Annotated in this window: 176 protein-coding genes, 2 tRNA genes and 4 pseudogenes (1 of these 182 cut by a window edge); 75 read left to right on the top strand and 107 right to left on the bottom strand. The window is 36.2% G+C overall.

The genetic code is table 11. The features are described from left to right. The 5 genes in view from gatA to A8143_RS04020 are tightly spaced (at most 35 nt apart) and all read left to right on the top strand, a layout consistent with a single transcriptional unit that may run on beyond the window. On the top strand, nucleotides 1-915 hold the 3' portion of the coding sequence (gene gatA / locus A8143_RS04040; protein WP_066756649.1) for an Asp-tRNA(Asn)/Glu-tRNA(Gln) amidotransferase subunit GatA. It extends 504 nt beyond the left edge of the window; only the last 915 of its 1,419 coding nucleotides appear in the window; the start codon falls outside the window, past its left edge; it ends in the stop codon at nucleotides 913-915. Nucleotides 916-928: 13 nt separating this feature from the next. After that, nucleotides 929-2,440 carry a lytic transglycosylase domain-containing protein gene (locus A8143_RS04035; RefSeq protein ID WP_066756646.1) on the top strand — a complete coding sequence of 504 codons (1,512 nt, stop codon included), beginning with the start codon at nucleotides 929-931 and terminating at the stop codon, nucleotides 2,438-2,440. Between the two features lie 12 nt (nucleotides 2,441-2,452). Beyond that, nucleotides 2,453-3,514: a DUF4837 family protein gene (locus A8143_RS04030; protein ID WP_066756643.1), complete on the top strand. Its 1,062-nt coding sequence runs from the start codon at nucleotides 2,453-2,455 to the stop codon at nucleotides 3,512-3,514. A gap of 1 nt (nucleotide 3,515) precedes the next feature. Beyond that, a complete protein-coding gene (locus tag A8143_RS04025; protein WP_066756640.1) occupies nucleotides 3,516-3,875 on the top strand; it encodes a hypothetical protein in 360 nt (119 codons plus the stop codon). A 35-nt stretch (nucleotides 3,876-3,910) separates the two neighbouring features. After that, nucleotides 3,911-4,294, top strand: coding sequence for a hypothetical protein (locus A8143_RS04020; RefSeq protein WP_066756631.1), 384 nt, complete (start codon nucleotides 3,911-3,913; stop codon nucleotides 4,292-4,294). Here A8143_RS04020 and A8143_RS17410 read toward each other — a convergent pair. After that, a pseudogene (locus tag A8143_RS17410) lies at nucleotides 4,291-4,617 on the bottom strand (hypothetical protein); the annotation flags it as partial. The gene A8143_RS04020 and the pseudogene A8143_RS17410 overlap by 4 nt on opposite strands. A gap of 114 nt (nucleotides 4,618-4,731) precedes the next feature. Further along, nucleotides 4,732-5,814 (bottom strand): annotated as a pseudogene (locus A8143_RS04015) (GH3 auxin-responsive promoter family protein); the annotation flags it as partial. Between the two features lie 366 nt (nucleotides 5,815-6,180). On the opposite strand from A8143_RS04015, the gene A8143_RS04010 reads away from it, so the two are divergent. Then, complete coding sequence (locus A8143_RS04010) at nucleotides 6,181-8,517, top strand: M14 family zinc carboxypeptidase (protein WP_066756625.1); 2,337 nt, start codon at nucleotides 6,181-6,183, stop codon at nucleotides 8,515-8,517. A gap of 2 nt (nucleotides 8,518-8,519) precedes the next feature. Here the strand turns inward: A8143_RS04010 and A8143_RS04005 are convergent, their stop codons facing one another. The 8 genes from A8143_RS04005 to A8143_RS03970 all read right to left on the bottom strand — a co-directional run bounded on the left by A8143_RS04005 (nucleotide 8,520) and on the right by A8143_RS03970 (nucleotide 19,311). Next, the gene (locus A8143_RS04005) at nucleotides 8,520-9,182 is read right to left on the bottom strand and encodes a response regulator transcription factor (protein WP_066756622.1); all 663 of its coding nucleotides are present in this window, start codon (nucleotides 9,180-9,182) and stop codon (nucleotides 8,520-8,522) included. A 261-nt stretch (nucleotides 9,183-9,443) separates the two neighbouring features. Further along, nucleotides 9,444-12,329, bottom strand: a complete 2,886-nt coding sequence (locus A8143_RS04000; protein ID WP_066756619.1) for a TonB-dependent receptor domain-containing protein — start codon at nucleotides 12,327-12,329, stop codon at nucleotides 9,444-9,446. Nucleotides 12,330-12,436: 107 nt separating this feature from the next. Continuing rightward, nucleotides 12,437-13,672 (bottom strand): hypothetical protein, encoded by a 1,236-nt coding sequence (locus A8143_RS03995; protein WP_139134258.1) that lies wholly within the window; start codon nucleotides 13,670-13,672, stop codon nucleotides 12,437-12,439. Nucleotides 13,673-13,918: 246 nt separating this feature from the next. After that, complete coding sequence (locus tag A8143_RS03990) at nucleotides 13,919-14,284, bottom strand: DUF2200 domain-containing protein (protein WP_066756612.1); 366 nt, start codon at nucleotides 14,282-14,284, stop codon at nucleotides 13,919-13,921. A gap of 78 nt (nucleotides 14,285-14,362) precedes the next feature. Continuing rightward, complete coding sequence (locus A8143_RS03985; RefSeq protein WP_066756609.1) at nucleotides 14,363-15,127, bottom strand: DUF3575 domain-containing protein; 765 nt, start codon at nucleotides 15,125-15,127, stop codon at nucleotides 14,363-14,365. Between the two features lie 35 nt (nucleotides 15,128-15,162). Next, complete coding sequence (locus A8143_RS03980; protein WP_066756606.1) at nucleotides 15,163-17,169, bottom strand: monovalent cation:proton antiporter family protein; 2,007 nt, start codon at nucleotides 17,167-17,169, stop codon at nucleotides 15,163-15,165. 110 nt (nucleotides 17,170-17,279) lie between these two features. Continuing rightward, nucleotides 17,280-17,966: a response regulator transcription factor gene (locus tag A8143_RS03975; RefSeq protein ID WP_066756603.1), complete on the bottom strand. Its 687-nt coding sequence runs from the start codon at nucleotides 17,964-17,966 to the stop codon at nucleotides 17,280-17,282. A gap of 118 nt (nucleotides 17,967-18,084) precedes the next feature. After that, entirely contained in the window at nucleotides 18,085-19,311 is a 1,227-nt protein-coding gene (locus A8143_RS03970) for a porin (protein WP_066756600.1), read from the bottom strand. Between the two features lie 360 nt (nucleotides 19,312-19,671). Between A8143_RS03970 and A8143_RS03965 the strand changes: the two genes are divergently transcribed. Continuing rightward, on the top strand, nucleotides 19,672-22,107 hold the full coding sequence (locus A8143_RS03965; protein WP_245676461.1) for a Na/Pi cotransporter family protein: 2,436 nt from the start codon (nucleotides 19,672-19,674) through the stop codon (nucleotides 22,105-22,107). Between the two features lie 70 nt (nucleotides 22,108-22,177). On the opposite strand, the gene A8143_RS03960 is transcribed toward A8143_RS03965, so the two are convergent. The 4 genes from A8143_RS03960 to A8143_RS03945 all read right to left on the bottom strand — a co-directional run bounded on the left by A8143_RS03960 (nucleotide 22,178) and on the right by A8143_RS03945 (nucleotide 26,106). Continuing rightward, on the bottom strand, nucleotides 22,178-23,233 hold the full coding sequence (locus A8143_RS03960) for a methyltransferase domain-containing protein (protein ID WP_217494779.1): 1,056 nt from the start codon (nucleotides 23,231-23,233) through the stop codon (nucleotides 22,178-22,180). A 34-nt stretch (nucleotides 23,234-23,267) separates the two neighbouring features. Continuing rightward, nucleotides 23,268-24,887 (bottom strand): S41 family peptidase, encoded by a 1,620-nt coding sequence (locus A8143_RS03955; protein ID WP_066756815.1) that lies wholly within the window; start codon nucleotides 24,885-24,887, stop codon nucleotides 23,268-23,270. Between the two features lie 5 nt (nucleotides 24,888-24,892). Then, complete coding sequence (locus A8143_RS03950; protein WP_083261212.1) at nucleotides 24,893-25,312, bottom strand: deoxycytidylate deaminase; 420 nt, start codon at nucleotides 25,310-25,312, stop codon at nucleotides 24,893-24,895. 65 nt (nucleotides 25,313-25,377) lie between these two features. Next, nucleotides 25,378-26,106, bottom strand: a complete 729-nt coding sequence (locus tag A8143_RS03945) for a glycosyltransferase family 2 protein (RefSeq protein WP_066756598.1) — start codon at nucleotides 26,104-26,106, stop codon at nucleotides 25,378-25,380. Nucleotides 26,107-26,195: 89 nt separating this feature from the next. Here A8143_RS03945 and rsgA point away from each other — a divergent pair, with 89 nt between their 5' ends. The 3 genes from rsgA to A8143_RS03930 are packed head-to-tail and all read left to right on the top strand — an operon-like array spanning nucleotide 26,196 to nucleotide 28,619. Beyond that, on the top strand, nucleotides 26,196-27,149 hold the full coding sequence (gene rsgA, locus A8143_RS03940) for a ribosome small subunit-dependent GTPase A (protein ID WP_066756595.1): 954 nt from the start codon (nucleotides 26,196-26,198) through the stop codon (nucleotides 27,147-27,149). A 4-nt stretch (nucleotides 27,150-27,153) separates the two neighbouring features. Continuing rightward, nucleotides 27,154-27,606 (top strand): D-aminoacyl-tRNA deacylase, encoded by a 453-nt coding sequence (dtd, locus tag A8143_RS03935; protein ID WP_066756592.1) that lies wholly within the window; start codon nucleotides 27,154-27,156, stop codon nucleotides 27,604-27,606. A gap of 35 nt (nucleotides 27,607-27,641) precedes the next feature. Further along, nucleotides 27,642-28,619, top strand: a complete 978-nt coding sequence (locus tag A8143_RS03930) for a glycosyltransferase family 9 protein (protein WP_066756588.1) — start codon at nucleotides 27,642-27,644, stop codon at nucleotides 28,617-28,619. A 6-nt stretch (nucleotides 28,620-28,625) separates the two neighbouring features. Here the strand turns inward: A8143_RS03930 and A8143_RS03925 are convergent, their stop codons facing one another. Both A8143_RS03925 and A8143_RS03920 read right to left on the bottom strand, forming a co-directional pair. After that, on the bottom strand, nucleotides 28,626-29,138 hold the full coding sequence (locus tag A8143_RS03925) for an acyl-CoA thioesterase (protein ID WP_066756585.1): 513 nt from the start codon (nucleotides 29,136-29,138) through the stop codon (nucleotides 28,626-28,628). A 130-nt stretch (nucleotides 29,139-29,268) separates the two neighbouring features. Then, nucleotides 29,269-31,458 (bottom strand): peptidylprolyl isomerase, encoded by a 2,190-nt coding sequence (locus tag A8143_RS03920; RefSeq protein ID WP_066756582.1) that lies wholly within the window; start codon nucleotides 31,456-31,458, stop codon nucleotides 29,269-29,271. 245 nt (nucleotides 31,459-31,703) lie between these two features. On the opposite strand from A8143_RS03920, the gene A8143_RS03915 reads away from it, so the two are divergent. The 3 genes from A8143_RS03915 to A8143_RS03905 are packed head-to-tail and all read left to right on the top strand — an operon-like array spanning nucleotide 31,704 to nucleotide 34,676. Then, entirely contained in the window at nucleotides 31,704-32,681 is a 978-nt protein-coding gene (locus tag A8143_RS03915; RefSeq protein WP_066756579.1) for a pyruvate dehydrogenase complex E1 component subunit beta, read from the top strand. A 6-nt stretch (nucleotides 32,682-32,687) separates the two neighbouring features. After that, nucleotides 32,688-33,755 (top strand): hypothetical protein, encoded by a 1,068-nt coding sequence (locus tag A8143_RS03910; RefSeq protein WP_066756576.1) that lies wholly within the window; start codon nucleotides 32,688-32,690, stop codon nucleotides 33,753-33,755. Between the two features lie 18 nt (nucleotides 33,756-33,773). Continuing rightward, the gene (locus A8143_RS03905; RefSeq protein ID WP_083261204.1) at nucleotides 33,774-34,676 is read left to right on the top strand and encodes a DUF2279 domain-containing protein; all 903 of its coding nucleotides are present in this window, start codon (nucleotides 33,774-33,776) and stop codon (nucleotides 34,674-34,676) included. Here the strand turns inward: A8143_RS03905 and dusB are convergent. The 7 genes from dusB to A8143_RS03870 all read right to left on the bottom strand — a co-directional run bounded on the left by dusB (nucleotide 34,673) and on the right by A8143_RS03870 (nucleotide 43,575). Beyond that, nucleotides 34,673-35,677, bottom strand: coding sequence for a tRNA dihydrouridine synthase DusB (dusB, locus tag A8143_RS03900; RefSeq protein ID WP_262485614.1), 1,005 nt, complete (start codon nucleotides 35,675-35,677; stop codon nucleotides 34,673-34,675). The two genes, A8143_RS03905 and dusB, sit on opposite strands and share 4 nt — an antisense overlap. 21 nt (nucleotides 35,678-35,698) lie before the next feature. Next, nucleotides 35,699-36,718, bottom strand: coding sequence for a PorP/SprF family type IX secretion system membrane protein (locus A8143_RS03895; RefSeq protein ID WP_066756570.1), 1,020 nt, complete (start codon nucleotides 36,716-36,718; stop codon nucleotides 35,699-35,701). Nucleotides 36,719-36,722: 4 nt separating this feature from the next. Beyond that, nucleotides 36,723-39,173: a PKD domain-containing protein gene (locus A8143_RS03890; protein ID WP_070137452.1), complete on the bottom strand. Its 2,451-nt coding sequence runs from the start codon at nucleotides 39,171-39,173 to the stop codon at nucleotides 36,723-36,725. A 134-nt stretch (nucleotides 39,174-39,307) separates the two neighbouring features. Further along, nucleotides 39,308-40,000: an inorganic pyrophosphatase gene (locus A8143_RS03885; RefSeq protein ID WP_066756566.1), complete on the bottom strand. Its 693-nt coding sequence runs from the start codon at nucleotides 39,998-40,000 to the stop codon at nucleotides 39,308-39,310. Between the two features lie 50 nt (nucleotides 40,001-40,050). Next, complete coding sequence (gene cysS / locus A8143_RS03880; RefSeq protein ID WP_066756565.1) at nucleotides 40,051-41,517, bottom strand: cysteine--tRNA ligase; 1,467 nt, start codon at nucleotides 41,515-41,517, stop codon at nucleotides 40,051-40,053. Nucleotides 41,518-41,585: 68 nt separating this feature from the next. Next, entirely contained in the window at nucleotides 41,586-42,491 is a 906-nt protein-coding gene (locus tag A8143_RS03875; RefSeq protein WP_066756562.1) for a toxin-antitoxin system YwqK family antitoxin, read from the bottom strand. Between the two features lie 142 nt (nucleotides 42,492-42,633). Then, the gene (locus A8143_RS03870; RefSeq protein WP_066756560.1) at nucleotides 42,634-43,575 is read right to left on the bottom strand and encodes an NAD-dependent epimerase/dehydratase family protein; all 942 of its coding nucleotides are present in this window, start codon (nucleotides 43,573-43,575) and stop codon (nucleotides 42,634-42,636) included. A 326-nt stretch (nucleotides 43,576-43,901) separates the two neighbouring features. Here A8143_RS03870 and A8143_RS03865 point away from each other — a divergent pair, with 326 nt between their 5' ends. Together A8143_RS03865 and hppD are read left to right on the top strand one after the other, a co-directional pair. Beyond that, nucleotides 43,902-45,059, top strand: a complete 1,158-nt coding sequence (locus A8143_RS03865; RefSeq protein WP_066756558.1) for a homogentisate 1,2-dioxygenase — start codon at nucleotides 43,902-43,904, stop codon at nucleotides 45,057-45,059. 20 nt (nucleotides 45,060-45,079) lie between these two features. Further along, the gene (gene hppD / locus A8143_RS03860; RefSeq protein WP_066756555.1) at nucleotides 45,080-46,249 is read left to right on the top strand and encodes a 4-hydroxyphenylpyruvate dioxygenase; all 1,170 of its coding nucleotides are present in this window, start codon (nucleotides 45,080-45,082) and stop codon (nucleotides 46,247-46,249) included. 80 nt (nucleotides 46,250-46,329) lie between these two features. Here the strand turns inward: hppD and A8143_RS03855 are convergent, their stop codons facing one another. Then, nucleotides 46,330-46,965, bottom strand: coding sequence for a YceI family protein (locus A8143_RS03855; protein WP_066756552.1), 636 nt, complete (start codon nucleotides 46,963-46,965; stop codon nucleotides 46,330-46,332). A gap of 90 nt (nucleotides 46,966-47,055) precedes the next feature. On the opposite strand from A8143_RS03855, the gene A8143_RS03850 reads away from it, so the two are divergent. The 7 genes from A8143_RS03850 (at nucleotide 47,056) to A8143_RS03820 (ending at nucleotide 55,336) form a co-directional block, all read left to right on the top strand. After that, a complete protein-coding gene (locus tag A8143_RS03850) occupies nucleotides 47,056-47,964 on the top strand; it encodes a cell division protein FtsX (protein WP_066756549.1) in 909 nt (302 codons plus the stop codon). Nucleotides 47,965-48,000: 36 nt separating this feature from the next. Beyond that, a complete protein-coding gene (locus A8143_RS03845) occupies nucleotides 48,001-48,237 on the top strand; it encodes a DUF3098 domain-containing protein (RefSeq protein ID WP_066756546.1) in 237 nt (78 codons plus the stop codon). Between the two features lie 6 nt (nucleotides 48,238-48,243). Next, a complete protein-coding gene (locus tag A8143_RS03840; protein WP_066756542.1) occupies nucleotides 48,244-49,050 on the top strand; it encodes an undecaprenyl-diphosphate phosphatase in 807 nt (268 codons plus the stop codon). Between the two features lie 5 nt (nucleotides 49,051-49,055). Continuing rightward, the gene (truB, locus tag A8143_RS03835) at nucleotides 49,056-49,769 is read left to right on the top strand and encodes a tRNA pseudouridine(55) synthase TruB (protein ID WP_317040028.1); all 714 of its coding nucleotides are present in this window, start codon (nucleotides 49,056-49,058) and stop codon (nucleotides 49,767-49,769) included. 52 nt (nucleotides 49,770-49,821) lie between these two features. Further along, nucleotides 49,822-50,799 (top strand): polyprenyl synthetase family protein, encoded by a 978-nt coding sequence (locus tag A8143_RS03830; protein ID WP_066756539.1) that lies wholly within the window; start codon nucleotides 49,822-49,824, stop codon nucleotides 50,797-50,799. A 5-nt stretch (nucleotides 50,800-50,804) separates the two neighbouring features. Continuing rightward, nucleotides 50,805-51,254 carry a toxin-antitoxin system YwqK family antitoxin gene (locus A8143_RS03825; RefSeq protein ID WP_066756536.1) on the top strand — a complete coding sequence of 150 codons (450 nt, stop codon included), beginning with the start codon at nucleotides 50,805-50,807 and terminating at the stop codon, nucleotides 51,252-51,254. 236 nt (nucleotides 51,255-51,490) lie between these two features. Next, nucleotides 51,491-55,336 (top strand): DUF7948 domain-containing protein, encoded by a 3,846-nt coding sequence (locus tag A8143_RS03820; protein WP_175437477.1) that lies wholly within the window; start codon nucleotides 51,491-51,493, stop codon nucleotides 55,334-55,336. A 123-nt stretch (nucleotides 55,337-55,459) separates the two neighbouring features. Here the strand turns inward: A8143_RS03820 and A8143_RS03815 are convergent, their stop codons facing one another. The 3 genes from A8143_RS03815 to A8143_RS03805 all read right to left on the bottom strand — a co-directional run bounded on the left by A8143_RS03815 (nucleotide 55,460) and on the right by A8143_RS03805 (nucleotide 62,702). Continuing rightward, nucleotides 55,460-55,993: a 3-hydroxyanthranilate 3,4-dioxygenase gene (locus tag A8143_RS03815; protein WP_066756526.1), complete on the bottom strand. Its 534-nt coding sequence runs from the start codon at nucleotides 55,991-55,993 to the stop codon at nucleotides 55,460-55,462. 116 nt (nucleotides 55,994-56,109) lie between these two features. After that, nucleotides 56,110-59,244 (bottom strand): T9SS type A sorting domain-containing protein, encoded by a 3,135-nt coding sequence (locus tag A8143_RS03810; protein ID WP_066756523.1) that lies wholly within the window; start codon nucleotides 59,242-59,244, stop codon nucleotides 56,110-56,112. Nucleotides 59,245-59,360: 116 nt separating this feature from the next. Continuing rightward, on the bottom strand, nucleotides 59,361-62,702 hold the full coding sequence (locus A8143_RS03805; protein ID WP_066756520.1) for a VCBS repeat-containing protein: 3,342 nt from the start codon (nucleotides 62,700-62,702) through the stop codon (nucleotides 59,361-59,363). A 166-nt stretch (nucleotides 62,703-62,868) separates the two neighbouring features. Between A8143_RS03805 and A8143_RS03800 the strand changes: the two genes are divergently transcribed. Next, nucleotides 62,869-63,654 carry an SDR family oxidoreductase gene (locus A8143_RS03800; RefSeq protein WP_066756518.1) on the top strand — a complete coding sequence of 262 codons (786 nt, stop codon included), beginning with the start codon at nucleotides 62,869-62,871 and terminating at the stop codon, nucleotides 63,652-63,654. On the opposite strand, the gene A8143_RS03795 is transcribed toward A8143_RS03800, so the two are convergent. Genes A8143_RS03795 through A8143_RS03785 form a run of 3 tightly spaced genes read right to left on the bottom strand, consistent with a single transcriptional unit; the run spans nucleotide 63,649 to nucleotide 72,104 of the window. Beyond that, nucleotides 63,649-66,972, bottom strand: a complete 3,324-nt coding sequence (locus A8143_RS03795) for a VCBS repeat-containing protein (protein WP_066756516.1) — start codon at nucleotides 66,970-66,972, stop codon at nucleotides 63,649-63,651. The two genes, A8143_RS03800 and A8143_RS03795, sit on opposite strands and share 6 nt — an antisense overlap. Before the next feature lie 39 nt (nucleotides 66,973-67,011). Further along, nucleotides 67,012-69,654 carry a serine hydrolase domain-containing protein gene (locus A8143_RS03790; RefSeq protein ID WP_066756514.1) on the bottom strand — a complete coding sequence of 881 codons (2,643 nt, stop codon included), beginning with the start codon at nucleotides 69,652-69,654 and terminating at the stop codon, nucleotides 67,012-67,014. A 38-nt stretch (nucleotides 69,655-69,692) separates the two neighbouring features. Then, a complete protein-coding gene (locus A8143_RS03785) occupies nucleotides 69,693-72,104 on the bottom strand; it encodes a choice-of-anchor L domain-containing protein (RefSeq protein WP_066756511.1) in 2,412 nt (803 codons plus the stop codon). A 206-nt stretch (nucleotides 72,105-72,310) separates the two neighbouring features. On the opposite strand from A8143_RS03785, the gene A8143_RS03780 reads away from it, so the two are divergent. The 3 genes from A8143_RS03780 (at nucleotide 72,311) to A8143_RS03770 (ending at nucleotide 76,887) form a co-directional block, all read left to right on the top strand. Next, the gene (locus tag A8143_RS03780; protein WP_066756509.1) at nucleotides 72,311-73,168 is read left to right on the top strand and encodes a M23 family metallopeptidase; all 858 of its coding nucleotides are present in this window, start codon (nucleotides 72,311-72,313) and stop codon (nucleotides 73,166-73,168) included. 190 nt (nucleotides 73,169-73,358) lie between these two features. Continuing rightward, complete coding sequence (locus tag A8143_RS17175; protein ID WP_245676459.1) at nucleotides 73,359-75,884, top strand: efflux RND transporter permease subunit; 2,526 nt, start codon at nucleotides 73,359-73,361, stop codon at nucleotides 75,882-75,884. A gap of 31 nt (nucleotides 75,885-75,915) precedes the next feature. After that, nucleotides 75,916-76,887, top strand: a complete 972-nt coding sequence (locus tag A8143_RS03770; protein ID WP_066756505.1) for a polyprenyl synthetase family protein — start codon at nucleotides 75,916-75,918, stop codon at nucleotides 76,885-76,887. Here A8143_RS03770 and A8143_RS03765 read toward each other — a convergent pair. Genes A8143_RS03765 through A8143_RS03750 form a run of 4 tightly spaced genes read right to left on the bottom strand, consistent with a single transcriptional unit; the run spans nucleotide 76,884 to nucleotide 87,601 of the window. After that, nucleotides 76,884-77,339, bottom strand: coding sequence for a GNAT family N-acetyltransferase (locus A8143_RS03765; protein WP_066756496.1), 456 nt, complete (start codon nucleotides 77,337-77,339; stop codon nucleotides 76,884-76,886). The two genes, A8143_RS03770 and A8143_RS03765, sit on opposite strands and share 4 nt — an antisense overlap. Before the next feature lie 10 nt (nucleotides 77,340-77,349). Further along, nucleotides 77,350-84,747 carry a T9SS outer membrane translocon Sov/SprA gene (gene sov / locus A8143_RS03760; protein WP_066756493.1) on the bottom strand — a complete coding sequence of 2,466 codons (7,398 nt, stop codon included), beginning with the start codon at nucleotides 84,745-84,747 and terminating at the stop codon, nucleotides 77,350-77,352. 5 nt (nucleotides 84,748-84,752) lie between these two features. Beyond that, nucleotides 84,753-85,328 (bottom strand): Holliday junction branch migration protein RuvA, encoded by a 576-nt coding sequence (gene ruvA / locus A8143_RS03755; RefSeq protein ID WP_066756490.1) that lies wholly within the window; start codon nucleotides 85,326-85,328, stop codon nucleotides 84,753-84,755. 5 nt (nucleotides 85,329-85,333) lie between these two features. After that, complete coding sequence (locus A8143_RS03750) at nucleotides 85,334-87,601, bottom strand: NADP-dependent malic enzyme (protein WP_066756487.1); 2,268 nt, start codon at nucleotides 87,599-87,601, stop codon at nucleotides 85,334-85,336. A 288-nt stretch (nucleotides 87,602-87,889) separates the two neighbouring features. Between A8143_RS03750 and A8143_RS03745 the strand changes: the two genes are divergently transcribed. Then, entirely contained in the window at nucleotides 87,890-88,576 is a 687-nt protein-coding gene (locus A8143_RS03745) for an SIR2 family NAD-dependent protein deacylase (RefSeq protein ID WP_066756484.1), read from the top strand. 50 nt (nucleotides 88,577-88,626) lie between these two features. Here A8143_RS03745 and A8143_RS03740 read toward each other — a convergent pair whose 3' ends face one another. Continuing rightward, complete coding sequence (locus A8143_RS03740; protein ID WP_175437476.1) at nucleotides 88,627-89,361, bottom strand: T9SS type A sorting domain-containing protein; 735 nt, start codon at nucleotides 89,359-89,361, stop codon at nucleotides 88,627-88,629. A 361-nt stretch (nucleotides 89,362-89,722) separates the two neighbouring features. On the opposite strand from A8143_RS03740, the gene A8143_RS03735 reads away from it, so the two are divergent. The 3 genes from A8143_RS03735 to A8143_RS03725 are packed head-to-tail and all read left to right on the top strand — an operon-like array spanning nucleotide 89,723 to nucleotide 92,863. Next, entirely contained in the window at nucleotides 89,723-90,235 is a 513-nt protein-coding gene (locus tag A8143_RS03735; protein WP_083261200.1) for a TlpA family protein disulfide reductase, read from the top strand. A 38-nt stretch (nucleotides 90,236-90,273) separates the two neighbouring features. Continuing rightward, nucleotides 90,274-91,926 carry a DUF6029 family protein gene (locus A8143_RS03730; RefSeq protein WP_066756479.1) on the top strand — a complete coding sequence of 551 codons (1,653 nt, stop codon included), beginning with the start codon at nucleotides 90,274-90,276 and terminating at the stop codon, nucleotides 91,924-91,926. A 10-nt stretch (nucleotides 91,927-91,936) separates the two neighbouring features. Next, nucleotides 91,937-92,863, top strand: coding sequence for an Omp28-related outer membrane protein (locus A8143_RS03725; RefSeq protein WP_175437475.1), 927 nt, complete (start codon nucleotides 91,937-91,939; stop codon nucleotides 92,861-92,863). Nucleotides 92,864-93,247: 384 nt separating this feature from the next. On the opposite strand, the gene queG is transcribed toward A8143_RS03725, so the two are convergent. The 10 genes from queG to A8143_RS03670 all read right to left on the bottom strand — a co-directional run bounded on the left by queG (nucleotide 93,248) and on the right by A8143_RS03670 (nucleotide 107,654). Next, entirely contained in the window at nucleotides 93,248-94,186 is a 939-nt protein-coding gene (queG, locus tag A8143_RS03715) for a tRNA epoxyqueuosine(34) reductase QueG (RefSeq protein ID WP_066756470.1), read from the bottom strand. Further along, a complete protein-coding gene (gene ruvB, locus A8143_RS03710; protein ID WP_066756801.1) occupies nucleotides 94,186-95,205 on the bottom strand; it encodes a Holliday junction branch migration DNA helicase RuvB in 1,020 nt (339 codons plus the stop codon). Before ruvB ends, queG begins: the two co-directional genes overlap by 1 nt. Nucleotides 95,206-95,336: 131 nt before the next feature. Beyond that, nucleotides 95,337-97,124, bottom strand: coding sequence for a cytochrome c oxidase subunit I (locus A8143_RS03705; RefSeq protein ID WP_066756467.1), 1,788 nt, complete (start codon nucleotides 97,122-97,124; stop codon nucleotides 95,337-95,339). 47 nt (nucleotides 97,125-97,171) lie between these two features. Beyond that, complete coding sequence (locus tag A8143_RS03700; protein WP_066756464.1) at nucleotides 97,172-98,491, bottom strand: cytochrome c oxidase subunit II transmembrane domain-containing protein; 1,320 nt, start codon at nucleotides 98,489-98,491, stop codon at nucleotides 97,172-97,174. 27 nt (nucleotides 98,492-98,518) lie between these two features. Then, entirely contained in the window at nucleotides 98,519-99,745 is a 1,227-nt protein-coding gene (locus A8143_RS03695; protein WP_245676457.1) for a quinol:cytochrome C oxidoreductase, read from the bottom strand. A gap of 34 nt (nucleotides 99,746-99,779) precedes the next feature. Then, nucleotides 99,780-100,532: a c-type cytochrome gene (locus tag A8143_RS03690; protein ID WP_066756462.1), complete on the bottom strand. Its 753-nt coding sequence runs from the start codon at nucleotides 100,530-100,532 to the stop codon at nucleotides 99,780-99,782. Between the two features lie 68 nt (nucleotides 100,533-100,600). Then, the gene (locus A8143_RS03685; protein WP_066756457.1) at nucleotides 100,601-101,146 is read right to left on the bottom strand and encodes a DUF3341 domain-containing protein; all 546 of its coding nucleotides are present in this window, start codon (nucleotides 101,144-101,146) and stop codon (nucleotides 100,601-100,603) included. A gap of 7 nt (nucleotides 101,147-101,153) precedes the next feature. Then, nucleotides 101,154-102,863 (bottom strand): NrfD/PsrC family molybdoenzyme membrane anchor subunit, encoded by a 1,710-nt coding sequence (gene nrfD / locus A8143_RS03680; RefSeq protein ID WP_083261199.1) that lies wholly within the window; start codon nucleotides 102,861-102,863, stop codon nucleotides 101,154-101,156. Nucleotides 102,864-102,901: 38 nt separating this feature from the next. Beyond that, nucleotides 102,902-106,264, bottom strand: a complete 3,363-nt coding sequence (locus tag A8143_RS03675; RefSeq protein ID WP_066756454.1) for a TAT-variant-translocated molybdopterin oxidoreductase — start codon at nucleotides 106,262-106,264, stop codon at nucleotides 102,902-102,904. Between the two features lie 28 nt (nucleotides 106,265-106,292). Beyond that, a complete protein-coding gene (locus A8143_RS03670) occupies nucleotides 106,293-107,654 on the bottom strand; it encodes a cytochrome c3 family protein (RefSeq protein WP_066756450.1) in 1,362 nt (453 codons plus the stop codon). Nucleotides 107,655-107,919: 265 nt separating this feature from the next. Between A8143_RS03670 and A8143_RS03665 the strand changes: the two genes are divergently transcribed. Then, on the top strand, nucleotides 107,920-108,420 hold the full coding sequence (locus tag A8143_RS03665) for an SPOR domain-containing protein (RefSeq protein WP_066756448.1): 501 nt from the start codon (nucleotides 107,920-107,922) through the stop codon (nucleotides 108,418-108,420). An 87-nt stretch (nucleotides 108,421-108,507) separates the two neighbouring features. On the opposite strand, the gene infB is transcribed toward A8143_RS03665, so the two are convergent. The 4 genes from infB to A8143_RS03645 form a co-directional block, all read right to left on the bottom strand. Then, nucleotides 108,508-111,330, bottom strand: coding sequence for a translation initiation factor IF-2 (gene infB, locus A8143_RS03660; RefSeq protein WP_066756445.1), 2,823 nt, complete (start codon nucleotides 111,328-111,330; stop codon nucleotides 108,508-108,510). Nucleotides 111,331-111,408: 78 nt separating this feature from the next. Further along, a complete protein-coding gene (gene nusA / locus A8143_RS03655; protein WP_066756443.1) occupies nucleotides 111,409-112,644 on the bottom strand; it encodes a transcription termination factor NusA in 1,236 nt (411 codons plus the stop codon). A gap of 61 nt (nucleotides 112,645-112,705) precedes the next feature. After that, nucleotides 112,706-113,182 (bottom strand): ribosome assembly cofactor RimP, encoded by a 477-nt coding sequence (rimP, locus tag A8143_RS03650; RefSeq protein ID WP_066756441.1) that lies wholly within the window; start codon nucleotides 113,180-113,182, stop codon nucleotides 112,706-112,708. 137 nt (nucleotides 113,183-113,319) lie between these two features. Continuing rightward, a complete protein-coding gene (locus A8143_RS03645) occupies nucleotides 113,320-114,081 on the bottom strand; it encodes a cyclase family protein (RefSeq protein ID WP_066756439.1) in 762 nt (253 codons plus the stop codon). Nucleotides 114,082-114,224: 143 nt separating this feature from the next. On the opposite strand from A8143_RS03645, the gene A8143_RS03640 reads away from it, so the two are divergent. Together A8143_RS03640 and pyk are read left to right on the top strand one after the other, a co-directional pair. Continuing rightward, nucleotides 114,225-114,641, top strand: coding sequence for an IPExxxVDY family protein (locus A8143_RS03640; RefSeq protein ID WP_175437474.1), 417 nt, complete (start codon nucleotides 114,225-114,227; stop codon nucleotides 114,639-114,641). A 38-nt stretch (nucleotides 114,642-114,679) separates the two neighbouring features. Beyond that, the gene (gene pyk, locus A8143_RS03635; RefSeq protein ID WP_066756432.1) at nucleotides 114,680-116,098 is read left to right on the top strand and encodes a pyruvate kinase; all 1,419 of its coding nucleotides are present in this window, start codon (nucleotides 114,680-114,682) and stop codon (nucleotides 116,096-116,098) included. Nucleotide 116,099: 1 nt separating this feature from the next. Here pyk and A8143_RS03630 read toward each other — a convergent pair whose 3' ends face one another. After that, entirely contained in the window at nucleotides 116,100-118,652 is a 2,553-nt protein-coding gene (locus A8143_RS03630) for a lamin tail domain-containing protein (RefSeq protein ID WP_066756429.1), read from the bottom strand. Between the two features lie 61 nt (nucleotides 118,653-118,713). Between A8143_RS03630 and A8143_RS03625 the strand changes: the two genes are divergently transcribed. Then, nucleotides 118,714-119,700: an aspartate-semialdehyde dehydrogenase gene (locus A8143_RS03625; RefSeq protein ID WP_066756426.1), complete on the top strand. Its 987-nt coding sequence runs from the start codon at nucleotides 118,714-118,716 to the stop codon at nucleotides 119,698-119,700. Between the two features lie 5 nt (nucleotides 119,701-119,705). Here the strand turns inward: A8143_RS03625 and A8143_RS03620 are convergent, their stop codons facing one another. The 9 genes from A8143_RS03620 to A8143_RS03580 all read right to left on the bottom strand — a co-directional run bounded on the left by A8143_RS03620 (nucleotide 119,706) and on the right by A8143_RS03580 (nucleotide 129,265). Then, the gene (locus tag A8143_RS03620) at nucleotides 119,706-121,487 is read right to left on the bottom strand and encodes a peptide ABC transporter substrate-binding protein (protein WP_066756424.1); all 1,782 of its coding nucleotides are present in this window, start codon (nucleotides 121,485-121,487) and stop codon (nucleotides 119,706-119,708) included. A gap of 55 nt (nucleotides 121,488-121,542) precedes the next feature. Then, nucleotides 121,543-122,601, bottom strand: coding sequence for a PorP/SprF family type IX secretion system membrane protein (locus tag A8143_RS03615; protein WP_139134257.1), 1,059 nt, complete (start codon nucleotides 122,599-122,601; stop codon nucleotides 121,543-121,545). A 120-nt stretch (nucleotides 122,602-122,721) separates the two neighbouring features. Beyond that, nucleotides 122,722-124,065 (bottom strand): acetyl-CoA carboxylase biotin carboxylase subunit, encoded by a 1,344-nt coding sequence (gene accC, locus A8143_RS03610; protein WP_066756419.1) that lies wholly within the window; start codon nucleotides 124,063-124,065, stop codon nucleotides 122,722-122,724. A gap of 98 nt (nucleotides 124,066-124,163) precedes the next feature. Then, nucleotides 124,164-124,655 carry an acetyl-CoA carboxylase biotin carboxyl carrier protein gene (gene accB / locus A8143_RS03605; RefSeq protein WP_066756416.1) on the bottom strand — a complete coding sequence of 164 codons (492 nt, stop codon included), beginning with the start codon at nucleotides 124,653-124,655 and terminating at the stop codon, nucleotides 124,164-124,166. Nucleotides 124,656-124,703: 48 nt separating this feature from the next. Then, a complete protein-coding gene (locus A8143_RS03600; RefSeq protein ID WP_066756413.1) occupies nucleotides 124,704-125,690 on the bottom strand; it encodes a beta-ketoacyl-ACP synthase III in 987 nt (328 codons plus the stop codon). Nucleotides 125,691-125,972: 282 nt separating this feature from the next. Continuing rightward, nucleotides 125,973-126,164, bottom strand: a complete 192-nt coding sequence (gene rpmF, locus A8143_RS03595) for a 50S ribosomal protein L32 (RefSeq protein WP_066756409.1) — start codon at nucleotides 126,162-126,164, stop codon at nucleotides 125,973-125,975. Between the two features lie 18 nt (nucleotides 126,165-126,182). Further along, nucleotides 126,183-126,719, bottom strand: coding sequence for a YceD family protein (locus tag A8143_RS03590; RefSeq protein ID WP_066756406.1), 537 nt, complete (start codon nucleotides 126,717-126,719; stop codon nucleotides 126,183-126,185). Nucleotides 126,720-126,773: 54 nt separating this feature from the next. After that, entirely contained in the window at nucleotides 126,774-127,853 is a 1,080-nt protein-coding gene (gene pdxA, locus A8143_RS03585) for a 4-hydroxythreonine-4-phosphate dehydrogenase PdxA (RefSeq protein WP_066756403.1), read from the bottom strand. Next, entirely contained in the window at nucleotides 127,835-129,265 is a 1,431-nt protein-coding gene (locus A8143_RS03580; RefSeq protein ID WP_066756401.1) for a leucyl aminopeptidase family protein, read from the bottom strand. Before A8143_RS03580 ends, pdxA begins: the two co-directional genes overlap by 19 nt. A gap of 201 nt (nucleotides 129,266-129,466) precedes the next feature. Between A8143_RS03580 and A8143_RS03575 the strand changes: the two genes are divergently transcribed. Continuing rightward, nucleotides 129,467-132,067 (top strand): T9SS type B sorting domain-containing protein, encoded by a 2,601-nt coding sequence (locus A8143_RS03575; protein WP_066756399.1) that lies wholly within the window; start codon nucleotides 129,467-129,469, stop codon nucleotides 132,065-132,067. A gap of 47 nt (nucleotides 132,068-132,114) precedes the next feature. After that, the gene (locus A8143_RS03570) at nucleotides 132,115-132,693 is read left to right on the top strand and encodes a riboflavin synthase (RefSeq protein ID WP_066756397.1); all 579 of its coding nucleotides are present in this window, start codon (nucleotides 132,115-132,117) and stop codon (nucleotides 132,691-132,693) included. On the opposite strand, the gene A8143_RS03565 is transcribed toward A8143_RS03570, so the two are convergent. The 17 genes from A8143_RS03565 to A8143_RS03485 form a co-directional block, all read right to left on the bottom strand. Continuing rightward, on the bottom strand, nucleotides 132,690-133,040 hold the full coding sequence (locus A8143_RS03565; RefSeq protein ID WP_066756395.1) for a helix-turn-helix domain-containing protein: 351 nt from the start codon (nucleotides 133,038-133,040) through the stop codon (nucleotides 132,690-132,692). The genes A8143_RS03570 and A8143_RS03565 overlap by 4 nt on opposite strands. A gap of 137 nt (nucleotides 133,041-133,177) precedes the next feature. Next, nucleotides 133,178-134,059: an ATP synthase F1 subunit gamma gene (gene atpG / locus A8143_RS03560; RefSeq protein ID WP_066756393.1), complete on the bottom strand. Its 882-nt coding sequence runs from the start codon at nucleotides 134,057-134,059 to the stop codon at nucleotides 133,178-133,180. Nucleotides 134,060-134,120: 61 nt separating this feature from the next. Further along, nucleotides 134,121-135,695, bottom strand: coding sequence for a F0F1 ATP synthase subunit alpha (gene atpA, locus A8143_RS03555; protein ID WP_066756390.1), 1,575 nt, complete (start codon nucleotides 135,693-135,695; stop codon nucleotides 134,121-134,123). A 58-nt stretch (nucleotides 135,696-135,753) separates the two neighbouring features. Continuing rightward, a complete protein-coding gene (gene atpH, locus A8143_RS03550) occupies nucleotides 135,754-136,290 on the bottom strand; it encodes an ATP synthase F1 subunit delta (RefSeq protein ID WP_066756388.1) in 537 nt (178 codons plus the stop codon). A gap of 4 nt (nucleotides 136,291-136,294) precedes the next feature. Continuing rightward, entirely contained in the window at nucleotides 136,295-136,789 is a 495-nt protein-coding gene (atpF, locus tag A8143_RS03545; RefSeq protein WP_066756386.1) for a F0F1 ATP synthase subunit B, read from the bottom strand. An 81-nt stretch (nucleotides 136,790-136,870) separates the two neighbouring features. Beyond that, nucleotides 136,871-137,074: an ATP synthase F0 subunit C gene (atpE, locus tag A8143_RS03540; protein WP_066756383.1), complete on the bottom strand. Its 204-nt coding sequence runs from the start codon at nucleotides 137,072-137,074 to the stop codon at nucleotides 136,871-136,873. A gap of 42 nt (nucleotides 137,075-137,116) precedes the next feature. Then, the gene (gene atpB, locus A8143_RS03535) at nucleotides 137,117-138,238 is read right to left on the bottom strand and encodes a F0F1 ATP synthase subunit A (RefSeq protein WP_066756371.1); all 1,122 of its coding nucleotides are present in this window, start codon (nucleotides 138,236-138,238) and stop codon (nucleotides 137,117-137,119) included. A gap of 110 nt (nucleotides 138,239-138,348) precedes the next feature. Beyond that, complete coding sequence (locus tag A8143_RS03530) at nucleotides 138,349-138,744, bottom strand: hypothetical protein (protein ID WP_066756369.1); 396 nt, start codon at nucleotides 138,742-138,744, stop codon at nucleotides 138,349-138,351. Then, nucleotides 138,713-138,943, bottom strand: coding sequence for an AtpZ/AtpI family protein (locus A8143_RS03525; RefSeq protein WP_066756367.1), 231 nt, complete (start codon nucleotides 138,941-138,943; stop codon nucleotides 138,713-138,715). Before A8143_RS03525 ends, A8143_RS03530 begins: the two co-directional genes overlap by 32 nt. Continuing rightward, nucleotides 138,943-139,371, bottom strand: coding sequence for a bactofilin family protein (locus tag A8143_RS03520; protein ID WP_066756362.1), 429 nt, complete (start codon nucleotides 139,369-139,371; stop codon nucleotides 138,943-138,945). Before A8143_RS03520 ends, A8143_RS03525 begins: the two co-directional genes overlap by 1 nt. A gap of 73 nt (nucleotides 139,372-139,444) precedes the next feature. Further along, a complete protein-coding gene (locus tag A8143_RS03515) occupies nucleotides 139,445-140,713 on the bottom strand; it encodes a hemolysin family protein (RefSeq protein ID WP_066756356.1) in 1,269 nt (422 codons plus the stop codon). A gap of 71 nt (nucleotides 140,714-140,784) precedes the next feature. Beyond that, nucleotides 140,785-142,071: a phosphoribosylamine--glycine ligase gene (purD, locus tag A8143_RS03510; protein ID WP_066756354.1), complete on the bottom strand. Its 1,287-nt coding sequence runs from the start codon at nucleotides 142,069-142,071 to the stop codon at nucleotides 140,785-140,787. Nucleotides 142,072-142,165: 94 nt separating this feature from the next. Continuing rightward, on the bottom strand, nucleotides 142,166-143,026 hold the full coding sequence (locus A8143_RS03505) for an FkbM family methyltransferase (RefSeq protein WP_066756352.1): 861 nt from the start codon (nucleotides 143,024-143,026) through the stop codon (nucleotides 142,166-142,168). Nucleotides 143,027-143,029: 3 nt separating this feature from the next. Next, on the bottom strand, nucleotides 143,030-144,625 hold the full coding sequence (locus A8143_RS03500) for an Ig-like domain-containing protein (RefSeq protein ID WP_083261198.1): 1,596 nt from the start codon (nucleotides 144,623-144,625) through the stop codon (nucleotides 143,030-143,032). After that, nucleotides 144,622-145,101, bottom strand: coding sequence for a GAF domain-containing protein (locus A8143_RS03495; protein ID WP_066756346.1), 480 nt, complete (start codon nucleotides 145,099-145,101; stop codon nucleotides 144,622-144,624). Before A8143_RS03495 ends, A8143_RS03500 begins: the two co-directional genes overlap by 4 nt. Before the next feature lie 51 nt (nucleotides 145,102-145,152). Continuing rightward, nucleotides 145,153-146,277: a radical SAM family heme chaperone HemW gene (gene hemW / locus A8143_RS03490; protein WP_066756343.1), complete on the bottom strand. Its 1,125-nt coding sequence runs from the start codon at nucleotides 146,275-146,277 to the stop codon at nucleotides 145,153-145,155. Continuing rightward, entirely contained in the window at nucleotides 146,278-148,029 is a 1,752-nt protein-coding gene (locus tag A8143_RS03485; RefSeq protein WP_083261197.1) for an ABC transporter substrate-binding protein, read from the bottom strand. A 206-nt stretch (nucleotides 148,030-148,235) separates the two neighbouring features. On the opposite strand from A8143_RS03485, the gene A8143_RS03480 reads away from it, so the two are divergent. Together A8143_RS03480 and mce are read left to right on the top strand one after the other, a co-directional pair. Further along, nucleotides 148,236-149,045 (top strand): T9SS type A sorting domain-containing protein, encoded by an 810-nt coding sequence (locus tag A8143_RS03480; RefSeq protein WP_066756338.1) that lies wholly within the window; start codon nucleotides 148,236-148,238, stop codon nucleotides 149,043-149,045. 64 nt (nucleotides 149,046-149,109) lie between these two features. Beyond that, the gene (mce, locus tag A8143_RS03475; RefSeq protein ID WP_245676455.1) at nucleotides 149,110-149,514 is read left to right on the top strand and encodes a methylmalonyl-CoA epimerase; all 405 of its coding nucleotides are present in this window, start codon (nucleotides 149,110-149,112) and stop codon (nucleotides 149,512-149,514) included. On the opposite strand, the gene A8143_RS03470 is transcribed toward mce, so the two are convergent. The 3 genes from A8143_RS03470 to A8143_RS03460 form a co-directional block, all read right to left on the bottom strand. Continuing rightward, nucleotides 149,511-151,106: a sensor histidine kinase gene (locus A8143_RS03470; protein WP_083261196.1), complete on the bottom strand. Its 1,596-nt coding sequence runs from the start codon at nucleotides 151,104-151,106 to the stop codon at nucleotides 149,511-149,513. The two genes, mce and A8143_RS03470, sit on opposite strands and share 4 nt — an antisense overlap. A gap of 38 nt (nucleotides 151,107-151,144) precedes the next feature. Further along, nucleotides 151,145-153,838 carry an AsmA-like C-terminal region-containing protein gene (locus A8143_RS03465; RefSeq protein ID WP_066756335.1) on the bottom strand — a complete coding sequence of 898 codons (2,694 nt, stop codon included), beginning with the start codon at nucleotides 153,836-153,838 and terminating at the stop codon, nucleotides 151,145-151,147. Nucleotides 153,839-154,028: 190 nt separating this feature from the next. Continuing rightward, complete coding sequence (locus A8143_RS03460) at nucleotides 154,029-154,340, bottom strand: hypothetical protein (RefSeq protein WP_066756332.1); 312 nt, start codon at nucleotides 154,338-154,340, stop codon at nucleotides 154,029-154,031. A 124-nt stretch (nucleotides 154,341-154,464) separates the two neighbouring features. On the opposite strand from A8143_RS03460, the gene A8143_RS03455 reads away from it, so the two are divergent. The 3 genes from A8143_RS03455 to leuS all read left to right on the top strand — a co-directional run bounded on the left by A8143_RS03455 (nucleotide 154,465) and on the right by leuS (nucleotide 158,366). Beyond that, complete coding sequence (locus A8143_RS03455; RefSeq protein WP_066756329.1) at nucleotides 154,465-155,070, top strand: superoxide dismutase; 606 nt, start codon at nucleotides 154,465-154,467, stop codon at nucleotides 155,068-155,070. A gap of 70 nt (nucleotides 155,071-155,140) precedes the next feature. Next, nucleotides 155,141-155,521 (top strand): hypothetical protein, encoded by a 381-nt coding sequence (locus A8143_RS03450; RefSeq protein WP_070137446.1) that lies wholly within the window; start codon nucleotides 155,141-155,143, stop codon nucleotides 155,519-155,521. Nucleotides 155,522-155,597: 76 nt separating this feature from the next. Further along, nucleotides 155,598-158,366 (top strand): leucine--tRNA ligase, encoded by a 2,769-nt coding sequence (gene leuS, locus A8143_RS03445; protein ID WP_066756321.1) that lies wholly within the window; start codon nucleotides 155,598-155,600, stop codon nucleotides 158,364-158,366. A gap of 82 nt (nucleotides 158,367-158,448) precedes the next feature. Here the strand turns inward: leuS and A8143_RS03440 are convergent, their stop codons facing one another. The 3 genes from A8143_RS03440 to A8143_RS03430 form a co-directional block, all read right to left on the bottom strand. Next, a complete protein-coding gene (locus A8143_RS03440; protein WP_070137444.1) occupies nucleotides 158,449-160,674 on the bottom strand; it encodes a T9SS type A sorting domain-containing protein in 2,226 nt (741 codons plus the stop codon). 103 nt (nucleotides 160,675-160,777) lie between these two features. After that, nucleotides 160,778-162,340: a T9SS type A sorting domain-containing protein gene (locus A8143_RS03435; protein ID WP_066756315.1), complete on the bottom strand. Its 1,563-nt coding sequence runs from the start codon at nucleotides 162,338-162,340 to the stop codon at nucleotides 160,778-160,780. A gap of 55 nt (nucleotides 162,341-162,395) precedes the next feature. Then, nucleotides 162,396-163,559 carry a 1-deoxy-D-xylulose-5-phosphate reductoisomerase gene (locus tag A8143_RS03430; RefSeq protein WP_066756313.1) on the bottom strand — a complete coding sequence of 388 codons (1,164 nt, stop codon included), beginning with the start codon at nucleotides 163,557-163,559 and terminating at the stop codon, nucleotides 162,396-162,398. A 197-nt stretch (nucleotides 163,560-163,756) separates the two neighbouring features. On the opposite strand from A8143_RS03430, the gene A8143_RS03425 reads away from it, so the two are divergent. The 5 genes from A8143_RS03425 (at nucleotide 163,757) to A8143_RS03405 (ending at nucleotide 168,337) form a co-directional block, all read left to right on the top strand. Then, nucleotides 163,757-163,838: transfer RNA gene (locus tag A8143_RS03425), tRNA-Leu, on the top strand. Nucleotides 163,839-163,898: 60 nt separating this feature from the next. Next, entirely contained in the window at nucleotides 163,899-165,236 is a 1,338-nt protein-coding gene (gene tig, locus A8143_RS03420; RefSeq protein ID WP_066756310.1) for a trigger factor, read from the top strand. Between the two features lie 195 nt (nucleotides 165,237-165,431). Then, complete coding sequence (clpP, locus tag A8143_RS03415) at nucleotides 165,432-166,121, top strand: ATP-dependent Clp endopeptidase proteolytic subunit ClpP (RefSeq protein WP_066756307.1); 690 nt, start codon at nucleotides 165,432-165,434, stop codon at nucleotides 166,119-166,121. A gap of 15 nt (nucleotides 166,122-166,136) precedes the next feature. Beyond that, nucleotides 166,137-167,369: an ATP-dependent Clp protease ATP-binding subunit ClpX gene (gene clpX / locus A8143_RS03410; RefSeq protein ID WP_066756305.1), complete on the top strand. Its 1,233-nt coding sequence runs from the start codon at nucleotides 166,137-166,139 to the stop codon at nucleotides 167,367-167,369. A 2-nt stretch (nucleotides 167,370-167,371) separates the two neighbouring features. Further along, on the top strand, nucleotides 167,372-168,337 hold the full coding sequence (locus A8143_RS03405) for an isopenicillin N synthase family dioxygenase (protein ID WP_066756303.1): 966 nt from the start codon (nucleotides 167,372-167,374) through the stop codon (nucleotides 168,335-168,337). 43 nt (nucleotides 168,338-168,380) lie between these two features. Here the strand turns inward: A8143_RS03405 and A8143_RS03400 are convergent, their stop codons facing one another. Further along, on the bottom strand, nucleotides 168,381-169,067 hold the full coding sequence (locus tag A8143_RS03400) for a hypothetical protein (RefSeq protein WP_139134256.1): 687 nt from the start codon (nucleotides 169,065-169,067) through the stop codon (nucleotides 168,381-168,383). A 168-nt stretch (nucleotides 169,068-169,235) separates the two neighbouring features. Between A8143_RS03400 and A8143_RS03395 the strand changes: the two genes are divergently transcribed. Next, a tRNA-Ser gene (locus A8143_RS03395) sits at nucleotides 169,236-169,322 on the top strand. Between the two features lie 571 nt (nucleotides 169,323-169,893). Here A8143_RS03395 and A8143_RS17360 read toward each other — a convergent pair. The 5 genes and pseudogenes from A8143_RS17360 to A8143_RS03375 all read right to left on the bottom strand — a co-directional run. Then, nucleotides 169,894-170,826, bottom strand: a pseudogene (locus tag A8143_RS17360) (recombinase family protein); the annotation flags it as partial. A 214-nt stretch (nucleotides 170,827-171,040) separates the two neighbouring features. Next, complete coding sequence (locus tag A8143_RS03390) at nucleotides 171,041-171,856, bottom strand: hypothetical protein (RefSeq protein ID WP_066756298.1); 816 nt, start codon at nucleotides 171,854-171,856, stop codon at nucleotides 171,041-171,043. Nucleotides 171,857-171,942: 86 nt separating this feature from the next. Next, entirely contained in the window at nucleotides 171,943-172,419 is a 477-nt protein-coding gene (locus tag A8143_RS16990) for a hypothetical protein (protein ID WP_175437473.1), read from the bottom strand. Between the two features lie 388 nt (nucleotides 172,420-172,807). Then, entirely contained in the window at nucleotides 172,808-173,110 is a 303-nt protein-coding gene (locus tag A8143_RS03380) for a hypothetical protein (RefSeq protein WP_066756294.1), read from the bottom strand. Between the two features lie 189 nt (nucleotides 173,111-173,299). Then, nucleotides 173,300-175,327, bottom strand: a complete 2,028-nt coding sequence (locus tag A8143_RS03375) for an ATP-binding protein (RefSeq protein ID WP_066756291.1) — start codon at nucleotides 175,325-175,327, stop codon at nucleotides 173,300-173,302. 142 nt (nucleotides 175,328-175,469) lie between these two features. Between A8143_RS03375 and A8143_RS03370 the strand changes: the two genes are divergently transcribed. Beyond that, on the top strand, nucleotides 175,470-176,327 hold the full coding sequence (locus tag A8143_RS03370; protein ID WP_066756283.1) for a nucleotidyltransferase domain-containing protein: 858 nt from the start codon (nucleotides 175,470-175,472) through the stop codon (nucleotides 176,325-176,327). A 127-nt stretch (nucleotides 176,328-176,454) separates the two neighbouring features. Further along, nucleotides 176,455-176,760 carry a hypothetical protein gene (locus tag A8143_RS03365; RefSeq protein WP_066756281.1) on the top strand — a complete coding sequence of 102 codons (306 nt, stop codon included), beginning with the start codon at nucleotides 176,455-176,457 and terminating at the stop codon, nucleotides 176,758-176,760. 68 nt (nucleotides 176,761-176,828) lie between these two features. On the opposite strand, the gene A8143_RS03360 is transcribed toward A8143_RS03365, so the two are convergent. Together A8143_RS03360 and A8143_RS03355 are read right to left on the bottom strand one after the other, a co-directional pair. Then, nucleotides 176,829-177,923: a cytochrome-c peroxidase gene (locus tag A8143_RS03360; RefSeq protein ID WP_066756279.1), complete on the bottom strand. Its 1,095-nt coding sequence runs from the start codon at nucleotides 177,921-177,923 to the stop codon at nucleotides 176,829-176,831. A gap of 5 nt (nucleotides 177,924-177,928) precedes the next feature. After that, nucleotides 177,929-178,885, bottom strand: coding sequence for an MbnP family protein (locus A8143_RS03355; RefSeq protein ID WP_066756276.1), 957 nt, complete (start codon nucleotides 178,883-178,885; stop codon nucleotides 177,929-177,931). Nucleotides 178,886-179,178: 293 nt separating this feature from the next. On the opposite strand from A8143_RS03355, the gene A8143_RS03350 reads away from it, so the two are divergent. The 21 genes from A8143_RS03350 to A8143_RS03255 all read left to right on the top strand — a co-directional run bounded on the left by A8143_RS03350 (nucleotide 179,179) and on the right by A8143_RS03255 (nucleotide 204,280). Continuing rightward, on the top strand, nucleotides 179,179-179,649 hold the full coding sequence (locus tag A8143_RS03350; protein WP_066756273.1) for an HYC_CC_PP family protein: 471 nt from the start codon (nucleotides 179,179-179,181) through the stop codon (nucleotides 179,647-179,649). 79 nt (nucleotides 179,650-179,728) lie between these two features. After that, a complete protein-coding gene (locus A8143_RS03345) occupies nucleotides 179,729-183,415 on the top strand; it encodes an efflux RND transporter permease subunit (RefSeq protein WP_066756270.1) in 3,687 nt (1,228 codons plus the stop codon). A 2-nt stretch (nucleotides 183,416-183,417) separates the two neighbouring features. After that, entirely contained in the window at nucleotides 183,418-184,665 is a 1,248-nt protein-coding gene (locus A8143_RS03340; RefSeq protein ID WP_066756267.1) for a TolC family protein, read from the top strand. 11 nt (nucleotides 184,666-184,676) lie between these two features. Beyond that, nucleotides 184,677-185,402 (top strand): heavy-metal-associated domain-containing protein, encoded by a 726-nt coding sequence (locus A8143_RS03335; RefSeq protein WP_066756264.1) that lies wholly within the window; start codon nucleotides 184,677-184,679, stop codon nucleotides 185,400-185,402. Further along, nucleotides 185,399-187,138 (top strand): efflux RND transporter periplasmic adaptor subunit, encoded by a 1,740-nt coding sequence (locus A8143_RS03330; RefSeq protein WP_066756261.1) that lies wholly within the window; start codon nucleotides 185,399-185,401, stop codon nucleotides 187,136-187,138. Before A8143_RS03335 ends, A8143_RS03330 begins: the two co-directional genes overlap by 4 nt. Then, the gene (locus A8143_RS03325; protein ID WP_066756259.1) at nucleotides 187,135-187,914 is read left to right on the top strand and encodes a hypothetical protein; all 780 of its coding nucleotides are present in this window, start codon (nucleotides 187,135-187,137) and stop codon (nucleotides 187,912-187,914) included. The genes A8143_RS03330 and A8143_RS03325 overlap by 4 nt, the downstream gene beginning before the upstream one ends. A 1-nt stretch (nucleotide 187,915) precedes the next feature. Beyond that, the gene (locus tag A8143_RS03320; protein ID WP_066756256.1) at nucleotides 187,916-188,935 is read left to right on the top strand and encodes a cytochrome-c peroxidase; all 1,020 of its coding nucleotides are present in this window, start codon (nucleotides 187,916-187,918) and stop codon (nucleotides 188,933-188,935) included. 76 nt (nucleotides 188,936-189,011) lie between these two features. Further along, a complete protein-coding gene (locus tag A8143_RS03315) occupies nucleotides 189,012-189,494 on the top strand; it encodes a hypothetical protein (protein ID WP_066756253.1) in 483 nt (160 codons plus the stop codon). Nucleotides 189,495-189,599: 105 nt separating this feature from the next. Further along, nucleotides 189,600-193,964 (top strand): CusA/CzcA family heavy metal efflux RND transporter, encoded by a 4,365-nt coding sequence (locus tag A8143_RS03310; protein ID WP_066756250.1) that lies wholly within the window; start codon nucleotides 189,600-189,602, stop codon nucleotides 193,962-193,964. Nucleotides 193,965-193,975: 11 nt separating this feature from the next. Beyond that, on the top strand, nucleotides 193,976-195,157 hold the full coding sequence (locus A8143_RS03305; protein ID WP_066756247.1) for an efflux RND transporter periplasmic adaptor subunit: 1,182 nt from the start codon (nucleotides 193,976-193,978) through the stop codon (nucleotides 195,155-195,157). 34 nt (nucleotides 195,158-195,191) lie between these two features. After that, nucleotides 195,192-195,362, top strand: coding sequence for a hypothetical protein (locus tag A8143_RS16985; RefSeq protein ID WP_175437472.1), 171 nt, complete (start codon nucleotides 195,192-195,194; stop codon nucleotides 195,360-195,362). Between the two features lie 48 nt (nucleotides 195,363-195,410). Continuing rightward, entirely contained in the window at nucleotides 195,411-196,016 is a 606-nt protein-coding gene (locus A8143_RS03300; protein ID WP_066756245.1) for a methyltransferase family protein, read from the top strand. After that, nucleotides 196,007-196,267, top strand: a complete 261-nt coding sequence (locus tag A8143_RS16545) for a hypothetical protein (protein WP_083261195.1) — start codon at nucleotides 196,007-196,009, stop codon at nucleotides 196,265-196,267. The genes A8143_RS03300 and A8143_RS16545 overlap by 10 nt, the downstream gene beginning before the upstream one ends. 221 nt (nucleotides 196,268-196,488) lie before the next feature. Then, nucleotides 196,489-197,337, top strand: a complete 849-nt coding sequence (locus tag A8143_RS03290; protein WP_066756242.1) for a cation diffusion facilitator family transporter — start codon at nucleotides 196,489-196,491, stop codon at nucleotides 197,335-197,337. A 127-nt stretch (nucleotides 197,338-197,464) separates the two neighbouring features. Next, nucleotides 197,465-198,259 carry a cation transporter gene (locus tag A8143_RS03285; RefSeq protein ID WP_066756239.1) on the top strand — a complete coding sequence of 265 codons (795 nt, stop codon included), beginning with the start codon at nucleotides 197,465-197,467 and terminating at the stop codon, nucleotides 198,257-198,259. 324 nt (nucleotides 198,260-198,583) lie between these two features. Continuing rightward, nucleotides 198,584-199,456 carry a helix-turn-helix domain-containing protein gene (locus A8143_RS03280; RefSeq protein ID WP_066756236.1) on the top strand — a complete coding sequence of 291 codons (873 nt, stop codon included), beginning with the start codon at nucleotides 198,584-198,586 and terminating at the stop codon, nucleotides 199,454-199,456. 56 nt (nucleotides 199,457-199,512) lie between these two features. Further along, complete coding sequence (locus tag A8143_RS03275) at nucleotides 199,513-200,619, top strand: DUF2911 domain-containing protein (protein ID WP_066756234.1); 1,107 nt, start codon at nucleotides 199,513-199,515, stop codon at nucleotides 200,617-200,619. A gap of 3 nt (nucleotides 200,620-200,622) precedes the next feature. Continuing rightward, nucleotides 200,623-202,011 carry an alpha/beta hydrolase family protein gene (locus A8143_RS03270; RefSeq protein ID WP_066756232.1) on the top strand — a complete coding sequence of 463 codons (1,389 nt, stop codon included), beginning with the start codon at nucleotides 200,623-200,625 and terminating at the stop codon, nucleotides 202,009-202,011. 3 nt (nucleotides 202,012-202,014) lie between these two features. Beyond that, nucleotides 202,015-202,683, top strand: coding sequence for a hypothetical protein (locus A8143_RS03265; protein ID WP_066756230.1), 669 nt, complete (start codon nucleotides 202,015-202,017; stop codon nucleotides 202,681-202,683). Nucleotides 202,684-202,686: 3 nt separating this feature from the next. After that, a complete protein-coding gene (locus tag A8143_RS03260; protein WP_066756227.1) occupies nucleotides 202,687-203,652 on the top strand; it encodes an energy transducer TonB in 966 nt (321 codons plus the stop codon). Nucleotides 203,653-203,716: 64 nt separating this feature from the next. After that, the gene (locus A8143_RS03255) at nucleotides 203,717-204,280 is read left to right on the top strand and encodes a Crp/Fnr family transcriptional regulator (protein WP_066756225.1); all 564 of its coding nucleotides are present in this window, start codon (nucleotides 203,717-203,719) and stop codon (nucleotides 204,278-204,280) included. A 23-nt stretch (nucleotides 204,281-204,303) separates the two neighbouring features. Here A8143_RS03255 and A8143_RS03250 read toward each other — a convergent pair whose 3' ends face one another. Genes A8143_RS03250 through A8143_RS03235 form a run of 4 tightly spaced genes read right to left on the bottom strand, consistent with a single transcriptional unit; the run spans nucleotide 204,304 to nucleotide 207,738 of the window. Next, nucleotides 204,304-205,248, bottom strand: a complete 945-nt coding sequence (locus A8143_RS03250; protein WP_066756222.1) for a metallophosphoesterase — start codon at nucleotides 205,246-205,248, stop codon at nucleotides 204,304-204,306. 18 nt (nucleotides 205,249-205,266) lie between these two features. After that, nucleotides 205,267-205,941 carry a hypothetical protein gene (locus A8143_RS03245; protein WP_066756217.1) on the bottom strand — a complete coding sequence of 225 codons (675 nt, stop codon included), beginning with the start codon at nucleotides 205,939-205,941 and terminating at the stop codon, nucleotides 205,267-205,269. Next, nucleotides 205,938-207,104, bottom strand: coding sequence for an ABC transporter permease (locus A8143_RS03240; RefSeq protein WP_066756214.1), 1,167 nt, complete (start codon nucleotides 207,102-207,104; stop codon nucleotides 205,938-205,940). Before A8143_RS03240 ends, A8143_RS03245 begins: the two co-directional genes overlap by 4 nt. A gap of 1 nt (nucleotide 207,105) precedes the next feature. After that, entirely contained in the window at nucleotides 207,106-207,738 is a 633-nt protein-coding gene (locus tag A8143_RS03235; RefSeq protein WP_066756211.1) for an ABC transporter ATP-binding protein, read from the bottom strand. Nucleotides 207,739-207,905: 167 nt separating this feature from the next. On the opposite strand from A8143_RS03235, the gene A8143_RS03230 reads away from it, so the two are divergent. Then, entirely contained in the window at nucleotides 207,906-208,484 is a 579-nt protein-coding gene (locus tag A8143_RS03230; RefSeq protein ID WP_066756209.1) for an NAD(P)H-dependent oxidoreductase, read from the top strand. A gap of 84 nt (nucleotides 208,485-208,568) precedes the next feature. On the opposite strand, the gene A8143_RS03225 is transcribed toward A8143_RS03230, so the two are convergent. Continuing rightward, on the bottom strand, nucleotides 208,569-210,353 hold the full coding sequence (locus A8143_RS03225; protein WP_066756205.1) for a T9SS type A sorting domain-containing protein: 1,785 nt from the start codon (nucleotides 210,351-210,353) through the stop codon (nucleotides 208,569-208,571). 169 nt (nucleotides 210,354-210,522) lie between these two features. On the opposite strand from A8143_RS03225, the gene A8143_RS03220 reads away from it, so the two are divergent. Both A8143_RS03220 and A8143_RS03215 read left to right on the top strand, forming a co-directional pair. Next, a complete protein-coding gene (locus tag A8143_RS03220) occupies nucleotides 210,523-210,933 on the top strand; it encodes an SRPBCC domain-containing protein (protein WP_066756791.1) in 411 nt (136 codons plus the stop codon). Nucleotide 210,934: 1 nt separating this feature from the next. Further along, nucleotides 210,935-211,342: a hypothetical protein gene (locus tag A8143_RS03215; protein ID WP_066756203.1), complete on the top strand. Its 408-nt coding sequence runs from the start codon at nucleotides 210,935-210,937 to the stop codon at nucleotides 211,340-211,342. A 62-nt stretch (nucleotides 211,343-211,404) separates the two neighbouring features. Here A8143_RS03215 and acs read toward each other — a convergent pair whose 3' ends face one another. The 12 genes from acs to A8143_RS03155 all read right to left on the bottom strand — a co-directional run bounded on the left by acs (nucleotide 211,405) and on the right by A8143_RS03155 (nucleotide 226,340). Further along, on the bottom strand, nucleotides 211,405-213,312 hold the full coding sequence (gene acs / locus A8143_RS03210; RefSeq protein ID WP_066756201.1) for an acetate--CoA ligase: 1,908 nt from the start codon (nucleotides 213,310-213,312) through the stop codon (nucleotides 211,405-211,407). 6 nt (nucleotides 213,313-213,318) lie between these two features. Further along, on the bottom strand, nucleotides 213,319-215,190 hold the full coding sequence (locus A8143_RS03205) for an acetate--CoA ligase (protein WP_066756198.1): 1,872 nt from the start codon (nucleotides 215,188-215,190) through the stop codon (nucleotides 213,319-213,321). Then, nucleotides 215,187-215,411, bottom strand: coding sequence for a hypothetical protein (locus tag A8143_RS03200; RefSeq protein WP_066756196.1), 225 nt, complete (start codon nucleotides 215,409-215,411; stop codon nucleotides 215,187-215,189). Before A8143_RS03200 ends, A8143_RS03205 begins: the two co-directional genes overlap by 4 nt. Nucleotides 215,412-215,467: 56 nt before the next feature. Further along, the gene (locus tag A8143_RS03195; protein ID WP_066756193.1) at nucleotides 215,468-215,833 is read right to left on the bottom strand and encodes a response regulator transcription factor; all 366 of its coding nucleotides are present in this window, start codon (nucleotides 215,831-215,833) and stop codon (nucleotides 215,468-215,470) included. Between the two features lie 2 nt (nucleotides 215,834-215,835). Beyond that, nucleotides 215,836-218,532, bottom strand: coding sequence for a sensor histidine kinase (locus tag A8143_RS03190; protein ID WP_066756189.1), 2,697 nt, complete (start codon nucleotides 218,530-218,532; stop codon nucleotides 215,836-215,838). Further along, nucleotides 218,525-218,719, bottom strand: a complete 195-nt coding sequence (locus A8143_RS03185) for a hypothetical protein (RefSeq protein WP_066756187.1) — start codon at nucleotides 218,717-218,719, stop codon at nucleotides 218,525-218,527. Before A8143_RS03185 ends, A8143_RS03190 begins: the two co-directional genes overlap by 8 nt. 60 nt (nucleotides 218,720-218,779) lie before the next feature. After that, entirely contained in the window at nucleotides 218,780-220,558 is a 1,779-nt protein-coding gene (locus A8143_RS03180; RefSeq protein ID WP_066756184.1) for a sodium:solute symporter family protein, read from the bottom strand. 41 nt (nucleotides 220,559-220,599) lie between these two features. Next, the gene (locus tag A8143_RS03175) at nucleotides 220,600-220,869 is read right to left on the bottom strand and encodes a DUF4212 domain-containing protein (RefSeq protein WP_066756181.1); all 270 of its coding nucleotides are present in this window, start codon (nucleotides 220,867-220,869) and stop codon (nucleotides 220,600-220,602) included. A 10-nt stretch (nucleotides 220,870-220,879) separates the two neighbouring features. After that, nucleotides 220,880-222,118, bottom strand: coding sequence for a hypothetical protein (locus A8143_RS03170; RefSeq protein WP_066756179.1), 1,239 nt, complete (start codon nucleotides 222,116-222,118; stop codon nucleotides 220,880-220,882). A 111-nt stretch (nucleotides 222,119-222,229) separates the two neighbouring features. After that, nucleotides 222,230-222,649 (bottom strand): IS1/IS1595 family N-terminal zinc-binding domain-containing protein, encoded by a 420-nt coding sequence (locus A8143_RS03165; RefSeq protein WP_066756177.1) that lies wholly within the window; start codon nucleotides 222,647-222,649, stop codon nucleotides 222,230-222,232. A 140-nt stretch (nucleotides 222,650-222,789) separates the two neighbouring features. Further along, entirely contained in the window at nucleotides 222,790-223,542 is a 753-nt protein-coding gene (locus tag A8143_RS03160; RefSeq protein ID WP_083261194.1) for a LytR/AlgR family response regulator transcription factor, read from the bottom strand. Nucleotides 223,543-223,544: 2 nt separating this feature from the next. Further along, a complete protein-coding gene (locus tag A8143_RS03155) occupies nucleotides 223,545-226,340 on the bottom strand; it encodes a sensor histidine kinase (protein ID WP_066756174.1) in 2,796 nt (931 codons plus the stop codon). A gap of 570 nt (nucleotides 226,341-226,910) precedes the next feature. Here A8143_RS03155 and A8143_RS03150 point away from each other — a divergent pair. Further along, a complete protein-coding gene (locus A8143_RS03150) occupies nucleotides 226,911-227,267 on the top strand; it encodes a hypothetical protein (RefSeq protein WP_139134255.1) in 357 nt (118 codons plus the stop codon). Nucleotides 227,268-227,276: 9 nt separating this feature from the next. Next, nucleotides 227,277-230,686: pseudogene (locus A8143_RS03145) on the top strand (hypothetical protein); the annotation flags it as partial.

The following is a 230,686-nucleotide window of genomic DNA, read 5'->3' as shown; positions in this document are numbered from 1 at the left end:
ACTGGTGGTTCGATACGCCAACCGGCCTCTTTTTCTGGTGTTATTGGGTTTAAACCGACCTACGGCCGTATTTCACGCTATGGATTATTAGCTTACGCTTCTTCTTTTGATCAAATTGGTCCGTTCTCAACCACAGTAGAAGACACGGCAATTGTAAGTGCTATAATGAGCGGTAAAGATGATTATGATAGTACTTTACATCAATCAGATGTTTCCGCTTATAATCTCGAATTTGATTCGAACAAAAAATTAAAAATTGCCTATATTCAAGATTGTCTCGAACGCGACGGAATAGACCCTGAGATTAAATCGCGAACACTTGAAGTTATTGAAGACCTTCGATCTAAAGGACACCAAGTTGAACCTGTGAGTTTCCCATACTTAGACCAAATGGTACCTACTTATTATGTTTTAACTACGGCCGAAGCTTCTTCAAACTATTCACGCTATGATGGTGTTCATTTTGGATATCAAGCGGATGATGTAGCGGGAGTTGAAAACACATACAAAAAATCACGTTCTGAAGGTTTTGGTGAGGAAGTTAAAAGAAGGATTATGACGGGAACTTTTGTTCTATCGCACGGCTATTATGACGCCTATTACACAAAAGGACAAAAAGTAAGAAGAGTAATACAGAATAAGACAAAAGAAATCTTTAACGACTATGATTTTGTAATTCTACCCACAACACCATCCACAGCCTTTGAAATTGGTAAAAATGCGGATGATCCTATCACTATGTATCTACAAGATATTTTTACTGTTCAAGCAAACCTCGCTGGAAATCCGGCTATTTCTCTACCTCTGGGTAAGCATTCAAATGGACTACCTTTTGGTATTCAAGTAATGGCAGACCATCTGGATGAGGAAAATTTATTAGCTTTTGCTAATTTTATGATGACTGAATGTCATTAATTGACCACCCTTTATGAGATTATTGACCCTATTATTATCTTTTCTATCCATTCAAATTTTCGCTCAAGACAGTACAACTGTTGTTCCAGATTCAATACATATTGAGCTCACCGAGGAAGAAGAAGAACTTACATATCAACGATTTTTAAATGTTGTAGAACATTCATTGTTTGAATATTACAAAGAAACCTGGGGACAAGAGCGTGCTTACGCAGTAATTGATTCTTTGGGTTATGAAGAAAATGATCGACCAGAATTTTCGGATAGTATATTTTATGCGCGGTTAAATGCCTTAAATGAAAACACCATCATTGAAATTGAAGCGAATGAAGATGTATTAAAAACCGTTAAATATTTTGCTAAAAATAGACGCCGTTTTACGGCAGTTTGTATTGGTCGATCGAAGTTGTATTTCCCAATGTATGAAGAGTACTTAGATAAGCATCAAATCCCCTTAGAGTTAAAATACCTTTCCGTAATTGAGAGTGGGTTAAGACCACAAGTGAAGTCTCGTGTTGGTGCAACTGGTTTATGGCAATTCATGTATCGCACAGGCAGAATGTATGGATTAGATAATGACTCTTATGTTGATGAAAGGATGGATCCTGAGAAAGCCACTGAAGCAGCATGCGCCTATCTGAAATACTTGAACGGTTTATATGGAGATTGGAGTATTGCACTTGCAGCTTATAATGCAGGACCAGGAAATGTCAATAAGGCGATTAGACGGTCTGGTGGCCAAATGAATTATTGGAAGCTGAGACCTTACCTTCCTAAGGAAACGCAAATGTATGTGCCCAATTTTATTGCCATGTTGTACATGATGACCCATTATGCCGATCATAATATTATACCAAAAGAAGCTCAAGTATATTTGCATGAGGTAGATACAGTTTGTTTATCATCAAGTATAAGAATAAATCATCTCGATTCTCTCATTGGTTTTTCGTCCGATGATTTTCAGTACCTGAACCCTGTTTATAAGACAGAAGTTGTTCCAAAAACTAATCCTAAACAGTGTATTAATTTACCGGTTGAAAAAATCGACACATTTTTATTAGTAGAACAGCAACTATATGATTATGACTTATATTTAGATTCGATTGGACAAAATTTTGTCACGCTTGAAAAAAAGAAAACTCATTACGTTAAAACAGACGAAACACTCGTTCAAATTGCCGCCAAATACAATGTAGATACCAGAGATATTAGAAACTGGAATGGACTGCGTTCTAATAAAATTTACCCTGGTCAAAAATTGACATTAAAATTAATAGAGTATAAATTCATTGAGGACGCTGAAGAAATTGAAAAAGTAAACCCTTCCAAAACTACAAAATCCTCTAGTCCTCCAAAAACGAGTGACGACGGGAAGTATCAATACTATACCTTACGTTCGGGTGAAAGCCTATGGACAGTAAGTCAAAAATTTGGCATACCTTTTGACCAAATTCAAGCGTTAAACCGGAATATCGATCCGAAAAGAATGCAACCAGGTGACTTAATTCGAATTAAACGCCTATAAACCTAAAAAATCATGAAGAACGTCCTTTTTATTATCGTTTCATTATTTGCTCTTATTGCCTGTGATGATTCGAATACTCCAAAAGACCAATATTTACCGGAAGCGAATGGTAAACATGGGGAGATTTTAATTTTAATGGAAGATCATTTGTGGGAAGGACAGATTGGTGAAAAAGTAATTGAAGAACTATCCGTTCGGGCACCTGGCCCCTACTTAAGGCCAGAACCTTCATTTTCATATTTTAGAAAAAGACCAGAAGATCTCAATCACCTGAATCAACTCAATAGAAATATTTTGAAATTCATGATTGACACAGACTCAATATATTCGGAAACGGCAGTTATTGAAAAAAGAAATTATTTCGCGAAAAACCAATTATTCATCATCATCAAAGATTCAGACATTAATCGATTATACGAATATGCCACGAATCATATGTATGAAATTCGTGATAAGTTTAACGCTTTTGAAGTAGCCCAACTTAAACGCATGTACAAAGCAGAACCTCATAAACTAGCAAACGAGATTGCTGAGGAAAAATTTGGGTTATCTATCGCAATTCCTAAAAAATGTAAATTAAAAAAAGAGCAATCAAATTTTGTTTTTTTCAAACGAGATCGCTCAAAAAACTTAATTGGAAACGAAGCTACTCGAGCCGAAGGTGGTACATTTTGGGTTCAGCAAGGATTTTTAATTTGGAAAACTCCAATTATCCCGGATTCCAACCAGATGACCACACAGGCTATGCTTATGCATCGTGATACTGTTTTAAAATACAATTTACCTGGAGAACGAAAAGACACCTATATGGGAACGGAATACTCACAATATTACGAACCTGTTGGGCGTGAGTTTACGTATGACGGTCATCCAGCAGTTGAAATAAGAGGCTTGTGGATTTATGAAGGAAAAGTATTTGTGGGCGGTGGAGGCCCTTTTGTACAATATTCAATTTTGAATGAAAAAAGGGGGGAAATCGTTACTATTTGCGGTTATGTTTATGGACCAAAGTTCGAAAAGCGTGAATACATACGTGAAATAGACGCTGTATTGAATACAGTTAAAATCCTATAGTATGAAACCTAAAGAAGCCGTAGAACACTATCTTGCAGAAAAACTAAGCGGTCGTTTAACAACAGAGGAAATTAAACAAGTTCTGAATGCAGAATTTGGTGCAGAAGAAGCAACTAAAATTTTCAAAGCAATACGAGAGCAAGAGTTATACGCAATTCAAAATCAACAGCCAGTTTGGGTTAAATTCTTAGCGAGCAAGGGAGTTTCTTACTTTTTCATATTATTCGGAATAATTGTTGTAGCTACATCGATTTATATTACAACACTTGAAGGCAAAGAAACCAATCCATACTTACCTTATTTAATGATTATTGGAGCACTTTTTATCATTTTCAAACACATCCGAAATATTCTAAAATAATTCATATATTCGACCATAACTCAAAATAGAAAATTATGGAAGAAGCGCTTGATACAAATTTTAAATCCATCAAAACACCGCATGAAGCAGGTGATTATTATCTGCCATTATTAGTAAAAAAGAAAATGGATTTAATGGAGATAAAAAATGAATTACGCGAAAAGCATTATTTCACTGAGGAAGATGTTCGCATAACCGCTCGTTGGCTTTCAAATAAACAAATGTCCGCACATGCGTTAAAAGGTGATAAAAATAACGCAATAGTTGGTCTGATTATAGGTCTGGTATTTATGATTGGAGGATTAGCGTTATATTTTTACTTGTTGCGATTAGGCTTTATCGCTGTTATTTCCTTCCTCCTAACTGGGATTGGTCTACTTCGTTTTATAAGTGCGCTTAAAACATTAATGTCCGATTAACTCACGATTGGGGGTGAAAGGGCATTTATTTCATCTACTATACCTCGATCATTAGCTAATCGCGGCACTTTATGTTGTCCACCTAACTTTCCTTTCGATTTTAGCCAGTTGGAAAAGGTGTCTTTTTCTACCATTCGAACTAATGGCATTGTCAAAGAAAGGTCTCCTGTACGTTTCGCTTCGTAATCTGAATTTAAAGATTTAAGTGCTTCATCTAATTTACGGGTAAATAATCTTAGATCGTCAGGTGTTTTACTGAATTCTACCAACCATTCATGCCCACCTTTATGTTGCCCTTCCATGTAAATTGGCGCAGCGGTGTACTCTAAAATCTCAGCACCTGTACCTTCGCAAGCCATTTGCATTGCCCGTTCTGCATTTTCAACGACTAATTCCTCCCCAAAAGCATTCATAAAACTCTTGGTACGACCTGTAATTACAAATCTAAACGGCGATTTGTTCGTGAATCGGATGGTATCACCGATAATATAGCGCCAAAGCCCAGCATTGGTTGAAATTACAAGGGCATAATTAACTCCCAATTCAATTTCTTCTAAAGGAAGAATGGTTTTAGAATCTGTACCTTGATAGGTGTGCATGGGAATAAATTCGAAAAAAACGCCATAATCTAGCATTAACAATAATTCGTTAACAGAAAAATCATCTTGAATACCAAAGAATCCCTCAGAGGCATTATATGTTTCCACATAATTCATATCATCAAAAGGAATAAGTCTCTTGAACTGTGCGCGATAAGGCTCAAAATTCACCCCACCGTGCATAAACAATTCTAAATTAGGCCATACTTCTCTAAGGTGTGATTTGCCAGTTATTTCCAAAATTCGATTACATAAAACCAAGGTCCAACTGGGAACACCTGCTAAAATATAAATATCTTGATCTATCGTCGTTTCAGCAAGTTTCTCTATCTTTTCCTCCCATTCGCTCATCAGAGCAATTTCTTTTGCAGGAGTTCTTCTCAATTCTGCCCACCACGGCATATTCTTCAAAATAATTGCCGATAAATCACCAAAATAAGAATCCGCATTCAGGTAGTTAATCTCTGCACTTCCACCAAGAATGAGGTGTTTACCCTTATATAATTTTCGATCTGGGATTTGATTATAATACAGACTTAATAAATCTTTCCCCCCTTTATAATGACACTCTTCTAAAGAGGCCTTTGACACAGGAATGAATTTACTTTTTGCACGCATTGTCCCTGAAGACTTTGCAAACCATTTGATTTCATCATCCCATAAAAGACCCTGTTCATTTTTTAATAAACGAGAAACATAAGGAGAAAGTACTTCATAATTTGTGAGCGGAACCGCTTTTTGAAAATCAGCATATGATTTAATCTCGTCATAATTATGCTGCCTTCCCCATTCTGTATCCTTTCCATGAAAAACTAACTGCATTAACACCTCGTTTTGAACTTCAAACGGATATTTTTTAAATAAATCTATTTGATGAATTCGCTTCTTAATGAACCAAGAAAACAAGGAATTAAAAGGCATACGGTTCTTTTTAAATCAAAAAAGACCCATTAGCATTGGCGAATGAGTCTCTGTAAATATCTTTTGCGATGAGTCTAACCGAACAATACCGTTCCAAAAATAATAATCAAACAAATTGTTACGTAAATCGGAACTAGAATTGAAGTTGATTCATCAAAATATGGGCGATCTGATTTTTCTGTTGACATGATGCTAATTTTTTGGGTAAATATAATGAAGAATACCGAAACAACCTCATTTAATCAGATTTTATCAAAGAAGATCTTCATTTGCCCCGCTGTGAAATCAAGTGGTTTTTAATATCAAGAAGAAATATCTCAAATTAATTCCCTAAATTTAAAGCACATAGCATTAAGACACAACTCCATGAAAAACCTTTTATTTTTTGTCCTCACCTTACTAGTTGGACTTTATTCTTATGGTCAAACACAATACGTTAAAGTTAAGATATATGCTGACGATTTAACCTTGAATCATCTTGTCGAATCGGGGGTATCTTTAGATCATGGCAAACATAAATCAAATCATTTTTTTATAGCGGATTTACCTCGTTTTGAACTTTCTATTTTAGAAGACAACAACGTTAGTTATGAAGTTTTGATTGAAGATGTAACGGCTCATTATTTAGCACATAAAAATGATCAGTATCGAAGCCATGAACGGGAAGTCTGTTCAGGTGCTACTGAAGAGGAATTTAATCCTGTAACTCCTGTTAATTTTGACCTTGGAAGCATGGGAGGATATTTTACCTATGAAGAATTTTTAGCGGAGCTAGATGAAATGTTTGAATTATATCCCGATTTAATTACAGAAAAAGCGGGAATTTTAGGGTTTGAAACATGGGAAGGTCGACCGATTCATTGGGTTAAAATATCAGACAATCCAATGGTTGATGAGGACGAGCACGAAGTACTTTACACCGCTATCCATCACGCCCGCGAGCCAATGAGTTTATCTCAAACCATCTATTATATGTGGTATCTTTTAGAAAATTATGAGACAAATGAAGAGGTACGTTATTTAGTTGATGAAACCGAGCTCTACTTTGTTCCAATGATAAATCCTGATGGATACCGATACAATCAGGTAACAAATCCTGAAGGTGGTGGCATGCATAGAAAAAACAGAAACCCAGAAATTGGTACAGGAAATAAAGGGGTTGATTTGAACAGAAATTATGGTTTACATTGGAACGAATCTGGTACATCTCCTTATGAGAACGGTGATACATTTGCGGGCGAAGGTCCGTTTTCCGAACCAGAAACACAAGCAATTAAAGCCTTTTGCGAAGCCAGGTCATTTAAATACGCGTTTAATGCTCATGCCCACGGAGATTTACTCTTATTTCCTCTAGGTTGGGCGCATGAAGCGTTTGCTGAAGATCATGATTACTTTCAGTCATACGGAAATCACATGAGTCTTTATAATCAATACAGCGCTATAAAAAGTTCTGATTTATATCCTGCTTCTGGAGATTCTGACGATTGGATGTATTTGGATGATTTAGATACTAAGCCTGAAATTTTTGCCTTTACGCCAGAAATTGGAGATGCATTTTGGCCGCCAGTAGACGCTATTCTTCCTACTTGTAAGGAAATGGTATGGACAAATTTAATTTTAGCGCATATGCCGCATATCTATGCTGCATCAACAGACTTGGAAGCCGATGTTATTGAAGAAACCAGCGGCTATTTTAATTTTCAGACTCACCGCTATGGGCTAGAGGATGGTACTATAACTGTTAAAATTACCCCGCTGGAAGGTATTGCAAGTATCGGTGAAGAAAAAGCATATACCCTCGAACTGGATGAAAATAAATTGGATTCCATTCAATACACATTGACTCCTGAAATAAACTTTGGAGATGACATTGTTTACATTTTACAAACTGGACATGACCTTTGGATGCGCCAAGACACGATTCGAAAAATCTACCTAGAAACTATACCAATTTTTGAAGATGAAGCTTCAGATTTATCCAATTGGACTGGTGATTGGGGATATACAGATGAAACATACGTATCACCGGATTACTGCATTACAGACAGCCCTTATGACCCCACTTACGCCAATAACCTCAATAAGGTTTTAACCCTAAATGAAGTGTTTGACTTTAGCACAATCGATGGAGCAATCGTTCAGTTTAATGCGCGTTGGGAAATAGAAAATGATTATGATTATGTTCAGTTTATGATTTCAGTGGATGGAGGAAGTAGTTGGCAACCATTATGCGGTAAATACACAAATCTCGGTGTTTCACCTCAAGATGTAGATCAACCGCTGTATGATGGCACTCAAAATGATTGGATTTTGGAAGAGATTAATTTAGAGGATTTTATTGGCCATGAAGATGTACGTTTTCAATTCCGACTAGTAACTGACGGAGGCCTACAAATGGATGGATTCTATTTCGATGATTTTGGTGTTTACACAGGAGCAGACAATATTTTAAGTGTACATGAAGTTCTTAAAACTGAGTTTAGTTTATATCCTAATCCAGCTCAGCAATACTTACACCTAAAAAACCTTCAATACAAGGGAATTATAACTTATGTCATTCACAACGATGTCGGTCAAATAGTTGAAGAAGGGATTTTAAAAGAATCAAAACTAGATATCAATCACCTAAGTAATGGGATGTATTTTTTAACACTTCTCTCTGATGAGAAAATGAAAACAGAAAGATTTACAGTGCTAAAATAGTCTTACCCCATGTAGCGATAACCAACCCCTTTGACAGTGCGAATTATTCCCATACCAAATTTCTCACGCAGTTTACGTACATGAACGTCAATCGTACGATCGCTAATTCTTGGATCACCCCAAACATTGGTTAAAATTTCTTCTCTACGAAAAACCTTGTCAGGCGCACTCATAAGGTAAGATAGCAGTTCAAATTCCTTTTTAGGAATAATAGATTCTTTTCCATCTTTCACAATCGAATAGCGCTCCATATCCAAAAGAACGGAATCGCGAACATTACTCTCCATGGACTCAAAGTTACGTTCAAGTAATGCTTTAGTTTTATGCAGTAATACTCGCATACGAACAGGCTTTACAATATAATCATCCCCGCCAGCACGATATCCTGCTACTTGAGAATAATCCTCTCCTCTCGCTGAGAGGAACAAAACATAACTATTATTCAATGCAGGTTGTTTCCTTAACTTTTCACAGACTTCAATTCCATCAATATCTGGCAACATCACATCCAAAAATATAATATCAGGAATAACATTAAGTGCAGTACTAATTGCTTCTTCCCCTGTTTGGGCAGTAAACACCTTATATCCCTCTTTTTCGAAGTTATAACTTAATAATTTAAGGATGTCTTCCTCGTCGTCTACAATTAATACTTTTCGATCCACTTAATACTTTTTCCACAAAAATATTGAAGGCTAACCCAAAAGGCATTACGGAGCGGTTAACGATGTGTTAACCTAAGTTGAATTGTATATTAACTTAATGTTACGTGCTAGGAATTCAAGGTATTACTATTGGCTTCAATTTTAACGAATTTGAACGTTATCAATACGTTCTTTTAGCGAATATGATTGAAATATGAAAAACAAAAAACCCCTACCGAATCAACAGCAGGGGAAATGATATTTGTTTATGAAGGTTACCCTTTAAAACTTAATGCTAAATTTAGCAGCTGCAGTTGTTCCTGGCGCCAATTTTGAGAAGATTTGATCTTGAGCATTAATTGATCTGAACATCGTCTCTTTTTCATCATTCAACAGGTTAGAAACCTTTAATCCGAATTGGTACTGTTCATTTTTACCGAATGTTTTATTGGCATTAAAATTTAAGCTGTGGAATGGTACAGAATAAATGTCTGGTCGGTCAACTATTCCGACATATTGTAATGTTCTTCCTTGAACATTATAATATACACCAACCTCTAATCCTTTTGCAAATCCCTCTGCTCCTCCATTATATGCTAAACCACCATTTATTAGATACGGTGCTTGTCCCGCCATATCTCTGTAGTCGCCAATTTCTTGTCCAGTTCTTGCGTTAGCCACACGACTCTCTTTCTCGGTATCACTGTATAGGATTCGAGACAACGTATAAGTTAAATTTAAATTGAAAGAGAAGTTTTGCATCTTCTCAGAAATAAATTTCAAACCTTGTCTCATTTCGAATTCTCCACCTAACAATTCTCCGTCACCGACATTACGTGGTTGAAAAGATCCAACTTGCGCCGAAAACTGAACAATTTCAATCGGATTATAGAACTTTTTATAAAAGGCCGTAATCGATATTGTTTGACCAGGTGAGTTAAATGTTTCCCATCTAACATCGATATTATGAATGTCCGTAACTTCTAATTCACCATCCCAATAAACATTTCCTGATACGGCATCTTCATCTTTAAATAATCCACCGATAAACGTACGACCACTAACAGGGTCATAAATCTCAGCATAAGATAATTCTTTAAATGAAGGACGTGCTGTTGTAATACCATAAGAGAACCTTAAATTTTGTCGATCCGTAACTTGATACACTAGATTTAATGAAGGGAAAATTCCTAAATCTTGTAAGACTACATCATTTCTCAAGACATTTAACCCCAATTGATCCTGACCGGTATAGAATTGTGTATAACTTTCAGCACGAAGGCCAATTACCGCTTTAATTCGTTTAGTTGGACTTACTTCTGTAGAAATGTATGCTGAAGCATTATGAACATTTGAACTATACTGGTTAGGATTTGAAGGAAGGAAAGATACTTCATAAGTTGTTCCTTTTCCAATATCTCCGTTATGCGGCCAGATATTTTCTTCAGTAAACAACTCGTTTGGATCACCAGTTAAGTTGACATTACGAACGTTCATCGCAAAGTTACGAATCACAAAATCTCGAGTTTTAAAAGTGTAACCGCCTCCAAACTTCAGCTTCGCATCTCTTTCCCAAGCTTTAAACTCTTTTGTTGCACCAATTTTTCCAGCAACATTTTTCTCAACGAGTTCTCGCCAAATTCGCTCAGGGAATCCAGCTTCAGTTCCAATTATTAACGTGTCATCACGCTCTTCGTATCTTGTAAATCGAATATCTGGATCTTTGATTAAAGAAAGTGTTGGCGCAATTCTCCAATCAATTTCCCAATCATTATCGTCGTAATTATGTTTACCACTAAATAAAACATTGGTTAATGACCGCTGGCTGTATTCTAAGTTATGCTGATAACCTTGAAAAATTGCTCCTTGATCAGAGTTTAGATAATCAAATATACCTGCTTTAGATTCACCATTTTGTAAGTGTAATACATTGAACGTATATTTTGAACTTGCTGACTTAATTGCCATACCTCCCATGGCAGTTAACAAAACGTTGTTTACGCCATAACTACCAGTTTGATATTCTCTTGTTTGCATTTCCATTTCATCAGGATCGCCTGACAAACCATATCGCGCAAAAATTGCTTCTTTATAAAATTCTGTATTATTCTTATAAGAGAACATTCCTGAATAACCAATCGTTTTTTCTCCCTTTTTAATTTGATTACCGAAAGAACCAGACAAGCTATAATCCATTAAACTCATTTGCTGATAAGCACCCATTACCGGATTAAATTTACCAAGAATCTCTTTGTATCTGTCTGCTTTTTCAGGATCACCAATTGCTTCTGAGAAAAACGGTATATTTTCAGTGGCAGGAATTGCTCGAGAACCGTCATCAAACCCTAAGAAATCAGTTTTACCACCATCATAAGTTAAATAATCCTTATTAAAGTGAAAGTAAGGATTAAACCCTGTACCAACTGAAATTTTTCTTTGTTTTTCCTCAGGAAAAGACTTCAAAGAAATATCGATAACTCCCCCAGCAAAGTCAGCAGGTAATTCTGCAGAAAAAGATTTGTTTACAATGATATTATCAAGAATATTGGTTGGGAAAATATCCATTTGAATGGTGTTTTTATCCGGATCAAGGCCAGGAACGTCCATTCCATTTAACAATGTTTTATTATAACGATCACCTAATCCTCTAATATAAACGTATTTTCCACCACTTACAGAAACTCCTGGTACCCGAGTCATTGCTCCAGCAGCATCAGAATCACCAATTTTTCTAAAACTTGAACTGGATATACCATCAATCATATTTGGGTTTTTCTTTTTGATGTGGAGAATCGCATTTTCAGTATTTGTTGTACGCTCTTCGTAAACCACAATCTTAGTCAACTCATTAGATGACTCTTCCATATTTAGGTTTTCGAGGTAATTTGTTTCACCTGCTGTTACCACGACATTTTCAATTAACAACGTGTTAACATAAAAGAAACTAAATTGAATTGAATATTCACCTGGCTCAATACTCACTGAAAACTGACCATCTAGATCTGTTTTAGCCACTTGACCTCTACCAATAATCTCTACTTTAACACCTGGCATGGTTTCACCCGATGCTGCTTCGTAGACTGTCCCTCTAATAAAGCCCTTTTCAGCTTCTTGCGCGAACCCTGAAATACTGATTAGCCCGAAGAGGACCCAAATTAAATTTTTCATTTCCAATTGATTATTTTTAAAAACTGGTGCAAAAATAAGAACTCGCGAACAGCCTTACGGTTATTCGCGAGTTAACAAATTGTTATGTAAATGTTTCTTTTCTGTGACTAGAAATCGCTTAACATTCCAGCTAACGCAGCCCAAGACCAAGTATCAAACTCAGCTTTGTTTGCCCCTACAGTTTGAGCACCTGCTGTTACTGAAGTTGTCATTGCATCAGAACCACCTTTGAAGTAATCAGCTACTGCATCACCGTCAGGAATTACTGCCTCAAGGTTTGTAATGTTATAAGCTACTGTTGGTAATTGATCGAAATCTTGACCAGAAGATAATCCGAAGAAATAAACATTGCTCATATCTACATTCGTGTTATCATCATTATCAACGATTCCATCACCACCGTCCATGTAAACAGATCCGTTTGTGATAGTAAAGTTACCACCTAAAACAGCTCCTTCTGGTCCATCTAATTCCATAGCCTCATCACCAGGATTGATAACGATGAAGTTAGATAATGTTCCGATCCAGTTTTGATCTGTATCAATTGCATCATCTCCATTATTGAAAACGATCAAATCAGATACACTAACAGAACCACCAAAGAACTCAACACCATCATCTTGGTTAGCTACGATTTCTACGTGATCGATTTGAGTTCCTGAACCAACACCTCCTAAAGTAAGACCATTGATTTCGTTCCCTTCACCGATGTTAGCTCCACCGTGACGAATAGAGATATAAGAAATAACACCTGAATTATCAGCATTATCTGTTCCTCCATATAATCCGTTTGGATCAGATACTGGAATTCCTTCAATTTGAACTGATTCAGCATCTGCTGAAATTTGAGCATGTCCTAAAACGATTAATCCACCCCATAAACCATCTAAATCAGAAGATAAGTTCGGAGATTGGATTTCACCAGGTACTAAGTGATCTGCAGTTGAAGTGAAAATAATTGGCTCAGAAGCAGTTCCTTCAGCCATAATTTTCGAACCTCTAGCAATAATTAAAGCAGTTGCGTTTGCACCAGAACCAGCCTCACCTTTTACTACTGTACCAGGCTCAATTGTTAAAGTTGCTCCACCAGTTACAGCAATACGGCTTGTTAAGATATATGTTTTACCAGACTCCCAAGTTGTATTTGCAGTAACATTTTCAGAAACGTAAACTGTATCAACTAATACAGATGGGTAAACACAAGAACCATCGTCATTTTTTTCTTTTACTTTCTCATCATAGTTAGTTGCAGCAGGATCTGAACAACCTTCTTTTTTACATGAAGCCATTACAGCTAAAGCACCTAAAGCGACAACAGCTGTTGGAAATAATCTTTTTTTCATTTTCATTTTTTTTTGTTTTATGAGGCAAAGATCATACAGATGCTTCGAAAAGATGTTAGTCTATAGTTATTTGACTATTACTTTAACGTTAACTCGAATTAACTTTAAATTAACTTACTTCAAAATGCTGATTTACAGATTATTGAACATTATTTGCGTCGAGAATTATCAGTGAAAACTGAATATCTTTAAGCGTAAAAACTGAGATTTAGTTCATGTTAATTATTTTTTTCATGTGAATAGGAATTAAACAGACCTAAGAATCTTCTCCATTTTACGGCCTTTTGCCAACTCATCTACTAGTTTATCAAGGTAGCGAACATTTTTGGTAAGCTCATTTTCAAGTTCCTCAATCCTATAACCGCAAATTACGCCTTTTATTAAGTGAGCATTGGGATGTAAATGTGCTCTTTCAAAAAACGTTTTAAAAGTTACTTTTTCAACTATTAATTGAGCGATTTGTTCTTCATTAAAACCAGTCAACCAAGTAATAACTTGATGCAATTCTTCAATTGTTCTCCCTTTCTTTTCAACCTTAGTTATATAATGTGGGTATACCGAAGCAAAAGTCATTTTTGCCATTCGTTCATTATGTTCAGGACTTGCTTTCATATTTTCTTCTTTAAAATTTAAAAATAAAAAAAGCGAACCGGAATTCCGATTCGCTTCGCAAAAATTTAATCGCGGTGTTTAGAATGAGTATCCGATTGAAAAATTCAAAATTTTCACATAAGGAAAAGGATGTTTAACAAAGACCTTAATATCACTGCTTGAATATTCGCTATCTACTGTTGCTCCAAATTGAGAGAAATCCTCTTCATTTTCTGCAGCAAAATCCTGCACGTCATTATTTATTTCTTCATAATTAATATCACCAGAAGAATCTGTACCTCTGAATGTGATATTATTCGTTCCCCATCCTAACCCTAACCACATAATATCAAGGGTCAATCCATTGTTAGCTACCCATTGGTTACCAATTCCAATACCTCCTCCAAAAAATAAAGATCCAGACTCTACGGTACCGCCGTGTTTAATAGATGGATCACTTGAGTCTGGGAAATCAAATTCGAAATCATTCATACTCGCACCTTGAAAACCTATATATGGAGCAAGATAAAGCCCTCTTAAGGCATTTCCTCCCGGGAAATACTTTAGTTGTAGATTTGCTCCAAAAGAGTTTATTCTGGTGTCAAGAATATCGGAATTTACACCTGCGGAATCCAGTATTGGTCCGAGTTGATTTTTTGCAATTTTGTTAAACGGCACCGCCTTTTTAGAAGTAAAGTTAACGCGCGCATTTACAGATAATTTGTCTGAGAATTTACGTTCATAACTAAAAGCTAGGTTGTTGGCCAAAGCCAAGCTAGGCGATACGGTAAATTTAACAGAGTTGTTTTGAGCGGATGCATTAAAGCCCGCAGCAAGTAGCACTACTAAAAGTATCTTTTTCATTTGAAATAATTTAAAGTTGCGTGTAAGATACGGAATTATTTATAGACAAAATATTTGTTTACTTTAATGATATCATCTGGTGATCCGAACAAATAAATAATATCATCTTGAATAACTTTTGTATCTTCATTTATCTCAAGAATATAAGATGAATCTCGTTTAATTGCTAAAACGGTTACGTTATAATTTTTTCGAAGCCCCGTTTCAAAGATTGTATGTCCAACAATGCTGTTTTTACCCTGTAACACATGAATAGCGGCAATTTCCATATCGGGGATATGGACTTGAAATGTACTTACGCCATTTGGAATATTTGGAATACTGCGAAATGCCTCATAGTTATAGGATCGTATATCCGTAATAAACTCTTCAATTTCATCATTAGGAATTAAATATTTTTTCATGACACGCGTAAAGATTTCGATTGAAGTTTCAAACTCTTCAGGTATCACCTCATCAGCCCCTATTTTTATAATTTCATCAACTTCTTTAATATAGCGTGTGCGAACGATAATATGTGCAGTTTCAGTAAACAGACGAACGGTTTTAACAATACTTCTGGTGGCATCATGAGCGGATATTGCCACCACAACAACACGCGCTTCTTGAATATGTACATGTTTTAAAATGACAGTGTCTGTTGCATCTCCAAAAACAACAGGCTCTCCTTTATCCTTTGCTTTTTTTATAGCTTGTGGATCTATTTCAATAATAACATATGGAATATTTGCTTTTCGAGCTGCTTTTGCGACATTTTGACCATTTAACCCGTAACCAATAATTACGACATGATCATGAAAATTCTCTGTTGTATTTTTCTCTTCTAGTTCTTTCTTTTTAGCATTCATTTTTAAACGCTCTCTTACTTTTGGTGGCAAAGGCGTTCGTAATAAATAATGAGTTAATTGCGGTGACCAGTTAATGATAAATGGTGTTGCTCCCATTGAGATAATAGAGATAGCAAGAAAATATTGATAAACGGTTTCGGACAATAAATCATATTGCATACCGACAGTAGATAATAAAAAAGCAAACTCACCTACCTGCAAAAGTGCAAGTCCAGTTAATAAACTGGTGCGTAATTGATATTTCAACAATAAAACAGCAATAATAACAACCATTAATTTTAATCCAATTACAGCAATTGCAAGTAGATGAATGTATACGATATTCTCAATAAAAAAATTTAAATCCAACAACATTCCAACCGAAACAAAAAAGAAGCTGATAAAAATCTCTCTAAATGGTAAAATATTAGCTGTTGCTTGATGACTATATTCGGATTCTGAAATAACTAATCCTGCAAAAAACGCACCTAACGCCAACGACAGACCAACAGAAGAGGTAAGCCAAGCAGTTGAAAAACAAAGCACTATAGTTGTCAAAATAAATAACTCCCTACTTTTAGCGCGAACCACAAGTTTTAACAGTACTGGAACAGCATATCTTGCGAGGATAATAATGGCAGCAACCACTGCAATCATTTTTATGAGCAACCATAAAAGCTCATTCATAGGATCATCTGATTGGCCAGCCAAAATAGGTGTTAACAGCATCATTAACACGACTATAATATCTTGAAATATTAAAATAGCAACAGCCACTCTACCATGAGGGGAAATCAACTCCCCTTTTTCTTGAAGCATTTTTAAAACAATCGCTGTACTACTTAAAGAAATTAAAAATCCCATAAATACAGCCGACTGAATGGATAACCCCAATTCGTAAGCTAAAAATGTGACTAAACCAATTGTACCAATTACCTGAACACCACCACCAATTAATACTGTATTTTTTATGGATGCCAATCCTTTTAAGGAGAATTCAATACCTATTACAAACAATAAAAAAATAATTCCAATCTCAGAAAGTACTTCTACTTCATGTTTAGCCTCAATTAAATTCAGTCCATAAGGCCCCACTATAATCCCAGTAATAAGAAACCCTAAAATTGCTGGAAGTTTTATTTTTTGAAAAATAAGTATCGTAAAAACGGATAACCCAAGAATTATTACGATATCCGGCAAGATGGGTAAATGCATAGGCAAAAGGTTAGATTGTTATTTAGCTCGTAGCTATACAAAAATAACATTTTGCTAAAATCCATTTACACTGAAATGATTAAGATATGTTTAACGAAAAAATCGAATTGTTAATCTTCAAACTTATACCCAACACCTTTAACGGTGACGATATGCGTGTCTCCTATTTTTTCACGCAATTTTCGGATATGAACATCTATCGTTCTATCACCAACTACGACATCTGTCCCCCAAACATTATTCATAATAGAGTCACGATGAAATACTTTACCCGGTTTAGACATTAATAGGGCTAACAATTCAAATTCTTTACGTGGTAAAAACATTTCATTGCCAGATTTTGAAATCAAATAGCGCTCGCGATCAATCGTTATTGATTTTTCTTTAGCCCCTTCTCCATTCAGTCCATCCACTATTTCTCCACCGCCTTTTCGCCTAAGTACAGCCGAGATTCTGCTTGCTAATAATTTTGGCTTAATTGGTTTTGTGATGTAATCATCTGCTCCAGCATCAAATCCTGCAATTTGAGAATAATCTTCTCCGCGCGCCGTTAAAAAGCAAATCATGGTGGACTGAAGCTCGGGGATTTCTTTTAGCTTTTCACAGGTTTCAATCCCATCCATTCCTGGCATCATTACATCCAAAAGAATTAGGTCAGGGATATTCTTTTTAGCAATTTCAATTCCATCCGCTCCATTTGAAGCTTCGGAAACTATAAACCCTTCTTTTTCTAAATTGTATTTTATCAAGACTCTGATGTCTTGCTCATCATCGATAACGAGTACAGAATTATTCATCTATTCAGTTAAATTTTAAGCAAAAGTAAACATTATTGATTGCGCATTTAAGTTAATAATAAATACATAACATTAAAATAACGCAAAATTTACCTTAGTCAAACCCTTGAAAAAGCTACTAAAAATGAAGATCTACCTGTACTCTCCAGAAGAGTTGATCGTCCACTCCATCACCAAATTCATTCGAATTTGAACGATAAGACAAGTCAGTTTGAACTTTTAATTTATGCCCAACAATATACTTTGAAAGACCAATTGTGTATTCTTTTTCCTCCTTTTCAATTGAAGAATTAGGGTTAATCTGAGTAAATCTTGTGGTTAATTCATAATTATTTTTGAATAACCAGCCCGCTTGAACATTTACACCTTTCCCCGTATAATGTCTGCCAATTAGGAAATTTTCATTGTATTTATCAAATACTGAAGGTGTTCCATCTTCCGTTGTTTTATGCGCATATTCAACCATTACCGACAAGCCTTTATATTTAAACATTAAATCACCGAAAAAAGTGTATAAGGTCTCCCCTGCATAGCTACCATCTAAATTCTTAATAAAATGGCCGCCCTGCCCTCTTTGTCTGGGAGCATCTTCATTAATATCATAAGTTACTCCAACAGCCAACTTCGGTGAGTTTGGACGTGTCAGTCCGCCACCTACATAGTCTCCTTTTGAATCGAACTTACCAAAAGGCAACATTTCTAAACGAAAAGTATATTCATATCCTCCAATATTGCCAACCGTTATATTTCTTCCTTCTCCCTGTGAAAAGGCAACTATTTCTCGAACTAAAAAGTTTTTTCCAAATGTAAAATGATGTTTTAATTGTAAACCTATATCTCGATCAATATTATATCGACTATTTAATAATGATCGATCAACTAAGGCTAAATCGCCTGATGAAATCACACGCTCTCTATTTCCTGGTAATTTTGACTGTCCCACTCGAAGCGTAAAATTCTGATAAAAATTCCAATCCAAGTACGCATCCAAAATAAACCTAGGAGCATTACTATATTCACTACTTGTTCCACCACCAATGTCTCGATTTGACAACCCCAACTCTACTTTATATTTCAATGATGGAAGAAATGCAAAGCCGTTGAACTTTAATCGTGAACGACGCAATAAAAAATTAGATTCTAATTGCCCAATCTTATCAAGTTGATCATTGCTCACTGTCCAATCCGCCATCATTAATGTCTGAAATCGAATTCCAAATTTCATTGAAAAAGTCGAATCTTTACCGATAAAATTTATTCCTTTACCAAAGGTTTTAGGAACGTATTGCGCTTGAGCTGTTGCTACACCCAAAAAGAACAAAAGTCCTGTAAAAGCTATTCTCATTACGAAAAGGCTTAAGTTAATTTATTGTAAACTAATCCAGACATCTGTTAACTAAAGAGTTAACACGAATTAGCTCTTGATTATTTTGATGCAAAGTTGCGTTATTATTAACATATTTTTTACATACACAACCTAATCTTAACCTTATATTAACATAGAATAGAAGAAAAAACGACTTAAAAACACGTTTTAACAGCTTGTTTTAATGCGTTTTAAGTGTTTTGAGATTTAAAATAAATTGAACCTGACATATAATTAACAAGACCCTTTGTTAACATAAGCTTAACATTAAAAAAAATGGTTCACCTCGGCTTTGACCTATTTTTGCGCAAATTTTAACTAATAAAATATACCATTCGAATGAAAAGAATTGTATTGCTTTTAAGCCTAATGTTCTTGGCTATTAACATTAGCTTAAGCTCGACACCAAATGTATCAGAAGAGGATATTGATACAGCTATTATTATTCCTGAAGTAGTTGTACAAGTGGACCTTGAAAACCTTTCCTTTAGTTTTAAAAACTATACGCATAAAAAAACATTAAAGGAACTCAAAGAAGGTGACCTTACACTTGCTTGGGATCAACTAAAATCAAAAGCGAATTTTATTGGATTTAAGTATAAGCCCATAGATGGTAACCAATGGAAAGAAGTGAAAGCTGCATATACCGATAGCTCGTCAATCACTATTCCTAACGTTGAAGAGAATATACTTTTTGAACTTATGGTTGGTTCTGGTAACTCTGAATCAAGCATAGTCTATGACGAACGTATTATTCCTATCAATTCAATTAGTGCTACAATTTTCAAAAATAGAAATGGAAAAGGCAAGGTAGAAGCCGGCGAAATAAGCTGGGGAATAGAGTTAGATAAAATGAACCAAATAATCTCCGTTTATCCAAACGCAACATTCGTGATTAAATACAACACGAAAATTGGAGCAAAACAAAACGAAAAATACAGCGATAAATCACCTTGGGAGTACATTGAGAACATTCCTGCAAATCAGATTAAAGAGAAAATAGAGGATATTCCTGGCGGGGAAAATTATGTATTTAAAGTTGGATTAGTATTGGATGATAAAACCTACTGGTCTAAATCGGGCAAATTTGAAACCGAACGTGCATGGGGTGTATTTAAACTATTGATTTTGATTGGATCGCTAGGAATGTTCATATTTGGTATGAAAATAATGAGTGAAGGACTTCAAAAAGCTGCAGGATCTCGTTTACGAAATATGTTAGGTTCAATTACATCCAACCGAATTAAAGGTGTTTTTACGGGGTTCGGTATTACTTCAATTGTTCAGTCTTCATCAGTAACTACGGTAATGACAGTTAGTTTTGTAAACGCCGGTTTATTAACCTTGAGACAATCGGCAGGAGTAATGATGGGGGCCAATATTGGAACGACAATTACTGCTTGGTTGATTTTACTTTTCGGGTTTAAGGTGAGTATAGGTAGTTATGCCTTAATCTTTATTGCATTTGGTGCACCGTTAATGTTTTTTACTAAAGGAAAAGCTAAAACATGGTCAAGTGTAATCATAGGATTTTCTTTACTTTTTATGGGACTTGGTTACTTAAAAGATTCTGTGCCTGACTTAGGACCAGAGCATCCGATTGTTCAATTTTTCATAGACTTTAGAGATGTTTGGTATGGTCCTATCATGTTTGTAGGTTTAGGTGCTTTGGTAACTGTGATTATACAATCTTCGTCCGCAGCTATGGCACTAACAATGACATTAGTAGCGGGAGGAGTAATTCCATTTGAAGTTGCATCTGCAATGATTTTAGGTGAAAATATCGGTACGACTATTACCGCCGAGATTGCTTCATTAATTGGGAATGTACATGCAAAACGATCAGCAAGAATCCACTCTTTATTTAACTTAATTGGGGTGACTTGGGCAATTTTATTATTCCCTATAATTCTTCAAGGATTAGCCTTATTATTTATTGATGGTGATCCTTACACAAACGCCGATGCTGCAAACGTTGGTTTAGCCGTTTTTCACACGACTTTTAATTTACTGAACGTGGTTATCTTATTACCTTTTGTTCCTTGGTTGGTGAGAATGGCAGAACAAACAGTTAAATCTAAAGGTGCTGCAGATGAAGAATTCCATTTAGATTATATTGGGTCAGGAATTATGGGTACGCCAGATTTATCAATTTACGAAGCGAAAAAGGAAGTGGCTAAATTTGGTGAGATTACAAGTAGAATGTCCAGGTTTACACAATCTTTATTGCACGAGCAAAACAAAAAAACGAAAACTAAACTGCATGAGAAAATTGCCAAATATGAGGTAATAACTGACCGTGTAGAAATAGAAGTCGCAACTTATTTGGCAAAGGTTTCTGAAGGTGAAATGTCAGAAGAGACAGCAGAACGGGTTAGATCAATGAATAGTATTGTAAATGATTTGGAGCGAATTGGAGACATTTATTATCAAATGTCAAAAACGATTGAACGTAAAGATGAACACAAGATTTGGTTCGTGCCTAAACAAAGAGAAAGCCTTGTTGAAATGTTTGAATTAGTAGACAAAGCATTTGAAATAATGATTGAGAATTTAAATTCAGATTGGTCAGTCGTTTCTATTGATAAAGCAAATGCTGCAGAGATTGCGATCAATAAAAAGAGAGATAAAATGAGAGGTGAGCATCTTGAAAATCTCGGGAATTCTGAATTTAATATGGAAAGTGGAATGATTTTTAATAACCTTTTCTCTTCATGTGAAAAAGTTGGTGATCATATTATTAACGTATCAGAAGCCATAATTGGTAAGATTTAACAAGAAATAAAACGCTAAAAAAGCCCCAAACTCAATTGAGATTTGGGGCTTTTCTTTTCTAAACATTCATTTAACAACACGACCCTACATCCTCATTCTTTTCTACAGTGTTAAAAGGCATAGCTCCCCCACAGCCTTCAAAAATACCATAATGAGTATCCCAAGTACCGTAAAAATCAAAATGTCCTTTAAATCGTGTTTCATTTAACATACGATAAGTATTCCCGCAAACTGTCATTACTTTTCCTGTAGGGAAATAATGATGGTCATCTAAAATAAAACCATTTTTTTCTTCAGAAATTGTTCCTTTATACGTCACAGCTTGTCCATAATCTTCACAGTCAGACTCTAACCCGTCCAATTTAAAAAGTCGATAAGTAACCGAGAAAAATGCGATATCACCTAATTTGTCCTCAAGTTCCGGATTTTCGACTGATATTGGTTTATTTTCAACTGCCCGAGGATCAGTAAACCCAGCTCGTTTTGCTGCATTTAAAAAATCATTCCAATACATCGCACCGCTCAAGCATTCACCCCATAAAACTTCATCTTTTTGAAGCGTTAATGGAACTCTTCTATCACTGTACACATCAGAAAAATACATCTCACCTCCTGGTTTCAATAGTCGATATACATCCAACAAAACCTTTTCTTTATTTGTAGCCAAATTAATTACACAATTTGAGATGATTAAATCAAAACTATTTGGCGCTAAATGCAATTCATCCAAGGCTTCTATATTCCCTTTTATAAACTCTACATTGGGGTTTTCAAAACCAAACTTTTCGGTATGATAATCAATATGACGATTTGCTACTTCTAATTGTTCGTCTGTCATATCAACACCAACCACGCGACCATCTTTTCCAACTAATTTACTCGCGATATAACAATCACGACCACTACCTGACCCTAAATCCAGTATTCTTAGTCCTTTTACCTCTGATGGAATAGTAAGTCCGCAGCCATAATACTTTGATTGTACCTCATCATGTACCAAAGACAATGCCTCTTGGATATGTTTCGGTGGTGGACTTAAGGTACAGCAAGCATTCGTTTTTAAGTCTTCCGACTGATTTAAAGTATTACCGTAATATTCTTTAACTGCATTATGTATTGAATCCATCACTTAAATTTTAGCAGTTTAAAAGAACTGCTGGTTAACTTTCGGAATTAAAATGACTCAGTGCCTTAATTACATCTAAATCATGTTCAAGATAAACAGAATAATAACCATTATCTTCCCAAACATGTCGAGCAATTTCTGCCTTCATTCTATTCTTAATTACTTCTCTAGACGTTACAATATCGTATGCATTACGCTTTACTCCCAATTTTTCTGCATAAGTGATAAATTTTTCAAACATGCTATTAGACACTTTAAACGATTTATTGAAAGCGTCAAAATCTTTTAATTCATCCCGATACTGGTCCAAATAATTAATTGCCCAGTGATTAAATACACCAGCATAATACAATTGCGTTAAATAATATGAAGCTCCGGCTGTATCGTTTGGGACAAATGTATCCGGATAAATTCCCCCACCACCATACACAACACGACCACCTTCCGTAACAAACTTTAATGACTCATCAACCTTGATGGAGTCTTCATTCAATAATTCACCATTTTCATAACGCTCAAAATAATCGTTCTCATAATCGACCCCTTCGCCATATGGCTTTTGGATAGAGCGCCCTGTAGGTGTATAATATCGTGATATCGTCAATCGCAAAGCACTTCCATCCGTAAATTCTTTTTGATCCTGCACTAACCCTTTACCAAAAGAGCGTCGTCCCATAATTAAACCTCTATCATTATCTTGAATAGCCCCCGCCACAATTTCACTGGCAGAAGCCGACAAAGAGTTGATTAAAATCACCACTTCTGTATCTTCTAAAATTCCACGTGATGAAGAATAATAATCTTGTCTTTTCTCTTTTCGACCTTGAGTGTACACAATTAATTTTCCCGAACCTAAAAACTGATCGACAATTTCAGTGGCTTCACTTAAAAACCCACCTCCATTGTTTCTTAAATCAAAAATTAATTTTTCCATGCCCTGGGATTTCAAGGTCTGTGCAGCAGCGATAAATTCATTGCCTGATCGTTGAGTAAAACTATTCAATTTTATAAACCCTACTTTTGGACTTAGCATTATAGAAGCGTCAATACTGCTTACGTTAATAGAGCCCCGGACGATAGAATAATCGATTAATTCGCCTTTCCGGTAAACCTTTACTTTTACCTCAGTTCCAGCATTGCCTTTCAAAAGGTCCATCACCTTTTCATTTGTTACTTCTTCACCCGTAATTTTTTCATCATCCACTTGCACTATTCGATCTCCAGGTTTTAAACCGGCTCTTAATGAAGGAGAGCCCGGGATAATATGCGTCGCAACTAAGGTGTCGTCATGAATAATAAATCGAATCCCTACTCCACCAAATTTGCCGTCTAGTTGTTCATTAACATCGCCTAAATCTGAAGCTGGAATATAGTTGCTATGTGGATCTAATTTTTTAATCATGCCCTCAATCGAACTTTCAATTAAAAGGTCATGGTCTACCGTATCCACATAACGATCCTCAATCATTTGGAGGATTGTATTAAACTTCGTTGAATTTTCCTTTACATAATTTTGAGGTCCTTGTCCCGCAGGAATAAACATTGTGCCTAACCAAACCCCCAATGCCAAAGTTACACCCATTAAAATTGGAATTAAATAAACATAACTAACTCCCTTTTTTTGTTGCTCTATCTCGAATCTATTTTCTTCCATTATACTCATTTGAAATGAACGGTTTCAATACCGAATTTATTTAAAAAGTCAATACCAGAGCTATCTTTGTATTGACTCAAATATACTACTCGTTTTATTCCTGCTTGAATGATTAATTTACTGCACTCTTTACACGGAGAAAGTGTAATATACAACGTTGCCCCTTCAGCATTTTGGGTCGATTTTGCAACCTTTAGTATTGCATTCGCCTCTGCATGTAACACATACCAGTGTGTTTCTCCATTTTCATCTTCACACGAATTGGTGAAACCAGATGGCGTTCCATTGTATCCGTCCGAAATTATTGTCTTATTCTTAACAATTAAAGCCCCTACTTGTTTGCGTTTACAGTGAGATAATTTAGCCCACTCTGTTGCCATACTTAAATAAGCTCTATCGTATTTAGCTTGCTTTTTGTCCACAATGATTAAGATTGTAACGAACAAATGTACGAATGTAATCCCTTGAAGATGCTAAAAAAGGTTAATTTTTAACGGTCAACGTATCGAGAACTACCCAAACCGTATTTCAGAATACACCAAATTGCCCGAAATCCATCTTTCCAACCAATTTTCTTTCCTTGCTCTTCGGTACGAGCATTGTAGGTTATCGGCACTTCTTTCCAGACTAACTCCTTGTTTTTTGCCAATTTAGCCGTGATTTCAGGCTCAAATCCAAAACGCTTTTCTACTAAATTTAATTGCTTAAACTCGGCAGCAGGAACAAGCTTATAACAGGTTTCCATATCTGTTATTCTTATACCAAAAACCAAGTTTGATAATCGGGTTAAAAAGCTATTCGCTAAATTGCTTAAAAACGAACCTCCTTTAGTTGTTTGACCTAAAAATCTTGATCCATAAACAACATCTGCTCCATTATTGACAACTTGATCAAGTAGTGTATTTATTTCATTTGGATCTAATTCTAAATCCGCATCTTGAATAATTATGTACTCCCCAGTAGCTTTTTTTATCCCAGTATGAATTGCTCCTCCTTTACCTGTATTCTTTGTATGCTTGATTAAAAAGAAATCTTTATTTTGAATGGCATTCAGCGCCTTTTGAATTTCTTTATTCGAATTATCGGTAGAACAATCATCAATTATAATTACCTCTTTACTTATTCCGTTCAGAATTTGAAGTTGATCAATTACCGAAATTACTTCACCAATTGTTTGATCCTCATTATAAACAGGAATGAGTATGGATAATTTTTGCATGAGACCAAAGATAATTGAATTCGGCTAATCCTCAATTATATGCCTGAAAAAGTCAAATTATTGTCTAATTTTACTGCAAAACGCATAAATTGAAACAAGGCACTGTTATAAAATCTACCGGAAGTTGGTATAAAGTAATCGATCAAGAGCAACTTGAGTGGAATTGCAGAATACGCGGAAGATTGCGTATGGATGATATAAAATCAACCAATCCCATCGCAGTGGGAGATGAAGTGAAATTTGAGATAGAGGAAGAAGAAAATGAAAATCGAAACGGGGTGATCAAAAAAATCTTACCTCGCAAAAATTACATCATCCGAAAATCAATCAACCTCAGCAAAAGGTCCCATATTCTTGCAGCAAATATTGACAAAGTTTATTTAATTGTGACGCTAGTAGCCCCACAAACTCAAACCGGTTTTATCGATCGTTTTATTGTTACTGCCGAGGCCTATCATATTCCTGTCACCATTCTATTTAACAAAATTGATTTATACGGAGAAACGGAACTTCAGGAACTCGAAGAACTAAAAATTATATACGAAAAAGCGGGATACTCCTGTCAGACAATTTCAGCTAAACGACCCGAATCGGTTTCATTTCTAAAAGAAGAAATCAAAGGAAAAAAAGTCATGTTTGGTGGACATAGTGGTGTTGGAAAATCTACTTTGGTAAATAGTCTTGACCAAAATTTAGATTTGAAAACAGGAGCCATTTCTAAAAGCCATGCTTCTGGATTACACACCACGACTTTCGCTGAAATGTTTGAATTGCAGTCAGGCGGCTTTATAATCGACACCCCAGGAATTAGAGCGTTTGGACTTATCGATTTTGACAAAACCGAATTATCCCATTATTTTCCGGAAATGAGAGAATTGCTAGTAGATTGTAAATTCAATAATTGCCAGCATATGAATGAACCAAAATGCGCCGTGAAACAAGCATTTTTGGATGATGAATTAGCACCCAGCCGCTATATCAATTATATTAAAATGATGGAAGAGGACGAAACAGAAACTTTTCGAAAAGACATTTATAAATAGAGAGATGCGAATTATAATACAACGTGTTTCAAAAGCAAGTGTTTCGGTGGATAGTAATCTAATTTCATCAATTGAAAATGGTTATTTATTATTGGTAGGTATTGGAGAAAGTGACACAGAAGAAGACATTGAGTGGTTGTCCAAAAAAATTACCAATCTCCGCATTTTCTCAGACGAAAAGGGTCAAATGAACCATTCAATTATTGATATTGATGGTGAAATTTTAGCCATTAGTCAATTCACCTTATTTGCCAAAACCAAAAAAGGAAATAGGCCATCTTTTATTAAGGCAGCACCCCCTAACATTGCATTACCACTATACGATTTATTTGTAGATTCCTTAAATAAATTACTCAATAAGCCCGTTCAAAAAGGAGTTTTTGGAGCGCATATGGAGGTTTCATTGATTAATGATGGACCGGTTACAATATTCATTGATAGTAAAAATCGCGAATAGGCCTGTCTTGGTCAATAATCATTAAATTTACCCTGTTGAAAAAAGTTTTAATCATACGGTTTAGCTCAATTGGAGATATTGTTCTAACGAGTCCCATCGTTCGTACGCTAAAAAATCAGTTGGAAAATATCGAAATTCATTATTTGACAAAAAAGACGTACGGCTCAATTGTCCAAAACAATCCTAATATCAACCGTGTATATGTATTAGGAGAATCATTAAACGACGTAATTCGCGAACTACAAAAAGAAAATTATGACTTCGTGGTCGACTTACATAGAAACTTGAGGTCATTTCGCGTCAAAAAAGCTTTAAAAAAACCTTCTGGTACATTTTCTAAATTAAATTTCGAAAAGTTTTTACTCACGAAATTTAAAGTAAATAAACTACCAGAAATTCATATCGTTGAACGGTATTTTGGAGCTGTAAAAAAACTTGGGGTTAAAAACGACCAAGCGGGCTTGTCTTATTACATTCCAAATGAAGACCAAGTACGATTAGCAGACTATGGTATTAACGATTGTTTTGCTGCTTTTGCCATTGGCGCACAATTCGCAACAAAGCGATTGCCAAAAGACAAAATCATCAGCCTAATCAAACAAATAAGCTCGCAAATTGTATTATTAGGCGGCCCCAGCGATATAGGTACTGCTGTGAGTATATCTGAGTCATGTCCAAATGTTATCAACCTTTGTGGTAAACTTAATTTGAATCAATCGGCATCGATTGTCCAACAGTCACAAGTCGTAATTACTCATGACACCGGACTTATGCATATTGCCTCATCTTTTGAAAAGAAAATAATTTCGATCTGGGGAAATACAGTGCCAGAATTTGGAATGTACCCGTATCAGCCCAGCAAACCAGCTAATTATTCCATTTTTGAAGTAAAGGATTTACCTTGTCGTCCATGTTCAAAAATAGGGCATAATAAGTGCCCAAAAGAACATTTCAAATGCATGATTAACCAACCGCTAGTTGAGATTGCAGAGGCGGTAAATTCGGAATTTTAATCTGTATTATTCTTCAAAAAGTGCTTTGAGTTCTGTCGCTTCATTCGCCTTGATTCTTCCAGCGAGCAATAAACTGAGTTGTCTTCTTCTTAAAGCAGCATCGTATCTTTTTTGTTCTTCTTCCGTTTCAGGAACAATTTCAGGAACATCAATCGCATTACCATTTTGGTCCACCGCCACAAAAGTCAATATCGCCTGGTTGCTCGCTATTTGTTGTTGTGTTTTACGATCTTCTACAAAAACATCAATAATAACCTCCATAGAAGAGTTGAATGCTCGCGAAACTTTTGCGCTTAACGTCACAATCGCTCCTAAATCCACAGGCATGGTAAATGAGACATTATTTATAGATGCCGTCACAGAAACGCGTCCTGAATGACGATGAGCAGCGACAGCCGCAATTTCATCTATCCATGCAAGGAGTGAACCTCCGAATAATTTTCCTAATGTATTGGTATCATTGGGTAATACCACTTTAGTTGTGGTGGACACTGATTCTCTCGGGTGTTTTTTACGCATGTTGTTTTTTTGCAAAGATAAACAAAACTATTCGTACCAGTTTTCTCCAATTTAGGGCACAAAAAAACCTTGCCCATCCACTGTTAAAGTTTCTAAAAGCAAGGTTTTATTATTTAAGCTTTATAATTCCCTATCGTTGGAATTTAATTCTTCTTCTGTTATCCACTAGATCTGCCTTCTCTCTTAATGCACTAATGACACGAGAGTCAGAAGATGATACTCTTTTAGACATTAATGGATCAGTAACTAAGGTATAATCCGTTGTTGGATTTGCTTCTGTTTCACTATCAATTGCAATAACATAAACGCCTTCTTTTCCGATTAATGGCTTAGTTGTTGTTCCAGTTGAAATATTTGTGAATAATTTACCGACTAACTCTGGCTCTGCCTTTCCTCCTTTACCAATAGTTTTACTGCTAAATGTAATTTCATTTTGCTGAATAGTCAAACCGTCAAACTCAGCGACTAAAGCTTCCAATGTTTTATCCTTCATTTTTTCAGCATATAGTTCACCTCTTTTTTCATTTAAAGCGGGAGTACGCATCGCGTCCTTTACATCTGCAAATTCCGGTGTTCCTTCTTCAATCACATTTTCAATTCGTGCAACAATAAATTTGTCATTGTCTAAAATTGGGTCAGATAAATGACCTTCTTTAGCACCTTTTCCAAAAGCAAATTCTAATAATTTATCAGAATCTTGTACTCCTGGCACATAATCATTTGCAAGCATAACTCTTACTGAGTTTGGTGTCATATTGCTATCTAAAGCCATTTTAACAAATGCAGAATCATCATTTGATTCGTTAACTGCATAAATAAAATCGTACGCTTTACTTTCAATATCTCTCAGTGTATTTTCACTTGGTTTGATTTTCTTCGCAACAATTGCCAATTGAGGAGTCACTCGATTAGCTTGACCTAAAACCTCAACAATATGATACCCATAAGAGGTTTTTACCAATTGTAATTGACCAATAGGACCGTTAAAAGCGGCATCATTAAACTCCGTTACCATTACCCCTTCTTTAAACCATTTGTATTCTCCTCCATTATCAATTGAACCAGGGTCTTCACTCATTGTGCTTACAATTTCGGTAAAGTTGTCATTGGCTTTTATAACCTGAATCAAACTATCCGAAATAGCTTTCGCTCGCTCCTCAGATCTTGTTGCCCCTGTTGAAATAAGAATATGTCTAACCCAGGCTTGCTTTTCTGTTGGCAGCCCAGTAACTTTTGCTAATGCAATTTCATTTTGAGATGTTTCGAACGGTCCTAAAACATCACCAATTTTGGCTGATTGAACTTGCTCATCCGCCCACTCAGGATAACTTCCTCCTTGTTGATTGTAAGCTAAATCAGTCCCCATATTCATTGAAAAAACAGTAGAATCAGATAAAAACTGAGATTCCGTATTTTGGTAAACAAATGCAATATTATTTTCTGCCGCAGCAAAAGGAGCTTTTAAATCTTCGATCTCAGATTTAATTTGTTCCATATCAAGCTTAGAAGGTTCAATTGTCATAAAAACAAGGTCCAAACGTCTTGCTTCTTCTTGCTCGTACTGAGGATCATTTTTATGTTCCTCAAAATAAGCCATCAAATCGTCATCCGACAACTCAACTTCATCTTCAGCGATTGTATTGAACTTCTTTACTACGTAACGAATCTTCTTTTTATTGTACAATGCATTGTACTGCTCTTTACCTTCTAATTTATTGACATATAAACCTTTTTTAATAAGAGAAACGTATTTATCGGCTTTTCTCGCGTTTTCAAGTTCATTTTCAAAATCTTGCCATTGTTGACGCTGAGTTAACCACGCTTCACGCACCTCGTTTGAAGCACCAACTGGCTCCATTTCCAGTCGTGAAATATAATTTCTTACTGAATCTTTAGAAAAACCATTTGGACCATTAAACACACCAACTTGTTTTACCCATTCGTGAATATGATTACCATGAATCATATCATTCAATTCGTCAACTGTACACGTAATTCCAAGCTTCTCGAACTCTTGTTCAAGAATGGTTCTTCTTACCATTTCGTTGAAAGCTCTGTTTTCAGCAGCACTTTCATCTGCACTTGTAAAATCTTTTTGTTGGTACGCAGCCTCATTTCTTGCTCGACCAACATAAGCATCTCGTAACTCGCTGTATTCAGCTTCGTCAATCGGTTCACCATATAAAGTTGCCGTACTCATTTGCTCCACATCGTTTCCACCACCCTTGATGAAATCTGTAAAGATAAAAGCTAACATTGCCAATCCAATTACAATAAGGAGCAACAACGAATTTTTTTGAATTTTTCCAATTACAGCCATTTCTGTCTTTTTGTTTATTTTTAGAATCTGCGAATATAGTCCTAATCGTTGAAAAAAGAAAGGAGTACAAAAATATTTTTAAGTAATCAATGGATAGAATTTAAAAAAATATTTTTTTTCCCTTGAATCAATTCATAATTTCGTAGATTTGGCGGCTAATCTATCTCTTTTTCATAGGGACAATGTGAGCAGCTCTATTGACTTTTAACTATTTGAGAATAGATTTATAATAAATAAGATAACAAATGAAAACACTGCAATTTAGAGAAGCGCTTCGTGAAGCCATGTCTGAAGAAATGAGAAAAGACGAAAATGTCTTTTTACTCGGTGAAGAAGTTGCGAATTATAATGGAGCCTATAAAGTTTCTCAAGGAATGTTAGATGAATTTGGAGAGAAACGTGTAATTGACACTCCGATTGCTGAATTAGGTTTCACTGGGATTGCCGTGGGAGCAGCGATGAATGGTTTGCGTCCAATTGTTGAATTTATGACTTGGAATTTTGCCATTTTAGCAGCTGATCAAATTATTAATAGTGCGGCAAAAATGTTGCAAATGTCAGGTGGGCAGGTAGGATGTCCAATTGTGTTTAGAGGTGGTAATGGGACCGCGGGTCAATTGGCAGCAACTCACTCTCAAAGTTTTGAGTCATTCTATGCGCACGTACCGGGATTAAAAGTTGTTACACCATCAACACCATATGATGCCAAGGGACTTTTAAAATCTGCCATTCGTGATGAAGACCCTGTATTGGTTCTTGAATCTGAAAAAATGTATGGTGATAAGGGTGAAGTTCCAGAAGGAGAGTATATTGTTCCAATCGGTGTTGCTGAAGTTAAGCGCGAAGGAAGTGATGTTACAATCGTTAGTTTCGGGAAAATCATCAAAGAAGCTTTTAAAGCGGCTGATGAATTGGAGAAAGAAGGAATTTCATGTGAAATTATTGACTTAAGATCTGTTCGTCCGATTGATTACGGTACGGTGGTCAATTCGGTTAAAAAAACGAATCGATTAGTTGTGGTTGAAGAGTCTTGGCCGATAGCATCAATTGCATCAGAAATTGCTTATCATGTTCAACATTATGCTTTTGACTATTTGGATGCTCCCGTTAAACGAGTTATGCAATCAGACACTCCATTTCCTTTTAGTCCTAGTTTGATGGCTGAGGCTTTACCAAATGTCGAGCGGGTAATTGCGGCGACAAAGGCTGTCCTTTACAAATAATAGAAAATGGATAATAATCCTTTTCACAGGCTTGTTAAGCATGAAAAGGTAGCTTCAAAAGAGCTGGTAGAATTACTTTCAAATACCTTAATTGGTACCAATGGAACTTTGTATCAGTTATTAGATACACCACGAAAAATCTACAAGCTAAATTGTCCTAATCACTTCTGTTTATATCGGAATGATAAAGTAGTGGCTAACGTCACACTCTGTCAGCGGGATATTAGTTTGCCTAAAAGTGAACTTAATTCATTTTACATCCGATATGTAGCATTTAGCTCCTTGTTTCAAGGAAATACTAAACCAAGTAAAGGACGCAGTTCACTTCATGATTATTTTAAAGGTTTATTTGAAACCAGCAACCTGTCATTCGACAATCCGGAACGAAAAAGCAGTTTTTTTTGGGCATATATTGACCCTGAAAACTACCGTTCCTATAACCTAAATACAAGTTTTGGTTTTCAAACAATTGGCAGTTTTAAGACTATTGCATTTTCTAAGGTTCGTCCCAAAAATAGAGGTGTAGAAGTGCTCAATACAGATGACCATACGACAACCCTTAAGGATATCCGGAATTTTTATGATGGTTACGCTTTATTCTCAACCACCCATTTATTTAAAAATGAGAATTATTTCGTTTTAAGGATAAATGATGAAATTGTTGCGGGCATTCAAGCTAACCCAGTACATTGGAAAATAAAAAAATTACCAGGACTTAAAGGGAAACTAATGCTCCGTTTAGCTCCCTATATCCCATATCTCAATAAAATTATCAACCCAAAAAGTCATCGTTATTTAGCAACTGAAGGTCTTTTTTGGAAAACGGGTAAGGAACATTTTATCCAGCAGTTATTAGAAGGTGTATTAGCAATTACCCGTCATCATTCTCTATTAATTTGGGAAGATGAGAATCATCAAAGGGTTAAAAAATTACCAGTAAAATGGGGCTTTCTCCAAAAAAATAAAGTTGATAATTCAATTTCTATTGTGGCAAAAATGAATGGGTTTTCTGCAACAGAAATTGAGGCAATTAAAAGGAGTCCAAAGTACATAAGCGGTTTCGATGTTACATAAAATCATTTAATTTGTACCATGAGATGGATTTTAACATTCGTAATGTTTATGTTTTGCTTTACCAGTTTTTCAACTGAAACTAATCCAGATTATTCCCCTAATAAGAAACGACTTTTAGCTGTAAGCACGACTAATGCACTTGCCTGGTCCGGATCAATTTTAGCATTACAATATGTATGGTATCAACAATTTGAGAAAAGTAAATTTCATTTTTTTAATGATGGGCATGAATGGAACCAAATGGATAAAATGGGCCATATGTATACCGCTTGGCAGATAAACAACCTCGTTTATCAATCGTATCGCTGGTGTGGACTGAATCAAAAAAAATCAGCTTTAATAGGAACAGGAATTAGTTTAGGTTATTTAACCACATTTGAAATTCTAGATGCCTTTAATGCAAAATGGGGTTTTTCATGGTGGGATATGGCTTTTAATTCGCTTGGGTCAATTACTTACGGCAGTCAAGCCTATTTATGGGGTGATCAGTACGTGCGATTCAAATTTTCCTATCACAATTCTCAACTTTCAAAGTATCGACCAGAATTGCTCGGCAAGGACTTTAACAGTAGATTACTTAAAGATTATAATGGACAAACCTATTGGATGAGCTTTAATCCCTTTAGGTGGTCTAAAAATGAATCAAACGTTCCAGAATGGATTAACATATCTCTTGGATACAGCATAAACAATCAATTACGTGGAGATGGAGGAACATATATTATCAATCATTCGAAGCATAATTTAACTTTCGAACCTTATCGACAATATTACTTATCCCTGGATATCGATTTTGAAAAAATTCCGACAAAATCTAACTTTCTAAAAGTTCTTTTTAAAGGGATTAATTTCATTAAAGTCCCATTTCCTGCGGTAGAATTTTCGAATAACAAATTACATTTTCACCCACTGTACTTCTAGACTAAATCTTGATATACGCCATCAAATTTCACTTCTATCTCAGCTAAGGTATCCCATATTTCCTGAAGGTTCATTGATGTCACTAATTTTGTACGGTAATTTTTAAAATCCGGAATGCCTTTGAAATAATTCGAGTAATGCCGCTTCATCTCATTTATGGCAAGAATCTCGCTTTTCCACTTTAAAGAAAGTTCTAGATGCTCACGAGTAACAGCCACTCGATGTTTTAACGTTGGTTTTGGTAAACGTTCACCTCCCGTTTTTACAAAATGTTTTATTTCGTCAAAAATCCATGGATAGCCAATTGATGCACGACCAATCATTATTCCATCCACCCCGTATTTATCTTTATATGCTACTGCCTTTTCAGGACTGGTGATATCGCCATTTCCAAATACAGGTATTTTAATTCTCGGGTTATTTTTTACTTCACGAATCAAAGTCCAATCCGCTTCACCTTTATACATCTGCTTGCGCGTTCTACCATGAATTGAAATGGCTTCAATGCCTACATCTTGTAATCGTTCAGCAACTTCAACAATATGTTTCGTTGAATCATCCCATCCTAGTCTTGTTTTAACCGTAACAGGCAGATGCGTGGTTTCAACAATTTTTTTTGTCATTTCGACCATCTTAGGAATATCCTGCAATATTCCTGCACCAGCTCCTTTGCAAGCGACTTTTTTCACGGGACAACCGTAATTGATATCTATAATATCTGGATTTGTTTGCTCCACTATTTCGGTTGTCCGAATCATGGAATCAATATCATGTCCAAAAATTTGAATACCTACAGGTCGTTCATATTCATAAATATCTAATTTCTGTACTGACTTGGCTGCATCTCGAATTAAACCTTCCGAAGAAATAAACTCCGTATACATTAAATCAGCCCCGTACCGCTTACATAGCGCTCTAAAAGGCGGGTCGCTAACATCCTCCATTGGTGCTAAAAGCAAAGGGAATTCACCCAAGTCAATATCTCTAATCTTCACACTCACAAAAAACGTATTAAGGACAATCTATTTTACTCTGTTATGACGTAACGCTCTATTTCCAAACTGGAATCTATAACGTAAAAAGAATTCCATACCCCCAACACCTTTCGTTGCCACATTAAGTCGGGAAACATTTATATCATAAGCCGCACCGAATGAGAACCCTGAAAAATCCATCATAGTATTGAAAACAATGGCATCTCCTACTCTAAAAAAAGACCCCAATGTTAATGAGATTTCATCGAAATAACTTGTTGCTCTTGAAGCTCCTCTGAGCAAAAAGTTAAAGTTTGAACCAAAAATAATTTCCTTATTTGGACCTTGCAAAAATGCAGCGAACGCCGGCATTATCGTGACATTATTGTAGTCACTTTTAAACTCAGCCTCTCCATGTAGATTTAACTTGCGGTACAACTTCTCATCATCATTTAAAAAATTAACTCTCTGCTTTGTTAAATGGTGACCTGCAATTCCTAATTTAAGTCTTGTATTTTTACTCACATAAGTATCCCAATAAACTCCGGCAGCAACATCAAAACGACTAACACTGAAGTTTTGACTCAATAAAAGCTCCCCGTTATTTATGCTTTGATCGAATTCTACCCCTGTCCATTGGTTATCCCAATTTAGGTTTTCATTCTTTATTGCCCGCTGATAAAAGGCTGGTTGAATTCCAAAAGACAGAAAACTATTTTGATTAACTTGTAAAGAGTAATTCAAGGGAATCGCAATCACATTAGTTTGATAATTGCTTACACCAGCAATATCATTATAAAAATTAACTCCTGCTCCCATATAATTCCCACCATTATCAAACATTCTCCAATCTGCACTTGCAGAAATTGTTCGATAAGGGTTATCCGAAGCCGTCATCCATTGCAATCGATAATTTGTGAAAATCTGCAAATCTCCTTCAGTAAATCCAGCTACGGCAGGATTAAGATAAACGGGAGACGCAGTAAACATACTAAAATGTTGGTCCGCTTGTCCAAAACTTGTAAGGAAAGACAAAAGAGAAAAACCAATAAGTCCTATTTTCTTCATCACTTTATTTTACTAATGTTGTAGTTCCCTTTAAAGAACCACCTTTACCGTTAATAAATTGGTATTCCAATACCCATGTAAACACACCAGGGTTTTCAGGTCGACCTCTAAATGAACCATCCCAACCGACACGTTGATCTCGAGATTCGAAAATTAATTCCCCATATTTATTAAAAATGGTTAGTGTCATTTTTTCTAATCCAAAACCTTTTACATAAAGCACGTCATTTTTACCATCGCCATTTGGGGAAAATGCATCCGGAACACCTAGTGCCTCAATAAAATTAACGAATACACGTACCGTATCAGTATCGCTACATCCATTTACATCTACAAATTTCACTTCATAAACCATGTCTTCTGGGGGACTGGCCATTGTTGATGGACAATCCGCACAATCAATGAACTCATCAGGTGTCCAAATAAAATCACCACTCGGTATACTTGCATTGGCAAATAGCAAAGCGCTACCTCCTAATTCGATAATTGTGTCGGTACCAGCAACTACGGTAGGAGAAGGGAACACCGTGATTGAATGCGTTGTTGAAGAGCTTTCACCAAGCGCATTAGTTACAGTTAATTGAACATCAAATACGCCAGGAACGTTAAAACAAGCTGTTGGGTTTTGATCCGTAGATGCAGTAGGTTCTACATCCCCACCGAAAATACCGCCAAATGTCCATAACCATTCTACAGGATCGCCTGAAGAAGTATCCGTAAATGTCACACAATCACCCACACAAACTAAATCTGAATAACTAAACCCTGCACTTATAGGATCACAATCAACTACAGTTATGGTAATATCATCCTCACTTGAACATCCGAATTCATTTGTCGCCGTTACCGTGTACAAACTTGTTGAGATTGGGAAAAATTCTTCACCATCTATCACCCCATCCGACCAACTATAATCATCTGCATCACCAGTGGCAGTTAAAGTAACTCCACCCCCAGCGCAAACTGTTGTTGAACTCGCTTCAGCCGTTACTTCTGGTGAAGGATTAACTGTTATGGTAATCGTTGTATCATCAAAGGTTTCACCATCTGTAATATTTAATGTAACACCTATTTCACCCGCATTAGGGAAACAAACAATCCCTGGATCTTCACCTGCCAATGGACCAATGTCAGGGTCAGTAAAAACCCATCCATAACCACTAATACCTGTTCCCGAACTATTATCTGTAAATGAAATGCAATCACCTGCACAAATCTCTGTCGCTTCAGGAATAAATGAAGCATTTAACGGTCCACATTCAATAATGGTAACTGTAATTGTAGCAATATCGGCATCATCACAAGGAGCTGCCCCAGGCAATGTTTCATACTCAAACTCATAAATATCACCAGGTGTTAACCCCGTAGCATCCAACTCACCTGTTCCCGGTGTAAATCCACCACTCGGAACACCGCTTGTTTCGGTCCAAGTACCACCGGCATCTGCTCCCGCTAGAAAATCATTTAGATTTGTAATTTCATCTACGCACACCTCTACATCATCTGACTCACCAGCATATGGTCCGTCAAGAACAGTGACAACAAAACTTGTGTCATGCGAACCTATACCGTCAGTAACAGTAAGTGTGGTAGTATATACTCCAGGTGTTATATAAGTAACGGTATGAGGCCCTTCAGTTAAGGCCATGCCTGGATCTCCTCCCTCAAAATCCCAATTCCAATCCGTGATGACATCATCTGTTGTGCTTAAATCAGTATACGTTATACTCTCTCCTCGACATACCGTAATGGTTTCTGGGTCGAATAAAGCCGTTGGTCCACCATCTACTGCAACAACAGGCTTTGTTATCGTGATATTATCTACCGCAATTGAAGGATCTGTAGCGACTCCATCATCAATATTTTGCCAGACAAAACTAATTCTCAGATTTGCAATCTCTTCACATTCAACAGGTAAAGCATAGGATTTTGTTTCCCATAACCCTTGTTCTGCCCCTGTACAAGGAACACCACCACAACATAACGACTCTAAAGGCGAATCAATCGAAGTCCACGTAACGCCACCATCTATACTGTAAAAAACCTCACCATAATCAGTTCCTCCGCCTTTACCAATCATATCGAAATTTAAGGTCAAATCTGTATGACCGATAGTACTGATATCTGCAGATTCAGCCCGTCTATTTGTTGTGGTTACACCAAAACCTGTTTCCAAGTAATTAGCACCGTTGTCACCCGCAACAGGATTCAAACCTATATGCAATGTTTGATCACCAGCTCCACAAGTCTCTCCACACGCACCTTCTCCCACACCTTCTTCTTCACATGAAACGTACCAATTTGCTGGGTTATCCCCTTCCACCCCTAAATCTGTATTTAAAGTCCAGGTTAAAGCACCATCAAAATCTTCAGAGTAAACAACAACCTGAGCTCTCGATTGAAGGTTGATAATCAACAAAAAGAATAGTGGTAAAAAAGATAGTTTTTTATGCATAATAGCGATATTCGTTAATCAACAGTATTTGTATTTCCTATATTTGAAGGAACTCACCCAACAAGGAGCAACCCCCATACAAATCTAGACGAGTTAATCGAAAAAGGGGTTGACCATTTTTCGATTAATATTGTTTAAACCAAAACTTTTCCAAGTGCTGCCGAAAATTTCTCGTTCACATCACCATAAACATCTAAGTAATCCTGATGGCTTAAACGAATTACCTCCAAAGCCTCTTCTCGTCCATAAGTGTGAGTGATCTCTACTTTTTTATCCGAACCATCATCGTTTGGATTCTCTTTATACGTCAAGAAAAAATGCTTAACACGATCAACCACTTTAGACGGAAGATCTTCAATATTTTGAATATCTCCATAAGCTTGATCATCCTTTAATACTGCGATAATTTTATCATCCGCTTCTCCTCCATCAATCATTCTAAATCCCCCAACAGGAATACAATCAACCAAAATGTTTCCACGGTCGATATTCCTTTCAGAAAGCACAATAATATCCAAGGGGTCTTCATCTCCAATTATGCCCGTTTTGCCAGATTTTTTCATACAAAACTCTGCTACTTTTTTATCGCAATAAGTCTGTGGTAAAAAACCGTATAATGCAGGAACGATATTCGAATATTTTTGAGGTCTATCAATTAAGATATGACCAGATTCTTTTTCTATTTCATATTTTATTTGGTCATTCGGGTTGATTTCAATGTAGGCTCTCACCTCTTCTGGCATCTTATTTCCAATTTTGACCCCGTGCCAAGGATGAGCAACAAACTTTTGCTCAAATAATTTAGTTAATTCGTTAATATTACTCATCTTATATTCTTGTTATCTATTCTGAAATTTGCGACAAAAATAGGCTTTTTTTATGAATTTACACTCCATGAAGTTCCGTCTTTACCATCCTTAACCGCGATACCGGCCTCGTTTAGCTTGTCTCTGATCAAGTCTGATATTTCCCAATTTTTATTTTCACGGGCATTTTTTCTCAACTCTAAAATAATTTCCATTGCGGAAGACAACTTAGAATCATCGGACACATCAATATAATTCAAGCCTAACACATCAAACACCAAAGCGTTCATCGTTGATTTCAAATTATTTAAATCATCTTTAGACAAACTTGATTTTCCATCTTTAACCTTATTGATTATAGTTACCGCTTCAAACAGTTGCGCGATTAAAACCGGCGTATTAAAATCATCATTCATTGCAGCGTAGAAGCTTGAAATTAAACCATCTACATCTTCGGTACTCGCCTCTTTTGTAGAGAGCAATTCAAGATCCTTTACACCTTGCATCAACTTGTGAAAACCTTTTTCCGATGCAGTTAAAGCTTCAAATGAAAAGTCTAATTCGCTACGATAATGCGCTTGCATCATAAAAAATCGAGCAACCATTGGATGGAATCCCTTCTCTAATAATGTAGTATCTCCTGAAAAAAGTTCATCAGGCAACAAATTATTCCCTGTTGACTTACTCATTTTCTTACCATTCAACGTTAGCATATTCGTATGCATCCAATAATTCACTGGATTTGTTCCTGTAAATGATTTAGCTTGCGCAATTTCACATTCGTGATGTGGGAATTTCAGATCCATTCCTCCTCCATGGATATCGAATTGTGCCCCTAGGTATTTGTGTGACATTGCAGTACATTCTAAATGCCACCCTGGAAAACCTAAACTCCAAGGTGATGGCCATCTCATGATATGACTTGGAGAAGCTTTTTTCCATAATGCAAAATCTAAAGGACTTCTTTTTTCACTTTGCCCATCCAAATCACGTGTTCCTGAAATTAAATCTTCAATTTTACGTTTAGACAAAGTTCCATAGTCATTCTCCTGATTATACGTTTCAACATCAAAGTAAACAGAGCCATTACTTTCATACGCCAACCCTTTATTTATGATTTCTTGAACGATTTCTATTTGCTCTATAATATGTCCGGTAGCAGTAGGTTCAATACTTGGAGGCAACGCATTAAACTTCGCCATTATTTCATGAAAACCCGTTGTGTATTTTTGTACGATTTCCATTGGCTCTAGAGATTCTAACCTTGCTTTTTTAGAGATCTTATCTTCTCCTTCATCCGCATCATTTTCTAAATGTCCAGCATCAGTTATATTTCTAACATACCTTACTTTGTATCCTAAATGAAGTAAATAACGATAAATCATATCAAAAGAAATGAACGTTCTACAATTACCTAGGTGTACATCACTGTAAACAGTTGGTCCACAGACATACATTCCAACTTGATTTTCAAGGATTGACTGAAAGACTTCTTTTTCTCCAGTAAGGGTATTGTAAATTTTCAATTGATTTTGCATGATATAAAACTAAAAACCCGATTTGAGCTTATTCTCAAACCGGGTTCAAATTTAATAATATTTACGGACTAGTTAAGTTGTCCATCTGAATGATATTTGCCTTTTTTCCAAACTTCAATCTTCAATAAGATTCCATCGCTATCGTACTTATACAACTTACCATCCCATAATTTCCCACTTTTAAATTCTCCATCCATCCATAGCTCTTGATCGCTATTGTAAATCTTGTTATATCCGTTCTTTTTGAAGCGTTTTCCGTTCGTCGTTCCTTTTGATCCATCAGGCGCATTTGCTGGTGGAACGCTAACTTCTGGCTCTGTATTATATGGTGGATTTACACGTTCTTTTTCTTCTCGACTCTTAATCTCACCATCTTTATACTCGATAACTTCTTTTAAATCACCGTTAGGATAATAACGTTTTGCCTCACCGGTAGTTACACCATCTTTTTTTGTGTATTCAAACTCAATCTTTCCATTTGGATGATAATAGCGCACCGTACCATCTTCTTTCCCTTCCTCATTAAAATATTTCTCTTGTGAAATTACGCCGTTTTCGTAATACCTTTTATAGACTTCGACTTGTTTGCCACCGGTAAAATTACCCTCTTCCATTACCTGACCGTTATCCCAAAACTTAACGTAAGGGCCGTTTGGCCGGTTATCGATATACATTCCTTTTAACCGAGGTGTTTTCCCATCGATATGATACTTAATCCACTCACCATTCTTTCGATCGTCTGTATAATTCCCTTCTTCAATTTTACCATTTGGAGGATAGCCTTTAGCAGGGTTATCATAGCCCCAAATCGTCCACATCCCCTGTCTTCTTCCTTGTTCATCTCTTTTATTTGGATGACCATCTAGAGCATCATCCGATTGGACAATAACAGTTGGAATAGTTGAATTAAGGTTATCTTCAGCAACACTGATAATGGGGAGTCCAATTAAAAATGTAAATGCTAATTTTTTCATTTTGAGGTATTGTGATCTAGTTTTTCATGTAATGAGAGCCAATCTACAAATAAATATTTAATATTCAGTGTATTTTTCGATTAACAAGCGAAAGATTAAGACTAAATTACTGCTGTTTACGACAACATTTTTTAAAGTGAATTTAATTTTTCAAAACGTTATCCAGCATAATCTCACACATCTTCTCCAAATCAAACTCCGGCTCCCAACCCCAATCTTGACGTGCATGCGTGTCATCAATACTGCTTGGCCAAGAATCCGCGATTTTTTGTCGAAAATCTGGTGCATATTCAATCTCAAAATTTGGTCTCACTCTTTTAATGGCATTGAATATTTCAACAGGCGTAAATGAAATACCGGCTAAATTATAAGATGATCTAATTTTTATAGATTCTTTTGGGGCTTCCATTAAATTAATTGTAGCCCGAATTGCATCCTCCATATACATCATGGGCAATCCAGTTTCTTCTGACAAAAAACAAGTGAATTTTTCGTTTCTATTCGCCGAATAAAAGATATCTACAGCATAATCAGTTGTTCCTCCACCAGGAAGGGAAGTATAGGATATAAGCCCCGGGTAACGAATACTTCTCACATCAACATCATATTGTTTTGCATAATATTCGCACCAGCGTTCACCTGCTAACTTGCTAATTCCATAAACCGTCGAAGGTTCCATAATAGTGTATTGAGGTGTATTATCTTTTGGAGTATTTGGACCGAATACGGCGATTGAGCTTGGCCAAAAAATCTTTTCTATAACACCATCTTTTGCCAGATTCAACACATTAAAAAGGCCATCCATGTTCAATTTCCACGCAAAATCAGGGTGTTTCTCCGCGGTTGCAGACAACAACGCTGCCAATAAGTATATTTCAGTAATCTGATGTTTTGCAACAACTTCTTTCAAATCAGCATCATTCATCACATCCAGTTTTTCATAAGGACCATCTTTAAGTGCATCTTTAACCTCATCCTTTACATCTGATGCAATTATATTATCATTCCCAAATCGTTTTCTTAAACCTACAACCAGCTCCGTTCCTATTTGTCCACCTGCACCAATTACTAAAACTTTTTTCATATTCTCTATTTGATTAGGCCAATTACTGTGTTCGTAATTTTACGCCAATATTTAAAATTTAACACCATCAAAAAACTTAAGACCAATCAGTCTAATTCTGTCAAATCTCGCAAAAATATATTTATTTCATTTAGGAACTTCGGATTTTGATTGAAAAAATGCTTAGAATCCTTATCTTTGCTTATACTTGAAGAAGATAGATATGGCTGGAATTTTTGAAGCACTTCCGATACTATTAAAATTCCTTATCAAAAGGGATCCAGAATGATTGATTTTCAGATATCAAATACTGAAATCAGTTATTAATTAAATCAATCTTAAACATTATGCCTTTTTATCATAAACTTGGAAATTTTCCGCACAAAAGACATACCGTTTTTCGTCAAGCAAATGGCGAATTACATCATGAGCAGTTATTTGGCACCATAGGTTTTGATGGGATGTCATCTTTACTTTATCACCTTCAGCCTCCAACCATTGTCAAATCAATTAATGGATCGGTTGATTTAAATCCAGAAATCGCTCAAGAAAAAGACATGCAAATGCGCAGTCTGGAAGGATTCAAAGTTCCACCTGCTGACGATTATATCGTGAGTCGAGTACCGATGTTGGTGAACAGTGATTGCCACATTATTCTTGCTGCACCAAAAAAATCGTTGCGCGATTATTTCTATAAAAATGCGGATGCAGATGAAGTTATTTTCATCCACGAAGGTTCAGGAACCCTTCGCACGCAAATGGGAAAAATTCCATTTTCATACGGCGACTATCTTGTTGTTCCAAGAGGAATGATATATCAAATAGACTTTGACGATGAGAAAAATCGCCTATTAATCATAGAATCGAAAAGACCAATATATACACCGAAACGATATCGCAATCATTTTGGTCAATTATTGGAACATTCCCCTTTTTGTGAACGTGATTTTAGACCTCCTTCGGAACTAGAAACGTTTGATGAATCCGGAGAGTTTTTGGTCAAAATAAAGAAAGAAGGAATTTTATATAACTATACCTACGAGCATCATCCTTTTAATGTCGCTGGATGGGATGGGTACAACTATCCGTACGCATTTTCAATTCATGATTTCGAACCAATCACGGGTCGTGTTCACCTTCCTCCACCTATTCATCAAACATTTGAAACAGATGCCTTTGTAATTTGTTCATTTGTTCCTCGTTTATACGATTATCATCCTGATGCTATTCCAGCACCATACAACCATAGCAATATAGACTCTGATGAAGTACTTTACTATGTTGATGGGGATTTTATGAGTAGGAATAATATTGAAAAAGGACAAATCACCTTGCATCCAGGAGGAATACCTCACGGTCCTCATCCAGGAGCATATGAAAGAAGTATTGGAAAGAAAGAAACGCTTGAGTTAGCAGTGATGATAGACACTTTTAAACCACTAAAGATGACCAAGCAAGCAGTAGAAGTAGAATTTAAGGATTATTACAAATCCTGGTTACATTAATTAACCTAAACTATTAAAAAATGAGTGAAAAAAGAAAAGAAGTAAGTTCCGTTGAATACGGACTAGAGAAAATATTTGAAGGAGCACAGGATTTTTTACCTTTATTGGGAACAGATTATGTTGAGTTTTATGTTGGAAATGCAAAACAAGCAGCTCACTTTTATAAAACAGCCTTTGGATTTCAATCCTTTGCTTACAAAGGGTTAGAAACGGGATCTAAAGATTCAGTTAGTTATGTTTTAAAGCAAGACAAAATTCGATTAGTGCTAACTACACCTTTAAATAGTCAATCAAAAATCAATGAGCATATTGTTAAGCACGGTGATGGCGTAAAAGTTGTTGCACTATGGGTTGATGATGCTCGAAAATCTTTTGAAGAAACTACAAAACGTGGTGCAAAGCCTTACCTTGAACCTGTAGTTGAAAAAGACGAACATGGTGAAGTTGTTCGTTCTGGTATTTATACCTACGGTGAAACGGTACATATGTTTGTAGAAAGAAAAAACTACAACGGTAAATTTTTACCAGGTTATGAAGCATGGGAGTCTGACTATAACCCACCATCGTCTGGACTAAAGTATATTGATCATATGGTAGGAAATGTTGGTTGGAATCAAATGAATGTTTGGGTAAAATGGTACGAAGATGTTATGGGATTCGTCAACTTTTTATCTTTTGATGACAAACAAATCCACACAGAATACTCTGCTTTAATGAGCAAGGTAATGAGTAATGGAAATGGTAGAATCAAATTCCCAATTAATGAACCGGCAAAAGCAGCAAAAAAATCGCAAATTGAAGAATACATAGATTTTTACGAAGGAGCTGGTGTGCAACATTTAGCTTTAGCAACAGACGACATCATTAAAACGATATCGCAATTAAAAGCGAACGGAGTTGAGTTTTTACCGCCACCACCACAAGCGTATTATGATGAAATTCCAAACAGATTAGGCAGTCATATGGAGATGATGAAAGAGGACATCAAGGAACTTCAGAAACTATCCATTTTAGTTGATGCTGATGAAGAAGGGTATTTGTTACAAATATTTACTAAACCTCTACAAGATCGTCCCACTTTATTCTTTGAAATTATACAGCGAATGGGAGCAAAAGGATTTGGTGCAGGAAACTTTAAGGCCTTATTCGAATCAATTGAAAGAGAGCAAGAGCGAAGAGGAACTCTTTAACCGTTTGTTGAAACGGAAAAGTTTAAAACAAAAAAAGCCCCGACAACACTGCCGGGGCTTTTCTTTTTATCAATTATTAATTATTGAGCAACTGTTCCAACAACAGTAGCAGTAAATCCAATTACCGGGTTGTGCTTCTCTTCTTCTGGCTTGTCAGCTTCTGCTACATAGAAAGGCATTTCTAAAGAAGAAAAATCTAATTTAAACTCACCAACTTGAACGTTTAATGAACCATTTTCTTCAGATACAGTTACTGGTGCTTCAACTGGTAAAGATTTACCAATGATTGAAACTGAACCATAAACCACTCCCGCTTCATGACGATCAAAAGAGAATTCAGATGTCGCATATGTGTTTACATCGAAGAAATCAGGTGCCATTAAGTGACCCACTAATTTTTCGCTTTCTTCATTAATTGAAGTCATATCAATTACTAAAGAAGCTCCTGTTATTTGTGACTCTTCTCCAGTAGTTGAGATTTCAGCAGTTCCACTTAACGCTCCAATTGTACCTTGGTGATCTATTCCTTCAGCTCCATAAGTTGTCCAGTTTACAACTGTTGCTGCTGTATCAATTGTATAGCTTGTTACAACAGTTTCAATTTGCTCTTCAACAACAGTAGAATCAGTTGTAGTTCCTTCTTCAGACTCTGCTCCTCCACAAGAAGCAAAGAAAAACGGCATTGCGCAAATACCTAAAATAATTATTCTTTTCATTTTGTTATTTATTTGTTTAGACATGCAAATGTAAATAATTCCTAAAAAACAAACTATATGAAGAGGTTTTTTTAATATGAATTAAATATTATGTCTATTTTAGCCCTTGAAATGGGACGAATTGCAAATAGAGGTCAGAAAGGGCTGAAAACCGCCTATGTTGCGACAATTGTTGGAATTGTTATCGTACTTTTTATACTTGGAACTGTTTCTTGGTTTGTTTTAGGTTTAAATAATCTTAAAGACGATAAAATTCAAAGCTTCGAAATTGACTTATTCTTTGACAATTCGGTAAACAATTTAGAGCTTGGAATAATTGAGGAAGAAATCGCACAAAAAGACTATTCACATACAGCGCTCTACCGTTCAGCGGAAGAAGCTTGGGATAAGATTAAGGAGGATATAGGCGGAGGAGATACGGCGCTTGCGGTTTTAGATAATGAAAATCCTCTTAATCAATCCATTGTCATGACACTCAATAAATCCTACTTCAAATTAGACAGTATGAAATGGATTGAAGCCGAGTTAATGCGTGAATATGAAGGAAGGATTTTAGAAGTCTCTTATCCAGAAACTATATTCTCAGAATACAATCAAGGCATTCAAAAAGCTGTTTATTTCATGTTGTTTTTATCGGCCTTACTTTTATTTGTGGCAATTGCAATGATTAATAATACAATACGGTTGGCATTATTCTCCAAACGATTTTTAATAAAAACGATGCAGCTTGTAGGAGCAACCCCAGGCTTCATTCGACGACCTTTTTTTATGAGTGCAATTGGGCAGGGACTACTATCAGGATTGATTGCAGGAACCATGGTACTTGGCTTAATTTTCTTGCTTCAAACATACAATCCTATGTTTTTGAACATGACAGATTTAAAGCTATTTTTTATCGTTTTAGGTGGGATTATCGTATTCGGAATTCTAATTACATTAACATCAACCTATTTTGCTTTAAGAAAATATTTAAGGTTAAATTTGGACAAATTATACTAAATAACCATCTAAACCATTAAGGTTAATACGTAGATTATGAGTGAAAAAGAAAAATTTGTATTCGGAACAGAAAATTACCGTTTAATCTTAGGTGGCTTCCTCGTCACTTTAATTGGATTCTTTCTGATGATAGGTGGCGGTTCGGAAGACCCTACTGTGTTTAAGGAAGATGAACTGTTTAGTTTTAGAAGAATTACCCTTGCACCTGTCCTTGTGATTGCTGGATACGGCGTTATTATTTATGGCATTATGAAACGTCGTAAAGAGAAATAAGGTTGAATGGGCATACTTGAAGCAATAATCCTTGGAATAGTTCAAGGGTTAACGGAATTTTTACCCGTTAGTAGTAGTGGTCACATCGAATTGGCGAACTATCTCATGAACGAAAATTTAGATCAGGACGAAAGTTTACTCATGACCACTGTCTTGCATTTCGCTACCGCCACCAGTACCATAATAATTTTTAGAAAAGAAGTTGGTGAGATTTTAAAAGGACTTTTAAAATTCAAATGGAATGACGAATTAAAATTTTCACTTAAAATAATCGTATCGATGGTTCCAGCAGCTCTTGTCGGGGTATTGCTGGAAGATGAAATTGCTAGCTTTTTTGGAGGCCAGATTGTTTTTGTTGGATTTATGCTTCTTTTAACTGGGGCATTGTTATTTTTAGCGGATCGTGCAAAGAATACGTCAAAAGACGTTGGATTCCTCAATGCATTTTGGATTGGGGTTTCCCAAATGATTGCAATTCTACCTGGTATTTCTCGTTCTGGTGCTACAATTTCTACATCTGTTTTACTCGGAATTGATCGCGAAAGAGCAGCTCGCTTTTCCTTTTTAATGGTTGTTCCATTAATTTTTGGAAAAATGGCTAAAGACATTTTGGAAATTCTTCAAAATCCTAATCAGTACTTGGATACCGATTATACGGTTCTTGGTGTTGGCTTCATTTTTTCTTTTGTAACAGGTTTATTTGCCTGCACTTGGATGATTTCCCTCGTCAAAAAAGCTAAATTATCTTACTTTGCAATCTACTGTTTGATTGTTGGAATAATCGCTATTTCCAGTTCCTTTTTTATTCAGTAAATAGAATGATGAATCAACTTAATTTTTTAGCAGGAGAAGTACTACTTGTTCATAAGCCCTTAAAATGGACATCATTTGATGTCGTAAATAAATTGAGGTACGAATTAAAACAAGCATTAGGAATAAAAAAAATCAAAGTTGGCCATGCTGGTACGCTAGACCCACTAGCAGATGGTTTACTCATCATTTGTACCGGTAAAAAAACCAAAGAAATTGAATCATTTATGGGACTTGAAAAAACCTATACAGGTACAATTACTATTGGTTCAACCACACCATCATATGATTTAGAAACAGAGATCGATCAAACTTTTCCAATAGATCAAATCACCTCTGATCAAGTTAAAAATATTGCTGCAACTATGACCGGGGAGTATGAGCAATATCCACCCATATTTTCAGCAAAAAAAGTAAAAGGTAAAAAAGCTTATGACCTTGCTCGAGCAGGTGAAGAGGTAAAACTAAAACCGAAGCTAGTCGAAATATCATTGTTCGAATTACCGCAAATTCAACTTCCGAAAATAGATTTCAGAATTAAATGTTCAAAAGGGACTTACATACGAAGTATAGCGCATGACTTTGGGATGTTATTGAAAAACGGCGCTCATTTATCTGCTTTAAGACGCGAAGCAATAGGGAAATACGAACTCAGCCAGGCTAAAACTGTAGAAGAATGGATTGATATTATACGCGCCTTAGACCGTAATAATATTGATTAGTTTTAATAAAATTTAAACCTAAAATCAAATCACTAATCGTATCTTTGTCGGAATGGTCAGTGTCAAAGAAATAAAGGCAAATGTTTCGGAAGAGATGGCAATCTTTGAAGAAAAGTTTAAGGCCTCAATGAAGTCCGACGTTGCTTTGTTGGACAAAATTACGCATTACATAATCAAGCGAAAAGGAAAGCAAATGAGACCGATGTTTGTTTTTCTTACAGCGAAAGCCATTCACGGTAAAGTAGAGGATACAAGCTATACCGCCGCATCATTAATTGAATTATCGCATACCGCAAGTTTAGTGCATGATGATGTTGTTGACGATGCAAATGAAAGACGTGGTGTATTCTCAGTAAATGCATTGTGGAAAAATAAAATCGCCGTTTTAGTCGGTGATTATTTACTTGCACAAGGTTTATTGTTATCTGTAAACACAGCTCAATTTCAATTACTTAAAATTGTATCGGATGCTGTGAAAGAAATGTCAGAAGGAGAGTTATTGCAAATTGAAAAGGCAAGGAAATTAGACATTACTGAGGAAGTTTACTATGATATCATTCGTCAGAAAACTGCTTCTTTAATTGCCTCTTGTTGCGCAGCAGGGGCTGCTTCAGTTTCATCTGATCAAGTGCTTATTGATAAAATGAAAAAATTTGGTGAATTGGTAGGAATGGCTTTTCAAATAAAAGATGACATTTTTGATTATGGAGATAGTGATAAAATTGGTAAGCCGACCGGGAATGATATACGAGAGCAAAAAATGACCTTACCCTTAATTTACGCAATTAATAACAGTGATAAACAAATTAAACGTGAGTTAAAGAACATTGTCAAAAATCATAACGAAAGTCCCAAACACATAAAAAAAGCAATTAAAATTGTTGTCGAACAAGGTGGAGTGAAATTTGCCTACGACAAAATGATTAAAATTAAAGATGAAGCACTTGCTTTACTAAATGATCTCGAAGAATCTGAAGCGAAAAAAGCATTAATAGGTTTGGTAGAGTACACCGTTTATCGCGAAAAATAAAAGCTATGAGGTTAATTATCTTTACACTATTAACACTTGGAATATATGCTTGTAGTAATGAGACTAATGAGCAAAAAAACACCAAGTTCTCAAATGATTCAACTGATTTCAAGACAAAAGAAATTGTGTCATCAAAAAAAGAAATCAATAGCGATAAAAATGTCATAAACAAACGTAAACGCGACTATCAAGAGTTCTACCCAAATGGTGCTGTAAAGATTGAAGGAAACCTCAACGACAATAAAGAGCGCAACGGCTTATGGATTTCATATTATGAAAATGGTGTTAAGTGGAGTGAGTCTTATTACATAAATGGTGCTAAAAACGGTCACTCAATAACTTTTTATCCAAACGGAAAGGTGAGATACATGGGCGAGTACAAAGACAATAATCAAATTGGTACTTGGTATTTTTACAATGAAAATGGAGCTAAAATAGACTCCGTTAAATATTAAACCAATTTCAACCTTTAATTTTTTGTAAATCATTTGATTAAAGGTCTAACTTTTTCTCCTCTTTGGTAAACTATTCCCCCTTTTAGAGCGTCTTATTGTTGTGAATACAATTAAATGAACAACATGGAGTGTTAAATATCTTGCTAAATGTTTGATATTTAGTATTTTTAACCATGTGCTTCTGGTTTTAAAGGATCAAGATGCGCGTAGACCCAAAAAAAACGCTTTTTAAGCTTATGACTAGATTGTGGTACATTTTATTCCTAATCCCATTCGTCTCAGGCACTTTTGCTCAAGATGAAATCTGGATGCGTCCAAACCATGGGCAATGGCATGAAAATGTTGCTTATAAAATAGAAGTCCCAGGCGGAAACATGTACTTGGAAGAAACTGGATTCACTTACGATTTTTCATCCAATCATGAGCATTATCATCACGCCCATGAGGGACATAACCATACTGTTACTAAGCATCACGTAGTTAAAACAAAATTTCTAAATGCGAGTACACCAAGTTTTCAAGAGATGTTACCTTCTCCTTTCTATGAAAATTACTTTCTTGGAAACGATCAAAGAAAATGGGTGAAAAAAAGTCATGCCTATCAAGAAGTACTTTATGCAAACCTTTATTCGAATATTGACCTAAGGATCTACCAAAAAAAGTCCACCTTAAAATATGATGTGATTGTTAAACCTGGTGGAAACGTCAATGATTTTAAAGTGGAATACACGGGGCAAGATGATTTGCAGCTTAAAAACGATGAACTTGTAATTGTAACTTCTTTTGGTAATCTAATTGAAAAAGCTCCTTATGCTTATCAAATCACAAATGGAATTAAACAGAAAATCCCTTGTCATTACCGACTTGTAAACAATAGAATGTCGTTTGAATTCCCTCAAGGATATGATACTTCTAAAATTCTTTACATCGATCCCGAGCTCGCCTTCTCGTCTTTTACCGGTTCAACTTCAGACAACTGGGGAATGACTGCTTGCCCTGACATAAATGGAAATTTAATTGGCGGAGGAATTGTAATGGGCAGTGGTTACCCAACCAGTCCTGGAACTTTTGACGATACATTTGCAGGTATTGTAGACGTTGGAATTACAAAATTCAATGCAGACGGTTCTGACATCATTTATTCAACTTATATTGGAGGAATTGGCAGTGAGACTCCTCATAGTATAATTGTAAACGAGGACAACGACTTATATATAATGGGGGCGACATCCTCAACTGATTTTCCCGTAGGCGGTTCACCTTACCAAGCAGAAAACAACCTAGGAGGAGGTGCCGTTATTGACGGGATAAATTTCACTGCAGGAGCAGATATTTTTCTCATTAAATTATCCGAAGCTGGAGACGCCATACTTGGGGGGACTTTTATGGGGGGATCTGGTTTTGACGGGATTTCTGAGACAGGTGAGGTCGTTTATAATTATGGTGATCAATTACGCGGTGAGGTTGTTGTTGATGAATCTTCTAATGTATATATTACGTCGACTTCAACATCAATTGATTTTCCCATAGTAGGAGGTTTTGATGCTTCTTTGGGAGGTGGGAAAGATGCAATTGCTGCAAAGTTCAATTCTAATTTAACATCCCTCTTATGGAGTAGTTTTGTTGGTGGAAATGGTGATGAATCAGGAAATTCAATTAAAGTTACCTCTACTGGTGATATTTTAGTCGTAGGTGGTACAACCAGTAATGACCTTCCTAATACAGGTGGTAATATTCATCCCGCTTATCAAGGGGGTAGTGTTGATGGTTATTTGATGAAATTTATTGCCCCCGCTTATACCGCAGAAGCAACTTATTTAGGAACGAATGATTATGATCAAGCTTATTTAGTTGACACTGATATTGATGATAATATTTACATTTATGGACAATCAAGTGGCCCCTATCAAACCGATGGTGACAACTATATAAACCCGAATAGCGGTCAATTCATACACAAAATATCAAACGATTTGGGCACTACCGTTTGGTCATCCGTTTTTGGAGCAGGAACAGGAGTAGCAGAAATTTCACCAACGGCATTATTAATAAGCGAATGTTATGAAATTTATATTGCTGGTTGGGGCGGCGTCTTAAATGAATCTGTAGGCGGAGCCATAGGAAGTACAACAGAAGGGTTTCCAACAACTGCTGATGCCTATCAAGACGATACCGGTGGTAGTAATTTTTATCTTGCAGTGTTCACCCAGGAAATGGCCGACTTGAAATATGGAACTTTTATGGGAGACCCATCTTCAACCGGTGATCACGTAGATGGAGGGACGAGTAGGTTTGATAAAAACGGTACAATATATCATGCCATCTGTGCGGCTTGCGCGAGTGCAGGAGGAGTTTTTCCGACCACTCCAGGGGTATTTGCTCCGGACAAAGGGGCTTCCAATTGTAATATGGCTGTTTTTCAGTTTGATCTCTCAAAAATTCAAGCTGTTCTCAGTACAGGTGCGCCAATAATTTGTATCCCAGACCCAGTAATATTTACCAACGAAAGTTTATATGGCGATAATTATCTATGGGACTTTGGCGATGGTGAAACATCCACTGAGTTTGAACCTACCCATTTTTACGAAGAGCCAGGTACTTATACTGTTCGATTGGTGGTCAGTGATGACGAAGGATGTTATGAGCCTGACACGGCCTACATTGAAGTAATTATTGAAATCTTTGAAGGTACAGCTGGTACATTAACCGATACTATATGTCCTGGAACTTCAGTCGAATTGTTTGCTACAGGAGGTGATACCTATTCATGGGGACCTGAAGATTTATTAAGTGACCCTTCAAGTGCAAACCCTATTGCTACCATTGATGAAGAAACAACATTCACAGTAACGATAGAAAGTATCTGTGGTATGACAGAATTAGAAGTTACTGTTTACGTCTTCGAAACAGATACAGATGCTTCCCCAGACACAGCAATCTGTGTAGGAGATCAAGTAGTTTTGAACGCTTCAGGTGGGGACACGTATAATTGGACACCTCCCGAGTTCTTAGATGACCCTACTTCACCTAATCCTATCGCTAGCCCTCCGATAACGACTTTTTTTAACGTCGAAATTACCACAGCAGATGGCTGCCTAGTCGAAGATACTGTTAAAGTTCATGTAGATTTAGATGTGCCTAACCCAATTCTCCAAGATGAAACCACGATTTGTAAAGGAGATAGTATCAGAGTTACTGCGGGAGGTGCAACTGACTACTTATGGTATCCAGACTACAGAATTAGTGATGTAACCGCCTACAACCCTTTCCTTTCACCATTAGTGGATACATTATATCTTGTCGACTTCACCAATGCTTGCGGAACTGTTACGGATTCAGTCTATGTTCATGTGATAGAAATTGAAGCTGAAGTATCACCAGATATTACCATATGTCCGGGTGAGAGCACTGTTCTTACGGCAAGTGGCGGTAATTATTACAAATGGTATCCTTCTGGTTATTTATCAAATCCTAACGCCGCTGTAACAACCTCAAAACCTTTACACGACATGACGTACACGGTATTTGTATCAGATGATTATGGTTGCAAAGACTCTGCTATTGTCAATGTATACCTTTTTGACCCTCCTCCAATAGAAGTTTCTCCTGCAGTCTATCCAATTATTGGAGACACATCAACAATTTGGGCAATTGCAGATGGAGAAATTTTATGGACGCCTGATTATAACATAGAATGTACTATTTGCCCAACAACGGTAGTCTTTCCTGAAACAAACACCGCTTATATCGCAACAGTAACTGATTCAAACGGTTGTACAAATTCTGCCCAGGTTCCAATATTGTTTGAACCTATTATTTATGTTCCTAATGCTTTCAGTCCTGACGGCGATTCGTTCAATAATAGCTTCAAAGCAATCGGTCATAATATTGTGAAATTTCAAATGCAAATATTTAATAGGTGGGGAGAACTTATCTATACCATGAATTCTATTGATGAAGAATGGTCTGGTTCTTATAATGGTAATCTAGCTCCTGACGACGTATATGTTTGGCAAATTATTTACACTGATCTCAACGGTAAAGACTTCGAACTAACAGGACATGTTGTTCTTTTAAAATAAGCCAGTATAACAATACAATATCACTATTTGCTCACACCTAAAATTTTGATTAAAAAAAGGTAGTCTAAATTAAATGTTATGCAATAAGGTTTTTGCATGTTTATACTGCCCTTAGAAGAGTTGTTAATCGACAAACCGATCATCTACCTCCATGACCTCACCACAATTCTTACAAGTCCTTAAATCTTCTGATTTATAAAATTCTTTAAATCGAGGTTGAAAATCCTTCTCCACATTATTTAATTCGAAAAAAGTTTCGTGCAATTTGGTATTGCAAGCATCACAAAACCACATTAAACCATCCTTATAATCAGTACCTTTTCGAACTCTTTCTATAACCAAACCCACTGAATTAGCCGGCCTAACCGGATTATGAGGAATTCCTGCAGGTAACAAAAACATATCTCCTGCTTTTATATCAACTTTTCGAGCCTTACCCTCTTCTTGAATGGTAACCTGAATGTCTCCTTCCAATTGATAAAATAATTCTTCGGTCTCATTATAATGATAATCTTTGCGCGCATTAGGACCACCTACAATCATTACGATATAATCGCCTGATTGTGTATATAAATTTTTATTTGACACAGGAGGTTGAAGTAAATCTCTATTATCCTCAATCCATTGTTTTAAATTAAAAGGTCCTTGAATTGCCATATGTTTTCTTTAATGAATTATTCTTGCGACTAAAATACAAAATAGTTTCAATTTCATCTATAAACAAAAAGAGGCGGATTCAATGAACCCGCCTCTCTTCTTATTATTTATTAAATCTATTGCTTAATAACTCGTACTTTTTGTTCAGCACTTTCGCTTGTTACTTTAACAATGTATACTCCACTTTCAACAGCAGACATATCTAATAGATATGGTCCATATACATTTCCTACAGTATTTGAGATTACAATTCGTCCTTCAACATCCAATACTTCGATAACAGCGTTACCATCAATGTTTAAGTTTTGAACTGTTAATACATCTTCAACTGGGTTTGGATAAACCATTAACTCGTTTTGAGTTTCTTCATCCGTTCCAGCACAATCGAATAATGTTACATATACCCAAGCAGAGTCAGTTGGACAATATTCGTTTGCTACTGTATAAAGGAAAGGATATGTTCCAGGTCCCATTCCAAGAGTATTGAAAAGACCTCCAGCTAAAGCTACGTCCTCATCAACTCCAACATACTCCCAGATTCCACCACCGTCATGCGAACCGCCTAAGTGATCCGATAAAACGATTGGATAATCATTACAAGCAGTATAGAATCCATCATTACCAGCAGAAAGACCTTCGTTAGTAGATACTACTGTCATTACAGTATCAGCATCACATCCGTTGTCTAACACATAGTATAAATCAAATGAACCTTCTTCATCTGGGAATACAACTTCATTTGAAATTTCATTTCCAGGAGCAACAGTTGGGTTGTACCAAGTTCCGTCTTCAGCAGATTCACCAGCAATTGCGTTAAATAAATCATAAGAAGAACCTGCACAGATAGTTGGACTTAATCCTAATCCAGCTGAAATTTCTTCCACTTCACTTAAAGTGATTCCGAAGTGAACTTCAGGTTGGATATAACTAATTGGATTAACCATTACATAGTATTCTTGACCAGGAGTCAAACCACATGCTATAACTTCCGATCCATAAGGAGGTTCAGTAGCATCATCAGCTAAAGAGTTAGCATAAATTGGCGTAAATCCACCAATCACACCACAATCTCCACTAGAATAAACTGCGATTTCCGTGTAACCATTCGTAACACACTCACTTGGATCAAATGTTGAGATTTTTGCTCTTCCTGACGCTGGTGCTGTAAATTTGAACCATACAGATCTATCTACTCCATCACCTGAACACCATCCATTATTTCCATAACAATCATCTGCTTCTGGCGCGATTCCTGTTTCACCTGGTAATACAGTTGCTTCAAAGTTGTGACGAACGATTTGCTCACCACCCATAACTAATTCTTCAGCACCACAAGGGTTATCATTTGTAATATCAGTACCGAATAAAATCGGTCCAGCCCATGCTGATACAGAGTCAACTCCACAATTTGATCTTACATACGCCCAATAAGGAGTACTTGGTGTCATACCTGTCATGTAGTAAGGTAAATCAGTTGTACCAGCAACAGATCCAGCTTCGTCACCCATTTCTGGCTCGAAACATGGCGCACCCCATTCGATATCATAATTTTCACCACCCGTTGCAACAAAATTAATATGAGCAGCAGTATTTGTGATATTCAATACGTTTAAAGAGTGTGGTGTAGCACACAATGGTGGTTGTGACCAACAATAAGGTCCAGCCCATGCAGAAGCAGAATCAGCTCCCATTCCACAATTAGCTCTAACAAAGTAGCAATAATCTTCACCCGCTGTTAATCCAGTTAATGCTAATGAAGGGAAAACATCTGTTGTTTCAATTGAACCATCCATTGGATCGTCAATTCCAGCTCCCCAACTTACTTCCCAAGAAGTAGCATCACCATTTTCTACCCAGCTTAAACCTGTTTCAGACGGAGAAGAAGGCGCAGCTCCTAATCCACTTGGCATTTCACAGAAAGTAGAAGTTGTAAAACAGTATGGTCCTGTCCAACCTGATAATGAATCTGGTCCTTCACCACATACCGCTTGAACGTAGAAACAGTAATCTGTTCCCGGAGTCAATCCTGGTACTGTAAATGGATTAGTTGGAACATTGGTAATTGTTACTCCAGTTCCTAATTCAAATCCTGGTTCACCATATTGTAAGTTCCATTCACTTTCTTCAGGATCATTATTTGCTTCCCACTCAAGTGTCGCAGTTAAACCACCCGAAGCAATCATTGTACCATCAGTAGGGTCTAAACAGTTGGCATTTGTACACCACTCATTTGGACCAACCCAAAGAGAATAGTAAGTTTCATCTGAACCATCCTCATCCAAATCTTCATAACAAACTGATCGAACATACCAATCATAACATGTAGCCGGATCCAATCCAGTTAAGTCATATTCATGATCTACGTCATATCCTCCTAAGAATCCTATTTCTCCAACTCCTTCAATTTCATACCCTTCAAAACCGTAAGACACATCCCATTCATCTTCCGATGCTCCTTGATCCCATTCTAGTTTAGTAGTTGTATTTGTTATCGCGAATTCTCCAATATACTCCGGTATTGGACAAATTGCTGGAGTACAGAAAGTTTGAGACTTTGTTCCTACGCAACCCCTAATTCCATCGCAGACCGAATAAACATAATACTCATAACATGTTAACTGTGCTAAACCGTCCAACATCATAAAAGCACTAGACCCATCGCCTGGTACGTCTTCAATCCAAGTTCCTTCAGTTTCAGGATCAAATCCAACTGGTCCATATACAACATCAAAAAGATCCGAATCACCGAACCAAGCTAACATTGCTTCATCCCATTCTGTAGGAATTGCCTCTGGTGAAGTCGGTGCTGGACAATCTGGATCATCAAACTCTACAGAGAAGCTATAATCTCCTCTTGAATTATCACAACTCCACTGATCTATAATTTGCACGTACGCTGTTTCTCCAGCCTCCAACGCAACTGGCGTTGTTGAACATGTAGTCCATGAGGTTGTTGTTTCGAGAACAAGTGCATCACAAGTGCTTGTGTAAATTCTACGTTCATTTGATCTGGCTAAATCCAATGCTAGACCCTCATCAGCAGCACAATCTGACAGGTTGAATTCCCCATCACATGGTGCGGTAAATGAGTACCATTGATCGCCACAGGCCGGCATAACCCAACCACTACCTATTGTGATTGGCGTAGCACTTTCACAATCCACTCCTCCCGGAGTAAGACCTTGAGCAGAAGCGCTGCCGACAAAAACTACCGCGAATAGTAGCTTAAGTACTAAGTCAATTTTCTTCATAACTTGTTTTTAAATTATTTTTAGATTTAATTTCGCTAATGTAATAAAACATGTGGAAATTATCAAACGTTTTAAAAAAAAATAATAGTAACGTTATTAAATTATTATCCTATTAATCAATTGTTAAAAATAAAGGTTTTCGATGGTGCACGATTCGATACGGTAATCACCAATTCACGGCCATTTGAGTTCACTAAAACCATATCTTTACAATCCATCGGCTCATAAAAACCAGACTCGGACAAAGTCAAATCTTCAAAATTTCCTTTACCATCCCCGAGCATAACAACCCCTCTTCCACCATCATAACGAATGGTTTCAACTTCAGCTGCAAAATTATTTCCCGCGGCAATTATATCTAAAAACCCATCATTATTCACGTCCATTACAATCGACTCATTAATTGGACCTAGTTGTGCAAAAACAGGTAATTTATGTGTAGAAAACACACCATTTTCACTCAGTAACACTGATGATTTAAAGGATGTTGCAGAATAGTGCAACGCCTGATTCAATTTTTCTTCACCATATATACTTTCCAGATTTGCCGATGCAAATTCTGAAAACGTTGGGAATTTTTTGTTGATAAAAGGCATTTGTTCAGAAGAGCATTGTTTACCACGAACTGGATAACAAATATTGTCTTGATATTTTGCTAAAACGATATCATAGGTGCCATTCTCGTCAAAGTCACTACAATAAAGCTCTAACGGCTTTTCTTTTGAAGGGTGAAACTTGTTGTTACCTCCTAAATTTCCGGCGACATAATCATTAATTCCGTCACCGTTAAAATCACCCGAAGAGATTGAATACCACCATCCAATTTCTTTGCTCGGATTCATTCGGTCGGTTACGTCGATAAATTTACCTTGATTATTCTCAAAAAAAGTAACTGGCATCCATTCTCCTACAAGTACAATATCCAAATCACCATCCTGATCAAAATCATCAAACAGACCATCTGTTACCATTCCTGGTCCCATAAAATTAAGCTTATCTTCCGTATGATTTGGATCCATAGCGCTAGCTGTTGCATCACTAAAAATTCCATTCCCAGCGTTACTCAATAAATAACTTCTTGGAGCAAAAGGATAGTATCCAGGCGTTTGTCTTCCAGGAACATAAAGATCCAAGTCACCATCATTATCATAATCTCCAATTAAAATTCTTTGCCCAGAAGACTCCATTTTTGGCAAGCGATCTTTCGATTCATTCGTAAAGTTTCCTTTTCCATCATTAATGTATAATTGATCTTTCATCAACTCTGATTGATAATTATATTCATTACCTCCAGAAACGACATACAAATCGAGATCACCATCACCATCGGCATCAAAAAACTCTGAATCCATTTCTTCACGCTTTGATTGTTTATTCCATGGTCCAGCTTTTTCTTTAAAGGTACCATTAGCTTGTTGCACATAAAGTTTTCCGCTGAAATCCGCTGCACCCGATACATATAAATCTTCACGCCCATCACCATTCACGTCACCTTTAGAAATAAACGGTCCTAATTGAGACATCTTATTCGGCAATAAAACCTCACTTTTAAAGTCATCAGCCATTAATTCGTGATGAACAAAATCAAATAAAGAATCAGACACGTTAGTCATAAGTGGCTGCACCTTTTCTGGAGAAATATCAGCATTATTTGCATCCTCTAAGCCAAATTCATGTCGCTTATTTGCCGCAATATTCGTTTTCTCTAAAGTTGCCCCATTTGTCCATTGAATTTGTACTTTATCCACTTGATCATGATCGCCTATACCAAAATGCAATTCACGTTCTACACTCGATTCATACCCTCTTGTATAATGCAATTCTTGAAATTGAATTTCATCTCCTGTAAACACCTTCACTTTAGCTCCGATTGCCTCAGAATTTTTCCCTTCACCCGTTACTTTAATCTTCACATAATTATTACTCGTTTCAAGTTTGTTTTCCATAATGAAAGACATTTCTTCCATATTATTGATGATTAAATCGAGATCCCCGTCATTATCCAAATCCGCGTATGCCGCACCACTTGAATTAATTGGTGCATTAATATTCCATTCTTCTGTTTTCTTTGAGAAGTGAATTTCACCCTCATTTTTGAAAATATAATTATAAATTTTAGTAGTAGGCATTAACGCCAGCCCTTCTTCGAAATTTTCAATCTCTCCTCGCTCCTCTTTTATGGAATATGTTCGCGTATAATCATTGTCTCTAGCTTCCCGGCGATATCCATTGGTGATGAAAAGGTCCTTTTTTCCATCATTATCAAAATCAGCAAAAAGCGGTGCCCAACTCCAATCAGTTTTTGATACTCCTGCCAGCTGACCAACATCCGTAAATGTACCATCACCATTATTCATTTGCAGTCCGTTAAACATATATTGATAATGAAAGCCCACACTTACTAAATCCCAGAAATTCTTAGTACTCATTCCTCCCATATTTCTTTTTGAACGGACATGATCTTCTGCAGCCATGTCAAGCGTCATTATATCCAAGGCACCATCATTATTGAAATCAGCTATATCGTTCCCCATAGAATAATTGGATATATGGTTTGTACGCTCTTTTATTTCCTCAGAGAATGTACCATCTCCATTGTTCATGTATAAAAAGTCAGGATCTTGATAATCATTTGAAATATAGACATCAGCAAAACCATTCCCATCCACATCTCCTATAGCTATTCCTAGACCGAAACAATTGTTTTCAATTCCTGCTTCTTTCGATATATCAACAAATTTTCCATCTCTATTCTCTAGAAAAACATCAGCATCCTCACCATATTTTTTTAACCTAAGAAATTCGTTCACGGTAACAAACCGTTCTCTTGGTTCTTTAATCGGATGATTCATAACATACAAGTCTAAATCTCCGTCATTATCATAGTCAAAGAAAGCGGCTTGAGTTGTACGTTTTGCTACATCTACTCCATATTCTTTTCCTTTTTCAGTGAAAGTATTATCTCCATTATTTATGAATAGTAAATTCCCCATTAACGAACGGTCTTTGGGGTTTCCTGAGCGACAAACATAGATATCTAACCAACCATCTCCATTTACATCAACCATAGTAACACCAGTGTGCCATCCTTCGTTTGCATTTTCATCAAATGCCGTTTCGGTAATATCCTTAAATTTCATATCACCTTGATTTAAATACAGCTTATCTTGTACTTGATTCCCTGAGAAATACAAATCTGGCAAACCATCATTATTTACATCTCCAACAGCAACACCAGCACCATTGTATATATATTCGTAGTTGTAAAAATTGAATTCTTCGGTCTCTTCTATGGTATTAAAAAATTCAATACCAGTGTCGTTCGAACTTAATGTTTCGAATCGCATTGACTCAACTTTCTCTTCAGAGTTATTGTTTTTATTATTTGATTCATCTGATGAACCCGTACATGCCAACAAGGCACAAGAAGCGATTAAAGATAAACGCAATTTATTCATATCAAAGTTTTAATTAGCTGTCAAACAAATATACTAATATAATTCTACTTATACTCACCCTTTTCACCTTCGAAAAGAAGGTGCAATATATATATGTTAATCAAGAACTCTGAACAAAACTATTAAAACAAACAAGTAATTTTTACCTTTGTTAAAAAAATTTCGAATGAACTTAGATTTGACAAATAAAACTGCAATTGTTTGTGGAAGCACACAAGGAATTGGTTTAGCAACAGCTCGTGAATTAGCTTCACTTGGAGCAAATATTATTTTAATCGCTCGAAACGAAGAAAAACTAATGGCGGCTAAAAACAGTCTTGACACTTCTAAGAATCAAATTCATGATTTGTTGGTCGTTGATTTCACACAACCCCAAGAATTAGAATCGAAACTTAAAAAATTCCTGAACGGGAAGTCGGTTGAAATATTAGTTAACAATACAGGAGGCCCGGCTGGCGGACCAATCAACACGGCAAACATAGAAGAATTCACGGCTGCATTTAATATGCACTTAATATGCAATCATATTTTGGTTACTAATGTTAAGGAACTGATGATAAAAGCTGGCTATGGTCGTATTATCAACGTGATTTCAACATCAGTAAAACAACCTTTACCAAATCTAGGTGTTTCTAACACAATCAGAGGAGCGGTAGCCAATTGGAGTAAAACATTAGCGAATGAATTGGGTCAATACAACATTACAGTCAACAACGTTTTACCAGGAGCCACCAATACCGTTCGTTTAAAATCGATCATTGAAAATAAAAGTGCAAAAACTGGAAAATCTTATGGGGAGATATTAAAAGAAATGTCACATGCATCACCTATGCAGCGAATTGCTGAACCTGAAGAAGTGGCGAATGCTATAGCATTTCTTGCTTCACCAGCGGCCAGTTACATCAACGGCATTAATGTTCCAGTAGATGGAGGTAGAACAAAATCTTTATAAGGTTAAGCTATTTACTAGTTTTAAGGCACGATGCGTTTTAGCCTTACCCTGATTTGAAACTGTAATTACGATGGTTTGATTGGGCATTTTTACAAGTTCCATATCCTTAACATCATTATTATCAAAAAAACCAGACTCAGTTGGTGCAAGTGCCTTTAAACCTCCACTGCCATCTCCGAGTAGAACTGTACCACGTCCAGCATCGTAACGAATTGTTTCCACTTCTGCCGCGTAATTGTTCCCGGCAGTAATAACATCTATATTTCCATCATCATTAACATCCGCAAAAACTGAACGATTTATAGGCGCCATCTGACATTCTGTTGCCAAATGCTTCTCTTCGAATTTACCATTTTTACTAACCAACACAACTGAACTAAAACTGGTTGCGGTAAAATGTAAAGCCTTATCCAAATTAGCTTCACCGTAGATTTTATTTAAATCTGCCGCTGCAAATTCACTATAAGTTGGGAATTTTTTCTGTATGAAAGGCATTTGTTCAGAAGAGCATTGGCGTCCCCTAACTGGGTAACACGTCTTATCTTGGTATTTTGCCAAAACAATGTCATTTGTTCCATTTCCATCAAAATCATGACAATAAACCTCTAAGGGCTTTTCTACGGTTGGATGAAACTTATTATTTTCACCAAGATTTCCTACAACAAAATCAGATTTACCATCATTATTTAAATCTCCCTTATCAATGCTATACCACCAACCAACGGATTGCGTTGAGTTATAGAGAGCAGTGACATTTGAAAAAGCACCTTGATTATTCTCATAAAAAGAAATTGGCATCCATTCTCCTACAATTATTAAATCTGGGTCTCCATCTTGATCAAAATCATCAAATAAAGCATCCGTAACCAATCCCGCACCTTGCACATCTGGAGAAGAACCCGTTACATCAATAAATCGACCATCTTCATTTTTAAACAAATAACTTTTGGGTACATATGGATAATAGCCTGGTACTTGCCTTCCTCCAACAAACAAGTCTAAATCTCCATCTTGATCATAATCAGCTGCTGCAACAGTTTGACCGCCAATAGGAATTTGTGGCAGACGCTTGGACTCATTTTTAAAGTTACCTTTTCCGTCATTGATGTATAGCTGATCAACAAGAAAAGGAGAATCGAAATAATACTCATTTCCTCCACTCACAACATACAAATCCAAATCGCCATCATTATCTGCATCAAAAAACAAGGCATCCATTTCTTCGCGTTCAACTTCTTTTTGCCAAGGTCCATTTTTTTCAACAAAACCACGATTTGTTTGAACTAACATGCGTCCTTTTTCTCCTTTTGGAGCCGATATATATATATCTTCCAATCCATCTCCATTCACATCTCCTTTAGTAATAAAAGGACCGGCCTGCGACAGCTTATTCGGTAACAAAACCTCTGTTTCAAAATCATTAAAAGGAACTTCAACATGTTTATGCGAAAGCAGAGAATCTGTAATATCTTTGAACAACATCTCATGCTTACTTTGCGTGATTGATTTAATTTTTCCTTGTTGATACTTCAAATTCAATATGCTATTTGGTTTTGGGTGACTCACCTCAACCACAGTACCATCCAACCATTTCGCAACAACTTTATTAACCTTGCTATCACCAAGACCAAAATGCAAATAAGGTTCAACGCTAGAAATAAACCCCCTCGAGATTTGAAATTCTTGATATAGCCTACCATCATCCGTATACACCCAAACCTTTGTTCCTAGACCTAGAGAATTATCTTTGTAACCATCAATCTTAACCCTTAAATAGTTATTTGAGTTTCCTTGCAATTTATTTTCAAATATAAGTGATTCCTCCTCCATATTATTCACGATTAAATCGAGATCACCGTCATTATCTAGATCTGCATATGCCGCTCCATTCGAGTTGATTGGCACATCTAAACCCCAATCTTTTGTTGCTTTTTCAAAAGTCAGGTTACCGTTATTTCGGAACATATAATTTTCAATTTTAGTAGCTGGAATTAATGCTAATTCTTGCTGTAAATCTTCAATTCCTCCGCTTTGTTTCTTTTTAAAGTATTGATTATTATAGTCATTATCCCTCACATCCCTTTTAAAACCATTGGTCACAAACAAATCCTTAAATCCATCATTATCAAAATCTGCAATCAAAGGTGCCCAGCTCCAATCAGTTTTCGAAATTCCTGCCATCTGCCCTATATCGCTAAACGTTCCATTGCCATTATTCAGCTGCAAACAATTAAACATAAATTGATAGTGAAATCCTACATCCACAATTTGCCAGAAGTAAGATGTGCTCATTCCTCCCATATTCCGCTTTGAACGCACATGATCTTCCGCTGCCATATCTAGTGTAACAACATCCAAAAATCCGTCATTATTAATATCGGCAATATCATTCCCCATTGAAAAATTAGAAAAATGCTTGAATCGCTTTTTTGCTTCTTCAGTAAAGGTGCCATCCCCGTTGTTCATGTAGAGTAAATCTGGATCTTCATAATCATTAGAAACATAAACATCTAAATACCCATTCCCGTCAATATCTGCTACACCTATTCCCAAACCGTACATATTGTTTCGTACTCCAACCTTCTCAGACACATCTACAAACAAACCGTTCTGATTTTCAAGAAACATATCAGCATCAGGCCCTACAGTTTTAAGTGATCTTAACTCCTGCCCAGAAAAAAGTCCTTCTTCATATTGATGCGGATGATTGAGCATATAAAGATCTAAATCACCGTCATTATCGTAGTCAAAAAATGCGGCATTCATCGTTCTTTTTTTTAGCGCCAAACCGTAAGCCTCTGCCTGTTCCGTAAAAGTTCCGTCTTGATTATTGATAAAAAGTAAATTTGAAAATAGCGCTCGTTGATTTAGTTTACCCGACCTACACACAAAAATGTCCAACCATCCGTCTGCATTAATATCCACCATGTTTACTGCTGTATGCCAACCTTTTGCTAAATCATAATCAAAGGCTTTGTCTGTTACATCTTCAAAAACCATCTCTCCTTGATTTAGATACAATTTATCAGAAACATGATTCCCTGTAAAATAAATATCAATTAATCCGTCGTTATTCACATCTCCAGTAGCGACACCACCACCACTGTATATATCCTCATACTTATAGTAATTAAATTCGTCATTCTCTTGAATAGAATTGATAAAATCAATACCTGAATGAGATGGGCTCACTTGTTCAAAACTCATCTCAAATTCGACTTGATTTTCTTGGGGGATTTCTAGTTTATGTTGTTTATTGATACATGAGAATACCAAATAGCATAGCCCCATTAAAGCGGTAGCTTTAGTCAAATTCATATTAATACAGTTGGTTTACTCAAAAATATGAAATATTATCTAAAGTAGTTCTGCATCATAGACAATTTGATGAATAGCTGAGCGTATAGCATATTGATATATTCGATTATTAACTGAGGGATGTACACGATTTGACAAAAATACATAGGTCAAATGATTTATTGGATCCATCCAAATACATGTTCCTGTAAAACCAGTATGACCATAAGTTTCTGGAGGAGCACTATCCGCACAACCGTAAGCAGTAGAAGTAAAAGAGGGTTTATTAAACCCTAAACCTCTCCACGAATTAGCTTGAGAAGATGTAAATAAATCAATGGTAGATTTATTCAATATGCGCTCATCGTTATACACTCCCCCATTCAATAGCATCTCTCCTAGGATTGCTAAATCATTAGTTGTAGAGAAAATACCTGCATTGCCTGCAACACCCCCTAAAAGCGCAGCATTTGGATCATGCACATAACCCTGAAGCAATTGCTTGCGCCAAAATCGTTCATTCTCTGTCGGAACAATTTGCTCTTTTGCTGTTCGAATCAAAGGATTGTAGCCTGTATTCCCCATTTCTAAACGATCATACACATCTCGTGTTAATACAAATTCAAATAAATCCTCATCAGCTAAATCGTTTAAGTCAACATTTAATACTCGATTATTTGATCGAATAATATGTTTAAATATTTCGTACAAAACATTCATATTAACATCACTATACCTGTAAGTCTTAGAAGGATCAATCCATAATTCATGCAGTTTTAACCAAATTGAGTCTTTATACTCTTCATCTAGAAATAAATTTTCTGCTACTGGGATGGTGTAGAGAGAATCTTGTTTATCACAATAAAATTTATCGTAACGACCAACTTCTTCATTCGTGTATTGCATATAAGGTAAAACTGGGAAACCTGACGGCAAACCGCTTGTATGAGTAAACAATTCTTGAAAGGTTATATTTCTGAGGGTACTTGGCCGTTTTAAACAATCATCGAGCGAATCAGGAAGGTATTGATAAAGACTATCATTTAATTTAAACAACCCCGCTTCATACAGTCTCATCCCGATCATCGTAGTAGCAACGACTTTTGTCAGTGAAGCAACATCGTATATTGATTCTCCCGTCACTTTTTGCGTTCGTTGGTAGGTATGGTGTCCAAAATTTTTGTCATAAATTATATTCCCGTCTTTCGCAACTAGCACTTGACAACCTGGAAAAGCCCTTCCGTTTATAGCTACGCGGACAGATTTATCAATATTATTCAAAGAGTCTGCACTAATTCCGCAAAATATTGGTGTAGTTCTTGCCAGCTTCTTTTTTGTCGTTTTTATTCCTTCCATTAAACTGTTGGATAAAGGCAGATTACCGTTGAAAGTCATATGCCCAGATAATGCTTGAATAAAGTTAGTTTGATCACCTCCATTTATAGAATCTATTCTTTGATAAACTAATGTTCCAACTGAATCCAATACATTGATATGTTTAACATTAGAAATACAAAACACTATTTCATTCCTATTCGTTAATTTATTCAACTGTTCTACATTGTCCAATGACAACGTATCGGGTATAAAAACAACCAGCTTACCACGTTTCTTTTCTAGTACGGGTATTGTATTCTTAAAATTAAAATCCTCAAATCTAATTCTATCCCCCTGCTTGATTTTAGCATTAATACTTAATTGCGAGCTTCCCAAAATTTTATATCCCGGAGACAATGGTATTAGACTATTTTTGTCCCTCAAAAGGGAATGTGAATTGTGAATTAAATTTTGTGCAGTAAATAGCTTTAGCTCTTCTGGACTTTTTAATTCCAAAGTATCTTCAAAAGTTCTTTTATACGAAAGAATTTTTTTCGTGCTTTTTATAAACTTTTCTTTATCAAAATTTGACTTTTTCCATTGGGTATATGGGATATCTTTCAAATTAAAATGACGGGCATCAATTCGTACAACATCAGCACCATTATTAATTAGTTGATTTATTTTTTGAGGTTTTGATTTTACAAAAAATAAACCTTGGTAATTATAAATCGATTTTACAGCATTTAAGTCTACAGTATCAAGGTAATTTAATTCTAGATTGAGATGATGATTTGAACGCCTTACCGACTTCAAAAATCGACTGTAGTGTTCATTAAAATGCGAATCAGAATAATTGGCTACAATAAATTCATGTTTCTTTTTATTTTCCCAGTTATTGAGCCAGTTATAAAAAGTATCTGTCTTTTTAATATCTTCAAAATGAATAAAAGATATGCGGTCTTTCTCAAAAACTTTGTTTAAATTATGGTCTTTGTTTTTTTCTGAGGATAACCAATAGGCGTAAGGCGAAATGTTTAGGTAATCAAAATAACTAACCTCAATAAACGGTTGAATAATGTCCAGTTTTTCTAATTTATTTCGAAATACGGTTATGCTATCAACATCCCAATCTTTAAAATGAAGCCCCCCAGGCTGTTTAAGAGCAACCCAATTAATGAGACTATCTAAATTATTTTGAAAAGCTGCTGGAAACTCAAGGATAAAGTGCTGGAAATATTGTTTTTCCTCATCCAAAACACCAAACAAACTATCTACGATTGGATTATTATCATTTTGTGTTTCATCTTTAAGTTGTGTCTCGACGGTTTTATCTGTACAGCTAAAAAGGAGCAACAATAAAAACAGGTAAGAATAGGGTTTCATTGACGAATGATTTCAACAAATGTAATGAAAGAATTGAATCAACGCAGCACAGTAATTATACCTTCAAACTCGTGCACTTTAAATTCTTGATCTGCAACTTTCGCTTTATAGACGTATACACCATCAGCTACGAACTCATCTTTATACATACCATCCCATTGAAAGTAACGATCATTTGTATAATAAATCAATTCACCCCAACGGTTAAAGATATGAAACTCAAAATCGGTCGCTCCAATTATACTGACACCATAACTATTATTAAATCTACCATCAGCAGGGGTAAATGCATTAGGCGCATAAAAGAAAAACTCAGGCTTAATATAAATTGGTTTTGTAATGGTATCAGAGCAACCAATTTCATTATACGCAATTAGAGTTACATCGTACCAACCAGCAGGCCTATAAATTACGGTTGGCGAATGCTCTGATGAAGATTCTCCATTCCCTAAATCCCAATCCCAAGACACCCCATCAACTGAGGTATTTCTAAAGGAAACTCTTAATCCTTCCATTGGATTTCTCGTTAAAACATCGAAATTAGCAATAGGTTGAATGACTTCAACTGTTGTCGTACCTTTTATATCGTAGGTATGACATGCGTCTTCTACCGAAACAGTGTATGAAGTTGTTTCATAGGGTGCAACTGTAATACTTGAAGTTGTTTCCCCAGAATGCAGCCAATAATACGTGTAATCACCAAGTCCTTCAGTTGCTATCACATAAATTTCAGTAGAATCTCCAGGGCAAATAACTTGATCTGGACTCATTTCTAACTCTAAGACTGAAGCTTCTACCGTGATGGTAACCTCCTTTGTTACAACATTTCCGCATCCATCCGTAACGATTATTGTATACGTTGTGGTAACCATAGGAGAGACATTAACAAATGTTCCTGTTCCAATTAATTCTTCATTCGCATACCACTCATAGGCATAGCTACCTTCTCCTCCAAAAGGTTCTGCATAGAGAACATTTGGAGTATTTGGACACAATACGGATGTATCGGGCGAAGTGTTAACACCTAATGGAGGATAATCTGGAACAAACACGGTACCAAATGTGATTACAGGCTCGCCAATACACTCATCATTAACCGTGACTCCGTAAATAGCTGTAAACTCCGGAGTAATGGTTATTGTTGGTTCAGAACCTCCTATACTCCAATCATACGTATATTCAGGTAAGCCACCTGAAACCACGACTTCCAATTCCACCTCATCTCCTGGGCAATAAACTTCTTTATTTTCGACACTTATCTCAAGCGGATCAACATCTCTTATCGCCATATCTATGCTTACAAAATTATCTTCACCACAAGGGTCAGGATGATTCAATTCTATTTTCAAGTCTTCAGTACCTTCGTCGAGTTCATCCAAAAACGCATCAAACGAAAAAGTAACTGTTGAAACTCCTGCCGGAAAAAACACATTGTCTGGAATTTCGCTAAAATCAACACCTTCCGTTGCTGAACCAGTTACAACCACAGGAATATTAAGCGACTCAGAATAATAAGATCTTTTAACCGTAACAGTTGCAGTTTCACACCCTTCCGCCATCGTCGTACCATCACCAAAACCATCAAGATCAAGACTTGCACTCATTTCAAGCGGGGCATAACTCGCTAAACTATTTGCTTCGAGAAAGATTCCAGAATCATAAATTTCGTCACCTGCATCTGCTATAGCAATTCTTAAATGATACGTTTCTCCACATTGCACTTCGGCCACAGCTTCCATCACTGTAGTAAACCCATCGTATTGAATATAAAACTCGCTTGAAGCAAAAGGGTCTTCATCGCCGGTTCCATTTTCAATATAAAATTCACAGTTTTGACAAGGACCTGAGTTGGTTGGTCCGTTATTAATATTATCAATCGAAACTGGTCCACCACCACCTGGGATTTGTGCCATATTATATGTTCCTCCGAAGCCCGGTCCTGATATAAAAAAAGCAAAAACATCGTTATATCCTTCTCCAACAAATTCGGGGTATTCATCCGACCCAAATACATATCGAAATCGAACCGTATCACTGAGCGGAACAAAATCAAATTCTAAGATTGCAGCATTTTCTGTTTCTACTCCAGCAATTGAGGTTAAAGCACCATACCCTGGTTGTCCATTAGCCTTTCCAGCTGAACCGGTATCATTTGGACCAAAGGGTCCTCTTTGTTCGCCACCCAATCCACCAACTTCATTTTTAACCGTACCCGTAGTTAAAATAATCCCGCTATTCAACCCAAGGTTGGTACTTGCACCATTGAACGAACCGATTGCTTCAGCATCACCCGTATAAGTCACACCAGAAACGGTTACCCCGTCACCAACTAAAACAGACTCAACAAGTTCGGCAGGACTAAGTGCCGTTGACGTGGTTAACTGCGCAAAACCCATCGTTCCAACGCTAAACGAAGTTAGGACTATTAAGATGAGTTTGAAATTTTTCATATAACATTTCGGCGCTTAAAATTACGTCCAAATTTGTTCATCCAAATTTAAGTAATCCATGCGTAAGTATAACGTTTTCAAAACCTAAATAGTTGTTAAAAACTCAAAAAAAAGAGTAACATGTAGGTCTGATTGATTAAAATAGTGGAATTAGTTGCATAAGACATCGAATTAATTGAATATACCGTTAACTTTGTGAGCCAACCGTGGGATTAAGAGATAAAATAAAAACCTATTTTGATCGGTCGCGTGAAAAACACAAATTAACCTTCATCGACGATAGCACTTATCAAGAAAAGTGGAGTTTTCGTGTTTCTTCATTTAACCTCATTTCTTTGCTCGGATTATATACAATTATCATTATTGTAGCTTTATTTTCGTTGGTAAAATACACCGGTTTAAAATCAGTTTTTACAGGAAATAATGCATATGAAAATGAAATAGCACTTCATTCGAATCGTAAGTTGATTGACTCTCTATACGCTACTACTCGAGCAAATGAAATCTACCTGAATGACTTGCGAGAAATATTAAATGGAGGAATGTTTCAAGATAGCTCCTCTAATTTTTTAGGAGATACGTTGGAAAATTATACTCCGGACTTTTCAAAAAATGAATCTGACTCAATACTAAGAGCAAAAATTGAATCCAATTTAGCAGCAGGAATTTCAAATCATCAAACAGCAACCTCACTAGATTTTTTCTTTACTCCTGTTAATGGACTTGTTTCTCATTCGTTTGATAAAGAAAAAGGTCATTTTGGAGTTGACATTGTAACGCTAGCTGATGAGCCTATCAAAGCTTGTTTGGAGGGTAGAATCGTTTTAACGGGTTGGACCCAAGCAGAAGGACAAATTGTAGTAATCCAACACCGCGGTGATTTATTGACTATCTACAAGCATTGTTCGAGTATTCTAAAAAAACGAGGGGACTTTGTTCAAACCGGTGACCCTGTGGCAATTGTAGGGAATTCTGGTGAACTTACGTCAGGTCCTCATTTACATTTTGAAATGTGGAAAAATGGTCAAGTTTTAGATCCTGAAGAGTACATTTCATTTAAGTAAACTTCATTTAACAGATTTTTTGGTACAATTGTCCTGGTCAATCCGTCCATTTGGTTTGGATTCATTACATTTGTCCCTGAAAAATTTCTTTACATAAATGTGGTTTAAGCTTTCCCAATTTATTCTTCGAAACAGAATTCTAATTCTGAGTATAATACTAAGTATTACTGTATATCTCGGCTATTTCGCTGTGACAAATTTAAAGGTGGACAATACTTACGGTACGATGTTGCCGAAAGATTCGAAACCCAAACAAGATTATGAATTGCTAAAAAAGTCTTTCGGGGGTAACGAATCATTGCTGATTTTTGCGATCAACACCGAAGATTTGTACAAAAAAGAAAAATTCTTAGCGTGGTACGATTTTGGCCAACGAGTTGCGGCTTTTGATGCTGTCGATTCTGTCTTATCCGAAGCTCATATTTATCAGGTTGGGAAAGATCGTAAAGAGAAAACATTTTTCTTTGATCGTATCATTAATTCTAGACCGGAAACTCAACGTGAAATCGATAGTTTAAAGATTATTATTCGCGGGAATCCTTTGTATGAAGGAATTTTATACAACCCTGAAACTAACGCATCCATTATGATGGTTTTCATCAATGAAGAAATCATGCGTGACATGCAAAAAGCGAATGTACTATTTGATATCGAAGCTATCGGTAAAGAATATGAAGCTACATTAGGAGAAATTCGAGTGTCAGGTATGCCGCACATTCGTGTAGCAGTTGGTGAAAAATTAAAAGGTGAATTAGGACTTTTTATCGGTCTTTCAATTGGCGTAACGTCTTTATTATTATTTATCTTCTTTAGGTCGATAAAAATTGTTGTGATCGCAAACGTTGTTGTTTTTGTTGGCGTGATTTGGTCTTTGGGAAGTATTGGGGCGTTAAATTATCAATTATCCATTTTAATGGTGCTTATCCCACCATTAATCATTGTAATTAGCATTCCAAACTGTATCTTTTTGATTAATAAATTTCATCAAGAAATCAAAAACCATGGAAACAAAGCAAAAGCATTATCTCGTGTTATACAAAAAATAGGTAACGCAACATTTCTCACAAATTTAACTACTGCTCTTGGTTTTTCTACATTCATTTTTACGAATAGCGAGCGACTTTCTGAATTTGGGATTATTGCTTCTATGAACATCTTATTTGTATTTGTTCTTTCGATCACCATCCTTCCGATTATTTTGAGTTATTCAAAAATTCCAAAAAATAAACATTTAAAACATCTTGAAAAACAATGGTTGCACTATACTGTTGAAAAACTAGAAAATTTAACTCTAAATAAAAGAAAGTGGGTGTTTGTTGGATCGATAATCGTGATCATTATCGCGGCCATTGGAACGCTACAAATCAAAGCAACCGGTAATATAACAGGTGATTTACCTCAGCATGACCCTATAACCAATGATTTACATTTTATTGAGGACAATTTTGGTGGTTCCATCCCTTTCGATATCTTGCTCAATACGAAAAAGAAAAACACATTCTTTAATCGTTTCGAAGAAATTGAAAACGCTCAAAACTATCTGGCTTCTTACGGTCAATTTTCCAAGTCCTTATCCATTACAGATGCCATTAAGCTTGCGAACATGGCCTTTAGCAATGGAAATCCAGAAAAATTTGAAATTCCTTCGTTATCAAAATTAAATTTAATTAGTGATTATGTAGAGAACACTGCCGGAGATGCATCAGCAACTAATGGTTTTCTAGATAGCACGCAATTAATTACTAGAATTACTACTCAAATTAGAGATTTAGGTTCCTATGAAATCCAGGAAATAATTGATAGCATGCGTCCAGGTTTTGTTGAACGTATTAACCCGTTGAAACCCTATACTGACAGTATTTTTGCTGTTATTAAAACTCAATCTGGCAAAGAAAAAAACAAAAGTTTATCTGCTTTATATGCCAAAAGTGATGTTATTTATTATGACCTGAAAAAAATGTACACTGGCAACAACAGTAGGCTATTAGAAGAGTTTAATGATAACCCTGCATTATTTTACCCCTATCATCAAGAAGAAAGTTTTAACGATAGTTTGAAAAAAGCAATTGAATTAAATGAATGGGGCGTAACGTTTACTGGAACATCAGTGGTTGCTTCTAATGGAACGCAGTACCTTGTTGTCAATCTTGTAATATCACTTGCTATAGCTATTGTTATGATTGGAATTTTAATGTCTATTCTTTTCCGATCATGGCGAATGGTTTTAGTCTCACTCGTACCTAATTTCATTCCATTATTATTTACGGCTGGAATTATGGGGTATGCTGGAATTCCAATCAAACCATCCACATTATTAGTTTTTAGCATTGCTTTTGGTATATCAGTAGATGACACGATTCACTTTTTAGCAAAGTTTAGACAAGAATTAAAACTTCATGAACATGATTTAAGAAAGTGTATTCTTTCTGCACTTAGAGAGACAGGAACAAGTATGATTTACACTTCTATTGTTTTGTTCTTTGGATTTTTAATGTTCGCATTTTCTCAGTTTGGTGGAACAAAAGCGTTGGGTGTTCTTGTATCGCTCACCCTTTTAGTTGCGATGTGCGCTAACCTTTTAATTTTACCAAGCCTCTTGCTTTGGATGGAGAAAAAAATTAGTAACAAGGCACTAGCCGAACCACTTTTTCAGCTTTATGATGAAGAAGAAGACATTGAACTAGATGAACTTGAAATCGAACAAAATGAAGGTTAAGTTGTTCTTGAAATCTAATTAAAATGGCAAGATGGAAGATTTAATTTCCAAGTATCAAAAATATATAGAGCGCGCAGTAAGCGACTATGTTTTTCCGCAAGAACCTCAGACGCTGTATGACCCCTTGAGGTATTTTATGCAAATTGGAGGTAAACGTATGCGCCCTATTTTAGCATTAATGGCTTGCGAAATGTTTTCAGCTGATTTTAAGAAAGCAAAAAACGCCGCAATTGCTGTTGAATTATTTCATAACTTTTCATTAATTCATGACGATATCATGGATGCCGCTCCACTGAGAAGAGGAAAAACTACCGTTCATGAAAAATGGAACACTAACGTTGCTATTTTAAGTGGTGATGCATTACTTATTGAAGCTTATAAAGCAATTGCTAATCACGATTCAAAAGTTGTAGGTGAAATTCTTCCATTATTTAATAAAACAGCAACCGAAGTATGTGAAGGGCAGCAATTGGATATGGATTTTGAAGAAAAGTCGATAGTCTCTGTGGCGGACTATATTAATATGATTGCTTTCAAAACTGCCGTGTTATTGGGGTGTAGTTTAAAAATGGGCGCTATAGTGGGTGGTGCAAATAATAATGATGCACAAGACTTGTATGATTTTGGACTTAATCTTGGAATTGCCTTTCAAATTCAAGATGATATCTTGGATGTTTATGCAGATCAAGATAAATTTGGGAAACAAGTGGGAGGTGACATCATCTCCAATAAAAAAACCTATTTACTCCTCACCGCTTTAAATGAGAGTAATCCTGAACAATATACACGACTTGAACAACTTCTCTTAGAAAAGGATCTAAAAATAAAAGTTGCTGGAGTTAAAGCTATTTATGAAGAATTAAATATTCGTGAAAAAGCGAATAGAAAAATGGAAGAGTATCATGAAAAGGCAATGCAAAATTTAAGTAGAATTGCTGTTACAGCTGAACATAAACGTCCTTTAAAATCACTCGCAGGATTCCTTTTAGGTCGTGATCATTAATTTGATGGGAATAACTTACAATTGATCCATGTCTCATCTAAATGAGCCGCTTGCTTTTTATAGAAATTAATCGCTGGTGTATTCCAATCTAGTACTTGCCATTCAAACCTTCTCACGTTGCGTTCTTTGGCAATTTCATAGACTGAATTAAAAAGCATTTCACCTATTCCCTTTCTTCGATGTTTTTCTGTAACAAGAAAATCTTCTAAATAAAGTGACTTACCTTTCCAGGTTGAATAGCTCGTATAAAACAAAGCAAAGCCTATCACTTTCCCGTCCAAATCAGCAACAATACAATCAAAAACTTTATTCGGACCAAAACCATCCAATTCCAACTCATCTTTTGTAACTACAACCTCATCTCCCGCTTTCTCATAATCCGCTAGCTCTTGTATTAAACCAAGAACAGCCTCCATATCCTCTTTTCGTGCATTTCGAATACTGACTCCCATCTTAATATAACTATTGCGCTAAATTAAATCTTAATGCTATTCCTGCACTTGTATTAGCAGTATTAAATGCAGTAGACAATTGTGGTTTATTTACAACTCGATCAAAGTAAAGCGCAACATTTAAGTTTGGTCCTACATTATAATCTACACGAGACTTAATTGAATACATGTTCTGACCGGATGTAATTTGGAAATTATCTTCTATAATATTTCTATTTAATGCGATGTTATTTCGTATAGATAAATCAAATCGAATGTTTAAATCACTTTCCGGTCGTTTACCCATTATTTCAAATGGTAATTTAACTTTTGAGAATTTATAACCAGATCCAATTACCCATTCTTTTCCTCTCATTTCCGTAATTTGCTGATTCGTTACCGAAAGTGCTAATGAACGATCTCTTTTGTACTCAAATTTTGTAATTAAACCATTTTCCCCAACAATCCATGTTGCGTCCACTCCCAAAAATGGTGAAAATTGCTCTGTAATAGTGACGCTGTTAACTTGATCGCCTGCAATGAAGTTATTCGAAGCATCCCTTAATTGATTCCCTTCAAAGTCAAATGCTCCGAGATTAGTTTGGAAATTTGAGATTGAAACCGTTGAACGATAAGCATGAGATATAGAGAAATTTCGAACATAATCCTTCATAAAATCCATCTTAGAAAGTCCATCATAGCGAATATCCCAATTCGGTAAAGGAATAGCTTTAAAGATATCATAAAATTTATCTCCTGACCCTAGACCTGTATATGCTGCCAAGAAAGATCCTATTAATACATCTTGTTGATTCCCATTAAAACCATCATAATATCCATTATCTTGTAATGTGGTCCCAGCAGCTTCACCTAATTGTTTCGAAACATCTCGACGCATCGCTCTTAATTCATTAAACACTGGCGAGGTTTGATTTGTGTCTATCTTTTGAAAGGCCGTTTTCCACGTAATCGTTGTATAATTCAGAGACCCTCCATTTACCCTATTCTGATATTCCCAATCTCCTAATTCCGTATCTCCAGGTGAAACCAATGTATCATTGTATCGATAATAACTATTTTCATTATTTGTGTATTTGCGATCAATCGTTACATTAATTCTTAAATCTTTAAATGGTTCAAAAGTTGCCCGAGCATTATAGGTTTGCGTATGCGAAACCGTGTGCATAATGTTTAAATTTGAATTGGCTACTAACCATTCATTATTGGCTGCAAAAGGCGCAAACGCATCATATTCTCCCCATGCATTCGTAGTTTGTCCCCATAAGTTTCTATTCTGCTGACCGGCTACAAAAGCGAACGACGGAGCTCCGAAATTATTCATTCCCAAAATACTCGTTTCTTGAGCAAAACCAGGTAACATCATTCCATCATTTTCCGAATAAGTAATATTCAAGTTACGGAAGGACATAATCAGGCGACCAGTAGTTTTCCAAACAGGATGAATTCCTTCTCTTTTCTTCTTTTTCTTCTTGCCATCTTCTTCTTCATCCTCTTCTCCTTCTTGATCACCCTCAGTTTTCTTGTTTTTATCTCGCTGATTTTGTTGATTTCGGTCAACTTGTTGACGGCCTCCGCGACCACCTGCCCCTCCTCTGTCAGTATTTATTTTTCTAAAAAAGTCAATTTTATTATACAATGTCACCATGTTAACTTGACCATTCACCGTAAAGTTTCTAGAATTTTGAACAGTGTGACCAATTTCTGGTAACGCTAATGGTGCTCGTGCCCAATCAAAACTACTTCTCAGCTTGACATTTGCTGTTAGCCAATCTGTTAATGGTAACTTATCCAATGGTACTTTATACGAAAAATCATAACTGTGTCCGTAATTCATAGTATAGCCACCGAATTTAATCGAATCCCCATCAAAAGGGTCAAGTGCACTTCGGATATACTTCTTGAAATCCTGATAGTTTTCATAAGCGTTTAAATCCGAATCTTGAGTTGCATTTCCATCTATAATTCCATCCGGCTCAAGAATTATAGCACTATTATTGGCGACAAATGAAAATTTAATATTCTTGGAAAGATCATATTTAAAATCATAATTTCTGTTCCATGTAAAGTTTTTAAGATATGTTGGGCGAAAGATAAAGGTCGTATCCAGTGCATTTCTATTTTGTCTTTCGTTATACATCCTTGTTACTTCGGTACCAAAACCAAGTGCTTTGGGACCTACATAAAAATTAAAATCTCTTAATAGCCCAAACCATTTTGATTTTTTGAAAAATGCGACATCCTTGAATGGCTCAACCAATAATGGTTTTTTAGAGAAAGTGTAATTCAAACCACCACGATAAGTTTTCGTTACATCATGATCGGTATTGATATCTCTCATATAAAGTTCATTATAAGAATAACTTCCTGACCAATTTTCAATATCCCAAAGTCTATTTTCTTTTCCTGGTTTTCGTTCTTTACGGACATTCGTAAAATTATAAGACCTCCTCGTTGTGACATCACGCGATTGTTGTGAACGGATTCTTCTGGTTTCCAAATCGTAATTCGACAATTTCACATCAGGAGACAATAAGTCGTATTCGGGTTCTATTATCGACGTAGAATAACCGGCATAAAAGGGAACTTGCAACCTTAATTTATCTCCAAAAAATTGTCCCAATTCCACATTCGTAGAAACATCAAATCCCATATGAGTTTCTCGCTGTCTTTCGCTTACTTTTTTCTCAATACTACCCCATCCAGGCGTAGAATAATTACCTGATAAATTGACATTAGCAAAATCTGCCAATTGCATATTTACACGAGCAGTAGATGCCCAACCACCCGATTGATCAAAATCTGTTAATCTTAATTCGTTGGCCCATACTTCGGCACATTTTTCTTGTCCATCTTCTGCATACTGCCAAGGGTGTTCTGTATCTGCGCCAGGATTTCGAACACCAATCATAATGGTTTTCATTCCTTGGAGATTTGGATTTCCTCTAACTTTTATCCTAGCAATTGCTCCTTCATCGTTTGGAGGCAAATTACGTACATACTCCAATTCTGTCGGTATTGCCGGATTAGCATCCCTATCAATCTTAAGGTTTAGTAAAGAGTCAAATACTATCTCTAGATTATTTGCATTCGGCCATATTATATCAGCGTTATTTGTTGAAGCCGTCGTTCCCCAAGGGGTGACTTTTAACGGTAATTCATACTCGTAATAATTCTCGTTAAAATCGGTTCCTAAACGGATAAATATAGTCAATTGATCGTCCTGTAAATCTGTTTCAACCCAGCCTGCCCTATTTTGCTGTTCGGCATGTGCAAACATTTTTAACTTCTTGTAAGACCTAACATCAAACTCAACATTTTTATAAGATGCTCGCGCTTCACCATCTTTGAGTCCGCAAATCTCAAGTGAAAGTGACTGTTCATTCAATTGTCGCGTATTTATAGAACCATTATCTAGTTCTCGGATAATACCAGGCGGTAATACATACCCAACAGGTTCTTTTCCTTCATTCTCTTCGAGGTTTACAGCCGCTAGGTTAAACTCAGTTGAGTTTGGATCGTCTTGGAACCCTTCTCCTGGCTCATTCAAGTTAAACAAATATTTTCTCCATTCTCCCCGTATCAACTCTAATTTTGCAAAACGTAACACCATTTCATGACTACAATTATTTAAGAACATTCTCATAAAACGAATTGATCTAAAATCAGAAATTCCATTGATAATTGACTCAGGACTTTCGATAGGAATTTTAAACTGATACCATTTCTCAGTTTTACCATCTTCATTAACATCAACTATTTGTTCATTGGTAATGTAATTTCTACCAACTTGCATATCCGATGGTCTTAAACTTACATGATATTGGAAATAACTCTCTGATTCACTTAAGTTATTATCCACATTTAAATCCTCTATATCTGGTGATTGGGTACCTAAAGTTGCATAGCCATCTGCGTTCATTTCTGCAGACTGTTCTGGCGTATTTGAGTTACCTTCCGTTCCATTAAAATATTTATATCTTCTTAAAATATCATACTCTTCTGAATCTGCACGATCACTTCTGAAATACTCAAAATTATCGGATGATGCATCATTAAGAAGTTTATCTTTAGCAATTGCCGATAAACCACTAGAATTTACCCAATTAATGAAAGAAGAAAAATAAGTCGCTTCAGTCGCATCGTCCATCCCGTCAAAACCAACATCTTGAAATGGTCTCGCTGAAGGGTTATTGTCAAATGCATTTACTATTACCTGTTCATTTGAAACCACTGACCATGCCGTGGTATCATAATCGAAAGGGTCATAACTAGGACCACTTGGTAATCCATTTTCAAAACTTTTTCGTGAATCCGGTAGGATGTCCTCAGAAACATTACCAAGATTAAAATATAAGTCCCCACCGTCCAAATTTTCTGTTTGCCCTACCGTGGCATCATCATTGAAAGGATCTAACATCCAAAATTGAATAAACTGAATGTTTGCTGTCTCAAAATTTGTTGTAGTTAAAGCCCTCATGATACCTGCCCATCGTTCTTCAGGGTTGGTGAAACGATCGTTTTCATCAATACTCGAATCATCGGTATCATAATTATACGGCCCTCTTTCAGCTGGATAATACGCTAAATCAAAAGTTCTAATATTGTTAACAGTACCTACTGGAGGTTGTTGCTGTGGAAATAACTCATTTTGTTTGAGCTGTCTCATTTGGGAATTTTCAAGAATTTCCGCATTATCTTTGATGTGATCTGGTGTAGTCGATGCATTTTGATAGAAAACAGTTTCATCAATCATGTACCACGCCAGATGCGCTCGATTTTTACCTGCCTCAACACCTGTTTTGATGGATGCTTCAGGAAACATATCCGGTTGACCTTGAGGAATAGATGCCAGCGCCCAAAGACGTGGATTATTTTTAATATCAATTGCACTTTGACTTCCTTCGAATCCATCGATATAAGAAATTCCCTCTTTACTAATTGCCCTCTGAGTACCTGGGATTAAATAAGCGAACTCTCCATATGCCGTGATTGTTGATTTTTCTTTTGTACTGATTACAGGTAGAAAATCGACTAGTTTTGTCAGGAAAGGAACTTCTGTTCGATAACTTACATCCGTACCTAAAACCGTATTGCTAATCGGCTCGTCTCCAATATTTACTTTCTGAGTTAATGGTTTTTCAGTAAGATTCATAACCGTCGCACCAACATTAAAATCCTTATTTATTTCATAGTTAAAATGGGCACCAACAAGCGATTTTGACTGAAATCCGAAAAGGGAATTACTTTCTAATTGAACCTTAATGGGTGTCTGAGATTCTAGAATTCCTTGGTTTAAAATCTTAACACGTCCTAAATTATAATCGACAGTATAGTCTGTTCCTTCGGTCAATCTTGTTCCTCCAGCAGTTACAATTACACTTCCTTCCGGTACGTTAAGAGCGTTTAAAGAAATTTCTGAACTCACAGAAGATTTATAGCTTCCTTTGATGCTAAATCGATTCTTACTTGGGATTTGCTGTGCGGCTGTTTTAGTTGAATCGTATAATTCTGTAAATGCAATTTTATTAATTTCAATTGATGAAAATGAAGTTTGTTCATCTAATTTTTCGGCTAAGGTTTGTCCAAAAGGTTCAATGGTTGTAAAATACACCCTTCCGGTCCGCGCATCAATTGTTCCACCATTCGTTGCTCGATTACCATCGTAGCTTATCGGAACGAAATCAAAACGCCCGTCAGGAAATGATTGTTGGTTCAAATTCAGACGATCCAAATCCAATTGTTGCATTAACAAAATATCGTCTACTCCTTCGTACGGCAAATAATTGATATTTACACTCTTTTCTGGATTATTATACCAAATATCAAATGTGAAATCTCCTGCACTAACTTGATAAGCACCAATTGAGTATACGTTTTTCATCATCAAGTCCCATGTTTTATTTTTAGGATTGATGATTGTGGGTTTTAATAGCTTTAGTATTAGTGCACTTTTCGAACCCTCTTCCACCGGAACGTCATTTGAAAACTCTCCAACTTGATAAGTTCTACCGTTAAAAGTATATTGATAAGCTACCCCAAGAACCTCATCTTGGTTTAAAGGAGATTTCAAGGATACAAATCCCAGTTTGGCATTGTAGGTATACTCTTGCTCACTTAATTTTCTTGCATTTTCAACTTTTTCATAATGAACAGACTGTGCAAATGGACCAGGAGAACCGGTCACTACGGATAATGCGTTAACTGCATTAGAAAATCCTCTGATATTAGGATCAGTACTAACTGTTTCGTAGAGATTATTGGCGTTATTGCTTGGCAATTCACTACCACCTACAACTAAAGGTCCTCCTTCTAAATTATCAAAATCGGCCTCACCTAAATCCGTAAAAGCAATAATGTTTCGAGTATCTTCAACCCTATTAATTCTGTTGGTTACCCATACTTCTATTTTCGTTATATCAACCTGAGAGTTTACAATTGGCATAGTCTCCATTGCCTCATCGTAATGTTCTCGATGATAATAATTCAAGAAATAATGTTTGTTCGCTTCGTAGTTATCTACTTCTACATCGTAATCCTGAATTTGCGCCCCACCTGACACATTTATCTCTTGTCGTTGCCCTTTTTGCTGCGATAAAATCGTTTGAACCGTCAAACGTCCAAATTTGAGATCTGTACGAATACCAAAAAGACTTTGAGAACCTTGAATTAAGGTTGTATTTAACGGAAGACTTACGTTACCAGCTTCAATTTTTTGAATGATTTCATCCTCATAACCAGTATACTCTATTTTTACCTGATTTTGAAAATTAAACGTCGCTTCAGTATTTTGAGAGATGGTTAGTTTTAACTTATCACCAATTTGACCAACCATATTCAATTGAATCTGTTGTTGAAAGTCAAAAGTTGCAACACGACGCTGACGTTCTGGTAAGGCCGGATTGTCATATCGTGAAACATTTACACCAAAAGACAGTTGTGCGGAACCTTGCGGTCGAATATTAATTTCATCTCCTCCAAAAATTAAATCGAATGCCTCTCCTCCTACTTTTAATGGTGGAATTAAATTTCGTTGTTGTTCATTATCTTCGTTAATTTTTTCTTGGGTATAGTCGTTAAGTGCTTTTTTTCGTTGATATTCTATAAACTCTTGTTGAGTCATTGATGTAGGATAGCGGTAATATTGGTTTCCAATTTTCTGAATCACCTCATAATTACCAGTTTCTGGATTGTAAACAATCTCGGTATTAATGTTACCAGGATCATTTAAATTAATAGGTGATTTTTTCTGATCTGTATAATCATTATAATCGTAGATCGGATAAGGCAATTCTACCTTTGGGGAATCCTCTTCTACATTTTGTGTTAAAATTCCTGCATGCTTGATGGATGAATTACCAAATAATTGGAATGCATATAGGGATATTATGGCTACTAAAAAATGCTTCACTTCTATTAGAGTACCTTTAATGCTTGTTTTATCATTTCCTCAACGGATTGGTCAGCCGTCGCGATTTTATCTAATGCCTTTTGTGCTCTTTTCTTATCAAAGCCTAATGACAATAAAGCAGTTAACGCATCTTTTTGATTTGTATTGTTTACGGTAAAAATATTTTCAGTTTCAAACTCTAGTTTATTTACTTTATCTTTTAAGTCGATTATGACACGTTGAGCAGTTTTCGCTCCTATTCCTTTAATGCTTTTAATCAAATCAACGTCTTCATTTAAGATACCTGCGGCAATTTCATCTGGTGTAAGTGCTGAAAGCATTAAAATTGCTGTATTAGCACCAATTCCCGATACTGAAATTAAATGGTTAAACATTTCTCGCTCCTTAATATCATGAAATCCGTAAAGTGTGTGTGCGTCTTCACGAACTTGAAGTTGAGTGTGTATTTTTATATGCTCATCCTCACCTAATCTTGAAAAGGTATTTAGACTTATTTTTACAAAATATCCAACACCACCACATTCCACCACAATATTTGTAGGCGTTTTTTCAACTAGTCGACCGTTTAAATGTGCTATCATAATGCTTATTTCGTTTGGGCATCCATTACCGCTACCTTAACCATATTGGAAATTTCTCTTACGCTACTCCCCAACTGCAGCACATGAATTGACTTCTTAATCCCCAACAGAATTGGTCCAATCGCATCCACATCTTCATTCATCTCTTGCAATAATTTATAAGCAATATTACCTGAGGATAAATTTGGAAAAATTAATGTGTTAACATTTTTGTTCCCCAATGACGAAAATGAAAATTTTTCTTTTCTTAGGTCATTATTCAATGCAAAATTAGCTTGAATCTCACCGTCAACAACAAGGTTAGGGTACTTTTCTTTGATTAGAGAAACCGCTTTTGACATTTTTTTTGAATCCGTTCCTGGCGCCGAACCAAAATTCGAATACGTTAAAAGTGCAATACGAGGATGTACATTAAACTGCCGCACTTTTTTGGCTACCATGTTGGTAATTTCCATTAACTCCTCTGCTGTTGGATCAAAATTAACCGTTGTATCAGCTAGGAATAATGGACCTCTTTTTGTGACTAATACATACATGCCAGCCACTTTATCTACATTTTCAGTTTTTCCAACAACTTGTAGCGCTGGTCGGATCACATCTTTGTAGTTTCGAGTAATTCCTGAAATTAGCGCATCAGCAGCGCCAGTTTCCACCATCATGGAACCAAAATAATTACGTTCTCTCATGATCTTTACAGCTTCGTGTAAGGTAAATCCTTTTCTTTGTCTTTTTTCAAAGAAAATTTTTCCATACAACTCGCAAGTTTTCACTTCTTCCTCCTCCTTCGGGTCAATCACAATTGCATTTTCAAATTCCAACCCAATTTCTTCAATGAGCTCATAAATCTTTTGTTTACGACCAAGTAATATTGGTTGTGCATATCCTTCTTCTTCCGCTAAATGGGCTGCTTTTAAAATTTTATAATTATCTGCTTCTGCAAAAACAACTCGTTTAGGGTTTTTAATTGCTTTTTCTGTTAAAACATTAAGTAATTTATTATCCAACCCTAACCTTCTTCGCAATTCAAATTCATATTCCTCCCAATCTTCTATTGGTTCTTGCGCTACACCTGAATCCATAGCTGCTTTTGCAACTGCAGGTGAAACAAAAGTTATTAATCTTGAATCCAATGGCTTTGGAATGATTTGATCTTTGCCGAAAGATATATTTTTCTCTCCATACGCCTCATTCACCTCTTCTGGCACTTGCTCTTTAGCCAACTCTGCAATAGCATGTACAGCAGCCAATTTCATTTCCTCATTTATTCTTGTCGCTCTCACATCTAATGCCCCTCTAAAAATGAATGGAAATCCTAAAACGTTGTTTACTTGATTGGGGTTATCAGAACGTCCTGTAGCCATAATAATATCGTTACGGACAGAAGTTGCTTCAGCATAAGAGATTTCAGGTTCTGGATTTGCCAAGGCAAAAACAATTGGATTGTTTGGCATGGACTTCACCATTTCCTTTGTAACGATTCCTCCTTTTGATAATCCTAAGAAAACATCAGTAGTTTTCATTAGCTCTGCGAGCGAAATGTCCTTTTCATGAACCGCAAATGCTGACTTATATTTATCTAAATTATCCCTTTCCTTACACAGCAACCCCTTGCTATCAAACATGTAAATATTCTCTGCTTTGGCACCCAAAGCTAAATAGAGTTTAGCACACGAAAATGCAGCTGCACCCGCACCTACAACAGTTATTTTAACCTCCTCTATTTTTTTCTCTGCCAATTCTAATGCATTAATGAGTGCAGCACTAGAGATTATTGCTGTACCATGCTGATCATCATGCATGATAGGAATGTTTAGTTCTTCTTTTAACCGTGTTTCAATTTCAAATGCTTCAGGCGCTTTAATATCTTCTAAATTAATCCCACCGAAAGTTGGAGCGATAGCTTTAACGGTAGCAATAAATTGATCAACATCGCTTGCATCAACCTCAATATCAAACACATCTATGTCAGCGAAAATTTTAAAAAGTAAACCCTTCCCTTCCATTACGGGTTTTGAAGCCTCAGGTCCTATATCTCCAAGCCCTAAAACTGCTGTTCCGTTTGAAATAACAGCAACCAAATTACCTTTCGCCGTATACTTATAGACGTCCGCTTTATTATCAGCAATTGCTAAACAAGGGTCTGCAACGCCAGGTGAATAAGCTAGCGACAGGTCTCTTTGCGAGTTATAAGGCTTTGTGGGAACGACCTCTATCTTTCCTGGACGTCCATTTGCATGGTAATCCAAAGCATCTTGTTTTCTGATTTTGGCCATAATTTAGTTGATTTTGATTAAGCCGGTAAATATAAATAAATATCACGACTATAAATTGCTATGATAGTTTAAATCTAGTTTAAGGCTTATTACAGGTGGTACAACAATGTTCACTGATGTTTAGTTACAACACACGAACACATTCTTCAAAATTCTATAAAACTGTTTATTTTTCAACAAGGCTTCTCTGTACTATTTTTTAAATCGATTTGAAATAAATTAAATTTTGAAATTCTGCAAGACCTTTGTATATTTTGTTGGTAATCATATTAACCGAAGACAAACAACGTGAAAAATAAAAGTGTAGTCATCTTATCAGGAGCCGGAATTAGTGCAGAAAGTGGGTTAGGAACTTTCAGAGATTCAGATGGGTTATGGGAGCAATACGACCTTAATGAAGTTGCAACAATAGATGGTTGGCATCGAAACCCAGCCTTAGTTTTAGATTTTTATGATCAACGTAGGGAGCAAGTTTTAAGGGCACAACCAAATACTGCTCACTTAGCCTTAAAAGAACTTGAAAGATTATATGATGTCACCATTATTACACAAAACATCGATGACTTGCACGAAAGAGCAGGATCTTCAAAAATTATTCATTTACACGGAGAAATTTTAAAAGGCAGAAGTGTTAAAACTGATCGCGAATTATACCCCGTTAAAACCAGTATAAAACTTGGAGATTTAGCGCCTGACGGCCATCAATTACGCCCTCATGTCGTTTGGTTTGGTGAAGAAGTACCAAAAATGGTTGAAGCCGAGAACGTTGTTCGTAAAGCAGACATTTTAATTGTTGTTGGAACCTCCTTAAATGTTTATCCTGCTGCTGGATTACGCTATGCGGTAAAAAATCATGCCACTTGCTATTTAGTCGACCCAAATGAAATGAACATTACCGACCAACACTTTTATCATTATCAGGGAAATGCATGTGCTATGATTCCCCTTTTGGTGGAAGAATTATTAGCTAAATAAAAAAAGGGACTCGTCTAAAGTCCCTTTTTAATCATATTATATCAATGATTTTAGTGTCGTACCACTAATTTTTTGGTTTCTACAACATCCCCTTCTTTACGAATCGTGTAGAAATACACTCCATTTGGTAATGCAGAAACATTTATCGAGTTCATTCCAGCATTAAGCGTACGGTCAATTACACGATCGCCTAACACGTTGTACAAGCTAAATCCCACATTTTGAATATTCTCATTTAATTCAATATTAACTACTGATGTTGCCGGATTAGGAAACAAAGATACGGTTACATTTTCTTCTTCTTCTAATCCCACAGCAAAAGTATACTCAACATCAACAGAATCTAAACGTTCATCATCTCCGTTAATAATATAATATCTATACTGCACTGTTCCTTCAATACCATGCGAAACATGATAAGATGATAATAAGCCTGCCGAACCATCTCCCATCTCAAAATCACCAGGAGTCACCCATGGATTATGTGGAGAAACTGTTCCTGCTGGATAACAAGTTCCTGTTAAAAAATCAGCACCCCAACAAAGATAATCTTCTGTTCCCGCTAACTCAACAACTTTATATCTTTCTATTCTCACATCGACTGTTGCTCCACTTACATTTTCAACATCAAAGTTAATGTGAGACTCTTCTGTGTAAGTTAGTTCAGAATGCACAGTTCCTGAAATATCCGTTTCTTCTCCTTGAAGCATTATTTTAAATTCATCCTGTCCAAAAGAGGCAGAAAGAAAAAGTGATAAACTTAAAAAGGTAAGTGTTTTTTTCATATCCATTTTTTTGATTGTTTAAAGATACACATAAATTGAAGTAAATTCAAGATTCTCAAGACATTTATAAATGTGTCATTTTTTTGGGAATCCAAGAAATTCATGGAACAGTTCACCTATCAGAATAGAATTTACCTAACGACAGCCTTCAATTTTACACATAGAAACCTAAACATTGATAGAATGTTAAACGATATAATATTCCCCTTTCTATTTGAAGGATCCTGAACCATCCAATCAATTACTTGGGAGAACAAGAATAGTGGAATAATATTATTTGCAAACGGTCAATATTTTTCTACATTTGAATCTTAATCCCTTTTTGGCTCAGAATTTGGATTAGAATCAAAAAAATATGATTATGAAAAAAATAAAACTACCCTTATTAGCTTTAATAGCTTCGATTGGAATTTTCTCTTTTGTTAATGACAGTGGAGATACAGGTAAAAAGATGCCTTCAGTTCAAATTCAAGACATTGACGGAAATTCAATAAATACAGGCGAGCTTTCGAATGATGGAAATCCAATAATTGTTTCTTTTTGGGCGACATGGTGCAAACCTTGCCGACTAGAATTAAATACGATTGCTGAAGAGTATGATGATCTCGTTGATGAAACAGGTGTTAAATTAGTCGCTGTATCAATTGACGATGAAAGAAATAAAAGCAAGGTAAGACCTGTTGTAGATGCTGCAGCATGGGACTATGAAATATGGTTGGATCCAAACAGCGATTTAAAAAGAGCGATGGGTGTAAATTATCCACCACAAACCTTTTTATTAGATGGAGAGGGCAATATTGTTTATTCGCATGTTGGATATGTTCCTGGTGATGAACAAAAATTGTATGACGAAATCTATAAGCTGACAGAATAACATTCCAAAATCACCCATATATTGCTAATTCATAACCTATGAAAAACCTACTATTTTGTGTTTTTACACTAATTGTATTTGGTGCCTATTCTCAACTCGGTAAAGGCGGAAATGTTACCGGAAACATGGAAACTAACGTTCAATACCTTAATAATGACAGTTTGATTGGTGCAGTTGCACCAGAACAAAAGGTCGTTATGAACTCATATATGAATGTTAATTATTCGGTCGGGAAATTTCGTGCAGGAGCGCGGTTCGAGAGTTATTTACCTTCTATTGCCGGTTATCCAAATTTCTATACTGGAACAGGGATTGGGTATCGTTATGCCCAATACGCGGGGGATCGCATTACGGTTACAGCAGGAAATTTTTATGAGCAATTCGGAAGTGGATTAATCTTGCGATCCTATGAAGAAAGGGCTTTAGGTCTTGATAATGCGATGGATGGAGCTAGCATTAAATTTTCGCCAGTTGATGGTGTCGTTTTGAAAGGTGTAATGGGAAAACAGCGAGTAGATTTTATTGAAGGAAACCTTGTTAATTCAGAAGGTATTATTAGAGGTGTTGACGGTGAAATCAACCTCAATAGTATCATTCCTAATTTTGACCAATCAGACTTTAAAATTACCATTGGAGGGAGTTTGGTGAGTCGCTACCAAGCCGCTTCGAACGACACGTTAATCTTGCCTAAAAACGTAGGTTCATATGGTGGTCGCATTGACATGAAGTATAAGCGTTTTTACCTCAATGGAGAATATATTTACAAAGAAAATGATCCAACGCAATTGAACGGGTATATTTATAATCCCGGTCATGGAGCGTTGATTAATTTTGGCTATTCTCAAAAAGGTTTAGGTATACTTTTAACGGCAAAATCATTAGACAATATTTTGTTTCGTTCAGATCGTACAATCGAAGGAACACAAGCGTTCATTAATTATTTACCTGCTACCTCCAACAACCACACTTACAACTTAGCAGGAACTTTATATCCTTACGGTACGAACTTATTTGGTGAGGTAGCTTACCAATTAGATGTGCTCTACAAAATTCCGAAGAAAACAAAATTAGGCGGCCGATACGGTACAGATTTACATATGAATGTTTCCTTGACATCGGGATATGAGAGAAACACTGACAATGCTGACATGCAAAAAAGACGAATTTCATATACAGCTAAACCTTTCCAAATGACGGATAGTGTTTATAATTTTGATTTCAACTTTCATGTCACTCGAAAGTTAAACAAGAAATTTAAAGCAAGTGCTCACTATTTCCACTTTGTGTATAACAATAATGTAAATCCAATAACAAAACTTGCTACTGGATATATACATTCTGATATTGGCGTTTTAGACTTGTCTTATAAAATCAATAAAAATCATACAATTCGAACCGAATTACAGGGCTTATTTACAAAAACTGACCGTGGTAACTGGGCAACATTAGTAGTTGAATACACGATTTCACCTAACTGGTTCTTCACTATTATTGATCAATATAACTATGGGCACCCCGAAGAAAAACTGCAGCTCCATTATGTTCTTGGAGCATTTGGTTATACTTATAACAACTCTAGGTTTATGTTTATGTATGGGAAACAACGTGCCGGTATCTTATGTGTAGGTGGAGTTTGTCGTCCTGTTCCGGCAACAAATGGTCTTACATTTACGTTTACTCAATCATTCTAAAAAGATTTTTATGAAGAAGTTAATTTGTATTATTTTCCCTTTAATAACTCTAACTTTCGTATCGTGTGATAAGGTTGAGTTTCCTGTCGTTTTTGAATCTGAATTAGATACGAGTTTATACCCGGGTAATTTTTTAGACTATGAATATCCTGAATTTGGCGACAATCCCAATACCGATAAAAATATACTAATAGCGGATTACACTGGTCATAAATGTTCTTTTTGTCCTCCAGCTGCGGCAAAAGCTGAAGAAATCAAAGATGCTAATCCTGATCGAGTTTTTATCGCCGCAATTCATGGGTCTGCAGAAGTTGGTGGCTATGGTGATTTTCAAAAAACAGACGCATTGTACGCTCGAGATTTTACCAATCCTATCGGTTTAGAAATGGCTAGCACATTTTTTCAAATGGGCATTGGTTTTTTTGGTAACCCAAGTGGAAATGTAAGTCGTGTGGCCAATGAAGATGGAAAATTTTTCTTTCCTTGGAGTGATTGGGGAGACATCAGTTCAGAAGTTTTAGCCTCTGAATTAAATGTAAATATACAAGCAAAATCGGCCTATTTCCCAGAGACCAAAGGAGTATATTTACACACTGACACCGAATTTCTAAATGATATGAATGGGACTTTTAATATCGTTACTTATATCATTGAAGATTCTTATGTCAGTCCCCAACTATACCGTATTGAAGGAGGGTTAGAAGTTACAGATACGTTTTACGTACATCATGATATTCACCGAGGAAATGTTTTTGATGAAACTTGGGGGCGTCTTCTCGCTAGTGAGGATATTTCTGCTGGTACTAGAATTAGAAATGATTTTAGTCATGTTTTACCCGATGATTTAAATCCAAGTAATATGCATTTTTTAATTGTTGTTTATAATCGTGAAACTTTCGAGGTTGAGCAAGTGATTAAGCATGTTATGGAACCTTAATTCGTATGAAGAATTAACATTTTTTTACAAAGGCAAGGAAAATATTCTTTGCCTTTTTTCGTGTATATAAATAGCTAAGGTAGTCGTTTTATTATTGGCAAATACTTGTTGATAATTTAACGTTTTACTAATTGCAAGATCGTTTAATTATGACTAAATTTACCTAAACCTAAAATTAACAAGCTATGTTAGAATTGTGCAAAGAAATCTTAGTTAAAGTTAGTTTTGATAAGGTTTTATTCCAAAAAGAGCTTTCTAAAGCGCTTAAGTGGATTAAATCCGACGAACTTGAAGGATTTAAAGAGTGGTGTTTAAAAACCTTTGGAAAAAAGTACCCAAAAATTCTTCAGGTCGCATTCAAAAAATAATTGGAAAGGGGGATGTTTAAGCATCCTCTTTTTTTTGCCCATTAATGAATGTGATATTTCTTTTCAAACCTTTAAACTTTGTTCTTTTAATCGCTGATTTTCTAAACAATTCATTAAAAACATCTTGAGTAATCTCATTAAAATCAGTCTCTGACAACTTATCATGCGGCATAAACTCTGGTGTTTTATGGGCTATTGAAAATCGATTCCACGGACATACATCTTGGCAAACATCGCATCCAAAAATCCAATCATCCATTTGGCCGGCAAATTGACGCGGAATAATTTCATCTTTTAGCTCGATAGTGAGATACGATATACATTTTGATCCATCCACCACATAAGGTTTAATAATCGCTTCTGTTGGACATGCATCTATACATTTTGTACAAGACCCACAATGGTCATTAACAGGAACGTCATATTCTAAATCCAGATCAAGAATAATTTCCCCAATAAAAAAAAATGAACCCACTTGTTTCGATAACAAATTAGCATTTTTGCCAATCCATCCCAAACCTGCCTTCTGGGCCCATGCTTTATCCAAAACAGGAGCGGAATCGGTAAAGCAGCGTGCATTGAGCTTCGTACCAACCCACTTTTCGATCGACTGTAAAAGTTCATTTAATTTATCTCTTAACACAAAATGATAATCCGTTCCATAAGCATATTTGCTAATCTTTAGATCACCATTTTTAAACAAATCTTTCTCTGGAAAATAATTGAGTAGGACCGAGATAACACTTTTAGCATTATCGACTAATAAAGTGGGGTTTAAACGTTTATCAAAATGGTTCTCCATATAGGCCATTTTACCGTTCATTCCTTCATTCAACCATCGCTCTAATCTTGGTGCTTCCTCTTCAAGAAATCCTGCCTTTGATATACCGCACGAAATAAAACCTAAGTCAACAGCTTTCGATTTTATTTTTCTCGTTAGTAAAGCAGTGTCCATCAAAATAATCCACTTTGGTGATATCCTAAATTCCTACCCAAATGTTTAAACGCTTTTTCGGTGGCCTTTCTGCCTCTCGGCGTTCGAATCAAATATCCCTCCTTAATCAAATAAGGTTCATACACTTCTTCTATGGTGCCTGGATTCTCACTGACAGCGGTGGCTATTGTGGTCATACCGACAGGGCCACCATTAAATTTATCAATGATCACTGAAAGAATCTTGTTATCCATCTCATCTAAGCCATTCTGATCAACATTTAAAGCTTCCAAACCGAAGTTTGCTATCTCTATATCAATCACGCCATTTCCTTTAATTTGAGCGAAGTCACGTACCCTACGTAGTAGTGCATTTGCAATTCTAGGCGTTCCCCTACTTCTTCTGGAAATTTCCATCGCCGCATTTTCATGTATTTCTACATTTAAAATACCAGCCGCACGACTTATTATTCCTGACAGTACCTTAACATCATAATACTCCAGACGTGAATTAATTCCAAACCGTGCTCGCAAAGGAGCAGTTAATAAACCTGAACGTGTGGTTGCACCAATTAACGTAAACGGATTTAATGAGATTTGTACCGTTCGCGCGCTTGGCCCAGTATCAATCATGATATCAATCATAAAATCTTCCATTGCAGAGTATAGATACTCTTCAATTACTGGACTTAATCTATGAATTTCATCAATAAACAAAACGTCACCTTCCTCTAAATTCGTTAACAATCCAGCTAAATCACCAGGTTTATCCAAAACAGGACCGCTGGTAATTTTTATTCCAACTCCCATTTCATTAGCTATAATGTTAGCCAGTGTCGTTTTACCAAGCCCAGGAGGCCCATGTAAAAGTACGTGGTCAAGTGACTCTTCACGTTGTTTAGCAGCTTCTACAAATACTGTTAAATTATCGGTAACTTTTTTTTGACCGGCAAAATCACTTAACGATTTCGGTCGTAATACATAATCAATTTCCGCTTCTTTCGAAAATTGTTCCTCGTCTCTATAATCAAATGATTCCAACTTGTTAATTTTAGATAAAGATAAGATGAATTTTTCAAGTGAAAATCCAGCGCTACGAAATCTTATACACAAGAAAAATTTAAGCACAAAAAAACCCGCTATTAAAGCGGGCTTTTAGAATCAATGTTTTTTTAGTGATCTTCTTCACCTGGAGCCAACGGCACTGTTTGCGGAATGTAATCCTCTTCCGCGCCAGGCTTTGAATAATCATATGGCCATCTATGTACCACAGGTAATTCACCAGGCCAGTTTCCATGCACATGTTCAACTGGTGTTGTCCATTCCAAGGTATTTCCTTTCCAAGGGTTTTGAACAGCCTTTTGACCTTTAGAAGCACTGTAAAAGAAGTTAAATAGGAAGATAATTTGCGCCAATCCACCTACTATTGCGAAAATCGATATTACCACATTTAAATCCATTATCATTTGGAACTGGTTGGAATCAAATAATTCATAGACACTGTAATCATAATATCTCCTTGGTGCACCACCAATTCCTACAAAGTGCATTGGAAAGAATACCCCATAAGCTGAAACCAAAGTAAGCCAAAAATGGACCATACCTAATTTTGAATTCATCATTCTTCCGTACATTTTAGGGAACCAATGATAAATACCTGCGAACATACCAAAGATAGCAGATAATCCCATTACAACGTGGAAGTGAGCGACAACAAAATAAGTGTCATGCACCGCGATATCTAAAGCTGAATCAGCAAGTATTATCCCTGTAACACCACCTGTAATAAATGATGAAACCAAGCCGATAGAAAACAACATCGCTGGAGTAAATCTAATATTACCTTTCCACAGCGTGGTGATATAGTTAAAAACCTTTACTGCTGAAGGAATTGCAATCAATAAAGTTGTAAAAACGAATACACCACCTAAGAACGGATTCATTCCAGAAACGAACATATGATGCCCCCATACAATAAATGATAAAAAGGCAATTGCCAAGATAGAACCGATCATCGCTCTATATCCAAAAATTGGTTTTCTAGCATTTGTAGAAATAATTTCAGATGTCAAACCAAGTGCGGGTAATAATACAATATAAACTTCTGGGTGGCCTAGGAACCAAAATAAATGCTCATATAAAATTGGAGATCCACCTGACTGCTCAAGAATTTCACCATTAATGATTGTATCATTCACGTAAAAGCTTGTTCCTAATCCTCTATCCATCAACATCAGCACAACTGCAGATACTAATACTGGAAACGAAAGAACACCAATTATAGCCGTTACAAAGAAAGCCCAAATTGTAAGTGGCAATCTTGTCATTTTTAAACCTGTTGTACGTAGGTTTAATACTGTTACGATATAATTCAATGATCCAATCAACGACGAGGCAATAAAGATAGTCATTGAAGTTAACCACATCGTCATACCAGCACCAGATCCTGGAATTGCTTCTTCATAAACTGAAAGTGGTGGATAAATTGTCCAACCTGCAGAAGCTGGTCCAGTTTCTAGGAACAACGAATAAAGCATCAAAATACTTGACAAAAAGAATAACCAATATGAAATCATATTCAGCAAACCTGAAGCCATATCTCTCGCACCAATTTGTAACGGAATTAAAAGGTTTGAGAATGTTCCAGACAATCCACCGGTTAATACGAAGAAAACCATAATAGTACCATGTATGGTAACTAAACCTAAGTACATTCCGCGATCGAGAACACCATCTGGTGCCCAAGTATCACCAAGGAAAAAAGACAAAACACTATTACTCTCTCCAGGCCAAGCCAATTGAATTCTAAAAAGAATGGAAAGAATTACGGCTACAATTGCCATAAATATAGCTGTAACGAGGAACTGTTTTCCGATCATTTTGTGATCTTGAGAGAACAAATATTTCGTAATGAAACTTTCCTTGTGATGTCCGTGATCAGTATGAGCTGCTGCTGACATAATTTAATCTATTATATAATTTTTTTACTAAGCTATTATTAAATCTATTAATGACCTCCGTTTTCATGACCATGATCATCAGAATGGTGGTCATCACCATGGTCACCATGATGCGCTGCCTCTGGCATTTTCATTCGCTCCATGTTCAAATTTGATGGCGCAGAAATGGTATCAGGCAATGCCATTGAAGTAATACCATCTGTGTATCTCCATTCATCAAATTCTTCTTGAGTTCCCACGGTCACCGCCATCTTCATATTGGAGTGAGATACACCACAAATTTTATTACACATTAAAATATAATTGAAATCAGGGTTTCCAGTAATCTCACGCATTTCTTGAGTTGTGTAGATAGGCTTAACACGAAGAGTTGTTCTTTGACCTGGTACACAGTTCATCTGAGCTCTAAAATGAGGGAAATAAGCTGAGTGTAGAACATCTTGCGAACGTAAAACAAAGTAATATTCTTGATCTTTTACCAAGAATAACTCCGTTGCCATGTAATCATCATCAGCAAATTTAACAACAGAATCATCATACATACCAACCATGTCAAGTACCCGCTCACGAATTCGCTCCAATTTTTCAACCTTAGTAATCATTTGGTTCACTCGTGCTTCAGAAAAAGCCAATTCATTATTTGCTTCTTTTTCTATTGTTTCCTTAAGCTCTGCTATCTCATTGTTGATCCCTTTCACTCTCCAGTTGATACTATTGTGCGAAACAACACCAAGCGCGTTAGAATACGATTTTCCAGACTCGCTATCTTCAAAAGTACCTAATAGTTTATAGTCAGAATAACCCAATTTGTTATCATCACCAGAATAACGTGCAGTCCAATCAAATTGTTTTGCATAAATCTCCACAATTTGAGCATCATCAGATGGTTCACCTGTAATTTCGTTCCAAGTCATCAAACCTAAAATGATAATTACTGCTAAGGCACCTGCTGGAATAATTGTCCAAATCATCTCTAGACGGTTATCATGTGGAAACCAGTGCGCTCTTCTGTTAGGATCATACGCATATTTCCATGAAAACACAAAAAGTAACGTGTTTGTAGATAAGAACACGAAGATAACAATTACCCAGTTCACATTATACAACCAGTCAATATCCTGACCTATTTCAGATGCCGCGTTCGGTAACATACCTCGACCGTAGGCAAACAACATATAAAAGAAAGACCCAAAAAATATTAACAAGAACACCAACATTAAAGAGGCATTGATATTATTCGTTTTGAGACTCAACTCTTCTTCACGCTTTCCTCTAAGCTTAGAAGAAAGTTCATATACACGCATTATCTGAGCTACAGCTATTACAGCTAATACGATTACGACTAAGACAACAAATTTCATTCCCATTTCTAACTTCTTTTAATCTTGCTACTATTAAATATGATGGTGTTTACTTTCATCCAAATACGGGTGATTCTTTGGCATTAACGGAGCCTTTGTTAATGTATTTAGAACGAAGAATGTGAAAACTCCTGCAAAAGCTAAGAATAGACCAATCTCCATAAACCCAATTGTTCCATGTTCTTGCATTGTACCCGGTGTAACCAACATGTAGACATCACCCCAGTGTCCAATAATAATTGCAATACAAACAAACATTAGAATACCTGAATTTCTTTTTGCATCTGCAGACATTAATACCAGCATCGGTATGATGAAATTGATTAAGAACATTCCCCAATAAATAACTGGATAGTGCTCAATTCTAAAAACAAAATAGATGGCTTCTTCCGGAATATTTGCGTACCAGTATAACATGAACTGAGAGAAGAACAAATAAGACCATAAGAAGCTAGTAGCAAAAATCCATTTCCCGATATCGTGAATGTGACTTCCGTTTACCTGTTCTAAGTGACCTAGCTTTTTTAAATAAAGTACTAAAAGCATAATAGTTGTCATCGCAGTACACCACATACCTCCAAAAATATACCATCCGTATAATGTTGAGAACCAGTGCGCATCAATCGACATTAACCAGTGCCAAGTTGAAGTTGAACTAAAATATCCAAACAATACTAAAAATAACGCTCCTTTAGCAAAGTTCTTAAAGTGAATTTTTGTACCCCCCTCTAAATCTTCCTGTAAACTTCTTTTTCTAAATCCTTTGTAAAAGAGATAATACACTGACATGTACAAAATCGTTAATACCCAAAACATCCATTTTGTTAAAAAAGGAGCTTTTCCTTGAATTAAAGGGTCATGATCAACGATCTCACTATCCATCCATTGGTAGATATGACCTGTATGATGACCATGATTTGTAAGAGCTCCAAAAAATCCTCCATCCGTAACAGTTAAAATACCGAACACTACTAATAGTACTACCATACCTACGAGTACGTATGAAGCAACGCCTTCCACAACTCGTTTAATTGCCACAGACCAACCAGTCTCTGTCGCATATTGCAACGCTAGGAAAAATAAAGCACCCAACGCAATTGCAAAGAAGAAAAATCCATCAATTAATAAATTTGACATCAATCGTGTTGCGAATTGCTCAGAACCGATATTTTGAACAATTCCGATTATAAATGCCAACAAACCGACACCAATTACACCGAAAATGGTTTTTTTAGCTTTAGCTGAAATTTGAAATTCCATGTACCTCGTTTTCTAATTAATATTTATATTTCTTTTAATGCGCTGTATTGGTCAATGTATCAACCATAGCTTCTACCTCTTCTACCATTACTGAATCAACTATAGATTCAGCCACAGTATTCTCTTCCGTAACTTTTTTATCTTTCCCTGCAAGTTTCTCTATATAATGAACGATTTTCCATCGTTCAACCGGATTCACTTGAGAAGCATGAGAGCCCATAGCATTTCTACCATATGTAATAATATAGTACATCTCACCAGCAGTCATTTCTTTTTTATAAGCACCTGGTCTTGGAAATTTCCCGTTAGAATTTTCGATTACTGAACCTGCGCCATCACCTTTTTCACCATGACAGTGAATACAAAAACGCTCATATAAAACTTTACCTTCTTTTGCTACTTCGTCAGTATATGCAATTGGATTTATATCCGCTTTTGAATTTTCTAATCCTAAAGAATCTTGCTTTACTTCAAATAATCCATGAGATTTATCGACACCTATTGGTCCTCCATGATTATAAGGTGCTATATAATTATCACCTTCAGCGTATGGCACTGTTCCTACCGGTGGAAGATATGAGAATTTATTCGCTACTAAATTATGAGCAGCCGAATCGTATCTCCCTTCAACCTCACCATAATCGACATATGCTTCAACAGCAGGCGAACGATACATGTCCGGCATATACTCCAATCCCGGAGCATTGCTATCAGCAACACAAGAAACCAAGGTTCCGGTCGCGATGAATGCTGTTACTGTTAGTATTTTAAAAGCTTTCAGTTTCATTGTTTATCTCTTTCTGTGTCCAAGGAAAAGTTCCTTACAAATTCTTATCTTAAAATCTTTAATTGAGCTTACTTTACAACTACGTAATCTTTTTCCTCAATTTCGATTATATCTGTTTCTTTAATTTTTGCGTGCAATTCACTTGCGGAGAAATTACCATTTTCAGACAATCTAATTTCCATAACAAACCTGTCATCAGTTGTTCTTGGATAAGGATTATCTGCAGGCATACCTGGCAAAGTTTTATTTCTTAATAAGTATGTAATAGCCATACCATGTGCAGCGAATAAAACGGTAAACTCAAATGTAATTGGAACGAAAGAAGGAAAGTTTTCCAATAAACTAAAGTTCGGCTTACCTCCAATATTCATTGGCCAATTATCAATCATGAAATACTTGAACCCAACCACAGCAAGGGTCATACCTAAGAGACCGAACATAAAAGAAACGATCCCAAGACGTGTGTGTTTAACACCAATTACCGGATCAATTCCGTGAATTGGGAATGGTGAAAAAACATCTGTAATATGAACTCCTTCTGCCACTAATTTCTTAGCACCATCCATGAGCACATCATCATCGTCGTACATTGCATATATTACTCTATCAGCCATGCGATTCTTATTTATTCATTAAGTTTTTAGCTTGTTCAGCCCAGTTATCACGTTCTGCTCTTCCTGGGAACGATCCTGTAATAGAATCTAATAAATCGTATTCATTTTTTGTCATTTTACTAACTTGTTCGAATGAATAGATTCCAATTTCATTAAGTGTCTCTTCCAATTTTGGCCCCACACCACTAATCAGTTTTAAGTCATCTTTATTCTCTTCAGAACCTGCACCGATTTTCTCAATCAATGAAGAAATTCTATTTGTTTTTTCTTCATTCGAAACCTCTTCTACTTCAACTGACTCTTCAATCACTTTCGGTTTAGAGGGAGATGGACTTGTTCTTACCGGCGCACTTCCGTTTTTGTACGATTCACCAGATGATTTCAATATTGTTTTTAACTCAGCAATTGGTAGAACCGGGAAGTAACGTGCAAAAGCTAGGTAGAAAACAAAAAATAATCCGATTGTACCAACGAATATTCCTATATCCGTCCAAGTTGGGTGGAACATACTCCAAGAAGAAGGTAAGAAGTCTTCGTGCAGTGAAGTCACGATAATTACAAAACGTTCAAACCACATACCAATGTTCACAACAATAGAAATAAAGAATGTAAACAACAGACTCGTTCTTAATTTTTTAAACCACATTAACTGAGGAGAAATTACGTTACAAGTCATCATAGATGCATACGCCCACCAGTATTCACCAGTTGCTCTATTAATAAATGCATACGATTCATACTCAACACCTGAATACCAAGATATAAATAGCTCTGTTAAGTAAGCAACACCTACAATTGAACCAGTTACCATAATAACGATGTTCATGTATTCAATATGTTTTGTGTGGAGATATGCTTCTAGTCGCAGTCCCTTTCTTACAATTAACATTATCGTCTGTACCATTGCGAATCCTGAGAATACCGCTCCTGCCACGAAATAAGGTGGGAAAATAGTAGTATGCCATCCCGGAATTACAGACGTTGCGAAGTCAAAAGATACGATAGAGTGAACAGAGAATACCAAAGGAGTTGCTAAACCTGCTAAAACTAGTGAAACAATCTCAAAACGATTCCAGTGTTTTGCTCTACCTGACCATCCAAAAGATAAAATTGAATACATCTTTTTAGATACAGGGTTTTTAGCTCTATCACGGATTGTTGCAAAATCAGGTAATAAACCGATGTACCAGAATACAAATCCTACAGATAAATAAGTTGAAATCGCAAATACATCCCAAAGTAACGGCGAGTTAAAGTTAACCCATAGAGAACCGAACTGGTTAGGGATAGGCATTACCCAGTATCCTACCCAAAGACGTCCCATGTGAATTAAAGGGAATAAACCTGCCATGAATACTGCAAATATTGTCATTGCCTCAGCAGCACGGTTAATTGCCATTCTCCATTTTTGACGGAATAGTAAAAGTACTGCAGAAATTAACGTTCCTGCGTGACCGATACCAACCCACCAAACGAAGTTAGTAATATCCCAGGCCCATTGAACAGTCTTGTTTAATCCCCAAGTACCGATACCTGTTCCTAGCAAGTACAAAATACATCCTACTCCGTAAAGCCCTAATAAAAGTGCAATACCAAATAAGATATACCAAGCTTTTGGAGCTTTACCTTCAATAGATCTACAAACGTCTTCTGTAATGTCATGATACGTTTTGTGACCTAAAATTAACGGTTCTCTAATTGCAGATTCCTTGTGCATTCGCTTCGTTTTAGTATTATCTAAAAATATTAATTCTATTAATGGTGGTTAGTTGTTTCATGCGTCTCTTCATGTCCATGGCCGTGATCGTCTCCATGAGCGTCACCATGATCATCATGACCACCATGTCCATGCGCTGTTTGAATTTCATCTAACTCCGCATTAATTTCATTTCTAACTTTAACCTTGTACCAAATATTTGGTTTTACACCTATTTCTTCAAGTGCTTGGTATGATCTCTTCTCTTCCGATGATTTTCTTACCGCTGAGTTCGTATCATTCCAATCTCCGAAAGTAATCGCATCAGCTGGACAAGCATCGGCGCACGCCGTCATTGCATCACCATCTTTAACCGGACGGTTCTCTTTCTTAGCAACTAACTTTCCTGACTGTATTTTCTGAACACAGAATGAACATTTCTCCATTACACCACGCGTTCTTACAACAACGTCTGGATTCAATACCATACGACCTAAATCGTCTTGTGCAGGGTTAACTTCTGTAAATTTGCGGTAAGAAGGGTAATTAAACCAATTGAAACGACGCACTTTATATGGGCAGTTGTTCGCACAATATCTTGTACCGATACATCTGTTATACGCCATTTGGTTTAAACCTTCATTGGAATGCGTTGTAGCAGCAACTGGACAAACCGTTTCACAAGGAGCGTGATTACACTGCTGACACATCATTGGCATAAACGCCACTTTAGGATTTTCAGCTGGCTTTTTTAACGCACCAAAACCACCTTCATTAAAATCGTCTGGATTACGAGTACCCACTGTTGCTTCACTATCAGAAGCATAATATCTATCGATACGTAACCAATGCATCTCTCTACCTCTTCGAACTTCATCCCGACCAACAACAGGCACATTATTTTCAGAGCTACATGCGATTACACATGAACCACAACCCACACAAGAATTCAAGTCGATTGTCATTGCCCATCGATGTCCTACGTGCTCAACTGGATGTTCATCCCATAAATCAAACTCTTCAGTCAGCTCAACGTCATGATTCCAACCTGAGTGTAATGTATGTCTATGATTATAAGCAGATGGGTCTGCGTTCTTATATGTATTGAAAGTTGTCTCTTTCATGATGGAATTTCTTGCCATCACAGTTGCATGTGTTTGAGTACACGCTAATATATAAGTCTTACCTGTATCTGCAATAGAAGCTTCAAACGCTTCTGATTCGTTATTCGAAATTAGTTTATAAGCACTTGCTCCAATCATTGTTTTTGAAGCTTCACCATAAATTCCTTCTTGCTGGTAAGCAGATTTACCAATTGCCTCACCTCCTTCACCACGACCGTAACCGTAAGCTATTCCAATTGTACCTGGAGCTTGACCCGGTTGAGGATACACTGGCAATTCTATTGAATTTTCACCTACTTGGACTGCAACTACATTCTGTGCTTGTTCTTGTCCTAATTTTTTACTGTATCCAGCGGCATCCATATCGGAAGGAGCCATTGTTACATAATTATCCCAAGTCACTTTAGATACAGGGTCTGGTAATTCTTGCAACCAAGGATTGTTCGCATGAATACCTGTTCCGATTCCTGCCTTCTGATAGAAAGCAATCTCCCAAGTACCTCCTTTAATTTTACTCTCAGCTTTACCTGCTTTAGACAAGTCGCCATTGAACGGTATCGCAGATGCTGATTTTGGTTTATCCGATGTACAACTGTTATGAACCATTTCAGACCAATAAGTATGGAATGAATCGTGTCCCTCATTGTCCATTTGGTATCCCCATTTATCCCACAAACCTCTAATGAATTCATAATAGGTTTTACTATCTTTTCCAGCATGCTCTGCCATTCCTGCCCAAACCAATAAAGATTCAGCTGCAGGACGTGTATTATGTAATGGGCGAATTGTTGGCTGTGCTATTGCATAATGCCCTCCTTTAGGATTAAAATCGTTCCACGTTTCTAAAGCGTGACTATCTGGGCAATTATAGGTGAATAAACTTGCTGTTTCATCCGCATATTTAGACATTGACACCGTTAAACCTACTTTTGCTAAACCAGCTTTAAAACTTGCAGAATTACCATAAGTATAAATTGGATTAGTATCCCATGAAATCAAAGCGCCAACTTTTCCAGCGTTCATGTCTTTCACAAGTTGATCCATTTTATCATCCTCTGACTTGAACAAGTTAATTGGTGCATTCAAGTTAATTGTACCTTCATAGTTCTTTAAAGCACTATTTATCGAATTAACAATTACTTGAATTGATTTTCTATTAGAACCTGCAACTACAATCGACTCCCCTTTTGAAGCCTTTAGTTCTTTCGCTGCTTGTTCTATATTTTTAACTACCTCTTCAGCCAACCCTTCTGTTTTAATTCCAGGTACAGCTGAACCAGTTACTTTTTTATGCAATAATGCTAAAACTTTACCTTGTTCAGAAGGTTTTATCATTGAACGGACATCCGCATTTGAACCGGTCATTGACATATTGGACTCAAACTGGAAATGTCTTGACATCCAGTCATTATCCGGATTTCTAGTCAATAAATAGTCTGCCATGAATTGAACTGGCATAACCCATGAATTGAAGAAATCTGCACCAACACTAACAATTGTTTTAGCTTTAGAGAAATCATAATCAGGAATTATGTCTTTCCCGAATGACTCTAAATTCGCCTTTCTAATACCACTGTAAGAAACAGCATCATATTGCACATGTTCAATGTTAGTATTAGCAGGTGTTGCATTTAACACACCACCTTCACCTTCTACCGCAGTTGCTTGAGGATTAACTCCTCCAACTTCAGCCTTAAACTGTTCAATAATTGATAATGTAGAAGGACTAATAACTGTATTAGAAAGAAGCACTATTTTCTTTCCAGCTTTCACTGTCTTTTTAAGACCTTTTATAATTTCTTTATCTGCCTTAGACCAACCTGCATCCGCACCGTCAATCTTTGGATTTTGTAATCTTTCACTATCATAAAGAGACAAAACAGAGCCAACTATCCTAGGATTTGTTGCTCCTCTTGTAAATCCATGATCTTTGTTCCCTTTAATATGAATTGGTCTACCTTCCCGAGTCTTTACTAGAATACTGCTATACGCTTCACCATCATAATAAGTTGACGCATACCAATTAGCAACACCAGGTGTTACATCTTCTGGTTTAACAGCATAAGGAACTGCTTTAATTACAGGAGCTTCGCAAGCCGCTAACGTTGCTGCCGCTACACTAAACCCTAAAAACTTTAAGAAATCTCTTCTTCCTGTAGACGATTCTTTTAGTTTATCTTCTGCTAAAAATTGGTCAACACTTAATTCTTGCGGAAATTCATTCTTCGTCGAAGCTACGAACTCCGGCGTTTCATTTAATTCGTCAAGACCTTTCCAGTATTTTCTATTTGTTCCCATATCTATATATAAGCCTCTTTAATCCTAATTAGTAATGACATTTTGCACACTCTAAACCACCAAGCTCGCCAACTGTCACAACATCATCTTCTAAATATTCTTGATACGTACGTTTGTCTAGTAATAAACGCTCGTGAATTACATTATAATAACTTCCTTCCGGAGCCCCAGCAATATCAACTGTAGATTCTCGGTGACACTCAATACACCATCCCATTGTTAGTGTTGGTTTAGTGAATTTAATTTTGTTTTCATCATAATCTTCATCTGTCACACCAACATTATTCAAGTCTTCAGTAGACATCACTTTTGCCACTGTCTGTTTTTTCATGTTACCATGACATTGTTTACAATCAATTCCACCTGCAACAACATGCTGAGAGTGATTAAAATAAACATGATCCGGAAGGTTATGCACTTTCACCCATTGAATAGGCTCAGTTTCTCCTGTATAAGTTCTTGTGTCCGGATCATAACCCGCAGCTTTATGGATTTTTGCAATTTCCTCAGTACCTTCATCTGAACGCCCGTCCACTACAGTTTTATGACAGTTCATACACACATTAACAGAAGGAATAGTTGCATGTTTCGATTTTGTTACTGCATTATGACAATACTTACAATCGATACCGAGTTCACCAGCATGCAGTTCATGTGAATAAGCAATTGGCTGTTCCGGCTTATAATCTTCATACACACCTAAATCCAACCACTTCACCATTCCAAACGCCAACAACAGTATTACAGAAACAAATACCGTCACACCAAACCACCCTCGATTATTCCAAGCCCATGTTCTAGCAGAACGACCAACCGACTGCTGCGGCAAAGGCTCTTGACCATCTTGCTCTCTTGACAGCGCAGCAAGATTTCCTTTAACCCCACCAACAACTGCAATCACCACAACAAGCAAACCGGCAAACAACCACCAATATAGCGTAGAAGATCCTTCCTCTTCTACCACAACACTTGTAGTCCCCACTTCATCTCCACCTGCCTTCGGCTCTTCTGCAGCTTCGATATATGCGAAAATATCATCTATTTGCTTATCAGAAACAGTTTGAGGTGTCATTACAGACGCATCAAATGCTGACATTTCTTTTGCATATGGATCTCCACTTGCAATAACCTTTGCTGAATTCTTAATCCAAGCGTAGAAGTTTTCTTCTGTCGATTTCTCAATCCAACGTTCTCTTGCACCCTTAAGCGCAGGTCCTGTAACATCCCTAAACGGATTGTGACAAGACGCACATTTACCATTAAATAATTTCTCACCAATTGCCGGATCCCCCTCTTGGGCATGAACATTGCTAGATAAAGACAATACAGCAAATGCGGCAAGTGCTAAACGCTTGATTTTGTTAGTGATGAACAAAGTTTTTATTTTCATTTGAAAAATTTTATTCCTTTTTGTGGTTGTATACGGCGTACACAATCACGCACAAAATTAGCACAAAGTCGCACTAAGCCTAATGATTGAATTAATTTTTGAATGGTAAAATGCTAATTTAAAATGATTCTAAATAGACGGATAATCGCAAACTCTTATATAATAATAAATTGAGCAGTACATCAATTAAAAAATGTTAAAACCGCATGACCTTCAGAAACCAATCAATTGGTATTTTTTTAACTTTGTTTCATAATTCAGAAAAATGCAAAAAAAAATTACACTCATCTCAATACTATTACTTACAATTGGTCAAAGCACTATTGCTCAAGATGATTGGTTGAGTTTTCCGGGAAATCACAAAGATAGTACAACCCATAAAAACCTTAATTTCAGTGGTGAACAGGGTAAACTGACTGTTCATGAGGATAGCCGATTAAAAAAATTAAGTGACTTCGTAAGACAAGGTGAAGAGTCGATAACAGGCGTTCAAATTCCTGGTTACCGCATAGTGATATTTTTCGATCAAGACAAATCTGTTGTATCACAGCAAAAAGCAAATTTTTTATCGCGTTACAATGAACATAAGGCTTACGTTGACTATATGGCCCCCAACTATAGAGTACGTGTTGGAAACTTTAGAACACAATTAGAAGCTGAAGCATTGAAAGCAGAAATTTTAAGCGTATTTCCAACCGCAGTGGTAGTTGAAGATTATATTGAGTTACCCGAACTTCCAAGTGAAAATATAAACGAAACCGAATAATCACTCAACAACTATCGTCAAAATATTCACAAACACAAAAAAGGGGTTACCAAGCTGGTAACCCCTTTTTTAATTTTATACCTTATCTTAAAGTTTTGGCGCAACCTCAACTTCGTGATAAGCCTCAATTAAATCACCCACTTTAATATCATTGAACTTTGCGATATTCAATCCACATTCGTAATTCACCTTCACTTCTTTCACATCGTCTTTAAATCGTTTCAACGATCCAAGTTCTCCATCATAAATCACAATACCATCACGGATAACGCGTACATTCGAAGATCGTAGAATCTTTCCTTCAGTCACAAAACAACCCGCGATTGTACCCACTTTAGAAATTTTAAACGTTTCTCTAATTTCAGCAACACCAAGCACCTCTTCTTTGAACTCAGGGGCAAGCATACCTTTCATTGCAACTTCGATTTCTTCGATTGCCTTATAGATTACTGAATATAATCTGATATCAATACCTTCTCGTTCAGCCGCCTTACGAGCAATTGCTGAAGGTCGAACTTGGAATCCAATAATAATGGCATTGGAAGCAGATGCTAACGTAACATCAGCTTCAGAGATTTGTCCGACTCCTTTATGAATCACATTCACTTGAATTTTCTCCGTAGACAATTTCAACAATGAGTCAGATACCGCTTCAACAGAACCATCAACATCACCTTTTACAATCAAATTCAGTTCTTGGAAGTCTCCAATTGCTAAACGGTCACCAATAATTTCAAGTGTCAATTTCTTCTGAGATCTAAACCCTTGTTCTCGGTTTAATTGCTCTCGTTTAGACGCTATTTGCTTCACTTCACGTTCATCCTCTAAAACATTAAATTGATCTCCAGCACTTGGCGCTCCATTGAACCCTAGTATAGACACCGGCGTTGAAGGACCAGCCTCTTTAACCAACTGACCTTTATCATTATGCATCGCCTTTACCTTACCGTAATGTTGACCCGCAATAATAGGATCCCCTACTCTTAACGTACCTGCTGAAACTAATACAGTGGTTACATAACCTTTACCTTTATCGAGTTGCGATTCAACTACCGTACCTAAGGCACGTTTATTTGGATTTGCTTTTAGCTCTAATAATTCTGATTCAAGTAATACTTTCTCTAGTAACTCGTCTATATTCTGTCCTTTTTTTGCAGAAATCTCTTGAGATTGATACTTACCTCCCCAATCCTCAACGAGGATATTCATTTGCGATAACTGCTCTTTAATCTTGTCTGGATTTGCACCAGGCTTATCGATTTTGTTAATTGCAAATACAATTGGCACTTCAGCCGCTTGCGCGTGAGATATCGCCTCTTTGGTTTGTGGCATCACATCATCATCTGCCGCCACAATTATAATAGCAATATCAGTTACTTGAGCACCACGTGCACGCATTGCAGTAAAGGCTTCGTGTCCAGGAGTATCGAGGAAAGTCACTTTTTTTCCACCTTTAGTAACAACAGAATAAGCTCCAATATGTTGTGTTATTCCTCCGGCTTCACCTTCAATTACATTAGCTGATCGTATATAATCAAGCAATGAAGTTTTACCGTGGTCAACATGTCCCATAACCGTTACGATTGGTGGACGATCAATTAAATCTTCGTCCGCATCCTCTTCAACAAGAATTGATTCTTGAACTTCCGCACTAATGAATTCGATCTCATAACTAAACTCAGAAGCGACTAATTCAATTGTTTCACGATCTAATCGTTGGTTAATTGAAGCAAAAATCCCTAAGTTCATACAAGCACCAATGACTTCAGTTGGACTCACATTCATCATGTTCGCTAATTCAGAAACCGTTACAAACTCAGTAATTTTCAAGATGCTTTTTTCAAGCTCTTCTTGCTCGAGTTCTTCAGCTCTACGATCCGCAACATTTTGACGTTTCTCTCTTCTGTAGTTAGCCCCCTTCTTTTTATTTCCACCTTGCAAACGCGCAAGTGTTTCTTTAATTTCCTTTTGAATTTCTGCCTCGGTAACCTGTGGCTTTTCCTTTTTCGTGAACTTGCCTTTACCTTTTTTTCCTTTATTGTTGCCTTGTTGTGGTCGGTTATTTGATTGCTTCTCAACGTTAACCTTTTTAATTCGTTTTCGTTTTTTACGCGAATTATCTGACTTATCTTTCTCAACCGGCAATTCAATTTTACCAACGACTACAGGTCCAGAGAGCTTTTCACTCTTTGCCTTAATCATCTTTATGCCCTCCTCCTTCTTAGGTTCCTCTTTCGGTTTTTCCGATTCTTTTGGTTTTTCTACTGGCTTTTCCGTTGGCTTATCAACTTTTTTGTCAACAGGTTTATCTTCCTTTTTACGTTTAGACGGTCTGGTTTTTTGATTTATTGCATCTAAATCAATTTTACCAAGAACAGCAGGTTTTCTCACTGTACCATCTTCTTTTTGTTCAGGCGCAGTTTTCGCAGACTCTTCCTTTTTTTCTTCGGCGGCAGGCTTGGATTCATCTTTTTTAACTTCCTCAACTTTCGGTTCTTCCTTCTTTGGAGGAACTTCTTCGATTTTTGGCTGTTCAACTGGTTGAGGCGTTTCTTCTATAACCTCTTCTTCTTGAGATTCTACAATGACTTTTTGCGGCGTTTCTTCCACTTCCGCGGATTCGTCATCCTCATCTTCGTCATCATTTTCAACAGCCTGTTCTTTTTTCACATCCTTAAGGGATAATGATTCCCTTTTGGATCTTCCAATATCAACTGTTTCTGCACTCTTCTTTGCTTCGCGATCAGCCGCGAACTCCTCATCCAATACATCCAAAATATCTGCTTCAATCTTGGTGTTTGGCTTAGAATCTATTTCGATTCCTTTAGTATTCAAGTATTCAACGATAGTAGTAATACTAACATTAAACTCTTGTGCTACTTTATTTAACCTTTTTGCCTTACCTGCCATTCTATTTTTTACTTTACCGCCTAATTTATCTCGGAATTCTACGTAATCCCACTCTGTTTGTTACTCTATTGCACAAATTTATTCAAATTCTGCTTTCAACACACGTAAAACGTCCTCTACTGTTTCCAATTCAAGATCAGTTCTACGCGTCAATTCTTCAGAATCTAATTCAAGCACAGATTTTGCAGAATCTAATCCAATAGATTTCAATTCTTTAATCACCCATGTTTCAATTTCATCTGTAAACTCATCTAAATCCACATCTTCAATATCTTCTGCTCCTTCTCTATATACGTCGATTTCATAACCACTTAATCGACCAGCTAATTTAATATTATGACCCCCTTTTCCAATTGCTAAAGAAACTTGATCAGTTTTCAAATACACATCAGCACGATTATTTTCTTCATCCAGTTCGATAGACGTAATTTTCGCTGGAGAAAGCGCTCGTTGGATGAATAATTTATCGTTTGCAGTATAATTAATTACATCGATATTCTCATTTTTCAACTCACGAACAATGCCATGAATACGAGCACCTTTCATTCCTACACACGCTCCAACAGGATCAATTCTATCATCGTAAGATTCAACAGCAACTTTCGCTCTTTCACCCGGTTCTCGAACAATTTTCTTAATTGTAATTAATCCATCAAATACCTCAGGTACTTCTAGTTCGAACAATCTTTCTAAAAATTCTGTAGCCGTTCTTGAAAGAATAATTATTGGACTATTATTTCTAAGGTCAACTCTAGCTACTACTGCTCTAACAGACTCTCCTTTTTTGAAATAATCAGATGGTATTTGCTCTTGCTTAGGTAAGATTAACTCATTTCCTTCATCATCTAACACAAGTATTTCACGTTTCCAAACCTGATAAACTTCACCAGTGATAATTTCACCAATTCTCTCTTTATATTTTTTGTAAATATGGTCTTTTTCTAATTCTAAAATTCTAGAAATCAGATTCTGGCGCAAAGACAATACGTTACGTCTTCCGAAGTCTTCTAACTTCACCTCAGCTGCTACTTCTTCTCCAACTTCAAAATCAGGTTCAATTTCCAACGCTTTTGACAGCGCTATTTCCAAATTATCATCTTCAACTTCACCGTCAGGAACGATTTCTCTATTAATCCAGATTTCGACATCACCTTTATCCGGGTTGATAATCACATCAATATGGTCGTCAGTCCCATATTTTTTCTTAAGCATTGATCTAAAAACATCTTGTAGGATGTTCATCATTGTCTCTCTGTCAATGTTTTTGAATTCCTTAAATTCCGAAAAGGATTCGATTAATTCCAACGCATTCATCTGTTTATATTTAATTAGTCAAATGGAAGACAAAGATTGAATCTTCATCTTCTAAATTATTTTAAAAAGAAATTACCAGTTTGGTTTCTTTTATTTCGTCATATGTTAAAGCTATCGCCTCAGTCACCCACACTTTTTTCTTTTTTCCCTCTAGTCGTTGTTTTTCTTTTACTTCAACAACAATACCATTTTCGTCAGCAGATTTAAGAATACCTTCAATCTTTTTTCCATGTTCAATTGTCTGAACACTTACTTGCTTTCCAACATTCTTAAGGTACTGCTTTAAAACTCTAAAAGGTTGATCTATCCCAGCGGAAGACACTTCCAATGCAAAATCCTCCTCTTCACGATCCAAATTATGCTCAATATTTCGACTCACCGAAATACAATCTTCAATTGATATCGAACCTGTCTCACAATCTAACTCTAGGCTAATTTGATTCCCTTTTCCAATTTTGAGATCAACTATATAAATGCCTCTATTGAGTTCAGAAATGCGCTCTTCAGCTAATTTTATTACAACTTTTTTTTCAATCATTTTAAAGTACAAAAAGAGGGGACAACTGTCCCCTCTGTTTATCAATACTTATCTTTTAACGGTGCAAATATAAGTAGATTAATGGAATTATGCAATAACTTCGCAGTTTTAATTAAATTTCGCTTCATCCATTAGTTTCACTTAAGTATTTCATGCGCAACAATTTTACTTGGTGAAGCATCGTTTTCAAGGCTCATAATTTGAATTTGGATAATATATTTCCCATCCTTTAATTCGTTTGGGATGAACAGCAATTCAGAAATAGTTTTATGAAGCTGTGGGTTTTCAGGATAAGACCAAAAAGTTTTATGCGCAGTCAATGCCCCATGATCTACTTCTCGATCAACAGATGGCAAGTCTACCATCAAATGTTCAACCCCAATTTCATTTATAAACGAGATTGCCTCTTTGGTAAAGTAGGGCGGATTAGATCCAGAATATTGCTTCTTCTTTTTCTCAATTTCATTCGGCAATGTCCTAACTATCAAGGTGTTTTCGTGACTCCAGTTACTTAAACCATTAGAAATACAATCCTTAGTTATTACTTGATCAATTTGATTGAAAACTTCATTTTGAATCTTCTTCGGACTGACAGAGATCACCTGCGCTTTATGATGAAAGCTTTTGAGACATTGATTAATAGTATATAATTCCTTCGAAATATGGCCGACGCACTCGGTATGCGTTCCATTTCCATGTGGATTGATTGTAACATCTTTAAAGTTAACTGTTCCTCCCTGATTCACATCCCCAACAAAACTCCCACTTTTTACAGGTTCAATTTTCACCGGATTGACATACCAAGCATTAACACTATCTGAATGGCTACTAATTGGAATAGACAAGTCTACTCCTTTATCTGTGTCTATATATTCTTCTGTATTTAAGTAGAGTTTCATGCTTAAGCGATTACACTTTCTATAAGTAATTCGAATTGAATTGTAAATTTTTTCAAATATAATTTTTTTAATTCAGCCCATTTTCAATTCGATTAAAATAAGGCGATATTGGAATAATGAATAAATTTGCTACATTCTTAACTATGGCAAAGCATAAATTAATATTAGAAGATGATTATTCTTTCGAATTGATAGGAATATGCTCGAGTAATGCAGATTACCGATTAACTTGGGGGATAAACAAAGCATTAGCCATTTCATTGGAAAAAGACAAGGATTTAGAGATTGTCGTGAAAAAGGAGGCGGTGCATCACTACTCTTTTTATTCTTTCTATGACGAAATTGAGCACATTGAATATTATTTGATTAAAAATATTTCCAATCATTACAGGAGGTTGATTCCTGAAAAAGACCAGATTGATTATTTTTTAATGCTAAAAAACAATTTTACCCTTGAAATTAATGATATATTAACGTCATTAAAAGGGATTGACAGTATCTTAACCGCGTTTGTTTTTAACCCAGACGAACTAAAGTCTAAAGCGAATTTAATTTTTTAACAAATTTACTTTAGAAAACACAAAACGAAATTTTAAAAATGAAAAAAACAAAAATAGTAGCAACTATGGGGCCTGCCTCTACGGCATCCAAAGAGATATTAAGAGAAATGATTCGTGCGGGTGTAAATGTATGTCGATTGAATTTCTCACACGGAAGTCATGAAGATCATTTACGTACCATAAACATGATTCGTGAAATCAACAAGGAAGAAGGAACACATATTTCAATTTTAGCGGATTTACAGGGACCGAAAATAAGAATTGGTGAAGTTGAAAATAACGCTGTAGAATTAACGGATGGTGAAGAGTTAATTATTACGACAAATGAGTGCATGGGAACCAAAGAAAAAGTCTATTTAACTTATAAGGAGTTTCCAAAAGATGTTTCAATTGGTGATGCTGTTTTAATGGACGATGGGAAATTAGAACTGGAAGTCATCTCTACAAATATGGAGAACGAAGTTCGAACCAAAGTAGTTCATGGAGGGACCTTAAGTTCGAAAAAGGGCGTTAACCTACCAAATACAGCTATATCTTTGCCATGTATTACTGAAAAAGACTCAAATGACTTAACCTTTGCCTTATCTCACAATGTTGATTGGATTGGGTTATCTTTTGTTCGATCTGCCCGAGATATTATCGAGCTTAAACATATTATACAAAATCATAAATGTCATGCAAAAGTCATTGCGAAAATTGAAAAACCTGAAGCGATAAATGAAATCGAAGACATCATTAGAGCGACGGATGCATTAATGGTTGCAAGAGGAGATTTAGGTGTTGAAGTGCCAATGGAAACAGTACCTAATCTTCAAAAAATGATGATTAAAACTTGTCGGAAGCATGCAAAGCCGACCATTGTTGCAACGCAAATGATGGAAAGCATGATAGAAAACTTTACGCCAACTCGTGCCGAAGTTAATGATGTTGCCAATGCTGTTTTAGACGGGGCAGATGCCGTAATGTTATCAGGTGAAACCTCAGTTGGAAAATATCCACTTGAGGTGATTAAAGCGATGTCTAAAATCGTGAACGAAGTAGAGAAAAATGATTCTATATATCACAAAGAGGAATTACCGGAAAAAAATCAAGAACGTTTTATCACGGATTCAATTTGTTTCAATGCCACGAGACTAGCGCAGCGTGTTGAAGCTAAAGGGATAATTACGATGACTTTTTCAGGTTATACTGCTTATAAAATATCATCACAACGACCAAAATCGGACACGTTTGTATTTACTGAAAACAAGCAAATTTTAACACAATTGAGCTTAGTTTGGGGGGTTAAAGGTTATTACTATGATAAAATGGTTAGTACAGACCACACTATCAGCGACAGTAAGTATATCCTTAAAAAACTTGGTTTACTTGAAGAAGGGGATATTGTAATTAATATCGCATCCGTTCCAATTGAAGAAAAAGGTAAATCAAATATGGTGAAACTCAGCTATGTTTAATTTATAATCGTCCTGCAAGGACAGCTACTTTTTTGAACTGGCTGCGAATTCCTTCCTTATTTTTTACATCAATTAAAATAATGTAAGTACCTATTGCAGCCTTTTCTCCATCTTCATTAATTCCATCCCATATTAACAAACCATTTTGGCCTATAAAATAATTATCTGCTAGTTTTTTAATGAGTCGTCCTTGATTGTCATATATCGATACATCGATGTTATTATCGACATTTGTCAATTTAAAGTTTATCGTCAGCACATCTTCATATCCGTCTTCATCAGGAGAAAAAATTTGCGGATCAATGCTCACTTCACCTAACGCTATTGGTGCTGCAAATTGTGAGTTTAAATAACCCGGCGTTCCCCATTGGACATTTTCAGATGCGGTATGCCAGTTATTTGAGTTATTTAAACCGCCGCCAAAAGTTATTCTTTCCAAAGCCTTGCCATCTGTAGAATTTAATAATGGGTAATGATCATCGTCATCATAATGAAAATAATCTAGCATTGTTGAATCTGAATTTAATAAATAAACCGTTGCTGAATCATTTGGGAAACTCGGTAAATCAGTATCAATAAATTGTCCTACTCCGTATACCGCAAAATAATCAATTACTTGAGTAGAATCCTCAGACAGCAAGGCATATTCGTTGGGGAATAATAAATGCTGTTGTGCACCTATTAATTCGTAATTATCGATTTGATCATCCCAATTTGCTATGAATAATTTGTTAAGATCAATGATTTTGTCCGATATATTTACCAGCTCCACATAATCTGTTCCTCCAGTTTGCGGATTAAACAATATTTCGTTTAAAATAATATCACCTTGTTCGGGATTTCCGGGTAAGCCAAATTGGATTTGGTCATTAATTAGATTTCCCCAACAATCCTGTCCACCACTTACAGTCAAAGTGTAATACGTATTTTCTTCTAAGGTCAAATCATATAAACGGTATGAATCAAAATTTAAAAATTCTCCTTCAAAACCTCCAGCAGTTGGATTGATTTCAATCTCCAAATCTATGGTAGTGTCCAAATTTTCATTAAAGCTAATTATAATTTCATTATCGTTCAGCACCTCTAAAAACGCTATTACAGGGGCTTGTACATCATCCTCATTCGACCATATTGAATTCTGACTGCCTGGAGTTCCGCCCGAAGGATGTTCAGAAGCACTCCAATTATCTTTTCCACTGCAAGGCGCTTCCATATTTATCCGTTCTAGGGTCCATCCTCCATCATCCTTATCATTATTATTATACCATGTTTGATTGTAAAACACAGAATCGATTAGCAACCCTTCGTTATTTTTTATAACAATATAATCTTCAGCATTTGTCAATGTCGGTAATCCCGCCAATTCGATGTAATTATCAATCCCAAACAATTCACCTTCCTCCAATCCACATAACACCAAATATTGATTAGGCTCGATGATATAAGAAGGAAGCGTTGTCATTGTTGAATTATCATTAATTGTCCAATTTTCGAGTTCAAATACTTTATCAGATCTATTAAATATCTCTATGAATTCGACTTCTGGCAATCCAACTATTGGACTGGGGTCAATCATGAGTTCTGAAAAGACAAGATCATTTTCAAAAGCTAATTCTGGAATAAAATAAAAGAACTCTTCCACTGTGGGATCGATTATATTATCATCCAAATCCTCGACATTATTAACTTCCAAGTTATACCAAGTTGCATTCAACAAAGGTGAGTCAAACGTTAAATCAACTTGGGAAAAATCAACCGCATCACGTACTGCTGATATTGGATTACCTGCACCATTATCTAAAAAATAATTTGATGTGTTCTCTGCTGTAACACCATTCACTGGTTCTGAGAAAAACACACGAATTGATGTTGGAGAAACAACTGTGATAGTTTCAACGGTTGGTGGAGTTGTATCAATGTACGGTGTCCCTAACTCATCAAAGAAAAACTTATCCGAACGTGTAGATGTATATTTACAAAAAACGCCAAAATAGGCCGAACTTAAATGTGTATTATCCAATACGGTACCTTCTGATACAAATGAATACCCTCCCGTGGCATCTCTTAACAATTCCCAATTGCCTAAAGCGTCGCGTGTAACTCGTATTCTAACATTAACATCAGCAAGATCTACAACATCATTTATTCCGTCAATTATTTTAGTAATTGTAGCACCTGATTGCCGGTATAAACTAATTTCATCATCTGTATTTCCTACTTGAACAAAATACCCGTTTAAATCATCCTTGAGATTTTCCTGGTCAGTAACTAAATAAACACGCACCAAGTTACTTGAAGATGGATTAAATGCCATTCTTATCCAAAAATCCCAAGTTACATCGTCAATTACTGTTGAATTTGTGACCAAGTAAGACGTATCTGCCTCTGGTGGTGCATTTAATTGCAATTGATTATCCGCATTGACAATAAAATTATCAGTTACTCCAATCCATACCGGATCGGTATCGAAATTTCCATCTCCAAAATTTTCAGAGAATTGAGCCTTCGTTACAAAGGCCACAAATAAAATACCGAGTGTTAAATAAAATCTCATTTTTAATATTCAGTAAGCACGTTAAATATAGTACTTTTGTAACGTCTAAAAAAATTAAAAAATGAAAGTCGCGATAGTTGGAGCAACGGGAATGGTTGGAACGGAAATTTTGGCTGTATTAAAGGAACAAAATTTGCCAATCGATGAATACTTGATGGTAGCATCTGAAAAATCAGTTGGAAAAGAAATTACCTTCATGAATAAATCGTATACTGTTATAGGACTAGCAACTGCTGTTGATGCTGCTCCCGACATTGCCATTTTTTCTGCTGGTGGTGGAACATCACTTGAATGGGCGCCAAAATTTAAAGCGGCTGGCACAACAGTTATTGACAATTCGAGTGCTTTTAGAATGGATCAAGATAAACCACTTATTGTTCCTGAAATTAACGCGGACAAAATTGAATCGACGGATAAAATAATTGCGAATCCTAATTGCTCAACCATTCAAATGGTTATGGTTTTATCGCCTTTGCATAAAAAGTATAAAGTAAAACGTGTAATTGTATCCACTTATCAGTCGATCTCTGGTTCAGGAGTAAAAGCAATGAAACAATTGGAGAACGAGAAAGCTGGTTTGGATGGAGAGATGGCCTACCCGTACCCTATCAACGAAAATTGCTTACCACATTGCGATGTTTTTCTAGACAACGGTTATACCAAAGAAGAAATGAAACTCACCAATGAAACGAAGAAAATTCTTGACCCATCAATCAATGTTACTGCAACAGCTGTTCGAGTTCCTGTATCTGGTGGCCATTCAGAAGCGGTGAATATAGAATTTGAATCTGATTTTGAATTAAATGAAGTTCGAAAAATACTACACGAAACACCTGGGGTTTGTTTGAAAGACAATGTTGAGACCAACACTTATCCTATGCCAATTTATGCAAAAGGAAAAGATGATGTTTTTGTAGGACGAATTCGACGAGACGAGAGCCAAGCTAATACGTTAAACCTATGGATTGTTGCTGACAACTTAAGAAAAGGAGCTGCTACCAATGCAGTTCAGATAGCTGCACACTTGATAAACAATGATTTAGTTTAGCAATTCTATTCGTTAGACTCTTCGGTAAAGTGATCGTAAACGCGAATATTATCGGGATTATCTGGTTTCATATAATAGACTACTGAAAGATCCCTAAACTCCATTTCATTTACATCAAAATTATGTAATTCAGGATTAATTAGTCGAATATCAACATTAAAATAAAGCGGCATAATTACAGCGTCATTAATTAATATTTGATCTGCTTTAGCATATAGTCCCATTCGTCTATCCAAATTAATCTCTTGCAATGCTTCTTCGTAGATAAGATCGAAGTCGGCGTTTTGATATCTGAAATAATTAATTGACATATCACGTTCCGGAATAATGTTTTTACCATAGAATAGGTGAAGAAAATTTGAAGGGTCAGGATAATCAGCAATCCAGCCAAACCTCCAAAAATCTACCTGTCCTTGTTCTACCTTTGGCTGTAATTCAGCCATTGGCATTACATTAATCAAAATACTTATGTTCAATGTTTTATTTATCATATAGGTTAACGCCTCAGCTACTTTTTCATTAACACCTCCACTCGAATTTAAATTCAGAGTGACTTGTGGAAATCCTTCTCCATTCGGATAACCCGCTTGAGCAAGTAATTCTCTCGCCTGAATAGGATCATAATAAAATCCATTTACTGATTGGCTGGGGTAACCTTTAATTTCAGGCACAAACCCATGGTAAGCAGGACTGCCTTCTCCCTGCAAAATAAAATCCACTATTGAATCTCTGTCAATCGCATAATTAAATGCTTTTCGAATTCGTACATCATTAAATACTTCACTCGTATAAAGAAATCCATAATATTGAATGTTTAAACTATTGATTGATTGAACTTCGAAGGCCTTATTTTTACCATCCATTGCTTCTTGTAGTGAGCCCATAATGTTTGGCACTTCTTGATATGGAATTCCCCAAACCATATCTAGTTTATCATTTTTAAAAGCGTTTAATTCTTCATTCTTATCTTTTATAAACGAAAAATGAATTTCATTTAAAAAGGGAAGCTTATTACCAAATTCATCATTTGCCCAATAATTTGAATTCTTTTTTAATATTATTTCTTCTCCATTTTCGATTTTTTTTGGGATAAACGGACCCGTTCCAACCATCTGAGACTTCATTCCTTCAAAACCATATTTTTGAATTGCTTCTTTGGGGTAGACAGATGTCGCAAGAATTGCTAGCAAATTTGGAAATGCGGCGTAAGGATTAATCAATTTAAACTCTAATGTAGAATCATTTAGAGCGCGTATTCCATCAACCGAATTTGAAGCTCCGTCTGCATATTGTTCCGCACCGATAATTCGTCCTCGAAATAGAGTAGACCATTTATTGGAAGCATGATTAGAACATAAAAATTCAAAGCAATACTTAAAATCTTGAGCCGTTACTTTTCTACCTAAGCTATTTGGAAAACAGGGGTCGTTGACAAAATAGACATCATTTCGTAAATGAAAGGTATAGGTCAATTTATCCTGAGATATCGCAAAAGAATGAGCAATACATGGTTCAAGCTCTAAAGTAGATTGATTAAATTTTAATAAGCCTTCATAAACTTGACTTGCGATATGGTTCGAATATATATCATTGATAGCAGGTGGAAAAAGGCTTGTGAAGTCCTCAACAGAATTCAATCGAACTACACCGCCGTTAAACTTTTCACCTTTAACCGCAATCAGTTCGTTGGGATCACCTTCATTTTTTGCAAGATTATCATTATTTCCTCCGCATCCAATTAGCAGAGCGAACAAGGCAAAGATAACACCTCTATGAAATTTTTCCATGCTTGCAGTTTTATCAGGTAAAACAAATATATAAAAACTCTTGAATTATCCTTTTTTATATATCTACCGCGCGACGGAATGGATTCTTATGTGTGTAATGATTAAAATTAGTGAAACGTAACGATAATTCTAGTCCTCCTCGATATGAAGAGGCAGTGTTTAACCGTGACATATTGATATCATACGATAAACCAAATGAAAAAGACTCTACATCCAAAAATATCTGGGGAATCACGGCATCAAAAACATTATTTATCCGAAAATTGAATCCACCTGAAACAGCAACATCTGTTCCATAACCCGTTCGTTTAGAACCTGATTGAAGTGTATATTTAGCAATGGCACCAAAAACAACTTCACTTTGTTTTCCCTGAATTTGAGTTGTCAAATTTGGATACCAGTATAAATCAAGAATTGGGGTTGGCAGAACGGCAGAGGCATGAAAAACCATTCGCATTGGTGTTCTCACTTCCTCCCCAAATATAAATCCAGTTTCGGGTCTATTTAAATGATAAACAGCTAAACCTATTTTAGCATCATGAGGAGCTCCGAACGCAACACTTCGGTCATTTTTTCGGTACCACCACGCAACTCCTGCGGATAGGTCCCAAAATTGTTGCGGATTAAAATCTACACCTTCACCATCAAACAAAGCTGGATCAAAATTTAAGCCAGAATACTGACTACCCCATTGCATGTTTGAGGTACTTATTCCCAACTTACCATAACCGCCTTGTAACCCAATTGAAAAGCGTTGATTTCTGGATATTTTAAATATGGATGAGAAAGAAGCTCCCAAATTTGTTGCACCGAGCTCAACATCTCCAGACACATCTTTCGCTGCAAAAAGACCCACACCATAAAAAGTTGGATGCTTTGGTCGGCCCTTACCAAATGTAAACTCGGCGGATGACGCGTAGGTTCGAAAAGTATTATTAATAGACTGCCATTGATCTTTCCAATTAGCTGTGGCGCGAATATTACCATTAAACGTTCCTGTAAACGCCGGGTTCACAAGAAACTCAGAACGCGCTAATTGAGAGAAGTGAATGTCTTGATTAAAGCCAATTATTGGCATTAATATTAAAATGATATGTACAACAATACGTTTCAATCCTTAGTTCTTACGAAGACTTTCTATTAAAGATACTTATTTCACCTAAAAAGGTTGGGTATAGAAATAAAAAAACCTATCCATCAGGGATGAATAGGTTTAGCGTGTGTAAATGTTACTTTAGTACTTTTTAATTTCAAACGTCTCCATGAATTTGGTCGTAAAATCACCTTTTCGGAATTTTTCGTCTTTCATTAATTGTACATGAAAAGGAATTGTTGTTTTAATTCCCTCAATAAAATACTCATCGAGTGCACGTTCCATTTTTGTTATTGCCTCTTCTCGTGTTTGCGCTACTGTGATCAATTTTGAGATCATTGAATCGTAATACGGTGGAATTACGTAACCGGCATAAACATGTGTATCGATTCTAATTCCGTGACCACCTGGCTCGTGATAATCTGTAATTTTTCCTGGACTTGGTCTAAAATCATTCAATGGATCCTCTGCGTTAATTCTACATTGGATAGCGTGCATTGTTGGAAAATATTCTTTTCCTGTAATTTTTTCACCGGCAGCCAACTTAATTTGCTCTTTAATTAAGTCGTAGTTAATTACTTCTTCGGTAATTGTATGCTCGACTTGAATTCGAGTATTCATTTCCATGAAATAAAAATCTCGATTTTTATCCACCAAGAATTCAACTGTTCCTACACCTTCATAGTTAACGGCTTTTGCTGCCTTCACAGCTGCCTTACCCATTTTTGAACGAAGACGAGTTGTCATAAAAGGGGATGGAGTTTCCTCTACCAATTTTTGATGACGTCTTTGAATAGAACAATCTCTTTCAGAAAGGTGACAGGCATTACCGTAACGATCTCCTGCAATTTGAATTTCTATATGGCGAGGTTCTTCAATGAATTTCTCCATATACATTCCGTCATTCCCAAATGCAGCTTTTGATTCTTGACGAGCAGAATTCCAAGCTTCTTCTAAATCATCTTCAGACCAAACAACTCTCATTCCTTTTCCACCACCTCCGGCAGTTGCTTTTAGGATGATAGGATATACAATTTCCTTTGCTGTTTTCTTTGCATCTTCAAAGTCTTTCAATAGACCTTTAGAACCAGGGATACAAGGAACACCCGCTTTAATCATTGTTGCTTTAGCAGATGACTTATCCCCCATTCCTTCAATCATCTCAGGAGAAGCCCCAATAAACTTAATTCCATTCTCTTCACAAACTCTAGAAAAGTTGGCGTTCTCCGATAAGAAACCATAACCTGGGTGGACCGCATCCGCATTTGTAATTTCGCATGCAGCAATAATTCTAGCGATATCCAAATATGATTCAGAACTTGAAGGCGGTCCAATACAAACCGCTTCATCAGCAAATCTAACGTGCAAACTTTCACGATCAGCTGTTGAATATACAGCAACCGTTTTAATTCCCATTTCTTTACAGGTTCTTATTACACGTAGTGCAATTTCACCTCTATTTGCTATTAATATTTTATCAAACATTTTTTTGCATTACTTAAGACACATCAACCACGCTGGGTTAATGATCAGTTAGTACCTTGAATTTACAGCCAACTGTATGGCTTTTAAAATTCCCTTAACTATGAAGGATCAACTAAGAATAACGGTTGATCGTATTCAATTGGAGTTGTGTCATCCACCAATACTTTAACGATTTTACCTGAAATTTCAGCCTCAATTTCGTTAAATAATTTCATTGCTTCAACTACACATAATACATCTCCAACATTAATTTGATCTCCAACATTTACAAACGCATCTTTATCTGGAGATGGTTTACGATAGAATGTACCAATCATTGGCGACTTAATTTCAACGTAATTATTGTTCTCCGCAGGTGCTGCTTCTGCTACAGGTGCTGCAGGTGCAGGTGCTGCCGCCGGTTGTGCTACAGGCTGTTGCATTTGAACTGGTTGAGGAACTGCAGCAGGATTTTGAACAATATAATGTTGTTCACCGCTTTGCGATTCTGTTTTAATTGTGATTTTAAAATCACCTTGCTCAATACTTACCTCATTCACGCCCGATTTTGAAACGAACTTAATTAGACTTTGAATTTCTTTACTATCCATGCTCATAATTTTATTCAATCTGATTTTCTGGTTTAATTTCGGCCTTACTTAGTAAGCCCATTTTAAATATATTGCACCCCAGGTGAATCCTCCACCAAAAGATGCCAATACAAGGTTATCCCCCTTTTTTAATTTTTCTTCCCATTCCCACAAGCACAAAGGAATTGTTCCTGCAGTTGTATTTCCATACTTCTCGATGTTCACCATCACTTTATCCGTACCCACTCCCATCCTTTTTGCTGTTGCATCAATAATTCTAAGGTTAGCTTGATGCGGAACTAGCCAAGCGACGTCATCACTCGTCAAGTCATTTTTCTCCATAATTTCGACAGCGACATCCGCCATATTGCTCACGGCATGTTTAAACACTGTTCGACCTTCTTGGTACACGTATCTTCGATCTGAATTTACGTTATCTTCATTAATTGGTTGAAATGAACCACCAATTTCTTGCAATAGAAATTCGCGTCCTGAACCATCTGATTTCAATATAGCATCTTGAATACCCAAACCTTCCTCATTCGGTTCGAGTAAAACACCTCCTCCACCATCTCCAAAAATGATACATGTCGCACGATCTTTATAATTGATGATACTTGACATTACATCAGCACCAATTACAATAACCTTTTTATGCGTCCCATTTTCTACATAAACACGTCCAACATCTAAGGCATATAAAAAGCCTGAACAGGCAGCACTAAGATCGAATCCCCAAGCATTTTTGCAACCTGCTTTGTCACACATGACATTTGCGCTACTCGGAAATCGATAATCTCCTGTAATTGAACCAACAACAACCATATCAATATCCAAAGGAGAGATTCCCCTTTTCTTACAAATACCGTTTATTATTTCAACACCAAAATCAGATAAAGCTTCTCCTGGTGCAGCCATTCTTCTTTCTTTAATACCAGTTCTTGAGGTTATCCACTCGTCGTTGGTATCCACCATCTTTTCTAAATCATGATTGGATAAAACTCTTTCTGGAACGTAGCCTTGAACGGATGTAATTGCTGCTGTAATTTTAGACATAAGATGGTTTGGTTATCTAAATAATCCTAGTTGTTAGTTGCTCTTCAATTTAATTTACGGGGAATAAATTTATCAAAAAAACCTTAAACGCATGCGATTTTTTTGAATCTATTCCAATTAATACTTCAAACAACCAATAATTGGTATGATTTATAGAACAATCGGCTTTGCGATTATTCAAAGAGCTGTAACTAAAAACTAAAAAAGGATAATAAGTCAAGTACACATACAGTACTTCCTTATTATCCTACATTAATAATTTTAAATAGTTTTTTGGTGAAATCAGATTGCGACTTCTTTTTCCATTACAACTTTACCTTTATAATAAAGTTTACCTTCATGCCAGTGCGCTCTGTGATATAAGTGCGGTTGACCAGTAGTTGGACAAGTTGAAATATTATCTGCAACTGCTTTCACATGCGTTCTTCTCTTATCTCTTCTTGTTTTAGATATTTTTCTCTTTGGATGTGCCATGGTTCCTTATTTAACTATTTACTTTAAATCTTTTAATTGCGACCAACGCGGGTCAATTTCATCATTTTCATCTTCATTTTGATCGAATGAATCTTCATCGGATTCAACCATCAAATAATTATCCATTGCTTCTAGCATTTCTTGATTACATTCTCCATCCGGATGAACTCTTTTGGAAGGTAATAACAGGGCTACAAATTCATAAACCGGCAAGGTTATATCAATTTCAACTTCATGTGGGAGAACACAAATAATTTTTTCATCTTCTAGTTCCTCTTCAGTAAATTTATAAATTACATCATCTTTACCTTCTACAGGACAATCAAAACTATCTGTACAACGATCACACATTACTGTTAACACACCTGACACATCAAAATACAACTGAAGTAAATTTGGCTTTTTTACAAGTAGCACCTCTAGCTTCAGCTTTGCTCCTTCTATGTCGGTATAATCAAATTGCTCAAAGAACGAATTATCTATTTCATAGTGGAATTTATGCTCGCCATCTTTAAGATTCGAGAACTTTATTACATATTCACTTTTCTTTCCCACAATAAAAATAGAGCGCAAAGGTATTAATAAAATTTTAATATTAACAAAGTAATCTTAATTTCCTTTATTATTTTTTTCTCCTTGCTTTTTTGTTGTTTGTTTTTTTAACGGATTTTTATGCATTTCTTTATGTTGATGCCTGTTTTTAACGACATCACATGCCAAAAAATAAGCATTTCTAAATGACCGTTCGGAAGCCACACCCTTTCCGGCAATATCATATGCCGTTCCATGATCAGGCGAAGTCCTCACAATTGATAATCCCGCAGTAAAATTCACCCCTTCATCAAAAGAAATCGCCTTAAAACCGGTTAAACCCTGATCATGATACATTGCTAAGACACCATCGAAGTTTTTTAAGTTTGAAGAACCAAAGAAGCCATCCGCAGAATAAGAACCAAATACCAACTCTCCTTCTTCTCTTAACTTTAAAACTGTTGGATTTATTATTTCTATTTCCTCTTCACCTAACGTACCTCTGTCTCCTGCATGTGGATTAAGTCCTAATACCGCAATTTTTGGTTTTTGTATCAAAAAATCCTCACGCAGTGACTTTAACATTAACCTCAATTTACTTTCAATTGATTCTTTCGTTATCCCTGCAGCAACATCTTTCAAGGGAACATGTCCTGTTACAACCCCCACACGTAAAACATCCGCTACCATAAACATTAGCACTTCGTCTGAACCAGATTTACTCGCTAAATATTCTGTATGTCCAGGGAATTCGAATCCAGCATCTCTTACACAATCTTTGTTAATAGGTGCTGTAACTAGCGTATCTATTTTCCCTTCATTTAAATCATGAGTGGCTGCCTCTAATGATTTTAACGCATAATTTCCTCCATTGGCATTTTTCTCCCCCATCACAATTTTCACTTCTTCTTTCCAACAATTTATAAGATTTATCTTTTTAGGTTTCGCTTCACTTGCGTCTTGAATCACCAAATATTGAAAATCATGCTGTCCAATTGCTTTTTTATGAAAAGAAATTGCTTTAGAAGATCCATAAATAATGGGAATTGAATTTGCGTAAACTTGGCTATCTGACAAAGCCTTTATGATTACTTCAAGTCCAACACCATTAATATCACCAATTGTAATTCCGACTTTTATCAATTTGTTTTTTTCCATTCGTTTGTCTTAAGTTTAAAGAATTCTGTTAACAACCTTACTCCGGCACCAGTCCCTCCTTTTTTGCGATACCCTTCATCTTTGTGTAAAAATGCTGGTCCTGCAACATCTAAGTGAATGTAAGGATAATCTGTAAAATGTTCTAAAAATTTACCTGCTGTGATCATTCCAGCAAAAGGACCTCCTAAATTATTTAAATCAGCGATAGGCGATTTCATCTCCTCGAAATAATCGTCCCAAAAAGGAAACTGAACAATTCTGTCATGGGTTGAATACCCCGCTTTATTCAAAGTTTCAAATTCCGATTCCTTAGCATTGCCCATTGCAACAATTGCATGTGTACCAATCGCTCTAGCGGCTGCACCAGTGAGTGTTGCGGCATCAATTACAAGTTCTGGTTTAAATTTTTTAGCATAAGCAAGGGCGTCTGCGAGAACAAGTCTACCTTCTGCGTCGGTATTTAAAACTTCCACAGTTGTTCCATCAAACATAGTAATTATATCTCCAGGCACATAGGCATTAACCCCCGGACGATTATCTGTAGCAGGCACCAATGTAATGATGTGTAAAGGCAAATTCAATTTAGCCGCACTTAAGGTGGCTCCTAAAACAGTTGCTGCACCACCCATATCACTTTTCATAAAGTCCATGGAATTAGCGGTTGGTTTTAAACTCACCCCTCCGGTGTCATAAACTATTCCTTTACCAACCAGAACAATTGGCTTTTTGTTCAAAGCCCCCTTCGGTTTCCATTCAAGTATATTGAAGGTTGGTGGATCGACTGAACCTCTATTCACAGCCAATATTCCTCCCATTTTCAAACTCTCAATCTTTTGTTTTTCAAAAACTTCCACCTTAATCCCCAACTGCTCACAATTTGATTTTATTTCCTCAGACAGTTGCTCAGCAGTTAAATATGATAATGGTTCATTTACTAAATCTCTTGCCCAAACGGTAGCTTCCACTATATTATTTACGCATTTTAAATCAGCTTTAGCATTCGCAGTTGTGACGGTTTTTAGTACTTGCTTCGCTTTTCTATTCTCTGAAAGGTATTTTTCAAAAGAATAAGATGCAAGCGATAAACCTTCCGAAAACAATTCTACATTCACAGGATCATCACCACAAACCATTAAGGATTTACATTTATCCTTTAATAATTCAAAAACTTGTGCTCCAAATTTCCTTACCTTTTCCTTTTCCGTGTCATCGGTCAACTTATTACTTTTACATACGATGGTGAATTTACCCGCTTCATTCGTATACAAGAAGTTATTGTCCTTTAAACCTTGTTTAAAATACTTAACTACTTCTCCCTTCAATTGAGTATCATCCAATTCACTGTTTTTATGAATTAAGAACACTTTGTTTTCACTCGTTTTTTTTTCGGAATGATTGACTTGAATTAACATGAAATTATATTTTTTGTAAAGTTATCATTTTTTCCACGACTACAGGTTGCATAGAGGCATGCAGATGATAAAAATATCCAATCAATCAAAAAGTGACCCCAATGAATTAATACGAACAACTATTCCCTTGCTTTTTACGTATTTTAACAAAGACATGCCACCCTTTTTTGTATATTTGATATCCTTTCAAAAAAAGAAAATTTGATTCGTTCAATTACATACTTACTTCTGTTTTTAGTCCTACCTATTTTTGGTCATGCTACGCATAATAGATCTGGATCAATAACTTACCGACACATTGCTGGTAATAAGTACGAATTTACTGTTACCACGTGCACGAAACACTCAAGTGAAGCCGATCGGCCCGAACTAGAAATCAGTTGGGGGGATGGTGAAAAAGACACCCTTTATCGATCAGATATAGACACCAATTTGGTTTACGACATGCAAATCAACACCTATATTGGTACGCACACCTTTACAGGACCAGCGACATACGTCATTCAGGTAGAAGATCCCAACAGAAATGCTAGTGTATTGAATATTACCAATTCGGTAGACAAGGTGTTTTGCATTCAAACAGAATTGGTTATTTCTCCATTCATAGGGGAACCTAACAATTCATTAATCATTGAGGACTGCCCTTGTCCTGAATTTGGTTGTGTAAATGAACTTTACTGCTATAATATTAGCGCATATGATCCAGATGGAGACAGTTTAAGTTATTCACTTGTTCCTTGTAAAGGGCAAGATTGTTTGGACATGAGTATCCCTGAAATCTATCGTTATCCGCATGAAGTGGGTGGAGGAGAAATCAGTATAGACCCATACACCGGTACTCTTTGCTGGGACTATCCAGAATTAAGAGGAGTTTACAATATTGCTATTAAAATATCCGAGTACAGAAATGGTATTTTTGTAGGCTCGGTGATACAGGATATGCAATTTGAAATTGAGCAATGCTTTCACGACGCTCCAGAGATAGAAGAAGTTGATGATACATGTATATATGCGGGAGAAACTATCACCTTTCCAGTCACAGCAAGTGATGATGATGGCGTTTCGATATTTGCGACGGGGTCAATTTTTAACTTCCCTTCGAACCCAGCAGTTTTTGAGGATGCTATGGGTGATCCTAATGCCACAGGCACTTTTTCATGGACGCCTACTTGTGAGCAAGCTGATAATGATTATTACCTTGTAAACTTTCATGCTGAAGATCAGCATCCAGCTATTCAACTCTCTGCTTATTCGTTTTTTAGATTAAAAGTTAACCTTCCACCTGTTGAAAACCTAACCGTTGCCCCAATTGGAAACACAATGGAATTAACCTGGGATCCTCCTGCTTGTGTTGGAATCGTATCCTATAATATATACCGATCTATCGATAGCACCGACTTTATTGATGACTGTTGCGAAGAAGGTATTGCTGCGGAAATGGGCTATACCTTAATTGGGTCATCGAACAGTACAGAATTTAAAGATATTGGCCCCTTGGTTGTTGGCAATGAATATTGTTATATGGTTACTGCGGTAAATTCTAATGGTGTTGAAAGCTGTTTGTCCGAACAAAATTGCGACCATCTCAATTTCGAAATTCCAGTTCTTACACATGTTTCAATTGCTACAACAGATGAAGCTATTGGGCAAGATTCGGTGTATTGGTCTTATCCGAAAGAACTTAATACGCTTGTTTTTCCTGGGCCATACCATTATCAATTGTATCGTAGTGAAGGTATTCTTGGCGGAACAGAAGAATTAGTTTATACTAGTTCTCCACAAGTCTCAATAATTAATCCAGATACTGTGTTTTATGACAATGGATTAAATACACAGAACTTTCCATACACCTATCGTGTAGAATTATACAGTGATGACGAACTTGTCGGCGGCTCTAGTCCAGCTTCATCCATCTATATTAATACAATTCCTAATGACAATGAATTAGAGATAGTTTGGGAAGAAAATACGCCATGGACCAACACAAGTTATGAAGTGTACCGTGAGAATCCTATTGGAAGTGGCTTATATGATTTAATTGGCACAACTTCTATTCAATCTTATACTGATACCGGTCTTGTAAATGGTGCGGATTACTGTTATCGAATAAAGTCTATTGGGGCTTATACTGTTGACGGAATTGTTTCGCCAATAGAAAATTGGTCACAACGCACATGTGGCACGCCGATTGACCTGACTCCTCCTTGTCCTCCTACTCTTTCAATAGACGGGGATTGTGAATTGGAAGAAACTTATCTGACCTGGAATAATCCAAATAATTCATGTGCTGATGACGTAACAAGGTATAACTTGTATTTTGCCCCTTTCACGGGAGACTCTTTAATTTTATTAACCAGCTTTAACGATCCTAATGATACGACCTATACACATAAAGATAGGGGAAGCATTGCTGGCTGTTATTATGTAACAGCCATAGATTCTATTCAATATAATAATGAAAGTTCACCGTCTAATATTGCCTGTATTGATAATTGTGACGGTTTATATCAGCTTCCAAATATATTTAGTCCAAATGGCGATGGGAAGAACGATTTATTTCAGCCTATTTTACCCATAAAATTTGTAGATAGTATTGAGATCAACATACAAAACCGTTGGGGAATGACAGTTTTTCAAACCACTGACCCAATGATTAATTGGAACGGAACAGATCAAAACTCGGGAGCTATGTGTCCAGATGGTGTTTATTTTTATTCGATTATAGTTTATGAAATTAAATTAGAAGGTTTAATCCCTCGAAATTCGCATGGCAATATTCAATTGATAAATGGAAGTCGGTAGTTAGAATTGCCTAATTTCTGAGTACTTTTGCATTAAATATCGAAATTATGTTTACAGGTATAATAGAAGCGCTGGCTACTGTTGAAAAAATCGAAAAAGAGGATACAAATGTTCATTTTACATTCTCTTGCCCTTTTACGAACGAGTTAAAAATTGATCAGAGTGTTGCTCATAACGGCACTTGCTTAACTGTTGTAGGAATTGATGGTGACGATTATACACTCACAGCAATTGATGAAACATTAGAGCGAACTAATTTAGGCGATTTAAAAATCGGTGATGTTGTGAATGTTGAACGTTGCACTAAGGTTGGATCACGGCTCGATGGTCACATCGTTCAAGGGCATGTTGATACAATCGGTACTTGTATTGGTATCAACGATTTTGAGGGCAGCACAGAATTTGTGTTTGAATATGATTATGATGAAGTTACCGTATCAAAAGGATCGATTACAGTCAATGGAGTAAGTTTAACCGTTGTTCAATCAGAAAACAAGCTCTTTTCAGTACACATCATACCTTATACCATTGAACACACCAATTTTCATACCTTACAAATAGGCTCAAAAGTAAACCTTGAATTTGATATTATCGGTAAGTATGTTCGAAAGATGTTGAGGAACTAGTTCTTCAACATATGCTCAAGTTCTTTACGAATGGCAAAAGCTTCAATTAGCTTGGAGATAACCATTCTATCATCTGTGTTGAGATTTTCAATCTGCTTAAACAAACCAAGTAATTTTGCATCCGTAATTGCATCAATCGCTTTTTGTTCAGTAGTTCCGTTCACTAGAAAATCAATGGTAATTCCAAAAACCATAGCCATACGTTTTAAAGCCTCGGCATTGGGTTGTACACCTTGAGTTTCATAGCGTGTCAATTGCGCCACAGAAACGCCTATATTTGATGCTAAAGCAGCCTGAGTTAATCTTTTTTCCTTCCGTAGTTTTTGAATTCGTTCACCTAAGGTCATTGTCTAAGTTTTCTGGTCGGATAAAGATACAAACATTCATCACATAGCGTATTCACAAAACAGAAGAATTTCCTTTTTAAACAAAAAAATCCCACCTGCACAACACAGATGGGATTCTTTTAAAATTATTAAATTTTTTAATCGTTATTCAATGCTTCTGCACCTCCTACAATTTCCAAAATTTCATTAGTAATAGCCGCTTGTCTAGCTTTATTGTATTCTAACTTAAGCGCTTTATTTAACTCACTTGCATTATCAGTAGCTTTGTGCATTGCCGTCATTCGAGCACCATGCTCACCAGCATACGATTCCAATAAAATACTATACAATTGTGTTTTCAACGTCTTAGGTAACAATTCAGTTACTATTTCTTCTTTAGACGGTTCAAAAATATAGTCTCGACTCGCTTGACTTTCTTCTATTTCATCTTGAATTACAGGTAAAAGCTGACTTGTTTGTACCACTTGTGTAGCTACATTCTTAGAATGATTGTACACTAAAACAACTTTATCTACTTCACCTTTCGCATAAGCCTCCATTAACTGTTCAGCTATTGGCGCTGCATTTGCATAGGTTAGCTCATTCCAAAGTTCATCTAAATTACCTGGTAAGAAAGCCTTATTTTGGTACATTTCTGTTTTTTTAAAAGCATCAGTTGCTTTTTTACCAATCGGCATAATTGAGATTTCCAATCCTTTGTAATCTTCTGCTACTAAACGTAACGTTTCTTTGATTACATAGTTGTTAAAACCGCCACAAAGACCTCTATTTGAAGTAATAGGAACAAGAACAACATTCTTAACTTCACGATCCACCGAATAAATATTTTCTGCCGCATCGAGAGAAGAAGAAACACTACTTAACATTTCTTGTAGTTTGTTAGCGTACGGCATCATTTTCGCTACCGCATCTTGTGCTCTTTTTAACTTAGCTGCAGATACCATTTTCATAGCAGATGTTATCTGCATCGTAGATGATACTGAAGTAATTCTGTTTCTAATTTCTTTTAAGTTAGCCATGCTATTTTAGCTTTAGGTTTAGGATGATATCCGAAAACACCATCCATCCTATATCTTATTATTAATATTTCGCAGCTAATTCAAGTGCTACTTTCTCTAATACTGAAGTTTGCTCATCAGCGTACTTTCCTGATGCAAGGATATCCATTACATCTTTATGATTCGCATTTAAGTAATCAATATATTCTTTTTCGAAAGCTTTAACTTTATTTACTGGAACGTTACTTAACAAACCTTTTGTTCCAGCGAAAATTATTGCAATTTGGTTTTCAACTCTAAATGGATCACCTTCATTTTGTTTTAGGATTTCCACGTTACGAGCACCTTTGTCCAACACTGACTTAGTAGCAGCATCCAAATCCGATCCGAATTTAGCAAATGCTTCTAACTCTCTGTATTGTGCCTGATCAAGTTTCAATGTACCCGAAACTTTTTTCATTGATTTAATTTGTGCATTTCCCCCTACACGAGATACCGAAATACCCACGTTAATCGCTGGACGTACACCTGAATTGAACAAGTTCGACTCCAAGAAAATTTGTCCGTCAGTAATTGAAATTACGTTAGTTGGGATATAAGCAGAAACGTCACCAGCTTGAGTTTCAATAATTGGTAGTGCCGTTAACGAACCTCCACCTTTTATTTTACCTTTTAACGATGCTGGAATATCATTCATTTCGCTCGCAATCTTGTCATCGTTTATCACTTTTGCTGCTCTCTCTAGTAATCTTGAGTGCAAGTAGAAAACGTCTCCAGGATAAGCCTCACGTCCCGGTGGTCTTCTTAAAAGCAAAGAAACCTCACGGTAAGCTACAGCTTGTTTCGATAAATCATCAAAAACGATCAATGCTGGACGACCTGTATCTCTAAAGTACTCTCCGATGGCCGCACCAGCAAATGGCGCATAAAACTGTAAAGGAGCAGCATCAGAAGCATTAGCCGCAACGATTGTAGTATAAGCCATTGCTCCAGCAGCTTCTAATTTAGAAACTAATCCTGCAACGGTAGATGCTTTTTGTCCAACCGCTACATAGATACAATATACAGGTTCTCCTTTATCGTAAAATTCTTTCTGATTAATAATCGTATCGATACAAACCGTCGTTTTACCTGTTTGACGGTCACCAATTACTAGCTCACGCTGTCCTCTACCAACAGGAATCATAGCATCAATTGCTTTAATACCAGTTTGTAACGGCTCTGTAACCGGTTCACGATAGATAACACCTGGTGCTTTACGCTCTAGAGGCATTTCGAAAGTTTCTCCTTCAATTGGTCCTTTACCATCGATAGGAATACCCATGGTATCCACTACACGACCTACAATACCTTCACCAACTTTAATTGAAGCAATTAAACGCAAACGTTTAACTGTATCACCTTCTTTGATGTCATTTCCTTTTCCAAGTAATACCGCTCCAACATTATCTTCTTCAAGGTTAAGAACGATTGCTCTTAATCCTGATTTAAATTCGATCATCTCACCGTATTGAACGCTAGATAATCCATAAATACGAGCAATACCATCACCTACTTGAAGGACGGTTCCAACTTCTTCTAATTCTGCTTCTGATTTAAACCCTGAAAGTTGTTCTCTCAAGATTGCAGAAACTTCTGCTGGTTTTACATCTGCCATTTTTGTCTAGATTTTAGATGTTAAAAGAAATGAAAATTCATTCCTTCTATCATTTATTTTAATTTAATAAAACGTTTTTCAAATTTGATAGTTGACTTGCAATTGAAGCATCAATCTGCTGGTCGTCTATTCTTACTACGAATCCACCAATTAATTCTGGATCCACTTTTTCGTGTAATTCAATTGTACCGTTCACGCCAGCCTTCAACTTTTCAACAATTTTGTCTTTTGTTGCTTGATCAAGGGGGTGTGCTGAAGTTACGAAAACCTCATGAATACCATTCGATTTTTTATAGAGCTCTATAAATCCTTTAGCGATTGCTGGAAGAACATTTTCACGCTCATTTTTAACTATTAAGTTCAGTAAATCCATTGTTGCAGAATTTACTTTACCATCGAAAATTGCTTTAAAAACTTCTAATTTTTTTTGTCCTGTAATCACAGGGCTATTTAAAAGATTTTTAAAGTCTTGTGAATCTTTACAAACAGTCGACAATTGATTCATGTCTGCATAAACCTCCTCAACTACTTTCTTTTCAGTGGCCAAGTCAATCAACGACTGCGCGTATCGATATGCTACTCTTGTTACGCTCATTGGATTAGTTTAAGCTAATATCATTTGCAATTTGTTCTGCCAATGCTTTTTGTTTATCATCAGAGGCTAACTCTCCTTTGATTACTTTTTCTGCAATTTCTAACGATAAAGAAGCTACTTGAGTTTTTAATTCAGAAATGGCAGCTGCTTTTTCAGCATTAATTACTTTTTGAGCATCTTCAACAATTTTTGCTTGTTGCGCTTTACCTTCTTCTTTCGCTTCAGCAATCATTTTCTTAGCTGTTTCACTCGCCTCGCTGATCATTTTATCGCGTTCAATTCGAGCCTCTTTCAACAACTCTTCATTTTGCGCTTTCAAGGTCTCCATTTCAGCCTTTGTTTTAGCTGCCAATTCGATCGATTCACGAATTCCTTCTTCACGATTCTTAACTGCGCTTAAAACTGGTTTCCAAGCTAATTTTGCAAGTAGGAACAATAAAATTAAAAATACTAAACCGCCCCAAAAAATTTGACCAAATGCTGGTGTAATTAAACTCATTTTCTTAATTTTTTCTATTCAATTGTTAAGTTAAAATACACTTACCTAGGCAATCCCTAAGTAAGTGTACCATTTTTTTTCTTAGCCAGCTAACATACCAACTACTACACCGAAAAGTGCAACACCCTCGATTAATGCAGCAGCAATAATCATAGCCGTTTGAATTTTACCAGCAGCTTCAGGTTGTCTTGCCATTGCGTCCATTGCTGAACCACCAATGCGTCCGATTCCTAAACCAGCTCCTAATACAGCTAATCCTGCTCCAAGTGCTCCAAGTGATAACATAATTTATTTATTTAGTTTAACAATTAATATACAAATTTATAATTAGTGGTGACCATCATCAACTGCTGCTCCGATGAACATTGCTGATAACATGGTGAAAATATATGCTTGTAGAAATGCCACTAAAATTTCTAGCACAGAAATGAACAATGCCATTGGCACAGCCAATCCCGCCCAAGCCATGTTTTTATAAGTAAAGATAATTCCTAATAAAGATAAGATAATAATGTGTCCCGCTGTAATGTTAGCAAACAAACGAATTGTTAAAGCTGCTGGCTTTACGAACATCCCAATTAGTTCGATAGGAACCAATATTGGATATAAAGCTACAGGAACACCTGGAGGCGCAAAAATATGTTTCCAGAAAGGCCCTTTAGCATTAACAAGTTGTATAATTAATGTAAATGCAGCAAGTGTTAATGTAATTGAAATACTACCTGTCATATTAATTCCACCTAAAAACGGAATCAATCCGAACATATTTCCAAACCAGATAAAAAAGAATACAGTCAAGAGATAAGGCATAAACTTCACGTACTTATGTTCACCAATGTTTTCAATTGAGAAATCTCTAACAAACAAAATCATTGGCTCCATCCATGCAGCAATACCGGTAGGTGCATCAGCAACTTCTTTTCCTCTGTATTGTTTACCAACTGCTCTAAAAACCAGAATCATAATAATTGCAACACAGAAAATAGCGAAAACATTTTTAGTAATTGAAATATCCAAAGGCTTAACTGCATTTGTTATATGATGCTCTGCATCGAATTCTGCATGTTCAGCACCTTGATTGAGTTGATAAATCTTTCCGTGAGACTTTACGAAATTCATTCCATTTCTATTCACAACGTGATGGCCAGCATCATCATGATGAAAAGCAGATGACATAAAAGTCACTAAACCATTGTCCGTCCATAAAATTACTGGAAGAGGTATTGAAAAAGAACTTTCACCTTCACCCCATAAATGAACATCGTGCGCGTCCATCACGTGATGCAAGGCGTCAAAGCCTCCTTCTTCTTCGTGATGCTCATCCGTCTGAACTTCTTCATGCTCATGACCAGCATCATGATTTAATTCTTCATGCCCGTGTTGTGCTTTAGAAATAACTCCAACACCCAATAAAAATACTAGCAGTGTGCTTCTTAAAATCGTTGCCATTGTAACTGTTCTAATGAACTTTTAAGTTTACCTTCAAAAATTTGCCGCAAAGTTAATATATAAAAACCAATTGGGCATCCCCCTTTTGAGAATAATTTGAAAAAGTGGATTTATTTTTCCTCTTTCTCGTTTACTATCCCAATAAGAATAAGAGATTCGACCAATAATACAGGAAAAAAAACTCCAAAAAATTGGTAGACGTATTTTAATGTGTTTTCATCTTTATTTAATAATTCGGGCAATAAAAAAACCAATGATGCTAAAAACTGAAGCACGGTAAATGCTAATAATGCATTGGTTAATTGTTCTTTATTGTGCTTTTGAACCGCGTACACACCTGTCATCCCTAACACGATAAACAAATACAAGAAAATGTAAATAAAAATTAATTTTGTTTCCTTGTAGTCTGCCGGCAAAACAAATTCAAGTAACAGCAGGTGAACACCACCTATAAAAGCAAAAACTAATAGAAGATTAATTGCCGTTTTGATGATCTTTTTTTTCATCGTCTTTATTGAGGTTTATAACTTCCTTAATGACAAGGTAAAGTCCAATTGCAACACCAAGAAGTGAAAATACAATTGTCCAAACTGGTTTTTCAGTTTGGTATTTTTCGTCAAGCGCGTTACCTCCAAAGGCACCTGCAATAATTACCACAGCCATTTGAATACCAACTGCAGAAAATTTGACGTAATTATTTTTCATTAGTAAACTACTTCTGAATCTTTATCAGCCAGCTTTTTTGTTTTATTTGCCAGTAAGTTTGCATCGCCTTTTTGCACATAATTACAAACACCACTAAACTCACATCCCACTTCCATACCGATTTGATTGGTTGTTATATTCCCCTCAATTTTTGCTGTAGATTTAATGTTTAGCAATCCATCAACAACTAAGTTTCCAATCATTTCACCTTCAATATCCGCGTTATTACATTTCACATCTCCCTCAATACGTCCTGTTGGACCTATCACTAATTTGCCTAATGTGTCTAACGATCCATCAAGCTTTCCATCAATCCGAAAATTGCTATCTGCTTTGATATCACCCGTGATATGTGTTCCTTCAACTATTCTGTTTAATTTATCGGGTGAGTTGGTAACTTCTTCTTTACTTTTTCCTCCTTTTAACATGAAAATAATTTTGTGTCTTACAAATGTACAAAAAAAGCTCTTCTGTTCGGCGTATCACAAAATTAGCGAAATGTTAATCTTTCATTTCGATTTTAACTAGTTCTATTCTGGAGTCCGTTACCGACTCTACCGTAAGAATTAACTGATCATTTTCTATGATTTCTTTAGGCTCTGGAATTTCTTCGAGTTGCGCAATTACATATCCAGCCAAAGTTTCGTATTCTTCACTAATCTCTAATGGCAAATCGTATTCTTGAACGATGTAATCAATTTCTGTTCGACCGGAGAATAAATAAGTTTTTTCATCTATTTGCTCTTCAAACTCATTGTCAATATCATGTTCATCTTCGATTTCACCAAAAATTTCTTCAATAATATCCTCAACGGTTATTACTCCTGAAGTTCCTCCAAACTCATCAACCACCACAACAATATTTCGGTTACTTTTTGAAAATTGCTCTAGCAGTTCTTTTGCCATAATCGCTTCAGGAACGACACCAATTGGCAACATTACGTTTTTTATATGCTCTGGTTTTTTGAACAATTCGTAAGCGTGAACGTATCCTATAATATTATCGATAGAATCTCTATATATAAGTATTTTTGACAATCCTGTTTTGATGAATTTTTCCTTCAAAACCTGAATTTCATCTTCAATATTACAAGCGACTATATCTGTTCTAGGAACCATGCAATCTCTCGCTTTAACTTTCGAAAACTCTAATGCATTATTAAGAATTTGAATTTCATTTTCCATGTGTGCATCTTCCTCTATTCGATCGTTTAAATCACGTACATAATGATCCAAATCAACCTTGGTAAACACCTGTTGAGAATCTTTTATATCCGTTTTCATAATCTTTAAAAACAAATTAGAAAACCACATGATTACCATTGTCGGTAAAAAGAAAATCCAATACATTAACAAAAGTGGAAACGCTGCTACATTTAATATCCCATTCGGGTTTATTCTAAAAATGGCCTTCGGTAAAAATTCAGCCGTAATAAGTACCACTAATGTCGACAAAACGGTTTGCAACAGAAGCAACAATGCCGGATAAGGCTCTGCGAACTGTAAAAATGGCTCTAACCATATAGCCATGTAAATTCCATACACAACAAGTGAAACATTGTTTCCCAACAGCATTGCACTGATGAAGTTCGACGTATTTTTTACGAAAAAGGCTAATATTTTTGCGGGAGAAGATCCTCTATTCTTATCCAATTCGATTTTTAACCTATTGGCGGAAACAAAGGCAATCTCCATTCCTGAAAAGAACGCAGAGCAAAGCAGCGTAATTAATATGACTGGCCAAACGACCAATTCGGGTTCGGGATCCATTTATTAAATTCTGTCTAACGAATATAAGGATTTATTTGACATGAAAAAAAGCTAAAAAGCGAACAATGCTATTAATCTTCTTCTTCTTTAATATCAAAACCAATATCCTTACGATAATATGCACCTTCGAAATTTATTTTTTCGATATTTTCGTAACTTGTTTTTAATGCTTTATCCTTGTTTTTTCCGTAGGATGTAACTGCCAACACACGACCTCCAGCAGTCAATACAGTTGGGCCATCCTTTTTCGTTCCTGCGTGAAACACTAAAGAATCATGTATACCCGTTAAACCTGTGATCGACTTTTCTTTTTCGTAAGCTTCTGGATACCCTCCTGACACCATCATTACGGTTGTTGCTGTACGATCATCAAACTCAACATCTCTTTCGGATAAAGTTCGTGTCGCAACGCCTTCGAATAATTCTAAAATATCTGATTTCAATCGTGGAATAACCACTTCCGTTTCCGGGTCACCCATTCGGCAATTATACTCGATCACAAAAGGGTCATTTTTAACATTCATCAGTCCAAAGAAGATGAAACCTTGATAATCTATACCGTCTTTTTTCAAACCTTTTATGGTTGGAATAATCACTTGATTTTCCACTTTATCCATAAATGCCTGGTTTGCGAAAGGAACAGGAGATACGGCACCCATTCCTCCAGTATTTAAACCGGTATCCCCTTCACCAATACGTTTATAATCTTTGGCTTCAGGTAATTTCTTGTAGGATGTACCGTCCGTAATTACAAAAACCGATAATTCGATCCCCTTTAAAAACTCTTCAATAACTACTTGATTTGAAGCTGCTCCAAACTTAGACTCGGTTAACATCGACTTCAACTCATTTTTTGCTTCTTCTAAATTATCTAGAATTAAAACTCCTTTTCCAGCTGCTAATCCATCAGCCTTTAAAACGAAAGGAGGTTTTAAACTTTCCAAAAATGCATAACCTTCGTCTAACGTTTCTTTTGTAAAGGTTTGATATTTAGCGGTTGGAATATTGTGCCGTTTCATGAAGCGCTTCGAAAAATCTTTACTCCCTTCGAGCTGCGCAGCTTCCTTATTTGGCCCAATAATGGAAATATGTTTAATCTCCTCGTCACCTAAAAAGAAATCATGAATTCCTTTTACTAGTGGCAATTCAGGACCTACAAAAACGAAATCAATTTTCTCTTGTAGACAAAATGCTTTAATGCCGTCAAAATCATCTACAGCCAAGTCTACATTCGTGCCTTCTTGGGCAGTACCTGCATTACCTGGTGCGATAAACAATTTGTCGATTTGAGAGCTTTGAGCAATTTTCCAAGCAAACGCGTGCTCTCTTCCTCCTGAACCTAATACCAATACATTCATTTGAACTATTTTTTCACAAATTTAGGGAATGCAATGGGTTTCTTGATATATACTTTTCAACAATTCATTGTTTTTTTACCAAAACCCTATCATTTCATTCACCTTCAATAAATTCCCAATCCTTTATTGGCTCAAACCTTTTCCAAGATTCTTTTACAGAAGGATGTTTTAATACCGATTCTACCTCCACTTCTGGCAATGCATCTTCAGCCAAACCTTCTTTTACAAAAATGAAATTAAACCCTAAGTCATTTGCACCAACCAAACGATATCCTTTTGATTTGGCCAGCTTCACCATAGCAATAGGAGATGCACCATGATAGACTGGATGTTTACCTGGGAAAACATAATTTGGATCGTAAGGAACCACGATATCGCGCATACCAAATTCGACATGTGTTTCAATAATTACAATGTTTGGCTTAACTTGTTTTAAGGCTTTCCATACCCAGTAATCATTTCCATCGATATCAATCGAAAGTAAATCAATTTCACCCGACAAACCTGCATCCGCAACTAGGGAATTAATGTTTTCAGCTGTTACTTTGGCACATGTAAATTTTGGTGCATACATCCAAGGGTGAGGATATTTCCCATAAAACTTTTCACCACGTGTTATACTCCTTTGATTTCCATCTAAAAACAAACCGAAATACCCGAAATTTAAAGCTAGGTTTGCACAATTACTATTAATACCATCATCTGAACCAATTTCAATAAACGTTTTATTCTTCATTCCAATTTGAGCGAGAATATAGAGCAACTTCCCATCCTCCTCATATTGGGAGAAAACGCGAAAACCTGTATCTTTGATATTTGGAAAAACACCTTTACTCTTCCAGTTCTGATATTTTAAAAACAAGTTTCTTTGACCTATTTGGACTTCTGGAGAGAAGCGATTTCTTACTTTTAAGATGTAGAATTTACTTTTTAAAAAATCTTTAAATCTTCCCATAGCCTAATTTTGCATGAACCAGTCAATTTCTTTTTCCCATTTTGACTTGATTCGTATTAACTCATTATTGTATAGCACTTTTTCTGGCTGCCTTCTTTCTTTCAGTGAACCACCAGTCCATTCCCCATCATTATTATCATCGAAGATCAAGCGCAATTGATAGTCTCCTGGAATTAAATTATCAAACCTCATTTGACGTTCAAAATTTTGAGTTTTAATCACTTCGTTTTTTTCATTTAATAAATCAACCAATACCGGTGTACTGTAAGTTGTATCCATATTAAGTATAAGATGACCGAAGTAGGTTGAATCTAATAACTTTACAGACCACCAATCATCTGTTAGGTTGTAATGATCATACCTTGAAAACACAGCTCCTGAATCGATGGCCACCCATGAAATTTCCTTCGGTAAATCTTCAAAAACAAGGCTCCGCTGATTATCAATACTCACTTGAACACCTTCAATATCAATTGAATCACTATTGTAAAAATGAATTCCTGTTGAATCGAAATTTTCTAGGGCTTCAGGGTAAGTGATTTTAAATTTAGTTTTCGGAAGTAACTCGCCTTTTATCAAATTTGTCACACCGTTCAATCCTATTTTCTTTTTGAGTTTTGGACCTGTTTGATACAAAGGTTTAAGCGTATCGACAGCATCCTCAATCGCTAAATAAAATTGCATTTTTGGAACTGGATTATCCTCCAACCAAAAGACTAAAGAATCATCTCGACCTGTATTTTCTTGTAACAGATCCATCTGTGAAGATAAGTTATATTCATTTGGTGGATTACTAAAAACTAATTCTACCCTACCTGGATATTCAAATTTGGTGTTTAATAATTTGCTTGATGGATTAAAGGGTTTAAAGGCCGTTAGGTTCACCTCGTGTGTATCCGTTTTAACGAGTATTTTATCTTCCACCATAAATGCTCTGGTTTCAGAAGGATCCAATAATAAATTTCTATTTTGATCTAAAAAGGCATACAAATGATATTGACCTTCCTTTAAATAACGCAACGAAAAACGGCCGTTTTCAGCTGTTTGACCGAAATAAATTGGTCGTGTTAAAAAAGGAATTGAATCGACATCAATTGTATCGTTAAGCGCATATAAACCAACCAAAAAATCTTTTTGTTTTTGATTTGTAAAAGCATCGGTTACCGTTCCATTTAGTGCTAAAGAATCAATATATGTCCCCGTAGAAAAAACGAATTGAAACACGGAGTCATTTTGTTCTGTGATATCCTTAATGGCATGATTAAAACTAAGAGTATACGTTGTATTCTCTTGTAAATTTTCATTAAACTGAATGGTCAGTTTTTTATTCTTCACCGCAATGGTAGGATCTTCTTTTAACTGTGGAGTAATAATAATATTTTCAGATGGATTGTTCAACGAAATGTACTCAGAAAACTTCAAAACAACGCGATCCCCTTTAAAAGAGGTTTGCCCGTTATAAGGGTTTGTACCTGCAGTATCAATTCTAGGTGAATAAACATCTTTTGGACCTCCATCTAACGGATTTATTTGCGCACATCCATAAACGAATAAAAATATAAAACCTACAATACTATATTTAACTGTATGCAATCTCAAAACAAATCACTTAATATTTTAGCCAGTTCCTCAAGATAAACCTGATCTATTTCATCAAAGTCATCTAACTCCTTACTATCAACATCGATTACTGAACGAACTTTTCCATCCTTTATTATTGGAACAACAATTTCTGATTGACTTTGGCTACTACAAGCAATATGTCCTTGAAACTGATTAACATTTGGAACAATAATTGAAGTCTCATTAGCCCAAGCTGTTCCACACACTCCCTTTCCTTTTTGAATTCGTGTACATGCAATATCACCTTGAAAAGGTCCTAGAACAAGTTCATCATTTTTTACAAGATAAAACCCCACCCAAAAAAAACCAAAGGTTTGCCGTAAAGCAGCTGCTATATTTGATAAGTTAGCCACCACATCGTCTTCACCTTCTATTAATGCTTTTAGCTGAGGAATTAAAGTTTTATACTGTTCTTTCTTGCTCCCTTCAATTGTTTGTAACTCCTCTGACATATTGTAAATTTGTGGGCAAAAATACACAATTTTAATTAGGCTAATTTCAATTTAATCTGCAAATAAATCTGCTGAAATTCCATCTGCTCTATACTTCCCTTTGTTTGTTAACAGGAAAAGATCATCTTTTAACAACACTTCTCCGCTTTGTATATAGCCCTTAAGAATTTTCACAGCTTTTTCGGCATCTTTTGCAGAAATCTCCTCCATCTCATGCTGAACAAGTCCCCATTTTGTTCTCAGTCTTGTAAGTACATAATCATTAAAACGATCTTGGGTAGAGAGTTTTTCTGCAGTATAAATTGCCTCTTCATTATGGATGTTTTTTATGTAGCGTGGATTATTAGCGATATTCCATCCACGTTCTATTTGATTGTAGGAATGTGCGGACGGACCAACGCCTAAGTACTTGTCCCCTTTCCAATAGGCTGAATTATGTTTTGAAATTTTTTCTGGCTTTGCAAAATTCGAAATTTCATATTGTTCATACCCGTTCAAACTCATAAATTCCATTAAATACTGAAATTGATCTAAGCTAATTTGATCAGCTAGCGGTTCCAATTTCCCCGTTTTATGCCAATTTCCAAAAACAGTGTTTGGTTCAATCGTCAAACAATATGCAGAGAGATGAGGGACACCCAGATTTAACATTTGATAAAGTTCTTTTTCCCAACTTTTTATAGTTGTATTGGGTACACCGTAAATCAAATCGATAGTAATATTTGAAATTCCACAAGCCATTGCACGTTCGATCGACTGAATTGCTTGTTGTTTAGAGTGCGCTCGATTCATGAACTTTAGAATCTGATTATCAAAAGACTGAACACCAACACTCAAACGATTCACTCCTAACGATTTTAAAGAAAAAAGTTTTTCCTCAGACAGATCGTCTGGGTTACACTCCAAGGTTATTTCACAATCCTCTTCGACAAAATAATTTTGATAAATTCTATTGAGGAGTCCTTCGATTAGTTTGGGTTCTAAAATACTGGGTGTACCGCCACCAAAGTAAATTGTTTTTACGGATTCGTTATCCAAATAATCCTTTCTACTCACTAATTCAATCTCAATTGCCTCAACCAGTTGATTGAGGTTATGTTGCTGGATTGAAAAGTGAAAATCACAATAATGGCACTTTACCTTGCAAAAAGGTATGTGCACATAAATTCCTGCCATCTACTTTTTATCTTCAGAGGCATCAACATATTCATCTGCCGTAGGCGTTTTAAAATGCGCACTTCTCAAATCAATATAACCGATGCTATTTAAATCATAATCTCTTAAGGCTGCTTGTTCTAGCGCCATGTCCTCACCATACCATAAAATAATAAATACGGCATCTTCCATCAATACTTTTTCAGCTTGGTTAAAATACTTAAGCGCCTCTTTCGCATCAGATGCTGCAGCCCCTTTTTCAAATAGCTCATCAAACTCCTTATTATGATAGCGTGAAGTATTTAAAAACGATGGATGTTTTTTAGACTTTGGAATAACTTTACCATAAGCATTCGCAAGAAAAGCCTCAGGAGTTGGATAATCACCTACCCAATTGGTCCTAAAAATGTCAGCTTCTCCTTTTGACTTGTTATCCAGCATTACATTAAAATCCACTGCGCTAATTTCGATGTTGATGTTTAACACACTAATCAACTGTTTTTGAATTTCAGATGCTATTAAATAATCTATTCCACCTTGGCGGAATTGCATCTCTAAGGTTGGGAAATTTTTACCATTCGGATAATCTGCAGCAGCTAATAAAGCACGGGCAGTATCTGGATTGTACGAATATGACACATCTTTAATTCCTTCAAAATCATATTCTTCAAACGATTTTTTTAATGGTGGTGTAATACCATACTGACCTGCACCATAAGCTTGGTTTTTTATGATTTTATCGACAATTTTATTCCTGTTTATCGCATAGTTTAGTGCTTTTCTAACCTTCTTTTTCTTCAGGACAGGTGTCGTCATATTGAGTTGAAGGTAAGTTGTGGCTAACTCAGGTTCGCTATGTAAAATATATTTAGGAGGCTTATTTTTAAAGTCGTCAATTTTATCATCTAACACACTGGACAATTTGTTTACTGGCACCTTTCTGATATACGACAAATGCCCCTCCCAAAACTCGTCCATTTGCTCGTTTACATCGTCATACAATGAAAAAGTAACACTATCCAAATAAGGAAGCTGGTCTCCATTTTCATCCTTCGTATAGTATTTTGGATTTCTCGCTAACCTAACAATAGCCGAATCAGAGTTTAATTCATCAAAAATAAAAGGCCCTGTTCCAACCAATAAAAACTGATCATCATTAAAAGCTTCTGGAGCTATTATCGAGCCAAAAACCGTTGCCAATTTTTGAATAAAAGATAAGCCCGGTTCTTGCAATGTGAAAGTAACAGTATTTTCACCGAGCTGAATACCGGCAATGGAATCGACTTTTCCTTCATGGAATTCATCCCCACCTAAAATAGTGTGGTTGAAAACGGAATAGGCCGAATTATTAGGGCTTTTCGCATAAACTTGCTCAAAAGTATACTTTACATCTGACGGTTGAACTCGACGTCCTTTACCGTTTTCGAAGCAAGTATTATCGTGAAAAAAGACATCATCCCGCAAGTTAAATTTATAGGTTAAACCATCCGCAGAAACGCTCCATGATTCAGCAATTGCAGGCTCTATATCCAAAGTCTTAGGGTCGTACTTAACCAAACCATCAAAAATTTGCCAGTAAATTTGAGACTCTTCAAACTTCTTCAACTCGTTAATTCGAGTCGATGTAAAGTGACTTTCAAGCGGCATTCGAAATACCCCTCCGTAGTGATTCTCCTTTTCAATGGTTTTATTTTGATCTTGAGTTTCTTCTTTACTTCCTCCACACCCCACTAGTGCAGTGATAGCAACGAAAGAGAGAAAATGCTTCATCATAATTAATTGCGCTAAGTTTTACTCTATTCTTATTGACTCCCAAATATAACCGTTTTTTTAGAAGTTGTATCTCAGCGAGAATAATTTAAATCAAAGAGTATGAACAAGATTGCCTTTAAAAAAATAAAACATTTCACTTGTTTATTACTAAACTAAACTTTATTATTGCATATTGATTATCTATTCAAAAAACGCATACTTTTAAGATGTTATTGAAAAACAAGGTATTATTTCTACTAGTCTTCTTGGGAGGAACATTCTCCTCATACGCGGATTTATCGCTAGAAGGTCATTATCAAGGAAAGAATTTATATGTCCAAAATCCTGAAGATGAGGATGGATTTGGATTCTGCGTTACAAAGGCTACTGTTAACGGTGACCCAATTATTGACGGCCTGCAGTCTAGTGCATTTGAAATAGACTTTACAGTTTTTGGTTTAAAAATAGGTGACCCTGTATTTATTGTTCTCGAACATGGTATAGGTTGCAAGCCCAAAGTGTTAAACAAGGAAGTGCTTTTACCGAAAAGTACTTTTGACATTGAGTCTATCTCTTGCACCCCTGATGGTGCACTTTCATGGACTACAACCGGAGAGTCTGGAAAGTTACCTTTTGTGGTTGAGCAGTATCGATGGAATAAGTGGGTTGCAGTTGGAGAAGTTGATGGTGTTGGTGAAGCAGGAACGAATGCCTATACTTTTAATGTAACTCCTCATTCTGGAGAAAACAAGGTAAGAGTAACGCAAACGGACAATACAGGTCAAAAAAGACCTTCGGAGTCAGTTACATTTGAAAACACAACTTTAGATGTTATTGAAGTATCACCAAAAATGGTGAAGAGTTCGATTAAATTTACTTCAAATAACAAACCTGTGGAGACGAAGTACGAGATTTATGATGCTTACGGTAATATCGTTAAGAAAGGCGTAGGATCTGAAGTTGACTGCTCCAATCTAAAAAAAGGAGCATATTACATTAACTTTGACAATAAGAACGAAAAGTTCATCAAGAAATAAAGAAAATTAACGTTACATTGAATCCGTCTCGAACAATCGTGACGGATTTTTTTATTGCACAGCTATGGGAATGAGATTAGAACATATTGGTATCGCGGTTAAAGACCTATCAGAATCAAATGATTTATTTAGTGCTTTATTTGGTGAAGCCCATTATAAAATAGAAGCTGTAGAATCGGAAGGAGTTAAAACATCTTTTTTTAAAACGGGTAGTGCAAAAATTGAATTACTAGAAGCGAGTAATGAAAATAGCTCAATTGCAAAATTTATTGGTAAAAAAGGGGAAGGTATTCATCATTTAGCTTTTGAAGTTGACGACATTAATTTTGAATTAGACCGGTTAAAAAAGGAAGGATTTGTCTTGATACATGAAACACCAAAAGACGGTGCAGACAATAAAAGGATTGCATTTTTACATCCGAAGTCAACCAATAGTGTATTAATAGAATTATGCCAAGATAAGGGTTAAGCCTTGAGCGTAATTCTAAATGTTGTTCCTTCGTTTAAATCCGATTTTAGGACAACGACTTTACCTTTGTGAAAATCTTCTACAATTCTTTTTACCAAAGATAATCCCAAGCCCCAACCTCGTTTTTTGGTTGTATACCCTGGTTGAAAAACGGTCTTTAATTTATTTGCTGGGATACCTTTTCCAGTGTCGATAATATCTACAAAAACCTCATCTTCAAGACGATTAATTGAAAATGTGATTTTACCTTTACCATCCATAGCGTCTACGGCATTTTTAGAGATATTTTCAAAAACCCACTCCATCAGAGATTTATTGACTTTAACCATCACTTTATCATCTTTTGGTTCAAAAACCAGTTCAATTTTTGATGATATTCTTTTTCTTAAATAATTGGTGATGTCGGTAATTAAAGTGACCATGTTTTCTTCTTCTAATATGGCTTCCGAACCAATTTTAGAGAATCTGTTGGTGACAACACTTAAACGTTCAATATCTTTATCTATCTCTTTGGTGATTGAAGCGTCAACACCCTGCGCTTCGAGCAATTGATTCCAAGCCATTAAAGATGAAATTGGTGTTCCAAGCTGATGTGCTGTTTCTTTTGCCATACCTACCCAAACTTGATCCTGTTCTGCTTTACGGTAGGTACTAAACACAACATATGCAATCAACACAAACAATCCAATAATCAAAAACTGAACATATGGAAAATACTTCATCTGCGTGATTTCGGGAGAATATTCAAAGTAAATTATACCTTCACTATCATCACTCAACTTTACAGCTATCGGATTATTTTGCGCTGCGAGTTCATCAATTATCTGTTCTGTATTTGTTGAATCGTATTCTTGGATATTAGTGGCAATTACTTCACGTGTCGACTTGTCAATAAACATCACCGGAACCAAATGGTCATTTTCTATTAATTCATCTGTAAACGCCTGACTTAAGGAATCACGATTACGTTGAAGCTCCTCTAATTTAACCGTTCGATAATAAATTGAATCGAAATAGAAAATCTTCTGTTTTTCATTCTCATAAACGTTGAGAACAATTGGCTCTCGGAATTGGCGCCAAAACGCAATTGCACTTTCTAAACTATCGTTTTTTATCACTTTAAATAAAGAGTCAACTGCTTCCTTAGGCAGATTTGGTTGTTCTTGTTTAAGTTTATTTTTTATTTTCTGATCCAAGGCTCCCATATTATGGTCCTTCACAATACGTTCTTGCATATCAGTCAGAATCATGGGCATCCCACCATTCTCAGTCATCACCTTAAACGCAAAAGAATAATCATCCAATGTTTTTGAAACCTCTTTTATCCCTAAAGACCACATCTCAACCTTTTTTCTATCCCTTTCTTGTAATTCCTTTAGCGAAGCAGACAACTCGTTAAAGGTAGAATTAGTAAGGTTTACGAGTTCTGATTTTCGCTTGACTGCATCCGCCCATTGCTGAACACGATCCAGCTCCTTGTCTTGTACCTTTTTTACAATTTGAGAAGAAAACCATAATGAAGCTGCAACCATGACGACTGCAATTCCAACTAAGGCAAGTTTCCAACGTTGTTTTTTATGATATAAATTCATGCCATTAACCTTGCGGGAATAACGAAGAAAAATACAAATTATTCTGGAACAAATTGAATATCCTCATTGTCCTCCTTATCTTCTTGTTTAAGATTGTCAATAAACTTACCAACACGACTTTTATTTTTCTTTTTCTTTTTAGATTCATCAGAAGAATCTTCTTCAACATCATCATCATAAAAAATAAACTCAACTTCCTTTTTATTATCTTTTTGATGTTTCTTGATTGTTGTGTCCCTTTCGAAAAGTCCAAACTCAGTTTTTAACATGGATTTCATACTCTCTTTTTCGTTGGCGATATTGGCTTTTATTTCATTTTTACGCTCTTGTTTATCCAGACTAAATGTTGGATCTTCAATCGAACCTGACATCGTAAGGTAGACAATGAGTCCAAGACCGTCATCTTCAATTGTTCCAAACTCTGTTGTTGTAGGTTTTGATTTTAGATCTCGGAACCGGAAGCTAAAGTGATACTCGATATTATTATCAAAATCGTGCCATCCAAACAAATTCACATCCAATGCGTTTGTGCTGATCGTCATTTTTGGAATAGTAATTTTACGGTCTTTAATTTCTATCCGATTATGCAGCTCAGAAAATCTAAGGTTCATTAGCTTGTCTTCAAATTTATCGATGTGCTTGTTGAGCATCAATTTTAAACCTTTATTACTCCTCATATAATCCGTAATGGCGCGCATTGTTTCAAGATTAGTTAGTGCACCATCCATTATTTTTATATCCGAAACGGCAATAATTTGCTCTTCAACGATAGAGAAATAGGGGTTAAATAATAGTAAAATATCAACCGATCCATTTACACGTCCTGATAGATGCTCACTCGTAATTGAGGTTTGTTTAAAATTATCCCATTCCTTAAACAGTTTTTTTACATTTATATCCGTGTAAGTTAATTTACCATCAATGATATTTCCATTCTCCAACAAATTATTCAAACTCAACTTTCCTCTTACATTCCCACCCAATGTGGATAATTGAATTTGATTTACAGTTGCTTTTCGATTTGCTAGCAAAAATTGTCCTGAAATTTTATCAAATTGATGATTTTCCCAATTCAATTGTCCAATATCTAATTCCACATTTAAGTTTAAATCTGCCGGTAATTCGAACATTGAAAGGGGACCATCTTTTTCCTTATTCGGTGTCCCTAAAAACTCATCCAATAGTATATGATTAGCTTCTACCGAAGCGATTAAACCTAAATTAGATGACCCGTCAACATAGCCCACAATATTCTTCATCGCACCGTTTAAGGTAAGGTCCGAATGCAAGGTTTTAATTTTTAAATCTTTCGCTGCAGCATCTTTTTCTTTCACGAATAATTCTCCTGTAATATTGGTGAAATGAAGATCACTTTCGTTCCCTTTAAAGACAACATTTTCCATTGATATATGTCCATTTGAAGACAAAATTTGGAATTTATCCTTTCGGTATTCCGGATCAAAAAACTTCATCAAGCAACTTAAATTAAATCGAACTTGGCCTTTCAACTTATCCACTCCATCAAATCCAAAAAACTGATTAAATGCCGCCAAATCAACGTCTCCCTGTGCATTCGTCATAAAGGTGGGCTGAACAAAATTTTCAATTTTACCGGTTCCTTTTAAATAACTCCTTAGTAATTTTAACTCGAATGAATCAAAAGTTAATGACTCCATTCTATCCTTGTACGAATTCATATAGCTCCCAATCAAGTTAATAGAATGCACTTTTAGCTTACTTTCAGACTCCAATATGGCTCCATTTTTTACTGCAAAATCCGCTTCAATTGATGGCATTTCTGTTCTTGATATTGGTCCTGAAATTTCACCTTTAAAATCTACTAAACCTTCACCTATATAAGCTCTATTATTCAATTTATCCGCTGGAAACACACTGTTTACCACTTGTCCAACCTGGATGTTTTGACCGTTAATATTTAAATCGATTTTATTTGAATCAATATCTCCTAAAACTTGAAATTGCATCTCATCAACTTTCAAATCACCTTTCTTAAACTTGTACGAAAGTGCTTCAATATCAATATCCATAGCTGCATTCAGATTTGCCGACTTGTCAGTGATTAAAGAAAGTGATCCACTTTTTAATCGTTTAATGAACAGGTCGGCATCCGCTTCGAGTTCATATTTACTTGCCGCAAAATCACCTTTTGCAGTTCCTTTTTTAATTAAGATTTGGTAATCTTGATTTGTAGACCGGTTTACAAGACCGAAATTCATATTTTCTACTTGCAGTTTATCCAAGAGAAATTGAAAATTTTCATCTGTATCAACCGAATCATTATTAGGTTCGATAATCCCATAATTTACATCTCCAGTATTGGTTGTTTTTAGGTTGACTTGACCATTGTGAATACTCGCCGATTTGACTTTATAATTTCCCCTCCAAATATCCAATAAGTTAAAATGAAAATACAATTCATCCGCATAAAGCATGGTGTCTTCAGAATTTACTTCGGTAAATGCATCCTTAATCAAAACTCCCTGAAAACCTAATGAAGTATAGGGGAAATCATAAAACATAGAAACCTCCATATTTCTTACTTCCACTTTTGTTGTGAGATGATTATTGAGTTCGGCAATAGCATACGCCTCAATATCATCCTGATAAAGATGAAGAATAACAGTAATTACGGTGATAAAAAACAGCCCGATGAAGAATAGCCAAAAAACCAGCTTCTTAAATCCTTTCCACAACTTTCTTAATCCGTTCATTATCAAAATCTTCAGTTATACACACCATTACTCACAAACAACTTGCAAGATATTGTAATAATAGTGCAGAAAAACCAACAGGTTACGGTTTTTTTCAACCTTAAAAAGTTAGTAGAATTAGAAAAACTATACCACAAAAAAACCTCAACCATATTAAACGGCTGAGGTTGGTAAAAAACAATTCGTGAACTTAGTTCATAGACTTATTTAAAGCGTCTAATCCTTCGTTTACTTTTTCTTCAATCTCTTCTTGATTGTTTTCAATAACTGTTTGAAGTGTGTCCATCATCTCATTCAATTTCGACGTTGAATCTGCTAATTGCTCGGTCACTTCATTGATGGCTTTGTCCAATCCTTCGTCCATAAGATTGTTCATCATGTCATTGGTTTTCTTCTCCACCTCTTTTTGAATTTGCTCTTCGGTAGACGCCTCCTCATTACCTCCACAAGATGTTAGTGCAATAGTCCCTGCTAACATCATTAAAAATCCGTATTTTTTCATCTTGGTTTATTTAGTTTATTCAAAAATATAAAAATCTTTATTTTTTTAGCCTTTTCGCTATTTATTCCTCCTATTCTTACTAAATTTGAGAGAGTTTATTTTTTAATTATAAAACATATATATAATGGCATTTGAATTACCAGCATTACCATATGCGCATGACGCATTAGAACCACATATTGACAAACAAACAATGGAAATTCATCATGGTAAACACCATAATGGATATACCACTAAATTAAATGGAGCTATTGAAGGAACTGATATGGCTAACCAAACCATTGAAGAGATATTGGCAAATTGCATTGATACGCCTGCAGTTAGAAATAACGGTGGTGGATTTTATAACCATAGTTTATTTTGGCAAGTAATGTCACCAAATGGTGGTGGACAACCAACTGGTGCTTTAGCTGATGCTATCAATGATGCTTACGGAAGTTTTGACGCTTTCAAAGAGGCGTTCTCAACGGCTGCTGCAACTCGATTTGGATCAGGATGGGCTTGGCTTTGCGTACAAAAAGGAGGTAAAGTTGAAGTTTGTTCAACAGCCAATCAAGATAACCCATTAATGCCTGGAATTGGTTGCGGTGGAACACCAATATTAGGTCTGGATGTATGGGAACATGCTTATTATTTAAAGTATCAAAACAGACGACCGGATTATGTAAATGCATTCTTCAATGTAATTAATTGGGAAGAAGTTTCAAAAAGATTTGAAGCTGGAAAATAATCCAAGATTCAAAAAAATTAAAACCCGAAGTACCGCAATGGTCTTCGGGTTTTTTTGTAAATTTATGCGTATGAGTCAATTCAACGCAACCTTAATTATGGCTTTAAGTGTAACTTGTTTTGCATGTATCGCTTGTTTAAAAGATAAAACCGTTCATCCCAGTGTGGCTTCTGGAGAATGTGAGACGATAATCTCTTATACTTCTGACATAATCCCTATCATAGAAGCTTCTTGTAAAACGGGACTTGGACCTGGAACAGGTTGCCACGACGCTTGGATTGATGATTATGATGCTATAAAAGCTAAAATCGTTGGAGGAACCTGGCAAAACGAAGTTTTTGTCGAACGAACCATGCCCCAAATACCTAATGAATTCGACATTGATTCTTTAACCGAAGAAGCCTTTCAAATCATGAAATGCTGGGTAGACCAAGGGTACCCCAACAATTAATCTCAATTTATTAAAATCCCTCTTCTATATTCCGCAAAGGAATTGCTATTTTTGTGGCTTTAAACACGCAATTCACATGGATTATAATTTCAAAGAAATAGAAAAAAGGTGGCAAAATTATTGGCGCGAACATAAAACATATAGCGCAAAAGACTTAACAGACCAACCAAAATATTATGGTTTATCCATGTTCCCTTATCCTTCTGGTGCAGGTTTACATGTTGGTCATCCACTCGGTTATATTGCCTCTGACATCTACGCGCGTTATAAAAAATTAAAAGGGTTTAATGTACTTCATCCAATGGGGTACGATTCTTTCGGATTACCGGCCGAACAATATGCCATACAAACCGGTCAACACCCCGCAGTTACTACCGAACAAAATTTAGCTCGTTACAGAGAGCAATTAGATAAAATAGGCTTTTCTTTTGATTGGGACCGAGAAGTAAGAACTTCAGACCCCAACTATTACAAATGGACACAATGGATCTTCAAACAATTGTACAATGCGTGGTATGATAAAACAACGAATAAAGCCGAGACAATTGATAAGCTCGTTGCTATTTTTGAGAATGAGGGTAATGGTGAGATAAATGCAGCCACCGATCAAACAGAGCGATTTACCGCTTCAGATTGGAAAGGTTTTTCAGAAAAAGAACAACAAGCCATTTTAATGAACTATCGTTTAACCTACTTAGCGGATTCTTGGGTGAATTGGTGCCCTGCGTTAGGAACCGTTTTAGCAAATGACGAAATTAAAGATGGAGTTTCTGAGCGAGGTGGACATCCGGTTGAGCAAAAGCTAATGCGTCAATGGAGTATGCGAATTACAGCGTATGCAGAACGATTAATCAACGATTTAGCTGATGTTGATTGGACCGATTCGATAAAAGACCAACAAAAAAATTGGATTGGAAAATCAGTCGGTGCATCGGTAATTTTTAAAACTGAAACAGGAGAAGATATTGAAGTTTTCACCACTCGACCAGACACTATTTTTGGCGTATCTTTTATGGTGCTTGCACCTGAACATGAATTAGTAAAAAAATTGACAACTGCTGATCGTCAAGAAGCGATTGAAACTTATCAAAAACAAACCAGTTTAAAAACTGAACGCGATCGTCAAGCAGATGTAAAAACTATCAGTGGAGCTTTCACTGGAGCATATGCTTTACATCCTTTTACTGGTGAAAAAATTGAAATTTGGATTGCGGATTATGTACTTGCTGGTTATGGAACAGGAGCCGTAATGGCTGTTCCTTGCGGAGATCAACGTGACTATGATTTTGCGAATCATTTTGGCATTGAAATCAAGAATATTTTTAAAGATGTGGATATCTCGGAAAGTGCATACACCGAAAAGGACGCTACGATAACAGATTCCGACTTCTTAACTGATTTACCCGCTAAAAAAGCTATAAAACTGGCCATTTACGAGATTGAAAAACGTGGCTTTGGTAAAGGTCAAACTAATTATCGTTTGCGGGATGCCGTTTTTTCAAGACAACGGTATTGGGGAGAGCCATTTCCAGTTTATTACAAAGATGAAATCCCCTATTTAGTTGAAGATGATAAACTGCCGGTTACCCTTCCCGACGTAGATAAATACTTGCCGACCGAAGACGGTGAACCGCCTTTGGCACGTGCAAAATCTGAAGATTGGAATGTCTTTGAAGGTGATCGAATGGAGTATAATACTATGCCTGGTTGGGCTGGATCTTCTTGGTATTTCTTAAGGTATATGGACCCTCACAACGAGCAAGTCTTTGTATCTAAAGAAAAAGCAGATTATTGGAACCAAGTCGATCTATATATTGGAGGTTCTGAACATGCTACCGGACACCTTCTTTATGCTCGTTTTTGGACAAAATTTTTATTCGATATGGGATTCATTTCGTTCAATGAACCTTTTAAGAAAATGATTAATCAAGGAATGATTTTGGGGAGGAGTAGTTTTGTTTATCGAGATAAAGACTCAGGTAAGTTTGTGAGTTTTGGTAAAAGAAAGGAGTATGCTACATCTCGTTTACACGCTGATATCCATTTAGTCGATAATGATGAGTTAAATATTGATGGATTTAAAAATTGGCTCCCTGAATACAAAGACGCGTCCTTTATTTTAGAGGATAATGGTACATATATTTGTGGACACGAAGTTGAAAAGATGTCCAAATCAAAATACAACGTGCAAACACCAGACGAATTGGTTGAAAAGTTTGGCGCAGACACTTTGCGTTGTTATGAGATGTTTTTAGGTCCTTTAGAGCAAGCGAAACCTTGGGACACAAAAGGAATTAACGGAGTTCACAATTTCTTGCGTAAACTGTGGCGATTATTCCACGATGCCGATAATAATTTTGAAGTAAGTGAGGGGGAGCCTGATAAAAAATCACTAAAAACGCTACACAAGGCCATTAAAAAAATTCAAGAAGATTTGGATCGTTATTCCTTCAACACTGCCGTCTCTAACTTCATGATTGCAACTAATGAGCTGACAGAGCAGCAATGCAATAACAAAAATATACTTGGTGAATTATTGATTTTACTTTCTCCCTACGCACCGCATATTGCAGAAGAGCTTTGGGCGAAATTAGGAAATAAAGAAAGCATAACAAAAGCAAAATTCCCAACTTTTAATCCAGACTTTTTAGTAGAGGCAGAGTTTGAATATCCTGTTTCTTTTAATGGTAAAATGAGGTTTAAATTACCGTTACCTACCAATATGTCAAAAGAAGATATTGAAGCAGCGGTATTAACTAATGACCAATCTGCTAAATATTTGGACGGAAAAACACCTAAAAAAGTGATCGTTGTTCCAGGTAGGATTGTGAATATCGTTATTTAGTCAAATTTTAATGACGACTTAAAACTGGCGGTTGCAAAATTAAGCAACCGTCTTTTTTTTCTCACATAAATGCTTGATTCAATTAATGCTTGATTATTTTTTTATCTGTCGATTTAGCATGAGGTTTAACGAGCCTAACACTATAGGTTCCTGCCGATAAGTGATCTAGATTTATATCGATTGAGTTTAATCCGACTTGAAGGAGTAATGTCTGTACATCAATTAAACGACCATCAATGCTATACACAAACAATTCAGCCTGAACAGCTTGCGAGCTATGTGTCTCTAGGGTAAAAATTTCTTTAAAAGGATTCGGGTAAATTTTGAATCCATCATCATCATTAAAATTCACTGTTATTGGATCACTGATTGAAAAATTACCATCGAAATCAACCTGTTTTAATCGATAATAAGATATCCCAAATAAAGGACTTCGATCGACTCCTTGATAATACGAAACATGGGATGAATTACCCGCCCCTTTTTCAATTAGTACTGTTTCCCAATTTATACCATCTTTCGAACGCTGAATTTCAAAAAAGTCATTGTTAATTTCCGACCCCGTTACCCAGTCCAACTGCACAAATTCATCGTCAATCACTTCTGCTTCAAAACTCAACAACTCAATCGGCACAAGCACTCCACAATCCCAAACAAATAATCTTTGAGACGTATCAACGCATGCCGCCGTAGTTAATATCACGTAATACTCGCCTTGATCTGTAGGCGTATATGTATTGCTAGTCTCTCCAGGAATTACAACATCATCCTGAAACCACTGGTAAGTGTCAAAATTTGACTCCAAAAATAAACTATCTGCAGGCAAACATGGTACACCACCAACTTCATTACTAGAGGCTAATACTAGGTTAGGTGATTTACCAAAACCAGAAAAGTATCCTGCAAAACCAGCGTTTCCATTAAACCCGAAAAATCCTACAGCCATGGCATTGTCTGATACTATTTCCGCATCTCCAGTTAAACCAGTAATATTATAAGTTTCCCAGGTTCCATCCGATCCCGCAACAGGTTCGGGCCCAAAAGAAGGATCAACTGCTGCTCCATTCACCAAAACTGTTGACCCGCCTACAGTCACCACAACTAATGAACCGGAGTAAGAATCAGGACCAATTTTATCAATATCAGGCACTAAATCAACGCTATTCGGCAAGAAACAGCTCACCGGTGGAATAAAATTCAAACCACCAGTGGCAGTGGCGGGTGCACCACCTAAGGGTTGATACATGTAAAAATTTTTACTTCCTGTAACGTACATATTTTCATGTAAAGTTCCAGAATAATATGACTCAGGTATTGAGTAATAATCGCCTGGACTCGCTAGGGTAACAATTGGCGTTGGTGATCCATTTAAAAAGATTTCAGTTGATGCTTCAGCTGCCACCACCAAAGGCTTTTCCATGTCATTAGTTCCATTACCTCTCAACAAAACGTACTTACTTCCCAATCTATCTGCAGGCACAATTTGGTCGATACCAATATCCTGGGTACCAGTGGGGGAAGTAATAGACCCCAACATGTTTCCTGTATTCACTACAATATCTCTATTTGAAGAAACCCGTGCGCCAACAAAACCAGTTCTGTTTGCAACCACATTAGTATACCCAGTGAATATATAGCTCTCACCCGCATCTAAACTGATACTCATTACGTCACTTGTATGATCCGCACCTGCCCCATTTTTAAAAATCACACCAGAATCATACCCAGAGACCACCACAGTCGTGCTATCTTCTGTAGCCATTACACTTGCAATAAAGGAGCGTGTGCTATTTTCGCCCAGTTGCGGCATCGAACCTAAATAAAATAATCTACCAAAAGCCGATTTCCCCTTAGCTGTTGCAGAACCAGCCTGATTATTATCGGTAACTCTGAAATTACAATAGAATTCAGAACGCGCTGTTGCAATAATTCCACTTGAATACAATACTACCCCAACACTGTCACCAGGGACTAATAACTTTGATGGTGGACTTTGTCCGTTACCAATATAAACTGCTTGTGGCGATCCTTCTGATATCGTGGGAGTAGCAATAATGTTACCCTGCCCGTCCTCCAAGGTAACCTCAAATGGTGCAGAAACTGGTGTACTTAAATACAAATAATGCTGTTCAACATGCCCGTTATTTCTGGAATGTAAAGGCGGCATGTAGTGAATCGTATCCAGTTGAGCAATTACGTTAGATGCAGAAATAAACGAACAAATAAATACAAAACTTGATAATATGTTTTTTCTCATCGATGTTAGTAAAAGTGCAAATAGTTCTTTACACATTTTAATTAATTCCATAGCTATAGAGTAGGTTAGGTGGAGCTAAGCAAAAATAATTATTTTCTAATACTAATATATTTACGTGAATCTAAATGATAATTTTCGATGCAACTTAAGTTAATCAGTACTTTATTAATTTCCCATTAAATGGTACACCATTAATCCTAATAGAATAAAAATAAATTCCCGACATCACCTCCAAGCCGTCGTCAGCTACCCCATTCCATTCAACCTCTTTAATCCCTGCGCTTTGCTCTCCGAAGAAAAGCTGACGAACGAGTTTGCCGTTCAAATCATACACAAAGATACTTACGTTACTCAATTCTTTTAAGTTATATTTTAAGGTAAGATTTTTATTAAACGGGTTAGGGTAAACAGATATTCCTGCTTTGTTTGGACCTGTCTCAAATTGAGTGGATAAATAACGTGTATTCAAACTATCAATATTAATGAGCTCATCCCCTTCCCAATATTCCATGATGTGGAAATAAACCAAAAACATCTCGTCTGTTGTATTAAATCCCGGGTAGACATCTACAGGGGGATCAGAAGGATTATGAGGGTTAGCCAACGTATTATCATAAACGCCATTAGCATAGATATTTGAACCTATTGGAACGTGTTGCATATACTTGAACCAATAAAAATCTTGCCAGTCAAAATCCCATTCTGGTATGCGAATAAAAGGCAAGGTATCTCCATCCGGATTTATTCCATAAGACTCAATTGATTTTCCCAGTAAATGCATGTGCGGGAAAACACTCATCGCTGTGACATCAAAGGGAATGTCAAGCACTTCTGCTTCAACAGGGGTTTCTTCGTTTGCAGGCAAATTAAAATCCCAATTCATTAACAATGGACCGGCAAATATTTCGCGAAAATTATCCACGGGTTCTGGATAGAAGTAAAGGTTTATTTTTGTTTGATCATACTCACCATAAGATCCGTGAGGATAATGCATGGCAAAAACGATTTCCGAACCAGCTGGAACTAAAATTCCTGCCGAAAAATCATCGGTTGAAGGAAAAATAGTTGGTCTTGCTCCGGGCGTATAGCCAGCCATTAAAGGCTCTTCTGAAGGTCCACCACAATCACCACCAACCGTATCCGTTCCATATGAGCCATCATAATCCACATAAACTAAACAATGATGAACAATAGCGCGATTGCCTGGAATTATCTCGACCGCTTTTACCCTTCGATCTTCTGTTAAACCAGTAGGTAAAGAAATACAGACATAATCATCGGCGATATCAGTTGCCTTACTCATATAAAGCGGCATTTCTAAAGTTAAATCGGGAACACCGGGTAGTATTTGCTCTCCTGAATAGACTGGAGGTGGCGGAGCCAATTCTGAATCACCTTCAGGTGCTCCAGAGCTTGCCCATTCTAAAATTGTTTCACGTTCATACGTTGTTAATAATCGCTCGTCAAAATAATGTTGAAATGAGGAATCAGCTGACCAAGGCGGCATTAAATTATATTCAACATAAGTGTGAATTAACCCTCTATAATCGTAAGCAGTTGGATAATCCAACAACGAAAAAGGAGCTACTCCTTCGGGGTTATGACACTCGGTACAATTTTTATAGAAAATTTCTGCTACATCTTCACTCCAATTCACCTGAGCAAAGCCTTTAAAAATAGTTCCTATTACAAGAAGACAAAGTATGTGTTTTTTCATTTGGTAGTGTTGCTAACCACCAAATATAAAAGAAAAACCAAAAACACCCAAACCTTTATGCTTGACGCACAATTTCTTGCGCAATTTTTCGCGCTTCTTTATCTGTAGCAAATAAATCTTCCAAATTAGGGTTAGTAATAAACTCAGCCCTATTCATCACGGCCTCATTTAATTCAGCAATTCCTAAAAAATCAATATCATCTGCTAAAAATGCGGCTACTGCCACTTCATTCGCTGCATTTAATATACATGGCATATTCCCACCTTTTGCCATGGCTTGATAAGCTAAATCTAAATTTTTAAACGTTTCACGATCCGGTTTCTCAAAAGTAAGGTTCGAATAATTCATAAAATCAAACCGTTCAAAATCCGTTTTTAAACGTTTAGGATACGTGAGCGCGTATTGTATGGGCAACTTCATATCGGGTAATCCCATTTGCGCCTTCATTGACCCATCTTGGAACTGTGCGATTGAGTGTATAATGGATTGAGGATGTACAATTACATCAATTTGATGATCTTTCAATCCAAACAACCACTTTGCCTCTATTACTTCCAACCCTTTGTTCATTAGTGTAGCAGAATCGATTGTAATTTTAGCACCCATTTCCCAATTTGGATGCTTCAACGCTTGCTCTTTTTTAATTCCAACCAGCTCATTTTTCTTTTTACCCCTAAAAGGTCCTCCAGAAGCCGTTAGATAAATTTTTTCAATTGGATTCTGGAACTCTCCAACTAAACACTGAAAAATTGCGGAATGCTCTGAATCAACAGGATAAATATTCACTCCTTTTTCTTTCGCTAACTTTGTGATGATTTCACCAGCTACAACCAACGTTTCTTTATTTGCTAAAGCAATATTTTTTTTTGCTTCGATAGCAGCAATTGTAGGCTTTAACCCTGAAAATCCTACTAAAGCAGTTAAAACCACATCCACTTCATTCATTTGAGCGACTTGAGCGAGCGCATCTTCACCTGTATACACCTTCACATCCTCGTTCATCAAAGCCTGATTAGTAGTTTCATACTTTGATTCATCTACTATAACCACTGTGTTGGGTTTGAATTGTTTTGCCTGCTCAATGAGTAATTCCGAATTTCTATTTGCGGTTAAAACTGAAACTTCAAATAAATCGGGATAGGCCGAAACCACTTCCAAGGTTTGGGTTCCAATTGAGCCGGTAGAACCGAGCACTGCTATTTTTCGCTTTTCTGACATGCCACAAAAATAGTGAAACGTGTTTGATAAACCAATCGCGGTTTGCCCTTTCACCAAGAATAAATATTTTTCATCATTTCAAGATAAAATTTTGGTGGAATAAAAAATCTATTTATCTTTGCACTCCCTTCTCCAAAAGTGGTGAAGTTAAAGGTATTGCAATCGTACTGTAAAAACAGTATGCATCACCAAAAATTGCGGGTGTGGTGAAATTGGTAGACATGCTAGACTTAGGATCTAGTGCTTCACGGCGTGTGGGTTCGAGTCCCTCCACCCGCACTAACAATGGTCTAGGCAAAAGCCTAGGCCATTTTTATTTTAATCAAAATTGACAAAATAATGAATGTTGTTGAGGAAAAAATTGACGATTTAAATGCTATTTTAAGGGTGCAAATTACACCAGATGACTATGCTGAAAGTGTAAATAAAGCCATGAACACTTATCGTAAGCAAGCGAATATCCCTGGTTTTAGACCTGGTAAAATTCCTTTGTCGTTGATCAAGAAAAAATTTGGTAAATCCATTTTAGCAGAAGAGTTAAATTCAGTTGTGAATAAATCACTTAACGATTTTATTCAGTCTAACAATTTGAACATCCTCGGTAATCCACTTCCTAAATACGATGAAGAAGTAAAAGGAGATTTCAATAATCCTGAAAATTTTGAATTTGTATATGAAATAGGAATGGCTCCAGAATTTGAAATTTCATTGTCTAAAAAGAACAAATTTGACTATTTAAAGGTTGAAATCTCAGATGAGATGTTAGACAAAGAAGTAGAAAACTTGGCGCGTCGATATGGATCCTTAGTGGCGGGAGAAGAAGTTGGAGAAAAGGACATGATATTAGGAGAGTTTTCTCAAGTAGATGGAGACATTAAAAATACTTCAACAATATCAGTAGAGTTTATTTCTGACGATAAAATTAAAGCTGACTTTATTGGTAAAAAAGTAGGTGCTGAATTCACGTTAGACCCTCGTAAAGTTTCTAAAGGTGATGACGATTTAGCTTCAATGTTGGCCATTTCAAAAGAAGAAGCTGCTGCGCTTGAAGGTGATTTTAACTTTACCATTACAGAAATCAAAACAATGGTTCCTGCAGCGGTTGACCAAGCTTTGTTTGATAAAATATTTGGTGAAGGAAATGTGAAGTCTGAAGAAGAGTTAAGAACAAAAATTTCTACCGATTTAGAACGTATGTTCGGTAATGATTCTGATCGATTATTCAGTCAAAAAATATCAGATGCTTTAATCGAGAAAACTTCATTTGAATTGCCAGATGAGTTTTTAAAACGTTGGATTATGGCTTCTAACGAAAAAGAAATCACACAAGAAGAGCTGGATAAAGATTACGATAACTATAAGAAAAGTTTAAAATGGCAGCTCATTCAGAACAAACTCATCAAAGACAACGATATTAAAGTTGAGCACAATGAGGTAATGGAGTACACAAAAGGACTTTTAGCGAATCAATTTGCGCAATATGGAATGCCTGCTCCTGAGGACAAAGAATTAGAAGATCAAGCAAAATCAGTTCTCCAAAATAAAGATGAAGCAAACAAGATTTATGACAACCTTTACGGGACAAAAATGTTGAATTTCTTTAAAGAAACTGTAAAACTCAATGAGAAATCGATGCAGTATGACGACTTTATCAAAGAAGCGTACGCACAGAACTAATTCTTATTAAATAAAATTGAAAAAAAATAATACCTATATTTATGGGTATTATTTTTTTGCATTAAACTTTGGGTCGACTTAATTGTTTTAATCAAGGGAGAATACGGTAAAAGATGTAATATTTAAAGGTCTTGTCCGTCTATACTCAAAGGCATTTTGCTTTAATTATATTTAAAACGAAGAAAATTATTAAACATGTTTGATAAAGACGAATTTAGAAAATACGCGACTAAACATCGCAATATCAGCAGCACGGTTGTTGATAGTTATATTAGTTCATCATTAACTCCTTATATCATAGAAGAGCGCCAATTAAACGTGGCTCAAATGGATGTGTTTTCAAGACTCATGATGGATAGAATTATATTTTTAGGAACTGGTATTGATGATCAAATTGCCAATATCATTACAGCTCAGTTATTATTCTTGGAGTCTGTTGATCCTAAAAAAGACATCCAAATCTATTTAAACTCTCCTGGAGGAGGAGTTTATGCAGGACTAGGGATTTATGATACGATGCAGTATATATCACCTGATGTTGCTACAATTTGTACAGGTATGGCGGCATCAATGGGCGCTGTTTTATTATGTGCAGGTGCGGAAGGAAAAAGATCCGCATTACCTCATTCAAGAGTGATGATTCATCAACCCTTAGGTGGAGCGCAAGGGCAAGCTTCTGACATCGAAATTACAGCGAGAGAAATTCAAAAACTAAAGAAAGAACTTTACGATATTATTGCGAAGCACTCTGGTAAGAGTTATGAAGAAGTGTGGAAAGATTCAGATCGTGATTATTGGATGATTGCACAAGAAGCAAAAGACTATGGAATGGTTGATGAAGTGTTAGGAAATCCAATCAAAGCTGAAGTATACAAAGGAGAATAAATAAATTAAGACGAAATGGCGAAAAAAGAGGGGATAAATTGTTCTTTTTGTGGAAGACCAAAAAACGAAGTTGGAATTCTAATTGCAGGAGTTACAGGACATATTTGTGAAAACTGTATTGAACAAGCGCACCAGATTGTGGATGAGCAATTTAAATTTGATGAAAAAAAGGAGGTCGATGCAGATTTTAATTTGCTAAAACCCGTTCAAATTAAAGAACAACTCGATGAGTATATCATTGGACAAGAAGAAGCTAAGAGAGTACTTTCTGTTGCAGTTTACAACCATTACAAACGATTATCACAAAGTGGTAAAAACGATGAAATGGAGATTGATAAATCCAACGTAATTCTTGTTGGTCGAACAGGAACAGGTAAAACCTTACTTGCCAAAACAATAGCCAAATCGTTGAACGTTCCCTTTTGTATTGCTGACGCTACTGTTTTAACTGAAGCTGGTTATGTAGGAGAAGACGTGGAAAGTATCCTTTCTCGGTTATTACAAGCTGCGGATTTTAATGTAGAAGCGGCAGAAAAAGGCATTGTATTTATTGATGAAATTGATAAAATCGCGCGTAAATCAGACAATCCGTCCATTACGCGCGATGTTTCCGGTGAAGGGGTTCAACAAGCCATGCTAAAACTTTTGGAGGGTACTGAAGTAAATGTGCCACCTCAAGGCGGTAGAAAGCATCCTGAACAAAAAATGATTAAAGTGAATACAAAAAATATTCTCTTTATCGCAGGAGGTGCATTTGATGGTATAGAGAAAATTATAGGCCGTCGTGTCAACACCAATATGATTGGTTTTGCATCAAAAGATTTGGTTAAGCCTGATAGTGAAAGCCTATTGCAATACATCATACCATCGGACATTAAAGAGTTTGGATTAATTCCAGAACTGATTGGTCGAATGCCTGTTTTATCTTACCTAAATCCGTTGGATGAAAAAGCATTGCGCAGAATCTTAACGGAGCCGAAAAATGCTTTGGTAAAACAATACATTCACTTGTTTGATTTAGATGGCGTTGAATTGAAATTTGATGCTGAAGTTTTGGACTTTATCGTTCAAAAAGCCTTAGAATATAAACTTGGAGCAAGAGGTTTAAGATCAATCTGCGAGGCCATTCTTAATGATGCCATGTTCGATATTCCATCGCAAGCGAATCAAAAAGAATTTAGAGTTGACTTAGCCTATGCCGAATCAAAATTCGCAGGGTCTAAGATGGCCAAATTAAAAATTGCATAATCATGGATCAAAACAATATAGCACACGTCGATTATCTTGACTTTAGTGAAGGTGATGACGCTACTAGAGCAAAGTTCATTAAAGATTTTGGGGATTCTTTTTCTAATATGGGATTTGCCATTGTTAAAAACCATGGAGTTACCGTAGAACTTAGAAATAAATTATTTGATGTTTCTAAGCGTTTTTTTGATTTATCGGATGACGTTAAAAAACGGTATGAAAACGAAGCTTTACACGGACAACGTGGCTATATTTCCAAGAACAAAGAAAGTGCAAAAGGAAAATCTGTGCCGGACCTAAAAGAGTTTTACCATATCGGTCAAACAGTTAAAGATAACGATCCCATTAAGGAAGAGTATCCAGATAATATTTGGCCCGAAGAAATTGTCGAATTCGAGGCTGTTGGAAAAGAAGTATACGCCACATTCGAAAATACCGGTCGAAACTTGTTAAAAGCAATCGCGTTATATTTGAATTTAGAGGAGAATTATTTCGATGATAAAATTCATAATGGAAATAGTATATTAAGGTTATTACATTATTATCCTGTAGAAGATAAGACGCAAATTCCAGAAGGAGCGGTTAGAGCTGCTGCGCATGGTGACATTAATTTAATTACTCTTTTAATGGGAGGAAGCGCTAAAGGCTTACAAGCTCAATCTTTGGACGGAAAATGGATTTCTGTTGATCCAGAGCCCGATGAAATTGTAATTAACATTGGAGACATGTTAGCGCGATTAACGAATAATCGTCTTCGCTCAACACAACATCAAGTTATAACTCCTGATGAAGCGTCTTGGACGAAACCCCGATTTTCAACGCCATTCTTTTTGCATCCCCGGTCTGATATGGATTTAACGTGTCTAGAAAGTTGCGTTTCTGATTCTCAGCCAAAGGCTTATGACGACATGACAGCAGGCGAGTTTTTGACTGAAAGATTAATCGAATTAGGATTAAGAAAAAAATAAAAAAAGGCGCCTCCGAGCGCCTTTTTTAATGTCTAAACACTGTTTATTCTACTACAGTTACAACAGCATTTTCACAACGATAGCGGTATCGAATCCTTCCGCCTTCAGACGTTCCTTCTGCTATGTCCAAAGCTGTTGAACGGTCCATATAAACTGTAGAAGTGCCTAATTCTAAATCGTCCTTTTGTGAAACACCCATAACAATATCCGATGCACCATCTGTCGTTTGTACGAATAAAGCATCATCCCCCCACGACCAAGAACCAACAAATAATCCCACATGCTGATTTTCATTTAATACAGATCCTTCCCAAACTAGTGTTTCCGCAATTGATTTCTGTATCGTATCAAAATCATCAGGAAATGCAATAACCTCACCTAATGGAACCTCGTTAATAAAAACTGTACCTTCGGTGTTTGTGTAGGTAAAAGTTCCTCCCTCAACACGTCCTGCAAATTCTTTATGGTGTCCTCGATACCACGAATTATAAGTCAACAAATCCTCATTATAACGCACATTCGCGCCTGTTGAATCAGTTAATTCTAGTATTGTTCCTGTTGGCCCTCCAAAACGAAAACGTGCCACTGCATGTGTCTTATCTTCATTCTCATTATAAAACAATTCATAATCACAGTAAATTTTGTCTTGATTGACATCTACAGAATCCTCTTTATTACACGCGCTCAACAATGTTACTAAACATCCACTTAAAAAAAGTAATTTTTTCATATTTAAATTTAATGGTTCACGTGAAATAAACAAAAATGATTCCAATTGATGCAAAGCATCGTATAATTTTTTTGAATGGTAAGGAATAACTATATTTGCAGGCGCATTAAGAATAATGCGAAACTGGAAAGCGTGTAAACTTTATAAAACGCGCGCTATAAGATAACTGGAGAGGTGGCAGAGTGGTCGAATGCGCACGCCTGGAACGCGTGTATACTCGAAAGGGTATCGGGAGTTCGAATCTCCCTCTCTCCGCAGAAGGGGATAACTGGAAAATTTCATTCAGTTGTCCCCTTTTTACTTTTCCCAATCCCTTGTCTATGTTGGGAAAGAGATCAAATATCTTATTGAGTTTTGGGGTTCGACATTTTTTTCCGTCAAAACTGAGCTGTTCCATAAATATCGAACCCACAATCTTATGTTTGAGATGAATGCTGCCTGTAACGTAGGTTTCCCGTATGTTCTCAAGTAAATGCAACCCGTTTTGTATTAGTTCCGTTAATTCGCGCTTAGAAGCCTTGAAATTGGCTATTTTATCTTTGATGTCCTTTTTTTGCTTCTTATATCGTGCTTTTATGCTCACGTATTCGTCAGGATCAAGTTTTCCGTCTAACATTAAGTCTTGCGATTTAATCAGTCGATTTTCGATTTGATCCAATTGAATTTTAAGTTTATTCAGTTCAGCTTTGTTATCCACTTCTGAAGTTTTCATTTCATCTTCTAAAAAAGCATTGTAGAGTGTCATGATTTCAGGTTCGATTTGAATGGACTTTAATAGTTCATCAAAAGCTGCGTGTACTTTGATTGCTGATACCCTTTGTTTTTTACAATGATTGCAATGATAATACCCATATCGTTTGCCCAGTTTTCCTTTTGAAAAACTTGCTGTCATTGTGTTTCCGCACTCATTGCAATTGAGTACACCGCGTAAATGAAAGTCGTCACGAAGTTTGGCATACTTGGGGATGGCTTTTCCTCTCGCTTTTCTGTTTCCTTGTAATGTTTGCTGTACTTCATAAAACAACGTTTCACTGATTATGGGTTCGTGCCGTCCTTCTACAATTTGCATGGGTTCTTTTTCTAAGGCAGGAACAACAATTTTTCCCATGTAAATTAATCGCTTTAACATTTTGCTCATGTTATTACGTGACACCTTAATACCTCTTTCTGCTAAATCTGCTCTAATTTCGTTTTGTGGTGTTCCTTTGGCTACTTCCTCAAATATCTCTCTAACAATGGGGGCTTTAACAAGATCAGGAATAATGATGTGTTTCCCTTCTTCATTGCGTGCGGAGATATACCCGAAGAAGGGCTTTCTTGGCCAATAGCCGTTTTTTAATCCTTGTCTCACTCCCCTTCTAATTTTAATGGAACGTTTTTGATTGTCCACATCAGGTGCAGCCATATAAACAGCAAGCATGAGCCACTGATCGGGAATATTTAAATCAACAGGTTGTTCAATGGCTTGTGGCGTGATTCCTCTTTTCATCAGATCACGCACCACATTTAATCCGTCGGTTAAATCACGTGAAAACCTGTCCCATGAAGTGACCAGTAATTCGTCGGTGTCTAGTTCTTTGCTTTTGACTTTTTTCATCCACGCTTTCCACTCTGGACGATCAAACGACTTAGCGGAATGATCTTCACGAATCACATGAACGACTTCATAGCCCCAACGTTTACAATAATCTGAAAGGCGGTCAAATTGATCGTCCAAACTATACCCCTTGGCTTGTTCGTCTGAACTTACTCTGCACATAATGGTCACTTTCTTCATTTCTTCTTGTTTTTTTGTTCCTGAATGATCTTGATATTGATCCGAGCCAGTCGTTGTAATTCTTTTGCAATTTGCATCACTTGCTGATCGGTCAAGTGTTCGCCTTTCTTGCCCAACAAATCCCTGCACTTCTTCAAACTTATCATTCGGTTTACTTAATCTTATCTTGTAATTTTTACTGTCGTTCTAATTGAAATTATGCTTCTTCCGAATCATAGCCAATATTGATTTTCTTACCATCTCTTGAAGTGTATTGAATGTGATTGGCTTCAAGTTCTTTTAATAACTGATCAATCTCTTTTTGTAACTGTGCGGATGGTTTTCTATTCAGTATATCATCCAATTCAAATTCTTGGGTGATTTTATCTTCCTCCTCCTCTTCTTCTAAATTGTAAGCATCTATTTGTTCCTTCTCTAAAAAGTCTTTAACTAAGTTGGCTAACGGAATGGTTAAATATGATTCGTTAATAACAGGAAGTAATAAATCATCATCCGATTCAAAGGTGCAGTTTCCTTCTTTTGTTATTCTCAGATAATATGTGTTTTCTTTTAGTAGAGTAGAGACAAGCATAGAGGTGAAAATGGAATCTACAATGTGCTCTCCTAGTTTCTCAACTGTTCTTTCAATCTCTTCCTTTGAACCTTTCATTATGCCAAGGTCTTCTGGTTTGGCATCTATTATTTCTGGATGCGAATCTTTCTCTTTCATAGTTAACAATAATGCACTCACATCTACTGGCATCATTAGGAATGATTTGACATTTTTAATCGCATCAAATGATAATCCAAACTCTCGTATTTCTTTAACTAGCAATAACCAGATATATTCTATTGGACTGTACTTCATGCGATATTTTCGCTGCTTATCCTGTAAGTACAAACCTGACGTTCTCCAATCATAGGCATTTTTGTAACTCACTCCCATATTCGCCAGTTCAAACTGCTTATTTTTTAAGAAGGTCACTACATCAGTATAAGGTGTTTCAGGTGCTTTTATTTCCTCTTTGTTCATGATTCACTTATTTTACTATACCCTAAAGTAAATAAAATAACGAGACGAGTCAAGTTAAATTGTGTTCTCGATCAACTAAACCATTTTTAAACGCGACTTTGCAAATGACGCTTGATTTGTTTTATAGCATTCAATGTCTTATCCGAAGTAAGCTGATCAAAACAAACATAACCGTATTCACATTGGTTGTTTTTTGAATATTTATAGAGCGTTGTCATTATTCCCTTCATTCGCTCCAATTGTTTTTTCAATTTCGAATCAACAGGAGCGTTTAACTTTAACGACTGAATCATTTCCTTCATAAAAATGATGATGGAGTAATGAATAGATATTCCTTTGCACATGGCTTCGGTTTGTTTAATGCAAGTATTGAACATACGGTTAATGAGTTCAACGTTATACTTTCCATTTAACTCTTCCGTAGAGTGAGCCGACTGCTTTAATTTTACTTTTTGCCGATTCCGCAGGGCTTGTTGCTTGCAGGCATTGGAACAATATTGCTTTGATTTGTTCTTATAAGTAAAGGGCTCCTTACAAATGGTACACATTTTCTCTCTCATCATATCCTTTATTAATTCAACGTGATTTATAACTCAATTATTGTTTTTTGGTAACGTTACTCAAATTCAGGTTGTTGTTACTGTTTGTTACTGAAAAATTAATCTAACTGTGTTTTATTCGGTTCAAAGCATAATTTTCGTTACGCTATGTTACCAAACGTTATGTTTTGTTACGGAAAATTACGATTCGTTACTGAAAATCAAATTTTAAAATACTGAAACCCCAGTAAAATCAATATGCTCCCACATGTTTTACATATATTCCCGAATACTTTTGTATGACTATTTTTTTACTTGAAAAAGGCTTATTAAGCTTTTTTAGATAAAATTTCCTTTTCCAAATCAATCAACTTTGCCTTATTGGTTCGTAATGATCGGTACTTAACCGTTCTTAACTGGGACGGTTTTTCAAAATTTCTGTTAATCCGTCCAATTCTTCTTCTAATTCAAAACTGCGCGACAATTGAACCAGTGTATTTATCGTATGGGTTATCTCGCTTCTTTGGGAACAGTTGCACGTTTCAATATAACGTGCAATTAAATCAATAGCTGAAAGAAGGTTTGTTCTGATTATGCCTACCTCATTGTAAGAAGTCACAGGAACTTTAATAAAAAATAAATCGGAATTAGGTTCAGGAATGAGTGTGGTACAATGATTTACCATAAAACCATTGAGGCTTTTCGAATTCAACATAATACTTGTTTTTTAGGAAGCGGATAATCCGCAGTTATTACAAAAATCTCGGTAGGCACAGGTGTCCTAACATACAAGTATGTCCGCGCCGTTTCCAGTTATGCGCACCAACCCACCGAGAAGTTTCTTTGTAATTGCATTTTTTGATACTTGTATTTAGGAGGTACTAAAGTAAGAAATTAATATTTATCAAATACCTAACTTATGAAAGAGGATTTTATTTCTCTTTCTTGCATTTGAGAGGACTTGTGAAAAAGGAATTATGTCAATTATACAATTTATGGATTTGTTATATCCATAATAACCAAGCCCATCATAAGTTTTTTCCAAAGCTGCATCATCTGCATATTGTTTTATTTTATCATTGATATCACAAATAAGATAGCAGTAGAATCTGGTACTATCATTGATATCATAAGGTCTTCCGTCAGCCTTTAACTTTTTACCTTTTTTGATTTCTCTAACATAATTGTAAAGTTGGGTTATGGGATTATCATCATCTTGATTATAACCTTTTCTCATTGGACGTTTGAATTCAACCAAAACTACTGAATTAAAAGGTGCTTCATCTCCCTCGATATAAGAAACAGGATTGTTAAATATCATCAGGTCTGGGCGGTCTAGGCTATCATTTTCAAATTCGTCAATAGCGTTCAGAGGTTTATCAGAAGATAGAAAAGTATGAAAACTTAAACGTTCGTCAATTATCCACAAATTTTGATTATCGTAATCAATTTGATTAGAGTCTTTCTTGGTTGGATAAATTATACTGTGAACAGTATCTTCAAGTTCATATTTATCGTTGTCATTTAGTGACAGTGATTTTTGAAATAAATCTAAAATATACTTTCTATGAACTACATATTGTGCCAACTTTGATTTGCTAAGATCAGAGAGTTCTTCTAGCACTTTGCTATACTTGGACTTTAACTCATCTGAATCTTCCGAATCGGTATTAAGAATATCGACAGCTTCTTTTCTAAAACTATACTCAACATCCTGATATTTCTTGTATAATTTAAGGTCTAAATCCTGCTCTGATGTGTTTTCGGTAACGACGACATCATCAAAGGAGTTGTTATATTTGTTCAGTATTCGATATTGAGGTGCAACTTCATTGATAAAATTTGATATTCTTGTATTCTTTTGCTCTTTAAATTTTTTGACTTCCTCTGAAAAATGCTTCCTTATTGAAGGGGCAATGGCTTGATATAGATCGTTTAATTTAATCAAGCCTTCATCAGTTAGTCTATCATTACCAAATTCAATAGCAGTCCTTTCATCATTAATGTTTTCATCAAAATATTTTCCTTCGGCATAGCAAACAATAAGATAATCTTTTCCCGTTTTTTCATCATTTATCTTTCCACTTACATCGGGAAATACTTTATTTACATTAAAACTTTCCACCTCCCTGTGGTTGGCGCACAAAGAAACCTTGTGATGTGTAAATTCTTCATGCTCGAACCATTTTAATAAAGTGATTTTGAATTGATTTTTATGCAACTGAAACTTTTCTGTGTATTTGTTGCCAGCTGTTAGTTTGCTAAAATGATTGTTCAAATTTAATTCTGTTATACCATCACTTAAAACTATTTGGGGGCAATCTCCATGCAGAAAATAAATTAGGCAATGCTCGACTATCCTATCCCCAATTGTCACAACTTTTTTAGGACATTTACTTTTGTATGGCTCTTTATAGCCTATAAGTTTTACAATTGTTCTATGCTTTGAATCAAACTCTAAAGCTTTAAGAGAATGATTTTCAATCCCATCTTCAGAACGGACATTGAAATTAAAATGCCTTTCATAGGTTACTTTATCATCACAAAAAACACTATTTACTTTCACATTGGTAAAAGTTTTCAGCCACATAAAACGTCCAATTCCTAATCCCCCACGATTAGCTTTGTGGGTGGAATATTCTCTCTTAAATGATTCGTAATTGTCATAATTAAATCCTATTCCATTGTCCTCAATTGTAAATCCTATAATATCAGGAAGAGTTGAAGTACTTTCCAACTCTAGTGAAGTTTGTGGACTTCGTTCTATATGAATTTTAATCTCTCCATCATTAATTTTTGCATCCTCAATTGCATGAATTGAATTTACAATAGCTTCAAAAACAGGAAGCAACATGTTCCGCTCGGCTAGTTTTAAACGTTTTACTCTACCCTTCAGGTCTATACCAATCTTATCTGTATTCTTTTTCGACATTTACTTTTATTTTTAATGTGCTGGGTTGAATAACCTTAAATTTAATCATAAGAATTGAAGAAAATTATTCTTTCATTCATAATTAATCTTGTCGCACTTTAAAAATTAGTCTTTAGAAATTCTTAATTTTAAGTTCTAAAAAATGAACAACCTAACCCAAATACTATCCCATCTTCCACCAGAGCGCATTGCCGATTTGGAGCAAATCACCCAAAAAATAATGGACACTCACCGTGTGGACATTATTCTACTTTTTGGAAGTTATGCCCGTGGTGATTTCAAAACCGAACGTGGAGCGGAGCAGGGAAAGAAAAGTGATTTCGATATTTTGATTGTTACGGAAGACGGAACACGTAAAAAGCAGGTAGTTTCAAAATTACGTGGTGCATTTAAGGAAATGGAAATTGTGGTGCAAACACTAGTTGTTACCATTGGAGTTGTGAATAAAGCATTGGAAGAAAACCAATATTTCTATTCCGATATTAAAAAAGAAGGAATTGAACTGTTTAATTCAGGGCGTTATGATTTTGCTTCATTTAAAGGTTTATCGCCAACTCGAAGACGTGAGATTGCCGAAGCGGATTTTGAAGAATGGTTTGGTGTTGCTAAGCAGTTTTTCATAGGTGTTGAAGACACATTAGGACATGGCTTTTTAGGTAAGGCTTCATTTGAATTGCAACAAACGATTGAAATGTGTTACACCGCAATTGAAATGGTGTTTAGTCATTATAATCCACATGAACATAACCTGTTTGCTCTGCGTGACAGGTGCGTGCGCTTTCATAAACGGCTGAAAGGCGTTTTTCATTATGATAATGAGGAACATAAAAAGTTGTTTGACCAATTGAACTATGCGTATATCGGAGGGCGTTACCGTAATGAAAGGGAATTTCCTGTGGATATGGATAAGATTGAGTTTTGGAAGCAAGAGACAGAAGCTTTTTTGAAATTGACAGAGGAGATTTGTTTGGAGCGGATTGAAGGGTTTAGAAGTCTTTAAAAATAACACATTCCTTTTTTATATTGCTATACTTATCCAATCTAAGTTAATTAGAAAGGGGGAATATTCGAAAAACATTTACCTTTGAGTTTGAATTTAACCCATTACAAATTTAGATCAAACACTTATGAAAATAACGGTAGATGAATTATTCGATAGAATTGTAAAACGCCACCCACAGTTAGACCAGCTTCCATTACAAAAGGTAATGATGGAAGAGTGCTGCGAAACAGCCCTAAATAGTAATCCAGAACTTGCGGATTTGGATGTTTTAGAAAATGCTGTGCAAATTGCCTTCATAACTTGCAATTCTACTTTAAAAGCAACATTAAAAGGTCTATTGGAATCATCTGACGCGGATAAAATCAACCTAAATTACAGGAATCAAAAATTCACATTTACATCTGATTCCCATTTCTTACAGGACGACTAACAATACATTTGAATACAAAAAAGGGTTGACCGATTAGTCAACCCTTTCACAGTTTTTAAATTACTCTATTAAAAAGGCGATTTGTACTCCGGATTCGTTAAGAATCGATCATCTGTAAGCGTATGCAAAAATGCGATCAAATCAGCAATGTCTCCTTCGTCTAACATCAACCCTGTTCCCATTGTACTTGCCAAGGCCGGGTCAAGTGTAGAAGACGAATGTAATTCGCTATTGTAATGATTGATTACTTCTTCTAATGTATTGAAACGTCCGTCATGCATGTATGGTGCAGTTAAAGCAATATTTCTTAAGGTTGTTACCTTAAACTTAGCTTTATCGGCATCATTTTCAGTTACATCATAACGCCCCAGATCAGTGAAATCCATATCCGAATCCAAACCATTATTCATGTATTGATCGTTTTCAAAATTAGTACCAGAGTGACAATGTGCGCAATCAGCTCCAGATGTCTCTGGGAAAAATTCATTATACTCTGCAAAAAACAACTGTCGTCCACGTTCTTCTGCATCAGTCAAGGTAGCTGTTCCTTCAAGATAGCGATCATACTTTGAGTCATCCGAAACCATTGAAAACATAAACGCCTCAAGTGCATGTGAAATCCTTTGCTCGTTTATGGTTTCATTACCAAATGCACGTGTAAACTGATCTTTATAGTTTTGTTGTAGACTTAATTTTGTAATTACATTTTCCAATGTCTCATTCATTTCAAGCGGGTCTTGAATTGGCAATACAGATTGATGTCTTAACAGTTCTGCACGTCCATCCCAAAAGAATCCGTTTTCATTCCAAGCCAGATTAATAACAGCCATTGCCTGACGAGCGCCTGGTAATCCTTCTACACCAATGGAGAATTGATCGGGATCAGAAAAGCCATCTTCTTGTATATGACACGTAGCACAAGCCATTGAGCCATCTTTGGAAAGTGTTTTTTCATAGAATAACATACGCCCTAACTCTACCTTTTGCACTGTCAAAGGGTTGTCAGATGGTAAGTTTGGAGCAGGCAATGTATTATTCTGATACTTCAAACTATAAGGAGTGTCATCATATTCTGCCACGTAAGGTTCTACAGGCGGATCTTTTTTACAAGATGCCAAAATTATTATAGCACTTAAGGCAATTATTCCACGCTTCATTTTCATCCCTCTTACTTTATAATTACTCTTTCGGTAGCTACTGTTTCTCCCTCTTGATTTAACACAGCGACTATATAAACACCAGCATTTAACAGCTCAATATTCATTTGTGTATTGGTAACCGAAGTCGTTTGTACCAATTCTCCAAGGGGATTTAGAATGTTAATTGTTTTTACCTTTTCTACATCAGCAAAATTCAATTGTATCTGACCATTTGAAGGATTGGGGAATAAAGACCAAGACAATGCATTTTCTTCTTCCAAACCAACCGTATATAGACCAAAAACAACATCTCTCCAATTTTCCAATACTTTTTTTGCTTCTCCTGTTGATCCATGAGAAATAGTACCTCCTGTTAACGAAATATCATTTAGTCCTGCCGCATAGTTACCGTTTAAACTCATCACTAATGAACCTGCTTCGTCGGTAACTTCAACATCTGATTCTACTTCAAAATAGTTTTCGTTTCCTAAACCATGCAATTGAAAATTCTGTGAAAGGTCATCTCCTCCAAAACCTTCATACGCAATAAATCGGTATCCTGATGCCCATCCCCAGTGCATAGAAGGTGATTTTGGTCCAAGCGGATGAGAGACATCCCAAATAGATGGGTCTTCGTTATTTAACGGAGCATAAACACCTATATGAAACTTAACCCCTTCGATATCAGTTACATCAAAATTTCCTAATTCGATTGAAGTAGAAATTTCGTCCTCTGGACGTACAAGCGCAACTATTGCATCTGGAACATTCGTTTCTGTTCCTCCATCATGTAGAATAGTTATTCGTGTTACATAATATTCTAATCGAGAAGCTTTGAATTCATGTCCTAAATTGTTGGCACTTACAACATCCAATGCAAAATCGTCCACTCCAAGTTTGTGATTAATCTTAAGTGTAACGTCGGTTTGAGCAATTCCTGTTAAAAGTAATAAACTGCTAAATGCACTAAGTATCAGTTTTTTCATAGTCTTAATTTACGTTTTCTTAACGCTAATATAAAACCAGAAAGGGTATTGATCCAAATTTTAGATTGTCGATTCACTAAAGATAATGTTTAATAACTTGAAGACTTATATCTCAAAACTACTACAACCCTTGCAGATATTGGATTGCGTTGCTTCATGCTTAGTTTGGCTTACCTTTTTTTGAACCGAAACAACACTTATAAATTGTAATTTTCTAATGAATTTTTATAGTTGCTGTAATCATTGATTTTTCCTGTCTGACTATTTTTCATTAATTTTGTATATAAGTTCAAATGAAAATTTTGCGTTCCATAGCACCCTTTTTATTGATTCCATTGTTACTGGTTTCAACAATAGGTTTTTCCCTAGAAGTCCATTTCTGTGGAGATGAGATAAAAAGCATTGGTTTATTTGAAGCGGAAAAATGCGATATGGAGAAGGATGTCTTGAGCGCTGAAGAATTCGAAAAATTACCGCCTTGTCACCAAAAAAAATATCTTGCCGAGCAAGAAAGTAAGGAAGGAAATGGGTTTTGTCAAAACAATTGTTGTCATGACGAACAATTAAATTTTGATTCGGAAGACGCAACAAAACAAGCCACTGTGAATTACACTGACTTGAATGAAATTCAAGCCATTCTTATTTATGCTGCGATTGATTTTCAATTGTTTAACCCAACAAAATTTGTTTCCAATTATAGGGCATACAAACCACCCTTACTGAGGCAAGACATAACCGTTTTGCAACAGGTATTCCGTATTTGATTTTCATTTTTAGAATAGTAAGCTCTAGGTCTTTTTAGACTAGAGCATTCTGTGTTTTATTCCATTCTAAAAATGAAAAATGTTAAATCGTATCGTAAAATTTTTTCTTGACAATAAGCTAGTCGCATGGATAATGGTCATTTTATTTGTGTGTTGGGGAATTGTTGTTTCTCCCTTCAATTTCAATTTGTCTTATTTACCAAGTGATCCTGTTCCTGTTGATGCTATTCCAGACATTGGAGAGAATCAGCAAATAATCTATACCGAATGGGCAGGACGTTCTCCACAAGATGTAGAAGATCAAATTACTTACCCTTTAACCTCGGCACTTTTAGGAATTTCAGGAGTTAAAAGTGTTCGGAGTAATTCCATGTTCGGTTTTTCAAGTATTTATCTAATTTTTGATGATGATATAGATTTCTATTGGAGCAGAAGTCGAATCATTGAAAAACTTAATTCACTTCCATCTGATCTTCTTCCTGAAGGAGTTACCCCATCACTAGGCCCTGATGCTACAGCCCTAGGTCAAGTTTTTTGGTATACCCTTGAGGGGCAAGATGAACATGGAAAAACAACTGGAGGGTGGGATTTACATGAATTAAGAACGATACAAGATTTCTATGTTCGTTATGGATTACAATCAGCAGAAGGTGTATCAGAAGTAGCTTCTATTGGCGGTTTTGTACAAGAGTACCAGATTGATGTACGGCCTGAAAAAATGAAAAACTATGGCATTACTATAAATGAAGTTGTAAGAGCCGCTGAAGCCTCTAATTTGGATGTTGGTGCGCAAACTGTTGAAATCAATCTAGCTGAATATTTTGTTAGAGGTTTGGGGTATGTTAAAAAGGTTGAAGACATTGAAAAAAGTGTTGTAAAGGTGGTTAATAATACACCCATTCGTATTCAAGACATTGCTCATGTTCATCTGGGACCAGCTCCACGTCGAGGAATTCTGGATAAATCTGGAGCTCCAGCAGTAGGAGGAGTTGTCGTTGCACGATACGGGGCTAACCCTATGGAGGTGATTCAGAATATCAAACAAAAAATGGAGGAAATTGCTGTAGGATTACCTCAAAAAGAATTAGCGGATGGTCGCATTTCTCATGTAAAGATTATTCCTTTTTATGATCGCTCACAATTAATTCATGAAACGATCGGAACATTAGAAGAAGCCCTGACACTTGAAGTTTTAATCACCATCATTGTTGTGTTATTGCTGTTACTTCATTTCAAATCTTCTTTACTCATTGCAGGATCATTGCCCGTTGCTGTATTGATGTGTTTTATTGCCATGAAGTATTTCGGTATTGATGCGAACATTGTGGCATTATCAGGTATCGCCATTGCTGTTGGAACAATGGTGGATATGGGAATTGTTTTAACCGAAAGCATGACTGCTCAATTAGCTGTTGCACCACCAACACAAACCATCAGTACAACCATTTATAAAGCAACCACTGATGTTGTTTCTGCCGTAATTACGGCTATCGCAACAACGATTGTTAGTTTTTTACCTGTATTTACTATGCAAGCGGCAGAGGGTAAATTGTTTATACCGCTTGCTTATACGAAGTCTTTTGCGCTCTTAGCTGCTGTACTTCTCGCTATTACTGTAATTCCGCCAATAGCGGAACAGTTATTTAAAATAAAAAGCAAACCACGAATTTTTAAGTATTTGGTCAACGGGCTGCTATTCATTTTTGGAAGTATATTACTATTCGGCCAATTTTCATTTCTTGGTATGCTTGGTATTGTTGTAGCCCTTGGTGGTGGTTTAAACGCTTATTTTCAAGAAAATAAACAAGAACCTTGGCTTAAGAAATTCGGCTACATCAAAAATGGGGTTTATGCACTACTCGTAACCTGGTTACTCGCATCTATTTGGATGCCGCTTGGTGTTGCACAAAGCATATTTATAAATTTCATTTTCGTACTCTTAATCATTATTCTTTTAATTGGTTCTTTTTATGGTGTGATCCATTTTTACGAAAAGATATTGCGGTTTTTATTGCGTATCAAGTACGTTTTTCTAGGGGTGATTGTTTTACTGCTTTACACAGGATTTACGATTTTCAAATCGACCGAAAAAGAGTTTATGCCTTCGCTAAATGAAGGATCGTTTTTATTGATGCCTACAGCTATGCCACACGCTGGTATGGAAATGAATGAAAGTAACATTCGTCTACTCGATTTGTCAATTAACACAATTCCAGAAGTGGAAATGGTAGTTGGAAAAGCAGGGCGGGTTGAAAGTGCATTAGACCCTGCTCCAATGTCCATGTATGAACACATAATTTCATATAAATCTGAATATATCCAAGATGAAAATGGACAAAAAATTCGGTTTAAAACAGATTATGAAGGTGCTTTTGTTTATGATAATTCAGGCAATCTTATCCCTGATGATAACGGACAGTATTTCAGACAATGGCGTGAACATATCAAATCTCCTGATGATATCTGGAATGAAATCATAAACGCAGCAAAAATTCCTGGTGTTACTTCTGCACCAAAACTACAACCGATTGAGACAAGACTTGTCATGCTACAAACAGGAATGCGTGCGCCAATGGGGATAAAAGTGAGGGGAACAAACTTGGAGGATATAGAAGCTTTTGGATTTCAATTAGAAACACATTTAAAAGAAGTAAAAGGCGTAAAGACAGAAGCTGTCTTTGCAGAACGAATCGTAGGAAAACCTTATTTGATGTTGGCCATAAAACGCGAAAAAATCAGTCGCTATGGGCTAACAATTGTCGACGTTCAACGTCAACTGCAAACTGCAATAGGTGGAAAGCATGTTGGTACTACGGTGGAAGGAAGAGAACGTTTCGGAATTCGTGTCCGTTATCCTATGGAACTTAGAAATGATCCAGAACGAATCAAGTCCATTTATATCGCTTCTCCAGATGGCACGCAAATTCCATTAGAAGAGTTAGTAGATGTAGAATATGAACAAGGCGCACAAGCAATAAAGAGTGAGAACAACTTTTTATTGGGTTATGTACTTTTTGATAGAGTAGCAGATTTTTCGGAGGTTGAAGTGGTTCAAAATGCAGAAGCATACCTACAGGATAAAATAAATGATGGAACGTTAATTGTTCCAAGCGGAATTACTTATGAATTTGCAGGAAATTACGAACAACAGGTTCGTTCAAACAAGCGACTCAGTGTTGTTTTACCGATTGCATTACTGATCATATTTTTAATCCTCTATTTCCAATTTAAGTCTGTACTTACTTCCCTTTTTGTGTTTTCTGGTGTATTTGTGGCATTTGCAGGAGGTTTCATTATGATTTGGCTATACGGTCAAGAATGGTTCATGAATTTTAGTCTTTTCGGAACAAATATGCGGGACTTATTTCAAATTCATACAATACATTTAAGTGTAGCCGTTTGGGTAGGATTTCTCGCCTTATTTGGTATTGCCACTGATGACGGTGTACTTGTGGCAACTTTTCTCAAAGACAGCTTCAAGAAAAACCAACCGAATAACGTCAAAGCTATTGAAGATGCTGTAGTGCAGGGAGGATTGAGACGAGTAAAGCCCGCCATGATGACGACGGCAACAACAATTTTAGCATTACTTCCTGTACTTACTTCTACAGGAAAGGGAGCTGACATTATGCTTCCTATGGCCATTCCTTCCTTTGGAGGCATGGTATTCAACCTCATTACCATGTTTACAGTGCCCGTACTGTATTGTATTTGGAAGCAGATTGATCTCAAATTGAAATCGAACAACTTACTTAAAACCAGTTAAACATGAATATTAAGCAAAATATAATCGTTTTAGTCGTCTTGTTGATTGGTGTCCAAAAACAAGATTGCTTTGCCCAATCATTGGATTCGTTACTTGCATTAGCAACAGCTCAAAATCCTAAACTAAGAGCCTTGGAAAAAAGGTACGAGGCAGCTGTAATTCAAACAAAAAATGCGCGACAATTGGATCAACCAACAATAGGTGTTGGAATTCCGATTTTACAACCTGAAACACGTTTAGGGCCACAAATCCTTATGGTTAGTGCTAGCCAAATGTTTCCGTGGTTTGGAGCACTTGATGCTGAGGAAGATGTACTTATCTCTATGTCCAAACAGGAATACGAAAAAATTTCAGCTTTAAAGCTTGATCTTTTTTATCGTGTGAAGATCAACTATTATGAACTGCTCTATCTCTATGAAACGCAAGACTTATTGGAGGAAGAAATCAAACTCCTAAAATCATTAGAGACACTGAGTCTTATAAAAATGGAAACGGGACAGGGAGCAATGACTGATGTATTGAGAATCCAAATGAAAATGGAAACCATAAAGAATGATATAATGCAAATCAAAAATGATGAAGCAATGGCTATTGCGCGTATCAATGAAATTACAAACCAATCCATCACGAATTTTGAAATCAGCTCTGAGGATACGTTGACTTTACCCGAATTGTATTTTGACTTAGCGCTATTTCAGGAAAGAATAGAGAAACATCATCCGTTAGCCAAACTATTGCAGGCGCAAACAGAAGCTTCAGAGAATCGACTGATTGTGAATAAAACCAGTAATTCTCCTTCAATTGGAATCGGATTAGACTATGCGCTTGTCGGACAACGAACAGATGCTAATCCCGCAGGTAATGGTAGAGATATTTTCATTCCAAAAGTAATGCTACGTATTCCAATTTATCGAAATACTTATCATAACACCAGAAAGGTTGAAGCTTTAAATCAAGAAGTACTGGCCTACGAAAAAACTGCGCTAGTAAATCAATTAACCAGTGAGTTAGCAGTATTCAAAAGCACATACGAAAATACACTGCTTTCGTTTGAAGTGTCTAATAAACAAATTGCAATTGCGAAACAAGCATTTGAAATTTTGAAGGCAAACTACACAGCTGATCATTCTGTTTTTGATGATTTAATCTCATTGGAACAAGAATTACTGCTATTTAAAAAACAGAAGATAATATCCATGTTGAGAGCTCATATTGCAGTTGCAAATATCGAGCGTCTCACAAATTTTTAATCAAACAACAAATGAAACATACATATAAAATAGAAGGAATGACATGTAACGGATGTAAGGCATCTGTAGAACAGTCATTAATAAATATAAACCAAGTAGAAGATGTCCAGATAAATCTGGAATCGGGTGAAGCCTCGATTTCAATGAGCACTCACATTCCTCTTGAGCAGCTTCAATCCGCACTATCTGAAAAGTATAAAATTTCAGAAGAAGTTCAAAAAACAGCTCGTGCGACTTCTGAATTCGAAACCCAAGAAAAAAGTAAGATTCAGCAACTGAAGCCGCTTCTCTTAATTTTACTCTATATCACAGTGAGTAGTAATCTTATGCATTACAAAAATTGGACTATCGGAGAAGTAATGCTTGATTTTATGGGACTTTTTTACATTGTCTTTAGTTTTTTTAAGCTACTTGATCTAAAAGGGTTTCCTGACTCTTTTAGAATGTATGATCCGTTAGCAAAACGATTACCGATTTATGCTTGGATTTATCCTTTTATAGAAACAGCACTTGGGATAGCATTTCTGATGCGTTTTCAAATTCCGATTGCGCTTATCGCCACAATTATCGTTTTAGGAATTACAACCATTGGTGTCACTCAAACCTTGTTGAGCAAAAAAACAATCAGATGCGCCTGTCTTGGAACGGCTTTAAAACTACCTATGACAGAGGCTACATTTATAGAGAATGCCATCATGATTGTTATGGCGATCACTATGCTAACATTTAGTTTATGAAACATTATTTGATCAATATAGCTTTATTAGGAGGGGGAATTCTTTTAGGGTGGATTTTCTTTTACCATCCACAAGAAACTCTCGAAACTGACCACTCTGAACATGAGCATACCTCAGAAATTTGGACATGTTCTATGCACCCACAGATTCGAAAAAACGAACCTGGAGATTGTCCCATTTGTGGAATGGATTTAATCCCCCAATCAGATCAATCCAACGAGAGTAGTTTAGTGCTTGAAATGACGGATGAAGCGGTGAAATTATCGAACATTCAAACAGCAGTAGTTTCCGATCAATTCAGTGTGAATAATTCATTGAAAATTTCTGGAAAGCTCGTTTCAAATGAGGAGTATACCACGAATTTGGTCACACAGTTTTCTGGACGAATTGAACGCTTATTTGTCAGTTATACAGGAGAAGAAATAAGAAAGGGACAAAAAATCGCAGTGATTTACTCCCCCGAATTAATCACAGCTCAGCAAGAATTATTAGAAGCTGAAAAACTAAAGAATTCTAATCCTGCATTCGTTGAAGCAGCAAAAAACAAACTGCGTTATTGGAAAATAACAGAAGATCAAATTGATCACGTTATAACCTCAAAACAAATTCAAGAAAACTTCGTGATTTATGCATCCCATACAGGAGTTGTAACCAATAAAAAAGTCGTTGTTGGTGATCATTTAAAAGCAGGGGATGCACTGTTTGAGATAACAAACTTATCGTCACTATGGGCTGTGTTTGATGTGTATGAAAGTGATATATCTAATATTCGAGAAGGAGGTAAAATCGCTTTCGTTCCAGAGGCTTACCCAAATGAACGATTTGAGACTCAAGTTTCATTCATTAATCCGATTGTTGATCCAACTACAAGGACAATAGAAATTCGAGCAAATGTTGAAAATTCTAGCGGAAAGTTAAAACCAGAAATGTTTATTGACGGAGAGGTAAATACCTCTAAAAGCGACTTAGCTTTTGAATCTTCTCCTTTACTTGTTCCTAAAACAGCTGTGCTCTGGACAGGAACTCGATCAATCGTATATGTAAAAGTTCAAGACACAGATATTCCCTCTTTTGAATATAGAGAAGTTGAGATTGGTGAAGCTGTGGGAGAAGAATATGTAGTTATTGATGGTCTTTATTTAGGTGACGAAGTTGTTACAAATGGTGCTTTTGTAATTGATGCAGCGGCACAATTGAACAATCAATCGAGTATGATGAATCGAAAAATCACATCAAATAACGAAAATCAGGCTGATGGTAATGGGCAAGTTGAATTTAGTGAGAATATTCCCATTGTGTTGGAACAGCAGTTAACCTTTTTGGTGGATGATTACTTAACAATGAAAAATGCATTGATTGAAAGCAAGCCATTGAATGTAAAAGGTGCTGCACAAAAGATGTATGAATCACTTAAAAATATCCAAAAAGACTTAATCAAAGGTGAACCAAAAACCTTTCTCATAGAACAGGTGGATAACATAAAAGCTCATAAAGATCAATTGATGAGTGAATCATTAGACAATCAAAGAAAAGCGTTTGATCCAGTATCTAAAGCAGTCGAAAACCTAATTCGCTCTTTTGATTTAGGAGACAATACCTACTTTTTACAGCGTTGTCCAATGGCAAATGGTGGAGTAGGTGCAACATGGATTAGTACCGAAGAAAAAATTAAAAATCCTTACTTCGGAGATCGAATGCTAGGATGTGGATCAACCATTGAAAAATTAGGATCATGAAAAGAATAGCGGTGTTGATTAGTAAATCGACAAATAATGAAATCATCATTCAAGCAGCCATTCAAATGGCACAAATACTCCAGTTGGAGATTACCTTGTATCATTTTGTTACAGCTCCCCAAAATTGGGAAAGTTTAGGCAGAACGGTAAGAGATAGTCACCCACAAGCCAAACGAGATATGAACGAGGCCCGTCTAGTCATGGATCATTTGCTTATGGAGATTCGAGCAGAAAAAGTGGCTGCGCGAAAAGCATATCTTCTTTATGATCAGGAAGAACGGTCAACAGAAAATACACATAACGTAGATACCCTTGTTATTACGGATCGAAAAATGTTTGAAGTGGACAACACGGATATTCTTGATTTTTTATGCGAATTTACCCCTGTAAAATTAATCGTAGGTAATGAATTCAAGGTCAAAAACATTGAAGATGTTGTGTTATCTTCCGACTTCCATACATTACTACCGCAATGTGTCTCATTGGTTAATAACTTGATTGATACTATTGATTTTAATCTCAATTTGGTATTTATTGATACCAATGAAACTCGTGAGAATTCTAAAATCAGTATCGAAAATATGAAAAGGGTAATCACGCAAAATGGTTTTCGAAAAACGAGTATATCAATCTTCAATTCGGATTGTCGATTGAAAGGTGTTGAAGATTTTGCTAATTTAAGGGGAGGCGATTTAATTATTACCGAGGAGCAGTGCAAAGTCAATTTGAAAAGCCTAAACGAAATGCATTTGCCAATTATAATTATTAATAAATAAGATGAGAGGAGTGTTGATTATAGGGTCTTTAGTCCTTTTAAGTGGTTTTTTTGTGGCATTTAATGCTACTAAAAACCCTATTTCAGTTTATGAAGTTGATATTCCAGTAGGATTTCCCGAACTCGAATTCCCTGAAGGAAATGCATTAACTCAAACTCGTGTTGAACTGGGAAGAATGCTTTTTTATGATCCTATTCTGTCTGTGGACAGTACTGTTTCATGTGCAAGTTGCCACAATCAGACACTTGCCTTTGCTGACAATAAAGTGATAAGTCCTGGAGTAGAAGGCCGCTTGGGTATGCGAAACGCCCCAACACTAGCCAATGTGGGATATAATCCAACACTTTTGTTTGACGGTTTTTTAAAAACACTGGAAATGCAAGTCCTTGTTCCGATTCAAGAGCATGCTGAGTTCAATTCTAATATAGTCGATATTGCTGAAAAGCTAAAAAAAGATAGTCTTTATGTTAGAATGAGTGTGGAAGCCTATGAGCGTCTGCCTGATCCTTATGTTATTACACGTGCTATCTCCTCATTTGAACGGACACTGATCAGTGGAAATTCAAAGTATGATCAACAGGTTTATCAGAAAAATAATGTAATGAATCGTTCCGAAAAACGCGGAATGAATTTATTTTTCAATGAACTCAATTGTGTTGAATGTCATTCAGGATTCAATTTTACGGACTTTAGCGTTCAAAATAATGGACTATATGAAGTTTATGCTGATTCAGGAAGACAACGTGCAACAAAAATAGAGGCGGATCGAGCAATATTCAAAGTTCCTACATTAAGAAATATTGCATTAACAGCTCCTTATATGCATGATGGAAGCATAGCAACACTGGAAGAGGTTATTATGCATTATGAGAGTGGAGGTAAGTCTCATCTTAATAAAAGTGAAAAAATCAAACCGTTTCAGTTATCAAAAAGAGAGCGGAAAGATTTAATCCGCTTTTTGGAATGTTTGACAGATTACGAATTCATTACTAACCCTGCCTTTTCAAATCCTTTTGAGTGAAATAGTTTATTTAATTCACATTTTGATTAATCCAGAATTCTATTAATTGATAATTTCTACCTTTGTATCAGTGAATATGTTGAAATCTGTCATATCAGTCACATTGCTTTTTACCTATTTATTAGGGTATGGGCATTCTTTGATCCCTCACTGCGAGGTCAATTGTAATGGTATTGAAGAAAAGCATGAACACAATCATGAACACCACCAGCATGATCATGATGATTTGGCATTAGATGGGCATGACCATGTTTCACATGGGGATCATTTTGACGAGGGATGGATGGACTACTTAGTTTGTCTATTTAGTGATTTGGAGCATCATGGCTCCGGATGTCATGCTGAGCATACAGTAAGTCAAGAAAATGTTCAGTTTAAAAATTCACTGCAACAAGATAATGACCAAACTTCAGATTTTACCATCTTCTTAGAATATGAACTAATTGGTCAAAAAATATCGACTACTTCAAATCGTGTCAATGGGCCACCTATTCGATTTGACAGTCAAGCCTATCTTTTTACTTTACCTCAAAGGGGACCTCCATTTTATTCTTGCTAAGAGTTCTTAGTGAACTTTGTTAGAACGTTCAGTGCTGATCAACATTGGATGTTAAGGTTATTTCCTGCGCTTCAGCAGGATCATGTTGAACAAGAATAAAATCTTATGATCAATCGAATAATAAATTTTTCAATAAAGAATAAGCTATTAATCGGCCTGATGACGGTTGCGTTAATAGTAGGTGGAATTTGGAGTATGACCAAAGTACCACTTGATGCCGTTCCTGACATCACTAATAATCAGGTACAAGTCATCACTCAAGCGCCGAACTTGGGAACAGAAGACATTGAGCAGTTTGTGACTTATCCAGTAGAAATTGCTATGTCTAACCTGCCGGGTGTAGTTGAAATCAGGTCTATTTCAAGATTTGGCCTCTCTGTGGTCACCATTGTCTTTGAGGATAATATGGGCACCTATTTACCAAGGCAATTGGTGTCTGAAAAGCTAAATGAAGTAAAGAATGACATTCCTTCTGAATTTGGTGAACCTGAGATGGGGCCAATCTCAACAGGCTTGGGTGAAATCTATCAATATACCCTTGAAGTTGATGAAGAATACAAAGATGATTACTCGCCAGCTGACCTAAGAACCGTTCAGGATTGGATCGTCAAACGACAAATGTCAATGGTGCCAGGTGTCGTAGAAGTCAATGCTTTTGGTGGTGACGTTAAGCAATACGAAGTTGCTGTTGATCCTGACAAGCTTAGGCGAATGGATGTAACCATGCTTGAAGTATTCAGTGCCTTAGAAGCTAATAATCAAAATACTGGTGGAGCATATATTGAAAAGGATCATTACGCCAATTTCATTAGAGGAGAAGGATTAGCCAGAACACTTGAAGATATTGAGCATATCGTCATCAAGAATGTCAATGGAATTCCAATCACGATTAAGGATGTGGCAACTGTTCATTTTGGAAAAGCCATCAAGTACGGCGCATTCACCAAAGATGGTGAAGGGGAAGCTGTTGGAGGGATGATACTAATGCTGAAAGGAGCCAATTCAAATGATGTAATTAAGGCTGTAAAAGAGCGAGTGGATGAAATCCAAAAATCTCTTCCCGAAGGGGTCCATATTGAGCCATTTTTAGATAGAAGTGATTTAATTGCCAAAACTACTGGTACCGTAAGTCAAAATCTAATTGAAGGAGCATTGATCGTGATCTTTGTTCTGGTATTTCTGTTGGGTAACTGGAGAGGTGGATTGATTGTAGCTTCAACCATTCCATTATCCCTCTTATTCGCATTTATACTCATGCACGCTTTTGGGGTATGGGCAAACCTTATGAGTTTAGGTGCCATTGATTTTGGGATCATTGTGGATGGAGCCGTAATTATAGTTGAGGGTACAGTTTTCTTAATGCATGGCAAGCTCTTAAAAGGTCAAAAAATAAAAGCGGAAGAACGTGATGAAATAGCTGAGAAGTCTGCTAGTAAGATGATGAATTCTGCCTTTTTTGGACAGTTGATCATTCTAATTGTGTTTATTCCAATTCTGGCTTTACAAGGTGTTGAAGGTAAGATGTTCAAACCTATGGCACTAACATTCATGTTTGCCATGATTGGTGTAATGATCCTCTGTCTTACATATGTGCCAATGATGTCAGCATGGTTTTTAAGAGCAGGAACCAAGAAAAAATCATGGGGAGACAAACTAGTTGAGTTTTTTGAGCGAATCTATGAAAAGGCCTTAACTGGTGTTCTTAAAGTTGGCAGATGGGTGGTATTAGGAGCTATAGCTCTACTTGCGTTTACAGTATTCACTTTCAGTAAAATGGGTGGTGAATTTATCCCTCAATTGGATGAGGGTGACATTGCATTCCATGCCATACTAAAACCAGGTTCTTCATTATCTGAAACTATCGAAACAACCACCAAGATAGAACAGATCGTCATGGATGAATTCCCTGAAGTGAAACACATTTACAGCAGAATTGGTGTGGCTGATGTTCCAACGGACCCAATGCCCATGGATATTGCTGATGTCTTTGTGATCCTTCATCCTGAAGACGAATGGGAAACCGGTAGATCAAAGTCAGAATTGATTGACATGATGAAAGAACGATTGGAAGAAGTACCCGGTGTGAATTATGAGTTTACACAGCCTATTGAAATGCGATTCAATGAGCTAATTACAGGGGTTCGAGAAGATGTTGCAATTAAACTGTACGGTGATGACCTTGATATCCTTTCAGAAAAAGTAGAAGAAATAGGTAAGATCATAGCCGGTATTGATGGAATTGGAGATATGAAAGTAGAAGCCACGAGTGGCCTACCTCAGATCACAGTTCATTACAATAGAGCTAAAGTGGCTCAATACGGATTACAAATCAATGAATTGAATAGTCTCATACAAACCGCTTTTGCCGGAGGAACAGCAGGAGTAATCTTTGAAGGGGAAAAGAGATTTGATCTTGTTGTGAGATTAGATGAAGAACACAGGCAAAGTATAGATGACATCAATAACCTTTATGTGACCACTTCTAATGGATCTCAAATTCCAATGAAAGAAATAGCAGATATCAGCTATCAATCAGGGCCAATGCAAATCAGTAGAGATAATACTAACAGAAGGTCGTATGTTGGAATCAACGTGAGAGGAAGAGACGTTAAATCTTTGGTTGAAGAGATTAAGCAAAAGCTCGATAAGGAATTAACCCTACCTCCTGGGTATTATATCCGATATGGTGGCGCATTTGAGAACTTAGAACGAGCAAGTGCAAGGCTACAAATAGTCGTTCCCATTGCTTTAGGACTGATCTTCATTTTAATACTTTTTGCTCTAAAATCATTCAAACAATCATTAATGATCTATATGGCAATTCCTTTAGCTGCAATTGGAGGTGTGTTCTTTTTGTGGATGCGTGGAATGCCATTCAGTATTTCAGCTGGTGTAGGCTTTATCGTATTATTCGGCGTAGCTGTGTTGAACGGATTAGTGCTCATCAGTGGGTGGAATGAGCTAAAAGATGAAGGAGTAAACGATTTAAATGAACGAATCAAATTAGGTGCAAAACGAAGAATCAGACCAATTCTCTTAACTGCTTTAACTGATATCCTTGGCTTTTTACCTATGGCCATATCTACCTCTGCTGGAGCCGAGGTTCAACAACCATTGGCCACAGTTGTAATCGGAGGAATGATCACAGCAACTTTCCTTACACTATTTGTATTACCTATACTTTATAAATGGACAGAACAAATGAGTAATCGCAAGAATCTTAAACTTAATAGTAGTCTGGCTACGGTATTAATCATTACTGGATTATTCATGATGCCTTTTCATGGAAACAGTCAAACTGATAGTGTCATCACTGATGTTGACCAAGCCATTGAAATAGGCTTTCAAAACAACAATGACGTAAAGTTGGCCGAAAATCAAATCAAATTGAGTCAACAGAATAAAAAGGGAGCATTCAATCCTGGAAAAACCAATTTCAATGGACAGTATGGGCAATACAATAGTGCTGAAAGAGATTTTGGTTTTAGCCTATCTCAAGATTTTGAATTTCCTACTGTGTATACCGCTCAATGGAATTTAGCGAAGGAAGAAATCGTTGGTTCAGAGCTAGAGTTGGAAGTAGTACGAAATAAACTAAAGTGGTTGATTAGAAAAGAATGGAACCAACTTACCTACCGTAATGAATATAAAAAGCTATTGGTTTATGAAGATTCATTGATGGCACGATTTGTTGAAGCAGCTCAGCTCAGATATGAAGTAGAAGCAACAAATCTTCTGGAAAAAGTAACTGCTGAATCCAAACTTTTAGAAATCAGAAATTCGCTAAGCATCCTAAAGGCGGATATTCTAATTCAGCAAAGAGAGATCAGTATTTTACTCAATGATTCAACCGGTTTGAGTTTTATGCCTGATGAATTGGTTAAGATGGAAATGGCTTATTTACAGGACAGTTCTCTATTGGCCAACAATCCTTTTTTAGCCTATACAAATCAACACGTAGAAATAGCAAACGCAGAAATCAAAACCAACAAAGCTCGAATACTGCCTGATCTGTCAATAGGGTATTTCAATCAATCACTTATTGGTACGCCAACGCAATCAGGCTCTATTGGTACAATTGGTGATCGATTCTCAGGAGTTGAATTTGGTGTTACTATTCCGTTGTTCTTTGGTTCATACAGATCAAACATCAAAATGGCCAAAATTGAAATGGAGAATGCTCAAATCAATTCTGACGGTTATTTCATTTCAATAAACAATCAATATCAAATTCAGTTACAGCAACTACTAAGAGAAATGCAAAACCTCTCTTATTATGAGGAGACAGGATTGCCCCAAGCTGATTTGATGATCAGTAATGCACAACAGAGTTATGAAAGTGGTAACATTGATTTTATCAACTATATCCAAATTCTTGAACGCGGAATTCAAGTAAAAAAAGACTACATAATTGCAATAAAAAATTACAATGAAGCGGCCATCTGCATGGCTTATTTGTTGGGACAATAAAAATATCAGACATGAAAAAGAACATTATATATTATACAATTTTCATCTTACTACTGGCAGCATGTGGTGGTAGTGAAAATGTCGGACATGAAGATGAACATGATCACGATCATGGACACGGTGAAGAAGAGCATGGAGACGAAATTCACTTTTCAGAAGATCAATTCAATGCACTGGGAATCAAGGTTGACACCATACCCCAAAGAAATCTTGGCACCTATGTTGAAGCCAATGGTGAATTAGAAGTACCACCACAAAACCAAGCTGAAGTTACCGCGGTTATAGGCGCCAACGTCAAAAGCATAAAAGTAATTGAAGGCGAAAAGGTAAAAAAAGGACAAGTATTAGCCTATTTAGCCCACCCAAATCTTATTCAATTGCAGACAGAATACATAACTAATTGGAATGATCTTCAGTTTCTTGAACAAGAGTATGAACGCCAGTCAAAACTCTATGAAGGTAAGGTCACAAGCGGCAAGGATTTTCAAAAACTCAAAGCCGACTATAATTCAAAAGTTGGTGTGGTGAATGGTTTAGAAGCACAACTTCAATTAATCGGAATAAGTGTTTCAAGTCTTCAGGAAAATAAAGTGTCACAGACCGTTGCGCTCCGAAGCCCCATTAGCGGTTATATTAGTCTGGTAGAGGTTAAGGTTGGTCAATATGTCAATCCTGAAACGAGTATGTTTGAAATCATCAACAATGAGCATGTTCATGCTGATCTGATGGTGTTTGAATCAGACGTGCACAAAGTTAAAGAAGGGCAAAAAGTTCAGTTCTCAGTTGAATCTTTACCGGATAAATTGTTGTCGGCTACCATATATTCTGTAGGTCAAAGCTTTGAAAATGATCCAAAAGCGGTTCATATTCATGCCGAAATTGACAATAAAGAAGGGCATTTGATACCTGGTATGTACGTTAGAGGAAGAATCATAGTAGAAGATTACTTGAGTTATGCTTTGCCTGAAGAGGCCATTGTGAGAGAAGGTGAGCAATACTACATTTTCAAAGCTGAGAAAGAAGTTGAGGAATGGGCATTTGAACCAATTGAAATAGCTATAGGTGTGAAAGATGAAGGGTGGGTTGAAATCAAACTTTTTGAACCATTAAGTGAAGGGACTGTAATTGCATGGAATAATGCTTACAGCCTGATGGCTGAAATGAAAAAAGGAGAAGCTGAACACAACCATTAACATGTATAATCTAAAATCAATAAATAACAACAGTATGAAAATTAAATTTCAAACAATTGCCCTTATGGCAGTTTTAACTTTTGGTGTAGCAACTTTACCATCATGCGGTGGAGGTGAAGAAAATACGCAAACAGAAGAAAGTCATGAAGATCATGATCACGACCATGACCATAGCGACCATGATCATGACGAACACGATCATTAATTACACAAAAGGTCAGGGGATTACCCTCTGACCGTGTTTTAGATTTAGATGATGACATTATTTCAAATATTTCTGCCCGCTTTTATGATGGTGTACTTTTTTCAAGTATTCGTCATCAGAAGTTATGTGCAGTGGAAAAAGACAGGACAAAATCCGTTTGTATTTAGTAGGTCTGGAAATGCTCATGACTATATTGGATTTGTATTCAAAATCATGACAGCTATTAGTGTAACTGTAATTGTACTGTTCTCTTTTTTTGAAGACATTTATTCAGAATTTTTAGGTCCGCTCTCTTATCTTCATTTCGAAGAACTTAAATGGACGGGTGCCGGAATTTTAATCGCCTCATTGATCTGGACTATTATTGCTCAGTATCAGATGTCAAATTCATGGCGAATAGGAATTGATTATGAGGAGAAGACTACATTAGTACATGAAGGAATTTTCAAACTGTCAAGAAATCCAGTTTTCCTTGGCGTGTTGCTCATTTATTTAGGCACCTTTCTTATCGCTCCAAATGCAATAACTCTAACACTTTTTGTGCTTTGCTATTTTATTCTTCAAATTCAAACGCGATTAGAAGAAGAGTACCTTGAAAGCATTCACGGACAAGGTTATATTGAATACAAGAAAAAAGTTCGAAGATGGATATAGAAGGAAACAAAAGAAATATTGGCTTAGTTGATCGTCTTGAACAATGTAAAATTAGACCGACTGCTGTGCGCATTTTGGTTCTAAAGTATTTTGTAGAAGAAAATAATTGTGCATCATTGAATGAATTAGAATTACATCTTGAAACCGCAGACAAAAGCACCTTATTTAGAACCCTAGTCACATTCGAGCAGAAAGGATTAATTCACAAAATTGAAGACGGAACGGGGGGGGCAAATATGGACTTTGTGTAGAGAATTGTGATTGCTCAGCAAGCTTCCAACACTATCATTTCCATTGTTTAAATTGTAAAGAAACTTTTTGTATGGATGCATTAAGGCCTAAACAGTTCGATTTACCAACGGGGTTTCATGTTAAAGGAGCCAACCTTGTTTTGCAAGGCTATTGTGCAAATTGCAACTAGCTTGCATTCCCAACACTTTACCTTTGTATTGAATACTAAAATCAAAACGAAATGGATCATCATCATGCTTCAAAAAATATCAGTATTGCATTTTTTTTAAACCTATCATTCACCATCATAGAATTGATTGGTGGGATCCTTACGAATTCTGTCGCTATCATTTCAGATGCCATCCATGATTTTGGAGATACAATTGCTCTAGGAACTTCATGGTATCTTGAGAAAAAATCAGATCGACAGGCTAATCAGAAGTTTACTTACGGATACCGTAGACTTTCCATTTTTAGTGCGTTCATCAACTGCATTATTTTACTGATCGGTTCATCCATCATCATTTTTGAAGCGATTAAACGCCTTATCAATCCTGAAACAGTTGATGTTCAGGGAATGATTTATCTAGCCATATTGGGAATCCTGGTCAATTCCATTGGTGCATGGAAGGTAATAGGAGGTAAAAGCTTGAATGAACAAACAATTTCATGGCATTTACTTGAAGATGTTTTTGGTTGGGTAGCAGTCTTAATTGGTAGTATTGTGATGTATTACTATCCCTTATTTTGGATTGACTCAGCACTTTCAATTGGCATTGCATTATTCATTAGTTACATCATGGCGAAAAAGTTTAAACGTTGTTTTAAAATTCTTGCCCAAGCAACACCAGTTAATATAGATCTGAAAAAAATTGAGGAATCGCTATTAAAGTTACCGGTCGTTCATTCGCTACATTACACTCATATTTGGTCATTAGATGAAAGTAAATACGTATTCTCATCACACATTGTAGTTAATCAAATAGACAATAGCACGTTACCAGCTGTTCAAAATGAACTAAGTAATTGGAATATTTGGAGAGAAACCATTCAATTCGAAGTTTTGAATACGGCTTGCACTGTCGAATAATAAACTGATAAGTATGAAGTGTAGTAATATTAGCATTTGCCAAAACGTAAGAAAACATTAAATTCATCTAAACAGAGAGTTGTAGAAGTATGCCAAATCAATTTATAGTATTGTAAAAAGCCCATAAATGAACAAAACAGTATTTGAAATTTCCAAAATGGACTGCCTTTCCGAAGAAAATTTAATTCGGATGAAGCTTGACGAAATTTCAAGTATTGCTAATTTAGAATTTGACCTTTCAAACAGAAAACTAACTGTTTTTCACAGTGGAGCATATCACGAAATTGAAAAATCAGTACTCGAATTGAATTTGGGAGGAAAAAGAATTTCAACTGAGGAGACCGGTAGAAAGGATTTTCAAGAAAATGAAAACCAGAAGAAGTTACTCTGGACAGTACTCGGAATAAATTTCGCCTTTTTTCTAATTGAATTAACAACTGGATTCATTTCGAAATCATTGGGACTTATTGCTGACAGTTTAGATATGCTTGCAGATAGTTTGGTATATGGAATCAGTCTGTTTGCAGTTGGCGGAACGTTAGTAAGAAAAAAGCTTGTTGCCAAACTTGCTGGATATTTCCAGATTACTCTTGCCCTTATTGGATTTATAGAGGTATTAAGAAGGTTTTTTGGAGCAGAAAAATTACCTGACTTCTCCACAATGATAATTGTTTCGATTTTCGCGCTATTAGCAAACGGCGTATGTTTGTTCTTGCTTCAAAAGTCGAAAAGTAAAGATGAGGCTCACATGAAAGCAAGCATGATCTTTACTTCAAATGACGTGATAATAAACTTAGGGGTCATATTAGCAGGAGTTTTAGTGAATTGGTTGAATTCAAACAAACCTGACTTAATAATCGGAACAATTGTTTTTGGTCTAGTTATACAAGGAGCTATTAGAATATTGAAATTAAGCAAGTGATGTCGTTACGTTATTTACTTCTTAACTCCTGACGTAATTCTTTCAAACGTTCTAAATCCTCTATAACCTTCGTGAATTCACTCCGGTTTTCAAAGAAAAAAGAGTTCGATAACAGTCCCCTTCTCTCCGCGAAAAAAACCAAGTGCGATGCACTTGGTTTTTTTATTGGATATAATTGAAGCTTCTTTATTTGAATGCTATTCTTTCGTTCAGTAGCGTTGTAACTCCTTCCGCTCAACCACCAAATTCCCTAATTTGAACAGGTATTACACCTCAAAACACAATACCTTAAGTTTTTTCGCTCTATTTCATATCTTTCTGATAATGAATGCAGACAAAAATCATATTCGAAATATTCAAAATTCTCCCGTAGCCGGTTTTAGCCAAAGTCAGTTATTAGTGTCTTCACTTAACACCTTTTATCGCAAACAATTAAAATCAAGTCTTTCTATTAAAATAGTTGAAGCTGGTACCGAACAATACACAATATCTGGCAAGAAATATAGTGTGAAGTCGAACGAATTTATTATCGTTAATCAAAATGAAGATTTAACGACAACTGTTGATACCGTTGAAAATACAAAAGGAGTTTGTATCTACCCTCCTATTGAACTCATATCTGGTGCATTTGAACGCCTTACTTTGACTAACGATGAAATATTGGATGGTCAACCCCAGACTCTTAAACCATACTTCACCCCTAAAATAAATCGACTTAAAAATAATCCAACAGGGAAATTTCTTGCATCACTCCTTCAGTCAATAAAATATAATTCATCATTTTCAGGGAATGAGTTATTAGGATTTTACTTGAGACTAGCTGATGTATTAGTCGCTGATCAGATTGTTGTGAATAATGATTTGAGAAAACTAAAACCAAGTCGAAAATCGACGAGCGAAGAGCTATACCGTAGACTTTTATTGTCCAAAGATTATATTCACGATCATCAAACAGAAAAGTTTAATCTCGATGATTTAGCCCGTATTAGTTGCCTCTCAAAATATCATTTCTTAAGAAATTTTAAAGATGTTTTTGGACAATCTCCTTATCAATATGTCCTTCGCTTAAAACTACAAAAGGCAATACAATTGATCAATCGTGGTTATTCGTACATCGAAACCAATGATTTGATTGGCTTTTCAGACCCTAAAAATCTAAAACGTGCTATAAAAAAATACAAATCCACCTTTAAATAGCAATTTTTACCCTTAGCAAAAAGAGATGAGCACCTAATTTTGTCAAAAACAGTTTTATGAGATTTTTGATCCTTGTTATCATCTTATTTACCCTTTTTGATTCAAAAGCACAGTTTCATTCGCTCGAAATTCCTTCTGCTAGTCCAGCTGCTCAAATGGGTGTTCAGGTTGGCGTCACACACATTGATATTCAATACCACAGTCCGTCAGCAAGAGGAAGAGATGTTTGGAATAATAATGACATCATTCCTCAAAACGGAAATCCAATACCATGGAGAGCAGGTGCCAACGAAAACACTACTATCGAATTTGATACCGATGTCGTTATAGAAGGCCACCCCTTAACAGCAGGCAAATATGGGTTTCATATCCTACCAAACGAACATGAACATACCCTAATATTCACGAAGCAAAATAATTTATGGGGAAGTTATTACGTCGATTTAGGTCGGGATGTAGCCTTACGGGTAACAGTGAAAGACACTTTATCTGATGTTTTCAACGAACATCTCATTTACGCTTTTAAAAACAGAAAAAACCAGGAAATTACGCTGACCCTCCAATGGGCAGATCGAACAATACCGTTTAGAGTGGTTGTGGATTTGAATAGAACGTGTGTCGCAAAGTTTAGACACGATTTAAACGGGGAAAACACGTATCGTTGGCAAGCATGGAATGATGCAGCAAGATGGTGTCTTGATAATAACACAAATTTGGAAGAGGCTTTAATTTGGGTCAACCGCTCCATTCAAGGTGGATTCGGAGGATTTGGAGCCGATAAAAATTTTCAAAACCTTAGCACAAAAGTCGAATTACTCGATAAACTTCAAAAAACAGAAGAACTTAAGAAATGCATGGATGAAATTTTCAAATTACCGTTTACTGCTGATGAAGGACATTATATGGGAGCAACTTTTTTAAAACTAGGTAAAGATCAAACGACCATCAAACTAATGGATAAAGGCTTATCAATCCATAAAAATGATTTTGGCCTTTTATTGTATAAAGCAATAGCGCATTACTATCTTAACGAACCCAATAAAGCTAGAAAAACTTTAGATAAATGTGTTGAATATTGTCCTTCAACATTCCTCCCAAGGTTAACCGAAATCCAAGAAGAGATTACTCAACAACATTATGAATTTCCGAACCGTAAATCTTAAATTATGACCCGTTTTAAGTATATTTTTTTCTTTCTCCTTTTATTTCACGCAACAATTGGATATAGTCAAACGACCCCTCTTAAACGAAAGGCAGCTTTAGGAATTTCCCTGCAAGTGAATAACGATTCCATAGCTTTATCGAATAATCTCAATACCAATGAAGGGATACTTGTATTGGAAGTATTACCTGGTGGATCTGCAGAAAAACTAGGACTAAAAACCAATGATATTATAGTTAACATTAATCAAATATCTATTGAAACCATCCAAGACTTGCATTTTGCCCTAAGTAATCTTCGCGCCGAAGAACAACTTTCGATTGAATATCTACGAAATGGAAAATTAAAAACAACCAAAGGTAAGGCCATTGCAAAACCGCTTGAAACATCAGATTATGCTGACGTTTACTATGAAGAAGTTAATTACGAAGGTAATAAGCTCAGGTCTATTTTACACATGCCTACGGGAGTTGAAAAACCTCCAGTAATATTTTATATACAAGGATACACTTGTCAATCCATTGATTTTTCAATGTCTCCAAATATCACCATTCGAAAGTTAATTGATGACTGGGTGAAAAATGGTTATGCCGTTTATCGTGTAGAAAAACCTAATATTGGAGATAGCCAGTGCGATAAAGGTTGTATGGAACTAAATTTTTCTGAAGAAGTTGAAGTCTTTAGACAAGGTTATCTAAGACTTACTCAAGACCCTCGCATTGATCCTGATCAAATATTCATTTTTGGTCATTCTATTGGAGGGATAATCGCTCCTGTAATTGCTTCCGAATTCGAACCAAAAGGAGTCATAACTTACGGTACAGTTGTCAATACTTGGTTTGAATACATGCAAGATTTAACTCGTGTACAAGGTGATATTTTTGGGCGCCGAGATGTTGAAGTAGAACGAGAAATCCGAACTTTAATTCCATTTTGGTACGCATTGTTTATTGAAAAGAAAAGTCCAATTGAAATACTCGAGCAACCAAAATTTAAAGCATTATTGGAAAATGAGGGAACATTAGCTGATTTTGAGAACAATTTATTTATAGATCGACATTATACGTATTGGACAACAATACAAGACTTGGCTCTAGCAAAAATATGGTCAAATGTAAAATCCTATGTTTTGGCTCTCCATGGCGAATTTGACATACAAGCCCTTCATGCAGATCATATTTATCAAATAGAGAGAATTGTTAATTTATCCTCACCTGGAAAGGCTTCTGCTCAATTAATCAAAGGCGCAGACCATGGATTTGTTAGGTTTAATTCGATGGAGGAGAATATACAAACTTTAAATGCGAATCAATATGGGAGAGCACTCCATGAAAAATATCATGAAGGTATTGCTCAGGTTACACTCGAATGGATGAAAAATTTAAGCCAATAGATTATGAAATTATTCCTTGCATTTATCTCTTCCTTTTTTGTTTTGATTGGTTTTACGCAACAAAAACTTAATGGTATTTACAAAATAGATGTCGAGTTCATTGCAGAATTTGCCGAAATATATCGTTTTTATGATGATGGGACTTTTGTCCATCAATATTGGGACGATGTTGGTGATCAAATTGGTATTGGAAAGTATGAACTTGATAAAACTCAAATCACGTTACATTATCAAACCATTAATAGTGAATTCAAAAAAATGAAAATCATCGAGCAAAACAGTATGGATTCATTGTCTCGCCTGTTAGTGCTCAATCCAATAATACCAAACGAAAAATTAAAAATAACATATCAAATTTTATCGGATACTGGTTTAGTATCAACTAAAACTGCAGATGCCGACGGGTTTACAACATTTAAATTAGCTCCAGATCAAACTCTAAATGCGTACGTAGAATCTTTGAACATCCCAATGGATTTTAAAACCTATGCCAATTTTACACTACCTGCAACAACTCTCACCAAAGACTACCTGGTTTATCCTCAATTCTATCCAAATCACACCATCTTTCTTCCTGAAAAAACGATTCAATACCCCATCAAAATTAAAAAGAAGCTTTTCCGGATAAAAGTTAATAACAAGTGGGTTTGGTACGATAAATGGTGCGAATAAGTCATGAAAAAGTCACTCATCGTATTCGTGTTAACCTGCCTGATTCGAATTTCAGCTTGGTCAGAAGCTGCTCCCTATTCAATGGATGAACTTTTGTTAAAATCGAATCTTATTGCTCATGTCAAAATAACAAGTCATACTGAAAATGATTTTAAAGTATACATAGTCGATGTGCTTCACCATCACAAATCTGGGATTAAGAATGGCGATTATTTAACCGTTGTTAACGATTTTAATGTAATATGCCCATCAGCCTTTAGCATCGAACGAGCTGAGCAAAAAAGTGAAGCACTCGCATTTTTGATGTATCATAATGGTCAATGGCACTTAAACCAAGGTGAAATAGGATTCTTTTCACAGGGAAGAATAGAAATCCCTTTTTACGAGGAAGGGTGCACCTATAATGGAACTATTGAAGATTGGAAAAATGATTTGACAGACTATTTTAATCATTTTAGTTATGATAAAAACGGGAGATTAACAGCCAAATACAATTCAAATCATATTAAAAATTCACCTCCTACTTCTTTAGCTTTATTACAGTATAATCAACTCTACCATCACCTGTCACTTAACCTTTCGGTCAATAACAAATTAGTGATGAATTTAATTTTTCCACCAGAAAATTCGAATGATAGTACTCAAAAATTAGCCGATGAAATTTATCTGCACGTTGATCAACCACCAATAAAAGAAAAAGACCTGCAGGACATGATGAATGATTTAGTTGAATATGTCCATACTACAAGACCCGAAATTAAAGCAAATAATATACAAGGAACCAGCTATTATTCGTTGACTTTTGATAAAAGCGGAAAAATAACTGACGTACAAATTATTCGATCTATCTCACCTATAATTGACCAAGCAATCTACGACTTTTATGAACGGAATAATTTATGGTCTCCCGCCCTCTTGAACAACCAAGCTGTGCGATTTCAGCAAAATTTGCCGCTTAGGATTAAATAAAAGAAGGTGATGGTTACAATTCGTTATTTTCTTATTTACTTTATACTTCAAACGGTAAAATGTCATGAAAAACTACCTCAACTCCTTCAATATTTTAAGTTCTTCAGAAATTGATTTACTGGACGAATTAGCTGAAATCAAAGTTTTAAAAAAAGGAGACTTTTTTATCAAAGAAGGACAAACAAGTCATGAAGTAGCCTTTATTGAAACTGGCGTCTTTCGATCTTATTATTACTCGTCAACTGGTGAGGAGGTAACCTATTGTTTTCGGTTTGCGAATGAGTTTCTTAGTGCCTATTCCTCCTACTTAACTGCCTCTCCTTCTGAAGAATGTTTGGAGGCGTTAACGGAATCCAAGTTGATTGTAATTTCGAGAGAAACATTAAATCAACTTGAGAAAACAAGTCATAATTGGACACGTTTTTTAAAGGTTATGGCCGAACAGGAATATATAACCATGGAAAAAAGAATTTTTATGCTTCAGCGAGAAACCGCTGAAACCCGTTACGCGAATCTTTTAGAAAAACACCCTGAATACCTCCAACAGATACCTTTAAACTACCTTTCTTCATATTTAGGAATATCACCTCGGCATTTAAGTCGAATAAGAAAAAGTGTTTACAAGTAGATAATCAATGTTTTACGATGTATTTATTTGAGAATTATAGTTTGGTAAAGCTCCTGGTTATTTTCATTAAAAAAACGCACATTTAGCGAATCTTCTTTTAAATTCAAACGCATAAATCCCAAACTGGCAGCTGCAAATTTAGTGATAGTAGAATCACGCGTAACCCCTCTAAACTCCGAACCACCTCCACTCACAAAATAATGGGTTTTACCCTCCGGTTTTTGATATTGTAAATCATGATCGTGGCCTGCTAAATATACATCTACACCGTATTTCTCAAAATATGGGTAGAAAATATTTCTAATTGGCGCCATTTTTCCTCTTCTAAACCCTGTTGTATATAATGGATGATGACCGATAACAATTTTCCATTTAACAGTTGACGCCGCTAAAGTTTCTTCGAACCATTCGAGCTGAGCATTTTTATTTTGTAACCACAAACCACTTGTAAAGCGATTGAGCGATTTATCATATGGATTGGTATCAATTACGACAAAAAGAACCGAATCAGTAGATCCTGGAATGATCTGAGTAAAACTAAAATATCGCTCAGTTGTTTTCCAACGTTCATTTCTTTCATTGTATTTCAATTGAGCCTTGGCCTTGCCCATATAGTCGTGATTACCTAGAGCTGTATACCAATTCACCTGGAGGCTGGGGTGATTATAAACATTTTCAAAAGTAGTTATCCATTGCTTATCCCTTACACTTCTAACTCCGTTTGGATAAAAATTATCACCTACACTCACAATAAAATTGATACTGTTTCCATTTGCATTCTTCGCCATTGCTCCTGCGACATTCCGTTGATTAGAGTCTGCGTACCCCCAATCCCCTATGACAAAAAAATCCAAACTTTCTTCCTGTATTTCTTGACTTGGAGAATGTTGCTGTGCAAAGATTTGAAAATTGCATGATAATGCTATCGCACCAGTGAGTTTGATTAAATTCAATTTTAAGTTATTCATTCAATTACGTATTCTAATTTATAATTCTTCAGCATTTTCTAAAATGTAGTAAAATTGATCTGGATCGTTATGATTTAGCTTCAATCTACCTTTAAATTTTCTAAAATCGTCCAATTCAAAACTATCCTCTTTATCTTTCATATACATGCTAATCACTGACGCCGGACTTGCGTTACCACAAAAAAAGCAAGCAGCATAAGAGTTTGCAGACAAGGCCACAACTTCGCCATCTTCATCAATCGGAATTACAAAACCTTCAATAATCACCTCTTGATTGTCAAGCGACTTTAATTTCGATCCAAAAACTGGAGCAAACATATCTATTTGTTTATACCTGAAATGGCGTAATCGATAATCAATATCCATTAATTCTGCCCAAGTTATTTTATGTGTTTTTTTTGAATTGAATTGCTTCTTTTCTATGTTTTCCAAGGTGTTTTCATAATTTTCATACAAGTCAATAGCGACCCAATCCACCTTTTGATCACTCCATTCATAAACAGAATCATTCACAAAATAATCAGTCTCGAATTTGTTTTTATTCCGATTTTTGACATTCGATTTTTGTTCAAATGATGGAGCCTTTAAAGCATTATCTACTACTGCTCCATTTTCATATTTGGGGTATATCAAAATCCAAATACCACCCAAACCAACGCAACAAAATATTAGTATAAAAACCCAATTTCTCATTTTTCCATCAAAATTCTTGAAACATTCATCCGCATAACTTTAACGGCTGGTATAAAAGCAGCAACTATCCCAACGACCATGGTTATACCGAACAAAATCAATTCTTCACCAGCCAACTGATAAGTTAAATAAAGGTGAAAATCGGAGGCAGAACTATTGTTTAAAATATATACTCCAATTCTAGACAAACCAATTCCTGCAACAAAACCAATTACTACCAGCAAAATACCTTCAACAAGCAATAGTCCAAATAATTGAATTGGGCGAAAGCCAACAACTCGCATTAAAGCAAGTTCATGCTGTCTTTCATTTAACCGACCAAGCATAACAAAAAAAACACTGAGCGCTGCCATTAAAATAATACCTAAAGCAATCAATTTTAAAGTCGTTGTTCCTATGCCAATCATATTTAATAACCGATTAATCTCTAACCCCGGTATTACTGCCTGCATGGTTGTTGTGCGATTTATCATTCGAGGTAAGCTAAGGACTGCAATCTTCGATTTACATTTTAACAATACCGCGGTAATTTCTTGTTGCGCATGATGATGCCCTTGGTGCACGTTCCATACACTTTGAATATTCGTTAGAATTATATAATCTAAAACTGAATTGTTCGGTTTTAATACTCCACAGACGGTATAAGGATGCTCATCATGCACATGGCCTTGTTCTACATCTCCATGCGTTCCAACAAAAGTATCTCCCACATTTAAACCTGTCTTTTGAGCTATTTCAAATCCTATAATGGCTTCCATTGGTTTGTTAAATAACTTCCCATTTTCCAACTCTCCGTCATAATGCTCTAGGTAAGATAAGTCGGTTCCCAACACTCGATACCCTTTATACGTATCTCCATACGCCAAAGGAATCGCTTCTTCAATCATTGGATCTTTCAATAGCTGTTCTACTTCATTGATTGGAATGTTTCCGGTAGGTGCGTCTACGTGATAAATAGCGGATAATACAAGTTGTAATGGACTTCCTTTTGCCCCTATTACAATGTCTATTTCATTTAAGTTTTGTTCAAACTTATGTTCTAATTGACGTTGCAACAGTATTAATAAAGAAATAATACTAACCCCAAATAGGACAAGACTGCTGCAAAGAATCGAGTTAAGCGGTTTGTGAATTATATTCTTCCAAGCAATTTTTAACCACATATTAAATTGTATCTATTGGCTTTAGAATGATTTTTTGATCAATTTTTTTTTTGAGACGATAGTCGTGACTTACTATAATCAAGGCAGCATTCTGATTTTTAGCCGCATTGATTAATAATTCTGCTACCATGGAACAATTCTTGTCATCAAGTGCACTTGTCGGTTCATCAGCCAGTACTACTTTAGGGTTATTAATTAGTGCTCGGGCAATTGAGCACCTTTGCTGTTGTCCTTGGCTAAGCTGATTAGGATAATAATTCAGTAATTCTGATATCCCCAATTTCTCCGTCACCTCATCTATTTTTCTATTTTTTTTACCAAAAGGAGATAAATTTAAATTATCAAAAACATTGATGGAGGGAATAAAAAAAGATTGCTGAAAAATAACGCCAATTTGTTCTCCTCTAAATTGATCTAATTTTGCTGAAGACATTTCCGATAATTGTTCATTATCAATTAAGACCTCTCCTTTATAGGGTGTTCGCAGTCCTGCTAATAGATGCAATAAAGTTGTTTTACCACAACCCGAATCACCACTAATTAATAATGTTTGTCCAGCATCTACTTTTAAATTTGGAAATTGTAGCATTTGCGTCTGAGAGTATGAATAACTGAGGTTTTTTCCAATTATCATAGTGTTAAAAGCGTTCGGTTCACATTCTTATTAATTGTATCTATGTTGCAAATATAGCAAAACACTTAGTATATGAAACTTTGTTGCATTTATTAACCACTCTTCATTAAAGGACATTTGTCCTGTGATAAGAATGGTATTGTATTGAAATTTGCCTAAAAAAAAGAATGAAAAAGATCCTCATCATCAACGGACATCCAGATAAGGAAAGCTACAATTATGCTTTAGCTGATGCGTATATCAATGGTGCAAAGAAAGCCGGAGCGGAAGTAAGACAAATCAATATCGCTGATTTAAAATTCAACCCGAATCTCGCATATGGCTATCGAAAAAGAACAAACCATGAACCGGACTTAGTTGATTCACTTGAAAAAATAAAAGAAGCTGATCATCTTGTTTGGGTGTTTCCAATGTGGTGGTATGGATACCCAGCCCTTATGAAAGGTTTTATTGACCGTGTTTTCTTGCCAGGTCTTACATTTGATTATGTGAAGGGTAGTCCTTTTCCTAAAGGACTTTTGAAAAATAAGACGGCTAGAATAATTATAACTTCAGATACGCCTTATTGGTATAATAAATTATTTATGGGAAATCCAACCATCAATCAATTCAAAAAGGGAACTCTCAAATTCTGCGGCATTAAACCCGTAAAAGTGACTTATATAGCGACCATTAAAAACTCAAAAGATAGATTTAGGGCAAAATGGTTGCAAAAAGTAACCGATTTAGGTAAGAACTTAAAATAAAAAAATAGCGTCCAAAAATTATTGGACGCTATCGCTACAATTTTATGTTATAATTTATCTACATCAATTTATTATTTCATAAAATTAATTCTTCATTATTTTTTGATTCAAAACATTGTTTCCAACATTGAATCGCACGAAGTACAAACCACTCTGCCATTCTTCAGTAGCAATATTTAATTCTGCATTTGAACTTAGTACGTCAAAAGAAGAAACAAGCTTTCCTGCCACATCATAAATAGCGATATGATTAATTGTTTCAGATCCCGTGTTGATTAGTCGGAAAGAATTCTGAAACGGAACTGGAGCACAAACCAATGGATCAATGACTTCTTCTGTTAGACTAGCATAAGGACCATCAGTGATTTCAAAAGTTTTTACAATAAAATCAGAAGGAACAAAAGAATTATCAATGGTTTGAATTCGCCATTCATATGTTCCAAAATCTAAATCTTCAAATACGATTGAAGTATCTTGTAACATATTCCCTCTTTTTGTCACCATTCTTTCACCGCTTAAAAGGGCGTGTGGAGGTATAATCCATTCTGATTCTGAACTATAATACAAGCCTAAATTATAAGTTAGTCCCAATTCGCGGGTTTCATTATCAACAGCTCTACTCCAACTTAAAGTAACCGCACTATCTTCAACGACATGATTAACTAGTTCTGGAGCATTTGGAGGAGTATTTACAGCAGCATATTCATTCTTGAATAAATGCACAGCAACCTCGTCAATTGTTACATTATCTCTTCCAGTAAACGAAAAATCTAAATCTAAATCCCCATCAACATCACAAAAAGCTAAACTCGTATTACTTCCCCATTCAGGCAAACCAACCTCTGGCGAATAAGCGTAAACATTCTCGTGATTCAAGTAAGCCATCATTGTATAATCCCAATCTTCATTCACACCTCCAACAATGATATCATTATCTCCATCATTATCAATATCACCCGTAATCACCGGGTTCTTAGCAGTACTGGAAGATAGCGAATCTAAAGATTGAACAAGGTTAAGGTCTTCACCGTCATTTTCATAAATTAATAGACGTTTCTCATAATCGTTCCCCAATCCATATAATAATAAATCATCGTAACCATCGTCATTATAATCAAAGAACTTTACCCATGCATCACTAATTCCTTCCAATTCAGTTTCTTTTTCAACGAATGTCTTTTCTGCCAAATCATATTCAAAATGACCTGTGTATTGACTCCAAGTATCATCCGAACCTGCAATAATAAGATCAATATTTCCATCATGATCCAAATCCGTTACATCTAGGGCCCCAAAATTCAATGCTGGGAACAAAAATGAAGTGTCCAAAGCAAAAGAATCAACAACATTACGATAATAGAGAACTTCACCAGGCGCCGCGCCCTCAATCCAACCCGTCATTAAAATATCTTGATACCCATCTTTGTCTACATCAGCGAAAACAACTGTTGAAAACATGGCATTTTTTAATTTTAGATCAATTTCCGTAAAAATTCCTCCATCATTCCTGTACGTTCTTGTTATTGCCCCACCCTCAGCAGAAGAAAATCCAGTAACGAGAACATCTAAATCATTGTCATTATCATAATCAAAGAAATTGCAACTTCCGTTCTGAGCTCTTAAAAACGGAGTTTCAACCTCAGTAAATGATCCACCATCATTGCGATAAAGAACGGTTTTTTGGTCACCCCCGACAATGGCTCCCATAGTCAATAAATCTTGGTCTCCATCCTGATCATAATCACCCCAGTCTAGGTTTCCAAACACAAGGGAATCACCTGAAATAGGTTCTGGCTCAAACCACTGCGCTTGCAAAAAATTTGCCGAAGAGAGCGCCATTGAAACGACGAATATTTTTATCTTTTTCATCTTATTTTTATTTAATCTAAATTAATATAAGTAGTTATTCGAGTGCAAAATTATCCATTTGAAGGGGTTTGAACAATACCTTTAAAGTGGTAATTGATTTCATTTAACAAAACTGTACTGCTCCAGGATAATACCTTTTATGTATATTGTTCATCAAACCATTAGCCTCATGAAAAAAATTGAAGTATCAATAAACGTAAAAGCGGATATAGAAAAAGTTTGGGCGTTTTGGACCAAACCATCACACATTGTACATTGGAATTTTGCGTCCCCGTCTTGGCATTGTCCAAAAGCTACTAACTCCCTTATTGTTGGCGAAAAATTTAATTGGCGGATGGAGGCTAAAGATGGAACAATGGGCTTTGATTTTGAGGGCATTTATACAGAAATATCACCCCTAAAACTGATTAAATTTCAACTTTTAGATAATCGACAAGTTAATGTTGAATTTTTTGAAAAAGATAATCAAGTGCTCATCGTAGAAACTTTTGACGCGGAAGGCACGAATACTGATGAACAACAACGTGCGGGTTGGCAAGCTATACTTGAAAATTTTAAAACCTACGTCGAAACCAACTAGAATGGGAATTATTGGGCAAAAAAGAGCAGTTAATCTATATTTTTACAGTCTTCATTCCTTATTTTTTACCCTTGGTTTAACCGGATACATTAAAGAAAATTCAGGAATTTTTATCGTCTATATGCTCTTGGGAACACCTGTGTTTTTCATCTTATATTATACCTACCTCAACCGATTCAGTTCAAAATTAAAATCAAAGCAAAAATGGCTATTTGATAAAAACGCCTATAGTAATCCTTTAGCGCCAAATCGAAATTGGTGGGTTGATCCCTTCACGTTTTTTGATAAAAATGCATACCCGGGTTTATTGGAGGAACTTGTCTTAGAAAAGGAACTTTCAAAACGTTGTTTAACTTATACTTTTATTTCTTTTGGATTGATGGTTCTTCTGGGGATTGTTGCTCTTTAATAAAAAAGATGAGAGGAAAAAAATAAACCTCTCATCTTTTAGACTTAAACCATAATTAACAATTAAATTCGATTGTCAATTATATCCTGTACAACCTCTGGATTCAGCAAGGTTGAAGTATCTCCGAGGTTCCCCATGTCATTCCCCGCAATTTTTCGTAGAATTCTACGCATAATTTTACCCGATCGTGTTTTAGGTAATCCTGAGGTAAATTGAATTTTATCCAACTTTGCTATCGGGCCAATATGTTCTGTTATAATTTGATTTATTTCTTGTCTTAAATTCTCATGCTTCCTTCCTTCACCCGTTTCTTTCAAGGTTACAAATCCATACAATGCATTTCCTTTAATATCGTGTGGAAAACCAACAATTGCTGATTCTGCAACTGCCGGATGCTCATTTATGGCGTCCTCAATGGGAGCCGTGCCTAAATTATGACCAGAAACAATCACGACATCATCTACCCTACCCGTAATACGATAATAACCTACGGCATCTCTCAAGGCTCCATCACCAGAAAAATATTTACCCGGGAAAGCTGAAAAATAAGTCTCTTTATATCGTTGATGATTCCCCCAAATTGTCCGTGCCATCCCCGGCCATGGAAACTTAATACACAACCTACCATCAACTTGATTACCGCTGATTTCATCTCCATTTTCATCCATTAACGTAGGTTGAATGCCTGGTAAAGGTAAACTCGCATAGGTTGGAATTGTAGGAGTGACATAAGGAATTGGAGAGATCATTATTCCACCGGTTTCAGTTTGCCACCAAGTATCAACGATAGGACTTTTACGTTTACCTACATTATCATTATACCAATGCCAAGCTTCTTCATTAATAGGTTCTCCTACAGAACCTAAAACTTTTAAAGAAGAAAGATCATGATTTTCAATAAAACTCAACTTCTCCTTAGCTAAAGCACGAATGGCAGTTGGCGCGGTATAAAATTGATTTACCTTATGTTTTTCAACAATTTCCCAAAATCTACCGCAATCAGGATAACTTGGTACACCTTCAAACATCACTGTTGTTGCACCATTGGCTAAAGGACCATAAACGATATAGCTATGACCTGTTATCCAACCTATATCAGCTGTACACCAATAGACATCGTTTTCTCGATATTGAAATACATTTTTAAAAGTAAAAGCACTATAAATCATATAGCCCGCGGTTGTATGTACCATTCCTTTTGGAGTACCAGTTGACCCTGAAGTATACAGAATAAACAAAGGATCTTCAGCATCCATTATTTCCGGCTCACACTCTTTGGAGGCAGCTTCTAATAATGGTTCAATCCATTCATCTCTTCCCTCTTTTAAGTCAATAGATGAATTAATTCGCTTAACAATTAAAACGCTTTCAACTCCAGGACAATCATTTAAAGCATCATCAACTATGGATTTCAAATCAATTGTTTTTGCTCCACGATATGAACCATCGGAAGTGATGACCATTTTACAATCACTATCTTTAATTCTTGTTGCCAAGGCACTCGATGAAAAACCTGCAAAAACGACCGAGTGAATCGCTCCTATTCTAGCACAAGCAAGTACAGCAATAGCCAATTCTGGAATCATTGGAAGGTAAACACAAACGCGATCTCCTTTCTTAATTCCTTTGGATTTAAGAACATTTGCAAATTGATTTACCCGTTCGTATAAACGATTATAAGTGATATGTTCTGCTGGAGAATTAGGATCATTCGGTTCAAATAAAATAGCTGTTTTATCACCTTTCGTTCTGATGTGACGATCAATACAGTTTTCAGTTATATTTAATTTTGCTCCTTCAAACCATTTAACTTCGGGTGTATTAAAATCCCAAGACAATACGTTATCCCACCTCTTACGCCATACAAAATGTTCTTCTGCTATCTCTTCCCAAAATAATTCCGGTTCTCTAACCGATTTTCGATGAATTTTAAAGTATTCTTCTAGATTTTTTATGTGATAATTACTCATAGCTTTTTAATTTACGAAATATTGTTCTAATTCTTTAATTATAGTTACATCATCAATTGTTGATGGAATTTTATAAGATTGATGATCGGCAATTTGTCGCAATAATTTACGCAATATTTTACCCGATCTTGTTTTAGGTAAACGCTTAACAATTTTAACTTCTTTAAAAGACGCTACCGCACCTATTTTATTTCTAACCGACTGAATTATTTGTTTTTTAACTTCTTCCTCATCACCTTCAAAACTCGACGACAAAACAATAAGTCCAAGTGGCTTTTGACCTTTAATATCACAATGCACTCCAAATACTGCACATTCGGCCACTTTTGGATGACTCGCCACAATTTCTTCCATTTCAGCGGTTGACAGACGATGGCCAGCTACATTGATAATATCATCAACTCTACCGGTAATAAACACATATCCATCTTCATCTTTATACCCTCCATCCCCTGTGAAATAATAACCTGGAAACCGATTCAAATAAGATGCATTAAAACGTTTCGGATTTCTCCACAAGTTCATTAAATTTCCTGGCGGTAAAGGAAGTTTAACAGCCACTAATCCTTCCTCATTTGGTCCTAAGTTTTCACCCTCATTATTCAAGATTTCAATTCGATATCCACAAACTGGTTTGCCAGCTGAACCAGGTTTAACTGAAAATAAATCTATTCCTGCAAAATTGGCCAACATTGGCCAACCTGATTCGGTTTGCCACCAATGATCAATTACTGGAATTTTTAATTGATTTTCTAACCAGTTTAATGTCGAAGCATCACAGCGTTCTCCAGCCAAAAATTGATGCCTTAACTTCGATAAATCATATTGCTTTATAAAGCTACCTAATGGGTCTTCTTTTCGTATGGCACGAATGGCTGTTGGTGCGGTAAACATGGACACAACATTATACTCTGATATAATTCTCCAAAACGTTGAGGCATCTGGCGTACGAATGGGTTTACCCTCAAACAAGACTGTGGAATTACCATTTAGTAAAGGACCATAAACGATAAAAGAGTGACCAACCACCCAACCGACATCGCTGGCTGCCCAAAAGGTTTCTCCTGGTTTCACACCATAAACATATTTCATGCTAAACTTTAAGGCGGTTGCATATCCTCCGGTATCTCTAATCACCCCTTTCGGCGTACCTGTTGTACCCGATGTATATAAAATGTAAAGTGGATGTGTAGATTTGACAGGTTTAGCTTCAATAACTTCAGAATCATTTACGAGAGTTTCATAATCCAAGTCAATCTCATTCATGCTATATTCGAGCCCATTTTGTCGATTATAAATGATGACATTATCCACTTTATGCTCGGCGAGATGAATCGCTTCATCAACAAAAGGTTTATATGGTATCACGCGATCGACCTCAATACCGTGAGAGGCTGTAATAATTAATTTAGGTTTACAATCATCAATTCTAATTGCCAGTTCATTGGGTGCAAACCCTCCGAAAACAACAGAATGTATTGCTCCAATTCTAGCACAAGCAAGCATCGCGTAGATTGCTTGAGGAATCATGGGCATATAAATAATTACCGTATCCCCTTTCCTAATGCCAAGTTTTAAAAGGCTATCAGCAAGTGTCCCAACTTCATATAACAACTCTGTATAAGTTATTTTTTGTTTAGATTTTGTAACTGGAGAATCATAATAAATTGCAATATCATTCCCTCGTCCATTTTCTATATGGTAATCGATACAGAGATAACTCATATTCAATTTACCGTCTTCAAACCAATTATTCCACGTTTCAGTAGGTGTGATAATTTTTTTGGGATGTTTGTGCCATTTTAATTGATTTGCTTGACGCTTCCAAAACTCAGCAGGATTTGTAATACTTTCGTTGTATAATTCTTTGTATTTCATTGCTCAGATTTTTTTGAATTGAATAATCCGAACCAATTCGGGTTTAGAACTTTTACTTTTATCATGACATAGATAATTATGACAAAAAATGCCCCAATCAACAACGAATTAAGCGTTGTTATTTCAACCTCTTGCTCGAGTTTAAATCTTATATAAAGTGTGATTACAGCATAGACTAGTATGAAATAATCAGAAAAACGTGGTCCAAAACTAAACTTCATCTTAATTAATTTTTAAGAATGCTGACCTGACAACGAAAAATGGCGCACTAGTGTCATCAAGCCAGCAATTCTATAATTTCATTTACAATTTTTTTTACTGAAAAAGGTTTGGTTAGGTATTTATCCACTCCCAATTCAAGTCCTTTTTCTATGTCCGAATTCTTGTTCTTTGCGGTAAGAAATACAACTTTTGAGTTGCATAGATGTTCTTTGCTTTTAATCCATTCCAAAGTTTGATATCCATCCACTTGCGGCATCATAATATCCAAGAGTATCGCGTCTGGAGTCAATTTTTCCATAATTTCTTTCGCTTCGCTACCGTCACGCGCAATAAACACCTCGAAAGACTGCTTTTTAAAAGCATATTCAAGGGTCATTACAATGTTTGGTTCATCATCAACAATTAATATTTTTTTACTCATCTCTAAATTTGGCTTATCGGTATTTCGAAATAAAAATTTGCTCCACCTTTTTGTTCTTTTTTTACATCAATGAAGCCCCCGTGTCTTTCAATAATTCTTTTAGTAATCGCTAACCCTAACCCACTTCCTTGTGGTTTAATACGATTTTGATTTTTCGATTGATAGAACTTATCAAATATAAATGCAACATCCTCATCCGGTACACCTGGTCCGTTATCGGATACGCTTACTAATAGTTTTTTCTTTAGGATACGATACTGTACCCAAACCATTCCATTCTCCTTATTAGCATGCTTAATACCATTAGAAATCAGGTTGGTCAACACTTGAATTATACGATCTTCATCGTAAAACAAATGGGCATCGCGCTGAGTTGTAACTTCTATAGTCACATTATTAGAAGCGGCGTATTGTCGAACCGACCCCACAACATGGAACAGCGTATCTTTAAAATTTAATCGCTTAACATGTAACTCTTCTCGGTCTTCAGATAATTTTTCAAAATCTAAAATATTATGGATCAACCGGGCAAATCGATCTGAATCTTGGAGGATATTTTTTAAAAACTGATCCCTTACAGCAGGTGGCATTTCATCCGCATCGTCCAATAGTAACTCTGCTGCACCACGAATTCCGGTAATGGGTGTTTTTAACTCATGTGCAACAGTGTCTAAAAATTCATCTTTTTGTTTATCCTTTAAAATTAACTCTGAATTTGCATTCTTTAATTGTCCAGTCAATTCTGTCAATTCTCTTGACTTATCTTTGAGTAGTTTATTTCTTGCGATTGTTTCTTTTGATTCCTCCAAGATTTTTAAAACTTCGGTCAAACTAACCTCCTCTTCCTTAACCGCACTCGCTATTAATATTTTAGCTGATGCTCCTCCAATTGTACCCGTCAATAATTTTTCAGAGAAATTTATCAGTCGTGCATCTGCAAACTCAGTGTTTTCAGGAAGATCATACTTCCTAAAAAACAACGTTAACGCACGTTCGGTGCGTTGCTCACCTAGGAATTTTACAAGGATATTTTTTATATCAGAAACATAAGCTTCGCCTTTCCAAACATAGGCGTTATCGTCAAGACTAGAAGCTACTTTTGGATCAACGAAAATTTCAGCATAATTCCGCTCTCTATAATTCCCTTTGGTGGACACAGAAACCCACAAATAAACCATCGTGTTGAGGAATAAACTCCAGAAAAAAGCATGAGATGGAGGCGATAGAAAGTCAATCCCAAACAATGCATGCGGCCTTAACTGTTGAAGACCAAACAATCCTTCATTAACGAAATCAACCGATCCTCCATAGGCTTTAATAATAAATGGAATGATTAACGTGTACAGAATAACGAGGAATCCGACAACAATTCCTGCAATGGTTCCCTTAGACGAGCCCCTATTCCAAAACAATCCAATAAAAAAGGATGGTGCTAATAATGCAATTACCACAAATGCAATTAAACCGATTGAATACAGCGACATTTGTATCGAAAAATTAGCATAAAAGATATAAGCAAGAATTATGATTGTAAAAATTGAAATTCTACGAATCATTTTTATATAATTCTCATTCCCTTGAGGATTACCTTTGACTAATTTATCGAGGAAACCATAAGGAATAATTAAGTTATTACTAACCATATTTGACAAAGCAATTGTGGAGATTACGACCATAGAAATCACAGCTGAAAATCCACCCAAAAAGACTAATAAAGCCATAAAGACATGACCATTTTCTAGTGGCAGAAGTAGACTGTAATAATCTGAATTTTCTGTATTTCCAAAAATAACTTTACCTCCCCATCCAATAAAAATTACAAATAGATTGAATAGAAATAAATAGAGAGGAAACAACCAAATTGCTTTTTTCAGATGTTTTTCACGTACATTTTCGACAACTGAAACGTGAAATTGACGAGGTAATAAAAATATAGCAAAAAAGGAAAGCAACACTAAGAAAAACCAATCAATACCTCCTTCTAACCCACCAAATTCAATCAATTTATCAAAATCATCAAGTTTTGAAACCTGCTGATAGATATCGGTAGTACCATCAAACAAATAAAAAGTAACATAAATGCCTATCGCTAGAAAAAAGACTAATTTCAAAACTGCTTCAACAGCCACAGACGCAATAATTCCTTTGTTTTTTGTAGAAGCATCCGTTTTTTGTGTGCTAAAAAAAGTAACAAATAGAGCTAAAATAATAGCAATATAAAATGTAGAATCATTAAAAATAGAATTTGTCTTTACTGTTGAATTAACAGTCATGACTTTAAACGTTTCTGAAATTGCTTTTAATTGCAATGCAATATATGGAACAGTAGCAATAAAACAAACGACAGTTACAATTGCACCTAACAATCGATTTCTTCCATACCGTAGTGAGATAAAATCGGCAATGGACGTAATTTTATTTTGCCTTGCAATTCGTATTATTTTTCGCATAATTACTATCCAAAATGGAATAGCAATTACGGGGCCTAGATAAATTGGTAAAAACTTCAATCCTGAATCCGCAGCAATACCAACACTTCCATAATAAGTCCAGGCGGTGCAATAAACGGCTAGTGATAATGTATAAACATAAGGGTTATTAATCCACCTTGATCGCTCATTTTTATTGAACCAATAAACGAGCAAAAAAAGCAAAGCCAAATAGGCAAAAATGATGGTGATTAACCCGTAATTATTCATAATGCCTTTTTATGATAATATAAGTGATTAATACCGCCAAAATCCAAATGGAGAAAATGGAAAAATAAATCACAGGAAAACCGAACAAAACGCCCGTTCCTTCAAATATTTGAACAAGCGGAATATTAAACAGCATAAATAACGCGACGCCTAATATCACCAATTTTTGTTCATGTCTTTTCTTCATTTCTCTAAGATAAAAAACACAGCAATAAGATCGACGCCCTATTGCTGTGATTATTAAATATTAATGTCCGGCAGCAGCTTCACCTGCTCCGCTCGGAATTCTAATGTTCTCAACAATGTCTTGTACATTTGCTGGTGGAGCAGGGGTTAATCTGGATACCACAAATGATACCACAAAATTAACGACCATTGCAATAGTTCCAAACCCTTCTGGAGACGTTCCAAACCACCAATCCTCTTGCGGCAATGGATCCATAACACCTATTAAGCCTGTCTTATACACAATCATATAAAAGAGCATCAAAACTATACCGACTACCATACCTGCGATTGCCCCTTCTTTATTCATGCGTTTATCAAAAATGCCGAGAATGATAGCTGGAAAAAAGGAAGCTGCTGCCAACCCGAAAGCCAATGCAACTACGGCGGCGACAAACCCAGGAGGATAGATTCCGAACAATCCAGCAATGATAATTGCAACAAGAATAGCAATTCGTGCCGCTAATAACTCTCCTTTTTCTGAAATATTCGGTTTAAGTTGTTTTTTTATTAAATCGTGAGAAACAGAAGTTGAAATCACCAATAATAAACCAGCTGCTGTTGATAATGCTGCTGCAAGACCACCTGCTGCAACCAAAGCAATAACCCAGTTTGGTAATTTTGCAATTTCAGGGTTGGCCAACACCATAATATCTCGATCAACATACAATTCGTTTACATCCGGCCCCGCATTTGAAATTAAACGCTCTCCAAATTTACCTCGACCTTCTTCAAATAATGGTTTCTTACCATCCAACGCTGATCCCGCTACATATTGTATTTTTCCATCTCCATTTTTATCAGCCCAAGCAATGAGACCTGTGTTTTCCCAATTCGTAAACCATTCAGGCATATCTGTATATTTTTGATCACTTACGGTTTCAATAAGATTTGTTCGCGCAAAAACTGAGACAGCAGGTGCAGCAGTATATAAAATTGCAATAAACAATAACGCTAATCCCGCAGACTTACGTGCATCTTTAACTTTTGGTACCGTAAAAAATCGCACAATTACATGTGGTAACCCTGCAGTTCCTACCATTAAAGCCAATGTAATCGCAAAAACGTCCCATGTAGATTTAGAGCCGGAAGTGTACTCTTTAAATCCTAGTTCCGTGTGAAGCGCATCCAGCTTATCCAATAAATAAACTCCATCTGAAGTCTCTCCGCCCATGCCCAACTGAGGAACAGGATTTCCAGTCATTTGGAAAGAAATAAAAATTGCAGGAACCATGAAAGCAAAAATCAACACACAATATTGCACTACTTGTGTATAGGTTATTCCTTTCATACCACCCAGAAAAGCAAAAATTAACACAACTGTCATTCCGATAATTACACCCAAATTGATGTCCACTTCCAAAAATTGAGAAAACACGATCCCGACACCTCGCATTTGTCCTGCAACGTAAGTGAATGAGACGATTAATGCGCAGATGACAGCTACTGTCCTAGCCACATTAGAATAATAGCGATCACCAATAAAATCTGGAACGGTGAATTTTCCGAATTTCCGTAAATAAGGTGCCAATAATAAAGCTAATAAAACGTATCCCCCTGTCCAACCCATAAGGTAAACTGATCCGTCATATCCAACGAATGAAATAATTCCTGCCATGGAAATAAATGAAGCTGCGCTCATCCAATCTGCAGCTGTTGCCATACCATTTGCTAAAGGCGATACCCCACCGCCTGCAACATAAAATTCTTTTGTTGAACCTGCTCTAGCCCATATTGCAATTCCAAAATAAAGAGCGAATGTTACTCCAACGAGGAGCCATGTCCATACTTGTACACTCATAATAACTGTTTTTTAATTCTTTTTTTAATTCTTTTCAATTCTTATTCTTCATCATATCCATACTTTTTGTCCAGCTTATTCATTAAGCGTACATAGACAAAAATTAAAACAACAAATACATAAATTGATCCTTGTTGTGCGAACCAAAACCCGAGTTTAAATCCACCCAGTCGGAATTCGTTTAAGACATCTTTTAGAAGGATTCCAAAAACACAGGAAACTAAAAACCAGATGCTCATTAAGATTAAAAGGTATCGGAGGTTCTCTTTCCAATAGGCCTTTGCATTATTTTTTTGATTTAAATCGTTCATAATTTTATTTTTAAAGAAATATCATTGCTTGAAGCGTTACCACATTTGCTTGGCTAGCTCCGAACTGTTGGTTTTTATAATCAAGCGTTAATTTCGATTGGTGTCCTGTGAAATAAGCATTTATACCCCCTCCAAAAATTGTTCGAGCGTCGTTGGATGCATCATAGGTATTATTTGCAAAAGACACATAAGGTTGAAAACGGGTTTTTGATTTGTCCCCAGGAATTACATAACCAAGGTGCGAATAGATCATGCTTCCTGTTCCATAAGCGCTGTATAGATAATTCTCGCCATAATTATTATATTGATAAGTCGCATATGCAGTAAAAGCACTGCCGTTTGTACCAATTGGCATCTCAAAGAATACATCTCCTGCGAATAAAGTCACATTTTGACCAGTTATTCCTCCGATTGTATCCGTTGCTATTACGGCACCATTAGGATGGATAAAAAATCCAGCTCCAACATTGAGAATTTTCTTTGCACCAAGATAGGAGCCAACTTTATAGGGTAAAAAATTAGATTCTTTATCCAAAAAATGATAATCAAAATACCCTGAGAAAGCAAAGCCTGCGTCTTTGGAGCCTAGCATTCTATTTCCTCCATATACAGCACCATTTGTTACTGCTGGATCACGTTCATCTAGATTATTGGTCGCTACATCGTTCACGGCTATTCGATATTGTAAACGTCCAAAAGCTCCCTTTGCAAAGGCTCCTAAATGACGCGCAAATTGATCAGTTAATCCAAGTGTTGACCATGATTGTCGATTATTGTCCATGGTCATCATATTTAGAGTACTTTGATTGTTTAGTCTTGATATTCCATTAAAATAATGTAATCCACCTCCTACGGCGTGATTGTCTCCAATGGAATATTGTGCCCAAACGTCGTGGAAAAATAACTGTGAGCCACTCCCTTTCCCTGTTGGACTCATCGTAGTAGCGTTTAAACTGTTTAATCCAAAATGGGTGAGAATTAAGAATTTTTTGGTAAGCTGAGAATACATCAAGACTCTAGCTCTTCGAAGATTAAGGTTTACGGGCGATGTATTTGCTGCAACGTTGTCGTTGTAGACGCCCTGCATTTGTGCCCAAGAAATCACACGAAAATATTTCATGCCGTCTTCACTGAGCTTTACTTTCATCCCATCTTGATAAGGATTTGTAATTCCTTGACCAAAACTTGACCTAAAAAATCCCGTAAAAATTAGCAAAACTATTCCTAGCTTTAGTAGACTGGTTTTCATAGTTGTAATAGGTTTTAATTAATAATAAATTGAACCTAGTGCGCTCTACTAAAGTCTAAAAAAAGACGAATGAAAAATAAAGAAGTATACTTTTTTGCTAATTTGCTATATCTAATCTCTAAAACGCTCCCATTTTATAAGCATATATTTGTCTCCTAGCTCCGTAACAACCACGCCAGACCCTTTGATATTTTCACTATTTGCAAAAAAAACAGCTAATTCTGACGCGTTTAAAATCTGATAAGTCGGATGATAATTGGAGTTATTGGGACGTTTGATTTTATACTTTTTCACCCAATTCAACACACTTACATGTGACACGCCGAGGATTCGTTCTATTTCACGATAAGTCAACCCCTCCAAATACAATTGTAACGCTTTATTTACGTAGTAATCATCTATTTTTTTTCCGACTTTATTCACGGTAAAATAGTAATTACAATCCTTACACCTATAACGTTGACGATTCTTTATCACACCACTTTTAACGTAGCGTTCAGATTGACAATTTGGACAAGAATTAACAGTCATATATTCTAAATTAGCATAAATATATTAATTTAGCGATAAAAATTAACCTTTTAAATGCTCCATTCAGAATTACAAATCGTTGTTCGGACCACTTCTACTTATTCAATTTGAATGAATGTTAACCACTCTTCAAAAAGCAACTAGAGTAATTCTTTTAATTTTAATTTAAATTCAGCTTTTTTAAATCTTGACAACTTTACCGAAATACCATTCTTGAGAACAATTGTTTCTTCCGGTATTTTATAAGTAAAAACTTCCGTCATATTTATGATCCATGATTTATGGCTTCGAAAGAATAAAGGGTCTATTTGCAAACTTTTTTCAATGGTACCAATATTCTTACTTACCATTGTCGTTCGCCCATCTTTCAAAAAAATAGTAGCGTATGCTCCTCTTGCTTCTACAGCAATGATATCTCTTGTTTTCACCCATTCTTTTTTTCCAAGTTCACTCAGAACAATTTTAGGAGAATCTTCATTTCGAATATCATCTAGCATATTCGTATAATCAGCTAAGGCAACTTGCTCCTCGATATTCGATTTTATCCTTTCAACAGCTTCTGCTAATCTTTCTCGCTTTATCGGTTTCAACAAATAGTCTACAGCATTCACTTCAAAAGCCTTTATAGCATATTTATCATAAGCCGTTACAAATACAATTTGAAAATTAATCTCGTCAAAAAAATTCACGATTTCGTAACCAGAATATTGGGGCATTTCTACATCTAGAAAAACAATATCAGGAACCTCTTTTTTAATTGCTGAAACAGCTTCAAGTAGATTATCAAAGGTTTCCAACACCTCAATTTCAGGATGTGACAATTCTAACAAATTAACCATTATCTTGCGAGCCGCCAACTCGTCATCCACAATAATTGCCTTAATTTTCTCCATATCTATTCCCTTATAATTATTGGAAGCAACACTTTTACACAAGTACCTTTTGCCTTCCCTTTTTCATCATATAAATCGATGATTTTGAATTCGCCGTCTATCCCAATATGTTCATTCAGCATTTTTAATCTATTCTTAATGGCATTAGTAGCAAAAGACGAATGCCGCGAACCCCGTCTTTCCATAATTTCTTTAACTTTTTCTCGTCCCACTCCATTATCTTCAATTTCACATAAAATTCGATCTTTATCGTATTTTGCAAACCTCACTGCAATCATTTTTTCTCCATCTTTATGCAAAACACCATGCTTAATAGCATTCTCAATGAAGGGCTGAACAATTAAAGAAGGAACTGTCTTAGTCATGAGACTATCTTCAACCGATAATGTGTAGTTAAAATTCTCATTAAAACGAAGTGACTCCAACTCTAAATACAATTTAAGAAAATCCACTTCTTCTTCTAACAATATGAATTCACGCTCAGAAAAATCAAGCATCATTCGAACTAAACTAGAAAATGACTCGAGATAATCATAAGATTTTATTTTTTCATTTTCCAATACAAGATGCTGAATTGAATTAATAGCATTGAATATAAAATGAGGATTCATTTGTGCACGAATTGCTTTAAGTTGTGCACTTGTTGCAATTCGATTACTCCGTTCTAATTTTATTTCTTGGGTGGTACGAATTCGCTCTTGTTTTAACTTAGAATAAAACAGCCAACTCACAACACCAATTGAAATCACAATAATTGAAAGGTAAAACCACCACCTTTGCCAAAATGGAGCCCGTATTGTAAAACGGTAAATTAAAGGAGTGGAAAGTGAAGTTCCATTTTTCGCCCTAATCTTCAAGGAATAATCACCTGGGGATAGCGATAAAAACTCAATTTTATGTTGCTTGACACCCAAGGTATTCCATCGGTTTAAGAATCCTTCTAACATGTATTGAATACTTACATTGTGAAGCGTTTTAGCGTTTCGAAAGTCTACATAAAAAGACAACGAGTTTTCATTGTGGCGAAACGATTTTTTTGACGTATCAATTCGTGTATTATTGACACGAACTGAATCAAGATAAACACGCGAACAATACGAAGATCCATCCAGGTTACCAAGCTCCATGGTATAGAATGAGTTTCGTTCAAAAAAGGCCAATTTATCTTTCCAAATATCAAATTTTGTAATCGAATTTCCTACTAGGTTTAGGGTTTCATTATCGATAAATTCTTGTTCTTTCATGTCGAATACTTGAAGTCCTCCGGAGGATAAAACATAAAGTTTACTATCCTGTACATCAACCTGTAGAACCCTATTTTCCAATAACCCATTTGTCTTATCAATAATGACTAAAGGCTCGTTATCTTTAATGATCACCACACCCTTTGTATACGTGCCACAAAACAAGTAACCCGAACTAAACTTAATGTCTGCTATATCCAGACTTTTTTCATTTAATTTAATCTCATCAAAATTAACTGTGTCGTAACCGCTGGTGTATAAACCTTTTGACCCACTCACGTATAAATTTCTTCCAATGGAGTCAGCTGCGATGTGAAAGAGTCTTTTATTGGTGAAAGGAGAGTTATTTTCGTCTAAATTAAAACATGCCAACCCCTTTTCCTTTCGATCATATGCATTGAAGGCACTTATTCCATCTTTTGTTACTATTCCAATATAGCCTGCTCCTAGGTCTACAGCGTCCCTAGTAGCACTCAACAAGAAAAATAATCCCGGAAAATCTTGACCATCCACCTTATACTGAGAGATATGTATTCTTCGTGACGCCACCACTGATTCTTTTTCTATTCGCTGATTATCCTTATTAAATTGATATGCCATTAATACACCCGATCGATCACGAACAAATAATTGTCCAGAATAATCGTACATAAGATCCATTCCCAACTCGTTTAAAATCACGCCTTCAATGGATTTATTTGGCACCACAATAAGCCCTTTCTTAAACGTACCTAGAAATAAAGTTCCATTTTTAGAAAGATGTGCTGCAGAAATAAACTTATCTGAAAAATAACGACGTGAGATTGTGGTGCTGTCGTTTTCATAACGTAAAAATGAAACCCCACTGCGCACACCATTCATAGTAAAAAGTGTATCATTAACTTTTTCAATTGAATGCAACCCATCTATCTTCAATTCATTCTTATATACGCCGTCTTTGCTGAACATTTTCACAAAAGTTCTGCGTGGCTCCCCATAATACCTGTAAAATATAAAGTCATTATTCTTAGTCCGAATTGCAGGTGTAACGGTTTTTAAAATTGTATACTTAAAATCAACACCTTCAGGGGATTGCGTGTTTCCCAGCGTCGTATCAGTCATTCCTAAAACATACTCATTATCACCCACTTCGGAAATTGAAACGAGATAACTAAAATCATAAACTTTTGAGTTTTTTACGTTTTTTCGATTGACCTTCACTAGTCGATTTGCATAACACCACAGGTTGTTTTTCGAATCAAAATAATAGCCAAACTGTTCTGAAAGGTACTCCTCCGGTAAAGTGTATACTATACTCAAACTATCTCTGAAAATTTGAAAAACTTGCCCGTTAAGGTTTTTACAAAATAAATCACCATTACCATCAACCTTCAGGTCGAAATACGAATTCCCTACTCGTTCTTTTGGCAAAGTCAACTTATGGATAGTGCTCTGAGAATAGGTGTATAAACCCGAATTAGTTCCAATATAAATTTGTTCTTGTTCTTCATCATAATAAATGGAATAAATATCAAGATTTGCCAATTCCTCCTCACCAATTGTAAAATGATACATAGTATTGATGGAGGCATAGGCTTTTTGCAATGCGAACGACAAACAAAATAATACGATATTAATTATTACGGTCCTGATCCTCCAAATATAAGCGAACTTTAGATAGCCCTAGCAGATTCTAATGAAAGGATTGTGAATATTTAAGGAAGTGCAAGATCTGTTCAACGAACGGTAGAGTTGCTAAATTCGGAATATTTTCCTTATCGATAAAAGATTGATTTTGGTCGATGTAAAATTGCCATTCATCGAATCACCACTAAGCGCAAATATCAGTCTAAACAAGAATACCATTAAAGTCAAAGAATAATGAACATAACCTCAAAGCCTTTCTTAAAATCATTTACCCCCCTAACTAACAAAAACTTAACGCAGTATAAAATTCAAAAACATTATTGAGAACACAAAAGCAAGTTTAACTCCAATCGGATCTACTTCAGACATTTCGTCCAATTTAAAAACAGCTTTATCGAAAAAAATTAACAAAAATTCAGAGTTATGAGTATTATTTTAAAACTTTGTCTTAGTTATAAATACGAAATACTAACCTTAATTTTCATTAAATTTATTGATATGCGCTTAAAAATAATGAACTTTCTAGTTTTGTTCTTATGTCTAACTGGAACTGTATTTAGTCAATCCAGCAATACACAACAAGACACTGCAAAGCAAACTCCATTATTCGTAAATATTACTGAAGGAGGTAGCGAGATCCAATTCACGCTAAATCGCGAAGTCGCAAACCAGCAAGCCTTGTTGATCATCACTGATGCAATGGGTCAAGAAATTATTTCTGAAGAAGTAGAAATACTTAAAGGTATCGTGTTTAAAACATTGACAATAAAATCTTTACAGAATTACCCTAGCCAACAATTTATGGTCACAGTTAAATCTGAAAACAAGCTTTTCAAAACTGAATTTTCACTTTAAAACTAACATATGAAAAAAGGATTACTTGTCTATCTGTTAGCATTTATTACAAATTTCTCATTCAGCCAAATTGCTGTACCATTTCAGCAGCGATTTAATGCTACGCAAAAAGGTGGAATCACATTCGTAACCAACACAATATTAGAATGTAACGGAACAGGTGGAGGTTTCCTGTTTTGTGGTTCTTTAGCCACACAAACACCTCCAACAACCGCGGTTTGGAGTCAAAACAATGACCACGGAACTAATTATATTGATATTGATGGAGATATAAGTACTTTTTCCTCAAGTGCAGACAGTTTACAACTTGATCCTTGTAGTGAAGTGCTGTTCGCTGAGATATACTGGGGAGCAAACATTCGCGCAGCAGATCCTTTGTATGCCGGTAGAGATGAAATAAAAATAGGAATCAATGGAGGAGCCTATACAACTGTTACAACGGATACTCTTATTGACAACACTACAGGTTATAATTCATATCATTGTCGTGCCAACATCACTGAACTCATTCAGTCTGCTCCCCTGCAATCTAAAATAACAGTCGCGGACATGTACGCCAAAACCAATGGAACGAACAATTTCGCCGGTTGGAATATAGTTGTTGTTTACAAAAACGACTTGGAAACAATGAAAAACCTAACCGTTTATGATGGAATTGCGAATGTAGCCGGAGCATCCTCAGTGGACATCACTGTAGATGGCTTTTTAACACCGCCGACTGGTGCTGTAAATTTTGATATCGGTGTTTTTGCTTATGACGGTGATCGTGGATTTATAGGAGACCAACTTCAATTTGATGGCGGAGCTGGTTTTGTCAATATTTCGAATGCGACTAACCCAAGTAACGATGTTTTTAACTTCTCCATTACAGAAGCAGGAGTCGTTAGTACCTCGCAAGATCCTTTAATTGAAAATAACATCAGTATCGATTCAGATATATTCCGTCCTGACAATTCAGGTTTTGCTTATATTGGAAACTCGGCTACATCTGCGGATATCCGAGTAACAACGGGAGGAGAAACTATTTTAAGTCAAGTAGTAACTCTCGCAATTGATGTTTACGAACCAGATATTAGAGCTGCTGTTACCGTTGAAGATTTAAATGGTGGGGATGCCATGCCTGGAGACACCTTAAAATACACCGTTAAAGCCATAAATATTGGTTCTGATCCATCTATCGACTCTTATGTTACAGATACATTAGAAGGCAATATAAGTTTTGTCCCAGGTTCAATTGAAATAATTCATGGACCGAATAGTGGTGTTAAAACAGATGCATACGGTGATGATCAAGCAGAATATGATCCGGTGAATAGAGCTGTAATAGTAAGAATAGGAACCGGAGCGGATGCGACAGACGGCGGTGAAGTTTTGAATAGCCCAAGTGGTGCTGATAGTACAAAATTTACCTTTTCAACGGTTATCACTGAAAACTGCGTAATTCTTGCTTGTGATGACGAAGTAAATAACAGGGCCTTTATTGCGGGTACTGGACCAACTTCAGGGAACACCTACAACAACGGAAGTAACCCAGGCGTTTTCGACGCTGACGGCTGCCCAATTCCAGGAACAACCACCACCCCAATCAACACATCAGGTTGTACACTTCCAAATGACACTACAATTACTCAATTTTGTTTTGAACAAGAATTTTCGGACTTACCTTATAGCCCCGATTATATCTTCTATGATAACGCTTTTGATGTTGTGACTACCGCTGACGGAGCAGGAACATATTATGCTATCGAAGAAACAATAGAGGGCTGCAATGACACTATCGTAATAACAATTACCACCTACGAAGGAGAGCCTACTACTCCAGATGCTGGTGCGGACCAAAATTTATGTGAAGACGATCCTTCAACAAACCTAGCTGGTAACCCCCCTCTTTCAGGCACAGGTGTTTGGACATTAATTTCTGGAACAGGTACAATAGATGATAATACGAATCCAACAACAAGCGTAACAGGACTCGGTACTGGTGACAACATTTTTGTTTGGAGTATCGCTAACACGCCATGTGCGACGACTTATACGGATACTGTTGTAATTAATGTCGCTCTAAATCCAACTGCCGCAAATGCCGGAGTTGACCAAACAGTATGTGCTGATCCTGGAACTGCTACCTTAGCTGGAAACAATCCTGCTGTAGGAACTGGTACTTGGACTGTAATTTCAGGTGGAGCAACTGTTACTGACCCTGCTGCTTTCAATTCAGGAGTAACTGGTTTGACTGTTGGTGCTAATACTTTTAGATGGACAATTGCCAACGGTGCTTGTACACCTAGCTTTGACGAAATTACAATTAATGTAGATGCAAGTCCTTCAACAGCAGACGCTGGTGGAGATCAAACTGTTTGTGCTGATCCTGGAACTGCTACCTTAGCTGGTAACAATCCAGCTGTAGGAACTGGTACTTGGACTGTTATTGCAGGTGGAGGTACAATTACGGATCCTTCTGCTTTCAATTCTGGAGTAACCGGATTAACTGTTGGTGCCAATACGTTTAGATGGACAATTGATAACGGTGTATGTACTTCAAGTTTTGACGAAGTAACTATTAATGTTGACGAAGAACCTACAACTGCAAATGCAGGTATTGACCAAACGGTTTGTGCTGATCCTGGAACTGCTACCTTAGCTGGAAACAATCCGGCTGTAGGAACTGGTACTTGGACTGTTATTGCAGGTGGAGCAACTGTTACTGACCCTGCTGCTTTCAATTCAGGAGTAACTGGTTTGACTGTTGGTGCTAATACTTTTAGATGGACAATTGCCAACGGTGCTTGTACACCTAGCTTTGACGAAATTACAATTAATGTTGATGCAAGTCCTTCAACAGCAGACGCTGGTGGAGATCAAACTGTTTGTGCTGATCCTGGAACTGCTACCTTAGCGGGAAACAATCCGGCTGTAGGAACTGGTACTTGGACTGTTATTGCAGGTGGAGGTACAATTACGGATCCTTCTGCTTTCAATTCTGGAGTAACCGGATTAACTGTTGGTGCCAATACGTTTAGATGGACAATTGATAACGGTGTATGTACTTCAAGTTTTGACGAAGTAACTATTAATGTTGACGAAGAACCTACGACTGCAAATGCAGGTATTGACCAAGAGATTTGCATTTCTGATGGCGATGCAACTTTAGCAGGAAATGATCCAGCCGTGGGTACAGGTTTATGGACAGTAATTACCGGTGGAGGTACTGTTACTGACCCAACAAATTTCGCGTCGGATGTAACAGGTTTAACACTTGGATCAAATACCTTTAGGTGGACGGTTTCTAACGGGTCTTGCCCTCCTAGTTTTGATGAAATTACTATTAATGTTGTTGGAGATAATGATGAAGATGGTGTTTGTGACAATGTCGATGGTGACGACGACAACGACGGTATTCCTGACGTTGCCGAAGGTGG

The organism is Crocinitomix algicola, assembly GCF_001661595.2.
Classification (GTDB): Bacteria; Bacteroidota; Bacteroidia; order Flavobacteriales_D; family Crocinitomicaceae; genus Crocinitomix; species Crocinitomix algicola.
Note: the sequence above shows the minus strand (reverse complement) of the source record. Positions and strands in the feature narration are given on the sequence as shown.

What these genes read in the sequence shown, in the direction of transcription:
- A8143_RS04035 (WP_066756646.1), top strand. Translation starts at nt 929, where the DNA reads ATGAGATTATTGACCCTATTATTATCTTTTCTATCCATTCAAATTTTC.
- A8143_RS04030 (WP_066756643.1), top strand. Translation starts at nt 2,453, where the DNA reads ATGAAGAACGTCCTTTTTATTATCGTTTCATTATTTGCTCTTATTGCC.
- A8143_RS04025 (WP_066756640.1), top strand. Translation starts at nt 3,516, where the DNA reads ATGAAACCTAAAGAAGCCGTAGAACACTATCTTGCAGAAAAACTAAGC.
- A8143_RS04020 (WP_066756631.1), top strand. Translation starts at nt 3,911, where the DNA reads ATGGAAGAAGCGCTTGATACAAATTTTAAATCCATCAAAACACCGCAT.
- A8143_RS04010 (WP_066756625.1), top strand. Translation starts at nt 6,181, where the DNA reads ATGAAAAACCTTTTATTTTTTGTCCTCACCTTACTAGTTGGACTTTAT.
- A8143_RS04000 (WP_066756619.1), bottom strand. Translation starts at nt 12,329, where the DNA reads ATGAAAAATTTAATTTGGGTCCTCTTCGGGCTAATCAGTATTTCAGGG.
- A8143_RS03995 (WP_139134258.1), bottom strand. Translation starts at nt 13,672, where the DNA reads ATGAAAAAAAGATTATTTCCAACAGCTGTTGTCGCTTTAGGTGCTTTA.
- A8143_RS03990 (WP_066756612.1), bottom strand. Translation starts at nt 14,284, where the DNA reads ATGAAAGCAAGTCCTGAACATAATGAACGAATGGCAAAAATGACTTTT.
- A8143_RS03985 (WP_066756609.1), bottom strand. Translation starts at nt 15,127, where the DNA reads ATGAAAAAGATACTTTTAGTAGTGCTACTTGCTGCGGGCTTTAATGCA.
- A8143_RS03980 (WP_066756606.1), bottom strand. Translation starts at nt 17,169, where the DNA reads ATGCATTTACCCATCTTGCCGGATATCGTAATAATTCTTGGGTTATCC.
- A8143_RS03975 (WP_066756603.1), bottom strand. Translation starts at nt 17,966, where the DNA reads ATGAATAATTCTGTACTCGTTATCGATGATGAGCAAGACATCAGAGTC.
- A8143_RS03970 (WP_066756600.1), bottom strand. Translation starts at nt 19,311, where the DNA reads ATGAGAATAGCTTTTACAGGACTTTTGTTCTTTTTGGGTGTAGCAACA.
- A8143_RS03965 (WP_245676461.1), top strand. Translation starts at nt 19,672, where the DNA reads ATGAAAAGAATTGTATTGCTTTTAAGCCTAATGTTCTTGGCTATTAAC.
- A8143_RS03960 (WP_217494779.1), bottom strand. Translation starts at nt 23,233, where the DNA reads ATGGATTCAATACATAATGCAGTTAAAGAATATTACGGTAATACTTTA.
- A8143_RS03955 (WP_066756815.1), bottom strand. Translation starts at nt 24,887, where the DNA reads ATGGAAGAAAATAGATTCGAGATAGAGCAACAAAAAAAGGGAGTTAGT.
- A8143_RS03945 (WP_066756598.1), bottom strand. Translation starts at nt 26,106, where the DNA reads ATGCAAAAATTATCCATACTCATTCCTGTTTATAATGAGGATCAAACA.
- dtd (WP_066756592.1), top strand. Translation starts at nt 27,154, where the DNA reads ATGCGAATTATAATACAACGTGTTTCAAAAGCAAGTGTTTCGGTGGAT.
- A8143_RS03925 (WP_066756585.1), bottom strand. Translation starts at nt 29,138, where the DNA reads ATGCGTAAAAAACACCCGAGAGAATCAGTGTCCACCACAACTAAAGTG.
- A8143_RS03920 (WP_066756582.1), bottom strand. Translation starts at nt 31,458, where the DNA reads ATGGCTGTAATTGGAAAAATTCAAAAAAATTCGTTGTTGCTCCTTATT.
- A8143_RS03915 (WP_066756579.1), top strand. Translation starts at nt 31,704, where the DNA reads ATGAAAACACTGCAATTTAGAGAAGCGCTTCGTGAAGCCATGTCTGAA.
- A8143_RS03910 (WP_066756576.1), top strand. Translation starts at nt 32,688, where the DNA reads ATGGATAATAATCCTTTTCACAGGCTTGTTAAGCATGAAAAGGTAGCT.
- A8143_RS03905 (WP_083261204.1), top strand. Translation starts at nt 33,774, where the DNA reads ATGAGATGGATTTTAACATTCGTAATGTTTATGTTTTGCTTTACCAGT.
- A8143_RS03895 (WP_066756570.1), bottom strand. Translation starts at nt 36,718, where the DNA reads ATGAAGAAAATAGGACTTATTGGTTTTTCTCTTTTGTCTTTCCTTACA.
- A8143_RS03890 (WP_070137452.1), bottom strand. Translation starts at nt 39,173, where the DNA reads ATGCATAAAAAACTATCTTTTTTACCACTATTCTTTTTGTTGATTATC.
- A8143_RS03885 (WP_066756566.1), bottom strand. Translation starts at nt 40,000, where the DNA reads ATGAGTAATATTAACGAATTAACTAAATTATTTGAGCAAAAGTTTGTT.
- cysS (WP_066756565.1), bottom strand. Translation starts at nt 41,517, where the DNA reads ATGCAAAATCAATTGAAAATTTACAATACCCTTACTGGAGAAAAAGAA.
- A8143_RS03875 (WP_066756562.1), bottom strand. Translation starts at nt 42,491, where the DNA reads ATGAAAAAATTAGCATTTACATTTTTAATTGGACTCCCCATTATCAGT.
- A8143_RS03870 (WP_066756560.1), bottom strand. Translation starts at nt 43,575, where the DNA reads ATGAAAAAAGTTTTAGTAATTGGTGCAGGTGGACAAATAGGAACGGAG.
- A8143_RS03865 (WP_066756558.1), top strand. Translation starts at nt 43,902, where the DNA reads ATGCCTTTTTATCATAAACTTGGAAATTTTCCGCACAAAAGACATACC.
- hppD (WP_066756555.1), top strand. Translation starts at nt 45,080, where the DNA reads ATGAGTGAAAAAAGAAAAGAAGTAAGTTCCGTTGAATACGGACTAGAG.
- A8143_RS03855 (WP_066756552.1), bottom strand. Translation starts at nt 46,965, where the DNA reads ATGAAAAGAATAATTATTTTAGGTATTTGCGCAATGCCGTTTTTCTTT.
- A8143_RS03850 (WP_066756549.1), top strand. Translation starts at nt 47,056, where the DNA reads ATGTCTATTTTAGCCCTTGAAATGGGACGAATTGCAAATAGAGGTCAG.
- A8143_RS03845 (WP_066756546.1), top strand. Translation starts at nt 48,001, where the DNA reads ATGAGTGAAAAAGAAAAATTTGTATTCGGAACAGAAAATTACCGTTTA.
- A8143_RS03840 (WP_066756542.1), top strand. Translation starts at nt 48,244, where the DNA reads ATGGGCATACTTGAAGCAATAATCCTTGGAATAGTTCAAGGGTTAACG.
- truB (WP_317040028.1), top strand. Translation starts at nt 49,056, where the DNA reads ATGATGAATCAACTTAATTTTTTAGCAGGAGAAGTACTACTTGTTCAT.
- A8143_RS03830 (WP_066756539.1), top strand. Translation starts at nt 49,822, where the DNA reads ATGGTCAGTGTCAAAGAAATAAAGGCAAATGTTTCGGAAGAGATGGCA.
- A8143_RS03825 (WP_066756536.1), top strand. Translation starts at nt 50,805, where the DNA reads ATGAGGTTAATTATCTTTACACTATTAACACTTGGAATATATGCTTGT.
- A8143_RS03820 (WP_175437477.1), top strand. Translation starts at nt 51,491, where the DNA reads ATGACTAGATTGTGGTACATTTTATTCCTAATCCCATTCGTCTCAGGC.
- A8143_RS03815 (WP_066756526.1), bottom strand. Translation starts at nt 55,993, where the DNA reads ATGGCAATTCAAGGACCTTTTAATTTAAAACAATGGATTGAGGATAAT.
- A8143_RS03810 (WP_066756523.1), bottom strand. Translation starts at nt 59,244, where the DNA reads ATGAAGAAAATTGACTTAGTACTTAAGCTACTATTCGCGGTAGTTTTT.
- A8143_RS03805 (WP_066756520.1), bottom strand. Translation starts at nt 62,702, where the DNA reads ATGAATAAATTGCGTTTATCTTTAATCGCTTCTTGTGCCTTGTTGGCA.
- A8143_RS03800 (WP_066756518.1), top strand. Translation starts at nt 62,869, where the DNA reads ATGAACTTAGATTTGACAAATAAAACTGCAATTGTTTGTGGAAGCACA.
- A8143_RS03795 (WP_066756516.1), bottom strand. Translation starts at nt 66,972, where the DNA reads ATGAATTTGACTAAAGCTACCGCTTTAATGGGGCTATGCTATTTGGTA.
- A8143_RS03790 (WP_066756514.1), bottom strand. Translation starts at nt 69,654, where the DNA reads ATGAAACCCTATTCTTACCTGTTTTTATTGTTGCTCCTTTTTAGCTGT.
- A8143_RS03785 (WP_066756511.1), bottom strand. Translation starts at nt 72,104, where the DNA reads ATGAAAAATTTCAAACTCATCTTAATAGTCCTAACTTCGTTTAGCGTT.
- A8143_RS03770 (WP_066756505.1), top strand. Translation starts at nt 75,916, where the DNA reads ATGGAAGATTTAATTTCCAAGTATCAAAAATATATAGAGCGCGCAGTA.
- A8143_RS03765 (WP_066756496.1), bottom strand. Translation starts at nt 77,339, where the DNA reads ATGGGAGTCAGTATTCGAAATGCACGAAAAGAGGATATGGAGGCTGTT.
- ruvA (WP_066756490.1), bottom strand. Translation starts at nt 85,328, where the DNA reads ATGATAGCACATTTAAACGGTCGACTAGTTGAAAAAACGCCTACAAAT.
- A8143_RS03750 (WP_066756487.1), bottom strand. Translation starts at nt 87,601, where the DNA reads ATGGCCAAAATCAGAAAACAAGATGCTTTGGATTACCATGCAAATGGA.
- A8143_RS03740 (WP_175437476.1), bottom strand. Translation starts at nt 89,361, where the DNA reads ATGAAAAAAACACTTACCTTTTTAAGTTTATCACTTTTTCTTTCTGCC.
- A8143_RS03735 (WP_083261200.1), top strand. Translation starts at nt 89,723, where the DNA reads ATGAAAAAAATAAAACTACCCTTATTAGCTTTAATAGCTTCGATTGGA.
- A8143_RS03730 (WP_066756479.1), top strand. Translation starts at nt 90,274, where the DNA reads ATGAAAAACCTACTATTTTGTGTTTTTACACTAATTGTATTTGGTGCC.
- A8143_RS03725 (WP_175437475.1), top strand. Translation starts at nt 91,937, where the DNA reads ATGAAGAAGTTAATTTGTATTATTTTCCCTTTAATAACTCTAACTTTC.
- queG (WP_066756470.1), bottom strand. Translation starts at nt 94,186, where the DNA reads ATGGACACTGCTTTACTAACGAGAAAAATAAAATCGAAAGCTGTTGAC.
- A8143_RS03705 (WP_066756467.1), bottom strand. Translation starts at nt 97,124, where the DNA reads ATGTCAGCAGCAGCTCATACTGATCACGGACATCACAAGGAAAGTTTC.
- A8143_RS03700 (WP_066756464.1), bottom strand. Translation starts at nt 98,491, where the DNA reads ATGGGAATGAAATTTGTTGTCTTAGTCGTAATCGTATTAGCTGTAATA.
- A8143_RS03695 (WP_245676457.1), bottom strand. Translation starts at nt 99,745, where the DNA reads ATGGAATTTCAAATTTCAGCTAAAGCTAAAAAAACCATTTTCGGTGTA.
- A8143_RS03690 (WP_066756462.1), bottom strand. Translation starts at nt 100,532, where the DNA reads ATGAAACTGAAAGCTTTTAAAATACTAACAGTAACAGCATTCATCGCG.
- A8143_RS03685 (WP_066756457.1), bottom strand. Translation starts at nt 101,146, where the DNA reads ATGGCTGATAGAGTAATATATGCAATGTACGACGATGATGATGTGCTC.
- nrfD (WP_083261199.1), bottom strand. Translation starts at nt 102,863, where the DNA reads ATGCACAAGGAATCTGCAATTAGAGAACCGTTAATTTTAGGTCACAAA.
- A8143_RS03675 (WP_066756454.1), bottom strand. Translation starts at nt 106,264, where the DNA reads ATGGGAACAAATAGAAAATACTGGAAAGGTCTTGACGAATTAAATGAA.
- A8143_RS03670 (WP_066756450.1), bottom strand. Translation starts at nt 107,654, where the DNA reads ATGAAAATAAAAACTTTGTTCATCACTAACAAAATCAAGCGTTTAGCA.
- A8143_RS03665 (WP_066756448.1), top strand. Translation starts at nt 107,920, where the DNA reads ATGCAAAAAAAAATTACACTCATCTCAATACTATTACTTACAATTGGT.
- infB (WP_066756445.1), bottom strand. Translation starts at nt 111,330, where the DNA reads ATGGCAGGTAAGGCAAAAAGGTTAAATAAAGTAGCACAAGAGTTTAAT.
- nusA (WP_066756443.1), bottom strand. Translation starts at nt 112,644, where the DNA reads ATGAATGCGTTGGAATTAATCGAATCCTTTTCGGAATTTAAGGAATTC.
- rimP (WP_066756441.1), bottom strand. Translation starts at nt 113,182, where the DNA reads ATGATTGAAAAAAAAGTTGTAATAAAATTAGCTGAAGAGCGCATTTCT.
- A8143_RS03645 (WP_066756439.1), bottom strand. Translation starts at nt 114,081, where the DNA reads ATGAAACTCTACTTAAATACAGAAGAATATATAGACACAGATAAAGGA.
- A8143_RS03640 (WP_175437474.1), top strand. Translation starts at nt 114,225, where the DNA reads ATGGCAAAGCATAAATTAATATTAGAAGATGATTATTCTTTCGAATTG.
- pyk (WP_066756432.1), top strand. Translation starts at nt 114,680, where the DNA reads ATGAAAAAAACAAAAATAGTAGCAACTATGGGGCCTGCCTCTACGGCA.
- A8143_RS03630 (WP_066756429.1), bottom strand. Translation starts at nt 118,652, where the DNA reads ATGAGATTTTATTTAACACTCGGTATTTTATTTGTGGCCTTTGTAACG.
- A8143_RS03625 (WP_066756426.1), top strand. Translation starts at nt 118,714, where the DNA reads ATGAAAGTCGCGATAGTTGGAGCAACGGGAATGGTTGGAACGGAAATT.
- A8143_RS03620 (WP_066756424.1), bottom strand. Translation starts at nt 121,487, where the DNA reads ATGGAAAAATTTCATAGAGGTGTTATCTTTGCCTTGTTCGCTCTGCTA.
- accC (WP_066756419.1), bottom strand. Translation starts at nt 124,065, where the DNA reads ATGTTTGATAAAATATTAATAGCAAATAGAGGTGAAATTGCACTACGT.
- accB (WP_066756416.1), bottom strand. Translation starts at nt 124,655, where the DNA reads ATGGATAGTAAAGAAATTCAAAGTCTAATTAAGTTCGTTTCAAAATCG.
- A8143_RS03600 (WP_066756413.1), bottom strand. Translation starts at nt 125,690, where the DNA reads ATGTCTAAAATTACAGCAGCAATTACATCCGTTCAAGGCTACGTTCCA.
- rpmF (WP_066756409.1), bottom strand. Translation starts at nt 126,164, where the DNA reads ATGGCACATCCAAAGAGAAAAATATCTAAAACAAGAAGAGATAAGAGA.
- pdxA (WP_066756403.1), bottom strand. Translation starts at nt 127,853, where the DNA reads ATGGAAAAAAACAAATTGATAAAAGTCGGAATTACAATTGGTGATATT.
- A8143_RS03580 (WP_066756401.1), bottom strand. Translation starts at nt 129,265, where the DNA reads ATGTTAATTCAAGTCAATCATTCCGAAAAAAAAACGAGTGAAAACAAA.
- A8143_RS03570 (WP_066756397.1), top strand. Translation starts at nt 132,115, where the DNA reads ATGTTTACAGGTATAATAGAAGCGCTGGCTACTGTTGAAAAAATCGAA.
- A8143_RS03565 (WP_066756395.1), bottom strand. Translation starts at nt 133,040, where the DNA reads ATGACCTTAGGTGAACGAATTCAAAAACTACGGAAGGAAAAAAGATTA.
- atpG (WP_066756393.1), bottom strand. Translation starts at nt 134,059, where the DNA reads ATGGCTAACTTAAAAGAAATTAGAAACAGAATTACTTCAGTATCATCT.
- atpA (WP_066756390.1), bottom strand. Translation starts at nt 135,695, where the DNA reads ATGGCAGATGTAAAACCAGCAGAAGTTTCTGCAATCTTGAGAGAACAA.
- atpH (WP_066756388.1), bottom strand. Translation starts at nt 136,290, where the DNA reads ATGAGCGTAACAAGAGTAGCATATCGATACGCGCAGTCGTTGATTGAC.
- atpF (WP_066756386.1), bottom strand. Translation starts at nt 136,789, where the DNA reads ATGAGTTTAATTACACCAGCATTTGGTCAAATTTTTTGGGGCGGTTTA.
- atpE (WP_066756383.1), bottom strand. Translation starts at nt 137,074, where the DNA reads ATGTTATCACTTGGAGCACTTGGAGCAGGATTAGCTGTATTAGGAGCT.
- atpB (WP_066756371.1), bottom strand. Translation starts at nt 138,238, where the DNA reads ATGGCAACGATTTTAAGAAGCACACTGCTAGTATTTTTATTGGGTGTT.
- A8143_RS03530 (WP_066756369.1), bottom strand. Translation starts at nt 138,744, where the DNA reads ATGAAAAAAAAGATCATCAAAACGGCAATTAATCTTCTATTAGTTTTT.
- A8143_RS03525 (WP_066756367.1), bottom strand. Translation starts at nt 138,943, where the DNA reads ATGAAAAATAATTACGTCAAATTTTCTGCAGTTGGTATTCAAATGGCT.
- A8143_RS03520 (WP_066756362.1), bottom strand. Translation starts at nt 139,371, where the DNA reads ATGTTAAAAGGAGGAAAAAGTAAAGAAGAAGTTACCAACTCACCCGAT.
- A8143_RS03515 (WP_066756356.1), bottom strand. Translation starts at nt 140,713, where the DNA reads ATGGATCCCGAACCCGAATTGGTCGTTTGGCCAGTCATATTAATTACG.
- purD (WP_066756354.1), bottom strand. Translation starts at nt 142,071, where the DNA reads ATGAATGTATTGGTATTAGGTTCAGGAGGAAGAGAGCACGCGTTTGCT.
- A8143_RS03505 (WP_066756352.1), bottom strand. Translation starts at nt 143,026, where the DNA reads ATGGGAAGATTTAAAGATTTTTTAAAAAGTAAATTCTACATCTTAAAA.
- A8143_RS03495 (WP_066756346.1), bottom strand. Translation starts at nt 145,101, where the DNA reads ATGTCAGAGGAGTTACAAACAATTGAAGGGAGCAAGAAAGAACAGTAT.
- hemW (WP_066756343.1), bottom strand. Translation starts at nt 146,277, where the DNA reads ATGGCAGGAATTTATGTGCACATACCTTTTTGCAAGGTAAAGTGCCAT.
- A8143_RS03485 (WP_083261197.1), bottom strand. Translation starts at nt 148,029, where the DNA reads ATGATGAAGCATTTTCTCTCTTTCGTTGCTATCACTGCACTAGTGGGG.
- A8143_RS03480 (WP_066756338.1), top strand. Translation starts at nt 148,236, where the DNA reads ATGTTATTGAAAAACAAGGTATTATTTCTACTAGTCTTCTTGGGAGGA.
- mce (WP_245676455.1), top strand. Translation starts at nt 149,110, where the DNA reads ATGGGAATGAGATTAGAACATATTGGTATCGCGGTTAAAGACCTATCA.
- A8143_RS03470 (WP_083261196.1), bottom strand. Translation starts at nt 151,106, where the DNA reads ATGAATTTATATCATAAAAAACAACGTTGGAAACTTGCCTTAGTTGGA.
- A8143_RS03465 (WP_066756335.1), bottom strand. Translation starts at nt 153,838, where the DNA reads ATGAACGGATTAAGAAAGTTGTGGAAAGGATTTAAGAAGCTGGTTTTT.
- A8143_RS03460 (WP_066756332.1), bottom strand. Translation starts at nt 154,340, where the DNA reads ATGAAAAAATACGGATTTTTAATGATGTTAGCAGGGACTATTGCACTA.
- A8143_RS03455 (WP_066756329.1), top strand. Translation starts at nt 154,465, where the DNA reads ATGGCATTTGAATTACCAGCATTACCATATGCGCATGACGCATTAGAA.
- A8143_RS03450 (WP_070137446.1), top strand. Translation starts at nt 155,141, where the DNA reads ATGAGTCAATTCAACGCAACCTTAATTATGGCTTTAAGTGTAACTTGT.
- leuS (WP_066756321.1), top strand. Translation starts at nt 155,598, where the DNA reads ATGGATTATAATTTCAAAGAAATAGAAAAAAGGTGGCAAAATTATTGG.
- A8143_RS03440 (WP_070137444.1), bottom strand. Translation starts at nt 160,674, where the DNA reads ATGGAATTAATTAAAATGTGTAAAGAACTATTTGCACTTTTACTAACA.
- A8143_RS03435 (WP_066756315.1), bottom strand. Translation starts at nt 162,340, where the DNA reads ATGAAAAAACACATACTTTGTCTTCTTGTAATAGGAACTATTTTTAAA.
- A8143_RS03430 (WP_066756313.1), bottom strand. Translation starts at nt 163,559, where the DNA reads ATGTCAGAAAAGCGAAAAATAGCAGTGCTCGGTTCTACCGGCTCAATT.
- tig (WP_066756310.1), top strand. Translation starts at nt 163,899, where the DNA reads ATGAATGTTGTTGAGGAAAAAATTGACGATTTAAATGCTATTTTAAGG.
- clpP (WP_066756307.1), top strand. Translation starts at nt 165,432, where the DNA reads ATGTTTGATAAAGACGAATTTAGAAAATACGCGACTAAACATCGCAAT.
- clpX (WP_066756305.1), top strand. Translation starts at nt 166,137, where the DNA reads ATGGCGAAAAAAGAGGGGATAAATTGTTCTTTTTGTGGAAGACCAAAA.
- A8143_RS03405 (WP_066756303.1), top strand. Translation starts at nt 167,372, where the DNA reads ATGGATCAAAACAATATAGCACACGTCGATTATCTTGACTTTAGTGAA.
- A8143_RS03400 (WP_139134256.1), bottom strand. Translation starts at nt 169,067, where the DNA reads ATGAAAAAATTACTTTTTTTAAGTGGATGTTTAGTAACATTGTTGAGC.
- A8143_RS03390 (WP_066756298.1), bottom strand. Translation starts at nt 171,856, where the DNA reads ATGAACAAAGAGGAAATAAAAGCACCTGAAACACCTTATACTGATGTA.
- A8143_RS16990 (WP_175437473.1), bottom strand. Translation starts at nt 172,419, where the DNA reads ATGATGAGAGAGAAAATGTGTACCATTTGTAAGGAGCCCTTTACTTAT.
- A8143_RS03380 (WP_066756294.1), bottom strand. Translation starts at nt 173,110, where the DNA reads ATGTTGAATTCGAAAAGCCTCAATGGTTTTATGGTAAATCATTGTACC.
- A8143_RS03375 (WP_066756291.1), bottom strand. Translation starts at nt 175,327, where the DNA reads ATGTCGAAAAAGAATACAGATAAGATTGGTATAGACCTGAAGGGTAGA.
- A8143_RS03370 (WP_066756283.1), top strand. Translation starts at nt 175,470, where the DNA reads ATGAACAACCTAACCCAAATACTATCCCATCTTCCACCAGAGCGCATT.
- A8143_RS03365 (WP_066756281.1), top strand. Translation starts at nt 176,455, where the DNA reads ATGAAAATAACGGTAGATGAATTATTCGATAGAATTGTAAAACGCCAC.
- A8143_RS03360 (WP_066756279.1), bottom strand. Translation starts at nt 177,923, where the DNA reads ATGAAAATGAAGCGTGGAATAATTGCCTTAAGTGCTATAATAATTTTG.
- A8143_RS03355 (WP_066756276.1), bottom strand. Translation starts at nt 178,885, where the DNA reads ATGAAAAAACTGATACTTAGTGCATTTAGCAGTTTATTACTTTTAACA.
- A8143_RS03350 (WP_066756273.1), top strand. Translation starts at nt 179,179, where the DNA reads ATGAAAATTTTGCGTTCCATAGCACCCTTTTTATTGATTCCATTGTTA.
- A8143_RS03345 (WP_066756270.1), top strand. Translation starts at nt 179,729, where the DNA reads ATGTTAAATCGTATCGTAAAATTTTTTCTTGACAATAAGCTAGTCGCA.
- A8143_RS03340 (WP_066756267.1), top strand. Translation starts at nt 183,418, where the DNA reads ATGAATATTAAGCAAAATATAATCGTTTTAGTCGTCTTGTTGATTGGT.
- A8143_RS03335 (WP_066756264.1), top strand. Translation starts at nt 184,677, where the DNA reads ATGAAACATACATATAAAATAGAAGGAATGACATGTAACGGATGTAAG.
- A8143_RS03330 (WP_066756261.1), top strand. Translation starts at nt 185,399, where the DNA reads ATGAAACATTATTTGATCAATATAGCTTTATTAGGAGGGGGAATTCTT.
- A8143_RS03325 (WP_066756259.1), top strand. Translation starts at nt 187,135, where the DNA reads ATGAAAAGAATAGCGGTGTTGATTAGTAAATCGACAAATAATGAAATC.
- A8143_RS03320 (WP_066756256.1), top strand. Translation starts at nt 187,916, where the DNA reads ATGAGAGGAGTGTTGATTATAGGGTCTTTAGTCCTTTTAAGTGGTTTT.
- A8143_RS03315 (WP_066756253.1), top strand. Translation starts at nt 189,012, where the DNA reads ATGTTGAAATCTGTCATATCAGTCACATTGCTTTTTACCTATTTATTA.
- A8143_RS03310 (WP_066756250.1), top strand. Translation starts at nt 189,600, where the DNA reads ATGATCAATCGAATAATAAATTTTTCAATAAAGAATAAGCTATTAATC.
- A8143_RS03305 (WP_066756247.1), top strand. Translation starts at nt 193,976, where the DNA reads ATGAAAAAGAACATTATATATTATACAATTTTCATCTTACTACTGGCA.
- A8143_RS16985 (WP_175437472.1), top strand. Translation starts at nt 195,192, where the DNA reads ATGAAAATTAAATTTCAAACAATTGCCCTTATGGCAGTTTTAACTTTT.
- A8143_RS03300 (WP_066756245.1), top strand. Translation starts at nt 195,411, where the DNA reads ATGATGACATTATTTCAAATATTTCTGCCCGCTTTTATGATGGTGTAC.
- A8143_RS16545 (WP_083261195.1), top strand. Translation starts at nt 196,007, where the DNA reads ATGGATATAGAAGGAAACAAAAGAAATATTGGCTTAGTTGATCGTCTT.
- A8143_RS03290 (WP_066756242.1), top strand. Translation starts at nt 196,489, where the DNA reads ATGGATCATCATCATGCTTCAAAAAATATCAGTATTGCATTTTTTTTA.
- A8143_RS03285 (WP_066756239.1), top strand. Translation starts at nt 197,465, where the DNA reads ATGAACAAAACAGTATTTGAAATTTCCAAAATGGACTGCCTTTCCGAA.
- A8143_RS03280 (WP_066756236.1), top strand. Translation starts at nt 198,584, where the DNA reads ATGAATGCAGACAAAAATCATATTCGAAATATTCAAAATTCTCCCGTA.
- A8143_RS03275 (WP_066756234.1), top strand. Translation starts at nt 199,513, where the DNA reads ATGAGATTTTTGATCCTTGTTATCATCTTATTTACCCTTTTTGATTCA.
- A8143_RS03270 (WP_066756232.1), top strand. Translation starts at nt 200,623, where the DNA reads ATGACCCGTTTTAAGTATATTTTTTTCTTTCTCCTTTTATTTCACGCA.
- A8143_RS03265 (WP_066756230.1), top strand. Translation starts at nt 202,015, where the DNA reads ATGAAATTATTCCTTGCATTTATCTCTTCCTTTTTTGTTTTGATTGGT.
- A8143_RS03260 (WP_066756227.1), top strand. Translation starts at nt 202,687, where the DNA reads ATGAAAAAGTCACTCATCGTATTCGTGTTAACCTGCCTGATTCGAATT.
- A8143_RS03255 (WP_066756225.1), top strand. Translation starts at nt 203,717, where the DNA reads ATGAAAAACTACCTCAACTCCTTCAATATTTTAAGTTCTTCAGAAATT.
- A8143_RS03250 (WP_066756222.1), bottom strand. Translation starts at nt 205,248, where the DNA reads ATGAATAACTTAAAATTGAATTTAATCAAACTCACTGGTGCGATAGCA.
- A8143_RS03245 (WP_066756217.1), bottom strand. Translation starts at nt 205,941, where the DNA reads ATGAGAAATTGGGTTTTTATACTAATATTTTGTTGCGTTGGTTTGGGT.
- A8143_RS03240 (WP_066756214.1), bottom strand. Translation starts at nt 207,104, where the DNA reads ATGTGGTTAAAAATTGCTTGGAAGAATATAATTCACAAACCGCTTAAC.
- A8143_RS03235 (WP_066756211.1), bottom strand. Translation starts at nt 207,738, where the DNA reads ATGATAATTGGAAAAAACCTCAGTTATTCATACTCTCAGACGCAAATG.
- A8143_RS03230 (WP_066756209.1), top strand. Translation starts at nt 207,906, where the DNA reads ATGAAAAAGATCCTCATCATCAACGGACATCCAGATAAGGAAAGCTAC.
- A8143_RS03225 (WP_066756205.1), bottom strand. Translation starts at nt 210,353, where the DNA reads ATGAAAAAGATAAAAATATTCGTCGTTTCAATGGCGCTCTCTTCGGCA.
- A8143_RS03220 (WP_066756791.1), top strand. Translation starts at nt 210,523, where the DNA reads ATGAAAAAAATTGAAGTATCAATAAACGTAAAAGCGGATATAGAAAAA.
- A8143_RS03215 (WP_066756203.1), top strand. Translation starts at nt 210,935, where the DNA reads ATGGGAATTATTGGGCAAAAAAGAGCAGTTAATCTATATTTTTACAGT.
- acs (WP_066756201.1), bottom strand. Translation starts at nt 213,312, where the DNA reads ATGAGTAATTATCACATAAAAAATCTAGAAGAATACTTTAAAATTCAT.
- A8143_RS03205 (WP_066756198.1), bottom strand. Translation starts at nt 215,190, where the DNA reads ATGAAATACAAAGAATTATACAACGAAAGTATTACAAATCCTGCTGAG.
- A8143_RS03200 (WP_066756196.1), bottom strand. Translation starts at nt 215,411, where the DNA reads ATGAAGTTTAGTTTTGGACCACGTTTTTCTGATTATTTCATACTAGTC.
- A8143_RS03195 (WP_066756193.1), bottom strand. Translation starts at nt 215,833, where the DNA reads ATGAGTAAAAAAATATTAATTGTTGATGATGAACCAAACATTGTAATG.
- A8143_RS03190 (WP_066756189.1), bottom strand. Translation starts at nt 218,532, where the DNA reads ATGAATAATTACGGGTTAATCACCATCATTTTTGCCTATTTGGCTTTG.
- A8143_RS03185 (WP_066756187.1), bottom strand. Translation starts at nt 218,719, where the DNA reads ATGAAGAAAAGACATGAACAAAAATTGGTGATATTAGGCGTCGCGTTA.
- A8143_RS03180 (WP_066756184.1), bottom strand. Translation starts at nt 220,558, where the DNA reads ATGAGTGTACAAGTATGGACATGGCTCCTCGTTGGAGTAACATTCGCT.
- A8143_RS03175 (WP_066756181.1), bottom strand. Translation starts at nt 220,869, where the DNA reads ATGAACGATTTAAATCAAAAAAATAATGCAAAGGCCTATTGGAAAGAG.
- A8143_RS03170 (WP_066756179.1), bottom strand. Translation starts at nt 222,118, where the DNA reads ATGAAAACCAGTCTACTAAAGCTAGGAATAGTTTTGCTAATTTTTACG.
- A8143_RS03165 (WP_066756177.1), bottom strand. Translation starts at nt 222,649, where the DNA reads ATGACTGTTAATTCTTGTCCAAATTGTCAATCTGAACGCTACGTTAAA.
- A8143_RS03160 (WP_083261194.1), bottom strand. Translation starts at nt 223,542, where the DNA reads ATGGAGAAAATTAAGGCAATTATTGTGGATGACGAGTTGGCGGCTCGC.
- A8143_RS03155 (WP_066756174.1), bottom strand. Translation starts at nt 226,340, where the DNA reads ATGTATCATTTTACAATTGGTGAGGAGGAATTGGCAAATCTTGATATT.
- A8143_RS03150 (WP_139134255.1), top strand. Translation starts at nt 226,911, where the DNA reads ATGCGCTTAAAAATAATGAACTTTCTAGTTTTGTTCTTATGTCTAACT.